This is a genomic window from Azospirillum sp. P4_B5 (assembly GCF_056402275.1).
In genome coordinates this window covers 1-224,118 of the sequence record NZ_JBFUHT010000001.1, presented here as the reverse complement: position 1 = coordinate 224,118, position 224,118 = coordinate 1, and the positions used below count along the sequence as shown (strand labels likewise).

At 69.3% G+C, this 224,118-nt stretch carries 213 protein-coding genes and 1 pseudogene (1 of these 214 only partly in view); 92 read left to right on the top strand and 122 right to left on the bottom strand.

Annotated features, from left to right (window positions below; translation table 11 throughout):
• The 6 genes from pheT to AC1DVI_RS01045 form a co-directional block, all read right to left on the bottom strand.
• On the bottom strand, nt 1-715 hold the beginning of the coding sequence (pheT, locus tag AC1DVI_RS01070; protein WP_476956435.1) for a phenylalanine--tRNA ligase subunit beta. 1,682 nt of this gene lie to the left of the window's left edge; the window shows 715 of its 2,397 coding nt (coding positions 1-715); its start codon is at nt 713-715; the stop codon falls past the left edge of the window.
• A gap of 13 nt (nt 716-728) precedes the next feature.
• Nucleotides 729-1,796 (bottom strand): phenylalanine--tRNA ligase subunit alpha, encoded by a 1,068-nt coding sequence (gene pheS / locus AC1DVI_RS01065; RefSeq protein WP_014238728.1) that lies wholly within the window; start codon nt 1,794-1,796, stop codon nt 729-731.
• A gap of 122 nt (nt 1,797-1,918) precedes the next feature.
• Nucleotides 1,919-2,290: a 50S ribosomal protein L20 gene (gene rplT / locus AC1DVI_RS01060; RefSeq protein WP_014238729.1), complete on the bottom strand. Its 372-nt coding sequence runs from the start codon at nt 2,288-2,290 to the stop codon at nt 1,919-1,921.
• Between the two features lie 21 nt (nt 2,291-2,311).
• Entirely contained in the window at nt 2,312-2,512 is a 201-nt protein-coding gene (rpmI, locus tag AC1DVI_RS01055; RefSeq protein ID WP_149164550.1) for a 50S ribosomal protein L35, read from the bottom strand.
• A gap of 166 nt (nt 2,513-2,678) precedes the next feature.
• Entirely contained in the window at nt 2,679-3,629 is a 951-nt protein-coding gene (pip, locus tag AC1DVI_RS01050; RefSeq protein ID WP_476956434.1) for a prolyl aminopeptidase, read from the bottom strand.
• Nucleotides 3,630-3,759: 130 nt separating this feature from the next.
• The gene (locus AC1DVI_RS01045) at nt 3,760-4,569 is read right to left on the bottom strand and encodes a thermonuclease family protein (protein WP_476956433.1); all 810 of its coding nucleotides are present in this window, start codon (nt 4,567-4,569) and stop codon (nt 3,760-3,762) included.
• A 351-nt stretch (nt 4,570-4,920) separates the two neighbouring features.
• Between AC1DVI_RS01045 and AC1DVI_RS01040 the strand changes: the two genes are divergently transcribed.
• Together AC1DVI_RS01040 and AC1DVI_RS01035 are read left to right on the top strand one after the other, a co-directional pair.
• Entirely contained in the window at nt 4,921-6,390 is a 1,470-nt protein-coding gene (locus AC1DVI_RS01040) for a M48 family metalloprotease (RefSeq protein WP_476956508.1), read from the top strand.
• A 173-nt stretch (nt 6,391-6,563) separates the two neighbouring features.
• On the top strand, nt 6,564-8,468 hold the full coding sequence (locus tag AC1DVI_RS01035) for an adenylate/guanylate cyclase domain-containing protein (RefSeq protein WP_476956432.1): 1,905 nt from the start codon (nt 6,564-6,566) through the stop codon (nt 8,466-8,468).
• Nucleotides 8,469-8,606: 138 nt separating this feature from the next.
• Here the strand turns inward: AC1DVI_RS01035 and AC1DVI_RS01030 are convergent, their stop codons facing one another.
• From AC1DVI_RS01030 to AC1DVI_RS01010, 5 genes are all read right to left on the bottom strand, one after another.
• Complete coding sequence (locus AC1DVI_RS01030) at nt 8,607-9,509, bottom strand: RNA polymerase factor sigma-32 (RefSeq protein ID WP_149164554.1); 903 nt, start codon at nt 9,507-9,509, stop codon at nt 8,607-8,609.
• A 273-nt stretch (nt 9,510-9,782) separates the two neighbouring features.
• Entirely contained in the window at nt 9,783-10,598 is an 816-nt protein-coding gene (locus AC1DVI_RS01025; RefSeq protein ID WP_476956431.1) for a hypothetical protein, read from the bottom strand.
• A gap of 198 nt (nt 10,599-10,796) precedes the next feature.
• A complete protein-coding gene (locus AC1DVI_RS01020; protein ID WP_014238739.1) occupies nt 10,797-11,297 on the bottom strand; it encodes a CarD family transcriptional regulator in 501 nt (166 codons plus the stop codon).
• A gap of 319 nt (nt 11,298-11,616) precedes the next feature.
• Nucleotides 11,617-11,949, bottom strand: coding sequence for a ferredoxin FdxA (fdxA, locus tag AC1DVI_RS01015; protein ID WP_014238741.1), 333 nt, complete (start codon nt 11,947-11,949; stop codon nt 11,617-11,619).
• Nucleotides 11,950-12,094: 145 nt separating this feature from the next.
• Nucleotides 12,095-13,018, bottom strand: a complete 924-nt coding sequence (locus tag AC1DVI_RS01010; RefSeq protein ID WP_476956430.1) for a LysR substrate-binding domain-containing protein — start codon at nt 13,016-13,018, stop codon at nt 12,095-12,097.
• Nucleotides 13,019-13,150: 132 nt separating this feature from the next.
• Between AC1DVI_RS01010 and AC1DVI_RS01005 the strand changes: the two genes are divergently transcribed.
• From AC1DVI_RS01005 to AC1DVI_RS00995, 3 genes are all read left to right on the top strand, one after another.
• Nucleotides 13,151-14,341 (top strand): YbfB/YjiJ family MFS transporter, encoded by a 1,191-nt coding sequence (locus AC1DVI_RS01005; RefSeq protein ID WP_476956429.1) that lies wholly within the window; start codon nt 13,151-13,153, stop codon nt 14,339-14,341.
• Nucleotides 14,342-14,350: 9 nt separating this feature from the next.
• Nucleotides 14,351-14,965, top strand: coding sequence for a DUF938 domain-containing protein (locus AC1DVI_RS01000; protein WP_476956428.1), 615 nt, complete (start codon nt 14,351-14,353; stop codon nt 14,963-14,965).
• Nucleotides 14,966-15,100: 135 nt separating this feature from the next.
• On the top strand, nt 15,101-15,529 hold the full coding sequence (locus AC1DVI_RS00995) for a CBS domain-containing protein (RefSeq protein WP_476956427.1): 429 nt from the start codon (nt 15,101-15,103) through the stop codon (nt 15,527-15,529).
• Between the two features lie 74 nt (nt 15,530-15,603).
• Here AC1DVI_RS00995 and AC1DVI_RS00990 read toward each other — a convergent pair whose 3' ends face one another.
• From AC1DVI_RS00990 to AC1DVI_RS00980, 3 genes are all read right to left on the bottom strand, one after another.
• Nucleotides 15,604-16,335, bottom strand: coding sequence for a TerC family protein (locus tag AC1DVI_RS00990; protein WP_149164559.1), 732 nt, complete (start codon nt 16,333-16,335; stop codon nt 15,604-15,606).
• A gap of 123 nt (nt 16,336-16,458) precedes the next feature.
• Complete coding sequence (locus AC1DVI_RS00985) at nt 16,459-16,893, bottom strand: RNA-binding S4 domain-containing protein (RefSeq protein ID WP_476956426.1); 435 nt, start codon at nt 16,891-16,893, stop codon at nt 16,459-16,461.
• A 142-nt stretch (nt 16,894-17,035) separates the two neighbouring features.
• Entirely contained in the window at nt 17,036-19,564 is a 2,529-nt protein-coding gene (locus AC1DVI_RS00980) for a helicase-related protein (RefSeq protein ID WP_476956425.1), read from the bottom strand.
• Nucleotides 19,565-19,736: 172 nt separating this feature from the next.
• Here AC1DVI_RS00980 and AC1DVI_RS00975 point away from each other — a divergent pair, with 172 nt between their 5' ends.
• Nucleotides 19,737-21,383 carry a hypothetical protein gene (locus AC1DVI_RS00975; protein WP_476956424.1) on the top strand — a complete coding sequence of 549 codons (1,647 nt, stop codon included), beginning with the start codon at nt 19,737-19,739 and terminating at the stop codon, nt 21,381-21,383.
• Between the two features lie 342 nt (nt 21,384-21,725).
• Nucleotides 21,726-23,615: a molecular chaperone HtpG gene (htpG, locus tag AC1DVI_RS00970; RefSeq protein WP_476956423.1), complete on the top strand. Its 1,890-nt coding sequence runs from the start codon at nt 21,726-21,728 to the stop codon at nt 23,613-23,615.
• Between the two features lie 112 nt (nt 23,616-23,727).
• On the opposite strand, the gene AC1DVI_RS00965 is transcribed toward htpG, so the two are convergent.
• Complete coding sequence (locus AC1DVI_RS00965; RefSeq protein ID WP_476956422.1) at nt 23,728-24,921, bottom strand: sensor histidine kinase; 1,194 nt, start codon at nt 24,919-24,921, stop codon at nt 23,728-23,730.
• 103 nt (nt 24,922-25,024) lie between these two features.
• Nucleotides 25,025-25,966: a transglutaminase family protein gene (locus AC1DVI_RS00960; protein ID WP_476956421.1), complete on the bottom strand. Its 942-nt coding sequence runs from the start codon at nt 25,964-25,966 to the stop codon at nt 25,025-25,027.
• A gap of 192 nt (nt 25,967-26,158) precedes the next feature.
• Here AC1DVI_RS00960 and AC1DVI_RS00955 point away from each other — a divergent pair, with 192 nt between their 5' ends.
• The 4 genes from AC1DVI_RS00955 (at nt 26,159) to AC1DVI_RS00940 (ending at nt 28,230) form a co-directional block, all read left to right on the top strand.
• Nucleotides 26,159-26,593 carry a Fur family transcriptional regulator gene (locus AC1DVI_RS00955; protein WP_035679968.1) on the top strand — a complete coding sequence of 145 codons (435 nt, stop codon included), beginning with the start codon at nt 26,159-26,161 and terminating at the stop codon, nt 26,591-26,593.
• A gap of 161 nt (nt 26,594-26,754) precedes the next feature.
• On the top strand, nt 26,755-26,997 hold the full coding sequence (locus AC1DVI_RS00950; protein ID WP_476956420.1) for a hypothetical protein: 243 nt from the start codon (nt 26,755-26,757) through the stop codon (nt 26,995-26,997).
• Nucleotides 26,998-27,065: 68 nt separating this feature from the next.
• Nucleotides 27,066-27,749, top strand: a complete 684-nt coding sequence (locus AC1DVI_RS00945; RefSeq protein WP_476956419.1) for an HAD family hydrolase — start codon at nt 27,066-27,068, stop codon at nt 27,747-27,749.
• A 94-nt stretch (nt 27,750-27,843) separates the two neighbouring features.
• On the top strand, nt 27,844-28,230 hold the full coding sequence (locus AC1DVI_RS00940; RefSeq protein ID WP_476956418.1) for a response regulator: 387 nt from the start codon (nt 27,844-27,846) through the stop codon (nt 28,228-28,230).
• Here the strand turns inward: AC1DVI_RS00940 and AC1DVI_RS00935 are convergent.
• Nucleotides 28,225-28,968: an SAM hydrolase/SAM-dependent halogenase family protein gene (locus AC1DVI_RS00935; RefSeq protein ID WP_476956417.1), complete on the bottom strand. Its 744-nt coding sequence runs from the start codon at nt 28,966-28,968 to the stop codon at nt 28,225-28,227. The two genes, AC1DVI_RS00940 and AC1DVI_RS00935, sit on opposite strands and share 6 nt — an antisense overlap.
• A 162-nt stretch (nt 28,969-29,130) precedes the next feature.
• On the opposite strand from AC1DVI_RS00935, the gene AC1DVI_RS00930 reads away from it, so the two are divergent.
• Genes AC1DVI_RS00930 through AC1DVI_RS00910 form a run of 5 tightly spaced genes read left to right on the top strand, consistent with a single transcriptional unit; the run spans nt 29,131 to nt 36,549 of the window.
• Nucleotides 29,131-30,135: a metal ABC transporter solute-binding protein, Zn/Mn family gene (locus tag AC1DVI_RS00930; RefSeq protein WP_476956416.1), complete on the top strand. Its 1,005-nt coding sequence runs from the start codon at nt 29,131-29,133 to the stop codon at nt 30,133-30,135.
• A 22-nt stretch (nt 30,136-30,157) separates the two neighbouring features.
• The gene (locus AC1DVI_RS00925; protein ID WP_476956415.1) at nt 30,158-30,961 is read left to right on the top strand and encodes a metal ABC transporter ATP-binding protein; all 804 of its coding nucleotides are present in this window, start codon (nt 30,158-30,160) and stop codon (nt 30,959-30,961) included.
• Nucleotides 30,958-32,151, top strand: coding sequence for a metal ABC transporter permease (locus AC1DVI_RS00920; RefSeq protein WP_476956414.1), 1,194 nt, complete (start codon nt 30,958-30,960; stop codon nt 32,149-32,151). The genes AC1DVI_RS00925 and AC1DVI_RS00920 overlap by 4 nt, the downstream gene beginning before the upstream one ends.
• The gene (locus AC1DVI_RS00915; RefSeq protein WP_476956413.1) at nt 32,148-33,134 is read left to right on the top strand and encodes a metal ABC transporter permease; all 987 of its coding nucleotides are present in this window, start codon (nt 32,148-32,150) and stop codon (nt 33,132-33,134) included. The genes AC1DVI_RS00920 and AC1DVI_RS00915 overlap by 4 nt, the downstream gene beginning before the upstream one ends.
• Before the next feature lie 31 nt (nt 33,135-33,165).
• Nucleotides 33,166-36,549 (top strand): PAS-domain containing protein, encoded by a 3,384-nt coding sequence (locus AC1DVI_RS00910; RefSeq protein WP_476956412.1) that lies wholly within the window; start codon nt 33,166-33,168, stop codon nt 36,547-36,549.
• Between the two features lie 7 nt (nt 36,550-36,556).
• On the opposite strand, the gene AC1DVI_RS00905 is transcribed toward AC1DVI_RS00910, so the two are convergent.
• Complete coding sequence (locus tag AC1DVI_RS00905) at nt 36,557-36,766, bottom strand: cold-shock protein (protein WP_014238764.1); 210 nt, start codon at nt 36,764-36,766, stop codon at nt 36,557-36,559.
• Nucleotides 36,767-37,135: 369 nt separating this feature from the next.
• Entirely contained in the window at nt 37,136-38,560 is a 1,425-nt protein-coding gene (locus AC1DVI_RS00900; protein WP_476956411.1) for a sigma-54-dependent transcriptional regulator, read from the bottom strand.
• Between the two features lie 279 nt (nt 38,561-38,839).
• On the opposite strand from AC1DVI_RS00900, the gene coaBC reads away from it, so the two are divergent.
• The 8 genes from coaBC (at nt 38,840) to AC1DVI_RS00860 (ending at nt 44,789) form a co-directional block, all read left to right on the top strand.
• Entirely contained in the window at nt 38,840-40,096 is a 1,257-nt protein-coding gene (gene coaBC, locus AC1DVI_RS00895) for a bifunctional phosphopantothenoylcysteine decarboxylase/phosphopantothenate--cysteine ligase CoaBC (RefSeq protein WP_476956410.1), read from the top strand.
• Nucleotides 40,093-40,587 carry a dUTP diphosphatase gene (dut, locus tag AC1DVI_RS00890; RefSeq protein WP_476956409.1) on the top strand — a complete coding sequence of 165 codons (495 nt, stop codon included), beginning with the start codon at nt 40,093-40,095 and terminating at the stop codon, nt 40,585-40,587. The genes coaBC and dut overlap by 4 nt, the downstream gene beginning before the upstream one ends.
• On the top strand, nt 40,587-41,042 hold the full coding sequence (locus AC1DVI_RS00885) for an RrF2 family transcriptional regulator (RefSeq protein WP_149164576.1): 456 nt from the start codon (nt 40,587-40,589) through the stop codon (nt 41,040-41,042). Before dut ends, AC1DVI_RS00885 begins: the two co-directional genes overlap by 1 nt.
• A 75-nt stretch (nt 41,043-41,117) precedes the next feature.
• Nucleotides 41,118-42,077: a cysteine synthase A gene (gene cysK, locus AC1DVI_RS00880; protein ID WP_476956408.1), complete on the top strand. Its 960-nt coding sequence runs from the start codon at nt 41,118-41,120 to the stop codon at nt 42,075-42,077.
• 313 nt (nt 42,078-42,390) lie between these two features.
• Entirely contained in the window at nt 42,391-43,200 is an 810-nt protein-coding gene (locus AC1DVI_RS00875; RefSeq protein ID WP_476956407.1) for a hypothetical protein, read from the top strand.
• Nucleotides 43,201-43,274: 74 nt separating this feature from the next.
• Nucleotides 43,275-44,063: a HesA/MoeB/ThiF family protein gene (locus tag AC1DVI_RS00870; RefSeq protein WP_476956406.1), complete on the top strand. Its 789-nt coding sequence runs from the start codon at nt 43,275-43,277 to the stop codon at nt 44,061-44,063.
• Nucleotides 44,064-44,088: 25 nt separating this feature from the next.
• On the top strand, nt 44,089-44,526 hold the full coding sequence (locus tag AC1DVI_RS00865; protein ID WP_476956405.1) for a hypothetical protein: 438 nt from the start codon (nt 44,089-44,091) through the stop codon (nt 44,524-44,526).
• 5 nt (nt 44,527-44,531) lie between these two features.
• Entirely contained in the window at nt 44,532-44,789 is a 258-nt protein-coding gene (locus AC1DVI_RS00860) for a hypothetical protein (protein WP_476956404.1), read from the top strand.
• 159 nt (nt 44,790-44,948) lie between these two features.
• Here the strand turns inward: AC1DVI_RS00860 and phoB are convergent, their stop codons facing one another.
• From phoB to ccoN, 17 genes are all read right to left on the bottom strand, one after another.
• Entirely contained in the window at nt 44,949-45,653 is a 705-nt protein-coding gene (gene phoB, locus AC1DVI_RS00855) for a phosphate regulon transcriptional regulator PhoB (protein ID WP_145623059.1), read from the bottom strand.
• Between the two features lie 31 nt (nt 45,654-45,684).
• Complete coding sequence (gene phoU / locus AC1DVI_RS00850; protein WP_476956403.1) at nt 45,685-46,473, bottom strand: phosphate signaling complex protein PhoU; 789 nt, start codon at nt 46,471-46,473, stop codon at nt 45,685-45,687.
• A 45-nt stretch (nt 46,474-46,518) separates the two neighbouring features.
• A complete protein-coding gene (gene pstB / locus AC1DVI_RS00845; RefSeq protein WP_173400345.1) occupies nt 46,519-47,304 on the bottom strand; it encodes a phosphate ABC transporter ATP-binding protein PstB in 786 nt (261 codons plus the stop codon).
• A 37-nt stretch (nt 47,305-47,341) separates the two neighbouring features.
• A complete protein-coding gene (gene pstA, locus AC1DVI_RS00840) occupies nt 47,342-48,640 on the bottom strand; it encodes a phosphate ABC transporter permease PstA (protein ID WP_476956402.1) in 1,299 nt (432 codons plus the stop codon).
• Nucleotides 48,633-50,015: a phosphate ABC transporter permease subunit PstC gene (gene pstC, locus AC1DVI_RS00835; protein WP_476956401.1), complete on the bottom strand. Its 1,383-nt coding sequence runs from the start codon at nt 50,013-50,015 to the stop codon at nt 48,633-48,635. The genes pstA and pstC overlap by 8 nt, the downstream gene beginning before the upstream one ends.
• 92 nt (nt 50,016-50,107) lie before the next feature.
• Entirely contained in the window at nt 50,108-51,151 is a 1,044-nt protein-coding gene (locus AC1DVI_RS00830; protein WP_476956400.1) for a PstS family phosphate ABC transporter substrate-binding protein, read from the bottom strand.
• A 192-nt stretch (nt 51,152-51,343) separates the two neighbouring features.
• Nucleotides 51,344-52,849 carry an ATP-binding protein gene (locus AC1DVI_RS00825; RefSeq protein ID WP_476956399.1) on the bottom strand — a complete coding sequence of 502 codons (1,506 nt, stop codon included), beginning with the start codon at nt 52,847-52,849 and terminating at the stop codon, nt 51,344-51,346.
• Nucleotides 52,850-52,999: 150 nt separating this feature from the next.
• Nucleotides 53,000-55,270, bottom strand: a complete 2,271-nt coding sequence (locus tag AC1DVI_RS00820) for an NADP-dependent malic enzyme (protein WP_476956398.1) — start codon at nt 55,268-55,270, stop codon at nt 53,000-53,002.
• 218 nt (nt 55,271-55,488) lie between these two features.
• On the bottom strand, nt 55,489-56,151 hold the full coding sequence (locus tag AC1DVI_RS00815) for a Crp/Fnr family transcriptional regulator (protein WP_236778152.1): 663 nt from the start codon (nt 56,149-56,151) through the stop codon (nt 55,489-55,491).
• Between the two features lie 207 nt (nt 56,152-56,358).
• Nucleotides 56,359-56,496 carry a cbb3-type cytochrome oxidase assembly protein CcoS gene (ccoS, locus tag AC1DVI_RS00810; protein WP_247889849.1) on the bottom strand — a complete coding sequence of 46 codons (138 nt, stop codon included), beginning with the start codon at nt 56,494-56,496 and terminating at the stop codon, nt 56,359-56,361.
• A complete protein-coding gene (locus AC1DVI_RS00805; protein ID WP_476956397.1) occupies nt 56,450-58,918 on the bottom strand; it encodes a heavy metal translocating P-type ATPase in 2,469 nt (822 codons plus the stop codon). The genes ccoS and AC1DVI_RS00805 overlap by 47 nt, the downstream gene beginning before the upstream one ends.
• A gap of 48 nt (nt 58,919-58,966) precedes the next feature.
• Nucleotides 58,967-59,491, bottom strand: a complete 525-nt coding sequence (locus AC1DVI_RS00800) for a FixH family protein (protein WP_476956396.1) — start codon at nt 59,489-59,491, stop codon at nt 58,967-58,969.
• A 46-nt stretch (nt 59,492-59,537) separates the two neighbouring features.
• Nucleotides 59,538-61,076 (bottom strand): cytochrome c oxidase accessory protein CcoG, encoded by a 1,539-nt coding sequence (ccoG, locus tag AC1DVI_RS00795; RefSeq protein ID WP_476956395.1) that lies wholly within the window; start codon nt 61,074-61,076, stop codon nt 59,538-59,540.
• Nucleotides 61,077-61,356: 280 nt separating this feature from the next.
• A complete protein-coding gene (gene ccoP / locus AC1DVI_RS00790; RefSeq protein WP_149164591.1) occupies nt 61,357-62,244 on the bottom strand; it encodes a cytochrome-c oxidase, cbb3-type subunit III in 888 nt (295 codons plus the stop codon).
• A gap of 3 nt (nt 62,245-62,247) precedes the next feature.
• A complete protein-coding gene (locus AC1DVI_RS00785; protein WP_014238792.1) occupies nt 62,248-62,409 on the bottom strand; it encodes a cbb3-type cytochrome c oxidase subunit 3 in 162 nt (53 codons plus the stop codon).
• A gap of 13 nt (nt 62,410-62,422) precedes the next feature.
• Nucleotides 62,423-63,163 carry a cytochrome-c oxidase, cbb3-type subunit II gene (gene ccoO, locus AC1DVI_RS00780; protein ID WP_114861498.1) on the bottom strand — a complete coding sequence of 247 codons (741 nt, stop codon included), beginning with the start codon at nt 63,161-63,163 and terminating at the stop codon, nt 62,423-62,425.
• Between the two features lie 19 nt (nt 63,164-63,182).
• Entirely contained in the window at nt 63,183-64,679 is a 1,497-nt protein-coding gene (gene ccoN / locus AC1DVI_RS00775) for a cytochrome-c oxidase, cbb3-type subunit I (RefSeq protein WP_059398493.1), read from the bottom strand.
• A gap of 246 nt (nt 64,680-64,925) precedes the next feature.
• On the opposite strand from ccoN, the gene AC1DVI_RS00770 reads away from it, so the two are divergent.
• Nucleotides 64,926-65,456 carry a hypothetical protein gene (locus AC1DVI_RS00770; RefSeq protein WP_476956394.1) on the top strand — a complete coding sequence of 177 codons (531 nt, stop codon included), beginning with the start codon at nt 64,926-64,928 and terminating at the stop codon, nt 65,454-65,456.
• A gap of 117 nt (nt 65,457-65,573) precedes the next feature.
• On the top strand, nt 65,574-66,782 hold the full coding sequence (locus tag AC1DVI_RS00765) for a class I SAM-dependent rRNA methyltransferase (protein ID WP_476956393.1): 1,209 nt from the start codon (nt 65,574-65,576) through the stop codon (nt 66,780-66,782).
• 147 nt (nt 66,783-66,929) lie between these two features.
• Here AC1DVI_RS00765 and AC1DVI_RS00760 read toward each other — a convergent pair whose 3' ends face one another.
• The 3 genes from AC1DVI_RS00760 to AC1DVI_RS00750 are packed head-to-tail and all read right to left on the bottom strand — an operon-like array spanning nt 66,930 to nt 70,127.
• Nucleotides 66,930-68,303, bottom strand: coding sequence for a class I SAM-dependent RNA methyltransferase (locus tag AC1DVI_RS00760; RefSeq protein ID WP_476956392.1), 1,374 nt, complete (start codon nt 68,301-68,303; stop codon nt 66,930-66,932).
• Complete coding sequence (locus AC1DVI_RS00755) at nt 68,300-69,703, bottom strand: multicopper oxidase family protein (protein ID WP_476956391.1); 1,404 nt, start codon at nt 69,701-69,703, stop codon at nt 68,300-68,302. The genes AC1DVI_RS00760 and AC1DVI_RS00755 overlap by 4 nt, the downstream gene beginning before the upstream one ends.
• 7 nt (nt 69,704-69,710) lie before the next feature.
• Complete coding sequence (locus tag AC1DVI_RS00750; protein WP_476956390.1) at nt 69,711-70,127, bottom strand: acyl-CoA thioesterase; 417 nt, start codon at nt 70,125-70,127, stop codon at nt 69,711-69,713.
• Between the two features lie 163 nt (nt 70,128-70,290).
• Between AC1DVI_RS00750 and AC1DVI_RS00745 the strand changes: the two genes are divergently transcribed.
• Entirely contained in the window at nt 70,291-70,533 is a 243-nt protein-coding gene (locus tag AC1DVI_RS00745; RefSeq protein ID WP_149164597.1) for a hypothetical protein, read from the top strand.
• A 9-nt stretch (nt 70,534-70,542) separates the two neighbouring features.
• Here the strand turns inward: AC1DVI_RS00745 and AC1DVI_RS00740 are convergent, their stop codons facing one another.
• Together AC1DVI_RS00740 and AC1DVI_RS00735 are read right to left on the bottom strand one after the other, a co-directional pair.
• Nucleotides 70,543-71,352, bottom strand: coding sequence for an ABC transporter permease (locus AC1DVI_RS00740; RefSeq protein ID WP_035670025.1), 810 nt, complete (start codon nt 71,350-71,352; stop codon nt 70,543-70,545).
• A gap of 13 nt (nt 71,353-71,365) precedes the next feature.
• Nucleotides 71,366-72,250: an ABC transporter permease gene (locus tag AC1DVI_RS00735; protein WP_476956389.1), complete on the bottom strand. Its 885-nt coding sequence runs from the start codon at nt 72,248-72,250 to the stop codon at nt 71,366-71,368.
• Nucleotides 72,251-72,433: 183 nt separating this feature from the next.
• Here AC1DVI_RS00735 and AC1DVI_RS00730 point away from each other — a divergent pair, with 183 nt between their 5' ends.
• From AC1DVI_RS00730 to AC1DVI_RS00720, 3 genes are read left to right on the top strand one after another with little or no spacing between them, the layout of a single operon-like run.
• Nucleotides 72,434-72,832, top strand: a complete 399-nt coding sequence (locus AC1DVI_RS00730) for a DUF2946 family protein (RefSeq protein ID WP_476956388.1) — start codon at nt 72,434-72,436, stop codon at nt 72,830-72,832.
• 38 nt (nt 72,833-72,870) lie between these two features.
• The gene (locus AC1DVI_RS00725) at nt 72,871-73,410 is read left to right on the top strand and encodes a YcnI family copper-binding membrane protein (protein WP_476956387.1); all 540 of its coding nucleotides are present in this window, start codon (nt 72,871-72,873) and stop codon (nt 73,408-73,410) included.
• 16 nt (nt 73,411-73,426) lie between these two features.
• Nucleotides 73,427-75,055, top strand: a complete 1,629-nt coding sequence (locus AC1DVI_RS00720; protein WP_476956386.1) for a copper resistance CopC/CopD family protein — start codon at nt 73,427-73,429, stop codon at nt 75,053-75,055.
• A gap of 6 nt (nt 75,056-75,061) precedes the next feature.
• Here AC1DVI_RS00720 and AC1DVI_RS00715 read toward each other — a convergent pair whose 3' ends face one another.
• From AC1DVI_RS00715 to AC1DVI_RS00675, 9 genes are all read right to left on the bottom strand, one after another.
• Nucleotides 75,062-76,123: an ABC transporter ATP-binding protein gene (locus AC1DVI_RS00715; RefSeq protein ID WP_476956385.1), complete on the bottom strand. Its 1,062-nt coding sequence runs from the start codon at nt 76,121-76,123 to the stop codon at nt 75,062-75,064.
• A gap of 165 nt (nt 76,124-76,288) precedes the next feature.
• Nucleotides 76,289-77,473 carry an extracellular solute-binding protein gene (locus tag AC1DVI_RS00710; RefSeq protein ID WP_476956384.1) on the bottom strand — a complete coding sequence of 395 codons (1,185 nt, stop codon included), beginning with the start codon at nt 77,471-77,473 and terminating at the stop codon, nt 76,289-76,291.
• Between the two features lie 191 nt (nt 77,474-77,664).
• Nucleotides 77,665-79,209 (bottom strand): chromosomal replication initiator protein DnaA, encoded by a 1,545-nt coding sequence (dnaA, locus tag AC1DVI_RS00705; protein ID WP_476956383.1) that lies wholly within the window; start codon nt 79,207-79,209, stop codon nt 77,665-77,667.
• A gap of 633 nt (nt 79,210-79,842) precedes the next feature.
• On the bottom strand, nt 79,843-80,103 hold the full coding sequence (rpsT, locus tag AC1DVI_RS00700; RefSeq protein WP_149164604.1) for a 30S ribosomal protein S20: 261 nt from the start codon (nt 80,101-80,103) through the stop codon (nt 79,843-79,845).
• Nucleotides 80,104-80,276: 173 nt separating this feature from the next.
• Nucleotides 80,277-81,053, bottom strand: coding sequence for an enoyl-CoA hydratase (locus tag AC1DVI_RS00695; RefSeq protein ID WP_476956382.1), 777 nt, complete (start codon nt 81,051-81,053; stop codon nt 80,277-80,279).
• A gap of 82 nt (nt 81,054-81,135) precedes the next feature.
• Complete coding sequence (locus AC1DVI_RS00690; protein ID WP_149164606.1) at nt 81,136-81,582, bottom strand: hypothetical protein; 447 nt, start codon at nt 81,580-81,582, stop codon at nt 81,136-81,138.
• A gap of 14 nt (nt 81,583-81,596) precedes the next feature.
• On the bottom strand, nt 81,597-82,439 hold the full coding sequence (gene mutM, locus AC1DVI_RS00685; RefSeq protein ID WP_476956381.1) for a bifunctional DNA-formamidopyrimidine glycosylase/DNA-(apurinic or apyrimidinic site) lyase: 843 nt from the start codon (nt 82,437-82,439) through the stop codon (nt 81,597-81,599).
• A 100-nt stretch (nt 82,440-82,539) separates the two neighbouring features.
• Nucleotides 82,540-84,564, bottom strand: coding sequence for a tetratricopeptide repeat protein (locus tag AC1DVI_RS00680; protein WP_476956380.1), 2,025 nt, complete (start codon nt 84,562-84,564; stop codon nt 82,540-82,542).
• A 41-nt stretch (nt 84,565-84,605) separates the two neighbouring features.
• Entirely contained in the window at nt 84,606-86,498 is a 1,893-nt protein-coding gene (locus tag AC1DVI_RS00675; RefSeq protein WP_476956379.1) for a glycosyltransferase family 9 protein, read from the bottom strand.
• A 148-nt stretch (nt 86,499-86,646) separates the two neighbouring features.
• On the opposite strand from AC1DVI_RS00675, the gene AC1DVI_RS00670 reads away from it, so the two are divergent.
• From AC1DVI_RS00670 to AC1DVI_RS00660, 3 genes are all read left to right on the top strand, one after another.
• Nucleotides 86,647-87,456 (top strand): class I SAM-dependent methyltransferase, encoded by an 810-nt coding sequence (locus tag AC1DVI_RS00670; protein WP_247889847.1) that lies wholly within the window; start codon nt 86,647-86,649, stop codon nt 87,454-87,456.
• Between the two features lie 4 nt (nt 87,457-87,460).
• Nucleotides 87,461-89,002 carry a 2-polyprenylphenol 6-hydroxylase gene (gene ubiB / locus AC1DVI_RS00665; RefSeq protein ID WP_247889246.1) on the top strand — a complete coding sequence of 514 codons (1,542 nt, stop codon included), beginning with the start codon at nt 87,461-87,463 and terminating at the stop codon, nt 89,000-89,002.
• 120 nt (nt 89,003-89,122) lie between these two features.
• Nucleotides 89,123-89,854, top strand: a complete 732-nt coding sequence (locus tag AC1DVI_RS00660) for a cytidylate kinase-like family protein (RefSeq protein ID WP_476956378.1) — start codon at nt 89,123-89,125, stop codon at nt 89,852-89,854.
• Here the strand turns inward: AC1DVI_RS00660 and AC1DVI_RS00655 are convergent.
• Entirely contained in the window at nt 89,809-91,617 is a 1,809-nt protein-coding gene (locus tag AC1DVI_RS00655) for an extracellular solute-binding protein (RefSeq protein WP_476956377.1), read from the bottom strand. The two genes, AC1DVI_RS00660 and AC1DVI_RS00655, sit on opposite strands and share 46 nt — an antisense overlap.
• Before the next feature lie 148 nt (nt 91,618-91,765).
• Here AC1DVI_RS00655 and ppa point away from each other — a divergent pair, with 148 nt between their 5' ends.
• Nucleotides 91,766-92,323 (top strand): inorganic diphosphatase, encoded by a 558-nt coding sequence (ppa, locus tag AC1DVI_RS00650; protein WP_200484854.1) that lies wholly within the window; start codon nt 91,766-91,768, stop codon nt 92,321-92,323.
• 104 nt (nt 92,324-92,427) lie between these two features.
• Here ppa and AC1DVI_RS00645 read toward each other — a convergent pair whose 3' ends face one another.
• Nucleotides 92,428-93,369 carry an L-lactate dehydrogenase gene (locus tag AC1DVI_RS00645; RefSeq protein ID WP_476956376.1) on the bottom strand — a complete coding sequence of 314 codons (942 nt, stop codon included), beginning with the start codon at nt 93,367-93,369 and terminating at the stop codon, nt 92,428-92,430.
• Between the two features lie 297 nt (nt 93,370-93,666).
• Here AC1DVI_RS00645 and AC1DVI_RS00640 point away from each other — a divergent pair, with 297 nt between their 5' ends.
• Both AC1DVI_RS00640 and AC1DVI_RS00635 read left to right on the top strand, forming a co-directional pair.
• On the top strand, nt 93,667-96,351 hold the full coding sequence (locus tag AC1DVI_RS00640) for a bifunctional acetate--CoA ligase family protein/GNAT family N-acetyltransferase (RefSeq protein ID WP_476956375.1): 2,685 nt from the start codon (nt 93,667-93,669) through the stop codon (nt 96,349-96,351).
• Between the two features lie 61 nt (nt 96,352-96,412).
• The gene (locus AC1DVI_RS00635) at nt 96,413-96,967 is read left to right on the top strand and encodes a Uma2 family endonuclease (protein WP_476956374.1); all 555 of its coding nucleotides are present in this window, start codon (nt 96,413-96,415) and stop codon (nt 96,965-96,967) included.
• Nucleotides 96,968-96,984: 17 nt separating this feature from the next.
• On the opposite strand, the gene AC1DVI_RS00630 is transcribed toward AC1DVI_RS00635, so the two are convergent.
• On the bottom strand, nt 96,985-97,974 hold the full coding sequence (locus tag AC1DVI_RS00630; RefSeq protein ID WP_476956373.1) for a 2-hydroxyacid dehydrogenase: 990 nt from the start codon (nt 97,972-97,974) through the stop codon (nt 96,985-96,987).
• A gap of 219 nt (nt 97,975-98,193) precedes the next feature.
• Between AC1DVI_RS00630 and AC1DVI_RS00625 the strand changes: the two genes are divergently transcribed.
• On the top strand, nt 98,194-98,748 hold the full coding sequence (locus AC1DVI_RS00625; protein ID WP_476956372.1) for an SH3 domain-containing protein: 555 nt from the start codon (nt 98,194-98,196) through the stop codon (nt 98,746-98,748).
• A gap of 145 nt (nt 98,749-98,893) precedes the next feature.
• On the opposite strand, the gene AC1DVI_RS00620 is transcribed toward AC1DVI_RS00625, so the two are convergent.
• The 5 genes from AC1DVI_RS00620 to AC1DVI_RS00600 form a co-directional block, all read right to left on the bottom strand.
• Nucleotides 98,894-99,487: a DUF3501 family protein gene (locus AC1DVI_RS00620; RefSeq protein ID WP_476956371.1), complete on the bottom strand. Its 594-nt coding sequence runs from the start codon at nt 99,485-99,487 to the stop codon at nt 98,894-98,896.
• Nucleotides 99,484-99,903: a rubrerythrin family protein gene (locus AC1DVI_RS00615; RefSeq protein ID WP_014238831.1), complete on the bottom strand. Its 420-nt coding sequence runs from the start codon at nt 99,901-99,903 to the stop codon at nt 99,484-99,486. The genes AC1DVI_RS00620 and AC1DVI_RS00615 overlap by 4 nt, the downstream gene beginning before the upstream one ends.
• Nucleotides 99,904-100,102: 199 nt before the next feature.
• Nucleotides 100,103-100,534 carry an iron response transcriptional regulator IrrA gene (gene irrA, locus AC1DVI_RS00610; protein ID WP_014238832.1) on the bottom strand — a complete coding sequence of 144 codons (432 nt, stop codon included), beginning with the start codon at nt 100,532-100,534 and terminating at the stop codon, nt 100,103-100,105.
• Between the two features lie 137 nt (nt 100,535-100,671).
• Nucleotides 100,672-102,069: an NAD(P)H-dependent flavin oxidoreductase gene (locus tag AC1DVI_RS00605; RefSeq protein WP_038531606.1), complete on the bottom strand. Its 1,398-nt coding sequence runs from the start codon at nt 102,067-102,069 to the stop codon at nt 100,672-100,674.
• A 228-nt stretch (nt 102,070-102,297) separates the two neighbouring features.
• Nucleotides 102,298-103,047 (bottom strand): glycerophosphoryl diester phosphodiesterase, encoded by a 750-nt coding sequence (locus AC1DVI_RS00600; protein ID WP_476956370.1) that lies wholly within the window; start codon nt 103,045-103,047, stop codon nt 102,298-102,300.
• 65 nt (nt 103,048-103,112) lie between these two features.
• On the opposite strand from AC1DVI_RS00600, the gene AC1DVI_RS00595 reads away from it, so the two are divergent.
• Nucleotides 103,113-104,147, top strand: coding sequence for a lysine-2,3-aminomutase-like protein (locus tag AC1DVI_RS00595; RefSeq protein ID WP_476956369.1), 1,035 nt, complete (start codon nt 103,113-103,115; stop codon nt 104,145-104,147).
• On the opposite strand, the gene AC1DVI_RS00590 is transcribed toward AC1DVI_RS00595, so the two are convergent.
• Nucleotides 104,148-104,702, bottom strand: a complete 555-nt coding sequence (locus AC1DVI_RS00590) for a TspO/MBR family protein (protein WP_476956368.1) — start codon at nt 104,700-104,702, stop codon at nt 104,148-104,150. It lies immediately after the preceding gene.
• Between the two features lie 125 nt (nt 104,703-104,827).
• Between AC1DVI_RS00590 and ypfJ the strand changes: the two genes are divergently transcribed.
• Both ypfJ and AC1DVI_RS00580 read left to right on the top strand, forming a co-directional pair.
• On the top strand, nt 104,828-105,721 hold the full coding sequence (gene ypfJ / locus AC1DVI_RS00585; RefSeq protein WP_476956367.1) for a KPN_02809 family neutral zinc metallopeptidase: 894 nt from the start codon (nt 104,828-104,830) through the stop codon (nt 105,719-105,721).
• A 74-nt stretch (nt 105,722-105,795) separates the two neighbouring features.
• Nucleotides 105,796-108,546, top strand: coding sequence for a pentapeptide repeat-containing protein (locus tag AC1DVI_RS00580; protein WP_476956366.1), 2,751 nt, complete (start codon nt 105,796-105,798; stop codon nt 108,544-108,546).
• Nucleotides 108,547-108,799: 253 nt separating this feature from the next.
• Here the strand turns inward: AC1DVI_RS00580 and pnp are convergent, their stop codons facing one another.
• The 8 genes from pnp to rimP form a co-directional block, all read right to left on the bottom strand.
• Nucleotides 108,800-110,920, bottom strand: a complete 2,121-nt coding sequence (gene pnp, locus AC1DVI_RS00575) for a polyribonucleotide nucleotidyltransferase (protein WP_476956365.1) — start codon at nt 110,918-110,920, stop codon at nt 108,800-108,802.
• Nucleotides 110,921-111,215: 295 nt separating this feature from the next.
• Nucleotides 111,216-111,485, bottom strand: coding sequence for a 30S ribosomal protein S15 (gene rpsO, locus AC1DVI_RS00570; RefSeq protein WP_035670129.1), 270 nt, complete (start codon nt 111,483-111,485; stop codon nt 111,216-111,218).
• Between the two features lie 15 nt (nt 111,486-111,500).
• Nucleotides 111,501-112,439 (bottom strand): tRNA pseudouridine(55) synthase TruB, encoded by a 939-nt coding sequence (gene truB / locus AC1DVI_RS00565; protein WP_149165341.1) that lies wholly within the window; start codon nt 112,437-112,439, stop codon nt 111,501-111,503.
• Nucleotides 112,429-113,007: a 30S ribosome-binding factor RbfA gene (gene rbfA, locus AC1DVI_RS00560; RefSeq protein WP_476956364.1), complete on the bottom strand. Its 579-nt coding sequence runs from the start codon at nt 113,005-113,007 to the stop codon at nt 112,429-112,431. Before rbfA ends, truB begins: the two co-directional genes overlap by 11 nt.
• Nucleotides 113,008-113,136: 129 nt before the next feature.
• Nucleotides 113,137-115,866, bottom strand: coding sequence for a translation initiation factor IF-2 (gene infB, locus AC1DVI_RS00555; protein WP_476956363.1), 2,730 nt, complete (start codon nt 115,864-115,866; stop codon nt 113,137-113,139).
• 14 nt (nt 115,867-115,880) lie between these two features.
• Nucleotides 115,881-116,600 (bottom strand): RNA-binding protein, encoded by a 720-nt coding sequence (locus tag AC1DVI_RS00550; protein WP_476956362.1) that lies wholly within the window; start codon nt 116,598-116,600, stop codon nt 115,881-115,883.
• Between the two features lie 30 nt (nt 116,601-116,630).
• Nucleotides 116,631-118,166: a transcription termination factor NusA gene (gene nusA, locus AC1DVI_RS00545; protein WP_149165345.1), complete on the bottom strand. Its 1,536-nt coding sequence runs from the start codon at nt 118,164-118,166 to the stop codon at nt 116,631-116,633.
• Nucleotides 118,167-118,220: 54 nt separating this feature from the next.
• Complete coding sequence (gene rimP, locus AC1DVI_RS00540; RefSeq protein ID WP_119509870.1) at nt 118,221-118,706, bottom strand: ribosome maturation factor RimP; 486 nt, start codon at nt 118,704-118,706, stop codon at nt 118,221-118,223.
• A 305-nt stretch (nt 118,707-119,011) separates the two neighbouring features.
• On the opposite strand from rimP, the gene AC1DVI_RS00535 reads away from it, so the two are divergent.
• Nucleotides 119,012-119,326 (top strand): antibiotic biosynthesis monooxygenase family protein, encoded by a 315-nt coding sequence (locus AC1DVI_RS00535; RefSeq protein WP_476956361.1) that lies wholly within the window; start codon nt 119,012-119,014, stop codon nt 119,324-119,326.
• Here the strand turns inward: AC1DVI_RS00535 and trmB are convergent.
• From trmB to AC1DVI_RS00480, 11 genes are all read right to left on the bottom strand, one after another.
• Nucleotides 119,304-120,014, bottom strand: a complete 711-nt coding sequence (gene trmB / locus AC1DVI_RS00530; protein WP_174439217.1) for a tRNA (guanine(46)-N(7))-methyltransferase TrmB — start codon at nt 120,012-120,014, stop codon at nt 119,304-119,306. The two genes, AC1DVI_RS00535 and trmB, sit on opposite strands and share 23 nt — an antisense overlap.
• Before the next feature lie 88 nt (nt 120,015-120,102).
• Nucleotides 120,103-121,272, bottom strand: coding sequence for a methionine adenosyltransferase (gene metK, locus AC1DVI_RS00525; RefSeq protein WP_476956360.1), 1,170 nt, complete (start codon nt 121,270-121,272; stop codon nt 120,103-120,105).
• Between the two features lie 253 nt (nt 121,273-121,525).
• Nucleotides 121,526-122,014: a helix-turn-helix domain-containing protein gene (locus tag AC1DVI_RS00520; protein ID WP_145623114.1), complete on the bottom strand. Its 489-nt coding sequence runs from the start codon at nt 122,012-122,014 to the stop codon at nt 121,526-121,528.
• A gap of 113 nt (nt 122,015-122,127) precedes the next feature.
• Complete coding sequence (lnt, locus tag AC1DVI_RS00515) at nt 122,128-123,729, bottom strand: apolipoprotein N-acyltransferase (protein ID WP_476956359.1); 1,602 nt, start codon at nt 123,727-123,729, stop codon at nt 122,128-122,130.
• Nucleotides 123,730-123,936: 207 nt separating this feature from the next.
• Complete coding sequence (locus AC1DVI_RS00510) at nt 123,937-124,854, bottom strand: hemolysin family protein (protein ID WP_476956358.1); 918 nt, start codon at nt 124,852-124,854, stop codon at nt 123,937-123,939.
• Nucleotides 124,851-125,381 carry an rRNA maturation RNase YbeY gene (gene ybeY / locus AC1DVI_RS00505; protein ID WP_149165351.1) on the bottom strand — a complete coding sequence of 177 codons (531 nt, stop codon included), beginning with the start codon at nt 125,379-125,381 and terminating at the stop codon, nt 124,851-124,853. Before ybeY ends, AC1DVI_RS00510 begins: the two co-directional genes overlap by 4 nt.
• Entirely contained in the window at nt 125,381-126,382 is a 1,002-nt protein-coding gene (locus AC1DVI_RS00500; protein WP_476956507.1) for a PhoH family protein, read from the bottom strand. The genes ybeY and AC1DVI_RS00500 overlap by 1 nt, the downstream gene beginning before the upstream one ends.
• Nucleotides 126,383-126,450: 68 nt before the next feature.
• Nucleotides 126,451-127,839: a tRNA (N6-isopentenyl adenosine(37)-C2)-methylthiotransferase MiaB gene (miaB, locus tag AC1DVI_RS00495; protein WP_476956357.1), complete on the bottom strand. Its 1,389-nt coding sequence runs from the start codon at nt 127,837-127,839 to the stop codon at nt 126,451-126,453.
• 243 nt (nt 127,840-128,082) lie between these two features.
• Nucleotides 128,083-128,916: a lysophospholipid acyltransferase family protein gene (locus tag AC1DVI_RS00490; RefSeq protein ID WP_476956356.1), complete on the bottom strand. Its 834-nt coding sequence runs from the start codon at nt 128,914-128,916 to the stop codon at nt 128,083-128,085.
• 44 nt (nt 128,917-128,960) lie between these two features.
• The gene (locus AC1DVI_RS00485; RefSeq protein ID WP_149165354.1) at nt 128,961-129,785 is read right to left on the bottom strand and encodes a GNAT family N-acetyltransferase; all 825 of its coding nucleotides are present in this window, start codon (nt 129,783-129,785) and stop codon (nt 128,961-128,963) included.
• A 315-nt stretch (nt 129,786-130,100) separates the two neighbouring features.
• Entirely contained in the window at nt 130,101-130,517 is a 417-nt protein-coding gene (locus tag AC1DVI_RS00480; protein ID WP_014238866.1) for a Ros/MucR family transcriptional regulator, read from the bottom strand.
• A 91-nt stretch (nt 130,518-130,608) separates the two neighbouring features.
• On the opposite strand from AC1DVI_RS00480, the gene AC1DVI_RS00475 reads away from it, so the two are divergent.
• Entirely contained in the window at nt 130,609-130,863 is a 255-nt protein-coding gene (locus AC1DVI_RS00475; protein ID WP_145623122.1) for a sulfurtransferase TusA family protein, read from the top strand.
• A 3-nt stretch (nt 130,864-130,866) separates the two neighbouring features.
• On the opposite strand, the gene AC1DVI_RS00470 is transcribed toward AC1DVI_RS00475, so the two are convergent.
• Nucleotides 130,867-131,379, bottom strand: a complete 513-nt coding sequence (locus AC1DVI_RS00470; RefSeq protein ID WP_476956355.1) for a GNAT family N-acetyltransferase — start codon at nt 131,377-131,379, stop codon at nt 130,867-130,869.
• The gene (gene tsaB, locus AC1DVI_RS00465; protein ID WP_476956354.1) at nt 131,376-132,068 is read right to left on the bottom strand and encodes a tRNA (adenosine(37)-N6)-threonylcarbamoyltransferase complex dimerization subunit type 1 TsaB; all 693 of its coding nucleotides are present in this window, start codon (nt 132,066-132,068) and stop codon (nt 131,376-131,378) included. Before tsaB ends, AC1DVI_RS00470 begins: the two co-directional genes overlap by 4 nt.
• A 101-nt stretch (nt 132,069-132,169) precedes the next feature.
• On the opposite strand from tsaB, the gene ddpX reads away from it, so the two are divergent.
• Together ddpX and AC1DVI_RS00455 are read left to right on the top strand one after the other, a co-directional pair.
• Nucleotides 132,170-132,721 (top strand): D-alanyl-D-alanine dipeptidase, encoded by a 552-nt coding sequence (ddpX, locus tag AC1DVI_RS00460; RefSeq protein WP_476956353.1) that lies wholly within the window; start codon nt 132,170-132,172, stop codon nt 132,719-132,721.
• A 197-nt stretch (nt 132,722-132,918) separates the two neighbouring features.
• On the top strand, nt 132,919-133,974 hold the full coding sequence (locus tag AC1DVI_RS00455) for a polysaccharide deacetylase family protein (RefSeq protein ID WP_476956352.1): 1,056 nt from the start codon (nt 132,919-132,921) through the stop codon (nt 133,972-133,974).
• A gap of 58 nt (nt 133,975-134,032) precedes the next feature.
• Here AC1DVI_RS00455 and AC1DVI_RS00450 read toward each other — a convergent pair whose 3' ends face one another.
• Nucleotides 134,033-134,587: a NifU family protein gene (locus AC1DVI_RS00450; RefSeq protein ID WP_149165359.1), complete on the bottom strand. Its 555-nt coding sequence runs from the start codon at nt 134,585-134,587 to the stop codon at nt 134,033-134,035.
• A gap of 108 nt (nt 134,588-134,695) precedes the next feature.
• Here AC1DVI_RS00450 and AC1DVI_RS00445 point away from each other — a divergent pair, with 108 nt between their 5' ends.
• Nucleotides 134,696-135,964 carry an adenylate/guanylate cyclase domain-containing protein gene (locus tag AC1DVI_RS00445; protein WP_476956351.1) on the top strand — a complete coding sequence of 423 codons (1,269 nt, stop codon included), beginning with the start codon at nt 134,696-134,698 and terminating at the stop codon, nt 135,962-135,964.
• Between the two features lie 30 nt (nt 135,965-135,994).
• Nucleotides 135,995-137,461: a fused MFS/spermidine synthase gene (locus tag AC1DVI_RS00440; protein WP_476956350.1), complete on the top strand. Its 1,467-nt coding sequence runs from the start codon at nt 135,995-135,997 to the stop codon at nt 137,459-137,461.
• A 6-nt stretch (nt 137,462-137,467) separates the two neighbouring features.
• Here AC1DVI_RS00440 and AC1DVI_RS00435 read toward each other — a convergent pair whose 3' ends face one another.
• The 4 genes from AC1DVI_RS00435 to AC1DVI_RS00420 form a co-directional block, all read right to left on the bottom strand.
• On the bottom strand, nt 137,468-138,004 hold the full coding sequence (locus AC1DVI_RS00435; protein ID WP_476956349.1) for a universal stress protein: 537 nt from the start codon (nt 138,002-138,004) through the stop codon (nt 137,468-137,470).
• 3 nt (nt 138,005-138,007) lie between these two features.
• Nucleotides 138,008-138,787, bottom strand: coding sequence for a TIGR02186 family protein (locus AC1DVI_RS00430; protein ID WP_094301422.1), 780 nt, complete (start codon nt 138,785-138,787; stop codon nt 138,008-138,010).
• Nucleotides 138,784-139,701, bottom strand: a complete 918-nt coding sequence (locus AC1DVI_RS00425) for a sulfite exporter TauE/SafE family protein (protein WP_476956348.1) — start codon at nt 139,699-139,701, stop codon at nt 138,784-138,786. The genes AC1DVI_RS00430 and AC1DVI_RS00425 overlap by 4 nt, the downstream gene beginning before the upstream one ends.
• Before the next feature lie 63 nt (nt 139,702-139,764).
• Entirely contained in the window at nt 139,765-140,775 is a 1,011-nt protein-coding gene (locus AC1DVI_RS00420) for an adenosine kinase (protein WP_476956347.1), read from the bottom strand.
• A gap of 167 nt (nt 140,776-140,942) precedes the next feature.
• On the opposite strand from AC1DVI_RS00420, the gene AC1DVI_RS00415 reads away from it, so the two are divergent.
• Nucleotides 140,943-141,635, top strand: a complete 693-nt coding sequence (locus tag AC1DVI_RS00415) for an EI24 domain-containing protein (protein ID WP_149165367.1) — start codon at nt 140,943-140,945, stop codon at nt 141,633-141,635.
• Nucleotides 141,636-141,827: 192 nt separating this feature from the next.
• Nucleotides 141,828-142,661, top strand: coding sequence for a bactofilin family protein (locus AC1DVI_RS00410; protein ID WP_476956346.1), 834 nt, complete (start codon nt 141,828-141,830; stop codon nt 142,659-142,661).
• 97 nt (nt 142,662-142,758) lie between these two features.
• Here the strand turns inward: AC1DVI_RS00410 and nth are convergent, their stop codons facing one another.
• Nucleotides 142,759-143,418, bottom strand: coding sequence for an endonuclease III (gene nth / locus AC1DVI_RS00405; protein WP_476956345.1), 660 nt, complete (start codon nt 143,416-143,418; stop codon nt 142,759-142,761).
• Between the two features lie 76 nt (nt 143,419-143,494).
• Between nth and AC1DVI_RS00400 the strand changes: the two genes are divergently transcribed.
• Together AC1DVI_RS00400 and AC1DVI_RS00395 are read left to right on the top strand one after the other, a co-directional pair.
• Entirely contained in the window at nt 143,495-144,031 is a 537-nt protein-coding gene (locus tag AC1DVI_RS00400; protein WP_476956344.1) for a DUF2244 domain-containing protein, read from the top strand.
• Between the two features lie 88 nt (nt 144,032-144,119).
• Nucleotides 144,120-145,007, top strand: a complete 888-nt coding sequence (locus AC1DVI_RS00395) for a methylated-DNA--[protein]-cysteine S-methyltransferase (protein ID WP_476956343.1) — start codon at nt 144,120-144,122, stop codon at nt 145,005-145,007.
• Between the two features lie 4 nt (nt 145,008-145,011).
• On the opposite strand, the gene dapB is transcribed toward AC1DVI_RS00395, so the two are convergent.
• Together dapB and znuA are read right to left on the bottom strand one after the other, a co-directional pair.
• Nucleotides 145,012-145,809, bottom strand: coding sequence for a 4-hydroxy-tetrahydrodipicolinate reductase (gene dapB / locus AC1DVI_RS00390; RefSeq protein WP_353858324.1), 798 nt, complete (start codon nt 145,807-145,809; stop codon nt 145,012-145,014).
• 71 nt (nt 145,810-145,880) lie between these two features.
• A complete protein-coding gene (gene znuA / locus AC1DVI_RS00385; protein WP_476956342.1) occupies nt 145,881-146,867 on the bottom strand; it encodes a zinc ABC transporter substrate-binding protein ZnuA in 987 nt (328 codons plus the stop codon).
• Between the two features lie 89 nt (nt 146,868-146,956).
• On the opposite strand from znuA, the gene znuC reads away from it, so the two are divergent.
• Both znuC and znuB read left to right on the top strand, forming a co-directional pair.
• A complete protein-coding gene (znuC, locus tag AC1DVI_RS00380; protein WP_476956341.1) occupies nt 146,957-147,763 on the top strand; it encodes a zinc ABC transporter ATP-binding protein ZnuC in 807 nt (268 codons plus the stop codon).
• Nucleotides 147,756-148,544: a zinc ABC transporter permease subunit ZnuB gene (znuB, locus tag AC1DVI_RS00375; RefSeq protein ID WP_149165374.1), complete on the top strand. Its 789-nt coding sequence runs from the start codon at nt 147,756-147,758 to the stop codon at nt 148,542-148,544. The genes znuC and znuB overlap by 8 nt, the downstream gene beginning before the upstream one ends.
• 3 nt (nt 148,545-148,547) lie before the next feature.
• On the opposite strand, the gene AC1DVI_RS00370 is transcribed toward znuB, so the two are convergent.
• A complete protein-coding gene (locus AC1DVI_RS00370; RefSeq protein WP_476956340.1) occupies nt 148,548-149,432 on the bottom strand; it encodes a LysR family transcriptional regulator ArgP in 885 nt (294 codons plus the stop codon).
• Nucleotides 149,433-149,539: 107 nt separating this feature from the next.
• Between AC1DVI_RS00370 and AC1DVI_RS00365 the strand changes: the two genes are divergently transcribed.
• A complete protein-coding gene (locus AC1DVI_RS00365) occupies nt 149,540-150,139 on the top strand; it encodes a LysE/ArgO family amino acid transporter (protein WP_200484884.1) in 600 nt (199 codons plus the stop codon).
• A gap of 61 nt (nt 150,140-150,200) precedes the next feature.
• Here the strand turns inward: AC1DVI_RS00365 and AC1DVI_RS00360 are convergent, their stop codons facing one another.
• Nucleotides 150,201-151,505, bottom strand: coding sequence for a methyl-accepting chemotaxis protein (locus AC1DVI_RS00360; protein WP_476956339.1), 1,305 nt, complete (start codon nt 151,503-151,505; stop codon nt 150,201-150,203).
• Nucleotides 151,506-151,852: 347 nt separating this feature from the next.
• Between AC1DVI_RS00360 and AC1DVI_RS00355 the strand changes: the two genes are divergently transcribed.
• The 6 genes from AC1DVI_RS00355 to AC1DVI_RS00330 all read left to right on the top strand — a co-directional run bounded on the left by AC1DVI_RS00355 (nt 151,853) and on the right by AC1DVI_RS00330 (nt 157,600).
• Entirely contained in the window at nt 151,853-152,638 is a 786-nt protein-coding gene (locus AC1DVI_RS00355) for a (Fe-S)-binding protein (protein ID WP_476956338.1), read from the top strand.
• A 4-nt stretch (nt 152,639-152,642) separates the two neighbouring features.
• Entirely contained in the window at nt 152,643-154,079 is a 1,437-nt protein-coding gene (locus tag AC1DVI_RS00350; RefSeq protein ID WP_476956337.1) for a LutB/LldF family L-lactate oxidation iron-sulfur protein, read from the top strand.
• A gap of 2 nt (nt 154,080-154,081) precedes the next feature.
• On the top strand, nt 154,082-154,768 hold the full coding sequence (locus tag AC1DVI_RS00345; protein WP_476956336.1) for a LutC/YkgG family protein: 687 nt from the start codon (nt 154,082-154,084) through the stop codon (nt 154,766-154,768).
• A 122-nt stretch (nt 154,769-154,890) separates the two neighbouring features.
• Nucleotides 154,891-155,475: a Smr/MutS family protein gene (locus tag AC1DVI_RS00340; RefSeq protein ID WP_476956335.1), complete on the top strand. Its 585-nt coding sequence runs from the start codon at nt 154,891-154,893 to the stop codon at nt 155,473-155,475.
• 12 nt (nt 155,476-155,487) lie between these two features.
• Nucleotides 155,488-155,892, top strand: a complete 405-nt coding sequence (locus tag AC1DVI_RS00335) for a helix-turn-helix domain-containing protein (RefSeq protein ID WP_137103761.1) — start codon at nt 155,488-155,490, stop codon at nt 155,890-155,892.
• Between the two features lie 166 nt (nt 155,893-156,058).
• Entirely contained in the window at nt 156,059-157,600 is a 1,542-nt protein-coding gene (locus AC1DVI_RS00330; RefSeq protein ID WP_476956334.1) for a PAS domain S-box protein, read from the top strand.
• A 22-nt stretch (nt 157,601-157,622) separates the two neighbouring features.
• On the opposite strand, the gene AC1DVI_RS00325 is transcribed toward AC1DVI_RS00330, so the two are convergent.
• The 4 genes from AC1DVI_RS00325 to AC1DVI_RS00310 all read right to left on the bottom strand — a co-directional run bounded on the left by AC1DVI_RS00325 (nt 157,623) and on the right by AC1DVI_RS00310 (nt 162,039).
• Nucleotides 157,623-158,444 carry a shikimate 5-dehydrogenase gene (locus AC1DVI_RS00325; RefSeq protein WP_476956333.1) on the bottom strand — a complete coding sequence of 274 codons (822 nt, stop codon included), beginning with the start codon at nt 158,442-158,444 and terminating at the stop codon, nt 157,623-157,625.
• A gap of 12 nt (nt 158,445-158,456) precedes the next feature.
• Nucleotides 158,457-159,794, bottom strand: a complete 1,338-nt coding sequence (hslU, locus tag AC1DVI_RS00320; RefSeq protein ID WP_145701542.1) for an ATP-dependent protease ATPase subunit HslU — start codon at nt 159,792-159,794, stop codon at nt 158,457-158,459.
• Nucleotides 159,795-159,816: 22 nt separating this feature from the next.
• Complete coding sequence (gene hslV, locus AC1DVI_RS00315) at nt 159,817-160,365, bottom strand: ATP-dependent protease subunit HslV (RefSeq protein ID WP_094301402.1); 549 nt, start codon at nt 160,363-160,365, stop codon at nt 159,817-159,819.
• Between the two features lie 84 nt (nt 160,366-160,449).
• Nucleotides 160,450-162,039: a serine protease gene (locus tag AC1DVI_RS00310; protein WP_476956332.1), complete on the bottom strand. Its 1,590-nt coding sequence runs from the start codon at nt 162,037-162,039 to the stop codon at nt 160,450-160,452.
• Between the two features lie 148 nt (nt 162,040-162,187).
• Between AC1DVI_RS00310 and hisB the strand changes: the two genes are divergently transcribed.
• Genes hisB through AC1DVI_RS00275 form a run of 7 tightly spaced genes read left to right on the top strand, consistent with a single transcriptional unit; the run spans nt 162,188 to nt 166,363 of the window.
• On the top strand, nt 162,188-162,811 hold the full coding sequence (gene hisB / locus AC1DVI_RS00305) for an imidazoleglycerol-phosphate dehydratase HisB (protein WP_038530232.1): 624 nt from the start codon (nt 162,188-162,190) through the stop codon (nt 162,809-162,811).
• Nucleotides 162,812-162,863: 52 nt separating this feature from the next.
• Nucleotides 162,864-163,508: an imidazole glycerol phosphate synthase subunit HisH gene (hisH, locus tag AC1DVI_RS00300; RefSeq protein ID WP_476956331.1), complete on the top strand. Its 645-nt coding sequence runs from the start codon at nt 162,864-162,866 to the stop codon at nt 163,506-163,508.
• Between the two features lie 2 nt (nt 163,509-163,510).
• Nucleotides 163,511-164,053 carry an N-acetyltransferase family protein gene (locus tag AC1DVI_RS00295; RefSeq protein WP_476956330.1) on the top strand — a complete coding sequence of 181 codons (543 nt, stop codon included), beginning with the start codon at nt 163,511-163,513 and terminating at the stop codon, nt 164,051-164,053.
• Between the two features lie 14 nt (nt 164,054-164,067).
• The gene (hisA, locus tag AC1DVI_RS00290) at nt 164,068-164,817 is read left to right on the top strand and encodes a 1-(5-phosphoribosyl)-5-[(5-phosphoribosylamino)methylideneamino]imidazole-4-carboxamide isomerase (RefSeq protein WP_476956329.1); all 750 of its coding nucleotides are present in this window, start codon (nt 164,068-164,070) and stop codon (nt 164,815-164,817) included.
• The gene (gene hisF / locus AC1DVI_RS00285) at nt 164,817-165,614 is read left to right on the top strand and encodes an imidazole glycerol phosphate synthase subunit HisF (RefSeq protein WP_149165389.1); all 798 of its coding nucleotides are present in this window, start codon (nt 164,817-164,819) and stop codon (nt 165,612-165,614) included. Before hisA ends, hisF begins: the two co-directional genes overlap by 1 nt.
• Nucleotides 165,607-165,948: a phosphoribosyl-ATP diphosphatase gene (locus tag AC1DVI_RS00280; protein WP_476956328.1), complete on the top strand. Its 342-nt coding sequence runs from the start codon at nt 165,607-165,609 to the stop codon at nt 165,946-165,948. Before hisF ends, AC1DVI_RS00280 begins: the two co-directional genes overlap by 8 nt.
• A 46-nt stretch (nt 165,949-165,994) precedes the next feature.
• Entirely contained in the window at nt 165,995-166,363 is a 369-nt protein-coding gene (locus AC1DVI_RS00275; protein ID WP_476956327.1) for a histidine triad nucleotide-binding protein, read from the top strand.
• Nucleotides 166,364-166,517: 154 nt separating this feature from the next.
• Here the strand turns inward: AC1DVI_RS00275 and AC1DVI_RS00270 are convergent, their stop codons facing one another.
• The 3 genes from AC1DVI_RS00270 to AC1DVI_RS00260 all read right to left on the bottom strand — a co-directional run bounded on the left by AC1DVI_RS00270 (nt 166,518) and on the right by AC1DVI_RS00260 (nt 169,380).
• On the bottom strand, nt 166,518-167,393 hold the full coding sequence (locus tag AC1DVI_RS00270; RefSeq protein ID WP_476956326.1) for a DUF2279 domain-containing protein: 876 nt from the start codon (nt 167,391-167,393) through the stop codon (nt 166,518-166,520).
• Nucleotides 167,394-167,486: 93 nt separating this feature from the next.
• Nucleotides 167,487-168,692 carry a murein transglycosylase A gene (gene mltA, locus AC1DVI_RS00265; RefSeq protein ID WP_476956325.1) on the bottom strand — a complete coding sequence of 402 codons (1,206 nt, stop codon included), beginning with the start codon at nt 168,690-168,692 and terminating at the stop codon, nt 167,487-167,489.
• A 13-nt stretch (nt 168,693-168,705) separates the two neighbouring features.
• A complete protein-coding gene (locus AC1DVI_RS00260; protein ID WP_476956324.1) occupies nt 168,706-169,380 on the bottom strand; it encodes a Tim44/TimA family putative adaptor protein in 675 nt (224 codons plus the stop codon).
• Between the two features lie 242 nt (nt 169,381-169,622).
• Here AC1DVI_RS00260 and AC1DVI_RS00255 point away from each other — a divergent pair, with 242 nt between their 5' ends.
• Both AC1DVI_RS00255 and secB read left to right on the top strand, forming a co-directional pair.
• A complete protein-coding gene (locus tag AC1DVI_RS00255) occupies nt 169,623-170,240 on the top strand; it encodes an FxsA family protein (RefSeq protein ID WP_476956323.1) in 618 nt (205 codons plus the stop codon).
• Between the two features lie 100 nt (nt 170,241-170,340).
• Complete coding sequence (gene secB, locus AC1DVI_RS00250; protein ID WP_149165396.1) at nt 170,341-170,838, top strand: protein-export chaperone SecB; 498 nt, start codon at nt 170,341-170,343, stop codon at nt 170,836-170,838.
• A gap of 140 nt (nt 170,839-170,978) precedes the next feature.
• Here the strand turns inward: secB and rho are convergent, their stop codons facing one another.
• A complete protein-coding gene (rho, locus tag AC1DVI_RS00245) occupies nt 170,979-172,235 on the bottom strand; it encodes a transcription termination factor Rho (RefSeq protein WP_145623162.1) in 1,257 nt (418 codons plus the stop codon).
• 360 nt (nt 172,236-172,595) lie between these two features.
• On the opposite strand from rho, the gene AC1DVI_RS00240 reads away from it, so the two are divergent.
• The gene (locus AC1DVI_RS00240; protein ID WP_476956322.1) at nt 172,596-175,346 is read left to right on the top strand and encodes a cation-transporting P-type ATPase; all 2,751 of its coding nucleotides are present in this window, start codon (nt 172,596-172,598) and stop codon (nt 175,344-175,346) included.
• A 23-nt stretch (nt 175,347-175,369) separates the two neighbouring features.
• On the opposite strand, the gene AC1DVI_RS00235 is transcribed toward AC1DVI_RS00240, so the two are convergent.
• Genes AC1DVI_RS00235 through hemE form a run of 3 tightly spaced genes read right to left on the bottom strand, consistent with a single transcriptional unit; the run spans nt 175,370 to nt 177,281 of the window.
• A complete protein-coding gene (locus AC1DVI_RS00235; RefSeq protein ID WP_476956321.1) occupies nt 175,370-175,750 on the bottom strand; it encodes a DUF2513 domain-containing protein in 381 nt (126 codons plus the stop codon).
• 28 nt (nt 175,751-175,778) lie between these two features.
• Complete coding sequence (gene hemJ / locus AC1DVI_RS00230; RefSeq protein ID WP_038530217.1) at nt 175,779-176,207, bottom strand: protoporphyrinogen oxidase HemJ; 429 nt, start codon at nt 176,205-176,207, stop codon at nt 175,779-175,781.
• Nucleotides 176,208-176,255: 48 nt separating this feature from the next.
• Nucleotides 176,256-177,281 carry a uroporphyrinogen decarboxylase gene (gene hemE / locus AC1DVI_RS00225; protein ID WP_476956506.1) on the bottom strand — a complete coding sequence of 342 codons (1,026 nt, stop codon included), beginning with the start codon at nt 177,279-177,281 and terminating at the stop codon, nt 176,256-176,258.
• A 448-nt stretch (nt 177,282-177,729) separates the two neighbouring features.
• Between hemE and AC1DVI_RS00220 the strand changes: the two genes are divergently transcribed.
• Genes AC1DVI_RS00220 through dnaQ form a run of 5 tightly spaced genes read left to right on the top strand, consistent with a single transcriptional unit; the run spans nt 177,730 to nt 181,359 of the window.
• A complete protein-coding gene (locus AC1DVI_RS00220) occupies nt 177,730-178,578 on the top strand; it encodes a pyruvate, water dikinase regulatory protein (RefSeq protein ID WP_038530215.1) in 849 nt (282 codons plus the stop codon).
• Nucleotides 178,575-179,183 (top strand): Maf family protein, encoded by a 609-nt coding sequence (locus AC1DVI_RS00215; RefSeq protein WP_476956320.1) that lies wholly within the window; start codon nt 178,575-178,577, stop codon nt 179,181-179,183. Before AC1DVI_RS00220 ends, AC1DVI_RS00215 begins: the two co-directional genes overlap by 4 nt.
• Nucleotides 179,180-180,034: a shikimate dehydrogenase gene (locus AC1DVI_RS00210; protein ID WP_476956319.1), complete on the top strand. Its 855-nt coding sequence runs from the start codon at nt 179,180-179,182 to the stop codon at nt 180,032-180,034. The genes AC1DVI_RS00215 and AC1DVI_RS00210 overlap by 4 nt, the downstream gene beginning before the upstream one ends.
• A 10-nt stretch (nt 180,035-180,044) precedes the next feature.
• Nucleotides 180,045-180,689 (top strand): dephospho-CoA kinase, encoded by a 645-nt coding sequence (coaE, locus tag AC1DVI_RS00205; RefSeq protein WP_476956318.1) that lies wholly within the window; start codon nt 180,045-180,047, stop codon nt 180,687-180,689.
• Complete coding sequence (gene dnaQ / locus AC1DVI_RS00200; protein ID WP_476956317.1) at nt 180,682-181,359, top strand: DNA polymerase III subunit epsilon; 678 nt, start codon at nt 180,682-180,684, stop codon at nt 181,357-181,359. Before coaE ends, dnaQ begins: the two co-directional genes overlap by 8 nt.
• A 39-nt stretch (nt 181,360-181,398) precedes the next feature.
• Here dnaQ and AC1DVI_RS00195 read toward each other — a convergent pair whose 3' ends face one another.
• The 3 genes from AC1DVI_RS00195 to AC1DVI_RS00185 are packed head-to-tail and all read right to left on the bottom strand — an operon-like array spanning nt 181,399 to nt 184,939.
• A complete protein-coding gene (locus AC1DVI_RS00195; protein WP_476956316.1) occupies nt 181,399-182,373 on the bottom strand; it encodes a quinone oxidoreductase family protein in 975 nt (324 codons plus the stop codon).
• 21 nt (nt 182,374-182,394) lie between these two features.
• Nucleotides 182,395-182,916 (bottom strand): methylated-DNA--[protein]-cysteine S-methyltransferase, encoded by a 522-nt coding sequence (locus AC1DVI_RS00190; protein ID WP_476956315.1) that lies wholly within the window; start codon nt 182,914-182,916, stop codon nt 182,395-182,397.
• Nucleotides 182,917-182,920: 4 nt separating this feature from the next.
• Nucleotides 182,921-184,939: a thioredoxin domain-containing protein gene (locus AC1DVI_RS00185; RefSeq protein ID WP_476956314.1), complete on the bottom strand. Its 2,019-nt coding sequence runs from the start codon at nt 184,937-184,939 to the stop codon at nt 182,921-182,923.
• 154 nt (nt 184,940-185,093) lie between these two features.
• Here AC1DVI_RS00185 and AC1DVI_RS00180 point away from each other — a divergent pair, with 154 nt between their 5' ends.
• The 8 genes from AC1DVI_RS00180 (at nt 185,094) to AC1DVI_RS00145 (ending at nt 192,906) form a co-directional block, all read left to right on the top strand.
• Nucleotides 185,094-185,345, top strand: a complete 252-nt coding sequence (locus AC1DVI_RS00180) for a DUF6489 family protein (protein ID WP_014238933.1) — start codon at nt 185,094-185,096, stop codon at nt 185,343-185,345.
• Complete coding sequence (locus AC1DVI_RS00175; RefSeq protein ID WP_476956313.1) at nt 185,342-185,701, top strand: (2Fe-2S) ferredoxin domain-containing protein; 360 nt, start codon at nt 185,342-185,344, stop codon at nt 185,699-185,701. Before AC1DVI_RS00180 ends, AC1DVI_RS00175 begins: the two co-directional genes overlap by 4 nt.
• A 34-nt stretch (nt 185,702-185,735) precedes the next feature.
• Nucleotides 185,736-187,067, top strand: a complete 1,332-nt coding sequence (mnmE, locus tag AC1DVI_RS00170; protein WP_476956312.1) for a tRNA uridine-5-carboxymethylaminomethyl(34) synthesis GTPase MnmE — start codon at nt 185,736-185,738, stop codon at nt 187,065-187,067.
• A 109-nt stretch (nt 187,068-187,176) separates the two neighbouring features.
• Nucleotides 187,177-189,045 carry a tRNA uridine-5-carboxymethylaminomethyl(34) synthesis enzyme MnmG gene (mnmG, locus tag AC1DVI_RS00165; RefSeq protein WP_476956311.1) on the top strand — a complete coding sequence of 623 codons (1,869 nt, stop codon included), beginning with the start codon at nt 187,177-187,179 and terminating at the stop codon, nt 189,043-189,045.
• Nucleotides 189,045-189,659, top strand: coding sequence for a 16S rRNA (guanine(527)-N(7))-methyltransferase RsmG (gene rsmG / locus AC1DVI_RS00160; protein WP_476956310.1), 615 nt, complete (start codon nt 189,045-189,047; stop codon nt 189,657-189,659). Before mnmG ends, rsmG begins: the two co-directional genes overlap by 1 nt.
• Nucleotides 189,660-189,708: 49 nt before the next feature.
• Complete coding sequence (locus AC1DVI_RS00155) at nt 189,709-190,503, top strand: ParA family protein (protein ID WP_094301379.1); 795 nt, start codon at nt 189,709-189,711, stop codon at nt 190,501-190,503.
• Nucleotides 190,503-191,414, top strand: coding sequence for a ParB/RepB/Spo0J family partition protein (locus AC1DVI_RS00150; RefSeq protein ID WP_476956309.1), 912 nt, complete (start codon nt 190,503-190,505; stop codon nt 191,412-191,414). The genes AC1DVI_RS00155 and AC1DVI_RS00150 overlap by 1 nt, the downstream gene beginning before the upstream one ends.
• Nucleotides 191,415-191,541: 127 nt before the next feature.
• Nucleotides 191,542-192,906 (top strand): esterase-like activity of phytase family protein, encoded by a 1,365-nt coding sequence (locus AC1DVI_RS00145; RefSeq protein WP_476956308.1) that lies wholly within the window; start codon nt 191,542-191,544, stop codon nt 192,904-192,906.
• A 24-nt stretch (nt 192,907-192,930) separates the two neighbouring features.
• On the opposite strand, the gene holA is transcribed toward AC1DVI_RS00145, so the two are convergent.
• The 4 genes from holA to AC1DVI_RS00125 all read right to left on the bottom strand — a co-directional run bounded on the left by holA (nt 192,931) and on the right by AC1DVI_RS00125 (nt 197,780).
• Nucleotides 192,931-193,953 carry a DNA polymerase III subunit delta gene (gene holA, locus AC1DVI_RS00140; RefSeq protein ID WP_476956307.1) on the bottom strand — a complete coding sequence of 341 codons (1,023 nt, stop codon included), beginning with the start codon at nt 193,951-193,953 and terminating at the stop codon, nt 192,931-192,933.
• Between the two features lie 48 nt (nt 193,954-194,001).
• Nucleotides 194,002-194,553 (bottom strand): LPS assembly lipoprotein LptE, encoded by a 552-nt coding sequence (gene lptE / locus AC1DVI_RS00135; protein WP_476956306.1) that lies wholly within the window; start codon nt 194,551-194,553, stop codon nt 194,002-194,004.
• Entirely contained in the window at nt 194,540-197,110 is a 2,571-nt protein-coding gene (gene leuS / locus AC1DVI_RS00130) for a leucine--tRNA ligase (RefSeq protein ID WP_476956305.1), read from the bottom strand. Before leuS ends, lptE begins: the two co-directional genes overlap by 14 nt.
• Nucleotides 197,111-197,240: 130 nt before the next feature.
• Nucleotides 197,241-197,780, bottom strand: a complete 540-nt coding sequence (locus tag AC1DVI_RS00125) for a DUF3576 domain-containing protein (RefSeq protein WP_038531557.1) — start codon at nt 197,778-197,780, stop codon at nt 197,241-197,243.
• 343 nt (nt 197,781-198,123) lie between these two features.
• Here AC1DVI_RS00125 and AC1DVI_RS00120 point away from each other — a divergent pair, with 343 nt between their 5' ends.
• Nucleotides 198,124-199,296 (top strand): porin, encoded by a 1,173-nt coding sequence (locus AC1DVI_RS00120; protein WP_476956304.1) that lies wholly within the window; start codon nt 198,124-198,126, stop codon nt 199,294-199,296.
• A 386-nt stretch (nt 199,297-199,682) separates the two neighbouring features.
• Nucleotides 199,683-200,840: a porin gene (locus AC1DVI_RS00115; RefSeq protein ID WP_476956303.1), complete on the top strand. Its 1,158-nt coding sequence runs from the start codon at nt 199,683-199,685 to the stop codon at nt 200,838-200,840.
• A 73-nt stretch (nt 200,841-200,913) separates the two neighbouring features.
• On the opposite strand, the gene AC1DVI_RS00110 is transcribed toward AC1DVI_RS00115, so the two are convergent.
• Complete coding sequence (locus tag AC1DVI_RS00110) at nt 200,914-201,465, bottom strand: hypothetical protein (RefSeq protein WP_476956302.1); 552 nt, start codon at nt 201,463-201,465, stop codon at nt 200,914-200,916.
• Between the two features lie 99 nt (nt 201,466-201,564).
• Between AC1DVI_RS00110 and AC1DVI_RS00105 the strand changes: the two genes are divergently transcribed.
• The gene (locus AC1DVI_RS00105; protein ID WP_476956301.1) at nt 201,565-202,272 is read left to right on the top strand and encodes a YggS family pyridoxal phosphate-dependent enzyme; all 708 of its coding nucleotides are present in this window, start codon (nt 201,565-201,567) and stop codon (nt 202,270-202,272) included.
• Nucleotides 202,273-202,278: 6 nt separating this feature from the next.
• Here the strand turns inward: AC1DVI_RS00105 and AC1DVI_RS00100 are convergent, their stop codons facing one another.
• The 3 genes from AC1DVI_RS00100 to ribA form a co-directional block, all read right to left on the bottom strand.
• Nucleotides 202,279-202,596 carry a L,D-transpeptidase family protein gene (locus tag AC1DVI_RS00100; protein ID WP_476956300.1) on the bottom strand — a complete coding sequence of 106 codons (318 nt, stop codon included), beginning with the start codon at nt 202,594-202,596 and terminating at the stop codon, nt 202,279-202,281.
• 79 nt (nt 202,597-202,675) lie between these two features.
• Complete coding sequence (locus tag AC1DVI_RS00095; RefSeq protein WP_476956299.1) at nt 202,676-203,653, bottom strand: hypothetical protein; 978 nt, start codon at nt 203,651-203,653, stop codon at nt 202,676-202,678.
• Between the two features lie 165 nt (nt 203,654-203,818).
• Nucleotides 203,819-204,991: a GTP cyclohydrolase II gene (ribA, locus tag AC1DVI_RS00090; protein ID WP_476956298.1), complete on the bottom strand. Its 1,173-nt coding sequence runs from the start codon at nt 204,989-204,991 to the stop codon at nt 203,819-203,821.
• A gap of 265 nt (nt 204,992-205,256) precedes the next feature.
• On the opposite strand from ribA, the gene AC1DVI_RS00085 reads away from it, so the two are divergent.
• The 3 genes from AC1DVI_RS00085 to AC1DVI_RS00075 all read left to right on the top strand — a co-directional run bounded on the left by AC1DVI_RS00085 (nt 205,257) and on the right by AC1DVI_RS00075 (nt 207,868).
• Complete coding sequence (locus AC1DVI_RS00085; RefSeq protein ID WP_109069931.1) at nt 205,257-205,946, top strand: response regulator transcription factor; 690 nt, start codon at nt 205,257-205,259, stop codon at nt 205,944-205,946.
• Between the two features lie 120 nt (nt 205,947-206,066).
• Complete coding sequence (locus AC1DVI_RS00080) at nt 206,067-206,510, top strand: DUF2231 domain-containing protein (RefSeq protein WP_149165420.1); 444 nt, start codon at nt 206,067-206,069, stop codon at nt 206,508-206,510.
• Complete coding sequence (locus tag AC1DVI_RS00075) at nt 206,507-207,868, top strand: PQQ-dependent sugar dehydrogenase (RefSeq protein ID WP_476956297.1); 1,362 nt, start codon at nt 206,507-206,509, stop codon at nt 207,866-207,868. Before AC1DVI_RS00080 ends, AC1DVI_RS00075 begins: the two co-directional genes overlap by 4 nt.
• A 43-nt stretch (nt 207,869-207,911) precedes the next feature.
• Here AC1DVI_RS00075 and AC1DVI_RS00070 read toward each other — a convergent pair whose 3' ends face one another.
• The gene (locus AC1DVI_RS00070) at nt 207,912-208,643 is read right to left on the bottom strand and encodes a hypothetical protein (protein WP_476956296.1); all 732 of its coding nucleotides are present in this window, start codon (nt 208,641-208,643) and stop codon (nt 207,912-207,914) included.
• A gap of 268 nt (nt 208,644-208,911) precedes the next feature.
• On the opposite strand from AC1DVI_RS00070, the gene AC1DVI_RS00065 reads away from it, so the two are divergent.
• Together AC1DVI_RS00065 and AC1DVI_RS00060 are read left to right on the top strand one after the other, a co-directional pair.
• Nucleotides 208,912-209,787 (top strand): MBL fold metallo-hydrolase, encoded by an 876-nt coding sequence (locus tag AC1DVI_RS00065; protein WP_476956295.1) that lies wholly within the window; start codon nt 208,912-208,914, stop codon nt 209,785-209,787.
• A gap of 147 nt (nt 209,788-209,934) precedes the next feature.
• Entirely contained in the window at nt 209,935-210,750 is an 816-nt protein-coding gene (locus AC1DVI_RS00060; RefSeq protein WP_476956294.1) for a YcbK family protein, read from the top strand.
• Between the two features lie 3 nt (nt 210,751-210,753).
• Here AC1DVI_RS00060 and AC1DVI_RS00055 read toward each other — a convergent pair whose 3' ends face one another.
• The 9 genes from AC1DVI_RS00055 to AC1DVI_RS00015 all read right to left on the bottom strand — a co-directional run bounded on the left by AC1DVI_RS00055 (nt 210,754) and on the right by AC1DVI_RS00015 (nt 222,435).
• Entirely contained in the window at nt 210,754-211,908 is a 1,155-nt protein-coding gene (locus AC1DVI_RS00055; protein WP_476956293.1) for an ABC transporter permease, read from the bottom strand.
• Nucleotides 211,905-212,903 (bottom strand): ABC transporter permease, encoded by a 999-nt coding sequence (locus tag AC1DVI_RS00050; RefSeq protein WP_119507538.1) that lies wholly within the window; start codon nt 212,901-212,903, stop codon nt 211,905-211,907. Before AC1DVI_RS00050 ends, AC1DVI_RS00055 begins: the two co-directional genes overlap by 4 nt.
• Nucleotides 212,904-212,907: 4 nt before the next feature.
• Nucleotides 212,908-214,800, bottom strand: a complete 1,893-nt coding sequence (locus AC1DVI_RS00045; RefSeq protein ID WP_476956292.1) for an ABC transporter substrate-binding protein — start codon at nt 214,798-214,800, stop codon at nt 212,908-212,910.
• Nucleotides 214,800-216,698, bottom strand: a complete 1,899-nt coding sequence (locus AC1DVI_RS00040; RefSeq protein WP_476956291.1) for an ABC transporter ATP-binding protein — start codon at nt 216,696-216,698, stop codon at nt 214,800-214,802. The genes AC1DVI_RS00045 and AC1DVI_RS00040 overlap by 1 nt, the downstream gene beginning before the upstream one ends.
• Nucleotides 216,695-217,267 carry a hypothetical protein gene (locus AC1DVI_RS00035; RefSeq protein ID WP_476956290.1) on the bottom strand — a complete coding sequence of 191 codons (573 nt, stop codon included), beginning with the start codon at nt 217,265-217,267 and terminating at the stop codon, nt 216,695-216,697. Before AC1DVI_RS00035 ends, AC1DVI_RS00040 begins: the two co-directional genes overlap by 4 nt.
• 3 nt (nt 217,268-217,270) lie before the next feature.
• Nucleotides 217,271-218,065 (bottom strand): polysaccharide deacetylase family protein, encoded by a 795-nt coding sequence (locus AC1DVI_RS00030; protein ID WP_476956289.1) that lies wholly within the window; start codon nt 218,063-218,065, stop codon nt 217,271-217,273.
• 82 nt (nt 218,066-218,147) lie between these two features.
• On the bottom strand, nt 218,148-219,305 hold the full coding sequence (locus tag AC1DVI_RS00025) for a glycosyltransferase family protein (protein ID WP_476956288.1): 1,158 nt from the start codon (nt 219,303-219,305) through the stop codon (nt 218,148-218,150).
• 6 nt (nt 219,306-219,311) lie between these two features.
• Nucleotides 219,312-219,767 (bottom strand): cyclic nucleotide-binding domain-containing protein, encoded by a 456-nt coding sequence (locus AC1DVI_RS00020; protein ID WP_149165429.1) that lies wholly within the window; start codon nt 219,765-219,767, stop codon nt 219,312-219,314.
• Nucleotides 219,768-219,795: 28 nt separating this feature from the next.
• Complete coding sequence (locus tag AC1DVI_RS00015) at nt 219,796-222,435, bottom strand: ABC transporter transmembrane domain-containing protein (RefSeq protein WP_476956287.1); 2,640 nt, start codon at nt 222,433-222,435, stop codon at nt 219,796-219,798.
• 193 nt (nt 222,436-222,628) lie between these two features.
• Between AC1DVI_RS00015 and AC1DVI_RS00010 the strand changes: the two genes are divergently transcribed.
• Together AC1DVI_RS00010 and AC1DVI_RS00005 are read left to right on the top strand one after the other, a co-directional pair.
• On the top strand, nt 222,629-223,873 hold the full coding sequence (locus tag AC1DVI_RS00010) for a glycosyltransferase family protein (protein ID WP_476956286.1): 1,245 nt from the start codon (nt 222,629-222,631) through the stop codon (nt 223,871-223,873).
• A pseudogene (locus tag AC1DVI_RS00005) lies at nt 223,870-224,118 on the top strand (colanic acid biosynthesis glycosyltransferase WcaL); the annotation flags it as partial. The gene AC1DVI_RS00010 and the pseudogene AC1DVI_RS00005, both read left to right, overlap by 4 nt.

Genomic DNA, 224,118 nt, shown 5'->3' with positions numbered 1-224,118 from the left:
CGACCAGCTTGTCGTGCAGCCACTTCGGCGACGGGCCATTCCTCACGCCGCGGAAATAGCGGCCGACATACATCGGGCAGGCGTCCAGCGCCTCGATGGTCACGCCGAACGGGCTGGCGAAGGCGCCCTTGACCGGCTCCGCCGCCAGCGGCTTCAGCGTGCCCAGACCGGCGGCGGCGAGGTCGCGGGCGATGCCGCGCACCCCGGCGCAGTCGGCGCGATCCGGCGTCAGGCTGATGTCGATGACCGGGTCGCCCAGGCCGGCGTAGTCGGCGTAGGCGACGCCGACCGGCGCGTCCTCGGGCAGCTCGATGATGCCGTTGTGCTCCTCCGACAGCTTCAGCTCGCGCTCGGAGCACATCATGCCGTTCGACTCGACGCCGCGGATGACGCCCTTCTTCAGCGTGATGTCGGAGCCGGGGATGTAGGCCCCCTCCGGCGCGAAGACGCCCTTCAGGCCGGCGCGCGCGTTGGGCGCGCCGCAGACGACCTGGAGCTTTTCGGTGCCGGTGTCGACAACCAGGACGCGCAGCTTGTCGGCGTCCGGGTGCTTCTCGGCGGAGACGACGTGGGCGACGCGGAAGGGCTTCAACTCCTTCGAACGGTCCTCCACCCCTTCGACCTCCAGGCCGAGGGCGGTCAGCGTCTCCACGATCTGGTCGAGCGTGGCGTCGGTTTCCAGATGGTCCTTCAGCCAGGACAGCGTGAACTTCATGGGTCCGGCTCCTTTAGCGCGTCAGGCCCTGGGCCATGCTGGGAACGTCGAGCGGCACGAAGCCGTAATGCTTCAGCCAGCGGAGGTCGGCTTCGAAGAAGGTGCGCAGGTCGGGGATGCCGTATTTCAGCATCGCCACGCGCTCGATCCCCATGCCGAAGGCGAAACCCTGGTATTTGGTGCTGTCGATGCCGCAGGCCTCCAGCACGTTGGGGTGCACCATGCCGCAGCCCAGGATCTCCAGCCAGTCGCCGTAGTTGCCGAGCTTCAACTCGCCGCCCTTGCGGGAGCAGCCGATGTCCACCTCCGCCGACGGTTCGGTGAAGGGGAAGAAGCTGGGGCGGAAGCGCAGCGGCAGGTCGTCCACGTCGAAGAAGGCGCGGCAGAACTCGATCAGGCAGCCCTTCAGGTGGCCCATGTGGGTCGCCTCGTCGATGACCAGCCCCTCGATCTGGTGGAACATCGGGGTGTGGGTCATGTCGTAGTCGGACCGGTAGGTGCGGCCCGGCGCGATGATGCGGATCGGCGGCTTCTTGTTCAGCATGGTGCGGACCTGCACCGGGCTGGTGTGGGTGCGCAGCAGCATCTTCTTATCGCCCGCATCGGGGAGATAGAAGGTGTCGTGCATGTCGCGGGCGGGGTGGCCCGGCGGGAAGTTCAGGGCGGTGAAGTTGTGGAAGTCGTCCTCGACGTCCGGCCCCTCGGCGACGCTGAAGCCCATCTCGGCGAAGATCGCCACCATCTCGTCGATGGTCTGGCTGATCGGGTGGATGCGCCCCTCGGTCTCCGGACGGACCGGCAGGGTGACGTCGATCCGCTCGGCCTGGAGGCGGGCCTCCAGATGGGCGCGGGCGAGGTCGGCCTTGCGGCCGTCGATGGCCGCGGCGATCTCGTCCTTCAGCGCGTTGAGCTGCTGGCCGCGCTCGCGCCGTTCGTCGGGCGACAGCCCGCCCAGCTCCTTCATGAAGCCGGTGATGCGCCCCTTCTTGCCGAGCGCGGTGACCCGCACCTCTTCGAGGGCCGCGAGGTCGCCAGCGGCGTTGACCTGCGACAGGAGTTCGTCTTTCAGCGCATCGAGCATGTCATTTCCCGCGAGCCATAAGGAAGTGCGAGCGTAAAGAAAAAGGGAGCCGGCCCAGAGGCACGGCTCCCTTCTTTCGTGTCCGGCGCCGGACCGGGGTTTCCGCTTTCGCGGCGAACCCTTTAGGCGGCGGCCTTGGAGGCGAGAGCGGCCTGGGCCTGATCGACGATGGCCTTGAAGGCCTCCGGCTCACGGGCGGCCAGATCCGACAGGACCTTGCGGTCGATCTCGATGCCGGCCAGCTTGATGCCGTTGATGAAGCGCGAGTAGGTCAGGCCGTACTGGCGGACACCGGCGTTGATGCGCTGGATCCACAGGCCGCGGAAATCGCGCTTCTTGTTGCGGCGGTCGCGATACGCGTATTGAAGGGCCTTTTCGACCTTCTCGATCGCGATGCGGAAGTTCTTGGAGTTGCGACCCCGGTAGCCCTTGGCGAGCTTGAGGATCTTGCGGTGACGGGCGTGCGTGGTGACGCCGCGCTTAACACGAGCCATGGTTCAGATTCCCTTACGATATCAAGCGTTGCGCAGCCAGTTCTTCAGCACGATCCTCTGGTCCGGCTCGGCCAGGGTCATCATGCCGCGCGCATTGCGCTTCATATTCGGGCTCTTCTGCTCCAGGCAGTGGCGCTTGAAGGCCGCCTGGGCGCGCACCTTACCGGTGGCGGTCACCTTGAAACGCTTCTTGGCGCCGCTCTTCGTCTTCAGCTTGGGCATTTTCGATCCTTGCGTTGGATGTTCCCGACTGGCGGTTGGGCATGCCCTGGGTCTCGGACCCGGCCTCGCCGCCCGTTGGAGCGCAGGGTTATACGCGCGGCCACGCCGCAACGCAAGGGGAAGCGAATGCGGGAGAGGTATGACGGGTCCGGCGCGCGCCCCTTCGCTACCGGTACTCTTTGAACCGCTCCGTCGCCTGGACCAGGGCGGCGCGGATGCCCGGTTCCATGGCGGAATGGCCGGCGTCGGGCACCACGCGGTAATCGGCCTCAGGCCAGGCGCGGCGCAGCTCGTCGGCGCTGGCGATCGGGCACACGATGTCGTAGCGGCCCTGGACGATCGCCCCCGGCAGATGCCGGATGCGGTGCACGTCGCGCAGCAGCCTGTCTTCCGGGGTGAAGCGGTTGGAGCGGAAGTAGTGCGCCTCGATGCGGGCGAGGCCCAGCGCGTGGGTGTCCTCCGCGCTCGTCGCGATCAGCTCCGGCGAGGGCAGCAGCGAGGAGCAGGAGCCCTCGTACAGGCTCCACACCCGCGCCGCCGCCATGCGGGTCGCCGCATCCGGCGCGTTGAGCCGCCGCCAATAGGCTTCCAGCAGGTCGCCCCGCTCCTCCGGCGGAATGTGGCCGGCGAAGGCCGCCCAGGCCTCCGGGAAGATCGTGCGCATGGAGTGGAGGAACCAGTCGATCTCCGTCTTCCGCATCAGGAAGATGCCGCGCAGGATCAGCCCCAGGCAGCGTTCCGGATGGGTCTGCCCGTAGGCCAACGCCAGCGTCGATCCCCAGCTTCCGCCGAACAGCAGCCAGCGCTCGATCCCCAGATGGCGGCGCAGCCGTTCGGCGTCCTCGACCAGCAGCTCGGTCGTGTTGCGGCGCACCTCGCCCAGCGGGGTGGAGCGGCCCGCCCCGCGCTGGTCCATCACGACGATGCGGTAATGGCCGGGATCGAAGAAACGCCGGTGCGTCGGCGAGGCGCCCGCCCCCGGCCCCCCGTGCAGGAACAGCACCGGCACGCCGCGCGGGTTGCCCGACTGCTCCCAATAGAGCGTATGGATCTCGTCCACGGGCAGGAAGCCGGTCTGGTAGGGGTCGATGGGCGGGAAAAGCTCGCTGCGGGGCATGAAGAGGTCCTGTCAGTCCGGGCCGGATCGTCCGGCCCACAGAGTAGCCGATCCAAGGAATCCGGCCCAATCATTCCCGATGCCGGTCCACAAGCGAGTGTAGGGCTCTGGTCCGGTCTCCGCCACCGGCTCACTCCTCGTCCTCGGCGCCATCCGGCGGCGTGGCAGGAACGCGCGGCGCCATGCGGACGGGCGCGCCGGAGCCGTCCAGCCGCTCGATCTGCTCGGGATGGGTCGCCTCGATCAGCGGGCCGGCGCGCAGGCCCACCCAGCCACGCACCCGGACGGCCCGCCCCTCGTAGGACAGCGGGTCGATGCCGGCGGCAACGAATTCGGCCAGGGCGGCCCGCCCGATGTGCACCGTGACGTCGGTCCGCCAGTCCTCGCCGAAATCCAGATAGGCGTCGCCGCCCGCCTTGCTCACCCGCAGCACCCGCCCCTCGACGATCTGGAAGCTGTCGCGATCCCGGCGCAGCGCGTCCGGGTCGGCGGGTCGCACGGCGTAGGCGCGGGTCCGCCAGATGCCGCGCTCGGCCGCCCGCGCGCCGGCCTCCGCCGCCAGCATCTCGCGGGCCAGGGCGCGGGCGTCGGGCCGGGTGTATACACGGGCGAGGCCGCGCGCCAGCAGCTCGCCCTGGAGCCACAGACCGTCGCCCCGCACCACTTGAGCCAGCAGGCGCCCGTGCCGGTCGGCCCGCGCCTCCCCCCGCACCGTCAGGCGCTGCCCGACGGCCAGTTCCGCCAGCGCCAGCCGCGCCGCCTCGGCCAGCGGCCAGCGGTCGCCCGGCTCGGCTCCCATGGGCGGTGCTGCGGGCTCGATGCCGGCCAGACGCAGGCTGCGCCCGTCCTCCAGCAGCAGCGTGGCGCCGTCGGTCACCGCGGCGACGCGCAGCTCCGGCGGCCCGGCAGTGTTCGCCATCAGCAGCAGGGCGGACAGCATCAGCGAAGGAATGCGGCGCGGCATGGCGGGCGAAGGGATAGAGCCGTGGAACAGGCGAGCCGGACGGGGAGTTTGATCACGGGGAGTTTGATCTCTGCGAGCCCCCTTCCGATATGACGACTCATGACGCCCGAACCGACGACCGAACGCAAGCCGTCTTCCCTGTTTCCGCCAAGACAATCGGCCGATCCAGCCCTCTCCCCCCTGGGGAGAGGGTGGCCCGGAGGGCCGGTGAGGGGGTTGCGCGTGGCGCCACGTCCGGCACAAGCGCAACCCCCTCACCCTAACCCTCTCCCCGCTTTCGGCGGACCAAAGGTCCGCCTGTCGCGTCAGCGCAAACTATGTTTGCGCGTGAGCAGGGGGGAGAGGGGACGTCAGAAGCAACCATCTTCCCCGTCCCCGCTGCGCCGGATCGCCGCCGCGGGGCTGGCCGTCCTGCTGCTCACCTCGGCCTGCGCCCCGGCCAGCGCCCAGCTCCTCGGCGGCAGCGAGGAGTCGATCGGCGCGCAGGAGCATCCCAAGATCCTCGCCCAGTATGGCGGGGCCTACCCCGACCAGCGGCTGCAGGCCTACATCACCAACATTGGCAATCGGCTGGCCGCCCAGACCGACCGCTCCGGCCCCTGGACCTTCACCGTTCTGGACAGCGACGTGGTCAACGCCTTCGCCCTGCCCGGCGGCTATGTCTACATCACCCGCGGCCTGCTGGCGCTCGCCAAGGACGAGGCGGAGGTGGCGAGCGTGCTGGGGCACGAGATCGGCCACGTCATCGCCCACCATGGCCGGGAGCGGCAGACCAACCAGACCATCGCCGGGCTGCTCGCCGCCGGCATCGGCCTCGTGCTGGGCAGCCCGGAGCTGGCGCAGATCGCCAACATCGGCGGCACCGCCCTGCTCGCCCGCTACTCGCGCGGCCAGGAGACGGAGGCCGACCGGCTGGGCATCGAGTATCTCCACCGCGCCGGCTACGACCCCTTCGCCATGGCGACCTTCCTGGAGACCATGCGCCGGGACACCCAATATTCCGGCCTGCGCTCCGGCAAGGGTGCCGGGGAGGGCGGCTTCGACTTCTTCGCCACCCACCCGCAGACCGCGTCCCGCGTGGACGAGGCGGCGGCCCTCGCCCGCGAGCTGCCCCGCGGGGCGCGGCCCGTCGATCCCTACATGGCGGCGATGGACGGGGTGATCTACGGCGACAGCCCGGAGAACGGCTTCGTCCGCGGCCGCAGCTTCGCCCACCCGCAGCTGGGAATCGCCTTCGACGTGCCGCAGGGCTACAGCCTGCTCAACGGGGCGCAGCAGGTGATCGCCAAGGGGCCGAACGGCGGCGCCATCGTCTTCGACGGGGGCAAGGCGCCGGGCGCCGGCGACCCCGCCGCCTATCTGACCGGCAGCTGGGCGCAGGGGGCGCCGTTGCGGGACCTGCAATCCTTCACCGTCAACGGCATGCCGGCGGCCACCGCGCTGACCCAGGGCAAGACCGACGCCGGGGCGGTGGATGTGCGGCTGGTCGCCATCCGCGCCGACTCCGGCACCCTCTACCGATTCACTTTCCTGGCCCCCGGCGGCGCGCTGTCGCGCTTTGACGCCGATTTCCGCCAGACCGCCACCAGCTTCCGTCGGTTGACCCGGCAGGAGGCCGCGTCCTACCAGCCCCGGCGCATCCGCGTGCAGACCGCCCGCCCCGGCGACAGCGTGGAGGGCTTCGTCCGCCAGATGCCGCGGGAGCCCTACGCGGAAGAGTTGTTCCGGATCATCAACGATCTGCCGCCGGGCACGCCGATCCAGCCCGGACGTCCGATGAAGATCATCACCGGCTGACGGCGCTCGATTGATCGCGCCCGGTTGAAGGCGGGGTGACCGTTACAGGACGCGGCGCGATGGCCGATTGCCGATGGCCGCGTGCGTCCTGTAGGCTCCGCGCCATGGCTGACCACCCCTCCAAACGGCGATTTCCGCGAACCGGCTTGCGCGTCTCCGGGCTGAAGGAGGCCGTGCGCAAAAAGGGTGGGCCGCGCCGGGCGCGCCCGCCCGCGCTGGGCCGCCCGCGCCTGCGCCTGCCCATCGCGGCGGTGCTGGTGGCGGGCTTCGGGTCGCTGATGCTGCTGGCGGTGGCGAGCGTGCTGGTGCTCGGCCTCGTCAGCGCCAGCCGCAACACCTTCGCCCTGCTGAACGACCGCGCCGACCTCGCCCTGTCGGGCGTGGAGGTGCGCATCCGCAACCAGCTCAACCCCGCGCGGGACATGGGCCGTTTCGTCGCCGGACTGATGGAGCGGGGGGAGCTGGACCCCGCCGATTCCCGCTCGCTCCAGGACACGCTGCGCGGCGCGCTGGCCGGGGCGCCGGACGTCACGGGCATCGCCTTCTTCCACCCCGACCGCACCGGCCTGCGCGCCGACCGGCTGGGCAACCAGCTCCACATCGGGCGGGAGGATCTGCGCCACGAGCCGGAGCTGGGACCGGAGCTGCGCAACGGCGCCGACCGCACCACCGCCGTCTGGGCCGACCCGCTGTGGTCGAAGGAGGCGGGGACCAGCTTCGTCACCCTGTTCCAGCCGGTGCGGCGCAACGGCACCTATCTGGGGCAGGTGGTCGTCGGCGTGTCGCTGGGCGACCTGTCGCGCTTCCTGTCCACGCTCTATGTGGAGCAGGGGCTGAACGCCTTCGTCCTGTTCGACCGGCAGCATGTGCTGGCCCACCCGTCGCTGGCCGGCATGAAGTTCGACTTCTCCGCCAAGACCGACGGCCCGCCCCTGCCGCGCATCGATCAGGTGGCCGACCCGGCGCTGGCGGCGCTCTGGCAGACCGGCCAGCCGGTGGACGCCTTGAAGAAGCGGGTGGAGGGCCGGATCGTCAGCGTGCTGGACGAGGATTACCTGTTCCTGATGCGCAGCATGGCCGGCTATGGCCAGCAGGACTGGATCATCGGCATCGGCTTCCGCGCCAACGAGGCCAGCGCGGAGGTCCGCCGCCTCTACACCACCGGCCTCGCCGGGCTGGGCATCCTGCTGATCTCGGTGGCGGTGGCGCTGATCGTCGGGCGGCGCATCAGCACCCAGGTGGCCCGTCTGGCCGAGGCCGCCGACCGCGTCCGGACCTTCGAGTTCCGCGAGATCGCCGAGCTGCCCGATTCGCGCCTGCGCGAGCTGGCCCGCGCCAACAGCGCCTTCAACGCCATGATCGCCGGACTGCGCTGGTTCGAAACCTATGTACCGAAGGCGCTGGTGCTGCGGCTGATGCACCGCCGCGGCGGCCTGACCAGCTTCCAGTCGGAGGAGCGGGAGGTGACGGTGATGTTCACCGACATCCGCGGCTTCTCCCGCATGGCCGAGCATATGGGGGCCGCCGACACCGCCGCCTTGCTGAACGAGCATTTCACCCTGCTCGCCAACTGCATCGAGGCGGAGGGCGGCACCGTGGACAAGTTCATCGGCGACGCCATCATGGCCTTCTGGGGCGCGCCGGAGGAACAGCCGGACCACGCCGCCCGCGCGCTGCGCGCCGCCCATGCGATCACCCGCGCCGTGCGCGAGGGCAACCGCCGCCGCGCGGCGGAGGGGCTGCCGCCGATCCGCGTGCGCATCGGCCTGCATTCCGGACCGGTGGTGGTGGGCAACATCGGGTCGGAAAGCCGCATCAACTACACGATCGTCGGCGACACCGTGAACGTCGCCGCCCGCATCGAAGAGCTTGCCTCCGCCCTGCAGGGGGACGAGGAGGTCATCGTCCTGTCCAGCGCCGCCACCGCCTTCCAGGGCGACGGCGCGGCGCCGCTGGATTGCGTCGGCGACCGCACGCTCCGCGGCCGCACCGGCACCACCGAGGTGTGGCGGGTCACTCTGGATGGCGATGGGGATGGGGATGGTGCGGGGGCGGTTCGGGAGGAGGAGAAGGCGTAGCGTGGGCTTTGCCCCCACAGCAACCTTGCCCCCACCCTAACCCTCCCCCGCTGTCGCAGGGGAGGGAACTGCCGCTACCTCGCGGATAACTCCCTCCCCTGCGACAGCGGGGAGGGCCAGGGTGGGGGCAAGCCGTTTCTACGCGTCCGCCAACAGGTCCCCGAACCCCTCCACCCGCTTCAGCATCGACTGGCGCAGCTTCAGCAGCGCGCGGTGTTCGAGCTGGCGCACGCGCTCCTTGCTCACCCCCAGCTCGCGGCCCAGCTGCTCCAGGGTGGCGCCCTCCTCGCGCAGGCGGCGCTCCTGGATGATGGTGCGTTCGCGCGGGCTGAGTTCTCCCAACGCCTCGGCCAGCCATTGCGACCGGGTGTTGCTGTCGCGCATTCCGATCACCACGTCCTCCGGCGAGGGGCGCTGGTCGGCCAGGAAGTCCTGCCAGTCGTCGTCGGAGCCGTCGGCGACCGGGGAGTTCAGCGACTGGTCGGAGGCGGACAGGCGCATCTCCATCGCCTCCACCTCGGTCACGTCGACCTGGAGCTCACCGGCGATCCACTCCCGCCCTTCCTTGGTCAGGCCGTTGCCGGGGCCGGTGCCGCCCTGGCTGAGGCTCTCGATGCGGGCGCGCAGGCGGCGCAGGTTGAAGAACAGCGACTTCTGGGCGGCGGTGGTGCCGGTGCGGACGATGGACCAATTGCGCAGGATGTAGTCCTGCATGGCCGAGCGGATCCACCAGGCCGCGTATGTGGAAAAGCGCACCTCGCGGTCCGGTTCGAACCGGCTGGCCGCCTGCATCAGCCCGACATTGCCCTCCTGCACGAGGTCGCCCATCGGCAGGCCGTAGTTGCGGAACCGCGCGGCGGTCGCCACCACCAGCCGGGTGTAGGCGCGGACCAGTTCGTGGAGGGCCCGCTCGTCACCGCCCTCGCGCCATTTGCGGGCCAGATCGAATTCGTGATCGCGCGTCAGCAGAGGCTCGCGCATGGAAGCCTTGATGAAACTCAGGTTCGCGCGCTGAGTCTCGGGATCGTCGATGTAGGCCATACGTCCCTTCCTTCCCGTCTGGGCGGCCGCGTTTCAGGCTGCTCGTGCCCTGTGCTGCGGAGTCCGAAGGGACAGGCCCCCTCAGGTCCAATGATCCGTCGGTTCGTCACGGCCGGTTCGCCGTGGGGTGCCGACGGTTGGGACAACAGCCGTTCCCCTCGCCCTGTTGCACGTCATACGCAGCACAAGACGTTTCGGATCATCCGCACCGGAAGGGATTCGGTGGCGGAGGCCGAGGGGATGGGTAAGACGGTTAGGAAAAAGGGAGATGGGTCAGACCTGGAACAGGTCCAGGATCTCACCCGAAGGCGACAGGCATCCACAAACGAGATGCCCACCCAACCCGCAATTGCCGTCCAGGGTGGCCACGCGGTCGGTCACGGCCACGCCCTTGCGGGCCGGGTCGCAGCCCCGCACGACGCGGACGAAACCGCCGTAAGGCTCTGACATCTGGGCGAAACCGGGCGCCCCCCACCAGAAGGCGTCGCCCTGGTGGTTCAGCGGGCGGCGGATGTCCACGCCGGCGCTGACCAGCAGCACGCCGCCCTCCCCCTGCTCGGGTCCGGTGCAGTAGGCGGCGCGGCGCAGGGTGTTGAACACATTTTCGTGACCGGGCTGCGCGTGCATCGCCTGACGCAGCCCCTGGGTCCAGCGACCGAGCGTCATGGTGCCGCCGCGGGCTGCCGCCATGCCCTGCTCCACCGTGCCGCCATAGGCGGCCAGCGTGGCCCCCGCCCCGTGGCGGGTCATCCAGTCGAGCACCTGCTGCGGGTCGGGCGCGAACTGGAGCTGGAGCAGCTTGTGCCACATCTCCTCTTGCGCACCGCGCAGATAGACGATGTCGCCGGCCTCCATGCCCCGCCAGCTCAGCAGCCAGGTGCGGAAGGCCAGCAGCGCGTCCACCGTCTCCAGCACCCGTTCGCCCCAGCCGACCATGTTGCCGAGATAGACGAGACGGTCGCCGGGAAGGAAGCGTGCCGCGATCACCTCGTGCACGGCGTGGAGATGGTCCGTCTGCGCGTGGATCGAGCCGACGGCCCAAATGCGCCGCGGGTTCCGGAGATCGATGAATTTCTGCGCTTCAGACATGCCGGAGACGCTCACCCCATCCAGCGGTCACGGACCGGCCCAGAACAGGCCGGGGGCGGGAGTGTAGGCGCCGCGCAGGCCCGGCGAAAGACGAAAACTTAAGACAAAGGCGCGGCCAAAGCGCCGCGCCTTCATCGTCAACATCACACTCTCGAACCGGTTCCCTCTCCCCGAGACGGGAAGCGGGTCCGCACCGGATCAGGCGGCCTTCTTGAGGACCAGCTCCAGCCGCTCGGTGGCCTTGGTCTCGTCGATCTTCTCGACGGCGGCCAGCTCGCGGGCCAGACGCTCCAGGGCGGCCTGGTAGATCTGGCGCTCGCTGTAGGACTGGTCGGACTGGTCGGCGCCGCGGTACAGGTCGCGCACGACCTCCGCGATGGCCACCGGGTCACCCGAGTTGATCTTGGCCTCATACTCCTGGGCGCGGCGGCTCCACATCGTGCGGCGGACGCGCGAACGGCCCTGCAGCGTCTCCAGGGCGACCTTGATGCGGTCCTTCGTGCTGAGGCGGCGCAGGCCGGCGGCCTTGGCCTTGCCGACCGGAACCTTGAGCGTCATGCGCTCTTTTTCGAACGTGATCGCGTAGAGCTGAACATCCATGCCAGCGATGCTGTGGGTCTCGATTCCCTCGACCCGACCGACGCCATGGGCCGGGTAGACGACGAAGTCACCGGCCTCGAAGTCAAGCTTGTTCGACATTTGGGTTGGCTCTCACTTCTCGCGATCGCGCCATTTTGCCGCCCCGGTGGAGGGGGCGAAAAAGGCCCGGTGACAACGACACACCGTGGGGATGGGGTCCTCCACGCCGCGCACTGTTGCACTGAGCCCTTGGTCGATGGGAAATCCGGCAATGACGCTGAGGCCGGCTCCGGGCGCGTATTATAGCGATGTTACGGCCGGGTTACAAAGGCTACGCGCGGGCAGCCGTCCGGATTTTGACGTTGCCCGCCGATGGCCGACCTGTCGTTTTTGCATGGCGGCAAAAGCACGCCATGCGCAGCAATAGTCCCGACTCCGCTTAGCCGCCGGCCTTCGGAGAGAAGAACTTGTCGAACTTGCCGTCCACGCCCTTCATGGCGTCGGCGTCGGGCAGCGCGTCCTTCTTGCGGGTCAGGTTGGGCCACTGCGCCGCGTAGTCGCGGTTCAGCTCCATCCACTTCTCCGCGCGGCCGTCGGTGTCCGGCACGATGGCCTCGGCCGGGCACTCCGGCTCGCACACGCCGCAGTCGATGCACTCATCCGGGTGGATGACCAGCATGTTCTCGCCCTCGTAGAAACAGTCCACGGGGCAGACCTCGACGCAATCGGTGTACTTGCACTTGATGCAGTCTTCCGTCACGACGTAGGGCATGATTCGTTCTCCGCTGTTCTCGCCAGTTCCGGCGGTGTTCACGCGCCGGGGTTCGAGTCGCTTCGATGGACGCTTCGACTGACGTGCTCGCGCGTGGTCGCGGAAGGACAAAGGTTGAGGACCATGGCCCGACCGCGGCGCTTGCCTAGCACGCCGCCCGAGACGGGATCAACCCCGCCGGTTGTGTGGGCGCAAGCGACGCAGCCCCACCCTCCCCATTCCCCTCCGCGACCGCCTCCAGGAAGGTGCGCAGCGCCACCGTCTCCATGGAATCCACCCGCCGGACGAAACGGGTGGGCATGCGGGCCAGTTCCGGCGGCAGCGGGCGGGCGACGAACAGACCACGCCAGGGCTCCCGTTCCACCACGACGCGGGGCAGGACGGTGACGCCCATGCCGGCGCCGACGCAGCCCAGGATGGCCTCCAGCGCCCCGAACTCCATCACCCGGTAGGGAACCCGCCCGGCTTCGCGCATCGCCGTTTCCGCCCGCGCGCGGTAGGCGCAGCCGCGCCGGAAGGCCAGCAGGGTGTTCCGCCCGGACTCGCTGGTGATGCCGCTGGCCGGTTCGACCAGCACCAGCTCCTCCTCGAAGACGGGCTGGCTGACCAGTTCGGGATGCTCCACCGCCCCGGAGACGAAGGCGCCGTCGATGCGCCCGGCCAGCACCTCCCCCAGCATGGTTTCGGTGGGGCCGGGGACGATGGTCAGATCGACGTCCGGATTCTCCGCGTGGAAGCGGGCGAGGATCGGCGGCAGCCGGACGGCGGCGGTCGTCTCCATGGTGCCCACGGACAGCCGCCCGCCCCGCCCCGCCGCGTCGGCCACCGCGTCGCGCGCCTGGGCGACGAGGCGCAGCACCCGGTCGGCGTAGTCGGCCAGCACCCGCCCGGCCGGCGTCGGGGCCATGCCGCGGCTAAGCCGCAGGAACAGCGGCACGCCGAGATCCTCCTCCAGCCGCTTCAGCCGCGCCGTCACGTTGGACTGGACGCAGTTCAGCGTCTCCGCCGCCCGGCTGACGCTGCCGGTGTCCGCCACCGCCTTCACCACCCGCAGGCCTGCGAGGTCCATCGCCACACTCCCCGATCCGGACGTTTCCCATCACTCACAGTGAAGCATAGCATCGAAACAAATCATTAGAAATGAGGGTTCCGTCGCGCGAGGATGGGACACACGAAAAACACGAACCTGCGGGAGGGAGTCATGGTCCGGGTGCTGATCGGCGGCGTGCTGGTGCTGGTCGTCTCGATGGGGGTGGGGCGCTTCGCCTTCACGCCGATCCTGCCGGCGATGCAGGCGGCCACCGGGCTGGGCACCGACGCCGCCGGCCTGCTCGCCTCGCTGAACTATCTCGGCTATTTCCTGGGGGCGCTGGGCGTCGGGCTGGTGCCGCACGGCGCGGTGCGCACCGCCGTCTTCCGCACCGCGCTGATCGCCAGCGTCACCTCCACCGCCGGCATGGGCTTCACCGAGGGCATGGCGGCCTGGGCCGTGCTGCGCTTCGTCTCCGGGCTGGCCAGCGCCGGCATGTTCATCCTGGGCATTGCCATGACGCTGGACGCGCTGGCCCGCGCCGGACGGGAATCCTGGACCGGCTGGCTCTACACCGGCGTCGGCCTCGGCATCGCGTCGAGCGGCCTGTTCGTCGCCGTGATGGGCGACCGGCTCGGCTGGCGCGGCGACTGGCTGTGGCTGGGGCTGGCCTGCCTGGGCTTCGGTACGCTGTCCTGGCTGTGGGTGACCGACCCGCCGCGCGAGGACGGCCACCCCGCCGCCGCCCGATCCTCCGTCCGCCCCTCCGCGCCGCCCTCCGGCCCGATGATCCTGCTGACGCTAGCCTATTTCCTGGAGGGGGCCGGCTACATCGTCACCGGCACCTTCCTGGTCGCCATCCTGAAGACGATGCCGGAGACGGCGCCGCTCGGCGCCGCGGCCTGGATGGTCACCGGTCTGGCCGCCATGCCGTCCGGCATCCTCTGGGCGGCGGCGGGGCGGCGGCTCGGCCTCTGGCGGGCGCTGATCCTCGCCCACGCCGTGCAGGCCGTGGGCATCCTGCTGCCCATCACCGGGTCCCCGGTGGCGGCCGTGCTGTCGGCGGTGCTGTTCGGCGGGACCTTCGTCGGCATCGTCACCCTGTCCTTCACGCTGGGGCGACAGTTGTCGGGCGGAGCGTCGGCCCGCGTCATCGGCGCGCTGACCGCCGTCTACGGGCTGGGGCAGATCATCGGGCCGGTGCCGGCGGGGATGGTGGTGGCGCGCACCGGCAGCTTCGATTCCGCCCTGCTGGGGGCCGCCGCCGCGGTGCTGGCCGGCGCGCTTCTCCTCGCCGCCGGGGCCTGGATGGCTGGGCGTCCCGGCCGCGCGACGGTTGCCCTGGACACCGGGCGCGGGTAGCCTTCCACCATGTTCGATCCGCTGCACCCCGAGGAGTTCCGCCGCCACGCCCCCGCGACGGAACGCAACCGCGCCCCCATTCTGGAGGTGCTGCGCCGCGTTCTGCCGCCGCGAGGTCTGGTGCTGGAGATCGCGAGCGGCACCGGCCAGCACGCCGTCGCCTTCGCCGCGGCGCTGCCCGGCGTGACGTGGCAGCCGAGCGACCCCGACCCGGACCTGCGGGACAGCGTCCGCGCCTGGGCCGCCGCGGCGGCGCTGCCCAACCTGCGCGACCCGCTGGCCCTCGACGCCGCCGCCCTCGACTGGCCGGTCGAGGCGGCTGACGCGGTGGTCTGCATCAACATGATCCACATCGCCCCGTGGGAGGCGGCGCTCGGCCTGTTCGCCGGGGCCGCCCACCTTCTGCCCACGGGTGGGCCGCTGCTGCTCTACGGCCCCTTCCAGCGCGGCGGACGGCACAGCGCGCCGAGCAACGCCGCCTTCGACGCCGACCTGAAGGCCCGCAACCCGGCCTGGGGCGTGCGCGACCTCGACGTGGTGGAGCGTGCCGCTGCCGGCTTCGCCCTGGCGGAGGTCGTCGAGATGCCGGCCAACAACCTGACCGTCGTCCTGCGCCGCCGCTGACGTTCGCGCCCGATCCTCCCTCCGGACCACCCCGTCCGAGGTGCGGTCTTCTGCCGCAGTTTTGCACCCGCGAGATTTGCTATTGTTTCCCTGCAGCGCTTGAGTTTGTAAACAAATTACAAATTGGGGGAAATGATGAAGCGGAAGCTGGTTCCGGACGTGGTGAAGTCGCAGGAACTCATCCTGGTGCCGGAGGACACCTCCGTCCTGACCGTGTCGAAGCTGATGGCGGAAAAGAACATCGGCGCCGTGCTGGTGGTGAACCACGGCGACCTCGTCGGGATCGTCACCGAGCGCGACCTGAACAACAAGGTGCTGTCCACCCAGATCGACGCCCTGGAGACCGAGGTGTCGGCGATCATGACCCGCAATCCGGACACCCTGCCTCCGGATGCGGACGCCATCGAGGCGCTGACCCTGATGCAGTCGAAGCACTACCGCCACCTGCCGATCACCCAGGGCAAGCGCGCGGTCGGCATCGTCTCGATCCGCGACCTGTTCAAGCTCGCCTACGAGCATCTGGTGGAAGAGGTGGAGTTCCGCGACAGTCTGATGCGGACCTGACCCCCGGAAAGCGAACGGGCCGCCCCCGGCAAAGGGGCGGCCCGTCGGAAGACCCGTTCAGGAGGGCCGGAGCGTCAGTGCGCTTCGGCCTTCTTCCGTTTGCGGCGGGCGGCGGCCATCAGATTCAGCGCCTCGACCAGCGTCGAGAAGGCGATGGCGAAGTACAGATAGCCCTTCGGGATGTGGAAGCCGAAGCCGTCGGCGATCAGCGCCACGCCGACCAGCAGCAGGAAGGATAGGGCCAGCATCTTCACGGTGACGTGGCGGTTCACGAAGTCGCCCACCGGGCGGGCGGCGAACAGCATCACCGCCATGGCGATGATGACGGCGGTGACCATCACCGGCAGGTCGTTGGACATGCCGACCGCGGTGATCACGCTGTCCAGCGAGAAGACGATGTCCAGCACGATGATCTGCCCGACCACCGCGCCGAAGCTGGCGACCTTGGGAGCGGAACCGCCCTCCTCGTGGCCTTCCACGGTGTGGTGGATCTCGATGGTGCCCTTGGCCAGCAGGAACAGGCCGCCGCCGAGCAGGATCAGGTCGCGGCCCGAGAAGCCCATGCCGAGCACGGTGATCAGCGGTTCCGTCAGGGTCGCCACCCAGGAGATGGAGGCGAGCAACAGAAGCCGCATGACCAGCGCCAGCGCCAGACCGAGCTGCCGGGCCTTCTGCTGCTGGTGGACCGGCAGCTTGGCCGCCATGATCGAAATGAAGATGATGTTGTCGATGCCGAGCACGATCTCCAACGCGGTGAGCGTCAGGAGGCTGGCCCAGACCTGCGGGTCGGAGAACAGTTCGAGCATGAGGGCGGCGGGCTCCGAAAAAAGTCGGCCGTTGCGGGACTATTTTGCGCAGATGAGGTTGCGGCCCCTGAATGGCAATGGCCCGGCCCGCGCTTCACCGCCGCTTTCCCCGGCTGTTCCGGCTTACTCCTCTCCGTACAGCTGGTCGAGCGCCCGGCGGTCGCGCTTGGTCGGGCGCCCGGCGCCGGGCTCCCGCGGGGCCGGCGGCGCGCGGTAGGGGTCCTGGATCGCTTCCTCGCGCACCGGCGGGGCAAGGTCCTCGTAAAGGGCCTGCGCCTCCGGCGCCGGGCCGCGCCGGCTGCCGAGCGCGACCACCTTGATGACGCGGATGTGCCGCCCCTGCGCGAAGGTCAGCACGTCGCCGGGCTTCACCGCGTAATGCGCCTTGTTCACAACGGTGCCGGACACCCGCAAGCCGCCGCCGTTGCACAGCTTCGCCGCGAGGCTGCGCGTCTTGAAGAAGCGCGCGAACCACAGCCACTTGTCGATCCGCAAGCGGCCCGCCGGGGTGGGATCGGAGCCGGGGATGTCGTCGTCGTTGTCGTCGAGGTCGGTCATGCGGGGCCCCCACCCTTCCCACGGCGGACGCCGTGGGCCCCTTCCCTCCCCCGCCTTCGGCAAGGGAGGGAGTAAATCCCCTCCCCTGCGGAGCGGGGGAGGGTCAGGGTGGGGGCAATCGTGACCAGCAAAATCGCGTTTCTCATCCAATTCCCGAAAGCTGGCGCAGCTTGGCGAAGGGGTGGTCGGCGTTGACGGGGGCCTCGCGGCGGGGCTTGTGGCGCGGGTTGCGGCGGCGGCGCCAGGAGACCGCCCCATCCTCCGCCACCGAGCGGGTGTAGCCAAGCCCCTTCATCACCGCCCCAAGCTCGTCCGGCTTGGCGCCGATCATCTGGGCCAGGGCCGGCTCGGTCACCGCCCTTCCCTCCTTGGCGGCGGTCAGCAGCTCGGTCTCCAGCCGGTCGAGCATGTCCACCCGCAGCGCCCGCGGCCCGGCCGCCGGATAGCCGATGGCCTCCCAGAAGGCGGGCGGCGCGCCGGTGGCCTCCACCGAGACGCGGCCCGGCGGCGGGATCGGCACCGGCAAAGGCAACCGATGCTTCACCGCCCACAGCAGCCCGCGCAGTTCCACCGCCCCCGGCTTGGCCAGCGCGGTCAGGTAGAGGTGCGACACGCCGAGCCGCACGCCGTGGCGGGACAGCGCCTTGCGGTCGGCCCTCTCCAGCCCCTCCACCATCGGGGCGACCGGCGCGCGGGGCATCGCCCCCATGTTCTCGACGAGCTGGAAGGCCAGCCCCCGCGCGGCGCCGGTGAGATCCCCATCGTTTTTGTCGGCCGCGTCGCGCAGCGCCAGCAGGGGGCGCAGCCGGGCGGCGACGCGGTCCTTCAGCCAGCGCTCCAAGCGGACGCGCACGCGGTCGAGCTGCCCCTGGTCGAGCAGCCCCTCGTCGAAGGGCAGAACCGCCGGGGTCAGCACCGACGGGCCGGGGCCGAGCCGGGCCACCGGCAAACCGTCCGCCGTCAGCACCCCGTCTGGCCCCAGGGCGAACACGTCGTCCGGCTCCTGCTCGAAGGCGCGCAGGCGGGACGCCACCTCCTCGCGCAGGGCGCGGCGGGCGGCGGTCAGCAGGGACCTGGCCTCCTCCGACCGTTCGGGGGCGTCGGGGACGAAGCGGAAGCCCTCCAGCCGGCCCACCGGATGGCCTTCCACCACCACCTCGCCGTCGGCGCGCACGCCGCCGATCAGCTCCCGCCCGTCCTTCAGCGTGCGGGCCAGCGTGGCCGAGCGGCGGTCGATGAAGCGCTGCGTCAGCCGCTCGTGCAGCGCGTCGGACAGCTTGTCCTCGATGGCGCGGGTGCGCGCCTGCCAATGCACGGGGTCGGTCAGCCAGGACGGCCGGTTGGAGATGTAGGTCCAGGTGCGGATGTGGGCGATGCGCGCGACCAGCGCGTCGATGTCGCCCTCGGTGCGGTCGAGCCGGGCGATCTGCTTGGCCGCCCAGTCCTCGTCCAGCCGCCCGATGCCGGTGCGCAGCTGCCGGAAGATCTGCCCGAGCAGCCGGGTGTGGGCGTCCGACAGCACCTTGCGGAAGTCGGGGACCTGGCAGACCTCCCAGAGCAGGCGCACGTTGTCGCGGCCCTTGGCGAGGTCCATCACCTCATGGTCGCGGACCAGCGCCTGGAGCGCCAGATGGTCGTCGGCGTCGCGGGCGCGCAGCAGCTCCGGGATCGGCGGGCGCTCCTCCAGCGACTTCAGCAGGAAGCCCGGCGTGTCGAAGCGCAGCTTGCTGTTGCGCCACATCAGCGTCTTGATCGTCTCGAACTGGTGGTTCTCGACGCGGTCGACCACGTCGGCCTCCAGCTCCCCCACCTCGTCGGTGGTGCCGAAGGTGCCGTCGCGCATGTGCCGCCCGGCCCGCCCGGCGATCTGCGCCACCTCCGGCGCGCGCAGGCGGCGCGGGGCGAAGCCGTCGAACTTCACGATGCGGGCGAAGGCGACATGGTCGACGTCCATGTTCAGACCCATGCCGATGGCGTCGGTCGCCACCAGATAATCCACCTCCCCCGCCTGATAGAGCCCGACCTGGGCGTTGCGGGTGCGCGGGGACAGCGCCCCCAGCACCACCGCGGTGCCGCCGCGCTGGCGCCGGATCATCTCGGCCAGCGCGTAGACGTCGGTCGCCGAGAAGGCGACGACGCAGGAGCGCGGCGGCAGGCGCGTCAGCTTGCGGTAGCCGGCGTAGGTGAGCTGCGAGAAGCGCGGCCGGCTGATGAACTCGGCCCGCGGCACCAGCCGGCGGATCAGCGGCTGCACCGTGTCGGAGCCGAGGAACATCGTCTCGACCAGCCCGCGCGCGTTGAGCAGCCGGTCGGTGAAGATGTGCCCGCGCTCCGGATCGGCGCAGAGCTGGACCTCGTCCACCGCCAGGAAGTCCACCGCCCGGTCGAGCGGCATCGATTCCACCGTGCACACCCAGTAGGACGGGTTGGATGGCAGGATCTTCTCCTCCCCCGTCACCAGGGCCACGGCGTTCCTGCCCTTGATCGACACGATGCGGTCGTAGTTCTCGCGGGCCAGCAGGCGCAGCGGAAAGCCGATCATCCCCGTCCGGTGGCCGAGCATGCGCTCGATGGCGAGATGGGTTTTCCCGGTGTTGGTCGGCCCCAGCACGGCGACCACCCGGCCACCCGCACCCAGACCGCCCCCGGACGAAGAAAGGACAGAGGTCATAAGCGTAAGTTTTGGGCCTGGGGACCGGCAATGCAAGCGTCAGGGCGGCCGTGCCATGCTGCAAGGACCATCCGGGGCCGAACTCTTCCGGGAATGGTATAAAACCTCGGGCCGATGGACGGGCGCTGGTTATCCCGTCTACCCTGGCGCGCTCCACCCTAAGGGATTCCTCATGCGCCACACCATGCGCCGTCTTCCCGCCCGTCCGCTCGCCGCCGCGCTGATGCTCGCAACCCTGGCGCTGCCGCCCGCCGCCGCCCGCGCGGAGGCGCCCCCGGTGACCGAGGACGGGGCCAGGGCGCTCGCCGCCGCGCTGAAGGACGGGCTGGCCCGCTGGTTCCCCAAGAACGAGGGCGACGAAACCGAGCTGCGCTGGACCGGCGAGCCGGTGGCGACGCCGGCGGGCGACCATTACAAGGTGGCGCTGCCCGCCCTGACCGCGGTGTCGGACGACGGCACCACCGCCGACATCGGCACCATCCGCCTGACGGTGACGCCGCAGGACGGCAACACCCACGCCGTCACCGCCACCCTGCCCGACCGCGTCGCCATCCTCGACAACGGCAAGCCGTCGGCCACCGTCAAGCTGGGCCGCCAGCGCATCAGCGCCCTGTGGTCCGGCGCCTACGAGACGGCGCTGTCCATGGACGCGGAGCTTGGCGACCTGTCGGTGACCAGCGACCGCAAGGGCAAGAAGGGCAAGAAGGACGAGAGCGCCCTGACCGTCGGGGCCATCACCGTCGCCGGGGAGCTGAAGCCGGACGGCACCGCCGCCGCCGGCACCCCGCTGTGGAGCGGCCCCGGCGCCCTGTCGATCAGCAACCTGCGCTTCCTCGACGAGACGAAGAAGGAGGTGCTGAACCTCGGCGGCCTGACGATGGAGGGCACCTACACCCGCGTCGATCTCGCCCGCGCCGACGCCATGCAGCGGCTGACCCAGACCCACGCCCTGGCCGGCACCCAGCCCCCGGCGGCGGAGCTGATCCCGCTGATGCAGAACCTGATGGGCGGGGCCAGCGGGCGCGTCCGCCTGTCCGGCCTGACCGCCCTGAACCCGGAGGACGGCACCCGCCTCGCCCTCGGCCAGCTCGTCCTGCGCGGCAGCGCCGAGGATCTGGACAAGCCGATGGCCTCCACCACCTTCGGGATCGAGTCCAGCGGCCTGACGCTGGAGCCGGAGGTGGCACCGAAGGCCTTCATGCCGGACAAGCTGGACATCCAGATCAGCACCGCGAAGCTGCCGACCGCCTCGCTGTGGCGGGCCTTCGCCGACCTCGCCGCGCTCGCCGAATCCCAGGCCGCCGCGGGCGAGGAGGATGAGGAAGAAGGCGAGGGCGAGGAGGAAGCCGACTTGCCGGACGACGGAACCGACGAGGCGGCGGTGGCCGCCATCGGCAACCGGCTGATGGGCGCCATGGCGGAGGTCGGGACGGAGCTGCGCATCGACCGCTTCGTCGTCAACACCCCAGCGACCTCCGGCACCGTGACCGGCGCCATGCGCATGGCCGCCAACTCCGCCTTCGGCGCGGTGGGCAGCAGCACCGTGCTGCTGCGCGGTCTGGACGCCGCCACCAAGGCGATGCAGCCCAAGCCGGGCAAGAAGGCCGACGAAAGCACCCAGAACGCGCTGGGGGTGATCGCCATGCTCCAGGCCTTCGGGCAGGCGTCCAAGGACGACGCCGGCAACGACGTGCGCAGCTACAAGATCGACGTGACCGAGGCCGGCCAGTTCCTGCTGAACGGGGCGGACATGAGCGCGATGATGGGCATGGGCCAGCCGGAGCCGGAGCCGGAACCGATCCAGGGCAAGAAGCGCTGAGGGGCTTGGGGGCGGGTCGCCCCCACCCTTCCCACGGCTGCGCCGCGGGCCCCTTCCCTCCCCCGCTCTCGGCGGACCAAAGGTCCGCCTGTCGCGTCAGCGCAAACCTTTGGTTTGCGCGAGAGCTGCGCAGGGGAGGGAATCTTAGTCCCCTCCCCTGCTTTAGCGGGGGAGGGTCAGGGTGGGGGCAATACTTCCCCAAACCCACCACTCCGGTTGCGGAACTCCAGCGCAACGCCAGCCGATCGCTCTTGCATGGGGCGGCGCGCTCGCACATATCTGCGCCGTCCTTCGGACCCATCGGCAAGCCCACTATCAACAAGAACGATCAAGGATGACACCATGACCGAGGAACGGCTCAGCTTCCAGGCCGAGGTCAGCCGCCTGCTCGACATCGTCGCGCACTCGCTCTACAGCGAGAAGGAAGTCTTCCTGCGCGAGCTGGTCTCCAACGCCTCCGACGCCTGCGACCGGCTGCGCTACGCCGCGCTGACGCAGCCCGAACTGTCCGCCGACGACCCGAACCTGAAGGTCCGGCTGATCGTGGACAAGGAGGCGCGGACCCTCACCGTGGCCGACAACGGCATCGGCATGAACCGCGAGGATCTGGTCGAGAACCTCGGCACCATCGCGCGCTCCGGCACCGCCGCCTTCATGCGCAACCTGAAGGACAGCGCGAAAGACGGGGATGCCAAGAAGGACGTCAACCTGATCGGCCAGTTCGGCGTCGGCTTCTACTCCGCCTTCATGGTCGCCGACCGGGTGGAGGTGCTGACCCGCAAGGCCGGGGAGACGCAGGGCTGGCGCTGGCTGTCGGACGGCAAAGGCGAGTTCACCATCTCCGACGTCGCCGACCTGCCGCGCGGCACGCAGATCAAGCTGCACCTGCGCGAGGGCGACGACGAGTATCTGGAGGAGCACCGCCTCTCCGCCATCGTCCGCAAATACTCCGACCACATCGCCATCCCGATTCTCTTCGGCGAGGGGGATGACGCCAAGTCGCTGAACAGCGCGTCGGCCCTGTGGATGCGCTCCAAGAGCGAGATCACGGCGGAGCAGTACACGGAGTTCTACCACCATGTCGGACACGCCTTCGACGATCCGTGGCTGACCCTGCACTGGCGGGCCGAGGGCGCCATCGAATACACGAACCTGCTGTTCGTGCCGTCCTCCAAGCCGTTCGACCTGTTCGACCCCAAGCGCGCCCACCGGGTGAAGCTGTACGTCAAGCGGGTCTTCATCACCGATTCGGCGGAAGGGCTGCTGCCGCCCTACCTGCGCTTCCTGCGCGGCGTGGTGGACAGCGAGGATCTGCCGCTGAACATCAGCCGCGAGATGCTCCAGCACAACCCGATGCTGGCCAAGATCCGCGCCGGCATCACCCGCCGCGTCCTGTCGGAGCTGGGCAAGAAGGCCCGCGACACCGAGAAGGCGGAGGAATACGCGGCCTTCTGGGAGAATTTCGGCGCCGTCCTCAAGGAGGGCCTCTACGACGACTACGAGCACCGGGACGACCTGCTGAAGCTGATGCGCTTCCGCAGCACCGCCGGTGACGGTCTGGTCTCGCTGGAGGAGTATCTGGGCCGCATGAAGGAGGGCCAGGAGGCCATCTTCACGATCAGCGGCGACGACATCGAGACGCTGAAGCGCAGCCCGCAGCTCGAAGGCTTCAAGGCCAAGGGCGTCGAGGTGCTGCTGCTGACCGACCCGGTGGACGAGTTCTGGGTGCCGTCGGTCGGCAGCTTCCAGGACAAGCCCTTCAAGTCGGTGACCCGCGGCGGCGCCGACCTCGGCAAGATCCAGGGCGGCGAGGAGAAGCCCGCCGAGGAGAAGGCCTCCGAAGGCGAGCTGACCGACCTGCTGGCGCTTCTGAAGCTGACGCTCCAGGACGCGGTGAAGGACGTCCGCCCGTCGGAGCGTCTGACCGACAGCGCCGTCTGCCTCGTCGCCGACGAGAACGACATGGACATGCACCTGGAACGCCTGCTCAAGCAGCACAAGCAGCTCGGCATGGACGCTCCGGCGGCCAAGCGCATCCTGGAGGTCAACCCCGCCCACCCGCTGATCAAGCGCCTCGCCGAGCGCGCGAAGGCGAGCGGGGCGGCGACCTCGCTGGACGACGCGGCGTGGCTGCTGCTCGACCAGGCGCGCATCGTGGAAGGCGAAGCCCTCCCCGACCCCGCCGCCTTCGCCCGCCGTCTGGCGAGCGCGATGGAGAAGGGGCTGGCGTAAGGCCAGGACCGCTCCACGTTGCCCCCACCCTAACCCTCCCCCGCTCTCGCAGGGGAGGGGACCAAATCTCCCTCCCCTGCGACAGCGGGGGAGGGCCGGGGTGGGGGCAAGGCTATCCGCCCACCCGCTCCGCCGGGAAAACCAGCGTCATGGTCGTGCCGCGGTCGGGGGCGGTGTCGATGTCGAGCCTCCCCCCGTGCAGCTCCACCAGCCGCTTGGTCAGCGGCAGGCCGAGGCCGGTGCCGATGTGGTTGCGGCCCAGCGCGCTGTCGATCTGGCCCCAGGGCTCCAGCGCTTTCTCCAGCTCGTCGGCGGTCATGCCGATGCCGGTGTCGTGCACCGAAAGGCACAGCGTCCCGTCCGCCGCCACGCGGCCGTTCAGAGTGACCACCCCGTCGGGCGGCGTGAACTTCACCGCGTTGGACAGCAGGTTGAGCAGCATCTGCCGCAGCTTGCGCTCGTCGGCGCGCAGCGCAGGTAATTTCGGCGGCAGGTCGGTGTCGATGCCGACCCCGGCCCGCCCGGCGCGGTCGGAGAGCAGGCGGGCGCTGCCCACGGCGACGCGCAGCACGTCCACCGCGGATTCGGCCAGCTCCAGCCGTCCGGCCTCGGCCTTCGACAGGTCGAGCAGGTCGTTGATCAGGTCCATCAGGTGCCGCCCGCTTTCCGCGATGTCGCGGGCGTAGTCGCGGTAGAGCGGGTTGGAGATCGGCCCCAGGACCTCCTGCTCCAGCAGTTCGGCGAAGCCCATCATGGCGTTCAGCGGGGTGCGGATCTCGTGGCTCATGCAGGCGAAGAAGGCGGTCTTGGCGCGGTTGGCGCGCTCCGCGGCGCGGCGGGCCTCGTCGAGCTGGCGGGTCCGCTGGATGATCTGTTCGTCCGTCCGCGCCAGCAGGGCCACCCCCGACCCGATGCCGAGGTACCGCCCGTTCTCCAGCACGACGAAGCCGGAGGCCAGCGCGCTGGGCTTGTCCTGCATGATCCGCCGGGCGACCTCGCAGAGCGGCAGGTCCGCGTCCACCAGCAGCGGCGCCGGGTCCATTGCCGTCCGCGTCGGCGCCTGCGGATCGGCAATCCCCGCCAGCGCCAGACGGTCCGCCAGCCCCAGGACGCGCCCGTCCTCCGCCGTCACGGCGAGCGCCGGCAGACCGGGTTGGGCGGCCAGCCGGTCCCGCAGGGTGCGGCAGGGCGTGTCCGGCCCGACGGGCGGCTCACGGACGGCCAGCAGGGCCGCCACCAGGACAGGGGCGGTCTCCATTTCCGGCGTGCCGCTTGGGACGGGACTGGTCGGATCGGGATCGAGCACGGGGTGACGCAGCCTCGTCTGTCGGATGGGACGGTCGGTCCGGAACCGAAGCAGCCCCGGACCCTCCATCCTGCCAGACGTTCGTTTGCAATTGGTTGCCGTATCAGACGGCTCCGGCCGCCGGCACCGCGTTCTGCGGAGCGCCGCCGGCGCCCGTCCCGCCGGTCGCGGTGACCTGCACATCCACCGTCATGCCGAGGAAATCCGCCGGCGCCCCGGTCCAGGAACCGCCGAGCGGCACCGCCTGCGACGGGTCCCGGGCAACGGCGACGCGGATCAGGTTCTTGCCGCCGACGATGCCGTTGGTCGGGTCGAACTCCACCCAGCCGCAGCCGGGCAGGTAGATTTCCACCCAGGCGTGGGTCGCCCCGCCGCCGGTCATCGCGCCCTCCTGCCCGTCCCGCGCCGGATCGTAGAGGTAACCGGACACGAAGCGCGCCGCGAAGCCCAGCGAGCGCACCGCCTCCATCATCAGAAGCGCGAAATCGCGGCAGGAACCGCTCTTCCAGGTCAGGGTGTCCACCGGGCTCTGGGTGCCCTCCAGGTCGCGGGCCTGATAGGTGAAGGTTTCCTTGATGGCGCGGGTCATCGACACCAGCATGTCCTGCGTGTCGGGCGGCCCGCCCTCGCCCAGCGTCACGAACTGCCGGGCCCATTCGTCCACCAGATGGTCGGGGTCCGGGTAGTGCCGCTGGGTGGTCAGCGCCAGATCCGGCACCTCCTCCGCGGAATAGCTGAAGGGGTAGGAGCGCGCGTAGTCCTCGATGGGGAATTCCAGCTCGCCCATCGGGTAGTGATCGACCCGGATGTGGCTTTCGAAGCGCAGCTCCGTCGCCGGCTGGTCGAAGCTCACCACCGCGATGGAATTGCCGAAGACGTCGTGGAGCCAGCGGACGGAGGCCGGCGGCGGGCTGATCACCAGACCCGTTTCGATCAACCGCAGATCGTGGCTGTCGCGGGGCCGGAACATCAGGCGATGGTCGCCGAAGGTCACCGGGTTGGCGTAGCGGTAGGTGGTGGTGTGGTGGATGTCCAGGGTCATCATGGCGCGCGCCCTTTCCGTAAGCCGACACCAAACGTCGGCGTTTGTGAATGGTTCCGAATCACAGTATGGTGCTCGGGCATTCGGGTGGCCGTGCCGGGGAGGGACGGCGGCCAAAGCGCGGCCGGGGCCACACGTGCCAAGCCACACGGGCCGGTCCACGCGCGCCAGTGAGACGACAACAAGGGGATTTCCATGCCTTCGCGCCTCGAACAGCTCTGCATCGAGAAAGGGCTGAAGATGACCGACCAGCGCCGGGTGATCTCGCGCGTGCTGTCGGAGGCCGCCGACCACCCCGACGTGGAGGAGGTTCACCGCCGGGCATCCACCATCGACCCGCGCATCTCCATCGCCACCGTCTACCGCACGATGCGCCTGTTCGAGGACGCGAACGTCATCGACCGGCTGGACTTCGGCGACGGCCGCGCCCGCTATGAGGAAGCCGGGTCGGAGCACCATCATCACCTGATCGATCTCGAATCCGGAAAGGTGGTGGAGTTCCAAAATGAAGATCTCGAACGGCTGAAGGAAGTCATAGCCCGCGAATTGGGCTATGAGCTGCTCGGCCATAGGCTCGAATTGTATGGTGTTCCGTTGCGCCGCCGCACCACCACGTCGGAGGGGGAGTAACGCCCGGCCGTGCCCGTTCCTGAGTCCTTTGGACTCGTCGGGCACCATCCGGACGATAATCCCATCAATTGCGGGTTGCGCCGGGCGCGGGTCTGTCCAGAGGCGGTGCGTGGTCCTAGCTTCAGGAACGCACACGAATCATCGACGGACCAACCGCCGCCATGGACGACACGAACAACGACCCGGTTCTCGCCCGCCTCGATCGGCTGACCGACAGCGTCACCCGCCGTCTGGACAAGCTGGAGGAGCGCCTGCGCATCCTGGAGCAGGACAACGGCGAGATCATCAACCTCCTGATCGCCGTCAAGGCCGGGCTGGAGGAATGCGCCGGAGAAATCGCCGTGGGCGAGCTGCTGATGGAGGCGGAGGACGCGGACGATTCCCCCAGCCCGTCGCTGCACTAAGTTGCCACGGACGGCCTCGCTCAACGCATTTGGCTTGTGACGCGGCGCGTTCCGCCGGATAAAGGCGCATGCAGACCAGCGCCATTCCCGTTCCCGACGTCATCGTCTCCGTTCCCTCCACCGGAGGCACCGGTCCTCTGGCGTCCATCGCGCCGGGGGTGGCCTTCTTCGACTTCGACGGGACGCTGATCCACGGCGACAGCCTGCTGATGTTCATCGGCGAGGTCATTGGGCGCAACCGCGCCCGGCTGGCCTTTCTGGACGCCCTGCGCTCCGGTCTGCATCGCCACGCGCGCGGGCGCGGGCCGGGGGTGGATTTTCCGGGGTCGGTCAAGACCATCCTGCTGCGCCGGACGCTGCGCGGCGTTCCGGTAGCCGACGCGCTGGCCGCGGCGGAACGGCTGGTCCACCGCATCCGCTGGCACGCCCCGCTGGTCGAAACCCTGAAGATGCACCGGCGCGAGGGGCGCCGGGTGGTCGTCGCCACCGGAGCGCTCGACGTCTACATGCCGGCCCTACTGCGCGGGTTGAACGTCGACGACCTGCTCGCCACGGGGATGGAGGTGGAGGACGGCACCCTGACCGGGCGGCTGTGCACCGGCAATTGCGTCCGGCTGGACAAGCAGGAGCGGGTGCGCGGCTGGATCGCCGCCAACGGTCCCTTCGGCGAGACCTGGGGCTACGGCAACCGCCCCAGCGACTTGCCCATGCTGTCCATCGTCGACCGCCCCACCGTCGTCAAGATCCGCTGATCAGACGGCGCGTGCCGGCCATGGGGATTTGCAACCGGAACCCGCGTGGCGTAGAAAGCCCCTGAAGTTCAGGGAAGCCCGTGGTGACACCCCCATGACGACCGGCTTTTCCATCGACGCCGACATCCGCCTGCCCGGCCAGGGGGACCGCCACGCCGTCGTCGCCGACGACGATCACGCCCAGCGGGACGCGCTGGCCCGCCATCTGGCCGAACGCGGCTTCACCGTGTCCACGGTGTCCGGCGGCTTCGAGGCGCTGAGCCTCATCGGGGCGGAGGGTCCGGCCGTCGCCCTGCTGCGCCGCCGCATGCCGGAGGACGAGGGGGACCGGGCCGCGGCGCTGGCCTGCATGCTCTACCCGCACACCAGGATCATCCTGACCGCCGGCGCGCCGGACACCCCGCCGGGCAACAGCCCGGTCACCGTGCTGACCCGCCCGGTGGATCTGGCGCTGCTCGACCGCTGCCTGGACGGGCTATAGGACCAGCTCGACCGGCATCCCCACCGCAAGCCCGCCCAAGCCGCGCCCAACATCGCGGTCGGCGCGGCCCCGGTTGACGGCGATCTCCGCCAGACCGCTGGAGTTCGCGTACCACAGCGCCTCCCCCACCGGGACGTCGGCGAAGGTCCGACCCCGGCGCACCGTGCGCCCGCCGGCCCGCAGCACCGCGTTTTCCGGCAGCCGGTCGGCGCGCAGGCCGGTCATGGCGTTGCCGTAGACGTCCACATAGACGATCCGCGCCAGATCGTCGGGCCAGTCGGGCCGCGCGAGGCTGGCCGGAGCGACGGGCTCCAGCGCGACCGGGTTCCCCATGGCAAGGCTGGCCGCCACCGGGGCGAACAGGTCCCGCCCGTGGAAGCTGGCCGACAGCCGCTCGGGCCGCCAGCCGATGCTCCAGGCGCGCACCGTCCCGGCCCGCCGCCGCACCAGCTCGAACAGGCCGTTGTCCGGCCCGACGAAGCGGCGCCCGTCGGCCTCCATCACCAGCGGGCGGCGGTCGGTCCCGACGCCGGGGTCCACCACGCAGAGGAAGACGCTGTCCGCCGGGAATTCCGGAGCGTAGGCGGCCAGCAGATAGGCCGACAGCTGCGGGTCGAAGGCGGGCGCGTCGGCGAACAGGTCGATGACCGGCAGGCCCGGCGCCATCCGCGCCAGCACCGCCTTCATCTGCCCGGTGTAGGGGCCGGTCAGCCCGAAATCCGTAAAGAGCACGATCATCCCGCCACTGTAGCGCACTCCACCCCGTTCGGTAAGACACGGATCGTCACGAGCCGCCTTGCAAGGCCGGAGAGGCGGTTCATATATTCGTGGAACGCAAATGCACTCCGCCCCGTTTACTTGGTCCGCCTGCCCTAACCTTGCCGATCTTTGTCGGGACCAATGAATATGAACATATGTTCAAAAACCTTCGCGACGAAGAGCCTGACGAAGTTTATCGCGGCCGTCGGCTTGGCCGTTTGCCTCCTCTTGCCGGGAGTGGCGCAGGCCGAAAGTGAACGGCCCCATATCGTCGCTACCACCGGCATGGTCGCCGACCTCGTGCGGGCGGTGGCCGGCGACCGGGCGGAGGTGGAGGCGCTGATGGGCGAAGGCGTCGATCCGCACCTGTTCAAGCCCACCCGCTCCGACACGGTGAAGCTGCTGCGGGCCGACGCGGTGTTCATCAGCGGCCTGCATCTGGAAGGCAAGATGACCGCCGCCTTCGACCGGCTGCGCGAGTCCGGCAAGCCGGTGGTGGCGCTGGGCGATGCCGTGCCCAAGGAGCGACTGCTCAACCCGCCGGAGTTCGAGGGCGCCCACGACCCGCACATCTGGATGGATGTGGGGATCTGGGCCGGCACCCTGCCGGCCATCCGCGACGGGCTGGCGCGGCTCGACCCCGCGGGTACGGAGACGTACGCCCGCAACGCCGACGCGTACGGGGCGGAACTGGCCCGGCTCGACACGTACGCCCGGCGCATCCTGTCCTCAATCCCCGACGCGGCCCGCGTGCTGGTCACCGCCCACGACGCCTTCAACTATCTGGGCCGCGCCTACAGGATCGAGGTGCGCGGCATCCAGGGGATCAGCACGGAATCCGAAGCCGGTCTTCGAATCATCGAAGAATTGGCCGCGCTGCTGGCGGACCGCGGCGTGCCGGCGGTCTTCCCGGAAACCAGCGTGTCCGACCGCAACGTCCGCGCCCTGGTCGAAGGGGCGGGAGCGCGCGGCCATCGGGTGACGCTGGGCGGCGCCCTGTTCTCCGACGCCATGGGCGCGCCGGGCAGCTATGAAGGCACCTACATCGGCATGATCGACCACAATGTGACGACCATCGCCCGCGCGCTGGGCGGCGAGGCGCCGGCCGGCGGCTTCCAGGGCAAGCTCGCCCTGGCGCAGCGCTGACGCGGCGGATAAGGAACGGACCATGCAGTATCTCTGGCGCACCCCCGGCAGCCGCACCGCCCCCGAAGAGGCCTCGCCCATCGGGCCGCCGCCCCTGGAGATCCGCGGCCTGACCGTCGCCTACCACCGCCGGCCGGTTCTGTGGAACGTCGACTACGCCGCCCCGCCGGGCGGGCTGATCGCCGTGGTCGGGCCGAACGGCGCGGGCAAGTCGACCCTCATCAAGGCGTGCCTCGGGCTGGTCCCGCGGGTGTCGGGCACGGTCGAGGTGTTCGGGCGCCCGATCGCCAGGCAGCGCCGCCTGATCGGCTATGTGCCGCAGCGGGAAAGCGTGGACTGGGACTTCCCCGTCTCGGCGCTCGACGTGGTGGCGATGGGCCGCTACGGGAAGATCGGCTGGTTCCGCCCGGTCACCCGCGCCCACAAGGAGGCGGCGCTGCACGCGCTGGAGCGGGTGGGCATGGCCGACTTCGCCCGGCGCCAGATCGGCCAGCTGTCCGGCGGACAGCAGCAGCGCGTCTTCCTGGCCCGCGCGCTGGCGCAGGAGGCGCAGCTCTATTTCATGGACGAGCCCTTCGCCGGGGTGGACGCGGCGACGGAGCGCGCGGTGCTCCAGGTGCTGCGCGACCTCGACGCCGCCGGGCGGACGGTGATCTGCGTCCACCACGACCTCCAGACGGTCAGCGACTATTTCGACCACGCCTTGCTGCTCAACACACGGGTGGTCGCCCAGGGGCCGGTCGCACGGGTGATGACCCCCGATCTGCTGTCCCGCACCTACGGCGGGCGGCCGATGCCGGCCCCGGCAGCCGCGGAGGCATCATGATCGATGAAGCCTTGCGCATCCTGACCTTCCAATCCGGCTTCAACAGCGCCGTGGTGGTCGCCGGGACCGCCGCGCTGGGGCTGGCCGGCGGGACGGTCGGCACCTTCCTGCTGCTGCGCCGCCGCGCGCTGGTCAGCGACGCGCTGAGCCACGCCACCCTGCCCGGCATCGCCGTCGCCTTCCTGGTCGGGGCGGCGCTCGGCCTGCCGGAACGGTCGCTGCCGCTGCTGCTGACCGGGGCGGTGGCCAGCGGGGTGGTCGGGCTGCTGACCGTGCAGGCGCTGTCCCGCTTCACCCGGCTGACCGAGGATTCGGCGATCGGCGCGGTTCTGTCGGTCTTCTTCGGGCTGGGCGTCGTGCTGCTCAGCGTCATCCAGAATCTGGAGCTGGGCGGGCAGGCCGGGCTGAAGACCTTCATCCTGGGCCAGACCGCCGCCATGGCGCAGGGCGAAGCCATCGCCATCGGCCTGCTGGCCGCCGGAGCGGCGCTGGCCGTCGCCCTGCTGTTCAAGGAATTGCGGGTGCTGGCCTTCGACCCCGGCTTCGCCGCCGTGCAGGGCTGGCCGGTGGGGGCGCTCGACCTCGTGCTGATGGGACTGGCGACGCTGGTGACGGTGATCGGGCTTCAGACGGTGGGGCTGATCCTGGTGGTGGCGCTCCTCATCATCCCGCCCGCCGCGGCGCGCTTCTGGACCGACCGGCTGCCCGCCCTGACCGTCGCCGCGGCGGTGATCGGCGCGCTGTCCGGCTGGCTCGGCGCCACCCTGTCGGCCCTGCTGCCCAAGCTGCCGGCGGGGGCGGTGATCGTCCTGGTCGCCGGGGGCTTCTTCCTGCTCAGCTTCCTGTTCGCCCCGGCGCGCGGGCTGGTCGCCGCCGCGCTGCGCCAGGGGCGGCTGCGCCTGACCTTCGCGGAGCGGCGCGCCCTGACCGACCTTTTGGACGGCCGGCCGGTGGAAAGCTCCGTGGCGCTCTGGCTGCGTCTGCGCGGTTTCACCCGGGACGGTGCCCTCACCCCTGCCGGGCAGACCGCCGCCCGCGCGGCGGCGCGCGACCGCCGGCTGTGGGAGCGGTTCCTGGCCGACTACCCGGCCCTGCTGCCCACCCACGCCAACTGGGGCGTCGACCCCATCGACTCGGTCCTGCCCGGCGACATGGTCCGGCTGCTGGAGGAGCGGAGCGCCCCGTCATGATGCCCGACGTCCAGGAATTCCTTCAGATCGACGCCCCCGCCCTGCTCGCCGCGGTGCTGGCCTGCGCCGCCTGCGCGCTGGTCGGCAACTTCCTGGTGCTGCGGCGCCAGGGGATGATGGGCGACGCGGTCAGCCACGCCATCCTGCCCGGCATCGTCGGCGGCTTCCTGGTCGCCGGCACGCGGGAGACGCTGCCGATGATGCTCGGCGCGCTGGCCGCCGCGGCGCTGGCCGGCCTGCTGATCGAGGCGGTGCGGCGGCTGGGCCGGCTGGAGTCCGGCGCCGCCATGGGCGTCGTCTTCACCGTGATGTTCGCCGCCGGGGTGGTGATGATCGAGCAGGCGTCGGCCGGCGGGGTCGACCTCGACGCCGACTGCGTGCTCTACGGCCAGTTGGAGACGATCCTGTGGCTGGCCCCCAAGGGCTGGGAGTCGCTGACCGACCCGGCGGTGTGGGCGGCCCTGCCGCGGGAGGTGCTGACGCTGGCCGCGGTCTTCACGCTCTGCGTCGCCCTGGTCGGGCTGTTCTACAAGGAGCTGAAGATCACCACCTTCGACCCGGCGCTGGCCTCCACGCTGGGCATCCCGGCGGGGCTGTTCCATTACGGGGTGGTGCTTCTGGTCGCCGCCACGGCCATCGCCGCCTTCGAGGCGGTGGGCTCCATCCTGGTCATCGCCATGCTGATCGCCCCGCCCGCCGCCGCCCGCCTGCTGACCGACCGGCTGGCCGCGCAGATCCTGCTCAGCGTCGCGCTGGGGGTGCTGGCGGCGCTGGCCGGCTATGGCGCCGCCGCCTTCGGGCCGATGCTGCTGGGGGCGTCGCACTCGCTGAACGCGGCGGGGATGATCGCGGTGGCGTCCGGGCTGATCCTGGCGCTGGCCGTCCTGTTCGGGCCGCGCCACGGCCTGCTGGGGCGGCGCCGCGCCGTCGGCCGGCTGCGCGCCGCCCCCGGATTCATTGCTCCGGAGGCGCAAAAGCCGTAACGTTTTCGCTTCGTCCGATGCGGAGCGCCGAATGCCGTTCCCCCACCGCCGGCTGCGCCGTTGGAGCTGGCTCACCCTGATCGCGTTCCTCCTCCTGATGGCGAGCGCGCTGCACACGCTGCAGCATCTTCTGGAGCATGGAACGGGCGAGCTGATCTGGCCCTTCTTCGGGATCGGGCTGGCCGGCGTGGTGATGGGTCTGGCGGTGCTGCACGAACGGGAGGCCACCCGGCGCGCCCAGGCGGAGGCCCGCGCCGCCGACAGCCGGGCGGCCGACGCCCACCGCCGCCTGTCCGAAGCCATCGAGGTCGTCAACGAAGGCTTCGCCCTGTTCGACGCCGACGACCGGCTGGTCCAGTGCAACGCCCGTTTCCGCGAGATCTACGCCCTGCTGGGGCCTCTGGAGCCCGGCATCACCTTCGAATCGCTGATCCGCCGCGCCGCCGCCGCCGGCCAGTACCCCGACTGCGGCCCCGGCGACATCGACCGCTGGGTCGGGCGGGAGATGGAGCGGCACCGCAACCCGCAGGGGCCGCAAGTGCTGCGGATCGGCGACGGGCGCTGGTTCAAGATCGAGGAGCGGCGGACCAGCGACGGCGGCTATGTCGGCCTGCGCACCGACATCAGCGAGCTGAAACGGCGGGAGCAGGAGCTGGCCCACAAGTCCGACCTGCTGGAGGCCACCTTCAGCGCCATGTCGCAGGGCCTCGTGGTGTGGAGCGCGGACTATCATTTCCTGACCTGCAACCGGCGCCTGCGCGAGATGCTCGACCTGCCGGACGACGCGCTCCATCCCGGCCTCAGCATGCCCGGCTTCCTGCGCTTCATGGCCGAGCGCGGCGAGTTCGGCCCCGGCGACACGGCGGAGATCGTCGCCCGCCACCTGACCAACCTGCGTCCCGAGGGCGTCAGCCGCATCGAGCGCACGCGCCCCGACGGCCGGGTTCTGGAGATCACCGCCAGCTTCCTGCCCGACCGCTCGGTCCTGATGACCTACACGGACATCACCGACCACCGCCGGGTGGAGCGGGCTCTGCGCGAGAGCGAGGACCGCTTCCGCAAGCTGTCGGACGCCGCCATCGACGGCATCCTGGTGCACGAGCAGGGGGTGATCGCCGACGCCAACCGCGCCGCCGCCGCCATCCTGGGCTATGCGCCGGACGAGCTGACGGGGCAGTCCATCACCGCGCTGATGGCGCCGGAGGACCGCGAACTCTCCTGGCAGCGCATCCGCGCCCGCGACGAGTCTCCCTTCGAGTCCGTCTGCCTGCGCCGCAACGGCGAGCGCCTGACGGTGCAGGGGGAGACCCGCTACGTTCCCTACCGCGGGCGGACGATGGCGATGGTGTCCTTCCGCGACATCACCGCCCACCGCCGCACCGAGGCGCAACTCCGCCTCGCCAAGGAGCAGGCGGAACTGGCGAGCCGGGCCAAGTCGGAGTTCCTGCGCACCATCAGCCACGAGATCCGCACCCCGATGAACGGCGTCCTGGGCATGCTGGGTCTCCTGCTGGACGGCCCGCTGGGGGAGGAGCAGCGCGCCTACGCCCGCACCGCCCGCGAGTCGGCGGAGGCGCTGCTGTCCATGCTGAACGACATCCTGGACATCTCCAAGATGGAGGCCGGAAAGCTGACCCTGGAGTCGGGCCGCTTCTCCCCCGCCGAGGTGGTGGAGAGCGTGGTCGAGCTGCAGGCCGCCCGCGCCTTCGCCAAGGGGATCGAGCTGGCCGTCTGCGTTCCCGGCGGCCTGCCGGCGGCGTTGCGCGGCGACTCGGGGCGGGTGCGGCAGGTCCTGCTGAACCTCGTCGGCAACGCCGTGAAATTCACCGACCACGGCGGCGTCGCCGTCACCCTGTCGGCGGTGGCGTCGGACCAGGACGGCGAAGGCCGCGCGCCGCCACGCTTGCGCTTCGAGGTGGCCGACACCGGCATCGGCATTCCACAGGACGCGCAGGCCGACCTCTTCACCGAATTCTCACAGGTGCATCCCCGCCTGTCACGCCGCCACGACGGCGCCGGGCTGGGGCTGGCGATCTCCAAGCGCCTGGTGGAGATGATGGGGGGAAGCATCGGCTTCGACAGCGCCGCCGGTCAAGGCAGCCGCTTCTGGTTCACCCTGCCGCTGGAGCCCGAGCCGCTGGAGCCCGGTACGCCGCGGATCCCCGACGCGGAGCCGCCGTTGGCCGGCCAGACGGTGCTGCTTTTGGAGTCCAATCCCGTCGCCCGGCGGACTCTGGCCGAACAGCTCCGCTCCTGGGGCGCCACGGTCAGCGCGCCGGACGTGATGGCGATGGTGGCGGGGCTGGACGCCGGCACCCTGCCCGTTGCCGATGCCGCGGTGATCGGCAGCGTGGAAACCCCGGTCGCCGGTTCCCTGCCTGACCGGCTGCGCGCGCAGGGCGTCGGGCGGATCGTCCGGCTCGCGCTGCCGCACCGGAGCATGGGAGGGGATGGCAACGGCGCCGACGCTACGGTGACGAAGCCGGCCCGGCCCTCCCGCCTGCTCGCCGCCGTGACCGGGCGGAGCGAGGCGGAGGCGCCGCCCGCCGCCCCGCCGCCTGCGCAAAGCCCGGCCGCCCCGTCCACCGCTGGAACGGGCCGGCGGATTCTCCTGGTCGAGGACAGCCCAACGAACCAGATGGTCGCCGCCCTGCTGCTGCGCGGCGCCGGCTATCGGGTCGACATCGCAAACAACGGGCGGGAAGCGCTGGAGGCGGTGGAGGCCGCGGCGCCCGGCCCGTCGCCCTACGGGCTGGTCCTGATGGACCTCGCCATGCCGGAGATGGACGGGCTGACCGCCACCCGCCGGCTGCGCGCCCTGCCGCCGCCGGCCGGCAGCGTCCCGATCATCGCCATGACCGCCGACGCCATGGACAGCGACCGCGAACGCTGCCTGGCCGCCGGGATGAACGGGCACGTCGCCAAGCCCATCGACCGTCCGCATCTGCTGGAGACGGTCGCCCATTGGCTGGACGCCGCCCCGTTGGAGTCCGCCGCGCCCGCCGTTCCAGCGGACGCTCCCGCTCCGGTCACGGCCGACGTGCCGGAGTTGGGCGTTCTGGACATGGAGGTCCTGCAACAGCTCGCCCGGGATCTCGACGCGGAGCTTCTGGCCGACGTCCTTCGCCAGTTCGTTGAGGAGACGCTGGAGCGGGCGGAGAGGATCGCCGGCGGCGGGGCCAAAGCGGCGGGGGGAGGCCCGGCCGATCTCACCGGGCTGGCGAAGGAGGCCCACACGCTGAAGAGCACCGCGGGGACCTTCGGCGCCCGCGACCTGTCGGCGGCCGCCCGGGCGCTGGAGCTGGCCTGCCGGAGCAACGCGGTGGGCGAGGTGACGTCGCTGTGCCGCGACATTCCCCGCCTCACCCGGGAAGCCGTGGAGGCGTACCGGGTCCGCGGCTACGTCACGTCATGACGTCGCTTCACTCCATGACGCTGATGTTGACCGCGGCGTCCTTGCCGTTGTTGCCGCGCGCGACCTCGAACTCGACGCGCTGGCCCTCGGACAGGGCGTGAAGACCCGACTTCTGCACGGCCGTGATGTGCACGAACACGTCCTTGGCGCCGGCCTCCGGCGCGATGAAGCCATATCCCTTGGTGGTGTTGAACCATTTGACGGTGCCGGTGGTCATAAGGCGAACTCCTGCTCCTCGGTCGGGGGCCTGCCGCCGGTCCGCGCCGCGGGGCGCAACGGGTCGGCGAAGGACGATGGACGGTGCGGCGGTCATGTGCGGCGATCCGGTGTGGCGCCACGCGGAAGCGCAAGCAAAGCAACGCGAGGGGAGGCTAGCTGGATGGCACCGCAACCGGCAAGGCGGCTTCACGGCATATGCCCAATGTAGCCAGACCGGTCATTTTGAAATAAGCCGATGGCGGCAGGTCCCGGCACGGCAAGACTTTCGATGGTCTTGCGTGAATTGAACGCACACGAAGTCTATGCTTCGGCAGAACCAATGGTGCGGGGCAAGAACGGGGGATGGGACTCCCGGCGCGACCGGGTGTCAGAGTTTTCCTTCGGCCTGCCAGGCGAGGCGCTTGCGGTAGATGGTCGAGGCGCTGATCTCCAGCAGGGCCGCGGCGCGGGGGATATTGCCGTCGCAGGCGGCGATGGCCTCCTCGATGGCGTCGCGCTCCACCTCCCACAGCGGCTTCACCGTCTTGGGGGATGGCGCGTGGGCCACGGAGCCATGGCCGCCACCATGACCGTTTCCGCCGCCGTTCGCGGGCAGCGGCGCGGCGGTCCCCGCCGGGGTGGCGAGCGGGGCCGGCAGCATGGCCGGCGTCACCGTGTCGCCGTCGTGCAGCACCACGATGTTGCGCACCACGTTCTGCACCTGCCGCACGTTGCCCGGCCAGTGGTAGGTGCGCAGCGCCTGTTCCGCCGCCGGAGAGAAGCGGACGAAGCCCTTGCCCTCCTCCCGCGCGTAATCGGTCAGGAACTGGCCGCAGATCTCCAGCACGTCGTCCTCGCGCTCGCGCAGCGGCGGCAGGTGGATGGGGATGACGTGCAGGCGGTAATAGAGATCCTCGCGGAACCGCCCCTCCTCGACCTCGCGCAGCGGGTCGCGGTTGGTCGCGCAGATGATGCGCAGATCGACCTTCTCCAGCTTGCTGCCGCCGACCGGCGTGAAGGTGCCGGTCTGGATGAAGCGCAGCAGCTTCGTCTGGAGGTCGGGCGCCAGCTCGCAGATCTCGTCGAGGAACAGGGTGCCGCCGTTGGCCCGCGCCGCCGCCCCCTCGCGGTCGGCCACCGCCCCGGTGAAGGAGCCCTTCATGTGGCCGAAGATCTCGCTCTCCATCAGGTCCTTGGGGATGGCCCCGCAGTTGATGGCGATGAAGGGCCGGTCGGCCCGCGGGCTCTGCCGGTGGATGGCCTCGGCGCAGACCTCCTTGCCGGTCCCCGATTCGCCGGTGATGAAGACCGTCGCGCGGGAGGAGGCGGCGCTGTCGATGATCCGGTAGACCGCCTGCATCGCCAGCGAGGAGCCGAGGAAGCCGTGGTAGCGGCTGCGCCCCAGGTCCTTCTCGAAGCTGTCGACGAGCTGGGCGAGGCGCAGCCGCTCCATGGCGTTGCGCACGGTGACGGTCAACCGTTCCGCCGAGAAGGGCTTCACCAGGAAATCATAGGCGCCGTAGCGCATCGCCTCCACCGCCACCCCGACCGACCCGTGGGCGGTGATGATGATGACCGCGCAGGGCAGCGCCTGGGCGCTGATCCGCTTCAGCACCTCCATCCCGTGCATGTCGGGAAGCTGGAGGTCCAGCAGCACGATCCGCGGCACGCCGTCGGCCAGCTGCTCCAGCGCTGCGGCCCCCGTCTCCACCGTGGTGACGGCGGTGCAGTCCTTCTTCAGGAACTCCGCATAGACGCGGGCCAGCGACGGCGTGTCTTCGACGAGAAGGATTGGCGTGGAGCGCGGGGGCATGGACCGTTTGAATTCAAAGGAAAAATGCAGAAAAGACCATCGGATCGCCCTGGTTATCAGCAAATCCTTAAAAATGCACTCTACGCGATGTTGGGCCGTGGACGAAAGACCTGGCATGCGGCCGCGCAACGAAATATCACGCCACAGTTTCACACCCCCGTCATGGATGTGCATTTCACACCGGGTTCGCTGTGAGGATCAGCGATGGACGCTTGTACCGGGCGTCGTGATGGAATATCTGAATTCTACAAAATCCATAGCAAGGAGCGGCGGACCCCCGTGGCCGAAACATCCGTGCTGTCCGGCAAGCGCATCCTGCTCGTCATCGCGGGCGGCATCGCGGCCTACAAGAGCCTGGAGCTGATCCGCCGCCTGAAGGAGCGTGGCGTGCGCGTGCGCGCGGTCCTGACCCGGGCCGGGGCGCAGTTCGTCACGCCGCTGTCCGTGCAGGCGCTGACCGAGGACACCGTCTACCAGGATCTGTGGTCCCTGACCGACGAGTCGGAAATGGGGCACATCCAGCTGTCGCGCGCCGCCGACCTGCTGGTCGTCGCCCCGGCCACCGCCAACCTGCTGGCCCGCATGGCCGCCGGCATGGCTGACGATCTGGCCGCCACTGTGTTGCTGGCCACCGACAAGCCGGTGCTCGTCGCCCCGGCGATGAACGTCCGCATGTGGGAGCATCCGGCGACCCGCGACAACCTCGCGCTTCTGGAAAAGCGCGGCGTGCGCCGGGTCGGCCCGAACAAGGGCGAGATGGCCTGCGGCGAGTACGGGTTCGGGCGCATGGCCGAGCCGATGGAAATCGTCCAGGCCATCGCCGCCCATTTCGAGGAGCTGGACGCGCCCAGACCGCTGGCCGGCAGGCGCGCCCTGGTCACCAGCGGCCCGACGGTCGAGCCCATCGACCCGGTGCGCTACATCGCCAACCGCTCCTCCGGCAAGCAGGGCCACGCCATCGCCGAGGCGCTGCGGCGGCTGGGCGCCGACGTGACGCTGGTCACCGGCCCGACCCGCCTGCCCGACCCGCCCGGCTGCACCGTGCGCACCATCGAGACGGCGCGGGAGATGCTGGCGGCCTGCGAGTCGGCCCTGCCCGCGGACATCGCGGTCTGCGCCGCCGCCGTCGCCGACTGGCGCGTGGCCGGCGAATCGGACCGCAAGCTGAAGAAGGACGGCGGCGGCCCGCCGAGCCTGACCCTGACCGAGAATCCCGACATCCTGGCGACCCTGTCCCAGGCCGGGCCGCGCCGCCCGGCGCTGGTCGTCGGCTTCGCCGCGGAGACCGGCAACGTGGTCGACTACGCGACCGCCAAGCGCGCCCGCAAGGGCTGCGACTGGATCGTCGCCAACGACGTGTCGCCGGGCACCACCACCTTCGGCGGGGCCGACAACACCGTCCATCTGATCCGCGCCGACGGCGCCGAGGACTGGCCCACCATGGGCAAGGACGCCGTGGCCGCCCGCCTGGCCGAGGCCATCGCCCGGCATTTCAATCCGCCTTCCACCCCCGCCCCCCAGGAGACCATTCCGTGAGCGCAACGGCACCCGCCATTCCCGTTCCCATCGTCCGGCTCGCCCACGCCGCGGGGCTGGACCTGCCGGCCTACGCGACGGAGCATGCGGCGGGCATGGACCTGCTGGCCGCGCTGGCGGAACCGGTCGTCCTGGAGCCGGGCCGCCGCGCGCTGATCCCCACGGGCGTCGCCTTCGCCCTGCCCGACGGCTACGAGGCGCAGGTGCGGCCGCGCTCCGGGCTGGCGCTGAAGCATGGGGTCACGGTGTTGAACAGCCCGGGGACCATCGACGCCGATTACCGCGGCGAGGTCGGGGTGATCCTGATCAACCACGGCGACCAGCCCTTCACGGTGGAGCGCGGGCAGCGCATCGCCCAGCTGGTGATCGCCCGCTACGAGCGCGCCGCCTGGGCCGAGTCGGCCGCGCTTCCCGACAGCGCCCGCGGGACCGGCGGCTTCGGCTCCACCGGCCGGTTCGCCTCGTCTTCCCCCGCGCAGGAGTCGCACTGATGCTCCGCATCTCCAAGAAGCTGATGTTCGCGATCGAGGCGGTGCTGGACATCGCCTACAACGCCGGCACCGAGCCCGTGCAGTCCGGCGAGATCACCCGCCGCCAGGGCATCCCCAAGCGCTATCTGGAGCAGGTTCTCCAGCAGCTCGTCCGCGACGGCGTCCTGGCCGGCGTGCGCGGCCCGCGCGGCGGCTACCGGCTGGCCCGCGAGCGCCGGCGCATCACGCTGGGCGAGATCGTGAAGGTCGTCCGCTCCATGGAAACCGCGACCGACCCCATCGAGGAACCGGCCGGCTCCATCCTGGGGCACAAGGTGGTGCGCCCGCTGTGGAACGATCTTCAGGAGGAATGCATGAAGAAGCTCGACGACATCACCATCGAGGATCTCTGCCTGCGCGCCCGCACCGCCGGCGTCGAGAGCGAGACCGAAGAGCGCATCGATTTTACGATTTGATCCCACCCGGAGAACGGTTAAATTCTACAAATTCTGTAGAAAGTGGGAAAATACCACACACCGGAGGAGTGAAAAATGCCGGGTTCCGAGTTTCGCGGTAAGATCTACGACAGCATTCTCGACACCGTCGGCGCCACGCCGCTGGTGCGCATCAAGCGGCTGGCCGAGGAGGCCGGCGCCAAGGCCCAGATCGTCGGCAAGCTGGAGTTCTTCAACCCGCTGGCCAGCGTGAAGGACCGCATCGGCTTCGCCATGATCGACGCCGCGGAGCGCGCCGGCGCCATCGAGCCGGGCCGCACCACCCTGGTCGAGCCGACGTCGGGCAACACCGGCATCGCGCTGGCCTTCGTCGCCGCCGCCAAGGGCTACCGCCTGATCCTGACCATGCCCGAAAGCATGTCGGTGGAGCGGCGCAAGATGCTGAAGCTGCTCGGCGCCGAGCTGGTGCTGACCCCGGCGGCGGAGGGCATGAAGGGCGCCATCCGCCGGGCCGACGAGATCGTCGCCACCGATCCGAACGCCTACATGCTCCAGCAGTTCAAGAACGCTGCCAACCCGGAGATCCACCGCAACACGACGGCGGAGGAAATCTGGAAGGACACCGACGGCAAGGCCGACTTCCTGATTTCCGGCGTCGGCACCGGCGGCACGCTGACCGGCGTGTCGGAGGTCCTGAAGGCCCGCAAACCCGGTTTCCGCACCATCGCGGTGGAGCCGGAGGACAGCCCCGTCCTGTCCGGCGGCATGCCCGGCCCGCACAAGATCCAGGGCATCGGCGCCGGTTTCGTGCCGGACGTCCTGAAGAAGGACCTGATCGACGAGGTCGTCCGCATCTCCAACCAGCGCGCCTTCGAGACGGCCCGCAAGGTGGCGAAGCTGGAAGGCATCCCGGTCGGCATCTCCTCGGGCGCGGCTCTGGCCGCGGCGCTGGAGATCGGCGCCCGTCCCGAGAACGAGGGCAAGCTGATCGTCGTGATCCTGCCGTCCTTTGCCGAGCGCTATCTCTCCACCGCCCTGTTCGAAGGGTTGGAGTAACACCGGCATCCCCCTCCCACACGCGTCGTTCACGCGCGGGGGAGGGGGAACTCCAGCATGTTTTCTTGCGCAACCGGGCGGCGAATATTGCGCCGCCGCGCATCCTGCTGTAGAGTGGGGTACGTCCGGTCTTTTCGCCCGTCCTTGGCATTGGGCGGCGTTTTGACAAAAAGATTGGATTTTAGTAATCTAACCTGTCAGTGCCGGGAGTTTCAGCCGGCGCGGCTCCGCCCTTTCGGGCGACGGTCCGTCTTGCGGCACGGCCGCCCGACGATACGGGGCTGACGGCACAGGACCAGCGGGGGAGGCCATCATGGGCATCACGATTCCAAATGCCTCGACGATGAACTGGTTCCAGTTCCGCGGCATCACCGACGAATTGGACTCCAACCTCGCGTCCACCGACTATCGCAAGTTCACGGTGTCGAAAAACGGCGAATTCAATTTCAGAATCGCCGACATCAACACCAACATCAAGATCGTCGACCAGAACAACAAGGTCGTCGCCGAGGCGAAGGCGAAGAACGAGGCGGCGGAGGTCAGCGCCAAGCTCGGTCCCGGCACCTACACGGCGGTCATCTCCCAGGCCGCGCGCGGCGTGAACAACCGCGAATACACGCTGGACGTCTCCGAACGACAGAACATCATGATGGTGGGGTCGGGCGCCCAGATGAAGGGCACCGCCCGCGCCATCCTCGGCAAGGATCCCGGCGTCCAGAAGCACACGCTGACCGTCGCCCAGGGCGGCGAGTTCGTCGGCAACATGTCCCTTCCCTTGACGCGCTGGGCGATCATGAGCAAGGAGGGCAAGGTCGTGGCCTCCGGCGACACGATGGATCCGGCGAAGTCGGGCGAGGACATGCTGAAGAAATCCAGCTTCAAGATCGAACCCGGCCAGTACGAGCTGGTGATCGTTCCGCCGAAGAACGTGCTCGGTGAAATCCCCTATCAGCTCAATTTCCTTCAGAAGGTCGCCAAGTCGCCCGACGAAGCGGAGGAGCGGCCGTTCGACAAGATCATGCGGGAGCGCGAGGCCCGGCTGAAGCAGTGGGCAGCGGAGGACGCGACCAAGCCGTCCAGCCAATCGAAGACCACCCCCTACAAGATGAACCTGCTCGCCTGACGCCGCCGCCCTTGGCAAGGTCCCGAGCGAGGGGGCTTGCGTGGCATGGGGCGTTCCGCGCTATTCTGCGGATCATGGATTTCACCGACACCCAGCTTCACCGCTATTCCCGCCACATCATCCTGCCGGAGGTCGGCGGCGTCGGGCAGGAGGCGCTGCTGCGCGCCCGTGTCCTGGTCGTCGGGGCCGGCGGGCTGGGCGCCCCGCTTCTGCTCTACCTCGCCGCGGCGGGGGTGGGCACCATCGGCGTCATCGACGACGACACGGTGGACCTGTCCAACCTGCAACGGCAGGTCATCCACGACGAGTCGTCGCTCGGCGTTCCGAAGGTGGAGAGCGCCGCCGCCCGCATCCGCGCGCTGAACCCCGACGTGGCGGTGGAGGTGCACAAGGCGCGGCTGACCAGGGACAACGCGCTGGACCTGATCGGGCGCTACGACATCGTGGCGGACGGGTCCGACAATTTCGCCACGCGCTTCCTGCTCAACGACGCCTGCTATTTCGCCAGGAAGACGCTGGTGTCGGCGGCGATCCTGCGCTTCGACGGGCAGGTGTCCACCTTCAAGGCGCATCTCGGCGCCCCGCACCCCTGCTACCGCTGCCTGTTCCCGGAACCGCCGCCGCGCGGGCTGGTGCCGTCCTGCTCCGAGGGCGGCGTGCTGGGGGCGCTGGGCGGCTTCGTCGGCTCGCTCCAGACGACCGAGGTGCTGAAGGAGATCATGGGCATCGGCGAGGGCCTGTCGGGCAGCCTGATGATGCTCGACACGCTGCACGCCTCCTTCCAGCGCATCACGGTGCGCCGCGACCCGGACTGCCCGCTGTGCGGCACCCACCCGACCATCCACGATTTGTCCGCCCACTGAGCGGCGCTTGGGAGAGCCCTGACCCATGGAAGGTCCCGAGTCCCTGTCCATCGTCCTGTTCGCGGGCGGCTTCGACCGGGTTCACTACGCGCTGGTGATGGCCAGCGCGGCGGCGGCGACCAACCGCAAGGTCACGCTGTTCTTCACCGGCCGCGCCCTGAACACGCTGCTGGCCGGGGACGCGGACGGCACGCCGGGCTGGCACCGGCTGGACCCCGCCGACGACGGCAGCCGCCCGGCGGAGCGCGACGGTTTTTTCACCGCCAACGGGCTGGCCGGCTTCGAGGAGTTGCTGGAAGCCTGCGTGATGCTCAAGGTCACGGTCATGGCCTGCGAGATGGGCTTGCGCGCGCTCGGCCTGCCCGCAGGAGCCCCGCTGCGCCCGGACGTGCCGGTGAAGACCGGCGGAGTCGTCACCTTTCTGAACGACGCGCCGAAGACCGGCGCGATCCTGTTCGTGTGAGCGCCATGACCGACGACCACAGCCTGGTGATCGAACACGCGAACCGCTTCGAGGCGATCGCCGCGGAGGGTTTCGAGGGCTGGCCCTACCGGGACGCGCTGGCCCATCTGGCGCAGCATGTGACGGCGCATCCCGATCTCGCCCCGCGGGTAGCGCACGCCCTGCGCATGATGATCGGCTTCATCGAGGACAGCGACCCGGCGAAGCGCTTCGGCCCGAAGGTGGCGATCCTGCGCGAGGCGGTGGGGTTGCTGGAGGGGTAGGCAGCCCCGGGACGGGGTGCCCCCACCCTTCCCACGGCTTCGCCGCGGGCCCCTTCCCTCCCCCGCTTCGCAGGAGAGGGAAAATTGGTCCCCTCCCCCGCCCAGCGGGGGAGGGTTAGGGAGGGGGCAAGGACTGAGCCCGTTTGCGCAGGAAAACGCTCAGATGGACTTGCTGTCCAGCGCGTAACCCGCCGAGCGGACGGTGCGGATCAGGTCCATCTCGGTCTCCTCGTTCATCGCCTTGCGCAGGCGGCGGATGTGCACGTCGACGGTGCGCGGCTCGACATAGACGTCGTGGCCCCACACCACGTCGAGAAGCTGCTCGCGCGAGAAGACGCGGCCGGGATGCTGCATGAAATGGCGCAGCAGGCGGAACTCGGTCGGCCCCAGATGCACGTCGCGCCCGTTCCGGCGCACCCGGTGGGCGGCCAGATCCATGGTCACGTCGGCGAACTGCAGCGTCTCGTCGGTCATGCCGGGGGCCGAGCGGCGCAGCACGGCGCGCATGCGGGCGACGAGCTCGGTCGGGGAGAAGGGCTTGGTGATGTAGTCGTCGGCGCCGGAGTTCAGGCCGCGCACGCGGTCCGCCTCCTCGCCGCGGGCGGTCAGCATGATGATCGGAATGTCGCGCATCTTGCTGTTGCGGCGCATCTGGCGGCAGACCTCCAGGCCCGACATCAGCGGCAGCATCCAGTCGAGCAGGACGATGTTCGGCGTCTGCTCCCCGGCCAGCAGAAGGGCTTCCTCGCCGTCGGTGGCGGCGTTCACGCGGAAGCCTTCCTTTTCCAGATTGTACTTCAGCAGCGTCACGATGTCGGCTTCGTCCTCGACGACGAGGACGAGCGGCTTCAGCGCCGAATTCATGCTTGTCCCGCTCCCACTGCGCGTCTCGCCGTCACGCGGCATGTCCCGCTCCATCGTTATCCGGGCCGCCGTCCCGCGGCAATCCCCGTTCCACCGCCTCCGTCACCGATCCGCCCGGCTCGACCACGGCGAAGCTGCTGCCGTCGTTCTTCGGACGCGCCGCGCGCAACGTCGTCCCGACCACCAGATAGTGGATGGTCTCGGCGATGTTGGTGGCGTGGTCGCCGATCCGCTCCAGGTTCTTCGCCATGAACAGCAGGTGCGTGCAGGGCGTGATGTTGCGCGGGTCCTCCATCATGTAGGTCAGGACCTCGCGGAACAGGCTGGTGTAGAGGTCGTCCAGCTCCTCGTCGCGCTCCCAGGCGGCGATGGCGCGCTGGACGTCGCGCTCGATGTAGGCGTCCAGCACGTCCTTCATGATCGACTCGACCAGCCGCCCCATGCGCGGAATGGCCACCGCCGGGCGGACCACCGGCACCTGGGCCAGGGCCAGCGAGCGCTTGGCGATGTTGGAGGCGTAGTCGCCGATCCGCTCCAGGTCCGCCGCGATCTTCAGCGCCGACACGATCTCGCGCAGGTCCTGGGCCAGCGGCTGGCGCAGGGCGAGCAGGCGCACGGCCTCGGCGTCGATGTCGCGCTCGTAGGCGTCGATGCGCTGGTCGGCCTGCATGACCTGGGCGGCCAGCGCGACGTCGCGGCGGGCCACCGCCTTCACGGCGGCGTCCACCTGCGCTTCGGCGACGCCGCCCATCTGGGTGATCAGGTTGGACAGGCGCTCAAGTTCGTGCGCGAAGGAACGCACGATGTGTTCGTTGCTCATGCTTCACGTCCTTCGCTGATGGAGGAGTGGCGGCGATGCCGGGGATCAGCCGTAGCGGCCGGTGATGTAGCCCTGGGTGCGCTCGTCCCGCGGGTTGGTGAAGATTTCCTCGGTGTCGTCGCATTCCACCATGTCGCCCAGATGGAAGAAGGCGGTCTTCTGGGAGACGCGGGCCGCCTGCTGCATGTTGTGGGTGACGATGACGATCGTGTAGTTCTCGCGCAGCTCGTCGATCAGCTCCTCGATGTGGGCCGTCGCGATGGGGTCGAGCGCCGAGCAGGGCTCGTCCATCAGGATCACCTCGGGGCTGACGGCGATGGCGCGAGCGATGCACAGGCGCTGCTGCTGGCCGCCGGACAGGCCGGTGCCCGGCTCGCGCAGGCGGTCCTTCACCTCGTTCCACAGGCCGGCGCGCTTCAGCGAGGTCTGGACGATCTCGTCCATCTCGTCGCGGTGGCTGGCGATGCCGTGGATGCGCGGGCCGTAGGCGATGTTGTCGTAGATCGACTTCGGGAACGGGTTCGGCTTTTGGAAGACCATGCCGACCCGGGCGCGGAGCTGTACGGCGTCGATCGACTTGCCGTAGACGTCCTCGCCGTCGAGCGCGATCAGCCCCTCGACACGGCAGTTCTCGATGGTGTCGTTCATGCGGTTCAGGCAGCGCAGGAACGTCGACTTGCCGCAGCCGGACGGGCCGATCAGCGCCATCACGCGGTTTTCCTGGATCTCCAGGTTGATGCCCTTGAGCGCCTGTTTGGCCCCGTAGAACACCTTGACGTCGCGGGCGACCATCTTGGTGCCGTGGATGCCGGCGGCGGGACGCGAAGGCATGGCCGTGGCCGGGATGTGGGTCTGGACGCTCATGGGGTTACCAACGCCTCTCGAATTTCTTGCGCAGGAAGACGGCCAGGCCGTTCATCAGGATGAGGAAGGCGAGCAGGATCAGGATCGCCGCGGAGGTGCGCTCCGTGAAGGCCCGCTCGGGGCTGTCCGCCCACATGTAGATCTGCACCGGGATGGCCGTGGCGCTGTCGGTCAGGCCGCCCGGGATGTCCACGATGAAGGCCACCATGCCGATCATCAGCAGCGGCGCCGTCTCGCCCAGCGCGCGGGCCATGCCGATGATGGTGCCGGTCAGGATGCCCGGCAGGGCCAGCGGCAGGACGTGGTGCGTCACCGTCTGCAGCGGCGAGGCGCCGACGCCCAGCGCCGCCTCGCGGATCGACGGCGGCACCGCCTTCAGCGCGACGCGCGAGGCGATGATGATGACCGGCAGGGTCATCAGCGCCATCACCAGACCGCCGACCAGCGGGGCGGAGCGCGGCAGCCCGAAGAAGCCGAGGAACACCGCGAGGCCGAGCAAGCCGAAGATGATCGACGGCACCGCGGCGAGGTTGTTGATGTTCACCTCGATCAGGTCGGTCCAGCGGTTCTTCGGCGCGAACTCCTCCAGATAGACCGCGGCGGCGATGCCGATGGGCACCGACAGCAGCATGGTCACCACCAGCGTCAGGGCGGAGCCGACGACGGCGCCCAGGATGCCCGCCTGTTCCGGCTCGCGGCTGTCGCCGGCGGTGAACAGGGTGGTGTTGAAGGTGTTGCGGATGGAGCCGTTGGCGACCAGCGCGTCAATGGCGGCGATCTTGACGTCGTTCAGCCGGCGCTCGCTCTCCGGCACGTCGCGCCGGATGAAGCCCTTCATGAACTGGTCGATCTCGTCGTCGGCGCGGACCCAGACCGTCTGCGTGGTGCCGACGAGGGAGGGGTTGGCGTTGACCATCGCCTCCAGCTCGTACGGCGCGCCGGAGGACAGCAGGTCGTTCAGCGAGCGGCGGGTGGCGCGGTCGGTGGCCGCCGGGACCTGGGCGTAGAGCGCCTGCCGGACGAGGGCGGTGTAGTTCCGCTCCTCGACCTGCTGCTTGTCCAGGGTCACCTCAAGCCGGATCTGCGCCTGCCAGAAGGCGGTGTAGCCCTTGCTGACGATGGAGCCGAGCAGAACCACCAGCATCAGAGACGCGATCCCGACGGCGAGCATCCCGGCGATCCGGAACCGGCGCTCCGCGGCGTAGCGGCGGCGCAGGCGGGCGGAGAACTCCTCGCTCTGGTAGCGCGACTTGGTGACGGCGACCGACATGGCCCGCGTATCCTGTTCCACGAGGTCAGTCATATTTCTCTCGATACTTCTGGACCACCCGGAGGGCGACCATGTTGAGGGTGAGGGTCACGATGAACAGGACGAGGCCCAGCCCGAAGGCCGACAGCGTCTTGGGGCTGTCGAACTCCTGGTCGCCGACCAGCAGCGTGGCGATCTGCGTCGTCACCGTGGTCACGGCGTCCAGCGGGTTGGCGGTCAGGTTGGCGGTGAGGCCGGCGGCCATGGTGACGATCATCGTCTCGCCGATGGCGCGGCTGACCGCCAGCATGATGGCGGCGACGATGCCCGGCAGGGCGGCGGGCAGCACGACCAGCCGGATCGTCTCCGACTTGGTGGCGCCCAGCCCGTAGGAGCCGTCGCGCAAGCTCTGCGGCACCGCGTTGATGACGTCGTCCGACAGCGAGCTGACGAAGGGGATGATCATCACGCCCATCACGAAGCCGGCGGCCAGCGCCGATTCCGAGCTGACGCTCAGCCCCAGGCTGTTGCCCACGTCGCGGACGAAGGGCGCCATGGTCAGGGCGGCGAAGAAGCCGTAGACCACGGTCGGGATGCCGGCCAGCACCTCCAGGATCGGCTTCAGCCAGGTGCGCAGGCCTGGGCTGGCGTATTCCGACATGAAGATGGCCGCCATCAGCCCGACCGGAACCGCCACCGCCATGGCGATGCCGGTGATCAGCAGCGTGCCGGCGAACAGCGGGATCGCGCCGAAGGAGCCGCTGGAGCCCACCTGGTCGGCGCGCATGGCCATCTGCGGGCTCCAGTGCGTGCCGAACAGGAACTCCAGGGGATTGACCACCGCGAAGAAGCGGATCGCCTCGAACAGAAGCGACAGCACGATGCCGATGGTGGTCAGGATGGCGACCAGCGAGCAGATGACCAGCGCGATGTTGACCGTGCGCTCCACCCGGTTGCGGGCGCGCAGGTCGGGGTCGATCCGGCCGCGGGCGTAGAGCAGGCCGCCGATGGCGATGCAGCAGCCGATGACCAGCAGGCTCCAGTCGCCGAGCGCGTGCAGCCGCAGATAGCGCTCCGCCGCGGCGACCACCTCGGGATCGGGCTCGCGGCCGGTGGCGACGCCGTGGGCGAGGTTCAGGATGTCGGCGCGCAGCAGGCCGAGCGACTGGGCGTCGCCGTTGGCCAACCGGTCCGGCAGGCCGGCCAGGACCATCTGCATGACCAGCCAGCCTTCCGACGCCCCCCAGAAGGCGAAGAGCAGCAGGGCCGGAAGCCCCGCCCAGAGGGCGACGTAGAAGCCGTGGTAGGACGGCACCGAATGAAGCTCGACGATGCGGCCGCCGACGGAGGCGACGGCACGCGACCGGCCCATCTGGTAACCGATCACTGTGAGCAGGGCCAGAATGATGAGCAGTACCGTGAGCTGCATGCGAAACCGCCGGAAATGGGCTGAAAACGGGCTCCTGGCACAAACGGGAAACCGGCGGCCCTCCGAGGAGAGCCGCCGGTGCCGTCAGCCGGTCAGAGCTGGAGCGGGGTCAGGTTGGTCGCCGAGGTGCGGGCGGCGTCGCGCTCCGCCTTCGGCAGGGAAATCAGACCCTTGTCGGCCAGATAGCCGTCCTCGCCCATCGCGCGCTCCGAGGTGTACTCGGCGATGAACTCGCGGATGCCCGGGATGACGCCGACATGGGCGTTCTTCACGTAGACGTACATCGAGCGGGCAACCTCGTACTTGCCCGACGCGACGGTCTCCGGGGTCAGCTCGACACCGTCCATCTTGGCGGTCTGCAGCTTGTCGCGATTTTGGTCGAAGAAGCTGTAGCCGAACACGCCGAAGGCGTCGGGGTTGGCGGTCAGCTTCTGGACGATCAGGTTGTCGTTCTCGCCGGCCTCGACGTAGCCGCCGTCCTCGCGGATCGACAGGCAGGCCTTCTCGCGGGCCTTCTCGTCGGCGATGGCGGTCTTCACCTCGGCCACCTTCTTGCAGCCTTCGAGCATCACCAGCTCGTTAAAGCTGTCACGGGTGCCGGACGTCGGGGGCGGGCCGAGAACCTCGATCTCCTTGTTCGGGAGCTTCGGGTCGATGTCCGACCACTTCTTGTAGGGGTTGGCGACCATCTTGCCGTCCACCGGCACGTCCTTGGCCAGGGCCTTCCACAGGACCTGGGTGGTCAGGTCGGTGTGCGGGGCCTGCTTGGAATAGGCCAGCGCGATGCCGTCGTAGCCGATCTTCAACTCGGTGATCTGGGCGACGCCGTTGGCGGCGCACTGCTCGACCTCGGACTTCTTGATGCGGCGCGAGGCGTTGGCGACGTCCGGGTGCTGCGGGCCGACGCCCGCGCAGAACAGCTTCAGGCCGCCGCCGGTGCCGGTCGACTCGACGACCGGGGTCTTGAACTTGCCGCCCTTGCCGAAGGCCTCGGCAACCGCCGTGGTGAACGGGAACACGGTCGAGGAGCCGGCGGCGCGGATCTGGTCGCGCGACTGGGCGTTCGCAGCACCCGCGAAGGCGGCGGTCATGGCGACGACCGCAGCGGCGGTGACGGCGAGCTTCTTGGAATTCACGGTGATCCCTCCGATGGTCCGGATGTCTCTTTACCGGGGAACGCGATGGTCCAACCCCGTGCCGCCTCCCCCAGGGATGGGCGGCTTGCGGGGCGGACACTAGTCGGGGTCCGCGACGCGCTGATTACGGATTTATGACAGTTTCGTGACGACGCCCACTTTCGGTCACGCCGGACGGGGTAGACGCAACCTCTACGCTTGGCGCCGCGCGGGCTCCGCGGCGCGGCCCTCTCCCGACTCCTCCGACGCCGCCGGCAGATAGACCGTGAAGGTGCTGCCCACCCCGACCGCGCTTTCGATGGTCAGGCGGCCGCGGTGGCGGTTCACGATGTGCTTGACGATGGCCAGCCCCAGCCCGGTGCCGCCCATCGCCCGCGACCGCGCGGCGTCGACCCGGTAGAAGCGTTCGGTCAGGCGCGGCAGATGGGTGCGGGCGATGCCCTCCCCCTGGTCGCGCACGGCGACGGCGACCATCGGCATCCCCCGCCCGCCGCGGCCCGCCGGGCCGGACACCCCGACCGCCACGCCGTCGGCGAGCGACACGGCGACGGTCACGTCGGTGTTCTCGCGCGTGTATTTGATCGCGTTGCTGACGAGGTTCTGGAAGACCTGGGTGAGCTGGTCCTCGTCGCCGACCACCGCGGGCAGGCCGTCCGGCGCCTCCAGCGTCAGGCGGATGCGGCGGCTGGCCGCCTTCAGCTCCAGCGCCGCCATCACCCCGTCCAGCCGGTCCAGCACATCGACCTTTCCGGCAGGCGGCATGTGCTCGTCCAGCTCGATCCGCGACAGCGACAGCAGGTCGTTGACGAGGCGGGCCATGCGGCTGGCCTGGTCCTGCATGATCGACAGGAAGCGCTCGTGCGCCTCCAGATCCTCGCGGGCGGGGCCGCGCAGCGTCTCGATGAAGCCGAGCAGGGAGGACAGCGGCGTGCGCAGCTCGTGGCTGGCGTTGGCGATGAAGTCGGCGCGCATCTGCTCCGACCGGCGCAGCGCGGTGATGTCGTGCAGCGTCAGGATGACCATCCGCCCCGGAACGGTTCCGGCGGGCGCCCCGTCCTCGCCGGGCACCGGTCGGGGAACCCGCCGCTGGAAGGGCTTCACCCGCACCTCGAACATGCGCTCCACCGGCACCGGCAGGCTGAATTCGAGGATGCGCGAGGCGCCGCCCTTCAGCACCGCGTCCACCGCCTCCAGCACCGCCGGGTTGCGCAGCGAGGCGGCGAGGTCACGGTCGAGGATGCGGTCGCCGAACAGGGCGCGCGCCGCCTGGTTGGCCCGCGCCACCTGCCGCTCCGCCCCGACCAGGACCAGCGGGTCGTGCAGCGCCTCGATGATCGATTCGTTGGCTTCGAGCTGGGCCAGCGCCAGTTCGGTGCGGGCGTTCATGACCCGGTGCAGCCGCACCGCCGCCGCCGCCGCCGCCCGCACCGGACCGGACGCGGTGACGGGCAACGCGGGGACCGGCTCCGTCGGGCCGGCGGCGAGCTGCGCGGCGTGAGCGGCCACCGTCCGCAGGTCGCGGACATAGAGCTGGAGCATCAGCGCCACCCCGCCGATCCCGGCCAGCCCGCCCAGAACCGCCACCAGCGGTCCGATCGCCCCCTGCCGCCACAGCCACCACAGAGCCGGCAGCAGCGGCGCCAGCACCAGCGCGGCGGCGAGGATCAACCGGAGGGGCGGCATCGGCTTGGGAATCATGATCGGCGCTTTCCGTGCGTCGGACGGTTGTCGGAACGGAACTCCGCTTGTACACCATCCCGCTAGCCGGTGAGCGGGCGTCACAAAAGATTAACGCGCCGGCCGGGGAAATGCCCGGCCCGCGCGTCGTTCGAAGACAGCGCCCTTCGCTCACCAGGGCAGCGAGTCGTGGGCCGCCAGTGCCGCCGCGGTGACCAGATCGTTGACCGAGGCGCCCATGGTGACGATCTGCGCCGGCTTGTCCAAGCCGATCAGCAGCGGGCCGATCATCTGGCCGCCGGCCATCTTGTTGAGCAGCTTCGCCGTGATGTTGGCCGAATGCAGGCCGGGCATGATCAGCACGTTGGCCGGGCCGGACAGCCGGCAGAAGGGGTAGACCCGCTTCATCAGCTGGTAGTCCAGCGCCACGTCCGCCGACATCTCCCCGTCATACTCGAAATCGACGCGGCGGCTGTCGAGGATGGCGATGGCCTCGCGCAGCGGGTCGGTGTGGGGGTGCGGGTGCTGGCCGAAGTTGGAGAAGGACAGCAGCGCCACCCGCGGCTCGTGCCCCATCTGGCGCGCCTTGGCCGCGGCGCCGATGGCGATGTCGGCCAGCGTCCGGCCGTCCGGGCGGACATGCACCGTGGTGTCGGCGATCAGCACCGTGCGGTTGCGCGTCAGGAAGACGTGCAGGCCGAAGACCGGCTCGTTCGCCTTGGCGTCGATGACCCGGCGGATCTCCTCGAAGGCGACACCGAAGGTGCGGGTCAGGCCGGTGACCATGGCGTGGGCGTCGCCCTGCGCCACCATCAGCGCGGCGAAGACGTTGCGGTCCTGGTTCACCATGCGCTGGCAGTCACGCAGCAGGGCCCCCCGGCGCTGCATCCGGCGGTACAGATAGTCGCTGTAGCGGCGGTTGGCGTCGGAGACGCGGGCGTTGTGGATCTCCAGCGAGACGCCGGACTGGCCCATCGCCGCCAGCTGCTCCTTGATGACCGCCTCGCGCCCGATCAGCACCGGCGTGCCGAAGCCGGCGGCGCGGTAGGCGAGCGCCGCGCGGATCGTCCGCTCCTCCTCGCCTTCGGCGAAGACGACGCGGCGCGGGTTGGCCTTCACCTTCTCCAGGATGAGCTGGAGACTGTCCGCCGTGGGGTCGAGACGGGTGCGCAACGAATTCCGGTAGCCCGTCAGGTCGACGATGGGCTTGCGCGCCACGCCGGTTTCCATGGCGGCCTGGGCCACCGCGGCGGGGACCGTCACGATCAACCGCGGGTCGAAGGGCACCGGGATGATGTATTCCGGCCCGTAGCGCAGGCGGCGGCCCGAGTAGGCGGCGTCCACCTCGTCCGGCACGTCCTCGCGCGCCAGGGCGGCCAGCGCCTTGGCGGCGGCGACCTTCATCGCCTCGTTGATGGTGGTGGCCCGCACGTCGAGCGCGCCGCGGAACAGGTAGGGGAAGCCCAGAACGTTGTTGACCTGGTTCGGGTAGTCGGAGCGGCCCGTCGCCACGATGGCGTCGGAGCGGACGGCCTTCACCTCCTCCGGGGTGATCTCCGGGTCGGGGTTGGCCAGCGCGAAGATGATCGGCTTGGCCGCCATCGACTTGACCATCTCCGGCGTCATCGCGCCCTTGGCCGACAGGCCGACGAAGACGTCGGAGCCGGCGACCGCTTCCTGGAGCGTGCGCTTGTCCGTATCCACCGCGAAGGACGACTTCCACTGGTTCATGCCGTCGGTGCGGCCGCGGTAGACCACGCCCTTGGTGTCGCACAGGATGATGTTCTCGCGCGGCACGCCCATGGTCGTGAACAGCTCGGCGCAGGCGATGCCCGCCGCCCCGGCGCCGTTGACCACCATCGTGACGTCCTTGAGGTTCCGCCCGGTGATGTCGCAGGCGTTGATCAGGCCGGCGGCGGCGATGATGGCGGTGCCGTGCTGGTCGTCGTGGAAGACGGGGATGTCCAGAAGCTCGCGCAGGCGCTCCTCGATGATGAAGCAGTCCGGCGCCTTGATGTCCTCCAGATTGATGCCGCCGAAGCTCGGCCCCAGGAAGCGGACGCAGTTGACGAACTCGTCCACGTTCTTCGTATCGACCTCCAGGTCGATGCCGTCCACGTCGGCGAAGCGCTTGAAGAGGACCGCCTTGCCCTCCATCACCGGCTTGGAGGCGAGCGCGCCGAGGTCGCCCAGACCCAGCACCGCCGTGCCGTTGGAGATGACGGCGACGATGTTGCCCTTGGCCGTGTAGTCGTAGGCCGTGCTGGGGTCTTCCGCGATGCGCAGGCAGGGAACGGCCACGCCCGGCGAATAGGCCAGCGACAGGTCGCGCTGGGTCGTCAGCGGCTTGGTCGGCGCGATCTCCAGCTTGCCCGGACGCCCGGAGGAGTGCAGCAGAAGGGCTTCTTCGTCGGTGACGCGCTTTGTATCGGGTTCGGTCATCGGGGTTCGGTTCCTGAGCGTAGGCTGTCGCAGCCGTTCTTCTTTGGGCCGGCCATCGTTGTTGTGACTGGTTCCGGCCGGTCGGGCGGCGGATGTTAGCCCGCGCGGATGCGTCCCGCCAGAGCAGGATCGCACGAAAGATGCGAATTTTTGCTGGAATACGACATATCAGATCACGAACAATGCTCGAAGCAATCGTTTCGTGTTCGGAAAGAGGCTCAGCAGCCCTCGGCCATGTCGTAGATGGCGTCCATGTCGCTGATCAGGACCTTGTTGCCTTCCTGCAGCGAGATCGCCCCGGCGGTCTTCAGCTGGGTGAAGGTGCGGCTGACCGTCTCGGTGGTCAGGCCCAGGTAATCGGCGATGTCGGCCCGGCTCATCGGCACGTAGACGGGGTTTTCCTTGTGCCCGCGCCGGGCGGCGCGCTGGGACAGCATCAGCAGGAAGGAGCAGATCTTCTCCTTCGCCGTCTTGCGGCCGAGCAGCAGCATCTGATCCTGCGCCGCCGCCAGCTCGTTCGAGGCCATGGAGAAGAGCCGGCGCTGCATCTTCGGGAACTCGTCCATCAGCGCGTCGATCTTCTTGCGCGGGAAGCGGCAGAGCGTCGCCGCCGTGACCGTTTCCGCGGTGTAGGCGTAGCTGTCGTTGACGGCCAGCCCCAGGAAGTCGCCGGTGACGAGGAAGCCGGTGATCTGGCGGCGCCCGTCCGGCAGCAGCTTGTAGAGCTTCACGGTGCCGGCGGTGACGTTGTAGAGCGCGTCCGCGGCGTCGCCCTCGCTGAACAGGGTCTGTCCGGCTTCGACGCGGGACGTCTGGAGGATGTCGGCGAGACGGCGCAGTTCCTCGGGGTCCAGGGCGGCGCAGACGGTCAGACTGCGCACGGGACAGGCCCCACAGGGATTCATCTCACTCGCCGCGCCCTTTTCGCGGGCGCGCCCCATGTCAAAGGGTGGCATGGCATGACCCAACCCTTAGCCGTACAACGCTCCCATAATCGTCATATTCGGTCTGTTTCGCAACGGTGCTCGCAAGGGCCGTGGCCGAATTGCCATACGAATGCCTTATGAGCGGCCCGCCGGAGCGACCGATCAGCGCCCTTTCGGCGGGGTCGACGGCTCGGCGTTCGGGCGCGGCGGCTCGTCGTCGAACAGGATGCGGTGGGCCGCCCCGTCGAGATCGTCAAACTGCCCGGACTTGAGAGCCCACAGGAACGCCCCCAGGCCCATCAGCCCCAGGCTCAGCGCGATCGCGATCAGATAGAGAAGCTCGGTCATCGGTCAGGTCCTTGGTCACCGCGCCGCGGCTGAGCCGCAGGGCGTTGGCGATAACGATCAGGGAGGAGGAGGACATCGCCAGCGCCGCCAGCAGCGGCGTCAGCATGCCCGCCATGGCAATGGGCACCGCGAACAGGTTGTAGACCAGCGCAATGCCGAAATTCTGGCGCACCAGCCGCCCGGAGCGGCGGGACACCTCGAACGCCTCCAGGATGGGGCGCAGGCGGCGGCCCTGGAACACCACGTCGGCGGCGGTCTGACTGACGTCCACCGCGGTGGACGGCGACATCGACACGCTGGCCGCGGCCAGCGCCGGGGCGTCGTTCAGCCCGTCGCCGACCATCAGCACCTTGCGGCCCTCGGCGGCGAGCGCGTCCAGAACGGCGGTCTTGTCGGCGGGCGTCTGGCCGGCCCGCCAGTCCTCGATGCCCAGTTGCGCGGCCACGGCGGCCACGGCGCCGCGGCGGTCGCCGGAGAGCAGACGGACGTCCAGGCCCCGCGCCTTCAGCCCGCGCACCACCGCCGCGGCGTCGGCGCGCGGCGCGTCGAGGAAGGTGATGCGGACCGGTGCCGCGCCAGGGCGGGCCAGCCACAGCTCCGGTCCGGCGGCGTCCTCCGCCGCGTCCGGCGCGCCGGTGAAGGCGCGGCTGCCCAGCCGGATCTCGCCTTCCGGCCCTTCCAGGGCGAGGCCGGCGCCGGGGACCTCGCGCACGCCGGTGGCGACGGCAACGTTGGGCAGCGCGCGGGTCAGGGCGCGGGCCAGCGGATGGCGGCTGGCCCCGGCGAGCGCGGCGGCGAGGCGCAGGTTGTCCTCGGCCACGCCGTCGAGCTGCGGGACGGGGCGCCCCTCGGTCAGCGTGCCGGTCTTGTCGAAGACCACCGTGTCGATGACGGCCAGCCGCTCCAGCGCCGTGGCGGTCTTCAGCAGGATGCCCTGCCGCATCAGCCGCCCGCTGGCGATCACCTGCACCACCGGCACGGCCAGGGCCAGCGCGCAGGGGCAGGTGATGATCAGCACGGCGACCGCGTTCATCAGCGAATCCTGCCAGGGCAGCCCGCCGAGCAGCAGCCAGCCGAGGAAGGTGCCCAGCGCCGCCACATGGACGACCGGGGCGTAATGGCGCGACACGCGGTCGGCGATGGCGACGTATTTGGCGCGGCCCTGCTCCGCCACCTCCATCAGCCGGACGATCTCGGCCAGCAGCGTGCCCTCCCCCACCGCGGTGACGGTCACGCGCAAGGGGGCGGTGAGGTTGAGCATGCCGGCGAACACGCGGTCGCCGGGGCGCACGCTGCCCGGCACCGTCTCGCCGGTGATCAGGGCGGTGTCGAGGTCGGACACGCCGTCGGCCACCGTGCCGTCGACCGCGACCCGCTCGCCCACCGCCACCAGGACGGTGGAGCCGGGCCTGACCTGATCCGGCGGGACGATGGCGCTGCGCCCGTCCTCGTTCAGCACGGTCACCGAGGTGGCGTGCAGGCCGAGAAGCTGCTCCGCCGCCGACCGCGCCCGGCCGCGCGCCCGCTGGTCGAGGTAGCGCCCGATCAGCAGGAAGAACAGCAGCATCATCGCGCCGTCGAAATAGGCGTGCTGGCCGCTGTTGATCGTCTCGAACAGGCTCATGCTGGTGGCCAGCAGGACGCCGATGGTGATCGGCACGTCCATGTTCGTCCGCCCGCGCCGCAGCGCCTGGAAGGCCGAACGCGCGAAGGGTCGCAGGGCGTAGGCGATGGCCGGCATGCAGACCAGCGCCGACAGCCAGTGCATCAGGTCGCGCGTGGCGCTGCCCATACCCGTCGCGTGCCCGGCCCAGACCGACACCGACAGCAGCATGACGTTGCTGGCCCCGAAGCCGGCGACAGCCAGCGAGCGCAGAAGCTCCTTCTCCGTCTTCGCTTGAGCGTCGCCCAGACGTTCCGGGTCGAAGGGCACGGCGCGGTAGCCGATGCGGGCGATGGTGTCCACGACCGTGTTGGCGTCGGTCTCGGCCTCGCGCCACGTCACCGACAGGCGGCGCGTGGTCATGTTCAGCCGCGCGTGGGTCACCCCCGGCTGGCGGGCCAGCGCCGTCTCGATCAGCCAGACGCAGGCCGCGCATTGCAGCCCGTCGACCATCAGGTGCAGCGAGGCGGTGCCGTCCTCGGCGTGCTTGGCGTGGGGGGCGTAGTCGAGCGGCGGTGCCTCGCCGTCCGGGCGCAGCGGCCGGGCGGCGGGATCGACGCAGCGCCGCTCGTAATAGCGTTCCAGCCCGAGCCCGCGGACGAGATCGTAGGCCGCCGCGCAGCCGGTGCAGCAGAAGGGGCCGGCGCCGTCGGAGGCGGTGGTGCCGGTGCCCTCGGGATGCTCCTGCCCGCAGTGGAGGCAGACGGTCATGTCACGGAACCCGTATGCTTGTTTGCCGTAGGTTTGGGCGCTGGGCGCTTACTTGATGAAGAGGCGCTGCTCGTCCTGGTAGTCGCCGGTGGCGTGGTGGATCTCCACGCGCAGGTCCCACTGGCCGGGCAGCGGCAGCGCCACCGGGGCGGCGAAGCGGCCCTCGCCCAAATAGGGCAGGTCGAGGCGCACGTCGTGGCCCTCGCTGGTCGGGCGGATGAAGGCGACCTTCACCTCGGCGTCCTTCAGCAGGTTGCCGTACTTGTCGTGCAGCGTCAGCGCCAGGATGCCCTTCTGCGCCTCGGTGCTGGTGAAGTCGGTGGCGACCTTCCAGCCACGTTCGGCCTGGGCGCGGGCGCCGGCCAGATCCTCGTTGTACTTCAGGCCCTTCATGAAATGCTGTTCGGTCTGGACGCCGGTCCAGCTCGACAGGGCGAAATGCAGCATCACGCCGTTGACCGCGATCACGACGGCGAAACCGGCCACGAAGATCCAGGGGATGTACCAGCCGGGCTGGCGGCCGGTCCGGCGGGGCGGGGTGCGGCGGGTTCCGGCGTCGGTGGACAGCGTCATCGTCGTCTTGACCTTTGGTGAATGCAGCGCGAAGAGCCGGTCGGGATCAGTTGGCCGGCCCCATGAAGACGGAGTCATAGGTCGCCACCTCACCATCGGCCGAGGCAAGCCTGAAGGTAAGGGGCTGGGAGGCGCCTTGCAAACCGGTGCGCGGCGCGGTCACGAAAATTCTGTAGGTCGCCACCATGTCCGGATCGGCGGTCAGGCGCTGGGTGCCGGCCTGCTCGTCCTGGCCGTCGCCGGCCACCGACAGGCTGGCCCCCGCCACCCCGGAAACCGCGAGCGTGTAGGCGCGCGGGTCGCGGGTCATGTTGGAGATCTTGAAGGTGTAGGCGTTGCGCACCGACCCGTCGGACAGGGTCACGAACAGCGGGGCGCGGTCGCGCAGGACGCTGATGTCCAGCCCCGGCTTCAGCAGAAGCCCGACGCCGATGCCGCCGGCGATGACCAGCATCATCAGCGTGTAGAGGATCGTGCGCGGGCGCAGCAGGCGGAAGGGCACCGGCTGCCCGCCGGTGGCGACGGCCACCTGGCTGGTCTGGGTGTCGAATTTGATGAGGCCGATCGGGCGCCCGACCTTGGTCATGATCTCGTCGCAGGCGTCGATGCACAGGCCGCAGCCGATGCACTGCATCTGCAGCCCGTCGCGGATGTCGATGCCGGCGGGGCAGACTTGGACGCAGTTGAAGCAGTCGATGCAGTCGCCCAGCCCCTCGGCCCCGCGCTCCTCCCAACTCTGCGACTTGCGCAGCAGGCTGCGGCCTTCGCCGCGCCAGTCCTGGTAGGTGACGATCAGGCTGTCCTCGTCGATCATCGCCGACTGGAAGCGCGGCCACGGGCACATGTAGGTGCAGACCTGCTCCCGCGCGAAGCCGGCGAGAAGATAAGTCGTGGCGGTGAACAGCCCGATGAAGCCGAGCGCGGTGGAGGACACCTCGAACCGCAGCATCTCGCCGAGCAGCGTTGGAGCGTCGGTGAAGTAGAAGATCCAGGCGCCGCCGGTCGCCAGAGCGATCAGCAGCCAGATCAGGTTCTTCAAAAGCTTGCGCCCGGCCTTCCGGGCGGTCCAGGCGCCCTGGTCGAGGCGGATGCGCTCGCCGCGGTCGCCCTCGACCAGCCGCTCGATCCAGACGAACAGGTCGGTCCACACCGTCTGCGGGCAGGCGTAGCCGCACCAGACGCGGCCCGCCAGCGAGGTCGCCAGGAAGAGGCCCAGCGCCGCCAGGATCAGCGCGCCGGTCAGGTAGTAGATCTGCTGCGGCCACAGTTCCACGAAGAACAGGTAGAAGCGGCGGTTGGCGAGGTCGAGCAAAACCGCCTGATCGGGCGCGTTCGGCCCGCGGTCCCAGCGCACCCAGGGCAGCACGTAGTAGATCGCCAGGAGAACCGCCAGCGCCGCCCATTTGATGCGGCGGAAGGTGCCGTGCACCGCCTTGGGATAGACCTTCGAATGCTTCTGGTACATCGAGCGCGCGGCACGCCGCGGCGCCTTCGGCGGGGCGGCGGGTGCGTCCGCAGCCGGCCGCGCCATCGTGCCGGTTTGGAGTTCCGTCTGGGCCGGCGGCTGTTCGGTGGTCGTGCTCATGACCTCGCCCTCTTCTTCTGGCGTCCGCCGTGCGGGCGGTTTGGCCATGCCGACGTGGTTCGGCGGTGGCGAGGGGACTATGGCGGCACAACGTCACAGGGGCATTGCGCTGGATCAAAGGATTCCAGGGGCCTCCCCAGGGTCCGGCGCCCGCTGTCCCCTTCCCCTGAGCGCAAGCCGGAAAAAGAAAATGCCGGGGAGTCGCCTCCCCGGCACCGAAGTCCGGCGGACCCGCCAGGGGGGCGTCCCCCACCCCGGCGGTTCCCCCTGGCTGGGCGGCTTACTTGCCGCCGCCCAGGTTGTGGACGTAGACGGCCAGCGACTTGACCGTCGCGTCGTCCAGACGCTTCGACCAGGCGGGCATCACGCCGGCGCGGCCGTTCGTGATGGTCTCCACCAGCGTGGCCTTGTCGCCGCCATACAGCCAGTTGGCCGTGACGAGCGGCGGAGCGCCGACGTCCATGCCGACCGCGACCGAGCCCTGGGCGCTGTCGCCGTGGCAGGCGGCACAGTTCTCGTCATAGACGGTCTTGCCCTTTTCCGCGGCGGCGGCGTCGGTCGACCGCTTGTTCAGTGACAAGACGTACTCGGCGACCTGACCGATCTGCTCGCGGTTCAGGATGCCGTCCCGGCCGAAGGCGGTCATGCCGATGCCGACCGTTCCGCGGGTGTCGCCGTCATCCGCACGGATGCCGTGCTGGATGGTCTTGTAGATGTCGGCGGAGGTGCCGCCCCACAGCCACACGTCGTCGGCGAGCGTCGGGAAGCCCTTGGCGCCCTGGCCGCCGGCGCCGTGGCAGGCCGCGCAGTTCTCGTTGAAGTAGGAGCGGCCGCCGGCCATCGCGAAGGCAAGGAGGTCCTTGTTCTTCTGGATGTCCTCGACGGAGGTCGCCGCGATGGCCGTCAGGTACTTTTCCTGAGCCTTCTTGCCGTCGGCGACCTTCTGCACCAGCTCCTCGCGCTGCGAGTAGCCGAGCAGGCCCTTCGTGTAGCTCTTGCCCAGCGGCCAGGCCGGGTAGAGCACGTAGTAGACGAGGGACCACGCGATGCAGACGTAGAAGATGTACAGCCACCATTTGGGCAGGGGGTTGTTCAGCTCCCGCAGGCCGTCCCACTCGTGGCCGGTGGTCTCGACGCCGGAAAGGGCGTCCTTTTCTTTCTGTGCCATGGCCTAAAACTCCTGACCATCTTCCTTGAGCGGGATCCGGGAGGCGTCTTCGAACTTGCCCCGGTTGCCTGGCCACATGGCGTAGACCACGATGCCGGTGAAGAGCAGGGCCAGCCAGACGGTCCAGAAGGACCGCAGGGCGACAGTGATCGAATCCAAGTCCATGGATCCCTCCCGGTTACTGCTGGAGCTGCTTGGGCGACTGGTACTTGGTGAAGTCCACCATGGTGCCCAGGACCTGCAGGTAGGCCACCAGCGCGTCCATTTCGGTGACGCCCTTGTTGCCCGTGAAGTTCGCCACGACGGCCTTCGGGTAGCGCTTCATCAGACCGGCCGTGTCGGCGTCCGGGTTCTTCTGCGCTTCGAGGTCGGCCTTGGCGCTGGCGATCTGCTCGTCCGTGTAGGGGACGCCGACGATGCGCAGGGTCTTCATGTGATCCTGGATGTCGGTGTACTTCAGCGGACGGTCCTTCATCCAGGCGTAGCCCGGCATGATCGATTCCGGCACCACGGCGCGCGGATCGACCAGATGGGCCACCTGCCAGTCGTTGGAGTACTTGCCACCCACGCGGGCCAGGTCCGGACCGGTGCGCTTGGAGCCCCACTGGAAGGGATGGTCGTACATGCTTTCCGCGGCCAGCGAGTAGTGACCGTAACGTTCCACCTCGTCGCGGAACGGACGGATCTGCTGGCTGTGGCAGTTGTAGCAGCCTTCGCGGAAGTAGATGTTCTGGCCAGCCAGTTCGAGCGGCGAGTAGGGACGGACCCCATCCACCTTCTCGATCGTCGACTCGATCGTGAACAGCGGGACGATCTGGACGAGGCCGCCGATCGACACGGTGATCAGGATCAGAACGATGAGCAGAAGCGTGTTCCGCTCGATCGTGTCGTGACTAAAGCCCTTTTTTTGCTCAGCCATTTTCTCAGTTCCTCCGGCGTCAGGCCGCACCGACCGCCGCCTTGTGCGGGGCGGAGGCATAGGGCTTCTCGATGCGGACGTCACCCTTGGCCGTGCGCCACAGGTTGTAGACCATGATCAGGGCACCAGCCAGGAACAGGACGCCGCCCAGAGCACGGATCACGTAGAAGGGATGCATGGCCGCGACCGTCTCGACGAACGAGTACTGGAGGAAGCCGAGGTTGTCGTAGGCGCGCCACATCAGGCCCTGCATGATGCCCGACACCCACATGGCGGTGATGTAGAGCACGATGCCGATGGTGGCGGTCCAGAAGTGATAGCTGACCAAACGCAGGCTGTAGAGCTGCGAGCGCTTCCACAGGACCGGGACCAGATAGTAGATCGCGCCGAAGGAGATGAAGGCCACCCAGCCGAGCGCACCGGAGTGCACGTGGCCGATCGTCCAGTCGGTGTAGTGCGACAGGGCGTTGACCGGCTTCACCGACATCAGCGGGCCCTCGAAGGTCGACATGCCGTAGAAGGCCACCGACGTCACGAGGAAGCGCAGGACCGGATCGGTGCGCAGCTTGTCCCAGGCACCCGACAGGGTCATGATGCCGTTGATCATGCCACCCCAGGACGGCATCCACAGCATGACCGAGAAGGTCATGCCCAGCGTCTGCGCCCAGTCCGGCAGAGCCGTGTAGTGCAGGTGGTGCGGGCCGGCCCAGATGTAGAGGAAGATCAGCGTCCAGAAGTGCACGATCGACAGGCGGTACGAATAGACCGGCCGCTCCGCGCGTTTCGGAACGAAGTAGTACATGATGCCGAGGAAGCCGGCGGTCAGGAAGAAGCCGACCGCGTTGTGGCCGTACCACCACTGCACCATGGCGCTCTGCACGCCCGAGACGAACGGGTAGGACTTCATCCCGGTCAGCGACACCGGGACGTTGACGTTGTTGCCGATGTGGAGGATCGCGACGGTCAGGATGAACGCCATGAAGAACCAGTTGGCGACGTAGATGTGCGACTCCTTGCGGGTCATCACCGTGCCGACGAACTGGATGGCGTAAAGGACCCAGATGACCGTCAGGTAGAGGTCGAGGATCCACTCCGGCTCCGCATACTCCTTGCCCTGGGTGTAGCCGAGCACGTAGCTGAGCGCCGCCAGGACGATGAAGATGTTGTAGTTCCAGAAGACGAACTTCGCGAGGCCCTCGCCGCCGAACAGGAACTGGCGGCTGGTGCGCTGCACGGAGTAGAGCGAGGTGGCGAACAGGACGTTGCCGCCAAACGCGAAGATCACGGCCGAGGTGTGGACCGGCCGCAGGCGCCCGAAGCTCGTCCACTCAAGGCCGAGATTCAGCGCCGGAAAAGCGAGCTGCAGCGCGATGAAGACGCCGGCCAGGAAGCCGACGACACCCCAGAACACTGCAGCGATGACGAAGAGTCGGACGGCGTCTTCGTAGTAACGCACATTTTCCGACACCCGCTGGCTGCCCAGGGCGGCCCCTGGCGTCAGAGTCGCTGATGTCATTCAATCTCTCCCGTTTGCCCCGGGCGGCTCGGGCCGCTTCCCCTGAGGTTGCACCACCGCTGGGTACGTACTGTTAAGGAGGGGGGCAGGTTCACATACGATGCACTTCTTATGCGGACGCCGGTTGCGCCTGCCTCCAATAATCCCAATATGTGTAGGGGTGGACCTTGCAACATTGATCTACGTCAACGACCGGTCTTACCGGTGCCTGCCATCGTTCACCGTCCTTCACGCGGTCGGACGGGCATGGACGAAAGCTTCATCGCGAAACCTCTCGGTCAGCGTCAGATCGACCAGGCCTATCCGCTGGTGCGGGCCATCTTCCCGGACTTGCCGGTGGAGCAATGGCGCGCATTTGCCGCAGCACTTATCGGGCCGGTTGATACCCCCGCGGCGCCGACCGGCATCATGACCGTGCAGAACGCACGGGGGTACCTCCATGGACTTTTCTCATACGCTATTGCGGAGCATCTTCGCCATGGCCGAGTTCTGGCCGTGGAGAATTTCGTCGTGCTCGACCTGTTCGACATGACCGGCCCGGCGGAGACTTTGCTGCGTTCCATGGATCGTCTGGCGCGCAGCCACGGATGCACGGCGATCCACACCTCCCTGCCGGAATTGCTGGCCGGAGAGGCCGGGTCGCGCGGGTCCCTGCTGACCTGCTTTCACCAGGACGGGCACCGCACGGAAACCTTGCGGCTGTGCAAGGCGATGGACGGCGCCAACGACAACCGCGCGCATCGGTCGCAGGCGGAAAGCCCGCTCGGCACCCCGTAAACCGCGCCGGAAGCGTCAGGACCCCCGTCCCATCCCGCGACTCCATCCCCCGTTTCCCACGACTCCGGCGATGTGACCGTTTGCTCGGCGGGCGCGAGCGGCTAGGATGCGGCCATCATGACCGACACCCCCACCACCCCCGTCAAATACCGGGCGATCCATCTGCAGGCCGGCCGCCAGCGGCGCGTCCTGCACGGCCACCCCTGGGTCTATTCCAACGAAGTCCAGATGGACACGGCGGCCAAGGCCATCCCGCCCGGCAGCCCCGTGCGCCTGCTGGACCCCGGCGGGAAACCGCTGGGCATCGCCACCTTCAACCCGCACACCCTGATCGCCGCGCGGATGCTCTCCGGCGACCCGGCGACGGTGGTCGACCACGCCTTCCTCGCCGGGCGGCTGAGGCGCGCGGTGGCGATGCGCGAGGCGCTGTTCGACCGGCCCTACTACCGCGTCGTGCATGCGGAGGCCGACGGGCTGCCGGGGCTGATCGTGGACCGCTACGGCGACGTGGTGACGGTGCAGGCCAACAGCGTCTTCATGGACCAGCGGATCGACGCCATCCTCGCCGCCATCGACGAGGTGCTGGCCCCGCGCGCGGTCATCCTGCGCAACGACAGCACCCAGCGCGCGCTGGAAGGGCTGCCCGAGGAAAGCCGGCTGGTGAAGGGCGAGATCGACGGCCCGATCCGGCTGGAGGAGAACGGCGCCACCTTCTTCGCCGACCCGCTGGGCGGGCAGAAGACCGGCTGGTTCTACGACCAGCGCGACAACCGCGCCTTCATCGCCAAGCTGGCGAAGGGCAAGCGGGCCATCGACTTCTTCAGCTACAACGGCGGCTTCGGCGTGCTCTGCGCCGTCGAGGGCGCGTCGTCGGTGGTGTCGGTCGACCGCTCGCAGGGGGCGCTGGACAACGCCACCCGCGCCGCCGAGGCCAACGGCGTGGCCGACCGCTTCGAGGCGCGCCGCGCCGACGCCTTCGAAGAGATGGAGCGGCTGAACGCCGAGGGCGAGACGTTCGGGGTGGTCATCGCCGACCCGCCGGCCTTCGTGAAGGCCAAGAAGGACCTCGCCGTCGGTTGCCGCGCCTACCGCAAGATGACGCGGCTGGCGGCGAAGATCACGGCGCCGGGCGGCTTCCTGCTCTGCGCGTCGTGCAGCCACAACGTCGACCCGCCGACCTTCGCCGAGCAGGTCGCCCGCGGCCTGCACGACGCCGGGCGGACCGGGCGCATCCTGCGCAGCGCCGGGGCCGGGCCGGACCATCCGGTGCACCCGCACCTGCCGGAGTCGGCCTATCTCAAGGCCATCGTGATGCAGTTGGACTGAGTGGATTTCACCACAAAGACACGAAGGCACGAAGATTTTCACGAAGGAGCGTCGGCTGACGGAAGACCGCTCCGCTTTGCCGGAACTTCTTTGTGATGTTCTTCGTGTCCTTCGTGTCGTCGTGGTGACCCGCTCCCACCGCAGCATCTACCGGGTGAACACCCCGACGACCTCGACGTGGGCCGACCACAGGAACTGGTCCACGGGATAAACGCGGCTCAACGCGTACCCGCCGTCCACCAGCGTGCGGGCATCGCGGGCGAAGGTCGCGGGGTTGCAGGACACCGCCACCACGCGGGGCACCTTGGAGCCGGCCAGGGCCTGCGCCTGGGCCGCCGCACCGGCGCGCGGCGGGTCGAAGACCACCGCGTCGAACCGCGCCAGTTCCTTCGCCGTCAACGGGTTCTCGAACAGGTCGCGCCGCTCCGTGGTCAGGCGCAGCGCCCCCGCCGCCTTGGTCAGAGCGGCCAGCGCCGGGGCGTCCCCCTCCACCGCATGGACCGCCGCCTTCCGGGCCAGCGGGACCGCGAAGGTGCCCAGCCCGGCGAACAGGTCGGCCACCCGCTTGGGCTGCCCGATGTTGGCGAGGACGGCGGCGACCAGAGCGGCCTCCCCCTCGGCGCTCGCCTGAAGGAAGGCGCCGGGCGGCGGAGTCACCGGCAGGCCGGCGAAGGACACCGCCAGCGGGCGGCGGTGGGCGATGGGCTCCGGCGTGCCGCGGCCATCCGGCTGTCGCTCGTCGGCCTGCCAGGAAATGCGGGCCACCCCGACCGCCTCGCCGAAGGCCACCAGCCGTTCCCGCGCGGCGCGGTCCAGGCTGCGCGGCCCGACCAGCACGAGGTCGATCCCGCCCTCCAGATCGGTGGCGATCACGTCGCAGCCGCCACCGTCCGGCAGAACCGACAGCAGCAGCCCGCGCAACGGCTCCACCAGGGCGAACAGGGCGGGCCGCAGCACCGGACACTCCGTCAGGTCGGTCAGCCGGTGGCTCATCCGCTCGTTGAAGCCGAGCCAGACCCGCCGCCCCCGCTTCAGCGCGGCGAAGCGGGCGCGGCGGCGCGCGGCCGGCGGCGTCCGCGACAGTGGCTCCAAGGGCGGCTCCAAGGGCGGCTCCAGGACCGCGTCGCCCAGCCCGACGCGGGCCAGCGCGCCCTGCACCAGCCCGACCTTCCAGGCGGCGTAGGTGGCGTCCTCCATATGCTGGAGCGTGCAGCCGCCGCAGGTTCCGAAATGGGAACAGGGCGGTGCCGTGCGGCCGGGGCCGGGCTCCAGGATCTCCAGCAGGTCGGCGCGCAGACCGTCTCCCTTGGCGTTGGCGGCCTCCTTCACGGCCACCCGCACGCGGTCGCCGGGGACGGTCAGCGGCACGAAGAGCTTGGCATCGTCGAAGCTGGCGATGCCGTCGCCGCGGGCGCCGACCTCGGTGACGGTCACCTCGGCGACACGGGGGGCAACACGGGGAGCGGTGCGCGGTTCGCCGCTGCGGAGGGACGGGCGGTGTTTGGGGGCGGGTCGTTTCACGCGGTCACTCTCAGGACGGCCATCATGCCGGTCTCCTGATGCTCCAGAACGTGGCAGTGGAGCATCCAGTCGCCGGCCTCTTCGGCCACGAAGGCGATCTCGGCCGTCTCACGGGGGCCGAGCAGGACGGTGTCGCGCCACTCGCGGTGTTCGGCCGGCCGGCCGTTGCGCGAGAGGACGCGGAAGGGAAAGCCGTGCAGGTGCATGGGGTGCCACCAGCCGGTCTCGTTGACGAAGGCCGTCACCTGCGTTTGACCGCGTTTGACGGTGATGAGCGGCTCAAGATGATGATGCCCCATGGCGGCGACGCCGTTCAGCGCCCAGAAGGGGCCGCGCGGTCCGGCGCTCTTCGGCATGGCGCCGTGCATCCCGCCGTCCAGCACCACGTCTTGGCGGACGGCGCCGGCAAGGTCAGGCTCGGGCAGTGGGTTGGCGGCCAGCGGGATCGGGGAGTCCAGCGGCGAGTCGCGCAAGGGGGCCTCGCCGCTGTAGGTCAGCCGGGTCAGCCGGTAGGCCATGCGCGGGTAGAAGCCGTCCACCACGTCGAACCCCTCGCCCGGCCTGCCGGCCATATCGATCACGAGGTCGGCGCGCTGGCCGGGTCCCAGCACCACCTTGCCGTCCGGCGGGGCGTGCGGCGTCACCGGCTGACCGTCAAACGCGATCACCTGCGGCGCGTGCCCCTGGAAGTCGAGCGCGAAGACGCGGGCGTTCGCCGCGTTGATCAGGCGCAGCCGGACGCGCTCCCCGGCGCGGACCGGCACGCTGTCCCGGACGGCGCCGTTGATGGTGACGGTGTTGCCGATGCGCCCGGCGTGGGTGGCGTCCATGGGGTGACCGAAACCGCCGGCCAGCTCCGCCTCCCTGGTCAGCCGCCAGTCGCCGAGCAGCCAGAGCAGGTCGCGGTCGACGCGGATCGGCTCCCGCTCCTCCACGATGAAGGCGCCGGTCAGGCCGTGGGCCACCTGGACCCCGCTGTTGACGTGGGGGTGGTACCAGAAGGTGCCGGCATCCTTCAGCGGGAATTCATAGTCGAACCGCCCGCCCGCCGGCACCGGCGGCTGCGACAGGCCGGGCACCCCGTCCATGGCGTTGGGAACGCGCAGGCCGTGCCAGTGGATGGTCGTCGGCTCCGGCAGGCCGTTGGCGAAGGCGATGCGCGCGGTGTCGCCCTGGCGGAAGCGCAGCTCCGGCCCCGGAATCCGCCCGTCATAGGCCCAGACCGCCGTGTCGGGAAAGCCCGCCCCCGCCAGATTGGCGCGGGCCGGGCCGGCGGACAGGCTGACCGCCTCCCCCTCCCCCMCCGCCGCMCGGGCCGCGCGCGGCAGCAGAGCGGACCCGGCCAACAGGGCGGAGCCGGTCAGCAGATCGCGGCGGGTCAGCGGGAAACGCGGCGGCACGGCGTCCTCACGCGTAGCGGGCCAGGGCGTCGCGCAGGTCGGCCGACACCGGGGTCGGGCGGTGGCTGTCCTTGTCGACGATGACGCAGACGGCCTCCTGCACGGCGACGCAGCGGTCGCCCTCGAAGATCGCCGCCCCCAGAACGACGGAGCTGTTGCCAACCTTCGCCACCCGCGCGCCGACGCGGATGTCCGCCGGGAACCGCAGCTCCGCCTTGTAGTCGATGACGCTGCGCGCCAGCACCACGGTCCAGGGGGACTCGTCGCGGAAACCACCGCAATCATGGACCAGCAACACGCGAATCTGTTCGAAATACACGCCGATGGCGTTGTTGTTGACGTGGCCGAGCGCGTCGAGGTCGGCGAAGCGCACATGCTCCCCGGTCCAGAAACGGTAGAGGTCGGGGCGGGTCGGATCGGTCATGGTCGCCTGTCGGATGATGGTTCCGGCCGAATGTGGCCGGTGCGGCGGGCCGGGGCAAGCCCGGGCATGACGGTCATTCCCCGCACCGTCCCGATTTGCCGCGCCAAGCCGGGCGGGCCGGTGTTATAGGAGTCGCACCATAACACCCGCAACGGACCGCAAGATGAGCAAGGACAGCACCAACCAGACGGCCGAGGCCCTCTTCGAGAAGGCCCTGTCGGTCGCCGAGAAGCATCTCGAGGCGGCGATCAAGGAAGGCGGGGTCCTCGGCCCCTACATCGCCGTCGCCATGATCGAGGCCGCCGTGAACACCGCCGTGGACGAGACCAGCCACGAGGACGTCATCGACATGCTGCGCGATCTGGCCGCCCAGATCGAAGCCGACGCCGACGAAAGCGAAGATTGATTCCTGCCGTCACGCGGGGTCCGGCTGCCGGCGCGCTTCGCGCCGGCGCAGGATTTCGTAGACGACGGCGCCCAGGATGGTCAGCGCGATCAGGATCAGCGACAGCGCGTTGACCGCGGGCGTCAGGCCCGTGCGCACCTTCGAGGCGATGTAGACCGTCAGCGTGGTGTCCAGCCCGCGCACGAACAGCGTCGTGTTGTAGTTCTCGAAGCTCTGCAGGAAGGCCAGGAAGGACGCCGACAGGATGGCCGGCGTCAGATACGGCAGCGTGATCCGCCGGAACACCTGCCCGTGGGTGGCGCCCAGATCCAGCGCCGCCTCCTCCAGCGTCTGGTCGAACCGTTGCAGCCGCGCCAGGAACAGCAGCATCGCGTAGGCCGCGATGAAGCTGGACTGCGCCAAGATGGTCAGGAACAGGCCTCCGGTCACCCCGAACCACTCCCGCCAGAAGACCAGCGTGGAGATGCCGACGATCACCCCCGGCGTCAGCAGCGGCGACACCATCACGGCGTAGAGGAAGGTCCGCGCCCGGCTGTGCAGCCGGTCGAGCAGCAGCGCCGCCGCCAGCCCCAGCGGCACCGCCACGGCAATCACCCCCGCCCCGACCAGCAGGCTGGTGCCCAGCGCCTGCCACATGCGCTGGTCGGCCCACAGGGCGCCGAACCATTGCAGCGTGAAGCCCATCCAGGGGGTGACGGTCGGGAAGCGGCTGCTGTTGAAGGTCGCCGCCGCCATGATCCCCAGCGGCAGGAACAGATAGCCGAAGAACAGGACCAGATAGGCCCCGGTGACCCAGCGGCGGAAACTTGCGGCGGTCATTTGGCGATGTCCGTCACTTGGCGATATCCGTGAGGCCGACGCGGAACAGCCGCATCATCAGCAGAATGAAGGCGACGCACAGGATCAGCAGGATGAAGGCGTAGGCCGCCCCCTGGTTCCAGTTCCCGCCCTCGAAGAACCAGTTGTAGATGACCTCGGTGAACCAACGGCTCTGCGGTCCGCCCAGAAGGGCCGGCACGGCGTAGCTGCCCGCCGCCAGCATGAAGGTCATGATGCAGCCGACCGCGATGCCCGGCTTGGCGTGGGGAATGACGATGCGGCGGTGGATGCGCAGCCACCCCGCTCCCAGGTCGCGCGCCGCCTCGATCTGGTTGCGGTCCAGCGACTCCATGGCGTTCATGATCGGGAACACCATGAACAGGATGTAGACGTAGACCATCCCGATGATCACCCCGGCATCCCCGCCGAGCAGCCGCTGCGGCTCCGAATAGAGACCGAGCCCGACCAGCAGCGCGTTCAGCGGCCCGTTGAAGGCCAGGATGATGTACCAGGCGAAGGTGCGCAGCAGCTCGTTGATCCAGAAGGGAACGACGAGCATCAACACGAGCAGCGGCAGGCGCCGCCGCGGCACCACCTGCGCCATGTAGAAGGCCACCGGGTAGCAGACGGCCAGCGTGACGGCGGTGACCAGGCTGCTTGCCCAGATCGTCTTGAGGAAGATCGCCAGATGGATCTGGTTGGTCCACAGCGTCGCGTAGTTGCGCAGCGTGTAGACGTCCTCCGGCCCACCGGCCTTGCTGGGTGGCAGCGACGGGCGGAAGGAGAAATCCACCATCAGCAATTGCGGCAGCACGACCAGCAGCAGCAGCCACGCGGCCACCGCCAGCAGGATCGCCGCGGTCAGAACCGGACCGTACCGGCGCAGCACGCCGCCCATGACCACTCCCCCACCCGCTGAGATTCAGAGCCGAGATTCTTAGGATCGAAAGCCTCTCACGACCCCGGGCCGGAGCGCAAGCGAGGCTATGCCCCAGCAAATAACCACATTTTTATTGCCTTTTTTCGGTCCCCGGACTGTGGCCATAGTGGCGTCATGCGTGCATGGCGGACATCCGGGGTGATGAGGGAAGCAACAGCGTGGGTCGCCGCGCTGGTGCTGGTCTTCCACGCCCTGGTCATGGCCACCCACGTCCCGGCGCCGCTGGCCAGGGTGCTGGCGGAGTCGGCGCAGCTCGCCATGGCCGGCTCGATCTGCCATTCCGGCGCCGCGCCCGACGCCTCCGCAGCGTCGCACTCCGACCATGGCCCCGTCCCGGACGGCACGCCGGGCCATGTCACCTATTGCCCGATCTGCCTGTCGCTGGGCGGCGGGTCCCTGCTGGGTCCGGTCCTGGCGCCGGCCCCGCTGCCGCCGGCCGGGATCGTGCTGGCCGCCCTTCCGCTGCCCGCGGACGACGAGGCCGGGGTCGGGCGATCCCTGCGCGCCTTCTCCGCCAGGGCGCCTCCGGTGGGTGTCTGAACCGACCCCCTCAGACAGACCCACACCGGAGAGTTCCCATGATCCGCAACACCCGCGGCGCCCTGCTGGCCGCCGCCGTCCTCGCTTGCCTGCCCGGTCTTCTTCCTGGTTCCGCCGCCCTCGCCCACACCACGCTGGAGACCAAGCAGGCGCCCGCCGCCAGCACCTACAAGGGCGTGCTGCGCGTCGGCCATGGCTGCGGCGCCTCCCCCACCATCGCCCTGCGCGTGCAGATCCCTGAGGGAGTCATCGCGGTGAAGCCGATGCCCAAGCCCGGCTGGACCCTGACGACCAAGGAAGGCCAATACGCCAAGGCCTACGACTACTACGGCGAGTCGCTGAGCAAAGGCGTCACCGAGATCGCCTGGACCGGCGGCTCGCTGCCCGACGCCCATTACGACGAGTTCGTCTTCCGCGCACGCCTGCCCGATGCCGCCCCCGGCACCGTGGTCTATTTCCCCGTGGTGCAGGAGTGCGAGACGGGCGTGCACCGCTGGATCGAGATCCCGGAGCCGGGCAAGACCGACCACGACGTCAAGGAGCCGGCCCCCGGCGTCACCCTGACCGCCAAGCCGTAAGGGAAGGGACGATCGCATGCGCCGGCTGGTCGTGGGGTGGGTCGCCGCCCTGATGCTGCTGTCCCTGTCCGCGCCGGCCCTGGCGCATGCCGTGCTGGTGGAGAGCGTTCCGGAGGATGGGGCGCGGCTCGACAGCCCGCCCGCCGAGGCCATGCTGCGCTTCAACGAGCCGGTGCGGCCGGTGTCGGTGACGCTGATCGGCCCCGGCGGGGTGACGCTTCCCCTGCCCGCCCCGGCCGCCAGGGACGGGGCGCTGCGCGTCGCGCTGCCCGGCGGGCTGGCGGTGGGGACGCACGTCCTCAGCTACCGCGTCAGCTCGGCGGACGGCCATCCGGTCGCCGGATCGCTCCTGTTCGGGATCGGTGCGGAACCGGAACGGCCTGTGGAGCTTGGCGGCGCGACGCCGCCGGCCACGCTGCTGGCCGCCGCCGCGGTCCGGGCGCTCCATTACGGAAGCCTGCTCGCCGCGGTGGGGGGCGGGCTGTTCCTGGTGCTGGTGGCGGGGCGGTGGAGTCCGCTGAACCGCCGCCTGCGCCCCGGCCTGTGCCTGGGCGTCGGCGTCGCCGCCCTGGTGGCCGTGCTGAACGCCGGTCTCGCCGGGGCGGTGCTGGAAGGCGCGCCACTGTCCACCTTGGCCGGAGCCTCGCCCTGGATCGCCGGCCTGACCAGTACGGCGGGGCCAAGCGCCCTCCTGGCCCTGCTCGGCCTGATCGCCGTCGCCCTGGGACTGGCGCTGGAGGAGCGGGGGACGGCGGGCCGCGTGCTGCTGGTCACCGGGGCGGTCGGGGCGGCGCTGGCGCTCGCCACCACCGGCCACGCCGCAACGGCGGAGCCGCGCTGGCTCAGCGTGCCGCTGGTGGCATTGCACAGTCTGGCGGTGGCCTTCTGGATCGGCAGCTTCTGGCCACTGGCGGTGCTGCTGCGGACGGAGCCGCCGGCCGAGTCGCTGCGGCTGGTCCGGCGCTTTTCCGGCTGGGCGGTTCCGGCGGTGGCGGTTTTGCTGCTGGCCGGGGCGGGGCTGAGCGCGTTGCAACTCGCCGACCCGCGCACCATCCTGACCACCGCCTACGGCCAGATCTGGACCGGCAAAATCATCTGCGCGCTGGCCCTGCTGGCGCTGGCCGCCGTCAACCGGTGGCGGCTGACGCCGCGGCTGGAGGTCATGGGCGGACAGGCGGCGGCCCGGCTGCGCGCCAGCGTCCATACGGAGATGGTGGTGGCGGCGCTGGTCGTGCTGTTCACCGCCGGGCTGGGCACCACGCCGCCGCCACGCACCGAGTCCCTGCCGGTCTTCGCCGAGAAGCCGGCGGGCTTCAGCACCGCGGTCGTGGCGCGCGGGCGCACGGCCATCGTGACGGTGACCCCGGCGACGCCGGGAGCGAACCGCGTCGAGATGCGCCTGACGGGACCGGACGGCGCGCCGCTCGACGCGCTGGAGGTGTCGGCGGAGCTGGCCCTGCCCGCCGCCGGGATCGAGGGCATCACCCGCCCCCTGCCCAAGGTGGCGCCCGGCGTCTACGCGGCGGATGGCATGATCCTGCCGGTGGCCGGGGCCTGGGCGGTGCGGCTCGACGCGCTGGTCAGCGATTTCGAAAAGGTGCCCTTCCGCGCGGCGGTGCCCGTGGCGGTTCCGGTCGGCCGCTGACCGGCCTTACGCCGGTGCGTCCGGCAAAACCACCGCGTCCTCCGCCCGGAAGGCGATCCGCGCGGGCTCGCCGGGGGTCAGCGGCGGCTCGTCGCCCCGATGCGGGACCTGGATGGTGATGCCACCTTCCAGGAAGGCGTTGATGAAGGCGCCCTCGAAATCCCGGTGGGTGACCCGCGCCTCCAGCGCGTTTTCCGCCCCCGCCTCCGCCGCCATGCGCTCCGGCCGGACGAACAGGGTGGCGCGGTCGCCGGGGCCGAGCCGCCGCGGGTTGCGCCCGACCAGACGGCCATGGGGCGTGTCCAGAGCGGCCAGCCCGTCCGCCGACTCGGCGACGGTGCCGGAAAAGCGGTTGTTCTCCCCCACGAAGGACGCGACGAAGGCGGTTTCCGGATGGTCGTAGATGGCCCGCCCGTCGCCCACCTGCTCCAGCACGCCCCTGGACATCACGCCGATGCGGTCGGACATGGTCAGCGCCTCGCCCTGGTCGTGGGTGATGTAGATGAAGGTCACGCCGGTCCGCTTCTGCAGGTCGCGCAGCTCGGCGCGCATGTGCTGGCGCAGCTTCAGGTCGAGCGCCGACAGCGGCTCGTCCAGCAGCAGGACGGCGGGCTCCACGGCCAGAGCGCGGGCGATGGCGATGCGCTGGCGCTGGCCGCCGGACAGCTCCGTCACCTTCTTCTGCGCGGCGTCCGGCAGGGCCACGAGGTCGAGCAGCTTGCGCACCCGCCCCTGGCGCTCCGCCAAGGGCACGCCGCGCACCTCCAGCCCGAAGCCGATGTTCTCCGCCACCGTCATCAGCGGGAAGAGGGCGAGGTTCTGGAAGATCAGCGCGGTCGGCCGCTTGTTCGGGCCGATGCCGCGCATGTCGCGGCCGCCGATGCGGATGGCGCCCTCCGTCGGCTCCATGAAGCCGGAGACCATGCGCAGGATGGTGGTCTTCCCGCAGCCCGACGGGCCGAGGAAGCTGAAGAATTCCCCCGCCCCGACCGTCAGCGACACGTCGCGGACGGCGGTGACGGAACCGAACCGCATGGTGACGGACTCGAGCTGGACGTCCTGACTCATAGGCACCTGATTGGAAAACGGGAATGCGCCAGCAGGCGCACCCCCCTCACCCTAACCCTCTCCCCGCTTTCGGCGGACCGAAGGTCCGCCTGTCGCGTCAGCGCAAACTTCGTTTGCGCGTGAGCGGAGGGGAGAGGGGACATTGGAAGCGGGAGAGGGTTGCGCTCACGCCGCCAGGAAGCGGTCCTGGTACTCGTTGCGGATGGAGACGTACCAGGCCTCCTGGATCGGCCACCACCACAGCTTCTGCAGCGCGTCGCCCGGATAGGCGTCGGCGAAGAACTGCTTGTTCAGGTCGGACAGATGAGCCTCCGCCCCGACCGCCGTGCTGGAGATGCCGGAATGGTTGGTGTAGAGGGCGCCCGCCTCCGGCGTGTAGAACCAGTTGATCCAGGCGTAGGCCTGCTCCAGGTTCGCCGCCTTGGCGGGGATCGCGAAGCCCTCCATCCAGGCCAGCGCCCCTTCCTTCGGCGCCAGGAAGCGGATCGGCAGCCCCTCCTTGCGCAGGGCGACCGCGGACGAATCCCAGGTCTGGCCGATGACGCAGCCGTTGGTGCGGAAGGCGCCCTGGGCCTCGTTCTCGTTCGACCAGAACTGGCCGATGGCCTTCTTGTTGGCGGCTGCGACCTGAAGGATCGCGTCGAAATTGGCCCGCGCCTTCGCCTCGTCCTTGAACTGCTCGCGGATCGGGTGGGGCAGCTTGCCCTGGCCTTCCAGCCACAGGCCGATGCCGATCAGGCCGGAATGGCCGCGCACCGTCACCTTGCCCGCATGCTCCGGCTTCCACAGGTCGCCGTAGCTGGCGGTGCCGTAGGTCAGCGGCGCCTTGGCCTGGTCATAGGCGATGGCCTCCGTCCCCCAGTCGGCGGGGGCGAAGAAGCGCTTGCCGCCGACCACGGCGCCCATGGCGGCGGAGCCCTCGACCGCCGACTTCAGGCAGCCGTCCCATTTGACCTTCGACTCGTCCAGCGGCTGGACCAGCTCGAACTCCACATAGTTCGGCACGCGGTCCACCGTGGGGTGGATGATGTCGAAGCCGGCGCCGCCGGTGGCCTTGAGCTGGTTCAGCAGCTCGTCATTCGTGCCGTATTCGGTCAGGGTGGCCTTGATGCCGGTCTTCTTCTCGAAGTCGGCCAGCATGTCCGGGCTGATGTAGCCGGCCCAGGAGAAGATCTTGACGCTGCCCGACGCGGCGCGGCCCTCGCGCAGGATGAAGGGGCCGACCGCGGCGACGCCCGCGGCGGCGGCGGTCCCCTGGAGAAGCAGGCGGCGGGTGAAGCCCTTGGCGGCGCGCTGCGTCTCGGCGCTGGAGCGCTGTTCCAGGCTGGTGGTTTCCGGAACCTTGGTCATGGCACCTGCTCTCCCCTTTTCTTATTGGCCCGAATTCATGCTGGCTGTGCCAGCGCGGGGCCGGACCTGCCGGACTCCGCCGCAGCGGCAACTGTGCCGCGATATCCGGGCGCCGTCCATGGCTCAAGCGGGAGTGGGTGCAAACTTCATCGGCCTGTAACGGATCGCCCTGTAACGGGCCGGAGGCCCGGTCAGCTCTCCAGCATGCGGCGGAGAAGCTCGACGTCCTCGGCGAAGGCGGGGTCGGTGGTGCGCAGTTCCTCCACCTTCTTCACCGCGTGCATCACGGTGGTGTGGTCGCGCCCGCCGAACTTGCGCCCGATCTCCGGCAGGGAGCGGGCGGTGAGCTGCTTGGCGAGATACATGGCGACCTGCCGCGGGCGGGCCACGGCGCGGGCGCGGCGGGCCGAATGCATGTCGGCGACGCGGATGTTGAAATGCTCTGCCACCCGCTTCTGGATCTCGTCGATGGTGACGCGGCGGTCGTTGGCGCGCAGCAGGTCGTGCAGCACCTCCTGCGTCGATTCCAGCGAGATGGCCCGGCCGACCAGCTCGGCGTGCGCGACGATGCGGTTCAGCGCCCCTTCCAGCTCGCGCACGTTGGAGGTGATCTTGTGGGCGAGGAACTCCAGCACCTTCAGCGGGATGGCCGCGTTCAGCGCGTCGGCCTTGGCCTGGAGGATGCCCAGCCGCAGCTCGTAGGTGGTCGGGTGGATGTCCGCGACGAGGCCCCAGCCGAGGCGGGAGCGCAGCCGCTCCTCCATGCCTTCCAGGTCGGACGGGCTCTTGTCGGCGGAGATGATGACCTGACGGTTCTGGTCCACCAGCGCGTTGAAGGTGTGGAAGAACTCCTCCTGGGTGCTGTCCTTGCCGCTGATGAACTGCACGTCGTCGATCATCAGCACGTCCACCGAGCGGAACTGCTGCTTGAAGGCCATGGTGTCCTTGAAGCGCAACGCCCGGATGAACTGGTACATGAACTTTTCCGCCGACAGGTAGATCACCTTGCGGTTCGGATCGTTCCGCCGGATCTGCCAGGCGATGGCGTGCATCAGGTGCGTCTTGCCCAGCCCGACCCCGCCGTAGAGGAACAACGGGTTGAAGGTGACCGAGGTGGCGTCGGCGACGCGCCGGGCGGCGGCGTGGGCCAGCTCGTTCGGCTTGCCCACCACGAAATTCTCGAAGGTGAAGCGGGGGTCCAGCGGCGCGGAGATGTCGGTCCGGTCCTCCAGCACCGAGGCGACCGCCGTGGGCGACTCGTCCGACGCGAAGGAGGGCGGTCCCGCCGAATAGGACGAGCCGATGTAGGAGTTGGCGCCGTAGGAGGCGGCCCCATAGGACGCGGACTGGTTGAGCGCCGCGGCCCGCGGGGCGGGCGTCGGAGGAACCGGGCCGCCGCCGACGGTGCCGTCGGCCGGAGCGGAGTCGCGCGATGCCTCGCCCGCGTCCTCGTCCGGCATCAGCATGGACGGGGCGTTGGCGGAGGCGACCACGACGTCGATGGACAGGACGTCCGGATTCTCGCCAGCCCACAGGTTGCGGATGCGGTCGGCGTAGTGGGTCAGCACCCAGTCGCGCATGAAGCGGGTGGGTACGACGATGCGCACCTCCCCGCCGCGGATTCCGGCGAAGGAAAGCGGCTGCAGCCAGCTGCGGTAGGCGATCTCGCCCACCTCGTCCTTGAGGCGGCCCCGGATGCGGGCCCACTGCTGATCCAACGACGCGCCGACCGACATGCTTCCCCTACCCCGCTCCTTTCCCCCCGGGCGGCCCAGCGCCGCAGGGGGCACCGTCCCGCTCGACTTAACTCAGACCCTTTAACTTAGGCCCCTTAACTTAGGCTTCCTGCCTTCAAAACGTTCCTCTCCTGAAGACTCCAACGGTGGATGCCTCCCAACTGGGCGACAATACTATCCCTTTGGCGAAGTTGGACTCCGCCTTTGCCACGTCGAGTTTTAAGAAAAGCATCGCTCCAGGAGCAACGGGTTGAGTCGAGCTTCTTGAGCGTCCCGCAGCGTTGTCCGCCGCTTTGAACGTCTCCGTCCTTTAGCAAATGACGCGTGACATCAAAGACAACATCGGTGCGCCATTCCCAACGGATCGAAAGTCTAATCAGCCGCCCTCGCCGTGGCAATAGGACAGAAAGCGAACGGTCCGGACTGCGGCAAAAATCACGCAACCCCTCCGGAACCCGCCCCTGCCCTCACGAAAGACCAGGACCACCGGAAGCGACTCGCCGCCCAGCAGCCGCGATCCCCTGCCCCACCGGAGTTCTGCCGGAGGACTCGGAAAGACCGGAGATTGTACTTATCAAAAACGCAAAAAGCCGCGCCCAGAACTGGTGCGCGGCTTTATAACGCCGAGTAAACTCAGAGAGCCTTGATGCGGGCCGACAGGCGCGACAGCTTGCGCGACACGGTGTTCCTGTGCAGGACGCCCTTGGAGGCCCCACGCATCATTTCCGGCTGCGCGGCCTTGAAAGCCTCAGCGGCTTCAGCCTTGTTGCCGGACGAGATCGCCGTCTCGACCTTCTTCACGAAGGTGCGGATACGGCTGACGCGGTTACGGTTGATCTCCGTACGACGCGCGGTTTGACGAATGCGCTTTTCAGCAGACTTATGATTGGCCATGAAAACCCTACTCCGGACGACACGCCTGTCCCAGTGCGAGGGGGCCTTATACGCTCCAGCCGAATGAGAGTCAAGGCACCGTCCAACACTGTTTTTCGGCAAAGGATAGATTACGAGATCTTGACGGATTTCTGGTCCTCCCCCGCTAGATACGGGGGAGGAGTCGGGGGATGTCAGCGATGCTTCCAATCCGGCTGACGCTTCTCGGCGAAGGCGGCCATGCCTTCCTTCTGGTCTTCGGTGGCGAAAGTGGAGTGGAAGATTCGGCGCTCCACCCGGATGCCCTCGGACATGGTCGTCTCGTAGGCGGCGTTGACGGCGTCCTTGGCCATCATGACGACCGGGCGCGAGAGCTTGGCGATCTTCTCGGCGACCCGCACCGCCTCGTCCACCAGATCCACCGCCGGCACGACGCGGCTGACGAGGCCGGCGCGCTCGGCCTCGGCGGCGTCCATCAGGCGGCCGGTCAGGCACATCTCCATGGCCTTGGACTTGCCGACGAAGCGGGTCAGACGCTGCGTGCCGCCGGCGCCGGGGATGGTGCCGATGGTGATCTCCGGCTGGCCGAACTTGGCGGTTTCGGCGGCCAGGATGAAGTCGGCCATCATCGCCAGCTCGCAGCCGCCGCCCAGCGCGTAGCCGGCGACCGCGGCGATGGTCGGCTTGCGGCACTTGGCCAGCCGCTCCCACTTGGCGGTGATGAAGTTGGCCTTGTAGACGTCCATGTAGGAGAAATTCTGCATCTCCTTGATGTCGGCGCCGGCGGCGAAGGCCTTCTCCGAACCCGTGACCACGATGGCGCCGACGGAATCGTCGGCCTCCAGCGCGTCCAGCGCTTGGCCCAGCTCGGTCACCAGCAGGTCGGACAGCGCGTTCAGCGCCTTGGGCCGGTTCAGCGTGACGAGCCCGACCGGTCCGCGGGTTTCGACGAGAATGGTTTCGTACGGCATGATGCAGCAGGCTCCCGTGGTTTGGCCCCCTCGCTCATGTCCGGGGGGCGTTCTGGTTTGCTCTTGGTCTCTTTTGGAGGAATCAGCGCGGAATCAGCGAGAAGCGGACGACCGTGGCTACCGCCTTCTGGACAGCGGCGCGGGCCGGCTCGACGAATTCCAGGCGCAGTTCCTCGCCCTCCCGCAGGAAACTGGCGCCGCCGCCCGTCCGTTGCGGGGCGCGGGTCCAACCGAGCTGCGGCATGGTCTGGTTGTAGAAGGAGAGGACCGCATTGCGGTCCATGGCACCCGCCATGACCGACTGGGCGATGCGTCCGGCGGGCTTGTCGAAGACCAGCGGCGCCTCCTCGGCGGGGGCGAGGCCCGGCATGACCGGCACGTCCCCCATCCCTTCGACGTAGCGGGTGGGGTCGGCGGCCCAGGCGGACGAGGTCGCGGGCAATGGAACCCCGGCCAGACCCGCAAGGGCGGGGCCGGCGAGGAGAAGGGCGGCGAGCGCCGCCCTGGCGGTGGCCGATGGAGCCGTCATACCTTCCACCTATATCAACGCTGGCGTTGCGGACAATAGAAAGTCGAACGGCCCGCCTGGACGATCCGGCGGACGCCCCCGGTCTTCGCCACGTCGCAGCTGCAGCCCGGACAGGGCGCGCCCTCGCGGTCATAGACCGAGAACTGGTGCTGGAAGTAGCCGAGTTCCCCCGACGCCTGCCGGTAGTCGCGCAAGGACGATCCCCCCGCGGCGATGGCCCGCTCCAGCACCGCGCGGATCGCCGTGGCCAGCCGCTCCGCCTTGGCGCCGGTCACCGTGGCGGCGATGCGCGTGGGGCTGAGGCGGGCGAGGAACAGCGCTTCCGACACGTAGATGTTGCCGAGCCCGGCGACCACGTTCTGGTCCAGCAAGGCAGCCTTGATGCTGGTCATCCGCCCGGCCAGCCGCGCGGCCAGCACCGGTCCGGAGAAGGCGTTGCCCAGCGGCTCCGGCCCCAGCGCGCGCAGCAGCGGGTGCTCGGCGAGCGTCTCCGCCATGGCGAGGTCCATCAGGCCGAAGCGGCGGGCGTCGTTGAAGGTCACCACCGTCCCGGCGTCGGTCTCCAGCACGACATGGTCGTGGGCGCCCCAGGCGGCGGGCCGTTCCGGCGTGATGATCATGCGGCCCGACATGCCGAGATGGGCGATCAGCACCGTCCCGTCGTCGAGATGGATCAGGATGTATTTGGCGCGGCGGCGCACCGACTCGACGCGGCGCCCGGTCAGCCGCTCGCAGAAGCCGGCCGGAAAGGGAACCCGCAGGTTGGCGCGGCGCTGGAGCACCTGGACCAGCGTCCGCCCCTCCAGATGCGGGGCGAGGCCGCGGCAGACGGTTTCGACTTCGGGAAGTTCGGGCATGATGGCAAGGAGGATGGTGGGAAGCGCCGGTTGACGCAAGGGGGCACGTGTTGACGCTCATCGGGGAGCGAGCACCCGTGGCGGCGAACGGATGGCGCCCTCAGTCCTCCGAACCGTCCACCAGCCTCCGCAAGGCGCGCGCCACCGCCTCCGCCGGGCCGGACCAGCCGCCGTTCCGGGTCTGGCGGAACAGGCGGGCGGTGGGATACCAGGGGCTGTCGTCGCGCCCGCTGAGCCAGCGCCAGTCGTTGTTCCAGGGCAGCAGCACCCAGACCGGGCGGCCCAGCGCGCCGGCCAGATGGGCGACCGCCGTATCGACCGCGACGATCAGGTCCAGCGCCTCCACCGCCGCCGCCGTTTCGGCGAAGCTGGTCAGACCGTCCGACAGGTCGATGACCGGGAAGGATACCTCCATCCTCTGCCGCTCGGCGTCTCCCACCTGGAGGGAAAACAGCGCCACACCCGGCACCGCCGCCAGCGGGGCCAGGGCGGACAAGGGCATGGAGCGGATGGCGTCGGCGTGATACTGGGGCCGCCCCGCCCAGACCAGCCCGACCCGCAGCCGGGCGTCGGGCGCCGCATCCCGCAGGCGCCACGCCCAGGGGCCGCGCCGCTCTTCCGGTGCACCGAGATAGGGTGTGCGTGCGGGGATCGCCTCCAGGCTCGGGCAGAACAGGCCGGCGAGGCTCATCAGCGGGATCTGGACGTCGGTGTCGGGCAAGCCGCCCACCCCTGGAAAGTCGGGCGCCCGCGGGATCGCCGTCACCCGCGCCGGGTCGGTGTTGCGCTCCAGCAGGGGGAGGAGAGGGCCGTGCGCCTCCAGATGGACGCGCGCCGGGGCGGCTCGCAGCACATGATCCAGAAAGCGGATGAACTGGATGGTGTCGCCCATCCCTTGCTCCGCATGGACCAGGATGGTCCGCCCCGTCAAATCGGTGCCGTCCCAGAGCGGCTGGCGGAAGGGGCGGCGCTGCCCGGCCAGGGCTTCGCTGCGCCAGCGCCACTCGTATTCCGCCCAGCCGGCGGCGTAATCGCCCTGGCGCAGCAGCAGATGGGCGAGGTTCCAGTGGGCGACGACCAAGCGCGGCGCCACGCGCAGGGCGCCGCGGAAGGCCTCCTCCGCGTCCCGCGAACGGTCGAGATGCACCAGGGCGTCGCCGCGGACGACCTGGGCCTCGCCCAGATCCGGGGCCAGCCGCAACGCCCGGTCGGCCAGCCGCAGGGCCTGCGCGTCATCCCCGCTCTGGATCGTCAGCGCGCCGAGGTTGGACAGGGACGGCGCGTGCGCCGGATCGCAGGCCAGCGCCGCGCGGGCGGCGGTCATCGCCGCCGCCCGCCGCCCAAGGGCGGCCAGCGCCAGCCCCAGCTTGGCGTGGGCCTCCGCCTCCTGCGGGGCCAGGGCGCGCGCCCGGCGGGCCAGCCGCTCCGCCGCCGCCGCGTCGCGCCCGTCGAGCCGGCACAGCGACAGGTTCCACAGCGCCAGGGCCTCCGCCGGCCGGCCGGCCAGAAGCCCGCGGAACAGCCGGGCGGACTCCTCCACCCGGCCGTCTCGGTAAAGGGCGGCGGCGTGGGCGGAGAGGAGCGGCACGCCCACCGCCTCCGCCACCGGGCGGGTGAGCCGCGCCACCGCCCGGCCGACCTCCCCCCGCTCCAGAAGCGCCCGCCCCTCCCGCTCCACCGCCCGGTCGGCGAGGTAGCGCGCCTCCAGGCTGTCGGGCTGGAGCGCCAGGAGCCGTTCCAGCACCAGCAGCGACTCGTCGTGCCGCCCGACGCCGCGGCAGGCCAGGGCGAGCTGGAACAGCGCCGCCGCATGGTCGGGCTGGAGCGCCAGCGTCCGCCGCAGGGCACCCACCGCCCCCTCGCCGTCCTCCAGGATCAGCCGGACGCGGGCGAGGTCGTAGCGCAGGCCCGGATTGTCGGGAACCAGCCCGATCGCCCCGACGAACAGCGCCGCGGCCAGCTTCGGCCGGTCCGTCTGGCCGTAGAGCACGCCCAGCAGATGCAGCGCGGTCGCCTGATGGGGATCGGCGTCGAGGATGCGGCCATAGAGGATCTCGGCCTCGGCCAGACGGCCGGACTCGTGGTGGTCGAAGGCGATGGCCAGGGCTTCCGCGATTGTCGCCATGAGTCCGCGCTGGATGGTGAGAGGGATGAAGGGTAGCAGAGCTATAGGAAAAGCGCGCGCAGCCGGTCGGTCACGGCGTCCAGCGGCGTCCGCCAGTCCCCTGCCGCCGCTTGGCGGAACAGGCGGGCCGAGGGGTACCAGGGCGAGCCGTCCCGGCCGACCAGCCAGCGCCAGTCCGGCGCATGGGAGAGCAGAACCCAGACCGGATGCCCCAGCGCACCGGCGAGATGGGCGGTGGCGTTGTCGATGGTGACGACGAGGTCGGTGGCGGCGATCTGCGCGGCCAGCCCCTCCAGGTCGTCCTTGCGGTCCAGCCCGGGCGGCAGCGCGACGGCGACGCCGTCGGCCGCCAGGGCGGCGACCTCATCCGACCAGTCGCCGTATTGCAGGACGACCATGTCGGCGCCCGCCCCGTCGAGCCGGCGCGCCAGTTCGGCCAGCGGCACGTTGCGCAGGCGTCCCCATTTCGGGTTGGTGGTGTGCCAGGCGATGCCGACCAGGGGCCGCCGGCCGGTCCGCCGAAGCGCCGGTGTCCGCGCCGGATCGGGCACCAGGATCGGACGGAGCCGGCGGAAATCCTCCTCGGCGCGCAGCAGCAGACGCGGCAGGCTGCCCGAGGGGATCTGCGCGGCGATGTCCGGGGCGGACAGGCGCGGGTCCGGCAGCGGGCCGCGCGGCACAACCTCCACTCCCGGCAGAGCGCGGGCGAACAGCGGCGCCAGCCGGGCGTCGCATTCCAACAGGCAGCCCGCCAAAGCGCCTGTTGATGATTGCGTCTTATCTGTTGACGATTGCGTCAACAACGGGAGCATCGTGGCGAACATCAGCTCGTCGCCGACCCCCTGCTCCCCCCAGACGAGCAGCCGTCCGCCGCCGAGCGGCTGGCCGGTCCACAGCGGCTGCGGGAAGCGCCCGGCGGTGCGGCACCAGGGTTCGGCGGACCAGCGGTCCTCCCAGGCGTCCCAGCCCTCGGCGAAGCGCCCGAGCGCCAGCAGCGCCGAGGCCCGCGCCAGCCGCGCGTCGGCCAGGGCGGGGTCGCGGGCGAGCGCCGCTTCCGCCTCGGCCAGCGCTGCCTGCGGATCGCCGCAGAGCGTGTGGGCGTCAGAGAGATTGTTGCGGATCGGCGCCGAGTCCGGCCGGAGCGCCGCCGCCCGCCGCAGGGCGTCCCGCGCGCCGTCCGGATCGCCCTGCCCCTTCAGCGCATTGGCCCGGTTGTTCCACAGCGCGGCGTCGGCGGGGTCCAGCGTCAGACCGCATTCATAGGCGCTGCGGGCGGTGGGCAGCGCGCCGCGGTCCTTCCGCCACGCCCCCAGCCGGTTCCACAGCACCGCGCGCTCCGGGTCGAGCCGCAGGGCGCGGCGCAGCTCCCCTTCCCCCGCATCGGGCCGCAAGGCCAGCATCTCCAGCAGGGCGGCGTCGTCCGGCGCCAGCAGCGCGGCGATCCGCCGCTGCGCCAGCGCCTCGTCCATACGACCCAGTGCGTCCAGCGCCTGGGCACGGTTGACGCGCGGATCGGCCAGCCCCGGCCGAAGGTCCACCGCGACTCGCAGGGCCTGCTCCGCCGGGGCCGGATCGTCGGCGGCCAGCCGGCGCACCGCGAAATTGTTGAGAAGCGCCACGCGCTCCGGATCGAGGGCGGCGGCGCGGGCCAGCGCCTCCGCCGCCGCGCCGAACCGGCCCAGCGCCTCCAACAGGTTGGCGTGGTTGGCGTGCAGGTCGGGCTGGCTTCCATCCCCGGCGACGGCCTGCTCGACCAGCGCGCAGCCCTCCTCCAGCCGCCCGCACTGGGCGAGGAGAAGGCCGCGCAGATGCAGGGCCGGCGGGTGGCCGGGAACGGCGTCGAGGATCTGCCCGTAGACCGAGTCGGCCTCGGCGAAGCGCCCCTCCCGCTGGAGGTCGAAGGCGATCAGCAGGGCTTCCTGCAGCGTGGCCATGGTCCCCCGTCCGTCCGCCATCGTCCACCGGCGGGCACGGTGGCGAAGCCGGGGCGCGGGGTCAAGTCCGCAAAAACCGCGCGCCGGGGGTGCGTCACGGCAACGCCCCGGCTGGCGCAAGCCCAGGTCGCGCGCTATGTTGCGCGCCATGACCGATCCGCGCACCCCCTCCGCCCCGTCCCAGCCCGCAGCTCCGGCCCAGGCCACCGGCGTGTCCGCCGGGGCCGAAGGGAACTGGTTCGGCTACCGCCCCGTCGATCCCGACGCCAAGTCCGGCCTCGTCCGCGCCGTCTTCGACAGCGTGGCCGGGCGCTACGACCTGATGAACGACCTGATGTCGGGCGGCATCCACCGGCTGTGGAAGGACACGCTGATGGAGATGGTGGCGCCCAAGGCCGACATGACGCTGCTCGACGTGGCGGGCGGCACCGGCGACATCGCCTTCCGCTTCCTGGAACGCGGCGGCGGCCGGGCGGTGGTCTGCGACATCACCGAGTCGATGGTCCGCGTCGGGCGCGACCGTTCCTACGACCGCAACCTGCTGACCGGCGTGAACTGGACGGTCGGCGACGCCGAAAGGCTGCCCATCGCCTCCCGTTCGGTGGACGCCTACACCATTGCGTTCGGCCTGCGCAACGTCACGCGCATCGACGCCGCGCTTTCCGAGGCGCGCCGCGTGTTGAAGCCCGGCGGAAAGTTCTTCTGCCTGGAGTTCAGCCACGTGGTCCTTCCGGTCCTGCGCGAGATCTACGACGTCTATTCCTTCCAGGTCCTGCCGCGGCTCGGCCGCATGGTGGCCGGGGACGAGGACAGCTACCGCTATCTGGCGGAGAGCATCCGCCGCTTCCCCGAGCAGCAGGCCATGGTCAAGCGCATCGAGGCCGCCGGATTCGGCGCGGTGCGCGTGCGCAACCTGACCGGCGGCATCGCCGCCATCCATTCCGGCTGGCGGATCTGACCGGATGCTGTTCCGGACCGCCCGAAACATCGGCCGCCTCTTCGTGATCGGCCGCACGCTGGCGCGTTACAACGCGCTGCCGGAAACGCTGCCGCAGACCGCCCCCGGCTTCGCCCTGTTCTGGCGCTGGGTCGGCAACGCGAAGGAGCCGGGCCGCGTCGGCCAGCGGCTGGCCCGCGCGCTGGCCGATCTGGGGCCGACCTACATCAAGCTGGGGCAGTTGCTCTCCACCCGCTCCGACCTCGTCGGCGAGCGGATGGCGCTGGACTTGGCCGAGCTTCAGGACAAGCTGCCGCCTTTCCCCGGCGCCCAGGCCCGCGCCATCGTGGAAGAGGAGCTGGGCGCCCCCATCGGGACGCTGTTCCGCAGTTTCGACGAGGTGCCGGTCGCCGCCGCCTCCATCGCGCAGGTGCATTTCGCCGTCACCGCCGAGGGGCGGGAGGTCGCGGTGAAGGTGCTGCGGCCGGGCATCGAGAACGCCTTCGAGCGGGACATCGACCTGTTCTATTGGCTGGCCGAGCTGGCCGTCGTGGTCATGCCCAAGCTGAAGCGGCTGCGCCCGCGCGAGGTGGTGGACACCTTCGCCCGCACCTCCCGCCTGGAGATGGAGCTGCGGATGGAAGCCGCGGCGGCGTCGGAACTGGGGGACAACTTCAAGGACGACCCAACCTTCAACGTGCCGGCCATCGACTGGGACCGCACGGCGCGCCGCGTCCTGACGCTGGAGCGCATCCGCGGCTTCAAGGTCGACGAGTCGGAAAGGCTCGACGCCGCCGGCTTCGACCGCGACGAGATCCTGGCGAAGGCCTCGGCCAGCTTCTTCAACCAGGTTTTCCGTGACGGCTTCTTCCACGCCGACCTGCATCCGGGCAACCTGTTCGTCACCCATGACGGCAACATCACCGCCGTCGACTTCGGCATCATGGGCCGGCTGGACCGGGCGACCCGGACCTACCTCGCCGACATGCTGATCGGCTTCCTGACCGGCGACTACCGCCGCGTCGCGGTGGTGCATTTCGAGGCGGGCTACGTCCCCCGCCACCAGTCGATCGAAGTCTTCACCCAGGCCTGCCGCGCCATCGGCGAGCCGTTGCAGAACAAGCCGCTGAGCGAGATCTCCGTCGGCCGGCTGCTCGCCCAGCTCTTCGCGGTGACCGAGCAGTTCGAGATGGAGACCCAGCCGCAGCTCCTCCTGCTCCAGAAGAGCATGCTGACGGCGGAGGGGGTGGGCCGCTTCCTGAACCCCGACATCAACATGTGGGAGCTGGCGCGTCCGCTGATCGAGGACTGGATGCGCGAGAACCGTGGGCCGGAAGCCCAGATTCTCGACGATCTGGAGGCCGTGGTGTCGACGGTGCGCCGCCTGCCCCGGCTGGTGAACCAGGCCGAACGCGCCGCCGCCGAGTTGGCCGACGGCGGCCTGCGCCTGCATCCCCATTCGATCAAGCATATGCTCGACCGCTGGGTGGAGCGCCGGATCAGCGAGCGCATCGCCCTGTGGATCATCGTCGTCCTGCTGACGGTGATCGCGGTGAAGGTGCTGTAAATCCATTTTGACTGAGCGCGAAAGGGGTGCGGCGGCGTGCCCCTCCCCCTTGGGCGTGGTTGACCCCGCCACCGCCCAGCCGGACACTGGAGTCGTCGCAACCGTTCGCGGAGGGAAGCCATGGCCCGCGACGAATTCCAGGCGCTTCTGACCTACATCCGAACCGACCAATTCCAGCCGCACCGGCCCCGCTCCGGCCCGTTGGAGTCCCCGCCGCCCGTCGTCACCATCGCCCGCGAGCACGGGACCGGCGGCGAGGTGATCGCGGCGAAGCTCGCCGAGTCGCTGGGGGTGCCCTGCTTCGACAAGGAAATCCTCGACGCCGTGGTGGCGACGGCCACCTCCGACCCGACGCTGATGCGCCAGCTCGACGAGAAGCTGCCGGGCCGGGCGGGGATGTTCCTCTACGCCAGCCTGATGGGGCTGCACGACCCGCTGACCGAGTACCAGCGGCTGCTGACCCGCGTGGTCAACGGCATCGCCTTCCGCGGCGGGGTGATCGTCGGGCGCGGGGCGCATCTGCTGCTGCGCGGGGCGCCGCGCTTCCGCGTCCGCATCGTCGGCTCGGACGAGGTCTGCGCCGCGCGGCTGGCCGGCGGCGATCCCGCCAAGGTCGCCGACGCGCTGCACGAGGTCCAGCGGGTCAACGCCGCCCGCGCCAAGTATTTCAAGGAGTTCTTCAAGGTCTCCAACAGCGATCCGCTGCAGTACGACCTGATCGTCAACACCGACCGCTTCACCGACCTGGACGCCGTCACGGAGATGATCCTGCACGCCTACCGCATCCATGGCGGGCATGCGGAGGCTCACCCGCCCTCCTCGATCCACCAGGACTCGACCAGCGGGCCGTAGAGGGGCGTCGCCTCCGGATGTTTCAGCCGCGACCAGCGGGCCATGCGGTCGGCCGGGCTGTGAAACAGCGGCACCATGTAATGGCCCCACAGCAGCACCCGGTCGAGCGCGCGGACGCGGGCCACGAGGTCGGCACGCGTCCGCGCCTCGGCGATGGAGGCGGCGATGGCGTCCACCACTGGGTCGCGGATGCCGGGATAGTTGCGGCTGCCCGGCTGGTCCGCCGCCTCGGACCCGTAATAGTAAAGCTGCTCGTTGCCCGGCGATAGGCTGGAAACCCACCAGCGCAAGGTCATGTCGAAATCGAAATGATCGAGGCGCGCCTGATACTGCGCGTTGTCCACCGTGCGTACTGTGGCGGCGATCCCCAGCCGCCCCAGCGAGCGGGCGTATTCCAGCGCCACCCGTTCGTCCGCCGGGTTGCCCAGCAGGATTTCGAAGGCGAAGGGACGCCCCGCCCCGTCGGTCAGCCGCCCGCCGCTTACCCGCCAGCCGGCCTCGGCCAGCAGGCGCAGCGCCTCGCGCAGGTTGCCCCGCGCCCCCGCCGGGCCGCTGCCGTCGGTGTGTGGCAGGGCGAAGGGCTGGGTGAACAGCGCCGGCGGCAGGCGGTCGCGGAAGGGCTCCAGCACCGCCACCTCCTCCGGCCCTGGCAACCCCTCCGCCGCCAGTTCGGAGTTCGGGTAATAGCTGGCGGTGCGGACCAGCGCGCCGTGGAACAGCGTCTTGCCGATCCAGGCGAAATCGGTGGCGAGACCGAGCGCCCGCCGCACCCGGATGTCCTGGAACGGGGGGCGGCGGGTGTTGAAGATCAGGCCGCGGGCGAACTCCGGACGGCGGTGCGGCAGCTCCTCCAGCACGATCCGCCCCGCGCGCAGCGCCGGGCCGTCGTAGCCGGTGACCCATTTGGCGGGATCGGATTCGCGCCGCACGTCGCCCTGCCCGGCCAGGAACGCCTCCAGAGCCACCGAGTCGTCGCGGTAATAGGTGAAATCCAGCGTGTCGGCGTTGAACAGCCCGCGCCGCGACGGCAGGTCCCGCCCCCAGTAATCGGCCACCCGCTCGTAGACGATGCGCCGCCCGGCCTCCGCCTGTTTGACCCGGTAGGGGCCGCTGCCCAGCGGCGGGTCGAGCGTCGTGGCGGCGAAGTCCCGCCCCGCCCACCACGCCTTGGCGTGGATCGGCATCAGCCCCATCAGCAGCGGCATCTCGCGGTCGAAACGCCCGTCCGGGCCGGGGGCGAAGGCGAAGCGGACGGTACGGTCGTCCGGCGCCTCGGCGCTCGCCACCTTGGCGTAGAACTGGCGGCGGTTCGGCGTGCCGTGGGCGCGCTGCACCTCAAGCGAGAACAGCACGTCGGCGGCGGTCACCGGCGTCCCGTCGTGCCAGCGTGCGGCGGGGTTGAGATGGAAGACGGCGCCACCGCGGTCCTCCGGCACCTCCAGCCTCTCGGCCAGCAGGCCGTAGAGCGAAAACGGCTCGTCCCACGAGCGGGCCATCATCGTTTCGAAGACGAAACTAAGCCCCAGGGCGGGCATGCCCTTGACCACATGGGGGTTCAGCGTGTCGAAGCCGCCGGTCACCGCTTGGCGCAGCGTGCCGCCCTTCGGCGCGTCGGGATTGACGTAGGCGAAGTGCGCAAAATCCGGCGGATAGGCGGGGTCGCCATGCATGGCGAGGGCGTGGACAGCCTTCGCGGGGGGGTCGGCCCGTGCCGCAAGGGGAAAAAAGGCGAGACAGAGCAGCGCAAAGAGGATGCAGGGCATGGCGAAGGCTCGTCCCTTTGCCGCACCTGCGCAAGTGGCTTTGACTTATGCCCGCATCTGCCTAAACTCCGCGCGCGCGGCGCCGGGAGCTTTGGCCCGCGTCCACAACCAAGCGCAACCCGCTTTTGCAGTCGAAGGATGGTTTTCCATGGATCTCAGCAAGGTTCCGGTCGGCAAGAACGCCCCGTGGGACGTGAACGTGGTCATCGAGATCCCGTTGCGCGGCGAGCCGGTGAAGTACGAGATCGACAAGGAGTCGGGCGCGATGTTCGTCGACCGCTTCCTGCACACCGCCATGTACTACCCCTGCAACTACGGCTTCATCCCGCACACCCTGTCGGGTGACGGCGACCCGGTGGACGTCTGCGTGGTCGGCCGCCATTCGGTCATCCCGGGCGCCGTCCTGCGCTCGCGCCCGATCGGCGTGCTGTTCATGGAGGACGAGGGCGGCGAGGACGAGAAGCTGCTGGCCGTTCCGGTCGACAAGCTGCACCCGTTCTACAGCAACGTGAAGTCCTACAAGGACCTGCCGGAGATCACCACCGAGCAGATCGCCCACTTCTTCCAGCACTACAAGGATCTGGAAAAGAACAAGTGGGTGAAGATCCTGCGCTGGGGCGACGAGCAGGAAGCCGCCAAGAAGATCCAGGAAGGCATGGAGCGCGCTGCCGCCGCCACCAAGGGCCAGCCCGGCCCGGTGGTCTGACGCGCCTCTCGACTTAGGCGTCTCGACTGGACGGGTTGCAAGGGCCGGCTCCGCACCGCGGGGCCGGTCCTGCAACGCGGGCCGGCCCCGCTCTTTTCTCCCCGTCAGGGCAGCGACTTCTCCACCGAGGTCACCGCCTCCTTCAGGATGTCCGCGCTGCGCTTCAGCGCCGCCGCCTCTGCCTCCGACAGGTCCGGCATCACCGTTTCCAGGACGCCGCCCGCTCCGATCACCCGCGGCAGCGACAGCGCGACGTCCGGCACGCCCAGCACCTCGTCGTTGAGGATGGAGCAGGTCAGCACCGCCCGCTCGTCCCCGGCGATGGCCGCCACGATGCGCGACAGGCCGCCGGCGATGCCGAAGGCGGTGTGGCCCTTGCCGTCGATGATGTGGTAGGCGGCCCGGCGCACGCCCTCGTCGATGGCGGCGCGATCCTCCGCCGTCAGGGGGCGCTTCAGCCGCTCGGCGGCGCGATCCACCGACAGGCAGGCCATGGTGGCGCCGGACCACAGCAGGACTTCCGAATCGCCATGCTCGCCCACCACATGGGCGTGCACCGACTTTGGCGTCACCCCCAGCCGGTCGGCCAGCAGAGCGCGGAACCGCGCGGTGTCGAGGATCGTGCCGGAGCCGATCACCCGCGACGGCGGCAGGCCGGAGATGCGGGTGGCGATCTGCGTCATCACGTCCAGCGGGTTGGTCGCCACCAGCAGGATGGCGTCGGGCGCCGCCGCCAGGACCGCCGGGATGATGGCGCCGAAGACCGCCGCGTTGCGCTCCAGCAGTTGCAGGCGCGTCTCGCCGGGGCGCTGCGCCACGCCGGCGGCCAGCACCACCACGCCGGCCCCGGCCAGCGCCGCGTAGCCGCCGTGGCGCACCTGGGCGGCGCGGGCGAAGGGCACTGCGTGGGCGATGTCCTGAGCCTGGGCCGCGGCCAGCTTCTCGTTCATGTCGACCAGCACGACCTCGCTGGCCGAACCGCTCATCACCATGGCGAATCCCGCCGTAGCGCCCACCGCGCCGGCCCCGACGATCCCGACCTTCATGGCTCCCGCTCCCTGTTTTTTCCGTTGAGGGTCAACAGGGTGGAGCATCGCGCCCGCCCGCTCAAGCCCCGATGCACGGCGGGGATATCCGCTTCGGAGGGGGCGCGACAAAGGGCGCCTGTACAAAGGTATGACCAATGTGTATGTTGCACTGCAACATGAGCGGCGATCGGTCGCGTTCCCGTCCCGCGATTGCCTCCTTACTCCAGATTGCAAGTCGACGGCCCCAGTCCGATCTTTAGCGGAATGGCGGCTGTTCGAGCCTTGCTGTGTGAGACGAACCTCCGGAACCCGGCCATGACCGTTCGCAACCTCGACCGCCTGTTCAAGCCCGCCTCCATCGCCCTGATCGGGGCGACCCGAAAGCCGAACACCATCGGCGCCGTGGTGGCCCGCAACCTGTTCAACGCCGGGTTCGATGGCCCGATCATGCCGGTGACCGGCGAGCGAGCGGTCGAGGGGGTGCTGACCTACAAGTCGGTGGACGATCTGCCGGTCACGCCGGATCTGGCGGTGATCTGCACCCCGGCCGCCATGGTGACGGCCACCGTCGACGCGCTGGGCAAGCGCGGAACCAAGGCGGCCATCGTCATCTCCAGCGGCTTTTCCAAGGAGCAGATCCAGACCCTGCGCGAGGCGGCGAAGCCCCACCTGATGCGCGTGCTGGGTCCCAACAGCCTGGGCATCATGGTGCCGGGCCGCGGTTTGAACGCCAGCTTCGGCCATGTCACCCCGAAGAAGGGCGACGTGGCGCTGGTGGCACAGTCCTCCATGGTGGTGACCTCGATCGCCGACTGGGCGACGGCGCGGGGGATCGGCTTTTCGCACCTGATCTCGATGGGCGACAAGGCGGACGTCGATTTCGGCGACCTGCTGGACTATCTGGCCGGCGACGCCAACGTGCGCGCCATCCTGCTCTACATCGAGAGCATCAGCGACGCGCGGAAGTTCATGTCGGCGGCGCGCTCCGCCGCCCGTCAGAAGCCGGTGATCGTCATCAAGTCCGGCCGCACCGACGAGGCGCTGGAGGCCTCCACCTCCCACACCGGGGCGCTGGCGGTGTCCGACGCCGTCTATGACGCCGCCTTCCGCCGCGCCGGCATCCTGCGCGTCAGCGGCCTGGACGAGCTGTTCGACGCGGTGGGCACGCTGGGCACCGGGTCGCCGATCACCGGCGACCGGCTGGCCATCCTGACCAACGGCGGCGGCATGGGCGTGATGGCGACCGACAGCCTGATCCTGTCCGGCGGGCGGCTGGCCCAATTCGCGCCGGAGACGATGGACGCGCTGGAGAAGGCGCTGGGCGCCGGAAGCGCCCGCAACCCGCTGCGCATCGGCGGCGATGCACCGCCCAAGCGCTACGCCGACGCGCTGAACGCGCTGATGGCCGACCCCAACAACGACGCCGTTCTCGTGCTGAACTGCCCGACCGCGGTGACCGACGGGCTGGCCGCCGCGCAGGCCGTGGTCGACACCATGATCGCCAACAAGACGCGCAAGCATCCGGTGCTGACCAGCTGGCTGGGCGACAACACGGCGGCGGAGGCGCGCAAGCTGTTCGCCGCCAACCGCGTCCCCACCTACGACACGCCCAGCCACGCGGTGCGCGCCTTCCTGCATCTGGTGGAATACCGCCGGAACCAGGAGCTGCTGATGGAGACGCCGCCGTCGGTGCCGGAGGATTTCCAGCCCGACGGCATCACTGTGCGCAAGATCATCTCCCGCGCCATCGCGGAGAAGCGCGACTGGCTGAGCGAGTATGAGGCCAAGCGTGTGCTCGCCGCCTACGGCGTCCCGGTGGTCGACACCCGCCGCGCCGACACGCCGGAGGAGGCCGCCCATTGCGCCGAGATGATCGGCGGGCCGCTGGCGCTGAAGATCCTGTCGCCGGACATCACCCACAAGTCGGACGTCGGCGGCGTTGCCCTGCACCTGACCGAGCCGGCGGAGGTCAAGGCCGAGGCCGAGGCGATGCTGGCCCGCGTGCGCGAGGCGGTGCCCGACGCCCGCATCGAGGGCTTCACAGTCCAGGAGATGGCGGTGCGCGCCGACGCCTACGAGCTGATCGTCGGCATGACCGAGAACGAGCTGTTCGGCCCCGTCCTGCTGTTCGGCGAGGGCGGCATCGGGGTGGAGGTGGTGGAGGACTACGCGCTCGCCCTGCCGCCGCTGAACATGAAGCTGGCGACCGAGCTGATGGGCCGCACCCGCATCTGGCGGCAGCTGCAAGGCTACCGCTCGCGCGCCGCGGTCGATCTGGAGGCGGTGGCGCTGACGCTGAACAAGATCTCGCAGCTCATCGTCGATTTCCCGGAGGTCGTCGAGCTGGACGTCAACCCGCTGCTCGCCGACTCGGAAGGCGTGCTGGCGCTGGACGCCCGCATCAAGGTCGGCGTGCCGGCCCTGCCCGGCGCGAAGCGTCTGGCCATCCGCCCCTACCCCAAGGGGCTGGAGGACCGGATCACCATCAAGGATGGCCGCCAGTTCGTCGTCCGCCCGATCCTGCCGGAGGACGAGCCGCTGGTGCACCACATGGTGGCCAACCAGACGCAGGAGGACTTGCGGCTGCGCTTCTTCGCGCCGCTGAAGCGTCTGTCGCACCAGGCCGCCGCCCGCCTGACCCAGATGGACTACGACCGCGAGATGGGCCTGGTCGCCGTCGGGCCGGACCCGGAGACGGGCGAGACCATCATGTACGGCGTCGTGCGCATCACCGCCGACCCCGACAACCTGCGCGCCGAATACGCCGTGATGGTGCGGTCGGACATGAAGGGCCAGGGGCTGGGCTACCAGCTGATGAACAAGATCCTGGACTACGCCCGCTCCCGCGGGATCAAGGAAGTCTACGGCGAGGTTCTGCGCGAGAACACCAACATGCTGGGCATGTGCCGCGCGCTGGGCTTCATCCGTAAGGAGAACCTGGACGAGCCCGGCGTGGTCGAGGTCAGGATCGAGCTGGGCGGCGGGCTGGCCGCGAAATAGCCGCGGTGGCGCCCCCCCTGGGTGGCGCCACTTGGAAGCGACGAGGGAGAGGGCCATACTCATGGGCATGAGCGATCCGGCACCCCGCCCGATGACCGTGGATGAGTTCCTCGTCTGGAACGACGGGACGGACACCCGCTATGAGCTGGACGGCGGCCAACCGGTCGCCATGGCGCCGCCGTCCGACGCGCACGCTCTTCTCGCGGCCAACATCGTCGTCGAGTTCGGGAAGCGTCTTCACCCACCCTGCCGGGCGCGGGTCGAAGCCGGCATCCGTCTGCCCGATCGCGACGATGCCTGGTTCCAGGCCGACGCCGCCATCGGTTGCGGACCGACGTCAAACAAGCCTGGAACGGTGGACCCGACGGTCATCGTGGAGATCCTGTCGCCCTCCACCGCCCAGTTCGACCGTGGCCGGAAGCTGGCGATCTATCGGGAAATCCCGTCGGTCCAGGAAATCCTTCTGCTCGACTCGACGAAGCGCTGCGCCGAGCTGTGGCACCGCGAGGATGAACAGAGTTGGGTGGTCCGCGACGTCATCGGGGGCGGGACGCTGCGCTTCCCCTCGGTCGGGATCGAGATTCCCATGGCCGCCCTGTATGAGGGCGTCCTCTAGACGCCCTCTCCCACCGTCTACAGCAGCGTTTCCAGGACGCGGTCGGGCGGGGCGTGGCCGTCCGCGAAGGTCTTGATGTTGATGATGACCTTCTCGCCCATGTCGATCCGGCCCTCGATGGTGGCGGAGCCCATGTGCGGCAGCAGGACCACGTTGTCGAGCCGCAGCAGCTTCGGGTTCACCGCCGGCTCGTGCTCGAACACGTCCAGGCCGGCACCGGCGATCTCGCCCTTCGACAGCATCCGGGTCAGCGCCGTCTCGTCGATGACCTCGCCGCGCGAGGTGTTGACGATGAAGCAATGCGGGCGCAGCAACTTCAGCCGGCGCTCCGACAGCAGGTGGTAGGTGGCCGGGGTGTGCGGGCAGTTGATGGACACCACGTCCATGCGCGCCAGCATCTGGTCCAGGCTCTCCCAATAGGTCGCCTCAAGCTCCTGCTCGACGTCCGGATAGACGCGGCGGCGGTTGTGGTAGTGGATCGACATGCCGAAGGCGCGCGCCCGGCGCGCCAGCGCCTGCCCGATGCGGCCCATGCCGAGGATGCCCAGACGCTTGCCCTGGATGCGGTGGCCGAGCATCGTCGTCGGCCCCCAGCCCTTCCACTGGCCGGAGCGGACCAGCCGCTCGCCTTCCGCCAGCCGGCGGCCAACCGCCAGCAGCAGGGCCATGGTCATGTCCGCCGTGTCCTCGGTCAGGACGCCCGGCGTGTTGGTGACGCTGATGCCGCGCTCCCGCGCCGCCTTCAGGTCGATGTGGTCCACGCCCGTCCCGAAGGAGGCGATGAGGCGGAGCTGCGGCCCGGCCTTCTCGATCACCTCGCGGTCGATCCGGTCGGTGACGGTGGGAACCAGCACGTCGGCCACCTGCGCCACGTCGATGAGCTGCGCGTGGGTCAAGGGCTCGTCGTCGGAATTCAGCCGTGCGTCGAACAGCTCCATCATCCGCGTCTCGATGACGTCGGGCAATTTCCGGGTGACGACGACGAGCGGCTTCTTCTTTTCGGTCATTGGACGGTGCCTCCCCCATTCCGGGCCGACGCTTGTCCTATCAAGCGGTTGGGAAGCTGTCCAGATGGCAGTGACGATTCGGCGCGCCGCACGGCTCCATGATGTGACAAGAGCCGCCGCGATGCCGCCGCCCGCGCCTTGCGCTTGCCCCTGGCGGCTACCCCTAATTATAGTGCCTCCGACTTAAATCCATCCGATCTCCACAGCACGGGGCTGCCGGTGTTGCCGTTGCCGACGACGTCTGCCATCCGCCGCGCTCTCGCCGTTCTGGCGCTGGCCGTCGCAGCCTTGGCGCCGGTCACTCTGTCCTCCGCCGGCGCGTCCGAGGGCGGGCGGCGCGAGAAGGACCCGACCCACGCCTCGGGCCTGCCGATCCCCCGTTTCGTGTCGCTGCGCTCGGGCGAGGTGAACGCGCGCACCGGCCCCAACGTGCGCTACCCCATCGAATGGGTGTTCACCCGCAAGGAAATGCCGGTGGAGATCACCCAGGAATTCGACACCTGGCGCCGCATCCGCGACTGGGAAGGCAGCGAGGGCTGGGTCCACCAGAGCATGCTGTCGGGCAAGCGCAGCATCGTCATCACCGGCGACATCCGCACCGTCCGCAAAGAGCCGCACGGCGACGCCGCCGTGGTGGCCCGCGCCCAGCCGGGGGTGATCGGCTGGCTGCGCAAATGCAAGGGCGAGTGGTGCGAGGTGGACCTGAAAGGCTATCGCGGCTGGATGAGCCGCGGGGAGTTCTGGGGCGCCTACAAGGACGAGACGATCGAATAACCGGTGGGCGGCGGGCCGTTTGCCCCCACCCTTCCCACGGCTAACGCCGCGGGCCCCTTCCCTCCCCCGCTTCGCAGGAGAGGGAGAAAAGTCCCCTCCCTTGCCGAAGGCGGGGGAGGGTCAGGGAGGGGGCAACAGGTCCCCCCTACCCGAAATCCCCGGCAAGCTCCGCCCGCACCGTCTCCGGCATCACCGCCATGTGGCCGTAGTGGGGATGGCCGATGCCGAGGATCACCTCCGTACCCGGCGCGCGGAAGGCGGCGATCTGCTCCGGCGTGAAGTCGAAATGCAGGAAATGGACGGCGGACGCCTTGCCGACCTCGTTCGTCCGCTCCACGTCCTCCTCCGGGCGGGCGACGACCGTGTGGCCGGCGAAGCGCAGCGTCACCGTCCGCTCCACCCCGCCCAGCCGGCCAAGCTCGGCGGCGCGGCGCGACGGGTCGGCGATCTCGAACATCACCGTGGCGACCAGATCCGCCCCCTTGGGGATCAGGCCGTTGTAGGCGCGAAGCTCACCGTCGATCTGCGCCTCGCCGCCCCGCTCGATGAACAGCATCTCGTGGACCTGCTGCCACATCGTTTCGTAACTCTCGAAATGGACGACGGCGTAGGGGCCGACCGCGACCCGGCGCCTCTTCTTCACGGCGACCAAGGCGCTGCGGCGGGCGGCGCGTTCGCGGGCGTAGCGGTCCAGGGGAAGGATGTCGGCGCGGGTGATCGCGGTCCGGCGCGCCGTCATGACGACAGCTGGTCCAGCATCCTCTGGAAGCGTCCGGCGTGGCTCCGCTCGGCCTTCGCCAGCGTTTCGAACCAGTCCGCGACCTCCTCGAAGCCTTCCTCGCGGGCGGTGCGGGCCATGCCCGGGTACATGTCGGTGTATTCGTGGGTCTCGCCGGCGATCGCGGCCTTCAGATTGCTCACCGTGTCGCCGATGGGCAGGCCGGTGATCGGGTCGCCGGCTTCCTCCAGGAATTCCAGATGGCCGTGGGCGTGACCGGTTTCGCCCTCTGCGGTGGAACGGAAGACGGCGGCGACCTCGTTGTGGCCTTCCACGTCGGCCTTCTGGGCGAAATAGAGATAGCGACGGTTGGCCTGGCTCTCACCCGCGAAGGCCGCCTTGAGGTTCTGCTCGGTCTTCGTGCCCTTCAGCGACATGGCGGCGTTCTCCCCACGGGGTTCTGTCCGGCCCGGCCGCGCACGGGCGTGGGGCCTCCGGGGGCCGAGCCTCGGCTACGGCTTATGCCATTGCTCCCAAAACGCGTCAATGTTCCGGAAATTCTCCGAAGGTCCGGTTGGGAGATGGATTTTTTCGTGACGCGACCGTCGGCCGCCTGCCCTTCAGAGATCCTCGCCCTCAGCGGTCCTCGCCCTGCTCCGCGCTCAGCCGGACGATCACGTCCACCCGCGCGATGCGCGTGCCCGGCGGGGCCGGCGGCAGATGCTGCACCACCACATCGTCGCCGGGGATGTCCTCCAGCCGGCCCGTCCCTTCCAGGAAGAAATGGTGATGGTCGCTGGTGTTGGTGTCGAAGTAGGACTTGCCCGCCTCCACCACCACCTCGCGCAGCAGGCCGGCGGCGGTGAACTGGTTCAGCGTGTTGTAGACCGTGGCCAGCGATACCCGCAGGTCCGCCCCCATGGCCTCGGTGTGGAGCTGCTCGGCGGTGACGTGGCGGTGTTCCCCTTCGAACAGCAGGCGGGCCAGACCCAGACGCTGGCGCGTCGGGCGGAAGCCTGCCGTCTGCAGGCGGTCGAGGGCGCGCTTGAAGGGTCGGGTGCCGGTCATCGTCGTCTGTTCGCCGTGGTTCAGGTCACAAAGTCGGAACGCGAAACGGACCGCGGCGATCTGCCGCAGCCCGCTCACTTTAGAACGATTTCAGGTCAGGGGGCAAGCGCCCCCCGCAAACCCGCGGGCCGCCGGCGTCAGTAGCCGGTGGCGATCCGCTCGACCAGCTGCTTCACGGTCGGGATGAAGCCGTCCTTGTAATAGGGGTCCGACGCGAAGCGGAAGGCGTTGTGACCGGCGAACATGAGCTGGTTTTCGCAGTCGTCGGTGTGGCTGACCGCCTGCAGGGTCTTCTGGATGCAGTAGGAGCGCGGATCGGCGCGCTTGCCGTTCGTGCCTTCCTCGTTCTGCGCCCAGTTGGAGAAGTTGCAGGCCGACAGGCAGCCCATGCAGTCCACCTGATCGCGGTGGATGCGCTCCGCCTGCTCCGGCGTGACGAAGATGACCGTGCTGTCCGGGGTCTTCAGGCCGCTGGTGAAGCCCTGGGACAGCCAGCCCTCGGCGCGGGCCTTGTCCGTCTCGGTCACATAGACCGGGCGGCCGCGCGGCCCCAGCGGCAGCTCGGCGGAATGCTCGCCCACCGGCTTGGGCAGATAGGCCACCTGACGCTCCGAGCGGGCCATCAGGTCCATCAGGAACGGGTTCTTGACGGCGGAGGAGTAGAAGCCCGTCGGCGAGAAGCGGTTCAGGAAGACGTCGCCCTCCTTCAGCGTCAGCAGGCGATGCTTCCAGGCGTTGGAGATCGGGCTTTCCTGGGTCAGCAGCGGGCGCGTGCCGAACTGGAAGGCCACCGGGCCGAGATCGGGGTTGTCGATCCAGTCCTCCCAGTCCGACAGCCACCAGACGCCGCCCGCCATGACGATGGGGGTGTCGTTCAGGCCGAAGCTGTTCATCATCTGGCGCAGCGCCAGGACGCGGGGGAACGGATCCTCCGGCTTCAGCGGGTCTTCGGAGTTGGACAGGCCGTTGTGGCCGCCGGCCAGCCACGGGTCCTCGTAGACCACGCCGCCCAGGTTCTCGCGGAACTTGTGGTAGGCGCGCAGCCACAGGGCGCGGAAGGCGCGGGCCGAGGAGACGATGGGGTAGTAATGCACGCCGTAGTGCACGGCGATCTCCGCCACGCGGTAGGGCATACCGGCGCCGCAGGTGACGCCGTGGATCAGGCCTTGGGAGCCTTCCAGCACGCCGTGCAGGATGTGCTCGGCGCCGCCCATCTCCCACAGGACGTTCATGTGGATGCGGCCCTGGCCGTTCGAGGCCTCGTGCGCGATGCGCGCCTGCGCGATGCCGCCCTGGATGCCGAACTTGATCAGCTCGTCGTGACGCTCGCGGCGGGTTTTGCCGTGATAGACCTGCGGCAGGAGATTCCCGTTCTCGTCGTAGCTGTCGGCGTTCACGCCCGAGAATGTTCCGATACCCCCGGCCGCCGCCCAGGCGCCCGAGCTTTCCCCGTTGGAGACGGCAATTCCCTTGCCACCCTCGACGAGCGGCAGAACCTCCCGGCCAGACATCAGCAACGGCTTAAGCGCCTTCAACGAAACCTCCAAGACCATGAGAGCGCCCGCGTGCGGGCACCCGGACAGCGCGACTCGAAAGACGACGAAAAACGCCGCCGGGAGTCGTGCCCCCGACGGCCCAGCCGCCATGAGCGATCTATATATGAGGAAATTTCCGTGCGGACGAGCGGATTCGCGGTGTTAGAAAAAAATCTGTCACAGCGACAGTTCCCCAAACGTCAACCGGTGGTCCCAACGGCAGCTGCTTTACAGGGCTGCCTGTTCGGCCAGTTCCGCCGCCAGCCGGCCGGGCGCGTCGGTGAAAACACCGGCCACACCCCAGTTGAACAGCGTCCGCGCCCGCGCCGCGTCGTTGACCGTGTAGGCCAGAACCGGGCGCCCGGTGGCGCGGTAGGCGGCGACGCTCTCCGCCGTCTGGCGATCTTGATGGATGTTCAGCGTGGCCGCGCCGACGCGGTCGGCGATGGCCGCCCAGTCGGCGGGCGGGTCCCACAGCAGATAGCCGCGCGGAATCTCCGGCGCCCGGTCGCGCGCCACCTCCAGGCAGGGCACCTCGAAGCTGGAGACCAGCAGGGGCAAGCCGCCGGGCCACAGCCGCGTCAGAAGCTCCAGCGCCGCTTCCGCCGTCGGCACCTCTTGGCCGGGATAGGGTTTGATCTCCAGATTGAGACCCAGGCCGAGCTTGCGGATCACGCCCAGCGCCTCCTCCAGGGTCGGCACCGTTTCGCCGGCGAAACGGGCGTCGAACCAGGACCCGGCGTCCAGCGCCTTCAGCTCCGCCAGGGGCAGGTCGGGCACCGGCCCGGCGCCGTTGGTGGTGCGCTCCAGCGTGTCGTCGTGGATCAGCACCGGCACGCGGTCGCGGGTGAGCATCACGTCCACCTCGACCCAGGCGGCGCCCTGGCGGGCGGCTTCGCGCAGGCTGGCGAGGGTATTTTCCGGCGCGCTTTCCTTGGCGCCGCGGTGGCCGATCAGGCGGGGAAGAGTCGACAGCATGGGTCCTGCGGGAGTAAGAGCGGGCCTCTCATGATAGGCGCAAAGCGGCGGATCGGGAACGAGCGATGAAGGCAGCCCACAGCGTGACCGAACTGGTGGCCGCCGGGCTGATGACGCCCGCGGCGGGCGAGGCCGTGGCCGCCGTGGCCGACCGCTACGCCATCGCCCTGACGCCGTACCTGCTGGAAACGCTGGCGGACGCCGCGCCCGGCGATCCCCTGTACGCGCAGTACGTTCCCTCTCCGGAGGAGGCGTACACCGCGCCGGAGGAGCGCAAGGATCCCATCGGCGACGTGGCGCGCAGCCCGGTGAAGGGCATCGTCCACCGCTATCCCGACCGTGTCCTGCTGAAACCGCTGCACGCCTGCGCGGTCTACTGCCGTTTCTGCTTCCGGCGCGAGATGGTCGGCCCGGGCGGCGAGGCCCTGTCGCCCGACGAGTTGGACGCCGCGCTCGCGTACGTGCGTACGCATCCCGAGGTGTGGGAGGTGGTGGTGACCGGCGGTGATCCCCTGCTGCTGTCGCCGCGACGCCTGTCCCACATCGTCCACAGCCTGTCGGACATCCCCCACGTCGGGGTGGTCCGGCTGCACACCCGCGTCCCCGTCGCCGACCCGGCGCGCGTCACGGCGGAGCTTGTCGAGGCGCTGAAGGCTCCGGACGTGGCGACCTGGATGGCGGTCCACGTCAACCACGCCAGCGAGTTGACGGAACCGGCGCGCGGCGCCATCTCCCGGCTGGCCGAGGCCGGCATCCCCCTGCTGGGCCAGACGGTGCTGCTGAAAGGGATCAACGACGAGGCGGCGGCGCTGGAGGCTCTGTTCCGGGGATTGGTGCGCAACCGGATCAAACCCTATTACCTGCACCACCCCGACCTCGCCGCCGGCACCAGCCATTTCCGCCCGACCCTGGCCGAGGGGCAGGCGCTGGTGAAGGGACTGCGCGGGCGCGTTTCCGGCCTCTGCCAGCCGACCTACGTTCTGGACATCCCCGGCGGGCACGGCAAGGCCCCCGCCGCGCCGGGTTGGGTGCGGCCGGACGGCGAAGGTGGCTATCTGGCGGAAGACTTCACCGGGGCGACGCACCGCTACCGCGGCTGATCAACGCGTTCCCAGCCCCGGCCCCAGCCCGAACAGCGGGTCCGGGTTCAGCACCACGCCATGAATGGCGACGATGGAGGCGAAGCCGGTCCACAGCACCAGCGGCAGCCAACTCGCCGCGATGGCGCGGTCGTCCGGCCAGACCAGCAGCACGCAGGTCGAGGCGATGATGAAATACGCGATGGTCCAGGCCGCCGCCAGGATCGGGCTGCCCATCGTGAAGTAAGCGAATCCGAAACTGGCGTAGAGCAGCCACAGCGCCCCCTGCATCCCGATCAGCGCCGGGCGCCAGCGGATCGTCCAGGGCGCGTTCAGCAGCCGCAGGCAGCCCCAGAGCTGGATCAGGCTGATGCTGAACCAGACGACGGGAAAGGCCCAGCCCGGCGGCTGCAGCGGCGAGGGCTGATAGCCGGGAAACGGCTCCCCGCCCCGCTCGAACACGCCATAGGTGTTGGTGAGCAGCCAGAAGACCAGAGCCTGCCACCAATGCACGCGAAAGGGCAGCGGGCCGGTGTCGGTTGCGGGTTCCGTCGGGACGAAGGAGCGGTGGTTCATGCCTTAGGAAATGGCACGGCCCCGCTTGCGGTCAAGCGCGGGGTTGACGCATCCGGCGGAGCGCCGGAACAGCCGCGCCCCCTCGCCGGTTTTCCTCTGGCAATGCGTCGGGGGAGGATCGGGCGATGCGGTGGCAGGACGGTCGCGAGAGCGAGAATGTCGAGGACCGGCGCGGCACGCCCGGAAGCGGCGGCTTCCGCAGGGGTGGGATCGGAATCCCCATCGGGCGCGGCGGCATCGGCATCGGCGGGCTGGCGGTGATCGTGGTGGTGTCGCTCCTGCTGGGCATCAACCCGCTGGACCTGCTGCAAGGCACCGTCCCGCAGGAGCAGGCCCGTTACGAGCAATCCGACGTTCCAAGCAACGGAACCGACGACGAATTGAAGCGCTTTGTCTCCGTCGTCCTGGCCGACACGGAGGACACGTGGTCCGCGCAGTTCCAGCAGATCGGCCGGACCTACCAGGATCCCGCGCTGGTGCTGTTCTCCGGCACGGTGGATTCGGGCTGCGGCTTCGCCCAGGCGGCGATGGGTCCCTTCTACTGCCCGCGGGACCGCAAGGTGTACATCGACCTCAGCTTCTACCGCGACCTGCGCGACCGTTTCCGCGCGCCGGGCGACTTCGCCCAGGCCTACGTGATCGCCCACGAGGTCGGCCACCATGTGCAGAACCTGCTGGGCATCTCCGACCGGGTGCAGCAGGCCCAACGGCAGGCCGGGTCGCAAGCCGACGCCAACGGGCTGTCGGTGCGGCTGGAGCTTCAGGCCGACTGCTTCGCCGGGCTGTGGGCCAACCACGCCAACCGCGAGCGTCAGATCATCGAGCCCGGCGACGTCGAGGAGGCGCTGACGGCGGCCAGCGCCATCGGCGACGACCGTATGCAGCGCCAATCCCGCGGCACCGTGACGCCGGACAGCTTCACCCACGGCAGCTCCGCCCAACGGGTGAGCTGGTTCCGCAAAGGGCTGGAGCGGGGGGAATTGAACGCCTGCGATACGTTCGGGGCGGAGCGGCTGTAGCCAACTCTGCGATTTGGTTGAGTTAGTCTATAGTTTTTACTAATTTTGAGCGGCTTTCTGGTTAGGGGCTGTTCATGCCGATCATCGTCGATAAGAAGAAACTCGCCATCGCCCTCGGCAAGGTCGGGCTGAACGCCGCCGCCGGCAACATCGTCGAGGCGGTCAAGGAGTTCATCGACGCGGCGGACGCCTTCACCCGCGACGGGCCGGGCGACGCCACGGCGGAGGACGGCGCCCGCCTGTTGCTTCAGCGCGGCGCCTACACGGCGGCAATCCGCAGCATCCAGCGCTTCGCCCGGCAGGCACCCCTCCTCGCCGCGGAGGCCGATCCGCGCGAGATCGAGGCCGAACTGGCCCGCCACACCGCCGACACGCCGTTGGAACTGACCGGAGCCGCCTTTTCCGACCCGGACCGCTGGCCCGCCCTGTCCGTGGTGCTGGACGCCTTCACCGGCTGGCAACGCGTCTGCGGCGTGCCGGAGGAGCATCGCGAAACGATGCGTCTGGCCTTCCGCGAGGATTTCGTCCTGGCCCTGGCCGCCGAACTGCGTGACCCCAGCCGAGAGGCCGATTATCGAGCCATGCTCGCCGAAGTGACGCGCACGACCCCGCTGGACGGCGCGGCGCAACGGGCACTGGATTGGCAAGCCTACCGAGCCCGTTTGGTGGAAGCGGTGCATCGGCCCCTCCGCTCGCTCGATCCAGAGAGGGTTCCGCGCTTTTCCCTGCACGATCTCTACGTGCCCTTGCGAGCGTCGGTGGGGGAACCGCCGGCACCGGAGCATCGGCGCAAGGGCGATCCGCTGATCCCCATTCGATGGCTGGACGACGAACTTGATGAATGGATCGAGCGGGCCAACCCGCGCGATGCGGTCCGGGTCCTGTCGGGAGAGCCCGGAGCCGGCAAGTCGAGCGCCTGCACTATGCTGGCCGCGCGGCTGGCGCGGAAGGGCCGGCGGGTGCTGCTGGTACCACTAAGCCGACTGAATTACACGGGCGACGCGCGAGCTGAACTGTCCCGCTTCCTGTCTGACGAGGTGGGCCATGACGCTCTGGAACGTGCGCGAAGCGACAGCGGACCTCCCCTGCTGTTGATCTTGGACGGGCTGGACGAGTTGGCTAAGGTTGGCCAGGGTGCGGTGACTCTGCTGAACGGATTCATCGGCAGCCTGAGCCACGCGCGGTCGGAGTGGAATAGGAACGGGCTGCGGGTCCTGTTGCTTCTAGCGGGCCGCCCGGGTGCAGCTGAAACCACGGACACAATGTCCCGCACCGAGGGCGCACGGTTGCACGTCCTGCGTTTCCGGATTGAGGGTACGCGGTGCGACTGGTTTGACGATGGCGCGCTTGCCCGACTGGATCAACGTCCGGCTTGGTGGCGGCGCTTCGACCATACAGGTGGTCGGCCAGAAATGCTTCGGAAGCGCAACGCGCACTTAGACGCACTCACCGAGCAACCATTGCTCAACTGGTTGATCGCTCAGATCCTGACTTTGGAAGGCACCAAGCGCGCGGCGTCCATCGACGGCATACACGACCTCTACAGCCGCTTGTTCGGTAATGTGCTGGACCGGGTGAACCGGCGAAGCGAGAGTGACGCGCTTGAGGCCATCGACGGCCTGAAACGCAACGACCTCGAATGGATGTTGGAAGAAGTTGCAGTCGCGGCTTGGCACAACGGAGGAGACCGGACTGTCCCCTTTCCGGAGGTCCAGAAACGGTTGGAAGACGCCAGCCTTGACCGGCATCTGGCTTGTCTGACAACGAATCGCGACGATGCGCTGACCTGCCTACTCGACAGCTTCTTCTGTCGTTCTCACACCGGCCAGACCCATCGGGCGGTGGAGTTCACGCACAAGAGCTTCGGCCAGTTCCTGATCGCAAAGCGGATGCTGCGGGAAGTGGAGTCCAGCCACGATTTGCTGTCTCGACGCAGCGGGCGGACCAGCCTGTCAGCATGCTTGGGGGATTGGCTGGCGCTGTGCGGTCCCGCGGCAATGGATCGCGCCCTTTTGGACTTTCTACGATCTGAGATGGCCTCTGCCGCTTCCGGCGGCGGGGTGACGCGCGACATCGCGAAATGGCGGGAGTCCCTGGCGCGCCTGTTTGACGAGTGTGTTCGGCAAGGCATGCCGCTGCCCAACGGTGATTTTCGGTCGCGGGAGATCGAGCGAAGGGTTCGCAATGCTGAAGTTGCCCTTCTCGCCACCTTGGACGCCGCCGTGTCAGTAACTCTGGCGCCGTCCGAACGGTCGATCATCCGATTGGAGCCGGAGGGTGTAAAAAACTCAACACTGTCGGCATCGACCCTGCATCGCCTGCTTGGGCCTTTTACCGACCGGAGCATCGCACGCTTTTGTCTTTCCTGTCTAAACTTGGGGGGCGCCAACCTGCGAGGGGCCGACCTGACGAACGTTGACCTAACGGGCGTTGACTTGTCAGGCGCCGACCTTGTGTACGCCAAATTGTTAGGTGCTACTTTGAAAAACGCCGACCTTACCAGCGCCGATCTGACAGGTGCTGACCTAACGCGGACCAATCTGACGGACGCCGATTTAACATACGCCGACTTAACATCCGCCAACCCGACGTACGCCACCCTGACGCGCGCGGACCTGATGGGTGCGAACCTGACAGACGCCAATCTGATAGACACTGACTTAACGGATGCCAACCTGATGAGCTCCGACTTAACGGATGCCAACCTGACGCGCGCCGTTTTGACAGGCGCCAACCTGATTGACGCGGATATGACAGGTGCGGACATAACGGGTGCCAATCTGACAGGTACCGATCTGACGCGCGCCAAAAACCTACCTTCCTAATGAGGGGATGTTGCCCCGCATAAGAAACGCGCTACAGAAGTAGCGCCGTCGCTCAGCGAAAAAATGGCAGGCTAACTTTCAGGTACGGACAGTATACAAAAACCGAAGACGGCTAGCTGGCTGATAGGCCGTCGCGCATGAAAAAGGCGCCTTACGGCGCCTTTGCCCCCTCCCCGACCCTCCCCCGCTGCGCAGGGGAGGGGGAAGAGAGGCGCCCTCCCCCGCTGGTGCGAGGGAGGGTGAAACCTTACCGTCAGGCGGCGGGGCCGTCCTTCTTGGTCAGGTCTTCGCCGGTGGCCTGGTCGACCTGCTTCATCGACAGCTTGACCTTGCCGCGGTCGTCGAAGCCGATGACCTTCACCTTCACCGAGTCACCCTGCGACACCACGTCCGACACCTTGCCGACGCGCTGCGGCGACAGCTCGGAGATGTGGACGAGGCCGTCGCGGGAGCCCAGGAAGTTCACGAAGGCGCCGAAATCGACGACCTTCACGACCTTGCCCGTGTAGACCACGTTCATTTCCGGCTCGGCGACGATGCCCTTGATCCAGTCGATGGCGGCCTGGGCGGCCTTGGTGTCCACCGCGGCCACCTTCACCGTGCCGTCGTCCTCGATGTCGATCTTGGCGCCGGTCTGCTCCACGATCTCGCGGATCACCTTGCCGCCGGAGCCGATCACGTCGCGGATCTTCTCCTTCGGGATGTTGATCACGGTGATGCGCGGGGCGTTCTCGTTCACCCCCTCGCGGGCGCCGGTCAGGGCCTTGGACATCTCGCCCAGGATGTGCAGGCGGCCGTCCTTGGCCTGGCCCAGAGCGATCTTCATGATCTCCTCGGTGATCGAGGTGATCTTGATGTCCATCTGGAGCGCGGTGATGCCCGCGTCGGTGCCGGCCACCTTGAAGTCCATGTCGCCCAGGTGATCCTCGTCACCCAGGATGTCCGACAGGACCGCGAAGCCGTCGTCTTCCTTGATCAGGCCCATGGCGATGCCGGCCACCGGACGCGCCAGCGGGGCGCCGGCGTCCATCAGCGACAGCGAGGTGCCGCAGACCGTCGCCATCGACGACGAGCCGTTGGACTCGGTCACTTCCGACACCACGCGCAGCGTGTAGGGGAAGTCTTCCTTCTTCGGCAGCAGCGGGTGGATGGCGCGCCATGCCAGCTTGCCATGGCCGATCTCGCGGCGTCCCGGCGAGCCCATGCGGCCGGCCTCGCCCACCGAGTACGGAGGGAAGTTGTAGTGGAGCATGAAATGCTCCCGGTACTCGCCCTGCAGCGCGTCGATGATCTGCTCGTCCTGGCTGGTACCCAGCGTGGTGACGACCAGAGCCTGCGTCTCGCCGCGGGTGAACAGCGCCGAGCCGTGGGCGCGCGGCAGCACGCCGACCTCCGACACGATCGGGCGGACCGTCTTGGTGTCGCGCCCGTCGATGCGGCGACCGGTCTTCAGAACGGCGCCGCGCAGGATGTCGGCCTCCAGTTCCTTGAACTCGGCCACGATGGCCTGCGTCTCGTGGGCCTCGGCCAGAGCCTCCAGCGCCTTCGCCTTGGCGGCGCCGATCTTCTCGTAGCGGACCTGCTTCACCGTCTCGGTGTAGGCGGCCTCGACATCGGCGCCGACGGTCTCGCGCAGCTTCGCCTTCAGGGCGGCGCGGTCGTAGGCCGGGGCCGGCAGGTCCCACGGCTCCTTGGCGCACTGCTCGGCCAGATCGATGATGGCGTCGATGACCGGCTGGAAGCCGCTGTGGCCGAACATCACGGCGCCCAGCATGATCTCCTCGGACAGCTCCTTGGCTTCCGATTCGACCATCAGCACGCCGTCCTGGGTGCCGGCGACCACGAGGTCGAGCGCGGAACCGCCAACGGCGTCCATGGTCGGGTTCAGCACATACTGGCCGTCGACGTAGCCGACGCGGGCGGCGCCGATCGGACCCAGGAACGGGATGCCGGAGATCGTCAGCGCGGCGGAGGTGCCGACCATCGCGACAATGTCCGGATCGTTCTCCAGATCGTGGCTCAGCACGGTGCAGATGACCTGCGTCTCGTTGCGGAAGCCATCGGCGAACAGCGGACGGATGGGACGGTCGATCAGGCGGCTGACCAGCGTCTCCTTCTCCGTCGGGCGGCCTTCACGCTTGAAGAAGCCGCCGGGAATCTTGCCGGCTGCGAAGGACTTTTCCTGGTAATTGACCGTCAGCGGAAAGAAATCGACGCCCGGCTTCGGCGACTTGGCGCCGACGACCGTGCAGAGGACCGTGGTCTCACCATAGGTGACCAGCACCGCGCCGTCGGCCTGACGGGCGATCTTGCCCGTCTCGAACGTCAGCTTGCGTCCACCCCATTCGATTTCTTTGCGGAAAACCTTGAACATGGATTCTTCCTTCCATCCGACACCTAGGCCCGCCGGATTGCTGGCCTAAGCCGGGGTCATCGGTCGTCGGACCCCGCATGTGAAAACCCATAAAGGGTAAAACCCGAAAAGGGCCAAAAACATCAAACGGCCGGTCCCGGAAGGTCCGGGCCGGCCGTTTGATTAATACATACCTTCGCGAACAGCCGCACGCCCCGACCAGCGCGACACTCCCCTGTGCACCGGAACGCGGCGCGGCGGATCGAGCGCTGATCGGGACGGATGTTCGGTCACCAGGACGGACGCCTTTTGGAAATCAGCGACGCAGGCCCAGACGCTCGATGAGCGTGGCGTAGCGGCTGTTGTCCTTCTTCTTGAGATAATCGAGAAGACGGCGACGCTGGCCGACCATCACCAGCAGACCACGGCGGGAGTGGAAGTCCTTCTTGTGGCCCTGCAGGTGCTCGGTCAGGTTCCGGATGCGCTCGGACAGGATCGCGACCTGGACCTCGGGCGAACCGGTGTCGTTGGTGCCGCGCGAATAGTCCTTAATGAGTTCCTGCTTGCGATCGGGCGTGATCGACATCGGGGTCTCCATCGTTCATAGGTTGAGAACGCGCACCGGACGGACCTCCGCCCCCTCCACGCGCGCCAGCGCCACCGGCTTGCCGCCGAAAAGCGCAATAACGGTGCCATCCCCACCAACATCGCCGCGCAGCGCCGTGAGGCGTTCGCGGTCCTGCCGGGTGAGGAGTGCCACCGTCTGGCCGTGCTTCAGTCGGTGCGCTTCCGCGTCCGTCAGGGCCAGCGCCGGGATGTCGTCCAGCGCGGTCTCGATCGGCAACAGAAGTCTTTCGACCGCGGCACCTTGCTCCATCGCGGTCAGGTCGTCCAGGGAAATCGCCCCGTCCAGCGTGAAAGACCCGACGCGCAGGCGTCGCAGATCGCGGATGTGCCCCACCGTCCCCAACCGTTCGGCGAGGTCGCGGGCGATGGAGCGGACATAGGTGCCCTTGCCGCAATCCACCTCCAGCACCGCGTGGTCGGCGTCCGGAGTTTCGACCAGCTCCAGCCGGTCGATGCGGACGGTGCGGGGGGCGATGTCCACCACCTCCCCCTCGCGGGCGATGTCGTAGGCGCGCTCGCCGTTGATCTTCAGAGCGCAGTATTGCGGCGGAATCTGCTCGACGAAGCCCAGGAAGGCGGGCAGTGCGGCGCGGATCGCCTCGGCGTCGGGCCGCACCGCGGAGGTCTCCGTCGCCGAGCCCTCGCGGTCGTCGGTGGTGGTGCGGGTCCCCCAGGCCACGGTGAAGCGGTAGGTCTTCTCGCCGTCCATGGCGTAGGAGACGGTCTTGGTCGCCTCGCCCAGCGCGATCGGCAGGATGCCCGTGGCGATGGGGTCCAGCGTGCCGCCGTGCCCGGCCTTCTCGGCGTTGAGATGGCGCCGCACCTTGGACAGCGCCTGCGTCGAGGTCATCCCCGCCGGCTTGTCCAGCACGATCCAGCCGTGGATCGGCTCGCCCTTGCGCTTACGAGCCACGGCGCCCCTCGTCCCCGCCGCCGTTGCCCTCATCGCCGTCGTCTTCGTCCTCGTCCTCGTCGTCGATGTCTTCACCGTCGTCGAGGTCGTCCGTCTCGGTCTCGTCCTCCTCGTCCCAGCCGTCGTCCTCCTCGTCATGGTCGTCGTCGCCGTTCACGCGGTCGGCGAGCGAGCGGTAGCCGACGTCGCGGGCGACCGCCGGGCTGTGCAGGATGTCGTCGATGCGACCGGCATAGTCGAAGGAGGTGTCGGCCTCGAAGCTCAGCGTCGGGGCGTGGCGCAGGTTGATGGCGCGGGCGACCTGGCCGCGCAGGAAGGGGGCGGCGCGGCGCAGGGCCGACAGCGTTTCGTCCATCGGGCCGCCACCCAACGGCGTGACGAAGGCGGTGGCGTTGCGCAGGTCCGGGCTGATCCGCACCTCGGTCACCGTGACGTTCAGTTCCGCCAGTTCGGGGTCGTGGAAGTCGCCGCGCCGGAACAGGTCCGCCAGGGCATGGCGGATTTCCTCGCCGATGCGGAGCTGGCGCTGGGACGGCGGCTTTCCGGCCAGGTCGTGTTTCTTTCTCATGCTGTCGATCCCGAATGCGGTGCGAGAGGGATTTGTCCCTCCGCGAAAACGCGACAAGGGCGCACGGGCGCCCTTGTCATCTGTAACGTCATCTGTAGCCGGTCCGTGAGCCGGGATGCGGCGGCGGGCTTACAGCTCGCGCGCCACCTCCTCGATCTCGAAGGCTTCGATGATGTCGCCGGCCAGGATGTTGTCGTAATTCTCGAAGGCCATGCCGCACTCGTAACCCTCGCGCACTTCCTTGACCTCGTCCTTGAAGCGCTTGAGCGTCTTGAGCGTACCCTCGTGGATGACGACGTTGTCGCGCAGCAGGCGGCAACCGGCGCCGCGCTTGACGGTGCCCTGCGTGACCATGCAACCGGCGACCTTGCCGACCTTGGTGATGTTGAAGACCTCGCGGATCTCGGCGTAGCCGATGAAACGCTCGCGCAGGGTCGGCGACAGCATGCCGGTGAGGGCCGCCTTCACGTCGTCGATCACGTTGTAGATGATCGAGTAGTAGCGGATCTCGACGCCGTCGCGCTTGGCCATGTCGCGGGCCTGCGGGTTGGCGCGGACGTTGAAGCCGAAGACCATCGCGTTGGACGCGTTCGCCAGCGTGATGTCGGACTCGTTGATCGCACCCACCGACGCGTGCAGCACGCGGACCTTGACCTCGGTGTTCTCCGCCGTGAGCTTCTCCAGGGCGTTGGAGATCGCCTCGATGGAGCCCTGCACGTCGCCCTTGATGACGACCGGCAGTTCCTTGGCCTCGCCGGCCTGGATGCGGCTGAACATGTCCTGCAGCGAGCCGCGGGCCGACGCCGCGTTGGCGGCTTCGCGCTTCTTGCGCTGGCGGAACTCGGCGATCTCACGGGCGCGGGCTTCCGACTCGACGACGGTGAAGTCGTCGCCGGCGAGCGGCGTGCCGTTGAGACCGAGCACCTCGACCGGGCTGGCCGGGGCGGCCTGCTCGACGCTCTGGCCGCGGTCGTTGACCAGGGCGCGGACGCGGCCCCACTCCGACCCGGTGACGAAGACGTCGCCGACCTTCAGCGTGCCGCGCTGGACCAGCACGGTGGCGACCGAACCGCGGCCGCGCTCCAGCTTGGCCTCGACCACGACGCCTTCGGCGGTGCGGCCCGGGTTGGCCTTCAGCTCCAGGATTTCGGCCTGCAGGAGGATGGCCTCCTCCAGCTTGTCCAGGTTGCGCTTGGCCTTGGCCGACACTTCCACGGTCTGGATGTCACCGCCCAGTTCCTCCACGACCAGCTCGTGCTGGAGCAGTTCCTGGCGGACACGGTCCGGCTTGGCGTCGGGCAGGTCGATCTTGTTGATGGCGACGATGATCGGAACCTTCGCGGCCTTGGCGTGATGGATCGCCTCGATCGTCTGCGGCATGACGCCGTCGTTCGCGGCGACGACCAGCACCACCACGTCCGTGACGTTGGCGCCGCGGGCGCGCATCTCGGTGAAGGCGGCGTGGCCCGGCGTGTCGATGAAGGTGATCTTCGCACCCGACTCCAGCTGCACCTGATAGGCGCCGATGTGCTGGGTGATGCCGCCGGCCTCGCGGCTGACCACGTCGGTCTGACGCAGGGCGTCGAGCAGCGAGGTCTTGCCGTGGTCGACGTGGCCCATGATCGTGACGACCGGGGGACGCGGCACCAGCGCCGTTTCCGCATCGTCGTTGAGGCGCAGGCCGACCTCGACGTCCGCCTCCGACACGCGGCGCACGCGGTGGCCGAACTCGGCGATGACCAGCTCCGCCGTGTCGGCGTCGATGGTCTGGTTGATGGTGGCCATCACGCCCATGCGCATGAGCTGCTTGATCACGTCGGCGCCGCGTTCCGCCATGCGGTTCGCCAGCTCCTGGACGGTGATGACCTCGGGCAGCACGACGTCGCGGGTCACTTTCTGCGTCTCCTGACGGCTCATCTGGCGGAGCCGCTCGCGCTCGCGGGCACGGCGGACGGCGGCCAGCGAACGGGTGCGCTCACCATCGTCGCTCAGCGCCTGCGAGACGGTCATCTTGGAGCCCTTGCGCCGATCGGCGCCCGGAGCGGCCTTGCGAACCGGAGCCGGCGCCGGGGCCTTCTTGTTGCCCGGCTTGCCGCGGCGGTCGTCCTCTTCCTCGCCGAAGCGGGGAGCGGCCGGAGCGCCCGGACCACGGGCGGCCGGAGCCTCCGTGGTGGCCGCGGTGCGCGCACCGGCGCCACCGGCGGCGGGACGGGCACCAGCACCCTGCGGACGGGTCTGTTCGGTGTCCTTGCGCTTGGCCTCCTCGGCCTCCTTGCGCTTGGCTTCCTCTTCCTGGCGGCGGCGTTCGGCCTCCTGGGCCTTGGCGCGCTCCGCCTCCTCGATGCCGCGCATCTCGGCCAGCTCGCGCTGGCGCAGAGTCTCGGCGTCGAGAATCTCCGGCTCCGCCTCGACCACCTGGGCCGGCTGGGACGCCGCCTCCTCGGCGGCGCGGGCGGCGGCCTCCGCGGCCAGGACGGCGGCCTCGGCCTCCTCCTCGGCGCGGCGGCGGTTGTCCTCGGCCGCCCCCTGCAGGGCGCGGATGCGCGCCTCGCGTTCCTGGTTGGTCAGTTGACGGACGGCGCCGCCGCCACCGCCGCGCTGGCGCTGGCCCGGCCCACCCCGGACGGGGATGCCCTGGGCGGCCTGACGCGCGGCGGCGCCGCCGTCGGCCACGCCCGGCAGAGCGCCCTTCTCCACGGCCCGCTTACGCTTGACCTCCACGGTCACGGGCTTCGACCGGCCATGGGAGAAGCTCTGCCGGACCTGGGTCTCGACCGGCTTCTTCAGCTCCAGCTTCCCTTTGCCGGAGCCGGAGAGGTGCAAGACTTTCTTTTGGTCCTGGTCGTTGCTGTCGGTCATCGGTTCCCGAATGGTCAGACGTTGCTTACGTGGCCGGCCGGCGGAGAGCCGGCGACAAAGCCTTTGATACCCTTGAGACGCGCGGAGTCGCGTGCCAATCCCTTGGCCAGCTTCCCGCGCGCCACCACCGCGTGCACGGCGTTTTCCCGTCCCAGGGCCGCGGCCATCGCCGCGGCGTCGAACAGGTCCACGACCGGCATATCCGGCGCCAGCGCTGTGATCTTGCCCCGCTGGTCGGGCGAACCGTCGCTGGCCTCGACCAGCAGATAGGGCGGTCCGGCGCGTCCGACCTGATTGGTCTTCAGCGCCTCGCGCACCTTTTCGTATCCGGCCAGAGCCTGCCCGGCCCGGCGCGCCAGCCCGAAGGCATCCAGGCACCGCCGCTCCAGCAGCTTCTCCAGCCGCTCCGCCAGATCGGGCGGGACGCGCACCGCGCGCCGCGCCGCCTTGGCGAACATGTTCTTGGCCAAAGCCTTCGTAAAGGCCGCCTTGTCCCCCGACAGCCAGAGGCCGCGGCCCGGAAGCCGTTCCTCCAGATCCGGCACGATCTCGCCGTCGGGTGATACCACGAAACGGATCATGCCGTCTTTCGGCTGCACGGTGCCGGTGGCGATGCAGCGGCGCAGCGGACCCTTTTCCAGGTCCGCCGGCAGCAGCGCCTCCCCTTCGACCGCGAGGCCGTCCGGTTCACCATCCGCCGGAGTCTGTTCGTTCCTGTCGCTCAGTCCAACCATCCGTACCGTTTGTGCGTCCTAAGTCCCGGCTCAGCTCTGCGCCGCCTGATCGTCGGTGGAGGGTTGCGCCGCGGTGGGCGCGCCTTCCTCGCCGTCGAACCAGTGGGCACGGGCGGCCATGATGATCTCGTTGGCCTCGTCTTCCGTCGGGGCCTCCTTGCCGAGAATGTCGCGCAGCTCGTCCGCGGCGAGGTCGGCGAGGTCGTCCATCGTCTTCACGCCGTTCTCCCCCAGCTTCACCAGCAGGGTCGGGCTGAAGCCGGTGACGTCCGCCACCGCATCTTCGACGCCGAGCGTCTGGCGCCTCTCGGTCATGCGGACGTCCTGCTCCTCAAGGAAGTTGAGGGCGCGCTGCTTCAGCTCTTCCGCCACATCCTCGTCGAAGCCTTCGATTTCGGCCAGCTCCTCGGTCTCGACGTAGGCGATCTCCTCCACGGAGGTGAAGCCTTCGGCGACCAGCAGATGGGCGATCACGTCGTCCACGTCCAGCGCGTCCATGAAGAGCTGCGAGCGGGTGCGGAATTCGTCCGACCGGCGCTCCGACTCCTCCTGCTCGGTCAGGATGTCGATGTCCCAGCCGGTGAGCTGGGTGGCGAGGCGCACGTTCTGGCCGCGGCGGCCGATGGCCAGCGACAGCTGGTCGTCGGGCACCACCACCTCGATGCGGCTGTTGTCCTCGTCCATCACGACCTTGGCGACCTCGGCCGGGGCCAGGGCGTTGACGATAAAGGTCGCCGGCTCCTGGTTCCACTGGATGATGTCGATCTTCTCGCCCTGCAGCTCGCCGACGACCGCCTGGACGCGGCTGCCGCGCATGCCGACGCAGGCGCCGACCGGATCGATGGAGCTGTCGTGGCTGATCACCGCGATCTTGGCGCGCGAGCCCGGGTCGCGGGCGACCGCCTTGATCTCGATGATGCCGTCGTAGATTTCCGGCACTTCCTGGGCGAACAGCTTCGCCATGAAGATCGGATGGGTGCGCGACAGGAAGATCTGCGGACCGCGCGCTTCCTCGCGCACATCGTAGATGTAGGCGCGCACGCGGTCGCCGTTCTTGAAATGCTCGCGCGGCAGCAGCTCGTCGCGGCGCAGGATCGCCTCGGCGCGGCCCAGGTCGACGGTGACGTTGCCGTATTCGACGCGCTTGACCAGACCATTGACGATCTCGCCGATGCGGTCCTTGTATTCGTTGAACTGGCGCTTGCGCTCCGCGTCGCGAACCTTCTGGACGATGACCTGCTTGGCCGTCTGGGCGGCGATGCGGCCGAAGTCGATGGGCGGCAGCGGATCGACCAGGAAGTCGCCGACCTGGGCGCCGGGCTTGCGGCGCTGGGCGTAGGCGAGGGTCACCTGGGTCGCCTCGTTCTCCACCGCCTCGACCACCTCCAGGTGGCGGGTCAGGTGGATGTCGCCCGTCTTGCGGTCGATGCGGGCGCGGATGTCGTGCTCGTGGCCGTACTTGGAGCGCCCGGCCTTCTGAATCGCCTGCTCCATCGCCTCCAGGACTTCGTCCCGGTCGATGTTCTTTTCGCGGGCAACCGCGTCAGCGACTTGCAGCAGTTCCATCCGTCACACTTCCTGGACTGGCGTTTGTTCTTCGAGTGAAGCCCGGAGCAGCCGTCAACCCTGGCCCTGGCTGGCGCGGATCAGTTCATCCGTCAAGACCAGCTTGGCGCGCAGGATGTTGTCGAACTCCAGCCGGGCGGCTCCCTGTTCCGATTCGACGCACACGAGGCCGTCTTCGACGCCCTTCAGCATGCCCTTGAAGCGTTTGCGGCCATCGACGGCAAGCCGGGTCTCCAGCTTGGCCTCGAAACCGGCGAAACGCTCGAAATCCTTCAGACGGGTCAGCGGCCGGTCGATGCCCGGCGAACTGACCTCCAGCGTGTAGGCGCTCTTGATCGGATCTTCAACGTCGAGCACCGCGGAGATCGCGCGGCTGATGTCGGCGCAGTCTTCGACCGTCATGGGCGCGCCGTCGGCGCGTTCCGCCATGACCTGCAGAACCATGCGCTGCCCACCGGTCAACTGCACACGCACGAGTTCGTAGCCCATGGCCTCGACCGACGGCGTGATGATCTGCTCGATACGACCGGTTGCTTCCATTCCACCTGACCCGCCCCCGCGGTCTCCCCTGGCACAGCGCCCTGGGACCAACACGGGGATTCCATACGCTGATAAAAAAATAAGTGGGCCAAGGCCCACCCGCAAAGCGTCCCGCCGGCCCGGTTTCCCGAGCCGCCGATCCGTATGGGTTCATGCGGTGAATATAGACATTCCGGAGCAGGCCGCAAGCGCTTTTCCGCAAGGTCCTATGCCAAGCGCTTGGTGGGCCGGTTCGGCCGGGGTAAAGTGAAGCCTTCGGCGGCCTTCGCACCGCTCGGAAAAGCATCCTGCAGAGGCCGCTCACCGTGATCCTCGAAACGGCTCTCCTGACCGTCAGACCCGGCCAGGGCTCGACCTTCGAACGGGCGATGGCCGAGGCTCAGCCCCTCATCGCCGCGACTCCGGGCTTCCTCGGGCTGGAACTCCGGCCCTGCCTGGAGGCGCCGGACCGCTACCTTCTGCTCGTCCGCTGGGAGCGGCTGGAGGACCACACCGAAGGCTTCCGGGGGTCCGACCGCTACGCCCGCTGGAAGGCCCTGCTCCACCACTTCTACGATCCGTTCCCCGTGGTGGAGCATTACGGCGAGCCGCTGGTGTCTACCCCCGCGCCTTGCGGATGAAGCGCATGAAGACCGGCTTGCGCCCGGCCTCGATGGCCTTCTCCTCGTAGCGGGTGGGCGGCCAGTCCGCGATGCGGTGGCGCCAGTCGGACGGGCCGCGGGCGGTCCATTCAAAGTCGGGATGGCGGACCGTGTGCTCCAGCATCCAACGCACCAGCCCCATGTCGTCGCTGGCCAGCCGCAGCTCCGCCCCGTCCTTCAGCACGCGCGCGAGGCGCGGCAGGTTGTCCGGACCGATGAAGCGGCGCTCCCAATGGCGTTTCTTCGGCCAGGGATCGGCGAACAGGACGAAGGCGCGCCCGATGGACGCGTCCGGCAGGGCGTCGAGCAGCGGGCGGGCATCGTCCGGCAGGACGCGGACGTTGTCCTGGACACCCTCGTCATCGACCAGCTTGAGCAGACCGGCCACGCCGTTGATGAAGGGCTCCGCCCCGATCACCCCGACGTCGCGGTTGTTCGCCGCCTGCCACGCCATGTGGTGGCCGCTGCCGAAGCCGACCTCCAGCCAGACGTCGCGCATGGGCTTGGAAAACAGGGCGTGGGGGTCAATGCGGTCGCCCGGCTGCGGCACCGGGATTTCCAGCGACGGCAGGAGCCCGTCGAGCAATTCGGTCTTGCGCTTGCGGAGCGGACGCCCCTTGCGCCGTCCGTAGAGCCTCTTGGACGAGTCCAGGAAGGAGTCGGTCATCGTGACAGCAAGATCCCAAAACGAATGCAGGGGCCCCTGGGGCCCCCGCATCCCGGACGAACGGGTCCGGACTTGGAAGAAGCCGCTCTTAGAAGAAAGCGGTGCGCAGGTCGTTGACGAGGTCGGTCTTCTCCCAGGAGAAGCCGCCGTCGGCCTCCGCCTCGCGGCCGAAATGGCCATAGGCGGCGGTGCGCGCGTAAACCGGCCGGTTCAGGCCCAGGTGGGTGCGGATGCCACGCGGGGACAGGTCGACCAGCTTCTGCAGGACCTCCGACAGCCGATCCTCGTCGACCGTGCCGGTGCCGTGGGTGTCGACATAGACCGACAGCGGCTTCGACACGCCGATGGCGTAGGACAGCTGGATCGTGCAGCGCTCGGCCAGACCGGCGGCGACCACGTTCTTGGCGAGGTAGCGCGCGGCGTAGGCGGCGGAGCGGTCGACCTTGGTCGGGTCCTTGCCGGAGAAGGCGCCGCCGCCGTGCGGGGCCGCACCGCCGTAGGTGTCGACGATGATCTTGCGGCCGGTCAGGCCGGCGTCGCCATCCGGACCACCAATGACGAAGCGGCCGGTCGGGTTGACGTAGAAGTTCGCCTCGTCGCACATCCAGCCCGCCGGCAGGCAGTTGATGACGTGCGGACGGACGATCTCGCGCACCTCCTCCTGGGTCAGGCCGTCGGCGTGCTGGGTGGAGACGACCACCGCGGTGGCGCGCACCGGCTTGCCGTTCTCGTACTGCAGAGTCACCTGGCTCTTGGCGTCGGGGCCGAGCTGCGGGGCGGCGCCGGAGTGGCGCGCCTCGGCCAGCGACTTCAGGATGGCGTGGCTGTAGTAGATCGGCGCCGGCATCAACGCCGGGGTCTCGTTGCAGGCGTAGCCGAACATGATGCCCTGGTCGCCCGCGCCCTCGTCCTTTTCACCGGCAGCGTCGACACCGACGGCGATGTCGGCGGACTGCGAGTGGACAAGGCACTTGACGTCCATCTTCTCCCAATGGAAGCCGTCCTGCTCGTAGCCGATGTCCTTCACCGCGGCGCGGGCGACCTGCACCAGCATGTCGGGGGTGATGCTTTCCGGCCCGCGCACCTCACCGGCCAGAACGATCTGGTTGGTGGTCGCCAGCGTTTCCACCGCCACGCGGGCGTAGGGGTCGTGCGACAGGTACAGATCGACAATGGCGTCGGAGATGCGGTCGCACACCTTGTCCGGATGGCCTTCGGACACGGACTCGCTGGTGAACACGTAGTTGAGCTTGGCCACGACGAACCTCGGCAATGGGAGGGGGCTATTCAACAGAAGTAAATTGGGAGACCGGCGCAGCACCCACGGAAAGCCAGTCATTTGCCGTATGTGACAAGGTTTGCGTTCCAGGTCAAGCGATCTCCCCGGGGTTGGAGGAGACGGATGGAAATTCGCCTAAAAAAACTTTGGGGAACGGGCCGGAGGGCCGCGTTCCCCAATCGTCCTGCCGTCCGGATTGCTTCCGGTTGCTCGGCTCGGGTCTCTGAACCGGTTATTCGGCCGCTTCGACCATGCCGGAGTTGGCAACGGCCTTGGTCAGCTCGAACAGGCGCTTGCGCACCGACGGGTCATTGATGCGGTAGTAGGCGCGCACCAGTTCCAGCGTCTCGCGCTTGGCCATCGGGTCCGGCTCGTAGCCGCCCGAACGCTCCTCGAAACCGGCGGCGTTGCCCTCCTCGTCGTCAACCGGAGCCGCGGCGGCTTCCGCCGGCATGTCGTCGAAGAAGAAGGACACCGGAACGTCCAGGACGCGGCTGAGGTCGAACAGGCGCGACGCACCGATGCGGTTGGCGCCGCGCTCGTACTTCTGCACCTGCTGGAAGGTCAGGCCGATGGCCTCGCCCAGCTTTTCCTGGCTCATTCCGAGAAGGGTCCGGCGCAACCGGACGCGGGAACCGACGTGCACGTCGATCGGGTTCGGCTTTCCCGTCTTGGGACGGCCGGCAGTGGCCCGGCGGCCCCGCGCTGGCGTTGCTTGCATTGCTCTAATTCCCTGAAACAGTTGTGCAACCTTGATACGACATATCCATGTATGCAGTCAAGGCCACCCGAGCGCTCCCGATGCGCGTGATTGAAAAAAGAGTCTCGGTTGCGCTAAGTGCGATGTCGTGCGCGCAGGCCCACCGCGAAACAGGTTAAAAGAAGCAACCCAAACGCGCCGTCGCCCACCCGTCCGTAGAGAGTGGGGGTGGGCAGCGCCTCCGGCAAGGCCGCATCGACCACACCCCTGTGACCAAGCGGCAGCATGGCTGTGATGCGGCCGTGGGGATCCACCACGCCGGAGATACCGGTGTTGGCGACGCGGACCAACGGCATCCCCTCCTCCACCGCGCGGGTCCGGGCGATGGCGAAATGCTGGTACGGGCCGGCGGTGTTGCCGTACCAAGCGTCGTTGGTCAGGTTCAGCATCCAGCGCGGCCGTCCGGCGCCGTCGTCCGCGGCGGGCAGCACGGCGCCCGGAAAGATCACCTCGTAGCAGATCAGCGGGCTGACCGGCGGCAGGCCCTTGAGATCGAGCGACACCGGTCCCGGACCCGCGGAAAACTCCGCCCCGTTGCCGGCGATGGCCCCGACCGGCAGCCAGCGGCGCAGCGGCATGTATTCGCCGAAGGGCACGAGGTGGAACTTGTCGAAGCGGCCCGTCACCGCCCCGCTGCCGTCCACCGCCGCCATGCTGTTGTAATAGAGCGGCTCGCCCTCCGGCCCGGCCTCCATCCGCGGCACCCCGGTGATGAGCAGCCCGCCGGGCGGCGTGACCGACCCCAGCGCCTGGCGCAGGCGGGCGTCCTGGTCGAGGAACAGCGGCACCGCGGTTTCCGCCCAGATCACATGGGTGACCGGCTCAGTGGATGGGGCGACGGAGAGTTCCATCTGCTGCTGGACGTTGCGCACCCGCTCGCCCGCCGCCCATTTCAACCGCTGGTCGATGGCCGGCTGGACCAGCCGCAGCCGCACGCCGGGCACCGCCGCATCGGACGCCCCGGCCAGCCGCAGCCCGCCCCAGGCGCCCAGCGCCGTGAACAGCGCCAGCCCGGCGGCCAACGCGCCCAAGGCGCGTCGGCGCGGCACCGCCATGTCGGCCAGACCCGCCGGCAGCGACGCCACCAGCACGGTCAACAGGCTGAGGCCGTAGATGCCGATCAGCGAGACGCCTTGCAGAACCGGCAGGAAACCGGTCCAGCCATAGCCGACGAGGTTCCACGGGAAGCCGGTGAGGACGTGGCCGCGCAGCCATTCGAACAGCACCCAGCAGGCGGCGAACAGAACCGCCTTCCCCAGCCCCTGCCCCATCCCCCGGGCCCGCAGCGTCCAGACCAGCAGCGTGGCGAAGCCGGTGAACAGCGCCAGCAGGATCGGCAGCCCCGCCGCCGACAGCGGCAGCGCCCACCAGAAGCGCTCGATGTCGGTGAACAGCGCCGCGCTGATCCAATAGAGGCCGAGCAGATGATGGGCGAAGCCGAAGAACCAGCCCACCGCGAAGGCCTGCCGCTTGGTCCGCGCCCCGTCGAGCAGCCAGAGCAGCCCCGGAAAGGCGATCAGCAGCAGCGGCACCGCGCCGGCCGGCGGCAACGCCAGCGTCGCCAGCCCGCCGAATCCCGCCGCCGCCAGCAGCCGGCGCCAGCCGGTCAGCCCGGCCAGACCCGCGGACAGTCGGCCCAGCCGGGCAGGGGTGGTCGTCATGTCGGTGGCGGTCAAGGAATGGAACTCCGGAAGCGGGTGGGCCGGTTCGGCTGACGAGACAATCGTGCCAGTCTGGAAACCAAATCACCACGAAGACACGAAGGCACGAAGAGGGTCACAGAGAAGCCCTCCGCCCCGCCCATGATCCGGGGATGCGGTAGAGCCTCTTTGCGCCGTCTTTGTGTCCTTCGTGTCTTCGTGGTGAAAATACCCTGCGGGGCTTTACCCGACCTCGGCCAGGGCGGAATTCTCGGCGGGGGCGGTGCGGACGCGCAGCCGCCTGATGCGGCGGGGGTCGGCCTCGACGATCTCGAACTCCAGGCCGGAGGGGTGGGTCAGCATTTCCCCGCGGCCGGGCACCCGTCCAGCCAGCGACACGACGAGACCGCCGAGCGTGTCGACCTCCTCGCGCTCCTCCTCGGTCAGGAAGGCGCCGACGCGGTCCTCGAAATCCTCGATGGAGACGCGGGCGTCGGCGAGGATCGTGCCGTCGGGGCGTTCGACGAAGTGGGGGGTCGCCTCCTCGTCGTGCTCGTCCTCGATCTCGCCGACGATCTCCTCGACCAAGTCCTCGATGGTGACGAGGCCGTCGATGCCGCCGAACTCGTCCACCACCAGCGCCATGTGCTGACGCTTCTGACGCATCTGCACCAGCAGGTCGACCACCGGCATGCTGGGCGCGACGATGCTGAGATCGCGCACGATGTCCTTCAGCTCGACCGGCGTCCGGCTGGCCATCGCCACCAGCACGTCCTTGATGTGGACCATGCCGACGACGTCGTCGAGCGTTTCACGGAAGACCGGCAGGCGGGAATGGGCTTCCTCCGCCATGCGCTGGACCAGGGCGGGGAACGGCGTGTCCACGTCCACCGCCACGATGTCCGCGCGGGGCACCATCACGTCGTCGACGGCGCGGTCGCGCAGCTTCAGGATGTTGGCGAGCAGGGCGCGCTCGCCCGCCCCAAGCGATCCCTCGCCGCTGTCCTGATCCTCGATCAGGTCTTCGATCGTGGCGCGCAGGGTGGCGTCGTCGCGCCCCCCCAGGACGGTCCTCATCCACCCGCGAAACAGGTGGCCCAAGGATTGTTGATCTTCGGCCCCGTCTTCACGGGGCGTTCGACTGTCGGAAATCTCGCTCATCGGTCCGGTGGTTGTTCGTCCAGGTTCGGCTCTCCGGGCGGAGAGCGCGTGGCGGCGTACGGGTCGGCGATGCCGAGGGTCGCGAGCACGTCGGTTTCGAGCTGCTCCATCTCCTCGGCCTCGTCGTCCGTCTCATGATCATACCCGAGCAAATGAAGAACGCCATGCACCACAAGGTGGGTCATATGGTCCGAAGGTGTTTTACCCTGCTCGGCGGCTTCGCGGGCGACGGTCTCCCAGGCCAGGATGACGTCGCCCAGCATGACCGGCGCGTCCTCGCCCAGTTCGGGCTCCTCCGCTTCGGTCAGGGCGAAGGACAGCACGTTGGTCGGCTTGTCCTTGCCCCGGTATTCGCGGTTCAGCCGGTGCACCAGCGCGTCGTCGGCCAGCACGACGGACAGTTCCGCCGGCCCCTCCTCCTCGTCGTAGGTGACGGAGAGCGCGGAGAGCGCGGCGCGTTCGCACAGCCATTCGGCGTTGTCCGCCCAATCGCCCGCTTCACGTGAAACGACGACATCGACGGCCATCACGGTGTTCCCTCCGCATCCGGCTCGTCGTCCGCGGCGGCGGGGAGCCGGGGGGCGGGCCTGCGCCGGCCATCGCTGCGGTCGCCTTCGGCACGGTCATAGGCGCGGATGATGCGCGCGACCAGCGGATGGCGCACCACGTCGGCGGCGGTGAAATGGACGAAGCGGATGCCCTCCACCCCTTCCAGGATGTCCAGCGCCTCGCGCAGGCCGGACTTGGCGCCGGCCGGCAGGTCGGTCTGGGAGATGTCGCCGGTGACCGCCATGCGGCCCCCCTCGCCCAGGCGGGTGAGGAACATCTTCATCTGCATGGGCGTGGTGTTCTGCGCCTCGTCCAGGATGACGAAGGCGTTGGCGAGCGTGCGGCCGCGCATGAAGGCGAGCGGCGCGATCTCGATCTCGCCGGACTCCAGCCGCTTCTTCACCTGCTCCGCCGGCAGCATGTCGTGCAGCGCGTCGTAGAGCGGGCGCAGATAGGGGTCCACCTTCTCCTTGAGGTCGCCGGGCAGGAAGCCCAGCCGCTCCCCCGCCTCCACGGCGGGGCGCGACAGGATGATGCGGTCGACCTGTCCGGTGGTCAGCAGCGCCACCGCCTGCGCGACCGCGAGGTAGGTCTTGCCGGTGCCGGCGGGGCCGAGCCCGAAGACCATCTCGCTTTCCGCCAGAGCCTGGAGATAGGCCGCCTGCATGGGGGACCGCGGGGTGATGGCGCCCTTGCGGCGGGTGCGCACCGCGACCTCGCCCCGGCTGAGCGTCGCCAGATTCTGGTCGCGCACCGCACCGCCGACGCCGGTCGCCATGCGGACGGCGGCGTCCACCTCGCCGGTGCCGACGGTCATGCCGCGCTTGAGGCGCTCGTAGAGGGCGTCGATGGCCGAACGGGCGGCTTCCGACGATTCCGCCGGACCGGCGATGGTCAGCGTGTTGCCGCGGGAGATCAGGGAAACGCCGAGCTGGTTCTCGATGCGGGCGAGGTGGCGGTCGTGCTCCCCGTACAGCATCGGCAGCAGCCGGTTATCGTCGAAGTTCAGATCAATCCGTTGATCTGGGTGTTGATCGGGCAAGCCGTTCAAACGGTCGCCTCCACGGGTTGCGTGCCGGTGGCGGAGCTGCGGTATTCACCGGTCGCCACGCTGCCGGCAAGGCTGTTCGGATGGGCGGCGTCGATGCGCACCGCGACGATGCGGCCGAGCAGCCGCTCGTTGGCGTCGGCGTGCACCGACTGCAGATAGGGGCTCTTGCCCAGAAGCTGGCCGGCGCGCTTGCCGACGCGGTCGAACAGGACCGGCACGGTGCGCCCGACGAAGCTCTGGTTGAAGGCCTGCTGCTGCGCGTTCAGCAACTGCTGAAGCGCGGCCAGACGGGCGTCCTTGACGTCCTCCGGCAGCTGTCCGTGCTCCAGCGCCGCCGGGGTGCCGGGACGCGCGCTGTACTTGAAGGAATAGGCCTGGGCGTAGCCGACATCGGTGACGAGGCGCAGGGTCGCGGCGAAGTCGGCGTCGCTCTCGCCGGGGAAGCCGACGATGAAGTCGCCCGACAGCGCCAAATCCGGCTTGGCGGCGCGCAGCCGGTCGACGATGCGGCGATAGTCGTCCGCCGTGTGCTTGCGGTTCATCGCCGCCAGCACGCGGTCGGACCCGGCCTGCACCGGAAGATGCAGGTAGGGCATGAGCTGCGGCACCTCGGCGTGGGCGCGGATGAGGTCGTCCTCCATGTCGCGCGGGTGCGAGGTGGTGTAGCGGATGCGCTCCAGCCCGTCGATCTCCGCCAGTTCCCGGATCAGCCGCCCGAGGCCCCAGGTGGTGCCGTCCGGCCCCTCGCCGTGCCAGGCGTTGACGTTCTGGCCGAGCAGGTTGATCTCCCGCGTGCCGCCGGCGACGAGGCGCCGGGCCTCCGCCAGGATCTGGGCGCCGGGCCGCGAGAACTCGGCGCCGCGGGTGTAGGGCACGACGCAGAAGGTGCAGAACTTGTCGCAACCCTCCTGCACCGCCAGGAAGGCGGAGACGCCCTGCGCGGCGCTCTCGTCCGGCAGGAAGTCGAACTTGGACTCCACGGGGAAGTCGGTGTTCAGCACGCTGCCCGTCTTGCGGCTGGCCTTGGCCACCATCTCCGGCAGGGTGTGATAGGTCTGCGGCCCGAACACCATGTCCACGAAGGGGGCGCGGGCGACGATCTCCTCGCCTTCGGCCTGGGCGACGCAGCCGGCCACGGCGACGATCATCCGGCCGTCGCCGGCCTCGGCCTTGACGTCCTTGAGCTGGCGCAGCCGGCCCAGCTCCGAGAACACCTTCTCGGAGGCCTTTTCGCGGATGTGGCAGGTGTTGAGGATCACCATGTCGGCGCCGTCCGGCTCGTTCACCGGCCGGTAGCCCAGGGGTGCCAGGACATCCGCCATGCGGGCGGAGTCGTAGACGTTCATCTGGCAACCCCAGGTCTTGATGAAGAGCTTCTTACTCAACGATCCCTTCCACAGCGCTGAACGATCCGACCAACCGCGATCCCGGCCGACCGCGATCTTGACCAATACAAAAACGCGCGCCTGGACGGCACCGGTCCAAGCGGCGCAATCCGGCGCGCGACCCGCCGCGTCGCGGCATCGCACCCTGTCGATATGGTAGCACGAGTGCGGGAAAACGAGTCAATCGTGCCCGCAGGCCGACCATTCATTTCGCGGCCCATTTCGGGGTGTGGAAAGTTTCCGTCACGGAACAGCAGAGGGCGTCGGCTTTCCAGACACCGCGCGCTCCACGCCCCGGGCGACGGCACGTTGGCAATGGTCGGCCAGGGCCTTGCGGCTGGAGAAGCCGTCGATGGTCACGGGGGGATGAAACTCCACCTCCACCGTCATGCGGCCCAGCGTGAAAACCGTCCACAGATGCGGGGCGAGATCCATGTCGCCGTACCACGCGTAACAGGGACGGAAGGCGATCCCCATCGGGATGCCGTCCAGCCGCGTCGGCGCGATGCTGACCGGCTGCACGGTGAGCGGCCGGTCCCCGATGCGCCGGGCAGCCACCGCGAACAGCGCCGTCTTGAAGGGGAGCGTGCGGTTGCCGTCGCTGGAGGTGCCTTCGGGGAACAGGATCAGGCTGTCGCCGGCGTCCAGCCGGGCGCCCAGATCGTCCCGCTGCCGTTCCACCCCGGCGCGGGCCTTGCGCTCCACGAAGACGGTCTGCTGGAGCTTCGCCAGCGCCCCGAAGAAGGGCCAGCCGGCCACCTCGCTCTTCGCCACGAAGGAGCCCGGAATGACCGATCCCAGCACCGTGATGTCGAGGTAGGAGGAATGGTTGGAGACGAACAGCACCGGCCCGTCCGCCACGCGCTGGCCGCGCACCACGACGCCGATGCCCAGGATAGCGGCGCAGACCCGATGATAGAGTTGCGGTATCCGGAAGCGCAGCGGCGAGCGCAGAGCGACGGCCAGCGCCTGCAGCGGAATCAGCAGGAGCGTCCACAACAGATAAACCGCCAGGCGCAGCCCGCCCCGCACCGGCGATCCCAGGGCGCGCGCGCCGGTTGCGTCCAACGCCGTCATGCCACTCGCCTCCCGATGCGCCCGTTCTCTGACGCGATTGCCGATCACGCGATCTGGGCGTCGCGGCTGCGCCGCTCGTAATGCTTGGAATATTTGTTGGTGATCAGGTCGGTCTTCACCACGATCGACACGTCGGTGGTGTTGAACTGGTGATCGATCACCGCGCCGTCGCCGATGAAGCCGCCCAGCCGCAAATAACCCTTGATCAGCGGCGGCAGGAACGTCAGCGCGCGCTTCGGATCGATTTGATCGCGGGGCATCAGATCCATGCCGACATAGCGTTCCGGCAGAGCCACGGGGCGCAGTTCCTCCGGGGCCAGATGGAAGTGATGGAGGTAGGCGAGCGGCTCGGCCATCGCCACCGGGTCGGTGCCCGGCAGGCTGGCGCAGCCGAACATCACCGCGATGTCGTGGTGGAAGACGTAGGCCGCGATGCCGCGCCACAGAAGCTGCATGCTGCTGCCGCGCGTGCGGTAGGCGGCGTCGACGCAGGACCGCCCCAGCTCCAGGATCTCTCCCGGATAGCTGACCAGCCGCCCGATGTCGTATTCGTCGCTGGAATAGAAACGCCCGGCCTTGGCCGCCGCCGGGCGGCGGATCAGCCGGTACGTACCGACCACGGACTCCGGGCCGTCGCCGCGGGCGTGGTCGATGACCAGCAGATGGTCGCAGATCGTGTCGAAATCGTCGAAGTCGCGATGGCGCGCGGCCATGTCCGGCGACGGCACCGCCGACATCTCCTCGTAGAAGACGCGGTAGCGCAGCGCCTGCGCCCAATCGATCTCGGCGGCGCTTTCGGCCAACCGCACTTCGAGGGAGCCCATGCGCAGATCCGAAGAGCTGCCCTGGTCCGTGCCTGTATCAGCCATACTCGACGCTTCACTGGCGTTGTTCGGGTCGCGGCAACCGCCGGTTCTCCTTCCGGAGCCCGGTCGGGCACGGAACAGGGATAACACGAATGGGCGGTTGCCGGTCAACCGCGACGTGACGAACCCGCCCCCCGGCAAGCCCGGACTCCGGGCAAGCCACAAGGTCCGGCCCCGGCGAACGGGGACGGCGGCAAGGCGGGACAGTAATGATCACGCGGGAAGGAAGAAAAGATCACATCCGGGCGGCGGGTTCCGGGGCGGACCGGACCGAACGGCGGCGGTCCGCCGGACACCAACGCACAAGCCCGATGGACCTTAGGCCGCGCCGCGGCGGGCGCGGGTGCCGAGACCGATCTGCTTGGCCAGCGAGCTGCGCTGGCGGGCGTAGTTCGGGGCGACCATCGGATAGTCGGCCGGCAGGCCCCAGCGGTCGCGGTATTCCTCCGGCGACATGTCGTAGGCCGTCTTCAGATGGCGCTTCAGCATTTTCAGCTTCTTGCCATCCTCCAGGCACACAATGTAGTCGGGAGTGACGGACTTCTTGATGGGCACCGCGGGCTGCGGACGCTCCTCCGTCGCAACCGGCTCGGTCCCGACATTCGCGAGTGACTTGTACACCTGCTCAATCAGCGTCGGAAGATCGCCGAGAGCGACTGTATTGTTCGAGACATGCGCCGCAACGATCTCCGTGGTCAGAGACAACAGCGCGTTGGAAGGGTTACCATTGCTCATGTAAGCTTGCTCCGCAGCTTGGCGTTCCTCTCCATATAAAGAGGTTTGTGGCCGCGCGCAATATCCATCCTTTGCTCTTAAAGAGGAAGCAGTGTACGAAAAAAAATCTCCGGATTTGTTTTTGGACATCACCAGCGAGGTGTGTCCGTTAACCTTCGTCAAGACCAAGTTGTCGGTGGAGCGCATGGCGGCCGGGCAGACGCTTGAAGTCCGGCTGAACGCTGGCGAACCCTTGGAGAATGTACCCCGATCCTTAGCCGAACTGGGTCACTCCATTCTCGCCGTGACGCCCGAAAATCCGGATGAGCCGGAGGGGGTTCACCGTCTGTGGATTCAGAAAGGTTAATATTTATTCGTCGGTGTACGAATACCGTAGCACAAGGGCGGCAACCCTTCCTTCCGCCCTGCGGTAATAGCCGGGACGACGGCCCACGGAAAAGAAACCACAGGATTTATACAGGGATTGTGCCATACCATTGTCTTCGGCGACTTCCAGGAACAGCGCCGTGGCGCCCAGCGCCCGCGCGCCGTCCAGCGCCGCCGCAACCAGCCGCCGCCCGAGGCCCTGTCCCCGCGCGTCGGCACGGACGCCGACGGCGATGATCTCGCCATCCTCGGCGGCAACCCGCGCCAGCAGGAAGCCGACCGGATCGTCGCCCTCCCCGCCGTCCCGCAAAGCGAGCACGGAAAAGAAGCCGGGCTGGCCGATCAGGCTGGCGACGGCCTCGCTGCCCCAGGGATCGTCGGGAAAGCAGCCCTGCTGCAGGGCCGCGATCACCGCGGCGTCGGCGAGGCCGGCGGTCTGAAGACGCGTCGGAAGGGACATCCGGGAGCGGGGCGTCTCGGGCAGGGCCGCCGTCATGCCGTCTTCCGCGGAAGGGACACGTCGGGCGGGCGCAGGTAGAAGGGCTGGGCCGGCAGCCCGACCTCCCGCCGGGCGCCCAGGGCGGCGACCACGGCGGCGTCAGGCATGCCCGGCCCGGCGGCGAAACGGATGTCGGCCCGCCCCTCCAGAAGCGGGCGCAGCGCGGCCGCACCGTCCCCGGCAACCAGCAATGGTGCGGCCCCGGTCCCAGCACCGCCGGCGAGCAGCCCGTCCAGCCAGCCCGGCACCGCGGCGGGGTCCAGCATCGCCGGTTCGCCGAAAGGCGTCAGGTCCGGGTGGAAGAGTTGCAAAAACGGCTCGGTGCGGCGGGAGTCCACGGCAACCAGCAGGGCGCGGCCGTCCCGCTCCCCCTCCGGCAGGCCGTGAGCGACCGCGTCGAAACTGGTGACGCCGACCACCGGCAACCCGGCGGCCAGGGCGAAGCCGCGCGCCGCGGCCAGCGCGATGCGCAGCCCCGTGAAGGCGCCCGGCCCGACGGTCACGGCGATGCGGTCCAACGCGTCGAAGGCGCAGCCGGCCTCCGCCAGCGCGGCCTGCGCCAGGGGCACCAGCGCCTCCGCCTGCCCGCGGGCCATCGGCTCGCGCCGCCGCACGGTGACGGCGCCGTCGTCCCACAGCGCGGCGGAGCAGCCGGAGGTCGCCGTGTCCAGTCCCAGAACTCTCATCGCCTCACACGCGTCGTCAGATCCGCCATCTTCAAAGCCCCACTTCAAGCCTGGGTCAAGAGCGTGATAGACAGCCCCGACCTTCCCTGACGGCATGGATCATGCTCACACCCATCGCACCACCGGACTTCGACGTTGACATCGAGCTGCTGTACGCCACGCCGGACAACCTGACCGGGGTGCCCATCTACCGGCACCCGCATTGCCTGCTGCACCCCGACGCGGCGGCGGCGCTGCGCGCGGCGATCCGGCTGGCGCGCGGCATCGGCTGCCGGTTGCGGCTGTACGATGCCTTCCGCCCGGTCGAGGCGCAATGGGCCTTGTGGCGGGCGCTGCCCGACCCGTCCTACATCGCCGATCCGGCGGGCGGCTCCACCCATTCCCGCGGCGTCGCGGTGGATCTGACGCTGGCCGACGGAACGGGGCGCCCGCTGGACATGGGCACCGGCTTCGACGACATGACCGAGCAGTCCCACCATGGCCGCACCGACCTGACCACGGAGCAGCAGCGCAACCGCGCCGCCCTTCTCGGCGTCATGACGGCGGCGGGCTGGCGGCATTACAGCTGCGAGTGGTGGCACTATCAACTGCCGCACGAGCAGCGCTACCCCCTGCTGACCGACGCGGCCCTGGGTGGCCTGATGATGGGCTGACCCCTGCGGCCCGGCCGACGGCCGATCCACGGCCGGATGTCACAAGGGTTGTTGCAAGGCTGCATCACGAAAGAGCCCGAAGCACGCCGTATGTGTTGCGGACTTGTTCCCGGCGGCGTGCCTGTGCCACACCAGCCGAGGCGCAGCCCGGACCACCGTCCGGCCGCGCGACCGTTCCGGACCCACGACAGGCCGCCATGCCGTTCCGCCGCGCCGCCACCGTCTTCGCCGTGGCCGCCGCCTGGGCTTTCCAGGCCCTGGCGGGAAGCCCCGGCGTTGCGGCGCCCGGCGTTGCGGCGGACGGGACGGCGAACACCGCCGTCGTCTTCGCCTACGACCGTTTCGGCGAGGACCAGACGCCGTCCATCAGCATCCGGATCGACCAGTTCGAAGCCCATCTGGACGAGCTTCAGGACGGCGACTACCAAGTCCTGCCCCTGCCCCGCATCCTGGAGGCGCTGCGCAGCGGCGCGCCGCTGCCCGACCGCACGGTGGCGATCACCATCGACGAGGCCAGCCGCTCCGCCTTCCGCGAGGCGTGGCCGCGGCTGAAGGCGGCGGGGCTTCCCTTCACCCTGTTCGTGGCGACCGACGCCATCGACCGCGGGTCGCCCGCCCACATGAGTTGGGCGGAGGTGCGGCAGCTCGCCGCCGCCGGGGTCACGTTCGGCGGGCTCGGCGCCTCCACCCAGTCGCTGGTGTCCCGCCCCGCCGAGGAGGTGAAGGCGGAGCTGCGCCGCATGGCCGACCGGCTGCAGGCGGAGACCGGGCAGCGCCCGACCCTGTTCGCCTACCCGCAGGGCGAGGTGTCGTCGGCGCTGCGGGCCATCGTGACGGAGCAGGGCTTCGCCGCCGCCTTCGGCCAACAGTCCGGCGTCCTGCACCCGCAGGCCGACCGGGCGACCCTGCCGCGTTTCGTGATGAACGAGAGTTTCGGCAGCGTCGACCGCTTCCGGCTGGCCGCCAACGCGCTGCCCCTGCCGGTCACCGACCTGACGCCCGACGATCCGCTGCTGACCGTCAACCCGCCGTCGATCGGCTTCACCGTGTCGGACGAGATCGGCGACATCGCGCGGCTGGCCTGCTTCGCCGCCGGCCAAGGCCGGACGGCGCTGGAGCGCGTGACGGAGGATCGGGTGGAGGTGCGCATCCGCGACCCCTTCCCGCCGGGCCGCACGCGCGTGAACTGCACCCTGCCCGCCCCCGAGGGACGGTGGCGCTGGCTGGGCATGCAGTTCGTCGTTCCGGAATAGGCCGAGAGACGCCGGACGGGCGCGGCCTGTGCCGACCGCGCCCGTCCGGTGAATGCCGTCAGCGGACGGCGCGGACCTCGACCACCTCGGGGATGTAGTGGCGCAGCATGTTCTCGATGCCTGCCTTCAGCGTGGCGGTGGAGCTGGGGCAGCCCGAGCAGGCCCCCTTCATCTCCAGATACACCACGCCTTCCTCGAAGCCGTAGAAGGTGATGTCGCCGCCGTCCTGGGCCACCGCCGGGCGCACGCGGGTGTCCAGCAGCTCCTTGATCTGGGTGACAAGCTCGTCGTCGTCCGCGCTGGCGGCGTGGCCGTCGCCGGCCGCCTCTTCGAGCAGCACCGGGCGGTTGGCGGTGAAATGCTCCATGATGACGCCGAGGATCGACGGCTTCAGCAGGAACCACTCCTTGTCGCCGGCCTTGGTGATGGTCACGAAGTCGGCACCCAGGAAGACGCCCTGGACCCCGTCGATCTCGAACAGCCGCTGGGCCAGCGGCGAAGCGGCGGCACCATCGCGGGACGGAAAGTCCGCAGTGCCGCGTCCGAGCACGTCACGCCCCGGCAGGAACTTGAGAGTCGCCGGGTTGGGCGTCTGCTCGGTCTGAATGAACATGGTGATATCCTCCATCGGCGCCGAACAACACTGGCGGCGTAGGCGAAACTTGGGCAGAATCCGCCGACAGATCAAGCATCGCATCTTTATGGTTATCGATCCGTGAGCATGGCACCGCCCGCGGCCACCGCACCGTCCAACCCTGCGGCCACCGCACCGGCCACTTCCGCGGCCCCCTCCATCGACGCCGCCGCGCGGGAGGTCGTCGAATGGCTGCTGCTGGAAGGCCGGCACGCCCCCGGCTTCGAGCCGATGATGGACCGCTTCTGCCGGCGCCTGATGGCGTCCGGCGTCCCGCTGCTGCGCGCCGTCTGCGCCCTACCCCTGCTGCACCCGCAGATCCGCACCATCGCCTTCTTCTGGCGCCGCAACGCCGAGCAGGTGGAGACCACCACCCGCGCCCACGGCACGGAAACCAGCACCGAGTATCTGACCAGCCCCTTCGCCACCCTGATCGAGGACGGCGCCGACGGCCTGCGCTACCGGCTGGAGCAGATGGAGCCGCCCTACCCATACCCGGTCTTCGCCGAGCTGAAGGCGCAGGGGGCGACGGACTATGTCGCCATGACCGTGCTGTTCGCCGGGGGGCGGCGCAACGTCCTGAGCTTCACCACCGACCGGCCCGGCGGCTTCTCCACCGCCGATCTGGCGCTGGTCGACGCGGTGCTGCCGGCTTTGGGCGCGGTGCTGGAGACGCTGGCGCTGCGGCGGCTGGCGACGACGGTTTTGGACACCTATGTCGGCCACCGCACCGGCGCGCGCATCCTGTCCGGCGACATCCGGCGCGGCACCGGCGCCAACGTCCGCGCCGTGCTGTGGTACTGCGACCTGCGCGGCTTCACCTCGCTGGCCGACCGGCTGCCGCGCGAGGAGCTGATCGCCCTGCTGAACGGCTATTTCGAGATCATGGGCGGTGCCGTGGAAAGCCGCGGCGGCGAGATCATGAAGTTCATCGGCGACGCCATGCTGGCCATCTTCCCGCTGGAGGAGGGCGACCCGACCGGGGCGGCCGCCTGCACCAAGGCGCTGGACGCCGCGCAGGAGGCCCTGACCGACATGGCCGCCCGCAACGCCGAACGCTCCGCCTGGGGCCAGCCGACCCTGCGTTGCGGCATCGCCCTGCACATGGGCGAGGTCATGTATGGCAACATCGGCTCCGCCAACCGGCTGGACTTCACCGTCATCGGCCCGGCGGTCAATCTGGTCAGCCGGATCGAGGGGCTGTGCAGCCGGCTGGAGCGTAATGTCCTGACCTCCGCCGAGGTGGCCGAGGCCTGCGCCAGCCGCCTCGTCTCGGTCGGCTGGCACCCGGTGAAGGGGCTGAACGACCCGATCGAGGTCTATGGGCTGAAGGAGAAGACAGGGACCGATGAATAGGGCGCTGCAACGAACCCCCGGTCGCCGGCCTTGAGCGGTCGCGATCCCTCCCCCGCCCGCCTATCCCTCCGCTCCTTCGCGCTGGCCGCCGCCGCCTTCTCGGCGGGCTGGTCGCTGATGATGATGGAAATCCTCGGCGGGCGGCTGATGGCGCCGCATTTCGGCTATTCGGTCTATCAGTGGGGCGCCGTCATCGGCGTGGTGATGACCTTCATGGCCGCCGGCTACTGGACCGGCGGGCAGCTCGGTGACGGGCCGAAGGCGGTGCCGGCGCTGCGCGCCGCCCTGCTGGCCGGGGTCGCCGCGGCGGCGCTGACGCCCTGGCTGGGCAAGCCGATGCTGGCCGACGCCGCGGGCCGCTTCAACGCGGTGGAGGGGTCGGTCGTCGGGGCGGCGCTGATCCTCGGGCTGCCGTCCTTCGCGCTGGCCATGGTGTCGCCGATCTGCGCGGGCTTGAGCAGCCTGACGGGTGCTGCGGCGGCGGGGCGGATCTACGCGGTCGGCACGCTGGGCAGCATCGGCGGCACCTTCTTCGCCTCCTTCTACGCGATCCCTGAGGTCGGGGTGTCGGCGGGGTACGCCCTGGCGGCGGTCCTGCCGGCGCTCGCCTGCCTGTTCATACCGGGTGGGAAACGGGTGGCCGCCGCCGCGGCCCTGGCGGTTCCCCTGGCCTGGGCCGCCGGCCATGGCGAGGGGCAGGGCTTCGCCCTCTACCGCGAGACGCCGCACAACACGATCATGGTGCAGGAGGACGCCGAACAGATCCGCCTGCACCTGAACGTCGCCTGGGCCACCCAGTCGCGGCTGCGCAAGGATGGTGGTCCGACCGGCCTCTATTACGACCTGTTCGCCGCCGTCCCGGCCCTGGGGAACGGCACACGCGTCCTGGTGCTGGGTCTGGCCGGCGGGGCCGCCGCCAAGGAGATCCTCGATTCCTGGCCCGGCGCCGACATCCTGGGGGTGGAGCTGGACCCCGCGGTGGTCGAGGTGGCGCGCGAGAGGTTCGGCCTGCAGCCCGAGGTGCGCGTCGCCGTCGAGGATGCCCGCCGCCACGTCGAGCGGTCGCCGGAGCAGCACGACGTGGTGATCGTCGATCTCTACTCGACCGCCCTGATCCCTTTCTTCACGGCGACCAGGGAGTTCTTCGCGGCGGTGGAACGGCGGGTGGCACCGGGCGGCGTGCTGGTCATGAACGTCGCCTCCCCCATGGACCGCGACGCTCTGGTCGGGCCGCTGGCGGCGACGCAGGGCGCCGTCTTCCCGTCGGTGTACGTCGCCGACGCCGGGCGCGGGAATTATCTTATGATCGCCACGAAGGAGACGCGTACGCTTGAGGATCTGAGCGTACGCCTGCGCTCCGCTCCGGCGGGTGCGACGTACGCGGCCTCGCGCATCCTGGAGACGCTGGCCCCTGCCGAACTGGCCGGGCATCCGGTGCTGACCGACGACCGGTCCGACATCGACCAGCGCAGCCTTACCGCCCTTTATGGACGTTGAAACGCCTTAGGTGATGGCGTCCAGCGCGTCGATGCCGATGCCGCCCGGCACGATGGTCAGCGGAATGCGCATCTTCGCGAGGCCGCGGTTGGTGAAGTAGGAGATCAACGGCCCCGGCCCTTCCGGATCGACGCCGGCGGCCAGCACGAGGATGGAGATGCTCGGCTCCTCGTCGATCAGGGCCAGCACCTCGTCGCGGCGGTTGCCCTCGCGCACATACAGGGCCGGCAGGGTGCCGGTCAGGCGGTTCACGTCGCGGGCGAGCTTCTGCAACTTCTGCTCCGCCTCCGCGCGCTGCTCCTCGCGCATCAGGTTCTCCAGGGCCAGCCACTGCTGCACCTCGCCGGGCTCGATGACATAGAGCAGCGCCACCTTGCCCCCCGACTTGCGGGCGCGCAGGCAGGCGTAGCGCAAGGCGAGCTGAAGCTCCGGGCTCTCGTCCACCACGACCAGGAAGATGCGGACCGGCAGCTTGGCCGTAACCTCCGGTTCGGAAACGGCCGGATCGGACGCAATCGGATCGGTGGCAATCGGATTGGACATGGGTCACACCCTCCGGAAGATGGCGCCGGCCAGCCAGCCGGCGGCGATGGCGCCAATCACCGCGGCAACACCGTAAATCATCGGCTGGTTGCGCGCAAAGTCGTAGATTTCCGCGCTGAAGCCGACCTTGGACACCACCAGCGGCGTGGTCTGGGCGCTGACCACCTCGCCGTCGCGGATCAGCAGCGCTTCCACATTGTACAGCCCCGTCGGCACGTTGGCCGGGAAATAGATGTTGGTCCGGAACAGCCGCTCGCCGAGAAAGGCCACTTGCCCCAGCGTGATGCCGTAGAGCCCGGCCCGCTGCTTGTTGCGGATCAGGGCGGAGCGGAACAGGGCGAGCTGGTCCGGGGCCAGCTGCTCGCGCGGGCCGAGTTGGAGGTTCGGCAGGCCGATCTGGTGGCGTTCCAGAACCGGGCGGCCGACGAACTGGTCCAGCGGGCGGTTCGTCGCGACCATGTAGTAACCGGGCACCTGCTCGAACCGAACGCTGCGCGCGTTGATCCAGATGCCGGCGATGCGCTCCTTGCGGCGCACCGTGACCGGGGTGCGCGGGCCGGTCACCACGATGGCGACGTCGCCCGCCCCGTCGGTGGTGCCGAACAGCACGACCTCCGTCCCGGTGAAGCCGGTGGTGATGGCGATCAGGTGGCTGGACAGGTCGGCGACGAGCTGCTGCGCCCAGACCGTGGCGGCCAGGAACACCCCCGCCAGAAGCCCGACCAGCCCGCCGGCGACCCGGACGGACCACAACCGCCCGGCGCCCTTGCGGACAGCGCTCACGACATCCTCGTCGAGATGGTGAAGACGTCGTTCGGCTCGACCACCAGATCGAAGGCGAGCTTCAGCGCCACCGCGACAACCAGTGAGGCCAGCAGCAGCCGCGCCTGTTCGCCGCGCAGCCGGCCGCCGGCCTTGGTGCCGAACTGCGCGCCGACCACCCCGCCGATCAGCAGCAGCAGCGCCAGCATCACGTCCACCGTCTGGTTGGTCGCCGCCTGGAGCAGCGTCGCCATCGCCGTGGTGAAGATGATCTGGAACAGCGAGGTGCCGGCCACGAGACCGGTCGGCATGTTCAGCAGGTAGATCATCGCCGGAACCAGCATGAAGCCGCCGCCGATGCCCATGATCGCCACCAGCATCCCGCCGATCGCCCCGATCGCGGCCGGCAGCAGGGCGGAGATGTAGAGCTTGGAGCGTTGGAACCGCATCTTCAGCGGCAGGCCGTGCAGCCACATGTGGCGATGCAGCTTGCCCCGCTTGGCGGTGGGGGCGCGGCGGCGGATCAGCGCGCGGCTGGCCTCCACCATCATCATCGTGCCGATGGTGCCGAGGAAGAAAACGTAGGACAGCGTGATCGCCGCGTCGATCTGGCCGATCCGCTGCAAGATGGAGAAGATCCAGACGCCGACCACCGTGCCGACCATGCCGCCCAGCAGCATGACGACGCCCAGCTTGACGTCCACGTTGCCGCGCCGCCAGTGGGCGAGCACGCCCGACACGCTGGCGGCGACGAGCTGGTTGGCCTGGGTGCCCACCGCGATGGCGGGCGGAACGCCGATGAAGATCAGCAGCGGCGTCATCAGGAAGCCGCCGCCCACCCCGAACATGCCGGACAGGAAGCCGACGAGCCCCCCCATGCCGAGCACGAGCAGGGCGTTGACCGACATCTCGGCGATCGGCAGGTAAACTTGCATGGAGGCGGAGCCGGCGGACGGGAAGGTCCGCCAGCTTATACCTTACAGGCGCTGTTGCGGCAATCAGGCCGGAACGCCTGCATCCTTCAGCAGATCGGGCAGCAGATCGGCCAGCACGACGTCCGGACGGGCGCCGACATGGCTGATGATCTCCGCCGCGGCCAGCGCGCCGATGCGGCCGCAGACCGCCGGGGCCATGCCGCGGGTGTAGCCGTAGAGGAAGCCGGCGGCGTAGAGGTCGCCGGCCCCGGTGGTGTCGACCACGCGGGCGACCGGGGCGGCCGGCACCTCGACCACCTCGCCACCGGAGATGATGACGGCGCCCTTCTCGCTGCGCGTCAGGGCGGCGGTCTTGCCGAGACGCTTCACCGCCTCCAGCGCGTCGTCGAAGCGGTCGGTCTTGTAGAGGGCGGTGATCTCATGCTCGTTGGCGAACAGGATGTCGACATGGCCCTCGACGAGGTCCAGGAACTCCGCGTGGTGGCGGTGGACGCAGAAGCTGTCGGACAGCGAGAGCGAGACCTTGCGCCCGGCGCCGTGGGCGGCGGAGGCCGCCTTGCGGAAGGCTTCCTTGGCGCGGGGCGGGTCCCACAGATAGCCTTCCAGATAGGTGACCTGCGAGTTGGCGATCAGCGCCTCGTCGATGTCCTCCGGCCCCAGCTCCACGCAGGCGCCGAGGAAGGTGTTCATCGAGCGCTGGGCGTCCGGCGTCACCAGGATCAGGCAGCGCGCCGTCGGGGCGCCGCCATGGCCGGCCGCCGTTTCGAAATGCACGCCGGCGGCGCGGATGTCGTGGCGGAAGACCTGGCCGAGCTGGTCGCCGTGGACCTTGCCGATGTAGGCCCCCCGGCCGCCCAGCGAAGCGATGCCGGCCATGGTGTTGCCGGCGGAACCGCCCGACACCTCGATGCCCGGCCCCATGCGGCCGTACAGCTCCTCGGCGCGGGCGGCGTCGATCAGCGTCATCGCGCCCTTCTCGATGCCGTTGGCCGTGAGAAAGGCGTCGTCGGCATGGGCGATCACGTCGACGATGGCGTTGCCGATGCCGGTGACGTCGAATTCGGCCGTGGCCATGGGCGCTCCTTGAAATGCGGTGTTTGTGCTGAGCTGGAAAACCGGGCGCGAGTATAGCGGCCCGCCTTCACATCTCAAGCGCGGCGCAAGGCCCCCTGGAACGAAGCGGCCCGCCGTCGTAGATAAGCGACGCCCGACCGCAACGGCCCCATCGAAAGAGAGTCCGTATGATCCGCGCCCTGCTTCTCGCCATCGGACAGCTTTCCGACCCGGCGTCCCGCCGCGTCGTGTGGATCGGCGTGCTGTCCGCCATCCTGGCCTTCGCCCTGCTCGCCGGGGCCGCATGGTGGGCGCTGTTCCACACGGCGCTGACCGGCTACGCCTGGGTGGACGGGGTGCTGGACGTGCTGGGCGGGCTGGCCGTCCTGCTGCTGGCCTGGGTGCTGTTTCCCGCCACGGTCGGCATGGTGTCCAGCTTCTTCCTGGACGAGGTGGTGCAGGCGGTGGAGCGGCGCCACTATCCCCAGTTGCCGCCGCCCCGCCAGACCGGCCTTGGGGAAGAGCTGCTGACCGCGCTGCGCTTTTTCGCCATCGTCCTGCTGGTCAATCTGTTCGCCCTGCCCCTGTATCTGATGGTGCCGGGGTTGAACCTGCTGATCTTCTACACCGCCAACGGCTATCTTCTCGGCCGCGAATATTTCGAGATGGTGGCGATCCGGCGGATGGGACGGAAGGAGGCGGGGTTTCTGCGGCGTTCCAGCCCGTTGAAACCATTTTTGGCTGGCGCGGTAATTGCCTTTCTTTCGACAATTCCTTTCGTCAACCTGCTGGTGCCGGTGATCGCGAGCGCCTTCATGGTCCATGTCTACCATTCCATGACGGGGTCCATGACCGGTCTTTCCCGCCGGGAAGGGCCGTGACGGACCGCAGGGCGGCGCGGCCCCGACCGTGCACCAAAGCCCACTTGCGGCCGGCCGGATGACCGTGTTACCCCGGCGGGGTGGTCTTTTGGCTGCTGTCGAGCGGGCCCGGTCATGCGACGCCGCCTCCGATGACCCGACTTCAATGACCTGCCAACCTTCACGACCTGACTGACCTGGGGATCAACGTTCATGCTGTTCGGACGAAAGAATCCGCCCGTCGGTGCGCCGAAGACCCAAAGCGCCGACCCGGCCACCCCGGCCGCACCGCAGGCGGGCGCCGCCGAACCCACGGCGGCGGTGTCGCCGCTCGCCTCCCTGAGCACCCCGTCCGCGGCGAATCCGCCGGCCGCCCCCGCCCCGGCCGGTCGTCTGCCGCAACCCGAGCCGATTTCCTCCAAGGGACCCGAGATGAACACGAGCACCCCGAAGCCGCCGGCCGGCGCCCCGATCCCCGGTTCGAGCTACAAGCCGACGGACATTCCGCGCCGCACCGTCGATCTGCCGGGTGCCGCGCCGCGCCGTCCCGAGGGGTATGGCGCCCCGGCTTCGGCCCCCGCCGCCGCGCCCGCGCCGGTCGCCCCGGCCCCGGCGCCCACCGCTCCGCTCGCCAGCGACCAGCGCCGCCTGATCGTCGGCCGCGACATCTCGCTGAACGGCGAGATCGGGTCCTGCGACATCCTAGTCGTGGAAGGAACGGTCGAGGCCAAGCTGCGCGACGGCCGGTCCATCGAGATCGCCGAGACCGGGCTGTTCAAGGGTGCCGTCGAGATCGACGAGGCCGACATCGGCGGCCGCTTCGAGGGCGACATCATCGTGCGCGGCCGCCTGACCGTGCGCTCCACCGGCAAGATCAACGGCTCGATCAAGTACGGCGAGCTGGCGGTCGAAGCCGGCGCCCTGCTGAACGGCGAGATCGGCAAATACACCCCGGCGGCCAAGCCTGCCGCTGCCCCCGCCGCCCCGGCGGAAGCGGCCTCGGCCCCGGCAGCGTCGGCGCTGGACCCCATCGTGGTGGACGGCTAAACGCCGTTAAACGCGGCTTCACGATCAAGCCCGGCGGGGATCGAGCCCCGCCGGGCTTTTTCTTTTTCCAGTTATCGCAGGCGTTTCACGGGAAACATCACACCACGGCGGCCGGCAGCACCTTGTCCTTGAAGCCGCACAGGTCGCTGACCGGGCAGACGAGGCAGTCGGGCTTGCGGGCCTTGCAGACGTAGCGGCCATGCAGGATCAGCCAGTGGTGGGCGTGCCGGCGGTAGGTCTTGGGAACCACCTTCAGCAGCTTCGCCTCCACCGCGTCGGGCGTCTTGCCGGGGGCGAGGCCGGTGCGGTTGCCGACGCGGAAGATGTGGGTGTCCACCGCGATGGTCTCCTCGCCGAAGGCGACGTTCAGCACCACGTTGGCGGTCTTGCGCCCGACCCCGGGCAGGGTTTCCAGAGCCTCGCGGTCGCGCGGCACCGCGCCGCCATACTGGGCGACCAGGATTTCCGACAGCCGGATGACGTTCTTGGCCTTGGTGTTGAACAGGCCGATGGTCTTGATGTAGCCGCGCAGCCGCTCCTCCCCCAGCTCCACCATCTGCTGCGGCGTGGTGACGATTTGGAACAGCGGGCCGGTGGCCTTGTTGACGCCGACATCCGTGGCCTGCGCCGACAGCACGACGGCGACCAGCAGGGTGTAGGGATTGACGTATTCCAGCTCGCTCTTCGGCTCCGGGTTGGCGGCGCTGAGGCGGCGGAAGAATTCCTGGACGGCGGCGGGCTTCATGGCGCGCAGCATAGCGGGACCCCGGTTGTTCTTGCAAACACGCCGGGTGGACGGCGCGGCCGACGCGCACCAGTTTGTGTGCATGACCATGGCCCGTCATACCCCATCCCCGGCCTCATTCCCGGCCCTGCCCCCGGCTCCCCGCGTCTTCTTCGACGCGATCCTGCACCCGCACCGCAGCCTGGGGCGGCACGGGTACCGCGTTCTGATGGGGGTGGTGATCCTCGTCAACCTGCTGATCGCCGGGATTTTCGCCGCCAACGGGGCTTGGCCGGTGGTGCCCTTCTGCGGGCTGGACGTGGTGATCCTCTGGCTGGCCTTTCGCGTCAACAACCGCGCCGCCCGGCTGTACGAGCGGGTGCGCCTGACCGACACCGACCTGACCGTCCAGCGCGTCGTCTGGAACAAGCCGGAGCGGCGCTGGAGCCTTCAGCCCAACTGGCTGCGGGTCACCCTGGACGGTCCGCCCCGGCACGGCGGCCGGGTGACCCTCTCCTCGCACGGGCAATCGGTGGCCGTCGGCGCCTTCCTGACGCCGGACGAGCGGGCGGACTTCGCCAAGGCGCTGCGCGGCGCGCTGGCGCGGTGGCGCAGCACCCCCTGCCATCCCGAACCGGTGCCCTGACCGCAGAGAATGTTGCGCAAGAAACGGGTTGGTCGGCCCGCTCCGACGGCGCATCCTGCGCCGGTCATGGAGCCTGGGAGAGAACGCCATGCCGTGCCTGAATCCCGCCGAAGACCCGGTCGACGCGCGGCGCCACCGTGCCATCGCCGCCGCCATCCGTCATCTCGTGGACCATTGGCAGGACCAGCCGGGGCTGGACGAGCTGGCCGCGGTCGCCGGCATGAGCCCCTTCCATTTCCAGCGGCTGTTCACCCAATGGGCAGGCATCAGCCCGAAGCGCTTCCTGCAATTCCTGACGCTGGACAACGCCAAGCGGCTGCTCGCCGCGAACCAGAGCGTGCTGGACGTGGCGCTGGACGTCGGGCTGTCCGGCCCGTCGCGGCTGCACGACCTGTTCGTCGCCTGCGAGGCGATGACGCCGGGCGAGTACAAGACGCTCGGCGGCGGGCTGACCATCCGCTGGGGCCTGCACCCGACGCCCTTCGGCCCGTCGCTGGTCGCCGCCACCGAGCGCGGCGTCTGCTGGCTGAGCTTTGCCGAGGAGGAGGACGGGCGCGACGCGCTGGCCGAGATGGCCGCCGCCTGGCCCGCCGCCCGTCTGGTGGAGGATGCCGACGCCACCCGCCCGGTCGCCGCCCGCGCCTTCCGCTGGGACGGCTCCGCAGAAGGCGAGCCGCTGCGTCTGCTGATGAAAGGCACCAATTTCCAGATCAAGGTGTGGGAGGCGCTGCTGCGCATTCCCTCCGGCGCCGTCGTGTCCTACGAGGACGTGGCCCGCGCCATCGGCCAGCCGACCGCCATGCGGGCGGTGGGGGCGGCGGTGGGGCGCAACCCGGTCTGCGTGCTGATCCCCTGCCACCGGGTGATCCAGAAGTCGGGGATCATCCACAACTACCGCTACGGTGTCCCCCGCAAGCGCGCCCTGCTCGCCTGGGAACAGGGGCACGCCTTGCCGGAGGACGAGGCTGCAGCCTGACCGGTCAGAGGCCCAGCACGTCCTTCATGCTGTAGAGGCCCGGCTGCTTGTCGTTGGCCCACAGCGCCGCGCGAACCGCGCCCTTGGCGTAGATCTGGCGGCCCGACGCCTTGTGGGTCAGCTCGACCCGCTCGCCCTCGGCGGCGAAGACCACCGTGTGGTCGCCGATGACGTCGCCGCCGCGCAGCGTGGCGAAGCCGATCTCGCCGCGCGGGCGGACGCCGGTGTGGCCGTCGCGGACCTTCTGCCAGACATCCTCCAGCGCCACCCCGCGCCCCGCCGCCGCCGCCCGGCCGAGGCCGAGCGCGGTGCCCGAGGGGGCGTCCACCTTGTTGCGGTGGTGCATCTCCAGGATGTCGATGTCGTAGTCGTCGCCCAGCGCTCGGCCGACCTGCTCGACCAGCGCCAGCAGCAGGTTGACGCCCAGCGACATGTTCGGCGACTGGACGATCGGGGTGTGGGTGGCGGCCTGGGCGATGGCCTCCTGCTGGGCCGGGCCGATGCCGGTCGTGCCGATGACCAGAACCGTTTCCGACTGGGCGGCCAGCGCCGCGTGGCGGACGCTGGCGTCGGGGCTGGTGAAGTCGATCACCGCGTCGGCCTCGGCGAACAGCGCCGCCGCGTCGTCGATGGCGACGACCCCCAGCGGCTCGAGGCCGGCGAGAACGCCGATGTCCTTGCCGAGCGCGGGGCCGCCCACCCGCTCCGTGCCGCCGGCCAACGTGCAGCCCGGCGTGGCGGCGATCTCGCGCACCAGCATCTGCCCCATGCGCCCCGCGCACCCGACGACCCCGATCTTCATGCCTGCCTCCCTGGGAGAATTCCGACACGGGTCTAGCACAGCCGGGGGCGGGGCTTAAGCGCCGAGACGCGTCAGGACCCCAGGCAGTCCTTCAGCGAGGCGGCGATGTTGCGCATCAGCGCGGGGTAGAGGCCGGGGCCGTCCGTCAGGTCCGCCCCTTCGGGGTCGAGCACGCCCTTCTTCGCCGGGGTGCCCTCGACGATGGTGTTGACCAGGGCCGGCTCGAACTGCGGTTCGGCGAAGACGCAGGCGGCGCCGAGGCCGCCGATCTTGGCGCGGATCTCCGACAGCCGCTTGGCCGAGGGGCGGCGTTCCGGGTTGACGGTGATGGCGCCGACGCCGTTCAGGCCGTACTGCGCCTCGAAATACTGGTAGGCGTCGTGGAAAACGACGAAGGGCTTGCCGGCCACCGGGGCCAGCGTCGCCTTCAGCTCCGCGTCGAGCGCGTCGATGGAGCGGGCGGTGCGCTCGGCGTTGGCGGTGTAGGCGGCGGCGTTGGCCGGGTCCTTGGCCGACAGCGCCTCGGCGATCGCCGCGACCATGGCGCGGGCGTTGGCCGGGGAGAGCCAGATGTGGGTGTTCACCTCGTCGTGCCCGTGCTCGTCGTCATGGTCATGCTTGTGATCATGCCCATGATCATGCTTGTGCTCGTGCCCGTGGTCGTGGGCCTCCCAGGCGCCGCCCTCGCGGGCGTCGAGCAGGGTGACGCCCGGCGCCTCCAGCAGCGTGACGGAGGTGGCCTTCTTCGCGTTCGCCGTCACCGGCTTGTCGAGGAAGGCCTCCAGCTCCGGCCCGATCCAGAAGACGAGGTCGGCGGCGGCCAGCGCCTTCGCGTCCGACGGCTTCATGGCGTAGGTGTGGGGGGACGCGGCGCCGCGCACGATCAGCGCCGGCTCCGCCACCCCCTCCATCACCGCGGCGACCAGGGAATGGACCGGCTTGATCGAGGCGACGACCTTCGGCGCCTCGGCCAGCGCCGGGGAGGCGGCGCCGAGGGCGGCGGCCCCCAGAGTCGCGGCAAGGGCAAGGAGCGGCAGGGGACGCATCGCGGCACGCATGGGTGGGTTCCTCATCGTCTGGCTGGACAGCCGGGTCTTTCCGGCGCATAGCTGTCTTCGTTTCCAGCAATGTCACGTTATAACATAACATGTCAATCCATCACGCGGCCCCCCACGCGGCGCGATCGCCGGTTCTGGCCACTCCCCTGATCGATACAAAGGGTTTGACGGTGCGATTGGGCGGGCGGACGATCCTCGACCGCGTGGACCTGGAGGTGCGGCCCGGCGAGATCGTCACGCTGATCGGTCCCAACGGCGCCGGCAAGACGACTCTGGTGCGCGCCGTGCTGGGCCTCGTCCGCGCCTCGTCCGGGGTGGTGGAACGCCGCCGGGGCCTGCGCATCGGCTACATGCCGCAGCGCCTGACCGTCGACGCGACCCTTCCGCTGACGGTCCGCCGCTTCCTGGCGCTGTGGCGCCCGGTGACCGAGGCGCGCATCTCCACGGCGCTGGAGGAGGCCGGCGTCTCTCACCTCGCCGCCAGCCCGGTTCAGACGGTCTCCGGCGGGGAGATGCAGCGGGTGCTGCTGGCCCGCGCCCTGCTCGGCGATCCCGAGCTTCTGGTGCTGGACGAGCCCGACCAGGCGGTGGACATCCATGGGCAGGCCGAACTGTTCGGGCGCATCGAGACGCTGCGCCGCACCCGCGGCTGCGGCGTGCTGCTGGTCAGCCACGACCTGCACACGGTGATGGCCCGCACCGACCGCGTGCTCTGCCTGAACGGCCATGTCTGCTGCCAGGGCGCGCCGGAGGACGTGCGGCGCCACCCGGAATACCGCGCCCTGTTCGGCGGCCACGCCGACGCGCTGGCCGTCTATGTCCATCACCACGACCATGCGCACGCCAGCGACGGCGCCGTGGTGCCCGGCCATGACGGGGACTGCTGCCATGGATGATTTCGTTCTGCGCGCGCTGGCCGCCGGCTGCGGCATCGCGCTGGTCGCCGGCCCGCTGGGGTCCTTCGTGGTGTGGCGGCGCATGGCCTATTTCGGCGACACGCTGGCCCATTCCGCCCTGCTGGGGGTGGCGCTGGGCTTCCTGCTGGGCGTCAACCCGCTGATCGGCGTGGTCGGGGTCTGCGTCGCGCTGGCGCTGGCGCTGGTCGGGCTGCAGCGGCGCCGCGCGCTGGCCACGGATACCGTGCTGGGCATCCTGTCGCATTCGTCGCTGTCGCTGGGCCTCGTCGCCATCGCCTTCCTGGAGACGCTGCGCGTCGATCTGGTCGCCTATCTGTTCGGCGACATTCTCAGCGTCACCACCGGCGATCTGGCCTGGATCTACACCGGCGGGGCGGCGGCGCTGGGCGGGCTGCTGCTGCTGTGGCGGCGGCTGCTGGCGGTGACGGTGGACGAGGATCTGGCGCGGGTCGAGGGCATGCCGGTGGAGGCGCTGCGACTGGCCTTCATGCTGCTGATCGCTCTGGTGATCGCGGCGGCGATGAAGATCGTCGGCATCCTGCTGATCACCTCGCTCCTCATCATCCCGGCGGCGGCGGCGCGCCGCTTCTCCCGCACGCCGGAGGCGATGGCCGCCCTGGCCTCGGTCTTCGGGATCGCCGCGGTGCTGGGCGGCCTGCTCTCCTCGCTGAACTGGGACCTGCCGGGCGGGCCGAGCATCGTGGTCGCCGCCGCCGCCCTCTTCCTGGCGAGCATGATGGTGCCGACGGCGAACCGGTAAGCGTCAGACTTGCGTCAAGCGGGCACGCGCCGTCGTCAACACCGAGCGCGTGATGTCGGCCAGGGTGCGGCTGGCGATGCGGCTGCGCTGCCAGAACAGCGGCACGTCGAGCGGCTGGTCCGGCACCAGAGCCACCAGCCGCCCGTCGCGCAGGGCCTCGGCGACCAGCGGCTCCGGATTCATCCCCCAGCCGAGCCCGGCCAGCGCCGCGTCGACGAAGGCGTGGGTGGAGGGCATCCAGTGAGTCCGCGAGGCGATCTCCACCCCGAAGGCCTGACGAGTCCACTGCGTCTGCAGCCGGTCCTTGCTGTTGTAGGTCAGGCGCGGTGCGCGGGCCAAAGCCGCCGCCTCCACCCCATCGGGGAAATGCCGGCGCAGGAAATCCGGGCTGGCCGTCGCCACGTAGCGCAAGGCACCCAGCGGGGTGCTGTCGCAGCCCTGCACCGGTTGGGCGCCGGATGTCACCGCCGCCAGCACTTCTCCCCGGCGCAGCCAGTCGGCGCTGTGCTCCTGGTCGTCAAGGACGAGGTCGAACAGCACGTCCGGCGTCCCGGCCATCGCGGCGACGAACCATGTGGCGAGGCTGTCGGCGTTGACCGCCATGCGCACCGTCACCGCCGGCCCGTCCTGCGGCAGGCCGGGAAGCCCGTCCCGCAACTCGCTCTCCAACAGGGCCACCCGCTCCGCGTGCTGGCTCAGCCGCAGGCCGGCGGGGGTGCCGGTGCAGGGCGATCCGCGCACCACCAGGATCGTCCCCATCCGCTCCTCCAGCAGCTTCACCCGCTGCGACACAGCGGAGGGGGTCACGTGGAGCTGCGCCGCCGCCCGCTCGAAACTGCCGGTGCGGACGACTGCGGCCAGTGCGGCGAGCAGGGCGTAGTCCAGCATGGCTTAGCGTTCCTTAATCGGGATAAGGGACTTTAGTTATTCTAATCCGGACGACGATGGTAGGGGAACGGCCTCCACCAACGATGTCGCCACCCTGTGAGGCCGCCATGCTCTCCGCCTTCCTTCCCGGCCTTCTGCTGGGTCTCAGCCTGATCGTCGCCATCGGCGCGCAGAACGCCTTCGTGCTGCGCCAGGGCCTGCGCGGGGAGCATGTGCTGGCCGTCTGCGCGACCTGCGCGGTGTCGGACGCCCTGCTGATCCTGGCCGGGGTCGGCGGCTTCGCCCAGGCCGCCCAGTGGTTGCCGTGGTTGGAAACGGCGACCCGCTACGCCGGGGCGGCTTTCCTGCTGGTCTACGGGCTGCGCAGCTTCCGCTCGGCCTGGCGGGCGGGCGGCGCGCTGGACCCGGCGGCGGCGGTCCCGGCGGGGCTCGGCGCGACGCTGGCGACCTGCCTGGCGCTGACCTGGCTGAACCCGCACGTCTATCTGGACACGGTGGTGCTGGTCGGGTCGGTGTCCACCCAGTTCGCCGAGGGCAAGCACGCCTTCGCGCTGGGGGCGATGACCGCGTCCGTCCTGTTCTTCTTCGCGCTGGGCTACGGCGCCCGCCTGCTGCGGCCCGTCTTCGCCCGGCCCGGCGCGTGGCGGGCGCTCGACACCGGCATCGGCGTCGTCATGTGCACGATCGCGGCGACCCTGGTGGCCTGAGCCAAAGCATCCTTCCCAATGGGCCGGCGCAGGGAATCCCCTTCCCCGCGCCGGTTACCCATCAGGACGCCTTCAGCGCCTGCAGGAAGGTCTCGACCTGATGCTTCAGGCTGTCGGACTGGCCGGACAGGTCGGAGGAGGAGCGGATGACGAGGCTGGAGGCCTGCGCCGTCTCGTTCGCCGCCATGCTGACCGCCTCGATGCTGCGGGCGATCTCGTCGGTGCCGCGGGCGGCCTGGGCGACGTTGTTGGAGATCTCCTGCGTCGCCGCCGCCTGCTCCTGCACGGCCGAGGCGATGGTGGTGGAGATCTCGTTGATCGACCGGATCGTCTCGCCGATGCCCTGGATGGCGCCGATCGTCTGGTTGGTCGCCGCCTGGATGCCGGCGATCTGGGCGGAGATGTCCTCGGTCGCCTTGGCCGTCTGGTTGGCGAGGCTCTTCACCTCGCTCGCCACCACGGCGAAGCCCTTGCCCGCCTCGCCGGCCCGCGCCGCCTCGATGGTGGCGTTGAGCGCCAGCAGGTTGGTCTGGCCGGCGATGCCCTGGATCAGCTTCACCACGTCGCCGATGAGCTGCGCCGACTGGGCGAGGCTGTCGGCGGTGCCGCCGATCTGCTCGGTGCGCGACACCGCCTCGCGGGCGATGGCGACCGACCGCTCGACCTGCTGGCCGATTTCCCCGATGGAGGCGGAGAGCTGCTCGGCGGCGGCGGCCACCGCCTGGACGTTGGACGCCGCCTGGGCGGTGGCGGCAGCGGCCTCCGCGCTCTGGCGGGTCGACCGTTCCGACAGGGCGCCGAGCTGGCGCGACACGCCCTGCATGTCGGCCGAGCTGCCGGACACCGCCTGCACCACGCTCTTGACCTTCGCGTCGAAGTCGGCGGCGAGGGAGCCGGCGCGCTGGCGCATCTCCTCCTCCTCCTGGACGTCGATCAGCGAGCCGCAGGCGCGCAGCGCCAAGCCGGCCGCGTTGCGCCGGCAGCCGCCGATGGCGCGGAACCAGCGGTAGGAGCCGTCGCGCATCTTCACGCGGTAACGCACGTTGAAGGGCGTGCGGCCGCTGGCGTCGGCCAGGAAGGCGCCGAAGGCGGCGAAGGTCGGGGCGCTGTCGTCCGGGTGCAGGCGGTCCGACCAGGAGGTCATCAGGTTCGGGAAATCCTGCTCGCCCTCGAAGCCGAGCAGCCGGCGGAACTGCCCGGACCAGGTCCAGCGGCTCTGCGGATGCGCCGGGTCGCCGTTGTGGAACACCGCGTCCCACAGGCCGACGCCGGCGTGGTTGCCATAGAGGTCGAGCGCTTCGGTCAGCTCGGCCAGCTCAGCGCCGCGCCCATTGCCACCGTTGGACCCACCCCGGAAAAAATTCATCAGACTCATCGCCTTGTCCCCTACCCCTCACACGAAAACCGGTGCAACCTTCAGCAGAGACCCATGACTGAAACGACCGGTCAGCCTGTTCTCATGTACGGAAAATATGAGAATTTAGATTTCAATTCGGTAAAAACTCTCTGCATGTTTCCGGAAATTGAAGGGTGTTTGCCGTATTGTTTGTTTCATTTTCTGTTTTATTTGCTTTTCTTCTTATCTGCACAACCTTTGGGTGATACCCGGTGCGCCGCGACCGGACGCCGCCGGCCCGGCCCGTTGCCATCCCCGGCGGGACGACCTAAAGTCGCCGCCTTCAGGGGATCAGCACCGGGAAGACACTGCACATCATGGCCGACACCCGCCCCGCCCCCCGAGTGGGGCTGTTCGTCACCTGCCTCGTCGATGTCTACCGCCCGACGGTCGGCTTCGCCGCGGTGAAGCTGCTGGAGGACGCCGGCTGCACGGTCGAGGTGCCGGCGTCCCAGACCTGCTGCGGCCAGCCCGCCTTCAACGCGGGCGACCGCGCCACCGCCCGCGACCTCGCCCGCAGCACCATCGCCGCCTTCGAGGGGTTCGACCATGTGGTCGTCCCCTCCGGCTCCTGCGCCGGGCAGATCCGCAAGCATTACCCGGAGCTGCTGGCCGACGATCCGGCCTGGGCGGCGCGCGCCCGCCACCTGTCGGCGCGCACGCACGAGCTGGTGTCCTTCCTGACCGACGTGCTGGGGGTGACGGACACCGGCGCGCGCTACGACGGCACGATCACCTACCACGACAGCTGCTCCGGCCTGCGCGAGCTGGGCATCAAGGAGCAGCCGCGCCGCCTGCTGGCCAAGGTCGAGGGGCTGACGCTGAACGAGCTTCCGGGGGCGGAGGTCTGCTGCGGCTTCGGCGGCACCTTCTGCGTCAAGTACCCGGACATCTCCAACCGCATGGTCGAGGCCAAGACCGCGGACATCGCGGGCACCAAGGCCGACACGCTGCTGGCCGGCGACATGGGCTGCCTGCTGAACATGGCCGGCAAGCTGAAGCGCGAGGGCTCCGCCGTCCGCGTCCGCCATGTCGCGGAGGTGCTGGCCGGCGTCACCGACACACCCCCGATTGGCGAGCCCATAAAAAGTGGGAGGGCATAACGCCATGCAGCCGACCACCCACGCCTTCCCCGAGAACGCCCGCAAGGCGCTGAGCGACGAGCGGCTTCAGAAGGTCCTGGCCATCGCGCCCGCCGGTTTCGTCAACCGCCGCAAACAGGCCGCCGACCGCCTGCCGGAGTTCGAGGATCTCCGCGACCAGGGCCGCGACCTGAAGAACCACGTCCTGGCCAACCTCGACACCTATCTGGAGGCCTTCGAGGCCAAGGTCACCGAGCAAGGCGGCCATGTGCACTGGTGCCGCACCGATCAGGAGGCGCGCGACGCCATCCTGGGCATTTGCCGCAAGGTCGGGGCGAAGACCGTCACCAAGGGCAAGTCGATGATCTCCGAGGAGATCGGGATCAACGACTATCTGGAATCCAACGGCCTGACCCCCATCGAGACGGATCTGGGCGAATACATCATCCAGCTCCGCCGCGAGCCGCCCAGCCACATCATCGCCCCGGCCTTCCACCTGTCCAAGGCGGACGTGGAGGGCACCTTCCGGCAGGCCCACACCGATTTGCCGGCGGACCGCGTGCTGGACGAGCCCAAGGTGCTGATCGCCGAGGCGCGGCAGGTGCTGCGCCGCAAGTTCCAGCAGGCCGACGTCGGCATCACCGGCGCCAACATCATGGTGGCGGAGACCGGCTCGACCGTCATCGTCACCAACGAGGGCAACGGCGACCTGACCCAGATCCTGCCGCGCGTCCATGTGGTGATCGCCACCATCGACAAGGTGGTGCCGACGCTGGAGGACGCCGCCCTGGTGCTGCGCCTGCTGGCGCGCTCCGCGACGGGCCAAGAGGCGTCGGCCTACACCACCTTCTCCACCGGGCCGCGCCGCCCCGGCGACCTCGACGGGCCGGAGGAGTTCCACGTCGTTCTGCTCGACAACGGGCGGTCGGCGCTGCTGGGAACCGAGTTCCAGGACGTGCTGCGCTGCATCCGCTGCGGCGCCTGCATGAACCATTGCCCGGTCTACGGCTCGGTCGGCGGCCACGCCTACGGCTGGGTCTATCCGGGACCGATCGGGTCGGTGATGCAGCCGGCCCTGCTGGGAGTGAAGGAGGCCGGGCACCTGCCCAACGCCTCGACCTTCTGCGGGCGGTGCGAGGCGGTCTGCCCGATGCGCATTCCCCTGCCCAAGATGATGCGCCACTGGCGGGAGAAGGAGTTCGAACAGAATCTCCAGCCCGCCGCCATGCGCCGGGGGCTGGCGCTCTGGGGCTGGTTCGCCCGGCGACCGGCGCTGTACCACGCTGCCACCAAGATGGCGGCGCGGGCGCTGGGGGCGCTGGGGCGCGGCAAGGGGCGCTTCGCCAGCCTGCCGCTGGCCCAGGGCTGGACGCGGCACCGCGACATGCCGGCGCCGGAGGGCAAGACCTTCCAGCAGATGTGGGCCGAGAAGAAGCTGGCCGAAAAGAAGGGAAAGCGCTGACCATGGCCGACACCGGCTCCGCCCGCGCCCAGATCCTGGGCGGCATCCGCAAGGCGCTGAACTCCGCCGAGGGGTCCGAGGAGGCGCGCCAGAGGCTCGCCACCCACCCGCGCAACCTGATCCCGGCCCGCGCCCAGATTCCCCACGACCGGCAGGTCGAGCTGTTCGCCGCCATGGCGACGGAGGTCTCGGCAACCGTCGAACTTCTGGGCGGGATGGCCGAGGTGCCGGGGGCCGTGGCCGACTATCTGGCCGGGCTGAACCTGCCCGCCGAGGTCCGCGTCGCCCCGGACGCCGCCCTGGACCCGATCCCCTGGGACCAGCGCCCGACCCTGACGGTGACCAAGGGGCGGGCCCGCGACAGCGACGGCGCGTCGCTGACCGGCGCCTTCGCCGGGGTCGCGGAAACCGGCACGCTGATGCTGCTGTCCGGAGCCGAGCGGCCGACCACGCTGAACTTCCTGCCCGACACCCACATCGTCGTGCTGCGGCGCGGCCAGATCGTCGGCACCATGGAGGACGCCTGGGACCGCCTGCGCGCCGCCGGGGCGACGGATGGCGGAAAGGGCGCCCTGCCGCGCACCGTCAACTTCATCACCGGGCCATCGCGGACCGGCGACATCGAGATGCGGATCGAGCTGGGCGCCCACGGGCCGCGGCGCCTTCACATTCTTCTGGTGGAGGATTGACACGGCTGAGCGTTCAAGGGTTTATCGGAGCGTTGTCCGTGCCGGAACCCGTGTTTAACCGTGTTTGACCCGCCCCGCCCTTCGACCCGCGCGCCCGGACGGGCCGCGCCGAGGTCCCCGTCATGAGCCGCCGCCGCTCGGTCTCCACCGAGGAACGGCGCCTGTGGCGGATCGCCATGCGCGACGCGGAGCCGATGCCGGGCCGAGCCATCGAGGACCCCGATCCCCCCGCCGTCCCCGCGGTCGAGCCGGAACCGGTCGCCACCACCGCCTCCCCSCCCCCCGCCCTGCCGCCGCGSGGSGGCGTGCCGAAGGGCGGGCGCCCGTCGCAGCCGCCGCTGAAGGTCGGCAACGTCGACAACATCGACCGCCGCACCGCCGACCGCTTCTCGCGCGGCGAGATGGAGATCGACGGGCGCATCGACCTGCACGGAATGAGCCAGGCCCAGGCGCACGGCGCCCTGTCCGGCTTCGTCCACCGCGCCTGGCACGAGGGGCGGCGCTGCGTTCTGGTCATCACCGGCAAGGGCACCTACACCGGCGGGGTCGGCGTGCTGCGCCAGTCGGTGCCGCGCTGGCTGGCCGACGCCGCCCTGCGCCCGATGGTGCTGGCGGTGCGCCCGGCGCAGCCCCGGCACGGCGGCGATGGGGCGCTGTACGTCCTCATCAAGCGGCGGCGCGACCAGCATCAGGGCTGGCACCGCTAGGACGAGGCCGCGATGACACCCTTCGGCGAACGGGTCCGCGCCCTGCGCGAGGGCAAGAGCGTGACGCTCAAGCAGATGGCGGCCGACCTGCACATCTCCTCGGCCTATCTGTCGGCGCTGGAGCATGGCAAGCGCGGCCAGCCCTCCGCCCAGCTCGTCCGGCAGATCTGCGCCTATTTCGGCATCATCTGGGACGAGGCGGAGGAGTTGGAACGGCTGGCCGACCTGTCGCACCCGCGCGTGACGGTGGACACCGCCGGGCTCAACCCGAAGGCGACCGAGCTGGCGAACCGGCTGGCCGAACGCATCCACGATCTGGACGACGGAACGCTGGACCGGCTGCTGCTGCTGCTGGACGAGGCGCCGGCCCGCGGCGGCGCGGCGGTGCGGCGTCGGGCGGCTCCGCGGCGGCGGTAGAACGGTCGGGGCGAGCGTCGCAACGGCCCGATTTGTCTTATGGGTTAATCAGTCGCACCTTCGGCATAGGCAGCCGGACGTTTCGCGTTCGCTTTCGCCGCGCCAAATCCCTTACCATCCGATCCGGGATACCCCGAATCCAGGCTTGACCAGACGGAATTATCGTATGACCGCCGAGGTCGGGTCCATGATGCCGGGGGGCGGTGTCACGGACGCCCTGTTCCGCTCCATCTTCGACAGCGCGTCGGTCGGCATGGTCGTGGCCGCGCCGGACGGACGCATTCTGGCCGCCAATCCCACCTTCGCCCACGGTCTGGGTTACCGGCCGGCGGACATGGCCGGGCGGCATCTGGCCGACGTCACCCACCCGGAGGACTGGGCGTGGGAAAGCCTGCGCTTCGGCCGGGTGATGCGGGGCGAAGCGGCGCCGGACCCCTTCGAGAAGCGATTCCTGCGCGCCGACGGCGGGGTGATGCGCGCCGCCATGCGGCCGTCCTGCCTGCTCGGCCCCGACGGACGGGTGCAGGCGCTGGCCATGGTGATCGAGGACGTGACGACCGCCCGCGCCGCCGACGAGGAGCTTCAGCGTAGCGAGGCGCGCAACCGCGCCATCGTGGAACAGGCGGTCGAAACCATCCTGACCGTGGACGCCCGCGGCGTCATCCTGGCCGCCAACCAGGCGGCGGAACAGCTTCTCGGCTACGATCCGGATGAGCTGACCGGCCGGCACATCACCATCCTGATGCCGCCGGAGGAGGCCGCGCAGCACGGTGCCTACATGCGCCGCTACAAAGAGACGGGGGTGCGGCAGGTCATCGGCGTCGGGCGGGAGGTGACCGCCCTCCGGCGGGACGGCACCGCCATGGTCGTCTGGCTGTCCCTGTCGGAGATCGACCTGCCGGGATTCCACGTCTTCGTCGCGATGCTGCGCGACCTCAGCGCCTTCAAGGCCGCCGAGCAGGCGCTGATCGAGGCCAAGGAGGCGGCGGAGCTGGCCAACCGCGCCAAGACCGCCTTCCTCGCCAACATGAGCCACGAGCTGCGCACCCCGCTGAACGGCATCCTGGGCTTCGCCGACGTGATCCACCAGCAGATGCTGGGGTCGCTGGAAAACCCCATGTACGTCAACTTCGCGGCGGAGATCAAACGGTCGGGCGAGCTGCTTCTCGCCAACATCAACGACCTGTTGGAGATGGCCACCATCGAGGCCGGTCAGGTCGGTCTGGAGGAGGCGCTCTGCGACTTCCGCGACGTGGTGGTGTCCTGCGTCCGTCTGGTCGCCAAGCGGGCGGAGCGCGGCAAGCTGCACGTCGAGGCCGACATCGCCAGCGAGCTGCCGCCCCTGCTCGCCGACCCGCGGGCGCTGAAGCAGGTGCTGCTGCATCTCCTGTCCAACGCCATCAAGTTCACGCCGGAAGGCGGGCGCATCGGCGTGTCGGCCCGCGTGGATTCCGCGGGCGCCCTGGTGGCCGAGGTGTTCGACAGCGGCGTGGGCATTCCGGAGGACCGTCTGGAAACCGTCTTCCAGCCCTTCTTCCAGGGCGATTCCTCGCTGGCCCGCCGGTTCGAGGGGATCGGGCTCGGCCTGTCCATCGCCAAGTCCCTGGTGGAGCGGCATGGCGGCCGGCTGGAAATCCGCTCGCTGGAGGGGACCGGCACGTCGGTGGTCATCCACCTGCCGAAGGAACGCTTCCTGGCCGACTGGTGAGCGGGCTGGTGAGCGGGCGCGCCTACCCCGCCCGCGAATAGGCGGCGGCGGCCGCGACCTGCGCACCGGTCGGGCGCACCCCGGTGTAGAGCACGAACTGCTCCAGCGCCTGCAACGCGATGACCTCCGCCCCGGTGATGACGGGCTTGCCGGCGGCGCGCGCGGCGCGGATCAGCGGCGTTTCCGCGGGCATCGCCACCACGTCGAACACCCAGGCGGCGGACCCGATCAGCGCCGGGTCGAAGGCCAGCGCCTCCGCGTCGGGGCCGTTGGCCATGCCGAGCGGCGTCACGTTGACCAGCAGGCCCGGGGTGAGGCCGGTGGTGTCGGCTTGCCAGCGCAGGCCGTACTCGTCGGCCAGCCGGCGCCCGGTCTCTTCGTTGCGGGCGACCACCGTGCCGTCGGCGAAGCCGGCGTCGCGCAGCGCGCACAGCACCGCCCGCGCCATTCCGCCGCTGCCCCGCAGCGCGAAGGACAGGTCCCGCGGGACGGCGTGGCTGTCGACCAGGGAACGCACCGCCCGGTAGTCGGTGTTGTGGCCGGTCAGCCGCCCGCCGTCGTTGACGATGGTGTTGACCGATTGCAGCCCCGCCGCCGACGGGTCCAGCGCGTCGAGGAAGGGGATGCAGGCCTCCTTGAAGGGCATGGACACGCCGCAGCCGCGGATGCCCAGCGCCCGGATGCCGGCGACGGCTGCCGGCAGGTCGTCGGTCGTGAAGGCCTTGTAGAGGAAGTTCAGGCCGAGCGCTTCGTACAGGTGGTTGTGGAAGCGTGTCCCGATGTTGCCGGGCCGCCCCGACAAGGAGATGCAGAGCTGCGTGTCCTTGTCGACGGCGTGCGGCATGAGGGTTCGGCCTTACAGAATGAACTTCGACAAATCGGCGTTCTTGGCGAGGCCGCCGACCTGGGCGCGGACGGTCTCCGCGTCGATGGTCACGGTCTGGCCGGCCTTGTCGCTGGCGGTGAAGCTGATGTCCTCCAGCAGCCGTTCCAGGACGGTGTGCAGGCGCCGCGCCCCAATGTTCTCCACCGTCGCGTTGATTTCGGTGGCGAGGCGGGCCAGCTCGTCGATGGCGTCGTCGGTGAAGACGAGATCGACCTCCTCGGTCTTCAGCAGCGCCTTGTACTGCTTGATCAGGCTGGCTTCCGGCTCGGTCAGGATGCGGCGGAAATCCTCCTGCTCCAGCGCCTTCAGCTCGACGCGGATCGGCAGGCGGCCCTGCAGCTCCGGCAGCAGGTCCGACGGCTTGGACAGGTGGAAGGCGCCCGAGGCGATGAACAGGATGTGGTCGGTCTTCACCGCGCCATGCTTGGTGCTGACGGTCGTGCCTTCGATCAGCGGCAGCAGGTCGCGCTGCACGCCCTCGCGGCTGACGTCGGCCCCACCCTTGTAGTCGGAGCGGGCGGAGATCTTGTCGATCTCGTCCAGGAAGACGATGCCGTTCTGCTCCACCGCCTGGATCGCTTCCGAAACGACCTTTTCCTGGTCGAGCAGCTTGTCCGACTCTTCCGCCATCAGGACGGTGTAGCTCTCGGCGACGGACATGCGCCGGGACTTGGTGCGTCCGCCCAGCGCCTTGCCGAAAATGTCGTTCAGGTTGAGCATGCCCATCTGGGCGCCTGGCATGCCGGGGATGTCGAAGGTCGGCAGGCCGCCGGCGGTGTCGGCCACCTGGATTTCGATCTCGCGGTCGTTCAGCGTGCCCTCGCGCAGCATCTTGCGGAACTTCTGCCGCGTCTCCGGGCTGGCGTTCTCGCCGCACAGCGCGTCGACCACACGCTCCTCGGCGCGCAGCTCAGCCTTGGCGGCGACCTCCTTGCGCAGCCGCTCCTTGGTCAGGCCGATGGCGGCCTCCACCAGATCGCGGACGATCTGCTCGACGTCGCGGCCGACATAGCCGACCTCGGTGAACTTGGTCGCCTCGACCTTCAGAAAGGGCGCCTGCGCCAGCTTCGCCAAGCGGCGGGCGATCTCCGTCTTGCCGACGCCGGTCGGGCCGATCATCAGGATGTTCTTGGGCAGAACCTCCTCGCGCAGCCCCTCGGGGAGCTGCTGGCGGCGCCAGCGGTTGCGCAGCGCGATGGCGACCGCGCGCTTGGCCTCGTGCTGGCCGACGATGTAGCGGTCGAGTTCGGAGACGATCTCGCGCGGGCTGAAGGCGGCGGTGGCGGCGGCGATGCTGGGGGCAGTCATGGTGGCGGACCCGGTCTGAGGGTTAGAGCTTTTCGAGCGTGACGTTCTCGTTGGTGTAGACGCAGATGCCGGCGGCGATCTTCATCGCCTTGCGGGCCACGGCCTCCGCATCCAGACCATCGATGTCGACCAGCGCGCGCGCCGCCGACAGGGCGTAGGCGCCGCCGGAGCCGATGCCGATGAGGCCGTCCTCCGGCTCCAGCACGTCGCCGTTGCCGGTCAGGATCAGGCTGACGTTGCGGTCGGCCACGGCCATCATGGCCTCCAGCCGGCGCAGGTAGCGGTCGGTGCGCCAGTCCTTGGCCATCTCCACACAGGCGCGCAGCAGCTGGCCGGGGTGCTTCTCCAGCTTGGTCTCCAGCCGCTCGAACAGGGTCAGCGCGTCGGCGGTGGCGCCGGCGAAGCCGCCCATCACCGTGCCGCCGGCGAGCCAGCGCACCTTGCGGGCGTTCGATTTCATGACCGTCTGGCCGACGGACACCTGGCCGTCGCCGGCAATGACCACCTGCCCGTTCTTGCGGACCGAGAGGATGGTGGTGCCGTGCCACTGGATGGGATCGTGGGAAGTCATCGGGACCGTATTCGAAGAAAGAAACGCCCGTGCCCGAACGGCCCGGCGCGACACCGGCCGACATAGGCACATCGGAACACGGGTCTATGTGGGGGGACGGCGGTTCCCGTCAAGTCTGGCGTCATGGGCCGGTATCCCACGGGACGGAATTGGGCCATGGGACGGAATCGACCGGGGAGCGAGCTGCGTCACCTCCACCCCCAGGCGGGCCAGCGCCTCCATCACCGGGACGAAGACGGACAGGCCGTGCGCGCCACTTGGCAGCGGGCTCGGACGGGCGACGCCCAGCAGGTTGCCCGCCTCGTCCACCAGTGGGTCGCCCGGCGCCGCGTCCGGCCCGGTCAGGTCGGCCTGGAGCAGCGTCGCCTCCACCCCCGGCGCCGCTTGCGGATCGGCGCGCCGGGCCGCCAGAATGCCGGATGCCGTGTCGTCGCCCCGCTCCAGGACCGCCGTCACCGGCTCGCTGACCGCCGGGTCATCAAGCCGCAGCGGCGCCGCGCGCAGCCGGGCCGGCACGCGGACCAGGGCGATCCCGCCGGACCGGTCCCTCGCCATCACCGTGCCGTCCAGCGACACCCCACGGGACGGCGCGACGGTGACGGTCGCGTCCAGCCCGGCGTCGAGCGTCAGCACGAGGGACTGGCCGTCCAGCTCCCCCAACACGATCCCCCGGCCCTTGCGCTCCTCCGGCCCGACGCGCACGGTGGCGGCGGACACGCGGGCGGTGGGATCGTCGGCGTAGCCCTGGAGCGGGTCGGCGATGCGCAGAAGCAGGGTCGGGGGTCGGGTTTCCTCCAGGAAAGGAGCCGGTCCGGCGGAGGCGCCGCCGGGATCGACCGTTACAGTTCCGACCGCCGCGGTTGACACCACAGACGGCCCAGTTGACACATCCGGGGCGGCACTTGACACTCCCGCCACCCCACTTGACACTACCGGGCCCGCACTTGACGCTCCCGGAGGGGCGGTTGACACTCCTCCCCGGCCACTTGACACTATGGCGGGGCCACTTGACGCTATCGCCCCGCCCCGCGACACCGCGGCGCGGAAGCCGGGGTCGGCGCCCAGCGCCTCCACCGCCGTGCCGAAGGCCTCCTCGATCAGCAGAACGTCGCCCTGCGGCACGCCGCTGTCCTTGCGGGCCACCCCGGTGGTGGTGACACGGTGGACGAGCCGCCCCGTCACGGCATCGTAGACCGCCCAGTCGACCCGCAGGCTGCCGACACCGGACACCCCCTCGCCCCCACCCGTCAGCCAGCTCCGGCGGCGGCACAGGTCGCTGTTCACCGCGCGCAGGTCGCCGCGCAGGACGAAGCGGGCGCGCTTGCGGTCGAATTCCACTTCGTAGTCGCTTCCCTGAACGCCCGCCACGTCGTAGCCGGCGTCGGCCAGAACCTCGGCGAAGCGCTCCTGAAAGGTGGAGTTCTCGTGCAGGCTGCGCCCGCTGGTCCAATAGACGTCCTCATAGGGCGGCCAGCACTCCAGCGCCCAGACATAGCGCCCCGTCACCATGCCCCGCCGCATCGAGCCCAGCGACAGGCCGTCGAAGCGGACCGGCTCCGTCGAGCCGCGGGCGACGGGTGGTGCCTTGCGGGTCTGCGGCAGCTCCCCACCCATGCAGGCGGCCAGCGCCAGCAGGGCGGCGAGGGACAGGAAAAGGCGTCCGGGCGTCGGCATGTCGGGTGGCATATTCCATTATGCGCGTTGAGCGTGCATATGAATATGCACACACACGCATTATGCGGCATCGCGACCGACGGTCATAGGCGTTTTCGGAGGCTGCGCCTCTGGCGCGCCCGCGCGCTTCCTGATAAAACCCGAACTCATGGACCAGAGCCTTGCCAATGGCGTCCGCCGCGCCTCGATCGAGCGGAACACCACCGAAACCCGGATCCGGGTCGCCGTGAATCTGGACGGCACCGGCGTCTATGACGTGAAGACCGGCGTCGGCTTCCTCGACCACATGCTGGAGCAGCTGTCGCGCCACAGCCTGATGGACCTGTCGGTGGCGGCGGAGGGCGACCTGCACATCGACGCCCACCACACGACCGAGGACAGCGGCATCGCCATCGGCCAGGCGGTGGCGAAGGCGCTGGGCGACCGCAAGGGCATCCAGCGCTACGGCCACGCCTACATCCCGATGGACGAGACGCTGACCCGCGTCGCGCTGGACTTCTCCAACCGGCCCTACCTGATCTGGAAGGTGTCCTTCAGCCGCGACAAGATCGGCGACATGGACACCGAGCTGTTCCGCGAGTGGTTCCAGGCCTTCGCCATGGCCGCGGGCGTGACGCTGCACGTCGAATGCCTCTATGGCGAGAACAACCACCACATCGTGGAAAGCTGCTACAAAGCGCTTGCCCGCGCGCTGCGGGCCGGGATCGAGATCGACCCGCGCAAGCGCGACGCCGTGCCCTCCACCAAGGGGACGCTGGGCGGTTCCCTCTGAAAAAACCGGCGGCTTCGACAAGGCCGGCGCTCTGTCACAAGGTCCTCGTTTCATGGAAACCGTTGCGCTGATCGATTACGGCTCCGGCAACCTGCGTTCCGCCGCCAAGGCTCTGGAACGCGCGGCGGCGGAGTGCCACGCCTCCTTCCAGGTCCTGGTGACCTCCGACGCCGACGCCGTGCGCAAGGCCGACCGCGTCGTCCTGCCGGGCGTCGGCGCCTTCGCCGACTGCAAGCGCGGCCTGTCGGAGGTCCCCGGCATGCTCGACGCGCTGGACGAGGTGGTGCACGGCAAGGGCCGTCCCTTCCTGGGCATCTGCGTCGGCATGCAGCTGATGGCGGAGCGCGGGCGCGAGTACGGCGTGACCGAGGGGCTGGGCTGGATCAAGGGCGAGGTGGTGAAGCTGGAGCCCGCCGACCCGACGCTGAAGATTCCGCACATGGGCTGGAACGAGCTGGACATCCGCCGGGAGCATCCGCTGCTGGCCGGCCTGCCGGAGCGGGCGCACGCCTATTTCGTCCACTCCTACCGCTTCGCCGTGGAGCGGCCGGAGGATGTGATCGCCAGCGCCGATTACGGCGGACCCTTCGCCGCGGTGGTCGGGCGCGACAATCTGGTCGGCACCCAGTTCCACCCGGAAAAGAGCCAGGAGACCGGTCTCGCCCTGGTCGCCAACTTCCTGACCTGGCGGGTCTGACCATGACCGACGTCACGGTCGAACGCATCGACGCGCTGAAGACGGGCGACCTGCACGACCTGTGCGACGCCGCCGACGACGCCGTCAAGGCCGGCGGCGGCTTCGGCTGGGTGGCGCCGCCCCCCCGCGAGATCATGGAACGCTACTGGAAGGGCGTTCTGGTGGTGCCGGAACGCATCCTGTTCGTCGGCCGGCTGGACGGCGTCATCGCCGGCTCCGCCCAGCTGGTGAAACCGGCCCGCAACAACGAGGCGCAGGCCCACGCCGCCACCCTGACCACCAGCTTCGTCGCCCCCTGGGCGCGCGGCCACGGGCTGGCCCGCCGCCTGACCGTGGCGGTCGAGGAGGAGGCGCGGGCGTCCGGCTTCCGCGTGCTGAACCTCGACGTGCGCGAGACGCAGACGGCGGCCATCGCGCTGTACGAGGATCTGGGCTTCCGCCGCTGGGGCACGCATCCCTTCTATGCGCTGGTGGACGGCAACAGACTGGCCGGACATTTCTATGTGAAAGACCTCACCCCCGACACGCTTCACGACACGCCATAGGACGAGACACCGCGATGATCATCTATCCCGCCATCGACCTCAAAGACGGTGCCTGCGTTCGGCTGCTGCGCGGCGAGATGAGCCAGGCGACCGTCTTCAACACCGAACCCGCCGACCAGGCCCGCCTGTTCGAAAGCCAGGGTTTCGAATGGCTGCATCTGGTCGATCTGAACGGCGCCTTCGAGGGCAAGCCGGTCAACGGCAAGGCGGTCGAGAGCATCCTGGGCGCCGTGACCATCCCGGTGCAGCTGGGCGGCGGCATCCGCGACCTGAAGACCATCGCCCACTGGCTTGAGAAGGGCGTCAGCCGGGTCATCCTCGGCACCGTCGCCCTGCGCGAGCCGGAACTGGTCCGCGAGGCCTGCCGGGAGTTCCCCGGTAAGGTCGCCGTCGGCATCGACGCGCGCGAGGGGTACGTGGCGGTCGCCGGCTGGGCCGAGACCTCGACCATCAAGGCGCTGGATCTGGCGCTGAAGTTCGAGGACAGCGGCGTCGCCGCGATCATCTACACCGACATCAACCGCGACGGCGCCATGGGCGGCGTGAACGTCGAGGCGACCTCCGACCTCGCCTTCCACCTGACCACCCCGGTGATCGCGTCGGGCGGCGTCTCTTCCATCGACGATCTGATCGCGCTGAAGAAGGAGGAGGACACCGGCATCCAGGGCGTCATCTGCGGCCGCGCGCTCTACGACGGGCGCATCGATCCGAAGACGGCGCTGGACCTGCTCTCCCCCGCTCCCGTCACCGGAAAGGCCGGCTGATGCTCAAGATGCGCGTCATCCCCTGCCTGGACGTCAAGGACGGGCGGGTCGTCAAGGGGGTCAACTTCGTCGATCTGATCGACGCCGGCGACCCCGTGGAGCAGGCCCGCGTCTATGACCGGGAGGGGGCGGACGAGCTGACCTTCCTCGACATCACGGCTAGCCACGAGAACCGCGACACCATCTACGACGTGGTGCGCCGCACCGCGGAGCAGGTGTTCATGCCGCTGACCGTCGGCGGCGGCGTGCGCACGGTCGAGGACATCCGCAAGCTTCTGCTGGCCGGCGCCGACAAGGTGTCGATCAACACCGCGGCCATCCACCGTCCGGAGTTCGTGCAGGAGGCGGCGGAGAAGTTCGGCGCCCAGTGCATCGTCGTCGCCATCGACGCCAAGCAGGTCGAGCCGGGCCGCTGGGAAATCTTCACCCACGGCGGGCGCAAGGCCACGGGCATCGACGCCATCGAGTGGGCCAAGCGCATGGAGTCCTACGGGGCCGGCGAGATCCTGCTGACCTCGATGGACCGCGACGGCACCAAGAGCGGCTTCGACCTCGCCTTGACCCGCAAGGTGGCCGATGGGCTGCGCATCCCGGTGATCGCCTCGGGCGGCGTCGGCACGCTGGACCATCTGGTGGAGGGCATCCGCGAGGGCCACGCCACGGCGGTTCTGGCGGCCTCCATCTTCCATTTCGGCACCTACACCATCGGGCAGGCCAAGGCGGCGCTGGCCGAGGCCGGCATTCCGGTGCGCCCGGCCCGGCCCGTGTCCTCCGCGGCGGAGGCGGCCCATGTCTGACGACAAGAAGGCCGTCAACGCCAAGGTTCTGGACCGGCTCTACGCCACCGTCCAGGCGCGCAAGGGCGCCGATCCGGAGACCTCCTACACCGCCAAGCTGTTCCACCGCGGCACCGCCAAGATCGCCCAGAAGGTCGGCGAGGAAGCGGTGGAGACGGTCATCGAGGCGGTGCGCGGCGACAAGGCGGCGATGGCCTCGGAATCGGCGGACCTGCTCTACCACCTGATGGTGCTGTGGGCCGACGCCGGGCTGGAGCCCGCCGAGGTGTGGGAGAAGCTGGCCCAGCGCGAGGGCACCAGCGGCATCGCCGAGAAGAAGGCGCGCAAGGTCTAAACCGATCAAGGCTCGACAAGATCAAGGCGGAAGGGGAAACGACGCGATGGCCAAGACCTACGATCCGAACAACGTCTTCGCCCGCATCCTGCGCGGCGAAATCCCGTGCAAGAAGGTCCTGGAGACCGAGCACGCGCTGGCCTTCCACGACATCAACCCGCAGGCCCCGACGCACATCCTGGTGATCCCGAAGGGCGCCTACGTCGACATGGACGATTTCAGCGCCCGCGCGACGGAGGCGGAGATCGCCGGCCTGTTCCGCGCGGTCGGCGAGGTTGCCCGCGGCGCCGGCGCCGCCGAGCCCGGTTACCGCATCCTGTCCAACTGCGGCGAGGACGCGAACCAGGAGGTTCTGCACCTGCACATCCACGTCTTCGCCGGCCGCCGTCTGGGCCCGATGATCACCAGGGGATGATGGCCAAAAGGGGGTAATGGAAGAGGGTTCGCTCTCCGATCCCGCCCGCTGATCCACGTGAAACATCGGGGCGCCAAGGGAAACCTTCGGCGCCCCATTGGTTTTCTTCATCCCTGGGCGCCGATCCGATGCTCTGCAAGGGTATCGGTTCCGCTCAGGGAGCGATGCGCCAATCCTTGGATATGTAGGTGTAGGGCGGCTGGATGTAGTGGAACACGCCGCCGGTCTTCACATGCGGGCTGAGCAGGCGGGTCAGGTTCAAGCCAATGCCGAGATAGAAATATTGGCTTCGATCGTCGCGGCTGGGGTTGGTGCTGTAATCCTCGTAGCCCCGCGCGTAGAAGCCGACATGGAACTCCAGATGCCGCAGCAGGGGGTCCTGGATGGCGTCGAATCCATCCGCCTTCACCGCGATCAGATATTTCAGCCGTCTGTAGTCGGTGAAGACGTCCGCCTGATATTTGTCGCCGCCGGAGAACGGGTTGTACTCGACCCTGAAATCAACCTTGCGGGCCAATTCCGGGTTGTCCCACAGGATGTAGCCGGCCACGGCTCCGACGGTGTTGAACAGCATGTCCTGATAGGAGAATCCGTAATCGTCGCTGAAGGCGTCACCGACCTCCACCAAGCCCATGATGCCCAGCGACGACAGCGCGCCGTACCGGGCGGAGTCCGTCTGGGTGAAGCCCCAACTCTGATATTGGCGGGCCAGCAGATGGCTGATCGCGTAACCGGTCCAGGCATGGCCGATCTTGTCGGCACCGCCTTCGGTCGTGCTGCGGCCGAACCAACCCTCATCCTGAAAGCGAGGGCCGCCGGTGCCCCAATCCCAGGACCATACACCCCACCCCAGGGCCAATATGCCGGTGCCGACGTTGAGGGCGAGCGCCTTGTCCTCCTTGCTCCATCCCTGGTCTTCCATCATGGAGGCGGAGGCGGGTCTGCCGGGCAGGAGCAACGCGGCGGCCAGGACCCCCGCGATCACCTGTCCGGTTACTCGGGCCGCCATCGCTCGGGCCGGGAGCATCATGCGGGATGAGCCCTCCTTCCGGTGGACACTTCCCGGCATGATGACGCTCAGACCCCCGCTCCGCCCGGGTTCTTCCGGATGTTGGACGTCCGGTTAGGACGCCGGCGCGACGGTCTTCGGCAGAAGGACGTAGTATTCGCCGGCGCTCTTCATCACGCCGGCCTTCGCCTCCGCCTCCGGCCCATGACCCCAGAAGACGTCGCCGCGGACCGGGCCGCGGATGGCTCCTCCGGTGTCCTGGGCGATCAGCAGGCGGCGCAGCCGCGTTCGGGCGTCCAGCGGGTCCTCGGCGTCCAGCCAGACCGGCACGCCGTAGGGCAGGAACTTGGAATCGACGGCGAGGCTGCGCCCAGGCGTCAGGGCGACGTTCTGGGCACCGTTCGGCCCCTCCCCCTTCAGCTCCTGGAAGAAGACGTAGGAAGGATTCTTGTTCATCAGCGCCGCCGCCTCGCCGGGGTTGGCCTGGAGCCAGGCGCGGATGGTCTGGAGCGACACCTCCTCGCGCTTCAGGGCGCCGCGGTCGATCAGCTCCCGCCCGATGGCGACGTATTTGTGGCCGTTCTGGGCGGCGTAGCCGACGCGCGTCTCGCTCCCGTCGGGGAAGCTGACGCGGCCCGATCCCTGGATGTGCAGGAAGAAGGTGGCGATGGGGTCCTGAAGCCAGACCAGTTCCAGCCCCTTGCCGCCCAGCGCCCCGGCTTCGATGGCCGCGCGGTCCTCGAAGGGCTTGAGCCGTCCCCCCGTCACCCGCCCGGCGATGCGCTCGCCTCGCCAGCGGTCGGCGAACTCGCCGAGATCAACCATCACCAGATCGGCGGGGCGCTTGTAGAGCGGCACCGGAAAGGCCGGGTCCGGCGACCGGCTGCCCTTCAGCTCGACCTCGTAATAGCCGGTGAAGAGGCCGCGCCGCTCGGCGTTGTTGGCCGCGGCGTAGGGGGTGAACCACGTCTCGAAATAGGCGCGCGCCGCCGCGTCGTCGCCGGGCGGCAGCTTGGCCAGCTCGGCGCAAGGACCCTGCCAGTCCGCCGCCCTGCCACCGACCCCGTCCGGGCCGATGGAGCGGTCGGCGGCCAGCGCCTTGACCTTCGCGCAGGAGCGCTGGAAGGCCGGGACGGCCTCCGCCACGCGGTCGGCGCTCCAGCCGGGCAGCGCCGCGAAGGCGACCGGGGTGAGGACCAGCTTTTCGGGCGGCGGGGGCGGCGGCGCCTTGGCCTCCTCCTCCTTCCGCTCGCAGCCAACGAGAAACGCCGCGGCAAGGACTGCCGCGGCGCTGAGACGAACAACCGAATGAGAGAGCATCAGAACCGATCGGTCATTGGGGGGTGCGGGTTTCGACGAGCGTCCAGTTCGGGTCGCCGGCGCGGGTGTTGCGGGCGAAGGTCCAGACATCCACGGCCTCGACCACGGCGTTGGGATCGCCGTCCACCACGGCACCGGCGCTGTTGCGCACGACGTTCATCTGCTCCGACACGAACTTCACGGTGACCAGCGCGGTGCGGCCGTCCATGCGGGCCTCCACCACGTCGGCGTCGGTGATCGTCTCGATGCGGGTCTCCAGCGTCTCGCCGGCCGACTGGCGCTCGCGCACCGCGCGGGCGAAGTTGTCGTAGACCTCGTCGGACAGCAGCGGGCGCAGCGTCGCCGTGTCGCCCTTGGCGAAGGCCTCCACGATCATCTGGAAGGCGCCGCGGGCGCCCTGCAGGAAATACTTCTCGTCGAAGCTGGGGTCGGCGGCCTTGATCTGCTCCAGCGCGGTGGCCAGCGACACCGGCTCGTCGGGCGACGGGGCGACGTTCGGCAGGGGCCGCTCGCGATTCGGCATCGCCACCACGTTGTCGGGCTGGTTGTTGGGGCGGGCCGTGAAGGGGTTCGGCCGCTGACGCTCCTCACCGGTGCGGCGGCCGAGCACGCTGCGCAGCCGGTACACGAGAAACGCCGCGATCATCGCGAAGATCAGGATCTCGACGAACACAAACCCATCTCCCATCATCCATCCTTCCGGGTGACTGAAGGCCGGCCCCGAAATCACCGGCCCCGCTTGATCCACTACTGGACCCTCCGGCGGGTGAGCATTAAGTGTACCGGAACGGTGCCGGGACCAAGTCCCAGCTCGCTCTCTCCGCCGAGGATTCCACCCGATGACCCGTGCCGGAGCTGTTCTTCCAACCAAAGATCGGGTGCGTACCCTGGTGTAGATAGGCCCTTGGGGTTGAAAGAGCAAGGACGGCCATGAATCCACTGTTGCTGTTGTTCCTTTTGCTGCCGATCGCGGAGATCGCCACCTTCATCGAGGTCGGCGACTGGATTGGCGGCGGTCCGACGGTCGGGCTGGTCATCCTGTCCGCCATTCTCGGGTCCGTGCTGATCCGTTGGCAGGGCCTGTCCGTGCTGAAGCGCGCGCAGCAGGCGGCGGAGCGCGGCGAAAGCCCGGTCGGCGCCGTGTTCGAGGGCTTCTGCGTCGTCGTCGCCGGCCTGCTGCTGATCATCCCCGGCTTCCTGACGGACATCGTCGGAATCCTGCTGTTCGTGCGCCCGATCCGCAACGCTCTGGGCCGCTGGCTGTTCGACCGTATGAAAGGCGCCGCCTCCTTCCAGATGCACGGCCGCATGGGCGGCCAAACAGGCAATCGGAGCTGGAGCGCCGGCGATCCGAACGGCCCTCACGGCGGACCGCCCAACCGCCCGCCGCCGGGCGTGATCGACGTCGAATACCAGGAGGTCGACCCCGACGGCGGCCGTCCGGGAAACGCCGGTCCGGCGGACCGCGACGGGCCGGACGACACACCCAAGCTCGGTGACTCCCGCTGGGCGCCGCCCGGCTCGCCCTACCGCAACGACCGCGGGTGAAACACGCCGGTTTCACTTTGTGGAGCCAGCAATTCCGTGCTAGCCAGCGGGTCTTGAAGACCTTTCCATCGTGAAGCCGCCCCGCGGCCAGGAGTTGTCCATGTCCGATCAGCAGATCAACGGTCAAGATCAGGAAGCCGCCTCGTCGCTGCCGATGCATGTGCTGGCGCAGTATGTGAAGGACCTGTCCTTCGAGAACCCCAACGCCCCGCAGAGCCTGCTGCCCGGCCAGCCGCAGCCGCAGGTCAACATCGGCGTGGACGTGCAGGTTCAGCCGATGGGCGAGGACGTCTACGAGGTCGTGCTCAAGCTGCATTGCGAGGCCAAGCAGGCCGAGGCGACCGCCTTCCTGGTCGAGGTCGCCTATGGCGGCCTGTTCCAGCTTCCGGGCCTGCCGCAGGAGCATCACCGCCCGGTGCTGCTGATCGAGGCGCCGCGGATGCTGTTCCCCTTCGCCCGCGCCATCGTGGCCGGCTGCACCCAGGACGGCGGCTTCCCGCCGCTGATGATCAACCCGATCGACTTCGTCGACCTGTACCGCCGCCAGACCGCCGGCCAGCAGGGCCAGGCCGAAGAGGCGCCGCAATCGCCGTTCTGATGCCGCCGTTCTGATATCCCGGTTCTGATCCGGGCCATCGGCTTCGGACAAACAAAAAGGCGGGAGGCTCCACCGGGGCCTCCCGCCTTTTTTCGTGCTTCCCCCGCCCTTGAACCGGACGGGGGAGAGACAATCGCCGACTACTGATTCATGGACTCGAAGAATTCCGAGTTCGACTTGGTGTGCTTCAGCTTGTCGACCAGGAAGTCCACCGCGTCGGTCACGCCCATCGGCATCAGGATGCGGCGCAGGATCCACATCTTCGAGATGGTGCCCTTGTCGACCAGCAGCTCCTCCTTGCGGGTGCCCGACTTGGAGATGTCGATGGCCGGGAAGGTGCGCTTGTCGGAGAGCTTGCGGTCCAGCACGATCTCGGAGTTGCCGGTGCCCTTGAACTCTTCGAAGATCACCTCGTCCATGCGGCTGCCGGTGTCGATCAGCGCGGTCGCAATGATGGTCAGCGAACCGCCCTCCTCGATGTTGCGGGCCGCACCGAAGAAGCGCTTCGGGCGCTGCAGCGCGTTGGCGTCGACACCGCCGGTCAGCACCTTGCCCGAAGAGGGAACGACGGTGTTGTAGGCGCGGGCCAGACGGGTGATGGAGTCCAGCAGGATGACCACGTCGCGCTTGTGCTCGACCAGCCGCTTGGCCTTCTCGATGACCATTTCGGCGACCTGGACGTGGCGGGTCGCCGGCTCGTCGAAGGTGGAGCTGATGACCTCGCCCTGCACGGAGCGGGCCATGTCGGTCACCTCTTCCGGGCGCTCGTCGATCAGCAGGACGATCAGATAGGCTTCTGGGTGGTTGGTCGCGATGGAATGGGCGATGTTCTGCAGCATCACCGTCTTGCCGGTGCGCGGTGGGGCGACGATCAGCCCGCGCTGGCCCTTGCCCAGCGGCGCCACGAGGTCGATGATGCGGCCCGTGTAGTTCTTCTTGGTCGGGTCGTCGACTTCCATGCGCAGCCGCTCTTCCGGATAGAGCGGGGTCAGGTTGTCGAAGTTGATGCGGTGGCGGACCTTGTCCGGCGCATCGAAGTTGATCGTGTTGACCTTGAGAAGGGCGAAGTAGCGCTCGCCGTCCTTGGGCGCGCGGATCTGGCCTTCGACCGTGTCGCCGGTGCGCAGGCTGAAGCGGCGCACCTGGCTGGGGCTGACATAGATGTCGTCAGGGCCGGGAAGATAGTTGGCCTCCGGCGAGCGCAGGAACCCGAAACCGTCCTGAAGAACCTCGAGCACGCCGTCGCCATAGATCGGGACATCGTTTTCCGCCAGCTGCTTGAGGATGGCGAACATCATGTCCTGCTTGCGCAGCGTGCTGGCGTTCTCGATCTGCAGTTCCTCGGCGAACGCCAGCAGTTCGGCGGGGCTCTTGCACTTCAGCTCTTGGAGATGCATGGGGGTGCCTTAAGGGAATCGGTCATGCGAGGGGGAGTGCCAGAGGTCCCGGGCCGGCGCAGGGTGCGTCGGTTGAGCGTCGGACGGCGCTGAAGGCGGGGAATGCCTGTCGGACGTCGCGCCCAGATCGTTGGGGAGGGACGAAACGGCGGATGTGGGATGGGTGCCCGCGAGGCTTGCCGCCCCGTGGTGGGAAAGATGGTTAGCGGAACGCCGTCTGCAAGTCAAATGAAAGCGAATTCTTGGAAACGGGGTGGATTCTTGCGCATCTTCGTCCGGGTCATGATGCCGCATCCCCTGTTATCCAGGCCACCGGGGCACGACCTGGACGTTTAGGACAGAAACGGTTTGGTTGACATCATGAGCCCGCATGACCGTTCCGGACCCGGAACCATCGTTGCTCCCGAAGCCTCCGCCAACCCCCTGCCCTGGCACGCCCAGCCCCCGGACCAGGCCGTGGCCGCGCTGGACAGCCCCGACGACGGGCTGACGCCCGAGGAAGCGGCGGAGCGCCTGGACCGACACGGCCCAAACCGGCTGACCCCACCGCCCCGCCGATCGGCGCTGATGCGCTTCCTGGCGCAATTCGACAATCTGCTGATCTACGTGCTGATCGGCGCGGGAGTCGTCACGGTCCTGCTGGGCGAGTTCGTGGACGCGGCGGTGATCGCCGGCGTCGTTCTGATCAACGCGGCCATCGGCTATGTCCAGGAAGGCAAGGCGGAGCAGGCGCTGGACGCCATCCGCAGCATGCTGTCGCCGCAGGCGGTGGTTCTGCGCGGGGGTCATCAGGTCACCGTGCCGGCGGAGGATCTGGTGCCCGGCGACCGTGTCCTTCTGGCCTCGGGCGACAAGGTGCCGGCGGATCTGCGGCTGGTCCGCGTCAAGGGCCTGCGCGTGCAGGAGGCGGCGCTGACCGGGGAATCCGTGCCGATCGCCAAGAGCGCCGACGCGGTGGCCGTGGACGCTCCCCTGGCGGAGCGCGGGGGCATGGCCTATTCCGGCACGCTGGTGGTCCAGGGACAGGCCATGGGCGTCGTGGTGGCCACGGGGGACAAGACGGAGCTGGGCCGCATCGGCACGCTCCTGGCGGGCGTGGAGGAGCTGACCACGCCGCTGCTTGCCCAGATGGCCGTCTTCGGGCGCTGGCTGACCATCGGCATCCTGGCGCTGACCGCGCTGACCTTCCTCTACGGTTCCCTGGTCCAGGGGGAGCCCTGGCCGGACATGGTCATGGCCGCGGTCGGTCTGGCGGTGGCGGCGATTCCGGAGGGGATGCCGGCGGTGATGACGATCACGCTGGCCATCGGCGTCACCCGCATGGCCCGGCGCAACGCCATCATCCGCCGCCTGCCGGCGGTGGAGACGCTGGGCTCGGTCGGGATCATCTGCTCCGACAAGACCGGCACGCTGACCCGCAACGAGCTGGTCGTGCAGACCGTGGTGACCGTGGCGGGCGACTGCGCGGTGACCGGCACCGGCTACCGCCCCGAAGGCGAGTTCCGCCGCGACGGCGCGGCCCTGGACCCCGCCGCCGATCCCGTGCTGACCGAGCTGGCCCGCGCCGCCCTGCTGTGCAACGACGCGGAGCTTCAGCGCGGCGAGGATGACGGGGATGGCAGCGGCGGCTGGACGGTGGCCGGCGACCCGACCGACGGCGCCCTGCTGGCGCTGGGCATGAAGGCCGGGCTGGACGTACGGGAAGAGGCCGCCCGCCGCCCGCGCACCGACGTCATCCCCTTCGAATCCGAACACAAGTACATGGCCACCCTGCACCACGACCATGAGGGGCACGGGCTGCTGTACGTCAAGGGCGCGCCGGAGCGCGTGCTGTCCATGTGCGCGCACGTACGGGCCGCGGACGGCGGCAACGCACCACTCGACGCCGGCCATTGGCTGGCGCGGGTGGAGGATCTGGCGGCGCGCGGCCAGCGCGTCCTGGCGCTCGCCTGGCGGCCCGCCCGGACCGGCCAGACCGTGCTGGACATGGACGACGTGCGGGAGGGGCTGACCCTGCTCGGCCTGTGCGGCTTCATCGACCCGGCGCGCGAGGAGGCGGTGGTGGCGGTGGCCGAGTGCCAGGCGGCCGGAATCCGGGTGAAGATGATCACGGGCGACCACGCCGGCACCGCCCAGGCCATCGGACGGCAGTTCAACCTGTCGGGCGACGCGGTGTCCGGGACCGAATTGGACCGGCTGGACGACGCGGCGCTGGTCGCCGTGGCGCGCGACGCCGACGTCTTCGCCCGCACCACGCCGGAGCACAAGCTGCGCCTCGTCCGCGCCCTTCAGACGGCCGGCCACACGGTCGCCATGACCGGCGACGGGGTGAACGACGCCCCCGCCCTGAAGCGCGCCGACGTCGGCGTCGCCATGGGCTGCAAGGGCACGGAGGCCGCGAAGGAGGCCGCCAGCATGGTGCTGGCCGACGACAACTTCGCCTCCATCGCCCACGCCGTGGAGGAAGGGCGGACCGTCTACGACAATCTGCGCAAGACGATCCTGTTCATGCTGCCGACCAACGGCGCCCAGGCTCTGGTGATCCTTGTCGCCGTGCTGGCCGGCTACACGCTGCCGATCACCCCGGTTCAGATTCTGTGGGTCAACATGGTGACGGCGGTGACGCTGGGCCTGGCGCTCGCCTTCGAGCCGCCGGAGGCCGCGGTGATGAAGCGCCCGCCCCGCCCCCAGGACGAACCGATCCTGCCCGGTTTCCTGATCGGGCGCATGGTGCTGGTGATGGTGCTCCTGGTCGCCACCAGCTTCGGATTCTTCCTGTTGCACGAGGGGCACGGCGACCCGACGCCGGTCGCCCGCACCATGGCCGTCAACGCGCTGGTGATGGGGGAAATCTTCTTCCTGCTGAACGCCCGGGCGGTCACCGCCTCGGTGCTGAACCGGCGGGGGCTGTTCGGCAGCCGCCCGGTGTGGATCTCCATCGGGCTGATGCTGGTCTTCCAGCTCGCCTTCACCTACGCCCCGCCCCTGCAGAGCCTGTTCGGCACGGCGGCGGTGGACTGGACCCAGTGGGTGGCCATGACGGCGGCCGGTCTGGCGATCTTCCTGGCGGTGGAGGCGGAGAAGGCGCTCACCCGTTCATTGTATAAATAGAATATGAAACCATATCAGATAATTTATATATCTATATTAATACCTGTAGTAGTCTCAATCTTCTTTTTGATATATCCTTTTGCCAAAGATTTTATTATTTCTATTGTAAAACCACCAGCTAGCTTTACGCCATTTTTTGTTTTACCCCATATCTCTGGGTCTCTAATAGTATCTAATAGGTCATGACCTTCATACGTTATCCTTTTAGGAAGCCATAAATATCCGCTACTCGATGATAAGTTTATAGCCTCAATCAAACCTTTTTCATGCATCAGTTGTATGTTATATGAAACCTGATCTTGATCCACATCAGGTAAAATTTTTGTCATCCAAGTTCTAACGTCATGATCGCTTTGCTCAATAGATAGAAGTATATTACGAATAATATCCATATCGCGCTTCATTTTTACCTCCATTATTTATAGTTTGTCGTCAGAACGGCTTCACGATCACGAAGATGACGATGCCGATCATCAGCAGGGTCGGCGCCTCGTTCCACATGCGGAAGAAGCGCTGCGGGCGGGTGTTGCGGTCCGCCTCGAAGTCCTTCCGCCAGCGCGCCATCATCATGTGCGTGCCGGTCAGGGCCAGGACGAACAGCAGCTTGGCGTGCAGCCAGCCCTGCTTCATCCAGGCCGGCTCCATCACGATCATCGCGATTCCGAACAGGTAGGCCGCACCCATCGCCGGATTCATGATGGCGCGCAGCAGACGGCGTTCCATCACCTTGAACCGCTCCGAGGATTCGGAGCCCGGCGCCGTCTCGCAATGATAGACGAACAGCCGCGGCAGATAGAGAAGCCCGGCCATCCAGGCGATGATGCTGATGACGTGCAGAGCCTTGACCCAGAGATAAAGCACTGGATTCCCCTTCCCTTCCCGTTGCGCGCTTTTTAACCCACCGGTGCCTCAGCCGCGGTTCGGCCAGTCCTTGATCAGACGGGCCAGCTCGGCGACGTGGTCCGGCGGCGTGGTCTGGATCACGCCGTGGCCCAGGTTGAAGACGAAGGGCCTGCCGGCGAGCGTCTCCAGAATCTCCGACGCGGCGGTGCGCAGGGCCTCGCCACCGGCGGCGAGCATGATCGGGTCGAGGTTGCCCTGCACCGGCAATCTGGATTGCAGATTCCCGGCCGCCCAAGCCACCGGGACGGTGGTGTCGAGCCCGACGGCATCCACCCCACTGTCCGTGACGTAAGCCTCATAGGAGAGGCCCGCACCGCGCGGGAAACCGATGACCGGAATCGCGGGGTGACGCGCCTTGATGAGATCCACGATCCGCCGCGTCGGCTCGATCACCCAGCGGCGGAATTCGCTGGCCGGCAGGACGCCCGCCCAGCTGTCGAAGAGCTGCACGACCTCGGCCCCGGCCTCGATCTGGGTGCACAGGTAATCGGCGGTCACCTCGACCAGCAGATCCATCAGCGCGCCGAACCCGGCGGGATCGCCGTAGGCCCAGCGCTTGACATGCGCGTACTCCTTGGACCCCGCCCCTTCGACCATGTAGCAGGCGATGGTCCAGGGCGCGCCGGCAAAGCCGATCAGCGTCGTGTGCGCCGGAATCGCGCTGGAGAGGCGGCGGACGGTCTCGTAGACCGGCTCCAGCCGCTCGTGGAAGCGGTCGCGGGACAGGCGCTTGAGGTCTTCCACGCTTCTCACAGGGTCCAGCTTCGGCCCCTCGCCCTCCAGGAAGGCCAGCGGCTGGCCCAGGGCATGCGGCACCACCAGGATGTCGGAGAACAGAATCGCGGCGTCCATGTCGTAGCGGCGCAGCGGCTGCAGGGTCACCTCCACCGCGTGATCCGGGTTGTAGCACATGTCGAGGAAGCTGCCGGCCTTGGCGCGCAATTCCCGATATTCCGGCAGGTAACGGCCGGCCTGGCGCATGAGCCAGAAAGGCGGGCGCGGGCGCACCTCGCCGGCGAGGGCGGCGAGCATCGGCTTGGCAATCTTGGTCACGGCCTCGGACACGGCGGATCGTTCCCCTATGAGTGAATCGGGTCTGCGGGTTGTCTCCCCTCTACTCAGTATTCTTTTTAAGGAGAGAAAGGAAGAAGGGGTGGTGGGTGCCTGTGGAAAACGGGAATCCCCGCTTTGCGCGGAATCGTCCACAGGCCGGACGGTGCGCTGTGGACGAAAATCGGATTCTGTGGACGACTCCGGACGCTTTCGCCGGAAACGGCGGAAATGCTATACCGCGAAGCCTGGGAATCCCGTGGATAACATGGTCCGCGGGAGTCATTGTACCCATGTTCCGGAGAGGGCGCGCGGATTGTCCCGAAGGGGGCGCCAGCGGGGGCGACGAGTCCCGCCCGGAGGGACAGAATCCAGGAGATCCCCGTTGTCCACAGATTCGGACGGGTTCTCCACAACACGTTGGGGACGGATGAGACAGTTCCACCTGCATCTTGTGTCGGACGCGACCGGCGAGACGATCAACAGCGTCGCCCGCGCCTGCGTCATCCAGTTCGACGATGTTCGCCCGGTCGAGCATTTCTGGAATCTCGTGCGGACCGAGCGTCAGCTCGACATGGTTCTGGAGGGCGTCCAGGAGAATCGCGGCCTCGTCATGTTCACGCTGGTGGACGAGAAGCTGCGCCGCCGCCTCCAGGACTTCTGTCGTGAGGTGCAGGTCCCCTGCATCCCGGTGCTCGACCCGCTGATCAACGCGCTGGCCGCCTTCCTCGGCGTGGAATCGCAGCGCCAGCCCGGCCGCCAGCACGCCTTGGACGCCGAGTATTTCGGGCGCATGGACGCGATGGACTTCGCGCTGGCGCACGACGACGGCCAGTCGAGCTGGGACCTGCACGAGGCCGACGTGATCCTGATGGGCGTGTCGCGCACGTCGAAGACGCCGACCTGCATCTATCTGGCGAACCGCGGCATCAAGGCGGCGAACATCCCGATCGTCCCCGGTTGCCCGATGCCGCCGGAGATCGAGAAGCTGACCCGGCCGCTGGTCGTCGGCCTGACCAAGGATCCGGACCGTCTGGTGCAGATCCGCCGCAACCGGCTGAAGCTGTTGAACCAGAACGAGTCCTCCACCTACGTCGATCCCGAGGTGGTGCGCGCCGAGGTCACCGACGCCCGGCGCATGTTCACCCGGCGCGGCTGGCCGGTGATCGACGTGTCGCGCCGCTCCATCGAGGAGACGGCGGCGGAGATCATGATGCTGCTCGCCCGCCGCCAGACCGGCGGCCTGCCCGGCCTTCCGCCCGAAGGATCGATCACGTGAGCAGAGCGGTTCCGGCGGTCGTCCTCGCTTCCGGCTCCCGCACCCGGGCGGAGATGCTGGAGCGCGCCGGGGTGCGCGTCACGCTTGCGCCCGCCGCGGTGGACGAGGAGGAGATCAAGCTGGCCGCCCGCGCCGAGGGAGCCCCGGTCGAGGATGTGGCCGAGGCGCTGGCCGAGCTGAAGGCGCAGCGCGTCACCCGCAAGCACCCCGGCGCTCTGGTGATCGGCGCCGACCAGATGCTGGAGTGCGAGGGCCGCTGGTTCGACAAGCCGGCCGACCGCGCGGCCGCGCGGACCCAGCTTCAGGACTTGCGCGGCAGGACGCACCGGCTGGTGAGCTGCGCCGTGGTGATCCGCGACGGCGAGCGGCTGTGGCACCATGTGGACCGCGCCCGCCTGACCATGCGCCCGTTCAGCGACGCCTTTCTGGAGTCCTACCTGAACGCGGCGGGGGACGACGTGCTGGGGTCGGTCGGCGCCTATCACCTCGAAGGGTTGGGCGCGCAGCTGTTCCACCGGGTGGACGGCGACTTCTTCACGATCCTCGGGCTGCCGCTGCTGCCGCTGCTCGGGTTCCTGCGGGTGCATGGGGTGATTGCGGAATGACGATCAGCGGCAAGGCGAAGCTGGCCGGGGTGATGGGCTGGCCGATCGGCCATTCGCGTTCGCCCCGGCTTCACGGCTACTGGCTGGAGCAGTACGGCATCGATGGCGCCTATGTGCCGCTGGCGGTGCCTCCCGACCGGATTGAGCAGGCCATCCGCGCCCTGCCCGCGCTCGGCTTCCGCGGCTGCAACGTCACGGTTCCGCACAAGGAGGCCGCCTATCGCACGGTCGACCGGCTGGACGCCACCGCCAAGCGGATGGGCGCCGTCAACACCATCGTGGTCGGCGAGGACGGGTCGCTCGAAGGCCGCAACACCGACGGCTTCGGTTTCATCGAGAACCTGAAGAGCGGCGCACCGGGCTGGAAGGCATCGGACGGGCCGGCGCTGGTCATCGGGGCCGGCGGCGCGGCGCGGGCCGTCGTCGCCTCCCTGCTCGATGAAGGGGCGCCGCGGGTCTGGCTGGTCAACCGCACACGGGCGCGGGCGGACGAGCTGGCCGCCGACATCGGCAACAGCGATGGGGTCGGCGCCATCAAGACCGCCGATTGGGTTTCACGTGAAACGCTTCTCGAAGGGGCGGCGCTGGTGGTGAACACGACGACCCAGGGCATGGCGGGCCAGCCGCCGCTGGAGCTGGACCTGCGCGCCCTGCCCGGTTCGGCCGTCGTCACCGACATCGTCTACACGCCCCTGATGACCCCGCTGCTGACCGCGGCGCAGGCCCGCGGCAACCGCGTGGTGGACGGCGTCGGCATGCTGCTCCATCAGGCCCGCCCCGGCTTCGCCGCTTGGTTCGGCCGCGAGCCGGAGGTGACCGAGGGGCTGAAGGCGGCCGTTCTCCAGGGCTGAGGGTCGCGCGATGATCGTCTTGGGACTGACCGGCTCCATCGGCATGGGCAAGAGCACGGCGGCGCGCATGCTGAAGCGCATGGGCGCGCCGGTCTGCGACAGCGACGCCGTGGTGCACGGCCTGCTGGGGCGCCACGGCGCGGCGGTGCCGGCCATTGAAGCCGCTTTCCCCGGCGTGGTCGTGGATGGTGCCGTGGACCGGCGGGCGCTGGGCGCCGCGGTCTTCGGCAATCCGGCGGCGCTGAAGCGGCTGGAGGCGATCCTCCATCCGGCGGTGCAGGCGGCACAGCGGCGCTTCCTTCGCCAAGCGGCGCGCCGCCGCGTCCGCGTGGCGGTGCTGGACATCCCCCTGCTGTTCGAAACGGGCGGGGAGCGCAAGGTGGACCGCACGGTGGTGGTCACCGCCCCCTTCCTGGTGCAGAAGTCACGGGTTCTGGCGCGGCCGGGCATGACGCCGGACAAGTTCGCCGCTATTCTGGCCCGGCAGATGCCCGACGCGGAGAAACGTCGGCGCGCCGACCATGTCGTCAACACCGGCGACGGACGGCGGGCCACCCGGCGGGCGCTGCGCAACATCCTCGCCGACGTGAAGCGGCGCCGCGGCCGGCAATGGCCGCCGCGGGGATACCAGCCCGGACAGGTGGTTCATGCGTGAGATCGTCCTCGATACGGAAACGACCGGCTTCAAGCCCGAGGAAGGGCACCGGCTGATCGAAATCGGCTGCGTCGAGCTGCACAACCACGTCGCCACCGGCAAGACCTTCCACTGCTACGTCAACCCGGAGCGCGACGTGCCGCCGGACGCGGTGGCAGTGCACGGGCTGACGACGGAGTTCCTGTCGGACAAGCCGCTGTTCAACGACGTGGTGGCGGAGTTCGTGGCTTTCATCGGCGACGCGCCGCTGGTGATCCACAACGCGGCCTTCGACATGCACTTCCTGAACTGGGAGATGCGGATCGCCGGCTATCCGGTGATGCCGAAGGACCGGGCCATCGACACGCTGCTGATGGCGCGGCAGAAATTCCCCGGCGCGCCGGCCACCCTGGACGCGCTCTGCAAACGCTTCGGCGTCGACAATTCCAGCCGCACCTACCACGGCGCGCTTCTCGACGCCCAGCTTCTGGCCGAGGTGTATCTGGAGCTGCGCGGCGGGCGGCAGGCCGGTCTGGCGCTGGCCTCCGGCCCGGCGGCAGGCGGTCCCGCGGCGATCCGCATCGACCGCCCCTACCGCGCCCCCCGCGCCCACGCGCCGAGCGAGGAGGAGTTGGCGGCCCATGCGGAGCTTCTCAAGAAGCTGAAGAACCCGCTCTGGGCCACGGAGTGAGCTGTTCCCTCTCCCGACCCGGAAGAGGGAGTTTGAAGCTTACGGCAGCAGCACCGTGGAGCCGGTCGTCGCGCGGGACTCAAGCGCTCGGTGAGCCTCCGCCGCGTCGCGCAGCGCGAAGGTCTGGCCGACGTTGATGGTCACCCCGCCGGAATGCACCACCTCGAACAGGTCGGCGGCGCTGGCCATCAGGTCGTCGCGCTTGGCGACGTAGCTGAACAGGGTCGGGCGCGTGACGTAGAGCGAGCCCTTAGCCGCCAGGACCTGAAGGTCAAGCGGCGGTACCGGCCCGGACGCCGCGCCGAACAGCACCATGAAGCCGCGGGGACGCAGGCAGTCCAGGCTGTCCATAAAGGTTGTCTTGCCGACGCCGTCATAGACCACCGGCACGCCCTGCCCGTCCGTTAGGTCCTTCACCCGGTTCACGAAGTTGTCGCGCGTGTAGACGATGGGATGGTCGCAGCCGGCGGCGCGGGCCAGCTCCGCCTTCTCGTCGCTGCTGACCGTGCCGATCACGGTGGCGCCCAGATGCTTCGCCCACTGGCAGAGGATCTGGCCGACACCGCCCGCGGCGGCCTGGACCAGGATGGTGTCGCCCGGCTGCACCGCGTAGGTGGAGCGCAGGAGGAACTGCGCGGTCATGCCCTGGAGCAGCATGGCGGCGGCCTGCCGGTCCTCGATCCAGCTCGGCAGCGGGATCAGCCGGTCGGCGGGGGCGAGGCGGGATTCGGCGTAGGCGCCGATCAGCGGCGCGTAGCCGACCCGGTCGCCGGGCTTCAGCGTCGTCACGTCCGGCCCCACGGCCTCGACCACGCCGGCGCCCTCGGTCCCGATGATGGCGGGAAGCTGCGGCAGCTTGTAGGCGCCGGAGCGGTGATAGGTGTCGATGTAGTTCAGCCCGACCGCGGTCTGGCGCAGCCGCACCTGACCGGGGCCCGGGTCGCCCACCTCGATCTCGTCCCAGCGCAACGCCTCGGGTCCGCCGTAGTCGTGGATGCGGATCGCGTGAACCATGGTGGTCGGTCCCTTCCCTTTTTATAGAAGCTGAAGCTCCAGCGTATCGCCGGCCTGTTCCGCTGTCACCCGGTACCGCCGCTCGTGGCGGAGCAGCCAATCCTTGGTCCGCAAGCCGCCCAGGCCGGAATAGCCGCCGGGCGCCCCGCCGCCCCCGACGATGCGGTGACAGGGGATGATCACCGGGATCGGGTTGGCCCCGCAGGCTCCACCCACGGCCCGCGGCGCCGTATCCAGCATCCGCGCGACGTCGCCGTAGGTCAGGACGCCGCCGTAGGGGATGGCCTGCATGGCCGCCCAGACCTTTTGCCGGAAGGCCGTCCCGCGGGGGGACAGCGGCAGGTCGAAATCCAACCGCGTCCCGGCGAAATAGTCGCGGAGCTGGTGTGCCGCCTCCTCCAGCACAGGGTCCGGCCGGTCGTCGCCCAGCCGTCCCCAGTCGAGCGCCACGATGGCGCCGGCGGCGCTGGTCAGGGTCAGCAGGCCCAGCGGGCTGTCGATGGTCAGGCTGCCGATGGCCGCGTTGTTGAGGGTCTGCGCCACGAGGTCATCTCCGGGTCAGGGCGGCGGCCAGCGCGTCGGGCGTGGTCACCGGGGGGGAGCAGGTCATGCCGGTGCAGACATAGGCGGTCGCCACCCCGCCCTGCATGCCCTTGCCGTGGGCCGGGTGCCCGGCGGGCAGATCCGTTCCCGGCGGCAGGACGCTGAGGATGCGGTCGGGAAGCGGACGGTCGAGCACCGCCCGGCGCAGCGCCTTGGTGTCCGGCGCCTGCGGGTCGCCGACGATGACGATCTGCTGGGCCTTCTGGAGAAGCTCCGCCGCGTTCAGATAGGTCGGCAGCGGGAAGAAATTGCGGCTCAGCTCGCCGGAGAAAGCGGCGGCCAAAGCGTCCGCCCGCTCCCGGTAGGCGGCCTCGCCGGTGCGGTGGTGCAGGGTTGCCAGAACGGCCAGCATGGTGCCGTTGCCGCTGGGCGTCGCCGCGTCGCCGGCCGATTTGGTGCGCACGATCAGGTCGTCGGCGTCGTCCGCCGTGTAGAAATAGCCGCCGGCCACGTCGTCCCAGAAATGTGCGTCGAGCACCCGCACCCAGGCCCGCGCCTGCTCCAGCGCGCCGGCGTCGCTGGTCGCCTCGTGCAGAGCGAGTGCCGCGCGCGCCATGTGGGCGTAGTCGTCCAGCGTCGCCCGGTGCTTGAGCTGCCCGGCCCGCCAGCTGTGCAGCAGGCGCCCCTCCTCGGTCATGCGGTCGCGGACGAAGGCATAGGCGCGCTGCGCGGCCGCGATCCACTCCGGCTCGTCGAAGACCATGCCGGCCTGGGCGAGGGCCGCGATCATCAGGCCGTTCCAATCGGCCAGCACCTTGTCGTCCCAGCCCGGCTTGATCCGTTTTTCGCGCTCCCGCCAGAGGATCGCCCGCTGTTCGGCCAGCTTAGCCTCTGTCTCGGCGTCCAGCGCCTCGATGCGGTGCAGCCGGTTGAGGATGGTCGCCCCCTCCCAGTTGCCCTGCGGCGTAACGCCGTAGGCGCGCTTGAAGACCTCCGCACCGGGGCCGAGGAGCCGGTCGATCTCCTCCTCGTTCCAGATGTAGAAGAGGCCCTCCTCACCCTCGCTATCGGCGTCCTGGGTCGCCGCGAAGCCGCCGCCCTCGGCGATCATCTCGCGCAGCGCCCAGCCCACCGTTTCACGGATGCGTGTCTCGAACAGCGGCTCCCGTTCCGCCTGCCAGACCAGCGTCATCAGGTCGAGGAGCTGGGCGTTGTCGTAGAGCATCTTCTCGAAATGCGGCACGAGCCACATCTCGTCCACCGAATAGCGGGCGAAGCCGCCGCCCAGATGGTCGTAGATGCCGCCCTGGCTCATATGGGCCAGCGTGTTGGTGACCGCCTCGCGGTAGGGCTCCTTGCCGGTGCGCAACCAGGCCCGCCACAGCAAGGTGAAGATCGGCACTTGGGGAAATTTCGGGGCGTGGCCGATGCCCCCATGGAAGGGATCGACCTCGCGGACCAGCCGGTCGGCGATCTGGTCGAGCATGGCGAGGTCGACCTCCCCCGCCGCCCGGTTTTCGGCCAGCTTGCCCAGCGCGTCCTTCAGCGCGGCGACGTTGCGGGTGACGTTCTCCGGCTTGTTGCGGTAGGTCTCCGCCACGCCGCGCAGCACGTCGGGGAAGCCGGGCCGCCCGTAGCGCGAGGCCGGCGGGAAGTAGGTGCCGCCCCAGAAGGGCTCGGCCTCCGGCGTCAGGAACATGGTCAGCGGCCAGCCGCCCTGCTGCCCCAGCATCGCCAGGGCCGACTGGTAGATCTGGTCGACGTCGGGCCGCTCCTCCCGGTCCACCTTGATGTTGACGAACAACTCGTTCATCAGCCCGGCGATCTCCGGGTTCTCGAAGCTCTCGTGCGCCATCACGTGGCACCAGTGGCAGGCGGCATAGCCGACCGACAGCAGCACCGGCTTGTTCTCGCGCTTGGCCCGTTCGAAGGCGTCGCGACCCCAGGCCATCCAATGGACGGGGTTGTCCTTGTGCTGGAGCAGGTAGGGGCTGGTCTCCCGGCCAAGCAGGTTCGCGGGCATCGCAGGCGTTTCCGGTTTGTGGCGTGGTTGGGAATAAACTGGCGCGGCGGTGCCGTTGCGCCAGGGCTTCCTATCTGTATAGTGGGGCATGAGCCGAAGCGGCGCTCAACCCTTAATTTCCCGCGCACCGCGCGCCTTCCAAGGAAATGGGGCCATGAAAATCACCATCGACATCGACTGCACACCCGAGGAGGCGCGCCACTTCCTGGGCCTTCCCGACGTGAAGCCCATGCAGGACGCCATGATGCAGGAGATCCAGGATCGTATGCAGGCCTCCCTGCTCGCCATGGACCCCGAGACGATGATGAAGACGTGGCTGCCGGCGGGAATTCAGGGCATGGAGCAGCTTCAGAAAATGTTTTGGTCCCAGATGGCCGCCGCCATGGGACAGGATGGACGCAAGTGACCGATCCGAAGCCCTACTTCGAAGCCCATGTTTTCTCCTGCACCAACCGCCGCCCCGACGGACACAAGCGCGGCTCCTGCGCCGCCCGTGGCTCCGAGAAGCTCCGCGACTACATGAAGGTCCGCGCCCGCGAACTGGGTCTGGACGGCCGTGTGCGGATCAACGCCGCCGGTTGCCTGGACCGTTGCGAGCTGGGTCCGGTGCTGGTCGTCTATCCGGAGGGCGTCTGGTACACCTACCGCTCTTTCGCCGACGTGGACGCGATCCTGGAAACGCATCTGATCGGTGGTGGCCGGGTGGAGCGGCTCATGCTGAAGCCGGAACAAAACGAATTGCTGCCGGAACAAGTCGGCTGATCGTTCCGGAACCGGCACAATGATATTCGGCACGATGATCCCGACGATCTTCGCCCTCGCCACCGCCCCCGGCCGCGCCGGTGTGGCGGTGGTTCGCGTTTCAGGCCCGGCCTCCGGCGACGCGCTCGCCGCCCTGACCGGCAAGCCCCTGCCCGCACCCCGCATGGCCACGCTCGTCCGGCTGCGCGATCCCAAGACCGACGAGGCGCTGGACGACGCCCTGGTCCTGCGCTTCACCGCCCCCCGCAGCTTCACCGGTGAGGACGTGGTTGAGCTGCACCTGCATGGCGGGCGCGCCGTGGTGGCCGGCGTGGTGGAGGCGCTCTCCGCCCTGCCCGGCTTGCGCGTCGCCGAGCCCGGCGAGTTTACCCGCCGCGCCTTCGAGAACGACAAGCTCGACCTGACCGAGGCCGAGGCGGTCGCCGACCTCGTGGACGCCGAGACCTCCGCCCAGCGCCGTCAGGCACTGCGCCAGATGGACGGTGCGCTCGGCAGGCTCTACGACGGCTGGCGCGAGCGGCTGACCCGGTCGCTCGCCCACATCGAGGCCGACATCGATTTCCCCGATGAGGATTTGCCGTCCGGTGTGTCGGACGCCGCCCGCCCTGTGTTGGACGCTTTGGCCGCCGCGATCGACGCCCATCTCGACGACCGCGGCCGGGGTGAGCGGCTGCGCGAGGGGCTGCACATCGCCATCGTCGGCGCGCCTAACGCCGGCAAGTCGAGCCTGCTGAACGCCCTCGCCCGCCGCGAGGCCGCCATCGTCTCAGCCCGCGCCGGCACCACCCGCGACGTGATCGAGGTCCACCTCGACCTTGGCGGCTATCCGGTGGTGCTGGCCGACACGGCGGGCTTGCGCGAGGCGGCTGCCGACGAGGTGGAAGAGGAAGGCATCCGCCGAGCCCTCGACCGCGCCGCGCGCGCCGACGTGAAGGTCGCCGTGTTCGACGCCACCGCCCTTCCTGCACTCGACCCGGCAACGGTTGCTCTGGTGGACAAGGACACGGTCGTCGTTCTGAACAAGACCGACCTTGCCGAGACGGCCACACCAACGGTCGGTGATCAGGCCACGGTCCCGGTCTCGGCGCGGACCGGCACCGGCCTGCCGGAGTTGGAGCGGCGTTTGACGGCGTTTACCGCCGACCGGTTGTCCGGCAGCGGCGCCCCGGCCTTGACCCGCGCCCGCCACCGCTCCGCCTTGGAAGAGTGTCGGGATGCCCTGCGCCGAGCCTTGACTGCCCCCTTGCCGGAGCTGATGGCCGAGGATGTGCGTCTGGCAAGCCGCGCCCTCGGGCGGATTACCGGGCGGGTCGATGTCGAAGATTTGCTGGACGTGATCTTCCGGGATTTCTGCATCGGCAAGTGAACCGGCGGGGGCGTGACAAACACGCCGCACAGCGCTGTTTCACGTGAAACACGGGCTGCGCGGCGTCGCGGCGCTTGGCGTCTGGCGCTGACTCGGCTATGGTCCGGCCATGCGAACGTTCGACGTCATTGTTGTCGGCGGAGGCCACGCCGGTTGCGAGGCTGCCGCCGCTGCGGCGCGCATAGGTGCGCGCACCCTGCTGCTCACCCACAAGTTGGACACCGTCGGCGAGATGTCCTGCAATCCAGCCATCGGCGGGTTGGCGAAAGGCCATCTGGTGCGCGAGATCGACGCGCTCGACGGTGTCATGGCCCGCGCCATCGACCGTGGCGGCATCCAGTTCCGCATCCTGAACCGCAGCAAGGGTCCAGCCGTCCGCGGCCCGCGCGCCCAGGCCGACCGCAAGCTCTACCGGCAGGCGGTGCAGGCGATCCTCGCGGAACAGCCGAACCTGTCCATCGAGGCCGGCGGCGCCGAAGACCTGTCCATCGGCGAGGATGGGCACGTCACGGGTGTGGTGACCGGCTCCGGCGAGACCATCCTGGCGGGAAGTGTGGTGTTGACCACCGGCACCTTCCTGCGCGGCCTGATCCACATCGGCGAGGAAACCACCCCGGCGGGCCGTGTCGGCGAGGCGCCGTCCATCGGCCTGTCCGACACGCTTGCGCGTCTTGGCTTCCCGCTGGGCCGACTGAAGACCGGCACGCCGCCGCGGCTCGACGGCAAGACCATCGACTGGGCCGGGCTGGAAAGGCAGCCGGGCGACACGCCGCCCCCGCCCTTCTCCTACCTGACCGACCGCATCGACACGCCGCAGATCGACTGCGCGATCACCTGGACGACGCCGGAGATGCACGCGCTGATCCGCGGCAACCTCCACCGCGCGCCGATGTACTCCGGCCAGATCCAGAGCACCGGCCCGCGCTACTGCCCGTCCATCGAGGACAAGGTGGTTCGCTTCGCCGACAAGGAGCGTCACCAGATCTTCCTGGAGCCGGAGGGGCTGGACGACGACACGGTCTACCCGAACGGTATTTCGACCTCCCTGCCCCGCGACGTTCAGCTCGGCTTCCTAAAGACGATGCCGGGGCTGGAGCGGGCGGTGATGATCCGGCCCGGCTACGCCATCGAATACGACTTCGTGGACCCGCGGGAGCTGAAGCCGACGCTGGAGACCCGCCGGACTCCCGGCCTGTTCTTCGCCGGCCAGATCAACGGCACCACCGGTTACGAGGAAGCGGCGGCGCAGGGCCTGATGGCCGGCATCAACGCCGCTCTGCTGGCCGGCGGTTCGGCGGAGGGCTTCGTCCTCGACCGCGCCGACGCCTACATCGGGGTGCTGGTCGATGATCTGATCACCCGAGGCACCAACGAGCCCTACCGGATGTTCACCTCGCGCGCCGAGTATCGGTTGATCCTGCGCGCCGACAACGCCGACCAGCGGCTGACCCCAAAAGGTCTCGCCATCGGCTGCGTCGGGTCGGCGCGACGCGACGCCTTCACGGCGAAGGCCGAGGCGCTGTCCGCCGGTCGCACGCTGGTGCGCGCCCTTCAGGCCACCCCGGCGGAGCTGCAGCGGCAAGGCATCGCGGTCAATCAGGACGGTGTGCGCCGGACCGCCGCCGATCTGCTGCGCTATCCCGACCTCGACCTCGCCACCCTCGCCCGGCTGTGGCCGGAGCTGTCGGCGATCCCCACCGACGTTGTCGAGCAGCTGGAGATTGACGGGAAGTACGCCGGCTATCTCGACCGGCAGGAGGCCGACATCCGCGCCTTCCGCAAGGACGAGGCGCTGGATCTTCCCGACGATCTCGATCCGGACACCATCGGCAGCCTGTCGGCGGAAATCCGGCAGAAGCTGCGGCAGGCTCGCCCGGCGACCTTGGGCGCCGCCGCCCGCATTCCCGGCATGACCCCGGCGGCGCTGGTCGCCCTGCTCCGCCACGTGAAACGGCGCGACGTTAAGGTGGCCATCTGATGAGCGTGTTCGACGCCGCGGCCTTCCAGGCGGAAACCGGTGTTTCACGTGAAACGCTGGACCGCCTCGCCGCCTACGAGGCGACGCTGCGCAAGTGGCAGCCGAAGATCAACCTCGTCGGCCCCTCCACCCTTCCCGACGCCTGGCGCCGGCATTTCCTCGACTCCGCGCAGCTCCACCCGCTGCTGCCTGAGGGTGCCCGGGTGCTGGTCGATCTGGGCAGCGGCGCCGGCTTCCCCGGCTTGGTCCTCGCCATCATGGGTGTGCCGGAGGTGCATCTGGTGGAGAGCGACTCCCGCAAATGCGCATTCCTGCGCGAGGCCGCCCGTGTCGCCGGAGCGCCGGTCACCGTGCACAACAAGCGGATCGAGGCGGTGCCGCCGATTGCCGCTGACGTGGTAACCGCCCGTGCCCTGGCGCCGCTGAACGATCTGTTGAATTGGGCCCATCCCTTCCTGCAGGACCGGGGTGCGGCACTGTTTCCCAAGGGGCAAAATGTGGCGGACGAATTGACCGATACCACCAAATATTGGAAGATGCGGACCGAGCGCTTTGACAGCCGCACCGACCCCACCGGAACCATCCTGCGTGTGAGTGGTATCGCCCGTGTCTAAGACCGCGACCCTGATGCATTCCCGCTCCGACGCTTCTCGCGAGGCTGACATGCCCTCCGCCCTTCCCTCTGCTCGCGTCATATCGATTGCCAACCAGAAAGGCGGCGTGGGCAAGACCACGACCACCATCAATCTGGCAACCGCCCTGGCCGCCATCGGCAAGCGCGTTCTGGTGATCGATCTCGATCCCCAGGGCAACGCCTCCACCGGCCTCGGCATCCCGCGCGCCGACCGGCGTGTCGGCATCTACGACGTGCTGTTCGACGGCATGCCGCTGGAGGACGCCGCGACGGTGTCGACGGTGCCGAACCTGTCGATCATCACCTCCTCGGTCGATCTGTCCGGCGCCGAAGTCGAACTGGTCACCTCCGAGCGGCGCGAGTTCCGGCTGCGCGAGGCGGTGGACAAGAGCGCGCTGGAATACGACTACGTGCTGATCGACTGCCCGCCGGCGCTTGGCCTGCTGACGCTGAACGCGCTGGTTGCCTCCCACGCCGTGATGGTGCCGCTGCAGTGCGAGTTCTACGCGCTGGAGGGCCTCAGCCACCTCGTCCGCACCATCGAGCGGGTGAAGCGGGCCTTCAACCCCGACCTCGACATCCACGGCGTCGTGCTGACCATGTTCGACAAGCGCAACAACCTGTCCGACATGGTGGCCGCCGACGTGCGCGGTTTCTTCGGGGAGAAGGTCTACGACACTGTCATCCCGCGAAACGTGAAGGTGTCGGAAGCGCCTTCCCATGGCAAGCCGGTGCTGATCTACGACATGCGCTGCCCCGGGTCGCAGGCATACATCCATCTGGCGGGCGAGGTGCTTCGCCGTGAGAAGAGGCTGAGCGCGTGATGGAGGATACCAAACGTTCGGACGGCGGTGCCCGCCGCGCCAGCCTGGGTCGTGGCCTGTCCGCCCTGTTCGGCGAGGCGGCGGAGGATTATTCCGCGCTCGACAAGGTGCGCCAGTCCAAGCAGGTGCCCATCGAGTTCATCCACCCCGGCAAGTACCAGCCGCGCCGCACCTTCGACGACGAGGCGCTGCAGGGTCTGGTCGAATCGATCCGCGACAAGGGCATCCTCCAGCCCCTGCTCGTCCGCCGCGATCCGGAGACGACCAACTCCTACGAGCTGATCGCCGGCGAACGCCGCTGGCGCGCCGCGCAGATCGCCGGCCTGCACGAGGTGCCGGTCGTCATCCGTGAGCTGTCGGACCGAGAGGCGCTGGAAATCGCGCTGATCGAGAACATCCAGCGCCAGGATCTGACGCCGCTCGAAGAGGCCGAAGGCTACAAGCGGCTGATGGAGGAGTTCGAGCACACGCAGGAGGATCTGGCGCGCTCGGTCGGCAAGAGCCGCAGCCACGTCGCCAACATGATGCGCCTGCTCGCCCTGCCCGATCCGGTCAAGGGCATGGTGCAGGACGGGGCGCTCAGCGCCGGTCACGCCCGCGCGCTGCTCACCTCCTCCGACCCGGTGTCGGTGGCGCGCGAGGTGGTCAAGCGTGGCCTGAACGTCCGCCAGACCGAAGACCTGATGCGCGGCAGCGCGCCGGTCAAGGCCAAGAAGGCCGGCGGGCGCGGCGCCGTCGCCACCGATCCGACGCTCAAGGACGTCGATCTGGTGAACCTGGAGGAGGAGATCTCGGCCCGCATCGGGTTGAAGGTCGCCATCACCCCGCAGGGCAAGGGCGGCTCCATCACCATCCATTACCAGACGCTCGACCAACTCGACGACGTGCTGCGGCGTCTTGGTGGAGAGTGAACGCGGCGAGTAGGAAGTCGCGGAACCAAACTGTCACTTTAGTGAAACGGCACTAACATGAACTCCCCCTAAACAGGGTCGTCCGGCCGCAGCGACGCGGCCGGAGCCGACACAGAGGGGGAGATTCATGAAGCCCATCCACGGCCTGTGCCTTGCCGGCCTCACCGCGGCCCTGCTCGCCGGTCCGGCTCTCGCGGACCAGAAATTCCCGGCGGAACTGGCCGGCCACGGCGTCATCGACGCCGCAACCTTCGTGGCCCCGCCCGCCGACGCGCCGGACCTGTTCCGCACCTCCGGCAAGTTCACCGCCGCCGACCGCAAGCGCGTCGACCAGCCCCGCAGCATCGACGGCACCTCCTTCCTGTCGGCGCCGAATGCACCGCGCGGCACGGGCATGGCGCTGCCCTTCGAGGGCCAGCCGGTCCAGGGCTTCTCCGGCATCAAGGCGCTGGGCGACGGGAGCTTCCTGGTGCTGACCGACAACGGCTTCGGCAGCAAGGGCAACTCCGCCGACGCCATGCTGACGGTGCACAGGCTGACCATCGACTGGAAGACCGGCGCGGCGGCGGTGGCCGAGACGCTGTTCCTGCGCGATCCCGACCGCAAGGTGCCCTTCCCCATCGTCACCGAGGCGACCAAGGAACGCTACCTGACCGGCGCCGACTTCGACGTCGAGAGCATGCAGATCATCGGCGACCGGCTGTATTTCGGCGACGAGTTCGGCCCCTACATCCTGGTGACCGACCGGACCGGCACGCTGCTGTCCCTGCATGAGAGCACGGTGGACGGCAAGCCGGTGCGCTCCCCCGACCATTACGCGGTGTCCACCCCGGCGGTGCCCGGCGCCGTCGGCTTCGAGGTGCGCCGCTCGCGTGGCTTCGAGGGGATGGCGTCGTCGAAGGACGGCCGGTTCCTCTACCCGCTGTTCGAAGGTCCGCTGTGGACAGGCGGTGCCTGGGAGACCAAGGACGGGCGGGAGTATCTGCGCATCGCCGAATTCGACGTCGCGAAGGGCGAGTTCACGGGCCGCAGCGTCAAGTATCTGCTGGAGGCCAACGGCAACAACATCGGCGATTTCAACATGATCGACGCCACCACCGGCCTGATCATCGAGCGCGACAACGGCGAGGGCAACCCGGCCAAGGGTTGCACCGGCCAGCCCAAGCCGGACTGCTTCAACGTTCCGGCGCAATTCAAGCGCGTCTACAAGATCGACTTCGCCCAGGCCGACGCCGAGGGCTTCGTGAAGAAGGTCGGTTACGTCGATCTGATGGACATCGACGATCCGAAGGGCGTCGCCCGGCTCGGCGGCGAGAAGGGCAAGTTCACCTTCCCCTTCGTGACCATCGAGAATGTCGATGTGGTGGACGCCGAGCACATCGTCGTCGGCAACGACAACAACCTCCCCTACTCGTCGGGCCGTGAACTGGGCAAGCAGGACCACAACGAGCTGATCCTGCTGCGCGTGCCGCAGTTCCTGGCTGCGAGATAAGGGGCCGCAAAATAAGGAAAAGCGTCAGCGCCGCGCCAGCGAGGCCAGCTGGAAGAGGACGCGGGCGCAGAGCGTCTGGTCGGGCATGTTGGTGCGCTTGCAGTCCGCCTCGGCCTCGACCAGCCGCTCCAGCGCCTGCCGGACCAGCGGCGCCGGCCAGCGGCGGGCCTGACCGGTCAACCGCGGCTTCATCTTGAAGAACACCGGCGGGCGCAACGCTTCCACCGCGGCGTCCGCCGACTTGCCCGCCGCCACCTGCCCGGCGACCAGTTGGAGGCGCTGGAAATGGCGCTGGGCGGCGCGCAGGATCGGCACCGGGGACATGCCCTCGGCGAACAGGCGAGCCAGCGAGCGGTCGAGCGTCGCGAAGTCGCCCTCGGCCGCCGCCCAGATCGGCTCGTCGAGCGACAGGGCCGCGCTGTCGCCCACGCAGGCTTGGGCGTCCTCCAGCCGCACGCGCGTCTCCACCCCCATGTAGAGCGCCAGCTTCTCCATCTCGCCGCGCGCCACCATGCGGTCGCCGACGAGATTGCCGGCGAGGAAGGACAAGGCGTCGGGGTCGGCGGTCAGGCCGTGGCCGTGCAGGATGTCGGCGATGACCCGGCCGAGCGCGGCCTCCTCCTCCACATAACAGGGAATGGCGACGGCGCCGTCCGCCCCCTCGAACAGGGTGCGCAGCTTCGACCGGTTGCCGAGATCGCCGGCTTCGACGATCACGAGGCTGTCGCCGGGCGGAAGTGCAGCCAGGAAGGCGGTGAAGGCAGCGGCGGCGTTGTCCTCCGCCTCGCGCACGCGGATCAGGCGGCGGCCGCCGGTAAAGGACAGGGCGGCGGCCTCGTCGGCCAGACGCGCCGGGTCGTCGGCGACGGCGCGGCCCAGCATCTCCGTCACCCGGAAGGGATCGGACAGGTCGGCGACCACGGTGCGGCCCAGCCCCATGGCGCGGTCGCGCACCAGACCGGTGTCCGGGCCGTAGAGCAGGACCGCGCGGATCTTGGGATCGGGGCTGCGCAGGAAGCCGTCGATCGCCCGGGCTTGCAGCTTCACGAAGTCACCGTCGGTGGCGGAGGAACGGCCTCCGTTACTCAGTGCGGATCAGGTCTTGCGGCCGAGTTCGGCGGCCACGCGGGTGGTGATCTCGTTGGAGATTTCCAGAATCGCGCGGTCGTAGGCGTTCTCGACGGTGGCCAGGGCGCCGTACTGCTGCTCCAGCACGTTGTAGCTGATGAAGGACCGCGCGTTGGCCTTGAACAGGATCTTTCCCGTTGCCGCGTCGATGAGCTGGTAGGGAGCGTTCACGACGAGCTGGGCGCGGGTGGCGGTCGCGTCCTTCTGAAGGGACAGCTTTTGCTCCGACGCGGTCAGCGTGGTCTGCAGCCGGTAGAGCGGGGCAGCGGGGCGACCGTCGACGTAGAAGCGGTCGATCAGGAGATTGCGCAGCTTCTGGCCATAGCGGTCCGGGATGAGCCCGATATCCACCTGCTGAAGCTCGGCGGTGCCGATGCTGTTCGCCCCGAGATTTCCATACATGGGCTGGAAACCGCAGGCCGCCGTGGCGAGCACCGCCGGCGCGAGCACGGCGAGGGCCAGAAGCCCCCGCCGCCGGACGCCGGCTTTGCTGCTGGTATGAAGGTCAGACGACGACATTGATCACCCGGTTCGGGACGACGATGACCTTGCGCACCGGCTTGCCCTCCAGGGCGCGCTGGACGTTCGGATCGGCCAGGGCGGCCTGCTCCGCGGCGTCCTTCGCCATGTCGCGCGGCAGTTCCAGCGTCGCGCGCAGCTTGCCGTTGACCTGCACCGCCATGGTGACCGAATCCTCGACCACCAGGGCGGCGTCGGCCTGCGGCCAGGGCTGGTTGACCAGCAGCGTGGCGTGGCCGAGCTGCGCCCACAGCTCCTCGGCCAGATGGGGCATCATCGGGGCGATCAGGCGCACGGTGGCCTCGAAGCCTTCACGCAGCACCCAGGCTTCGCCCTCGCCCGTGCCGTCCAGCTCGGCCAGGGCGTTGGACAGCTCGCGCACACGGGCGACCGCCTTGTTGAAGCGGAACTTCTCCAGGTCTTCCGAGATGCCGGCGATGGCCTTGTGGACCATCCGGCGGGTGGCTTCGGCCTTGGCGCCGAGGGCGTCCGGCTTCGGCGCGCCGGCGGGCGGCAGCGCCACCGGCGATTCCGTCACCATCCGCCACAGGCGGTTGATGTAGCGCCAGGCGCCGTCGATGCCGGCTTCGGTCCATTCCAGGTCGCGTTCCGGCGGGCTGTCGGACAGCATGAACAGGCGGGCGGCGTCGGCGCCGTAAGTGCCGATGATGTGCGCCGGGTCCACCACGTTCTTCTTGGACTTCGACATCTTCTCGACACGGCCGACCGTCACAGGGCCACCGTCGTCGTTGCGGATGTAGTCGCCCAGATCGTTCTTGCGGATGTCGGTCGGGGCCAGCCAGGCGCCGGTGCCGGCGTCCTTGTAGGTCTCGTGGTTGACCATGCCCTGGGTGAAGAGGCCGGCGAAGGGCTCCTCCACGTTCAGGTAGCCGCACTGCTTCATCGCCCGCGTCCAGAAACGGGAGTAGAGCAGGTGCAGCACGGCATGCTCGATGCCGCCGATGTACTGGTCGACGGCCAGCCAGTAGTCCACCGCCTCGCGCGTGAAGGCGACGTCCTCGGCCTTGGGCGAGCAGAAGCGGGCGAAATACCAGCTCGACTCGATGAAGGTGTCGAAGGTGTCGGTCTCGCGCACCGCCGGCTTGCCGCAGCTCGGGCAGCTCGTGTGCTTCCAGGTCGGATGGTGGTCCAGCGGGTTGCCGGGCTTGTCGAAGGTCACGTCCTCCGGCAGGACCACCGGCAGATCCTGCTCCGGCACCGGGACGATGCCGCAGCTCTCGCAATGGATCACCGGGATCGGGCACCCCCAGTAACGCTGGCGGGAGACGCCCCAGTCGCGCAGGCGGTACTGGGTGGTGCGTTCGCCCTGCCCCTGCTCCTCCAGCCTCTTGCCGACCTCCTGCTTGGCCGGCTCGACCTCCAGCCCGTCGAGGAAGCGGGAATTGCGCAGCAGGCCGGGGCCGGTGTAGGCCTCGTCGCCGACCGCGAAGGCGGCGGGATCGGCGTCCGCCGGGACGACCACCGGCGTGACCGGCAGGCCGTACTTGCGGGCGAAGTCCAGGTCGCGCTGATCATGGGCCGGGCAGCCGAAGATGGCGCCCGTGCCGTAGTCCATCAGCACGAAGTTGGCGACGTAGACCGGCAGTTCCCAGGACGGGTCGAAGGGATGCGCCACCTTCAGCCCGGTGTCGAAGCCGCGCTTCTCGGCGGTCTCGATCGCCTCCTCGCTGGTGCCCAGACGGTTGCACTCGGCGATGAACTCGGCCAGCGCGGGGTTGCCGGCGGCCAGTTCGGCGGCCAGCGGGTGGTTGGCGGAGATCGCCGCGAAGGAGGCGCCGAACAGCGTGTCGGGCCGGGTCGTGAAGACCTCCAGCTTGTCCGCCCGCCCGACGAGGTCGAAGCGGAAGCGCACGCCGGTGGACTTGCCGATCCAGTTCTCCTGCATCAGGCGCACGCGCTCCGGCCAGCGGTCCAGCGTGTCCAGCCCCTTCAGCAGCTCGTCGGCGTAGGCGGTGATCTTGAGGAACCACTGCGACAGCTTGCGCTTCTCCACCAGCGCCCCGGTGCGCCAGCCGCGGCCGTCGATCACCTGCTCGTTGGCGAGGACCGTGTTGTCGACCGGGTCCCAGTTGACCCAGGACTCCTTGCGGTAGGCCAAGCCTTCCTTGAGGAAATCCAGGAACATCTTCTGCTCGTGGCGGTAATACTCCACGTCGCAGGTGGCGATCTCGCGGTCCCAGTCGATGGACAGGCCCATCGTCTTCAGCTGGGCGCGCATGGCCGCGATGTTCTCGCGCGTCCATTTGGCCGGGTGGGTCTTCTTCTCGAGCGCGGCATTCTCCGCCGGCAGGCCGAAGGCGTCCCAGCCCATCGGGTGCAGCACGTTGAAGCCGCGGGCGCGCTTGTACCGCGCGATCACATCACCGATGGTGTAGTTGCGGACATGCCCCATGTGGATGCGCCCCGACGGATAGGGGAACATCTCCAGCACGTAATACTTCTCACGGGAAGCGTCCTCGCGCGCGGTGAAGCAGCCCTGCCGCTCCCACTCGCCCTGCCACTTCGCTTCGGTTTCCTTGACATTGTAACGCGACATGACCGCAGACGCCGTTCCGTGAATTTCGTGGGTCTTGATAGATAAGGCGCCGCTGGCGGAGTAACAGGCGGCGGACCGATGTCCGCGCCCTGCCCCGCCCGGCCCCTGCTTGGCTGATCGGTGCCGGTGTTCAGCGCGCCGCGGCTTGTTGGGCGACGCGGATCTGGCGGGCGCGGGTCAGCACCGCGTCCTCCAGCGTCGACGCCGTCTCCGGCCCGACCGCGCTGTCGCGCCAGTCCGACCCGGCCCGCTGCTGCTTGAACACCGACACCCGCACGCCGTCGGCGCGGAGCTGGCGGTCCATGATGTACAGGTTGACCTTGAAGCGCTCGTTCGGAGTGTCCGGCGGCGTGTACCAGTCGGTCAGGATGACACCGCCGAACGGATCGGCGGAGACGATCGGCATGAAGGACAGCGTGTCCAGCGAGGCGCGCCACAGGAAGCTGTTGACGCCGATCCCGTTCGGGTCGCCCTGCTCGGCGCCGTTGCGCTTGTTCTTGCCGAACAGGCTGAAGCCGCCATCGGTGCCGAGAAGGCTGCCGAACTTGTATTCCTTCTTGATCTGCTCATCGACGGTTTCCGTCTGGCCGCCCCAGCTGGAGCAACCGGCCACGGCGAGCGACGCCGCGAGCACGACGGGGGCAAGGCGAAGGACACGGGAACGGCGCATGGTCGGAACCTGGATCAATAAATTCGGGGTACCGCGCACGATACCGCGGCGGATGCCGGTGAAAAGACCATAAAAGCCCGCCCGCGGCAACAGCCGATGCGGGGCGCAGCCTGTGCCTTTGCTGTGTCCGGGGCGACGCCGGAGCCCTGCGGACGGGATGGCGCGGGCGGCGGAATTCCAACGGCGGCGCACAATCAAGGTGTGTTCCGTCGGACACACTGTTCCTTCATTGCTGCAACTTTTCGATTTCCGGCTTGCTGGCGTCCCCGCATCTGCGTACCACAGAGCCAGCCAGGACGTTAACCGGGCTGAAAATTCTGCTGCCAGGATGGAGGCAACAATCATGAACCGTTATCTGCTCGCGGGCTGCGCCGCTGCCGCTCTGGCTCTGGGTGCCGGCGCTGCCAACGCTCAGGCCAAGTTTGAAGTCAAGGTCGGCGGCGACGCCTACTTCGAAGGCGGCTACGTCAACGAGGACCGCGACCAGGGCGCCCGTTCGGTTGACTTCCGCAACCGCTTCCGCGTCATCGTGACCCCGACCGCCAAGGCCGACAACGGCCTGGAGTACGGCGGCCGCATCCGTATGCGCGCCAACTCGGGCGCCAGCAACAACCGCACGATGGACGCCGACCGCGGCTACATCTTCGCGCAGGGCGCCTTCGGTCAGGTCCAGATGGGCGTGACCAACTCCTTCAACGACGCCACCTACGTCACGGCCCCGCAGGACTACCTGCCGCTGGCCATCTATGACGGCGTCACCGCCTGGATCGGCCAGACCTCCGACATCGGCGGCGGCCTCGCCGGCCTGAACGGCTCGATCCTGAACCAGTCGCTGGTCGTCGAGAACAACGCGACCAAGATCGTGTACTTCTCGCCGCGCTTCGCCGGCCTGCAGGTGGGCGCCAGCTACACCCCGCGCAACGACGACTCGGCCGCCTCGGTCAACCGCGCCGACCTGACCCCGGTCGCCGCTTCTGGCCGCGGCTTCGCGACCACGTTCGAGGACATGGTGGAAGTCGGCGCGAACTACAGCAACACCTTCGGTGGTGTCGCTGTGAAGGCGAGCGCCGGCTACTACTGGGGCAGCGCCGCTGACTCGAGCACGGTCGGCGCCAGCGTCGAGGACCTGAACGCCTGGCAGGTTGGCGCCCAGGTTGGCTACGCCGGCTTCTCGCTCGGCGGTTCGTACACCGACTTCGGTGAGTCGGGCCAGATCCAGACCGCGACCTCGGACAACGAGAAGAGCCGCATCTGGGTTGTCGGCGCTCAGTACACCGCCGGCCCGATCGTCGTCGGCGCCAACTACAAGAACGGCAAGGACGCCGGCAGCCTCTACACCGCTGGCGATCGCTCGCTCGAGGTCTACGAGATCGGCGCCGGTTACACCGTCGCTCCGGGCCTGACCCTGCAGGCTCAGTACGACTACTTCAAGGCCGACAGCGACCTGAGCACGGCCGCTGTGGACCTGGACAACGACGGTCACGTCGTCCTGCTCCGCACGGTCCTGGCGTTCTAATCTGCGGTCAGCCGTGGATGGAAAAGGGCGGTGGCTTCGGCCACCGCCCTTTTTCTTTGTGCATCCTCCTTGCCGTCACTCTGCGTCTTTTCCTTGCGTCTTTTGCCTTCGGTCCACCGTCCGCCATGGCGCGTTTTGGTGCGCAAAGTTTGTTCATGGCGCCCAAAATCTCGCCATGAAATGTGCTATATTTACGGCATACGGGAAAATCCGTTAGTCTTCAAACACTTATACCTGTGTCGGAATGGCAACTGTGTTACAGTTGAACCGCTTACCCCGTCGAATCACCCTTGCCGGGTAAACGAACGGGTGGCTTAGTAGTTGGTGGGAAGCACAACCGCACGGCTCCAGTCTCCTTGGGGGCCTGCCAGAAGGATGGACCATCAATGAAGCGTTCTCTTGTTACGGGCTGCGCAGCCATCGCGATCATCACCTGCAGCGGCATGGCTTCCGCCCAGACCAAGTTCGAGGTCAAGATCGGCGGCGACGCTTTCTTCCAGGGCGCCTATGTCGAGCAGGACCGTGACGAAGGCACCCGCTCCACGGAGTTCGCCAACCGCTTCCGCGTGACCGTCACCCCGGTCGCCACGGCCGACAACGGCCTGGAATACGGCGGCCGCGTCCGCATGCGCGCCGCCAACGGCGCCGGCAACGTCCGCACCATGGACGCCGACCGCGCGTTCATCTTCGTCAACAGCGGCTTCGGCACCCTGCAGGCCGGCACGATCAACGGCCTGTCGGACGAGTTCGGCATCATCGGCCCGAACGTCGAAGGCATCGCCGGCGGTCCGGACAACAACACGGTGGAGTTCCTGGGCGGTTCGCAGACCTACTCGCTGCTGCCGACCACCACCAACAACTTCCGCGCCTTCGCGTCGGGCGACGTCGGCACCAAGGTCATCTACCTGACCCCGACCATCGCCGGCTTCCAGGGCGGCGTCTCCTACACGCCGCGCACGGGCGACTCGCACACCTCGATCAACCGTCGCCAGGACAACGGCGGCTTCCAGGACGTTGTCGAAGCCGGCGGCACCTACACCAACGAGTTCGGCGGCTTCACCATCGGGGCCAGCGCCTTCTACCAGTTCGGCGATGCGGTCGATGACGGCGCCGGCGCCGGCGCCMCCCGCTTCGAGGAGCTCAACTCCTACCATGTCGGCCTGAACGTCGGCTTCGGCGACTTCAAGATCGGCGGCAGCTACGCCTACAGCGGGGAAAGCGGCTACGACAAGTCGCTGACCGTCAAGGAGAAGCAGGACATCTGGATCGTCGGCGCCCAGTACGCCACCGGTCCGTTCATCCTGGCCGCCAACTACTCGCAGTCGAAGTCCAACGGCACCAGCCCGAACACCGGCTTCGTGGCACCGGTCAAGGCCGAGCTGTACCAGGCCGGCGTGACCTACACCATCGCGCCCGGCCTGACCACCGGCCTGGAGTACAGCTACCTCGACCTCGACTCGGAGATGACGACGCTGGACAACGGCGGGATCAGCCCCGACGACCGCGCGCACATCATCATGATCGACACCCGTCTGGCCTTCTGATCGACCTTGCGGCAGCTCTGACGGAAACGGCGGCGGATGCCCATCCGCCGCCGTTTTGCTTTGGCGCCGTCCCTTACTTCTTAGTGGCTTGCGCCGCTTCGGTTTCGCAGAGCAGCAGGATCGCCGCGTCCTCCATCGGGGTCCAGATGGCCAGCAGGCGCTGCTTGGCCTTCTCCGCCGTATAGGCGGTGGTCCCCGGATCGCGGATCGTCCGGACCTTCACCTCCCCCATCTTCCAGCCGGCCTTGCGGAAGCCGCCCAGCGTGGATTCCAGGATCTGGTCGCGGCGGGCGTCGTCGTCCTTCTTGAACTCCCAGCCATAGCTTTCCAGCTTGGTGCATCGCCGGTTGATGTCGGCGGCCGCCGCTCCCATGAACTCCTTGTAGGTGCCGTCGTCCTGCAAGGGGAAGGGATGTTCGGCGAAGGGCACTTGAGCGATGGCCGACCCCGCCACCGTTTTCGGAGCCTCCTTGCCGGCGGCGGGCTTGCCGCCATTCTGGCTCCCGGCGTTCGGGCTCCCGGTGTTCTGGCTCCCGGTGTTCTGGGCAAGGGCGCTGCCGGCCGTGAACGGCGCGGCCCCCAGAATCAGCGCCGACAGGATCAGGGGACGCATCCAACCACGCATGCCGTGTTCTCCTCGGGGTGCTTGCGTTTCGTCGGCCCGTCCGTTACCACGCCCTCCGGTCTCTGTACAGGCAGGCGCCATAAAAGGGGGAGGGCCGGCATGTCCGCTTCGCACACCGATACACCAGACGGCACCGTCACGGCCCGGCTGGAAGCCGTCCGCCGCTCCATCCTGGAAGGCTGCGCCGCCGGCGGGCGCGCTCCCGGCGCGGTGACCCTGGTCGCCGTCTCCAAGACCCACCCGGTCGAGGCGGTGGAGGAGGCCCTGGCCGCCGGCCAGCGCGTCTTCGGCGAGAACCGCGTGCAGGAGGCCAAGGCAAAGTTCCCCGCGTTGCGCGAGCGCTTCCCGGACCTGGAACTGCACCTGATCGGCCCGCTCCAGACCAACAAGGTCAAGGACGCGGTGGCCCTGTTCGACGTGATCCAGACGGTGGATCGGCCCAAGCTGGCCGAGGCCCTGGCCGAGGAGATGACGCGCAGCGGACGCCGCCCGCGCTGCCTGATCGAGGTCAACACCGGCGAGGAGCCGCAGAAGGCCGGCATTCCCCCGGCGGAGCTGGACGCGTTCCTGGCCGCCTGCCGTGACAGCTGGAATCTGCCGGTGACCGGCCTGATGTGCATCCCGCCGGTGGACGAGGAGCCGGCGATGCATTTCGCCCTGCTCGCCGACATGGCGCGCCGCGCCGGCCTGCCCGAGGTCAGCATGGGGATGAGCGGCGATTACGAGACGGCGATCCGCTTCGGCGCCACTCATGTGCGGGTCGGCACGGCGATCTTCGGCGCCCGCCCGACCCCCGCCGCCGATTAGCGCCGCCTAGCCCGCCGGGTCCGTCACGGTCAGCGCGGTGCCCGGCGCGCAGTCCTTGAGAAGACGCAGCAGGTCCGGCAGGGACAGTGCGACGCAGCCCGCCGTGGGCGCCCGGTCGGGCCGCGCCACATGCATGAACACGGCGCTGCCCAGGCCCGGCACCACCGGGTCGTCGTTGTGCCCCATCACCACGATAACGTCGTAGACATGGTCCTCGCGCCACAGCTCCTCGTGGCTGGCGGCGTAGGGACGCTTGACCGGGCGGTTGTAGGCGGGATCCGCCGGGTCGTCGCACCAGCCGTCGTCGGACGCGATGGGCGACACCGGCAGGCGCCGGCCGGGTCCGCAAGACGAACCGTGATCTCCATCGCCCTTCCCTCACCCGCTTCCGGGGTCATCGCGCTCAGCCCGACACCCGCAGGCTGGGCGCGGGGGCCTGTGCGGCCCGCCGGCCCTGCTCGTATTTGGCCAGATTGCGCATCATCGTCTCAGACAGCATGTCCGGTGTCACGGGCGCGAAGGCGTTGCTGTTGGCGGCGGTTGGGGCGGCGTTCGCCTGTGCCGGCGCATTTGTCGGTGCGTTCGCCGCCCCGGTTCCGGCTGTGGCATCCGGTTGGGCCGCGGGCGCCTGGGCTTCCGCGGCCTTCCGGGCGGCGGAGGGGGCCGCCGTTGCGGCGAAGCCGATGGTGGAGGGATGCGGCTTGGCGGCGGCGTATTTGGCCATCAGGCTGTTCGCCAGCGGGGTGTCGCGCGCCGGCATGCGCGAGGGATGCGGCGTGTCCGTCAGGCCATCGCGCCCGGTCCCGCCCACCGCCGCCCCCACCCCGTGCGACGGGGCCGTGGACCGCTTGGCGTCCGGCAGCTCCGCCATCGCGGCACGGGCCGGCTGGGTGGCCGGCGCCGTGGCGGCCACAGTCGGCGCTGAGGTGCCGGCTGTGGAGTCCGGCAGAGCGGCGACCGCGGTGGCTCCGGAGGTGCCGGCGGGCGGATGGCCGGCGGCGGCGTCCCCGTCGAAGCCGAGCGAGGCCATGATCTGCCCGCCGATGTCTTTGCCCTGGGCCTGTTCCACCACCGCGTTGGCGATGGACGCCATGCCGCCCAGCGGGCCGCCGAACAGGATGCCGCCGATGACCTTCGACGACGGCTTGATCGTGTCGCCGGTGATCTCGCGATAGATGGTGTTGACGAGGGGGATGTGCTGAAGCGGGTTGATGATATCGAGGAAGTCGCCGAAGGACATCTCGGCCTCGGCCTCGTACCGGTCGGGGCTGTCCCGGCTTTCCATGACCGTCAAGGCGGGCACCGCTTGGGCCGGCGACCGCTCGCGCTGCACCGGCCGCGAAGCGGCGGCTGCGTCGATGGTGGTGGCGTCGATGGCCATGGGCGGTCTCCCGTCGCGGTGTCCAGCCCTACCCTAAGCAACCGGCGTGCCAGTCCCTTGGGCTGAAATCCCGCGCCCTCGCGCTCTTTCGGGCCCGGATGCGACCCGCGACCCGGCAAGAGCTGCCGGGCAAGGGGCGTTTCCTGCCCTCCGAAGACTCGACTCTCAGAACATGTGGCCGCTGCGCTCCGCCTTGGTGCGCAGATAGCCTTCGTTGTGGCCGTTGGCCGGGAAGATGTGGGGAACGCGCTCGACCACCTCGATCCCGCAGCGGGCGAGTTGGCGCAGCTTCTCCGGGTTGTTGGTCATCAGCCGCACGGCGGTGAAGCCCAACTGCCGCAGCATCTCCGCCGCCGGCAGATAGACCCGCTCGTCCGCCTCGAAGCCAAGGATCTCGTTGGCATCCACCGTGTCGAAGCCGCGGTCCTGGATGCGGTAGGCGCGCAGCTTGTTGACGAGGCCGATCCCCCGCCCCTCCTGCGCCAGATAGAGCAGGACGCCGCTGCCCTGCCGGGCGATCTCGGCGATGGCGCCACGCAGCTGCTGGCCGCAGTCGCAGCGCAAGCTGCCCAGCAGGTCGCCGGTGAAGCATTCCGAATGCAGGCGGGCCAGCACCGGCTCGCCAGCCACCGGGTTGCCGACGATGATCGCCAGATGCTCCGGCCCGCCGTCGATGGGGCGGAAGGCGGCGATGCTGGTGTTCTCGGCGCCGGACAGCGGGACGCGGGCCTCGGCCACCCGGCGCAGGGTGCGCACCACATGGACGCGGTAATCGGCGATGTCGCGGGCGCGGACCAGCAGCAGGTCGTGCTTCGCCGCCCATTCCGCGGCGCTGCCGCTGTGGCCGGTGGTCGTGTGTCCGGTCCCCGGGGCGACGATGGCCGCCGGCAGCAGCCGCGCCAGCCGGGCAAGGTCCACCGCCGCGGTCTCGCGCGAGCCGGGGTCCATCGCCGTGGCGGTCAGGCCGTCCGGCATCATGCCATCCGGGCGGTGTTCGGGGTCGGCCAGCGCGTGGGCCTCGTCCGCGGTCAGGCAGCGGGGAAGCGACAGGGCGACGACGCCGGTGCCCTCGCCCATCAGCTTCAGCACCGTGGCGCGGCGGCGGGTGACGGCCAGGACCGGCGCGGCGCCGGTCAGCTGCACCAGCCGCTGCACGGCGTCGATCGCCACGGATTCCACCGACACCGCGGCGCCGACATTGCCGTCGGCGGTCTCGATGGCGACGGCCTCGCCCCGGCGCAGGGCGGCCGTCGCCCGGTCCACCGCGCGCATGGCGGCTTCGTCCATGGGCAGGACGGCTTCGGGCGGGGCGGAGTCGGAAGGGGCGTCGGCGTACATAACGGAGGCTTCGCGTGCTGCGCCCCGAAGGGCGAAAGATCCCGACATGGGTCGGAGAGCGCGGGAAGCAAAGCGCAGGTGGCGCACCCCTGTCCAGCAAATCCCGCGCGCCACACCGTTGCCGGCGGTGCAACGATGGCGCAAACCGCCGCCGGTGCGGGCGAATCCGGGTTGCGCTATGCTCAGGTCCTTCCGATTAGGCTAGGGCAATCCCGCGCGGGCCATGATAAGTTCCGCGCCCGGAGCCACCGGTGAACGCCCCCGAATGACGCTTGCGAAACGCATCCTTCTGATCGACGACGACACCGCCCTCCGGCAGTCCCTCGCCGAGCAGCTCCAGCTTCTGGAGGAATTCGAGACGGTGGAGGCCGGGGACGGCGCCTCGGCGCTGGCCGTCGCGCGCGAGGGTGGCTTCGCCGCCATCCTGCTCGACGTCGGGCTGCCGGACATGGACGGGCGCGACCTCTGCCGCCTGCTGCGGCGCGAGGGGGTGCGCTGCCCGGTCATCATGCTGACCGCGGCGGCCTCCGACGCCGACACCATCCTGGGGCTCGATTCCGGGGCCAGCGACTATGTCACCAAGCCCTTCCGCATGGGGGTCCTGCTGGCCCGGCTGCGCGCCCAGCTCCGCGTCCACGAGCAGAGCGAGGACGCCGTCTTCGCCATCGGCCCCTACAGCTTCCGCCCGGCGGGCAAGCTGCTGCTGGCCGACGGCGGCGCCCGCAAGATCCGCCTGACCGAGAAGGAAACGGCGATCCTGAAATACCTGTACCGGGCCGGCGGTGCGGTGATCGGGCGGGAGACGCTGCTCGGCGAGGTGTGGGGCTACAACGCCGGAGTCACCACCCACACGCTGGAAACCCACGTCTACCGCCTGCGCCAGAAGATCGAGCGCGATCCGTCCAACGCGGAAATCCTGGTGACGGAGCCCGGCGGCTACCGGCTGGTGCCCTGATCCCCTGTCAGGCGATCCCCGGCTGGCGGCCGCGCGGAACCATCTCCCTGCCTACCCATTGAAAGGATTGATTTCCGCGCCGTTTCGGCACGGACTCCCGTTGGGCAAGGAGATGACGTATTGGTTGCCATCGTCGATCACGGCAGACCGGCAAGGGCCATCCATCCCTTGCACGCGGTGCTGCTCGCCGCCTCCCTTCCGCTGTTCCTGGGCGGCCTGCTCTGCGACTTCGCCTATTTCAGGAGCTTCGAGATCCAGTGGAGCCATTTCGCCTCCTGGCTGATCGCCGGCGGCATGGTCTTCGCCAGCGTCTCGCTCCTCTGGGCCTTCATCGACCTGTTCCGCGCCGGCCGGCGCCGCGGTCGCGGGCTCGTCTACTTCGTCCTGCTGCTCATCACCGTCGCGCTCGGCCTCGTCAACGCCTTCGTGCACGCGCGGGACGCCTGGGGAACCATGCCGGAGGGCCTGATCCTGTCGGCGGCCGTCGCCGTGACCGCCATCCTGGCGACTTGGTTCGGCTTCTCCAGTCTCCGCATTGGCGCCCGTATGGGAGAAACGCGATGAAACGCTCCAGCCTGCTGGCCGCGGCGGGGATCGTCGCCCTGCTGACCGCCTGCGACGACAACAACCCGTCGCAGCCCGTGTACGGCGCCAACCCGCCTCTGCCCGAGCAGCAGCACGGTCTGCTGCCCAGCATGAAGATCGCCAACCCCGCCTCCTGGGGGGACCGGAAACCGACCGTGCCGGAGGGCTTCACCATCACGGCGATCGCCACCGACCTCGGCATCCCGCGCCAGACCCTCGTCCTTCCCAATGGCGACATCCTGGTCGCCGAAGGCCGGGGCGGCTCGGCCCCGCCGCTGCGGCCCAAGGACTTCATCGCCGGCATCATCAAGGCCAAGGGCACGACCTCGGTCCCCAGCGGCAACCGCATCACCCTGCTGCGCGACGCCGATGGCGACGGGCGCTACGAGGAGCGCACGGTCTTCGCCGACCAGCTGAACGCGCCCTACGGGCTGGCCTTCGTGAATGGCCAGATCTACGTCGCGAACCAGGACGCGCTGGTGCGCTTCCCCTACCGCGAGGGCCAGACCCGCGCCGAGGGGCCGCCGGAGAAGGTCGCCGACCTGCCCGCCTACATCAACCATCACTGGACCAAGTCGCTGGCCGCCAGCCCGGACGGGCGGTTCCTCTATGTCGGCATCGGCTCCAACAGCAACATCACCGAACGCGGGATGCCCGCCGAGGCCGACCGCGCGATGGTCTGGGAGATCGACGCGCAGACGGGCGCGCACCGGCCCTACGCCACGGGCTTGCGCAACCCCACCGCGCTGGCCATCCAGCCGGGAACCGGCACGCTGTGGGCGGTGGTCAACGAGCGCGACGAGCTTGGCCCCAACCTCGTCCCCGATTACCTGACCTCGGTCCGCGAGGGCGGCTTCTACGGCTGGCCCTACAGCTATTGGGGCCAGAACGTCGACCCGCGCGCCCAGCCGCAGAAGCCCGAGCTGGTCGCCGCGGCGATCAAGCCGGACTACAGCCTGGGCTCGCACGTCGCCGCCCTCGGCGTGGCCTTCTCCTCGCCGGTGATGGGCGAGCGCTTCGCCGACGGCGTGTTCGTCGGCGAGCATGGCAGTTGGAACCGCAGCGTGCCCAGCGGCTACAAGGTGATCTTCGTCCCCTTCCGCGACGGCGCCCCCTCCGGCGATCCGGTCGAGGTCGTGACCGGCTTCATGGGCGAGGACGGCAAGACCTACGGCCGGCCGGTCGGCGTCACGGTGGACCCGAAGGGCGCCCTGATCGTCGCCGACGACCTGTCGAACACGGTCTGGCGCGTCGCGGTGACGGATCGCTCGTCCAGTGCGCAAGCACCGGCGGATATGGGCAGTGCCACGACCGACGGGAACGGATCGTCCAACTGAAACGGGCCAACTGAAACGGGCCAACTGAAACGGAAACACCGTGTCAGGGCCGCTTGCCGGGCGGTCCTGACCGGTCGGAGATGGTGACGGCGACCGGATAGCCCATCCAGCGCTGGCGCTTGTTCTCCAGGGCCGCACCGCCGCGGGCCGGGCCACCCGGCCGCCCGCCGCCCCACAGGCCGCGACCGCGCGGCACCACGGGAAGCAGGCGGATCTTCCGCCCGACGATGGCCAGCCGGCGGCGCCAATGGGCGACCAGCTTGGTCGAGGTGCCGACCCGCCGTGCGATCTCGTGATCGGCCAGCAGGGCGCTGCCGGGGTCCTGCAGCAGATCGAGGATGGCGCGGCGCTTGTCCAGGCTGGTGTGGCGGCTGTGCTTGCGCTCCAGCGCCTTGCCGAGATCCCAGAGCTTTTCCGCGGTTTCGCGGGCGAGGCCGCGCCAGCGGTCGGCCTCCTCCCGCTGGCGCTCCATGTCGCCGTTGCTCTTCTCAAGCTGCCGCTTCAGCCCGGCGACCTCCAGCTCCAGATCGCGCACCTGACGGCGCAAAACCTGGACGAGCTGGTCGGGCGGCGGAGGACGGTCGGGCGGCGGGGCGTTGGCGGCGGGCGGCGGTTCCGGGGCGGTCGAGACCGGACGGGCACCGCGGGCGAGATCGCGGAACGACAGGCCGGCCCTCGACAGCATGATTCGCGCGGCGCGCAGAGCGGACTGGGCCTCGCCCTGATGCTCCGACTCGGCCATGGCGAGGACTTTGGCGAGTTTGTCTGGGTCCATCCGAGGGGGCGGGGTCCGGAGGCGATTTTTCGCGTCGAGGGGCGAACGGGCGCAAACTACCACATCTTATTGGATTGGGCATCTCCACATCTCGGCGGTGCGGCACGCCTTTTCCTCCTACCCCCGTCTCGCGCCGTCCCCCCTTCCATCGAGGCGGAACGGCTGCCCGCTTGCCGCCGGACCGGCTTGCGGACGAGCCGGAGGGTCGTTTCGTGAAACAACCTTTTCACTCGACTCGCGAGGGTCCTACCGCCAAATTGTCGGTACCATGACGGCACGAACCGTTTCCGACGCCTGTTCCGGTGCGCCTGACACCCCGCCGGACTTCACCGTCCGCTTCTGGGGCGTGCGTGGCAGCATCGCCTCCCCGGGGCCAGACACGGTCCGCTACGGCGGCAACACCCCCTGCGTCGAGCTGCGCTGCGGGGACGCCCTCCTGGTCCTCGACGCCGGCACCGGCCTGCGCCCGCTGGGCGAGGCGCTGATGCGCCAGGGGAAGCCGGTGGACGTCGATCTGCTGCTGACCCACAGCCATCTCGACCACATCTGCGGCCTGCCCTTCTTCGCACCGGCCTTCGACGCGGCCAGCCGCGTGCGGATCAGGGCCGGCCATCTGGAGCGGGAGCGGACGATGCGCTCCGTCCTGGAGTGCATGATGTCGGCGCCGCTGTTCCCGGTCCCGGTGGAGATCTTTCGGGCCGACTGCACCTTCCACGATTTCGTCAGCGGCGAGACGCTGGCGGTGAAGCCAGGCGTTACCGTGCGCACCGCTCGGCTCAACCACCCGGACGGGGCCACCGGCTACCGCGTGGAGTTCGCCGGGCGCAGCCTGTGCTACGTCACCGACACCGAGCACCCGGCGGAAGGGCGCGATCCCGCCGTGATGGAACTGGTGCGCGGCAGCGACCTGCTGATCTACGACTGCACCTACACCGACGCCGAATACGCCGCCCGCGTCGGCTGGGGCCATTCGACCTGGGAGGAGTGCCTGCGCATCGCCGACGAGGCCGATGTGAAGCGCGCGGTCATCTTCCACCACGAGCCCCGGCGCACCGACGCCGATCTGGACGTCATCGCCACCGCCGCCGAAGCCCGGCGCCCCGGCACGCTGGTCGCCCGCGAGGGCATGGCGCTTCCTCTCTGACCTGACACCTATCCCGTTGGACAGTGATGCGCCCAGGACACGGCCAAGCCTCCGTTCGCGTCCCGTGGCCCGTTGTCACTGCCGGATCGTGTGACAATTATGGTATGAAAACCGCCTGCAACCGCAGAGAGAACTCTGGGGAGACGCATGCGGCATCTTCTGCGCTTATCGTTGCTGGGCCTGCTCGCCGGCGGAACGCTCGCCGGCTGCGCCTCCACTCCGAATCCCCAGGCCTCGCTGGACGGCGGCCCCCGCTCGATTGTCCTGCATCATCCCGCCAGCGGCGAGACGGTCAGTGTCACCTACCGCCGCGCCGATGGCTATGATCCTCAGGCTCTGGACCGCATCGCCAGCCTGTTCCGCGACCGCCGCACCGGCGAGACGGTGCCCGTCGATCCCACCCTGGTGGAGCTTCTGGCCGACCTGCGGGACCGCTGCGGCGCCGCCCCCGACACGCCGGTCCACATCACCTCGGGCTACCGCTCGCCGCTGACCAACGTCACGCTGGCCCGCAGCAACCCGAACGTGGCGGAAAACAGCTATCACCTGCGCGGGCAGGCCGCCGACATCTCCATCCCCGGCGTCCCGCCCCGCCGTCTCGCCGACGAGGTCGCGGCCCTGCAGCGCGGCGGCTACGCGCTCTACCCCCACACCGGCCACGTCCATGTCGACACCGGCCCGGTGCGCACCTGGAGCCCGAAGGGCGGCGACCCCCGCATCCTGGAGGCCAGGGCGACCCCCGCGAAGGCCGCGTTGGGCAAGGCGGTCGCCGCCAAACCCGCTCCCGCCACCCCGCGAACGCAGGTCGCGGCGGCGGAGCCCGCCCCGCCGAAGCGCGCCCCGGCCAAGGCCGCGCCCGCCGCCGCCCCGGCGAAGGGCAACGACGCCGACCTCGCCCGCGTCCGCATGGTGCTGGCCTCCCTCAAGGAGCAGCCGGAGCCTGCGGCGAAGAAGAAGCCCTGAGGGTTACCGATACGGGTCCGCGGCGTCCCGCAGGCCGTCGCCGAGAAAGTTGAAGCTCAGCACGGTCACGATCACCGGCAACACCGGCAGCATCAGCCAGGGGTACAGCGCCACCACGTTGATGTTCTGCGCCTCGGTCAGCAGCACCCCCCAGCTGGTGATCGGCGGGCGCAGGCCGAGGCCGAGGAAGCTCAGCGCCGTCTCGCCCAGGATCATGCCGGGAATGGCCAGCGTCGCCGAGGCGATCAGGTGGCTCATGAAGCTGGGCAGCAGGTGCCGCCCGATGATGCGGGCCGGGCTGGCCCCCATCAGCTGGGCGGCGGTGGTGAAGTCCTCCTCGCGCAGGGCCAGCAGCTTGGACCGCACGGCGCGGGCGAGGCCCGTCCATTCCAGAAGGCCCAGAATCACCGTGATCCCGAAATAGATGAAGATCGGGTTCCAGGTGACGGGCAATGCCGCGGACAGGGCCATCCACAGCGGCAGCTCGGGGAAGGAACGGATGATCTCGATCAGCCGCTGGATCAGGTTGTCCACCCAGCCGCCGTAATAGCCGGCGATGCCGCCGATCACGATCCCCAGCACGAAGCTGACCGCGACGCCGATCAGCCCGATGGTCAGCGAGATGCGCGTCCCGTAGATCATCCGCGACAGCAGGTCCCGCCCCAGCCGGTCGGTGCCCATGAGGAACAGCGTCCCGCCGTCGGCCGGGCAGGCGAGATGCCAGTCGCTCTCCACCAGCCCCCAGAACGCGTAGCGGTCGCCGCGGCAGAAGAAGCGGATCGGCTGCACCTTCGTGGGGTCGGGCGTGTAGTCCCGCTTCAGGATCTCCATGTCCAGGCGGTAGGTGTAGCCGTAGACGAAGGGGCCGACGAATTGCCCCTCGTGGAACAGATGCACGGTCTGCGGCGGGGCGTGGATGAAGTGGGAATTGCGGCTGTCCACCGCGTAGGGGGCGAGGACCTCGCTGACCAGGGTCGAGGCGTAGAGCAGAAGCAGCACGATCCCCGACGCCACCGCCAGCTTGTGCCGCCGCAGCTTCCACCAGACCATCCACCATTGCGAGGCGGTGGTGAAGCGCTCCTGTTCGGGCGACAGGTGCTCGACCTCGTCCGGGTTCCAGGGCGCGGTATCGACCGTGTGGGGCAGGGTGGTGCTCATCGGCTGGCTCCCCCGCTCAGGCGGATGCGCGGGTCGAGCGCGGCCAGCGCCAGGTCGGACAGGAAGACGCCGATCACCGTCAGCACGGCCAGGAACATCAGGAAGGACCCGGCCAGATACATGTCCTGGCTGCGCAGCGCCTGGAGCAGCATCGGCCCGGTGGTCGGCAGCGACATCACCACCGACACGATGGCGGCGCCGGAGACGACCTGCGGCAGCAGGTTGCCGATGTCGGACACGAAGGGGTTCAGCGCCACGCGCAGCGGGTACTTCACCAACGCCCGCCCCGGCGGCAGGCCCTTGGCCCGGGCGGTGACGACGTAGGGCTTGTGCAGCTCGTCCAGCAGGTTGGCGCGCAGGCGGCGGATCATCGCGGCGGTGCCGGCGGTGCCGATGACGATCACCGGAATCCACATGTGCTCGAACACGCTCATCGCCTTGCCCCAGCTCCAGGGCTGGCCGATGTAGCGCGGGTCCATCAGCCCGCCGATCGAGGTGCCGAACCACACGTTGGCGAAATACAGCATCACCAGCGCCAGCAGGAAGCTCGGCGTCGCCAGCCCCAGGAAGCCGAGGAAGGTCAGGACGTAGTCGCCCAGGCTGTACTGCCGCGTCGCCGAATAGATGCCGATGGGGAAGGACACCACCCAGATGAAGAGGATGGTCGCGAAGGACACGATGGCGGTCAGCGACAGCCGGTCCCCCACGACATCCGATACCGGCAGGTTGTATTCGAAGGAATAGCCGAAGTCGCCGCGCAGCATGCCGGCCAGCCACAGCGCGTACTGCTCGTACATGGGCCGGTCGAGCCCGTAGGTCTCGCGCAGCATGGCCAGCCGGCCCTGGTCCATGCTCTCGCCCCGGCTCTGCATCTCGTTGACCAGCGTCGTCAGATAGTCGCCGGGGGGAAGCTGGATGATGACGAAGGTGATGACGCTGATCGCCAGCAGCGTCGGGATCATGATGAGGATGCGGCGGATCACGTAGCCCAGCATGGCCTCACCCCTTTCCGTCGAACCAGAAGCCGTCGGGCCGGTACAGCCCGAAATGCGCGCCGGGGTCGTAGTTGAACAGACCCTCCTCCGGCACGTTGCGCAGGGTGCGGCGCGCCACCACCGGCTGCGGCACCCCGGCCACCGTGCCGATGGTGAAGACCTGTTCGGCGTTGAGCGTCAGGATGCGCGTCCAGGCCGCCGCCCGACCCGCCTCGTCCGGGGCGTCGCGCCAGGCGCGGAAAGCCTCCAACAGGTCGCGCGCCTCGGGCATGTCGGGGCGCTCGCCGTCCTTGCCCATGGTCTGGAAGAACTGGCCCCATTTCGGCCACTGGTATTTGGCCTGATCGACCGGCACCAGCTCGGCAGGGCTCATCTCCGCGGTGGCGATGGCGTTGTCCAGCCCGCGCGAGATCGACATGCAGGTGTCGCCGGCGAAGATGCGGTTGCGGAACACGTCGAGCTGCGAGGAACGGATGTAGAGCCGCGCCCCGAGGCGCCGCCAGCCGTCGGCGATCAGCTCCAGCGCGTCGGTCTCCTCCGTGCTCTCCCCGGCGGTCTCCACCACGATCTCCAACGGGCGGCCGTCGGGCAGCAGGCGGACGCCGTTGACGTCGCGCTTGGTCAGGCCGATCTCGTCGAGCAGCCGGTTGGCCTGCCGGACGTCGAACTGCGCCCAGCGGTCGCGGTAGGCCGGCACCCACAGGGGCGAGACCTCCAGCAGCGTGTTGTTGGACGGGGTGGCGAGGCCGTAATAGATGACCTGGTTCATCTCCTCGCGGTCGATGGCCAGCGACAGGGCGCGGCGGTAGCGCACGTCGCGGTTCAGCGCGCGCCACACCGGGTCGTTGCAGTTCAGGTTGGGAAACAGCGCCACCTGCGCCCCGATGCCGGTGCGCCACAGCGTGACCCGTTGGTCGTTGCGCTTCGCCCCCTGCTTCAGGAAGGTGTAGTTGTCGAACCGCAGGTAGCGCGCCTGGAGGTCGCTCTCGCCCGCCCCCGTCTTGGCCGGGATGATCTTGGCGTCGGCCACCGTCATGATGACCCGGTCGATGTAGGGCAACTGCCGCCCCGCCGGGTCCACCCGATGGAAATACGGGTTCCTTACGAAGATGAATCGGTCCGCGGGCGGAGCGGTCGTCGGCACCCAGGGCTGCAGGGTCGGCAGGTCCGGGTTGTCGAACTCGGTCAGATTGTCCTTGCGGTTGTGAAGCTGCTGCCAGCTTTTCTGCCGCTCCGCCTCCACCCGCTGCTTCAGCTCCAGCGGCTCGGTGAAGCGGGGGTGGAAGCGCCGCAGGTAATGGGCGGGGGCGTAGATCTCCACCGGCTTGGCCCCGGCCAGCATCGGCAGGAAGAAGGGGTTGGGGCGGGTCCACGTGTAGCGCACCGCGGCGGCGTCCAGCACCTCGAACTTCGGCGCTTCCCCGGCCACCAGCATCTCCGGCGGTGGCCCGCCGGGGAAGCGCTTGGCGTTGTTCGCCATGTCCTCCCACCAGTAGCGGAAATCCTCCGCCGTGAAGGGGTGACCGTCCGACCAGCGGTGGCCGCGGCGCAGCGTGAAGGTGAAGATCCGCCCCTCCGCCACATCCACCCGCTCCAGGATGTCGGGCACGATGCGCAGGCTCGGGGTCAGCGCGACCAGCCGGGCGTAGCTGTAGACGTAGATCAGCCGTGTGTCCTTGGTCCGCGCCATCAGCAGGCGCAGGTCGCCGCCATGGCGCCCCGGCGACTGCCAGGGCCGGTCCATCGGCTCGACCAGCGGGGTGAGCGGCAGCCGCTTCTCCACTGGCGGCAGCGACCCGGCGCCGACCGCGTTCTCCAGCATCGGCGTCTCGACCGTGTCGAAGGCGCTGAGCCCGAGGAAGGCGAGCAGCAGCAGAGCGGGGCGGGCCAGCCTCATCACGCCACCTCCCGCACGCGGACGGCGGCGTCGGCGCGCACGCAATGGCCGCCGCCGAGATCGACCAGATGGGGCTGGTGGTCGTCGTCGATGGTGAAGGGGGCGGGCCAGCGCGCAGGGTCGGAGGCGCGGCCCTCCTCCAGGTCGGTCAGCGACAGCGGGCGGCTGGGGTCCGGCTCCGGCACGGCGGCCAGCAGGGCGCGGGTGTAGGGGTGGACCGGGTTGCGGAACAGCGCCTCGCGCGGCGCCGACTCGACGATCCGGCCGCGGCACATCACCAAGATGCGGTCGGCCATGTAATCCACCACCGCCAGATTGTGGCTGACGAACAGGTAGGTCAGGCCGAGCCGTTCCTTCAGGTCCTTCAGCAGGTTCAGCACCTGCGCCTGGATCGACACGTCGAGCGCCGACACCGGCTCGTCGAGCAGCAGAAGCTCGGGCCGCAGGGCCAGCGCGCGGGCGATGCCGATGCGCTGGCGCTGGCCGCCGGAGAAGCTGTGCGGGTAGCGGCGCAGATGCCGCGCGTCCAGCCCGACCAGCCCCATCAGCTCCTTCACCCGCGCGGCGCGCTCCGCCTCGTCGCCGATGCCGTGGATGACCAGCGGTTCGGCGATGATGTCGAAGACGGTCATGCGCGGGTTCAGGGAACCGAAGGGGTCCTGGAAGACGAACTGCACCTTGCGGCGGAAGGCGGTCAGGGCCGCACCCTCCAGCCCCAGCACGTCCACCACCCGGCCATGGTCGTTGAAGCGCACGCCGCCGGCGTCCGGAGTCAGGGCGCGCATCAGGATCTTCGACAGGGTGGTCTTGCCGCAGCCCGACTCGCCGACCAGCCCGACGCATTCGCCGCGCGCGATGGCGAAGCTGACATCGTCCACCGCCAGCGTGCCCGCCCCGGCCTTGGCGCCGAACCATCCGGCCTTGCGCGCGCCGTAGCGCTTGCGCACCCCCTCCACCGCCAGCAGCGGCCCCGCCGCGTCGGCGCCGGGCGGCCAGGGCTGGTGGTCCTTCTCCAGCAGGCTGCCGCCCTGCGAGGTAATCGAGCGGATCGGCACCAGCCGTTCGCCCGGCGCCATGTGGAAGCGCGGAACGGCGCGCAGCAGCGCCTTCAGATAGGGGTGGCGGGGATCGGCGAAGATGTCCTCGCGCGTGCCGGATTCCATGATCCGCCCGCGGTGCATCACCACCACCTCGTCGGCGAGGTTGGCGACCACCCCCAGGTCGTGGGTGATGAGCAGGACGGCCATCCCGAGATCGGCCTGGAGGTCCTTGATCAGCTTCAGGATCTGCGCCTGGATGGTGACGTCCAGCGCGGTCGTCGGCTCGTCGGCGATCAGCAGGGCAGGGCGGCAGACCAGCGCCATAGCGATCATGGCGCGCTGGCGCAGGCCGCCCGACAGCTCGAACGGGTAGGTGTCCAGCGCCCGCTTCGGGTCGGGGAAGCGCACCCGGCGCAGCATGTCCTCGGCCTGGGCGCGGGCCTGCCGGGCGGTCACCCGCTGGTGCAGCCGCACCGCCTCGCCCACCTGGTCGCCCACGGTGTGCAGGGGCGACAGCGAGGTCATCGGCTCCTGGAAGATGATCGAGATGCGGCCGCCGCGCAGCGCCCGCATCGCCGTGCCGTCGGCCTTCAGCGAAGCGATGTCGACGGGGCCGGCGCCGTCGTTGACGATGCCGTCGTCGAACAGGATGCGCCCGTCGGCGATGGCGGCGTTGCGGGGCAGGATGCGCAGGATCGACTGCGCCGCCACCGACTTGCCCGACCCGGATTCGCCGACCAGGGCGACGGTGGAACCGGCCCGCACCCGGAAGGACACGCCGCGCACCGCCTGGACCACGCCGCCCGGCACCTGGAAATCGACCTTCAGGTCCTCCACCCGGAGCAGCGTGCGGCTCATGGCGCCGGCCTCGTTTCGTTGGGGTCCTTCTCTGTGGGGTCTTCTGGCGGCTCGATGCCGAGAGCGATCAGGTTGTCCACTGTCACCGGGGTCAGCGCCACGCCGTTGCGCCCGGCGGCGAGGGCGGCCTGTTCGATCACCGCGTCGAAGCCCTCCAGATTGCTGTCGAAGCGCAGGGTCGTGCCGCCGCCGCTCAGCGCCGCCTGCATCCAGCCGTCGTCGCGCCCCCGCCTGGTCGCGTAATAGCGCAGCTTCAGGCCGGACAGCGCGTCCCAGCGGATGGCGCCGCCCAGCGGCCCGTCGACCCGCAAGCCCTCGCCGTCCATGGTCAGGCGGGTCAACTGGCGTTGCAGGGTGCGCGCCGCGAAGACGGCGAACAGCAGCGCGCAGGCCGCCAGCGGCACGGCGATCCAGGGGGTGACGGGCAGAAAGGCCAGCGGCAGAACCGTCAGCGCCAGCCCGGCCCCGGCCCGCGCGTAGTCGCCGGCGAGCGCCCCGGCGGGGTAGCGCATCTCCGCGACGGTCGGCGTCTCTCCGGTCGAGGGTCGGGCCATGGGCAACTCGGCCATGTCTCAGCGATGTCCTTCTGCGGCAAACAGGGTGTCGGCGGATAGCCAGCGGACCGCCGGGTGGCGTCGCGTCACGGTCAGGAAACGCGCGGTGAAGGCCCAGGTTTCGTCGTCCATCACCAAATGATGCGTCAGCAGGCCGGTCGGCTCCTCCGCGTCCACCGCGCCCAGCCGCCGGGCGCGCAGATGGGCGACCGCCATGCCCAGCGACTCCGCGTCGCCCAGGAAGCGCTTGCCGTCCTTCCAGGCCACCGGGTCGATGTGTGTATTGACACACATCATGTTGACGGTTGACACACGTCGCGGCCCGAAAACGGACAGGCCGGCGAAGCCCGCGCCGGGCAGACCCGCCGCGACGCCGGGCGCGATGCGGTTCCAGGGCGGCACCAGGATGGGCAGGGCGCGCGGCCCGAACCGGCGGTCCAGCACGGCGCGTCCCTCGGCCAGTTCCGCCAGCACGGCGGCGGCGGGCCGGTCCGCGCCAAGCTCCGCCTTCTTCGCGGGGGGAACGGCGTGGTCGGTGTGCGACCAGCCATGCTGAAGCACCGTGACGGTGGGGGCCGCGTCCACAACGGGGACGAGGGCGTCCTTGACGCCCGCCGGAATGACCGCCAGGGCCAACGGCGCGCCGGTTTCGACGGACAGGGCGATCATCCGGTCGAGCGCTGGCGTCGGCTCGATGGCGTCGTCGTCGCGCCACCAGAGGGTGGCGGTGCGCCCGGCGGCGGCCCAGGCGTCCAACTCGGCGGTCAACGCGTCCCAACCGGCGCGCGGCGGGCTGTCGGAAGGGGCGGTCATGGTCATCGCAAGGCAGGGCCGAGGCAGGGGATCAGCCCCAGCATGGCCCCCGCACCGGAAAAATCCAAGCGTCTTGATTGGCTTAGCGACTGTTGCCTTGGCGGTAGGCCACCGCGTCCAGCAGCAGACGGGCGGTGGCGGCGGCACCGTCGAGGCGTAGCGGGATGGCCGGCGGCGGGGGCAGGGCGAGCGCCTTCGCCACGCCCGCGGCCAGGGTCTCCGGGGTCAGGGTGGCCTCGTCGACCACGGCCAGACGGCCCCGCTGCTCCAGCAGGCGGGCACGGGTGGCCTGCTCGGTCTCGCTGCCCGCGGCGAAGGGGACGACCACCGCCCGGCAGCCGGCCTGAAGCACGTCGAGCACGGTGTTGTAGCCGGCCTGGCTGATCGACAGACGGCAGCGGCGGAGCAGGGCGGGAAAGTCGGGCCGCGCCCGCTCCACGACGGCGCCCGGCGGGGCCGCGGCGGCGAGCGCGCGGAAGTCCTCCTCCGGCACGTCCGGCCCGGCCAGCAGGCGCCATGGTGCGTCAAGTCCGGCGGGAGTTGACGCACGCACCGCCAGCGCCGCCCGCAGCAGCGGCAGGCCGACCGCCCCGCCGCCCACCGACACGATCACCTCATCCGTGCCGTCCGTCGCTTCGGTGTCCGCGCCTTGCGGGGCCGCGACATAGCCGGTGTAGCGGATGCGGTCGGCGAGCCGCGCGGCGGCGGGGAAGGTCGCCGCGAAGGGGATCAGCGCCGGGTCGCCATGGACCAGCACATGGTCGACCAGCCGTTCCACGGTCGAAACGGTTTCCTCCAGCCGTTCCGGCTTGGCCTTGGCCACCAGGATGTCGCGCACCGAGCAGGCGGTGACCGCCCCGCCGGCCTTGGCGGCCTCCAGCAGCGGCAAAAGCTCGAACCGGAAGGCGCGGCGCCCGAAGGGGAAGGATTCGACCAGAAGCGCGTCGGGCCGCACCCGCTCATGGACCTCCAGAACCGCCGCGCGGCGCCGGGCGCGCCAGCCGTCGTCGATGGGCCGGTCGTGCTCGTCCAGCAGGGTCTTGAAGCTGCCGTCGGCGGCGCGGGCGGGGGGGAGCTGGACGATCTCCGCCGCCGGGCCGTAATCGATCCCCGGCACCGGATGCCCGCCGCGCAGCACCGTGACGGCGACGCCGGCCTCGGCCAGCCCGCGGGTGATCAGCGCGGCGCGCCGGTCGTGGCCGATGCCCAGCAGATGCTGGACATGGAAAAGAACACGCATGAGCTGTCAGACCGCCTGGGCGGCCAAGACCTCGCGCAGGCGCATGGTCGTCAATTCGAGCCGGTGGGCCAGGGAGCGCATGATCTCCAGCCCCATTTGCGGGAAGTCGGCGATCATCTGAAGGAAGTGGTCCTTCGGCACGCACAGCGCTTCCAGATCGGTCCTGGCGCGGACGGTGGCGGTGCGCGGCACATCGCACAGGATGGCGATCTCGCCGACGATCTCGTTGGACCCCAGCGTCGCGACGGCCAGCGGCCCGCCGGGGCCGGTCACGATCACCTCGGCCTCCCCGCGCAGCAGGATGTAGGCGCAGGTGCCCATCTCGTCCTGCTCGAACAGGATGTCGCCCGAGCGGAAGCTCAACCGCTCGCTGGTGAAGGCCAGAAGCTTGAGCTTGGCAGTGTCGATGTTGGCGAACAGGGGAATCCTGCGCAGGCAATTGACTTCTTCGGCGATGCTCATGCCGTCTGCCTCCTCAACGCCGCCGGCTTTATTCGGCGGACACCAATTCATGCAACAACGTACCGGGCCTGTTCAACTCGTCGAAGCGCCCATGTTCGGCGATTCGCCCGTCCTTCATTACAATGACTCGCTCGAACGCCCGTGCCAAGCCGGCGCGGTGCAGAACCCACACAAGACCACATCCTTTGCGTTCCCCCATGATCGCGGAATGCACCTTGGTCTGGCTGCTGGTGTCCAGGCCGCTGGTCGCCTCGCTCAGCACCAGCAGGTCCGGCCGCTTCAGCAGGGCGCGGGCCAGCGCCGCCTTCTGGCGCTGTGCGGCGGACAGGCGCGACCCGGCGACCCCCACGGGATGGTCCAGCCCGACCTCCACGATGGTGTCGCGCAGGTGAAGCTGGTCCACCAGATCCGCCACGATGCGGCCCACCTTGGATTGCACCTGCGCCTGCCCGTAGACCATCTTGCCGAACAGGATGTTGTCCTGGATGCTGGCCGCGGCGTTGTAGGCCTCCGGGTCGAAGAAGGCGACGGCGTGCTTCAGGTCGGCCGGCAGGTCGCTGGCGAAGAGGTGCCGCGCCTGCAAGAGCTTCTTCTCCAGGTCCGGGGTCATCAGGCCCAGACGGTGGCGGGCGCCGATCAGCTTGAAGGGCAGGGTCATCAGCCGCGTCCGCTCCTCGGGCCGCAGCGCGCCCAGCCCCTCCTTCGCGGTGCGCGCCAGGATGCCCTGATACTCCGGCAGCTCGGCGAAGCCGATGAAGGAGAAGCGCTCGAAGAACTCGTGGCCGGGCGGCAGGCCGGCGAACAGCTCGACCATGGTCTCTGCCACCTTGTGGCCGGTTTCCAGGATGGTGTCGGTCAGCCCCACCTTGTCGAGCACATGCAGCATGTAGGGGTTGGAGGCCAGCGCGTCGGTCTGGAAGATCGGGCCGACCGGCGTGCCGAACAGCAGATTCTCCGCCAGCGTGGCGTTTACGGTGTAGCGGTCGGGGTCGAAGCGCTCGACCAGCCGCCCCAGGTCCGGGTTGTTCAGCATCGTGGCGCGCATGGCGTCGCGCGCCTCCAGCACGCGGGCGGCCACGTCGGGGCGCCGCTCCGGGTCGACGGTGCGGTTGAGGCCCATGCCGTACACGTCGTCCTGAAGCGAGACCATCGTCACCACGCGCAGGATGCGGGCCTTCAGGTCCTCCGGCCCGTCGCAGCCGGCGGCGGCGTAGTCGATCCAGTCGGCGTCCACGTCGTCGGTGGCGTTGCCGGACAGCACCGACTCGGTCATCCGGCTCTTGCGCCGCTCCGCCGCTTCCTCACTGTCGCCGTTCTCGCGCAGCGGCCGGTGGCGCAGCCCGTAGACGAGGTTGTCGTAGAGCGAGGCCGAGAACAGGTAGGGGGTGGCCCCCACATAGGCGGCGCGCCGCCCGGTCACGCTCTCCGGCAGCTCCGCATAGTCGCGCTCGCCCAGCCGGATCTGGCCCGACGAGGGCAGCAGCACGCGGGCGGCAAGCTGCGCCAGCTCGTCCCGCCCGGAGCCGACGCCGATCAGCGCGGTGTGGCCGTCCAGCGGGATGTCGCAGGTCACCCCCTCCAGGATGGGCGATCCGCCGTCCTCCCCGAACGCGACGTTGCGGAAGGACAGGCTGCCCTTGAACGGGACGTCCTCCTCCTCGCGCAGCAGGCGTTCGGCCAGCAGGTCGGGAACGTGGAACTGCTCCACCACCTGCTCGTACTTGATCCGGTTGTCCTCCTTCTGCTGGTACCAGTCGAGAAGCTCCTTCCAAGGGGCGGCCAAGTCCTTGTAGGCCGCCAGAACCGCGACCAGCGCGCCGAAGGACAGCTGGCCGTGGATCACCAGATAACCGCCGATCGAGTAGAAAAAGAACGGGGTCAGCTGGTTTATGAAATTGTTCAGAAATTTGACAAAAAACTTTCTTTGGTAAATCTCGAAACGGATGCGGTACACGTCGCCCAGGCGGTGACTGAGATCGGCGAGATGCCAGGACGCGGTGTTGTGGGTGTGCACCTCCTGGATGCCGGACACCGTCTCGCCGATGCGGTCGGCGATCTGGCGCATGGCACGTACGCGCTGTTTGCCAAGCTGATTGACCTTGCGCTGAAGCCGTGGGATGAGCCAGCCTTGGAACGGGTACAGCGACACCGCCGCTGCCCCCAGCACCGGGTCCTGGACGAAGATGAAGGCGATGTAGACCAGCAGGGTGCCGCCCTGGAACACCGGGATGGCGATGGCGTCCCCGATGAAGCCGCCCAGCGGCTCCACCTCCGCCGTGATCATGGGGATGATCTCCCCGGGCGACATCTTGCGGAAGCGGGGCAGGGGGAAGCGCAGGACGCGCACGTACAGCTCGTACCGCAGCCGGCGCAGCATCCGCTCGCCCAGGCGGCCCTTGTAGGTGTTGATGACGTACTTGAACGCGCCGTTGACCAGCACCAAAGTCAGGAACAGTCCGCATAGGACGAACAGGTAAGTCACCTGATCGAGATGGAAGCCGAGGAAGGATTCAGGCAGCTTCTTCCCGGCGATCGCCTCGTTGACGATCCGCTTCGGTAGGTCGAGCGAGGCGTAGAGGAACGGAAAGGACGCCAGGGTCATCAGGGTCAGCACGATCTGCTGACGGACGCTGTGCCGAAGGATGAATCGGAAAATGCTGGATTCCATAGCGCCATTCTACGCAAGGGGACGCCGGTGCCGGGAGCAGGCAGAAACCTTACCCCCTCTGCCGTCTGGCCGCTGGGACTATGGTTCGCCTGCACGCGGTCTGCCGCCAGCGTGACGGCGGCATGACGCACACCCGTTCATCGGCCAAGCCGCGGCCGGACACAAGAGGCCAATCGGGAGAGGTAGGAACTCCATGAGCGAACGTCCGACCTCGGGCCGCGTGCTCATCTACAGCCATGACACGTTCGGCCTCGGCCATCTGCGCCGCTGCCGGGCCATCGCCCATGCGCTGGTGGAACGCTACAGCAACCTGTCCGTGCTGATCCTGTCCGGCTCGCCCATCGTCGGCAGCTTCGACTTCCGCACGCGGGTGGACTTCGTGCGCATCCCCGGCGTCATCAAGCTGCGCAACGGGGAATACACGGCGCTGAACCTGCATCTGGACATCGACGAGATCCTGTCCATGCGGGCCTCGCTGATCCGCCACACGGCGGAGATCTACCAGCCCGACCTGTTCATCGTGGACAAGGAACCGCTCGGCCTGCGCGGCGAGGTTCGGGAGACGCTGGAGGTTCTGAAGGGCCGCGGCGTGCCGCTGGTGCTGGGGCTGCGCGATGTGATGGACGAGCCGGCCCTGCTCGCCCCGGAGTGGGAGCGCAAGAAGGTCCTGCCGGCGCTGGAAAACCTGTACGACGAGATCTGGGCCTACGGCCTGCCGCAGATCTGCGACCCGCTGGAGGGGATCGAGGTCCCGCAGTCGGTGCGCGACAAGATGGTCTACACCGGCTATCTGCACCGCACCGTGCCCCCGGCGGTCCCGCACGGTCCCGGCCTGCCGGACGAACCCTACATCCTGGTCACTCCCGGCGGCGGCGGCGACGGCGAAGCGCTGGTCGACTGGGTGCTGCGCGCCTACGAGAGCGATCCCGGCATCCCCTACCGCGCCGTTCTGGTGTTCGGCCCCTTCATGCAGCCGGACCTCCAGGCCGAGTTCCTGGCCCGGGCGGAAGCCCTGCCCAACGTCGAGGCCACCGCCTTCGAGGCGCGGATCGAGCGGCTGATGCAGGGGGCGGTGGGGGTGGTCGCCATGGGCGGCTACAACACCTTCTGCGAGATCCTGTCCTTCGACAAGAAGGCGCTGATCGTCCCGCGCGAGGTGCCGCGGCGCGAGCAGACCATCCGCGCCGCCCGCGCGCAGGAGCTGGGTCTGGTCTCCGTCCTGATGGACGACGGGGTGCGCGACGCCGCGGCGATGGCGGCGGCGCTGCGCCGGCTGCCCTGGCAGGCGCCGCCCTCCTCGGTGGTGGTGCCGGGCCTGCTCGGCGGGTTGGAGAGCGTCAACCGCCTGTCGGCGCGCTACCTGCCGGATTCGGCCTCGGCCCCGTCGCCGTTCCCTTGCGCGCCCGAACGTCAGATGGCCGCCGGGGACGCCGCGTGACCGTTGCCGTCATCGTGAAGGGCTGGCCCCGCCTGTCGGAAACCTTCATCGCGCAGGAGATCCTGGGGCTGGAGCGGCGGGGGTTGCGTCAACGGATCGTCAGCTTGCGTCAACCGACCGACAAGGCGGTGCACGAGCTGAACCGCCGCGTCACCGCCCCGGTGACCTATCTGCCCGAATATCTGCACGACGCGCCCGCCCGCGTGCTGCGCGCGCTGGCCGCGGCGCGGCGGGCGGCGCGGCGG

Coding starts and splice junctions, on each gene's coding strand:
- pheS (WP_014238728.1), bottom strand. CDS start 1,796: ATGCTCGATGCGCTGAAAGACGAACTCCTGTCGCAGGTCAACGCCGCT.
- rplT (WP_014238729.1), bottom strand. CDS start 2,290: ATGGCTCGTGTTAAGCGCGGCGTCACCACGCACGCCCGTCACCGCAAG.
- rpmI (WP_149164550.1), bottom strand. CDS start 2,512: ATGCCCAAGCTGAAGACGAAGAGCGGCGCCAAGAAGCGTTTCAAGGTG.
- pip (WP_476956434.1), bottom strand. CDS start 3,629: ATGCCCCGCAGCGAGCTTTTCCCGCCCATCGACCCCTACCAGACCGGC.
- AC1DVI_RS01045 (WP_476956433.1), bottom strand. CDS start 4,569: ATGCTGTCCGCCCTGCTGCTGATGGCGAACACTGCCGGGCCGCCGGAG.
- AC1DVI_RS01030 (WP_149164554.1), bottom strand. CDS start 9,509: ATGGCCTACATCGACGATCCCGAGACTCAGCGCGCGAACCTGAGTTTC.
- AC1DVI_RS01025 (WP_476956431.1), bottom strand. CDS start 10,598: ATGTCTGAAGCGCAGAAATTCATCGATCTCCGGAACCCGCGGCGCATT.
- AC1DVI_RS01020 (WP_014238739.1), bottom strand. CDS start 11,297: ATGTCGAACAAGCTTGACTTCGAGGCCGGTGACTTCGTCGTCTACCCG.
- fdxA (WP_014238741.1), bottom strand. CDS start 11,949: ATGCCCTACGTCGTGACGGAAGACTGCATCAAGTGCAAGTACACCGAT.
- AC1DVI_RS01010 (WP_476956430.1), bottom strand. CDS start 13,018: ATGGACCTCGCAGGCCTGCGGGTGGTGAAGGCGGTGGCGGACACCGGC.
- AC1DVI_RS01005 (WP_476956429.1), top strand. CDS start 13,151: ATGGTCCGGGTGCTGATCGGCGGCGTGCTGGTGCTGGTCGTCTCGATG.
- AC1DVI_RS01000 (WP_476956428.1), top strand. CDS start 14,351: ATGTTCGATCCGCTGCACCCCGAGGAGTTCCGCCGCCACGCCCCCGCG.
- AC1DVI_RS00995 (WP_476956427.1), top strand. CDS start 15,101: ATGAAGCGGAAGCTGGTTCCGGACGTGGTGAAGTCGCAGGAACTCATC.
- AC1DVI_RS00990 (WP_149164559.1), bottom strand. CDS start 16,335: ATGCTCGAACTGTTCTCCGACCCGCAGGTCTGGGCCAGCCTCCTGACG.
- AC1DVI_RS00985 (WP_476956426.1), bottom strand. CDS start 16,893: ATGACCGACCTCGACGACAACGACGACGACATCCCCGGCTCCGATCCC.
- AC1DVI_RS00980 (WP_476956425.1), bottom strand. CDS start 19,564: ATGACCTCTGTCCTTTCTTCGTCCGGGGGCGGTCTGGGTGCGGGTGGC.
- AC1DVI_RS00975 (WP_476956424.1), top strand. CDS start 19,737: ATGCGCCACACCATGCGCCGTCTTCCCGCCCGTCCGCTCGCCGCCGCG.
- htpG (WP_476956423.1), top strand. CDS start 21,726: ATGACCGAGGAACGGCTCAGCTTCCAGGCCGAGGTCAGCCGCCTGCTC.
- AC1DVI_RS00960 (WP_476956421.1), bottom strand. CDS start 25,966: ATGATGACCCTGGACATCCACCACACCACCACCTACCGCTACGCCAAC.
- AC1DVI_RS00955 (WP_035679968.1), top strand. CDS start 26,159: ATGCCTTCGCGCCTCGAACAGCTCTGCATCGAGAAAGGGCTGAAGATG.
- AC1DVI_RS00950 (WP_476956420.1), top strand. CDS start 26,755: ATGGACGACACGAACAACGACCCGGTTCTCGCCCGCCTCGATCGGCTG.
- AC1DVI_RS00945 (WP_476956419.1), top strand. CDS start 27,066: ATGCAGACCAGCGCCATTCCCGTTCCCGACGTCATCGTCTCCGTTCCC.
- AC1DVI_RS00940 (WP_476956418.1), top strand. CDS start 27,844: ATGACGACCGGCTTTTCCATCGACGCCGACATCCGCCTGCCCGGCCAG.
- AC1DVI_RS00935 (WP_476956417.1), bottom strand. CDS start 28,968: ATGATCGTGCTCTTTACGGATTTCGGGCTGACCGGCCCCTACACCGGG.
- AC1DVI_RS00930 (WP_476956416.1), top strand. CDS start 29,131: ATGAATATGAACATATGTTCAAAAACCTTCGCGACGAAGAGCCTGACG.
- AC1DVI_RS00925 (WP_476956415.1), top strand. CDS start 30,158: ATGCAGTATCTCTGGCGCACCCCCGGCAGCCGCACCGCCCCCGAAGAG.
- AC1DVI_RS00920 (WP_476956414.1), top strand. CDS start 30,958: ATGATCGATGAAGCCTTGCGCATCCTGACCTTCCAATCCGGCTTCAAC.
- AC1DVI_RS00915 (WP_476956413.1), top strand. CDS start 32,148: ATGATGCCCGACGTCCAGGAATTCCTTCAGATCGACGCCCCCGCCCTG.
- AC1DVI_RS00910 (WP_476956412.1), top strand. CDS start 33,166: ATGCCGTTCCCCCACCGCCGGCTGCGCCGTTGGAGCTGGCTCACCCTG.
- AC1DVI_RS00905 (WP_014238764.1), bottom strand. CDS start 36,766: ATGACCACCGGCACCGTCAAATGGTTCAACACCACCAAGGGATATGGC.
- AC1DVI_RS00900 (WP_476956411.1), bottom strand. CDS start 38,560: ATGCCCCCGCGCTCCACGCCAATCCTTCTCGTCGAAGACACGCCGTCG.
- AC1DVI_RS00885 (WP_149164576.1), top strand. CDS start 40,587: ATGCTCCGCATCTCCAAGAAGCTGATGTTCGCGATCGAGGCGGTGCTG.
- cysK (WP_476956408.1), top strand. CDS start 41,118: ATGCCGGGTTCCGAGTTTCGCGGTAAGATCTACGACAGCATTCTCGAC.
- AC1DVI_RS00875 (WP_476956407.1), top strand. CDS start 42,391: ATGGGCATCACGATTCCAAATGCCTCGACGATGAACTGGTTCCAGTTC.
- AC1DVI_RS00870 (WP_476956406.1), top strand. CDS start 43,275: ATGGATTTCACCGACACCCAGCTTCACCGCTATTCCCGCCACATCATC.
- AC1DVI_RS00865 (WP_476956405.1), top strand. CDS start 44,089: ATGGAAGGTCCCGAGTCCCTGTCCATCGTCCTGTTCGCGGGCGGCTTC.
- AC1DVI_RS00860 (WP_476956404.1), top strand. CDS start 44,532: ATGACCGACGACCACAGCCTGGTGATCGAACACGCGAACCGCTTCGAG.
- phoB (WP_145623059.1), bottom strand. CDS start 45,653: ATGAATTCGGCGCTGAAGCCGCTCGTCCTCGTCGTCGAGGACGAAGCC.
- phoU (WP_476956403.1), bottom strand. CDS start 46,473: ATGAGCAACGAACACATCGTGCGTTCCTTCGCGCACGAACTTGAGCGC.
- pstB (WP_173400345.1), bottom strand. CDS start 47,304: ATGCCTTCGCGTCCCGCCGCCGGCATCCACGGCACCAAGATGGTCGCC.
- pstA (WP_476956402.1), bottom strand. CDS start 48,640: ATGACTGACCTCGTGGAACAGGATACGCGGGCCATGTCGGTCGCCGTC.
- pstC (WP_476956401.1), bottom strand. CDS start 50,015: ATGCAGCTCACGGTACTGCTCATCATTCTGGCCCTGCTCACAGTGATC.
- AC1DVI_RS00825 (WP_476956399.1), bottom strand. CDS start 52,849: ATGATTCCCAAGCCGATGCCGCCCCTCCGGTTGATCCTCGCCGCCGCG.
- AC1DVI_RS00820 (WP_476956398.1), bottom strand. CDS start 55,270: ATGACCGAACCCGATACAAAGCGCGTCACCGACGAAGAAGCCCTTCTG.
- ccoS (WP_247889849.1), bottom strand. CDS start 56,496: ATGGGCCTGGGGGCGTTCCTGTGGGCTCTCAAGTCCGGGCAGTTTGAC.
- AC1DVI_RS00805 (WP_476956397.1), bottom strand. CDS start 58,918: ATGACCGTCTGCCTCCACTGCGGGCAGGAGCATCCCGAGGGCACCGGC.
- AC1DVI_RS00800 (WP_476956396.1), bottom strand. CDS start 59,491: ATGACGCTGTCCACCGACGCCGGAACCCGCCGCACCCCGCCCCGCCGG.
- ccoG (WP_476956395.1), bottom strand. CDS start 61,076: ATGAGCACGACCACCGAACAGCCGCCGGCCCAGACGGAACTCCAAACC.
- ccoP (WP_149164591.1), bottom strand. CDS start 62,244: ATGGCACAGAAAGAAAAGGACGCCCTTTCCGGCGTCGAGACCACCGGC.
- AC1DVI_RS00785 (WP_014238792.1), bottom strand. CDS start 62,409: ATGGACTTGGATTCGATCACTGTCGCCCTGCGGTCCTTCTGGACCGTC.
- ccoO (WP_114861498.1), bottom strand. CDS start 63,163: ATGGCTGAGCAAAAAAAGGGCTTTAGTCACGACACGATCGAGCGGAAC.
- ccoN (WP_059398493.1), bottom strand. CDS start 64,679: ATGACATCAGCGACTCTGACGCCAGGGGCCGCCCTGGGCAGCCAGCGG.
- AC1DVI_RS00770 (WP_476956394.1), top strand. CDS start 64,926: ATGGACGAAAGCTTCATCGCGAAACCTCTCGGTCAGCGTCAGATCGAC.
- AC1DVI_RS00765 (WP_476956393.1), top strand. CDS start 65,574: ATGACCGACACCCCCACCACCCCCGTCAAATACCGGGCGATCCATCTG.
- AC1DVI_RS00750 (WP_476956390.1), bottom strand. CDS start 70,127: ATGACCGATCCGACCCGCCCCGACCTCTACCGTTTCTGGACCGGGGAG.
- AC1DVI_RS00745 (WP_149164597.1), top strand. CDS start 70,291: ATGAGCAAGGACAGCACCAACCAGACGGCCGAGGCCCTCTTCGAGAAG.
- AC1DVI_RS00740 (WP_035670025.1), bottom strand. CDS start 71,352: ATGACCGCCGCAAGTTTCCGCCGCTGGGTCACCGGGGCCTATCTGGTC.
- AC1DVI_RS00735 (WP_476956389.1), bottom strand. CDS start 72,250: ATGGGCGGCGTGCTGCGCCGGTACGGTCCGGTTCTGACCGCGGCGATC.
- AC1DVI_RS00730 (WP_476956388.1), top strand. CDS start 72,434: ATGAGGGAAGCAACAGCGTGGGTCGCCGCGCTGGTGCTGGTCTTCCAC.
- AC1DVI_RS00725 (WP_476956387.1), top strand. CDS start 72,871: ATGATCCGCAACACCCGCGGCGCCCTGCTGGCCGCCGCCGTCCTCGCT.
- AC1DVI_RS00720 (WP_476956386.1), top strand. CDS start 73,427: ATGCGCCGGCTGGTCGTGGGGTGGGTCGCCGCCCTGATGCTGCTGTCC.
- AC1DVI_RS00715 (WP_476956385.1), bottom strand. CDS start 76,123: ATGAGTCAGGACGTCCAGCTCGAGTCCGTCACCATGCGGTTCGGTTCC.
- AC1DVI_RS00710 (WP_476956384.1), bottom strand. CDS start 77,473: ATGACCAAGGTTCCGGAAACCACCAGCCTGGAACAGCGCTCCAGCGCC.
- dnaA (WP_476956383.1), bottom strand. CDS start 79,209: ATGTCGGTCGGCGCGTCGTTGGATCAGCAGTGGGCCCGCATCCGGGGC.
- rpsT (WP_149164604.1), bottom strand. CDS start 80,103: ATGGCCAATCATAAGTCTGCTGAAAAGCGCATTCGTCAAACCGCGCGT.
- AC1DVI_RS00695 (WP_476956382.1), bottom strand. CDS start 81,053: ATGCCGTACGAAACCATTCTCGTCGAAACCCGCGGACCGGTCGGGCTC.
- AC1DVI_RS00690 (WP_149164606.1), bottom strand. CDS start 81,582: ATGACGGCTCCATCGGCCACCGCCAGGGCGGCGCTCGCCGCCCTTCTC.
- mutM (WP_476956381.1), bottom strand. CDS start 82,439: ATGCCCGAACTTCCCGAAGTCGAAACCGTCTGCCGCGGCCTCGCCCCG.
- AC1DVI_RS00680 (WP_476956380.1), bottom strand. CDS start 84,564: ATGGCGACAATCGCGGAAGCCCTGGCCATCGCCTTCGACCACCACGAG.
- AC1DVI_RS00675 (WP_476956379.1), bottom strand. CDS start 86,498: ATGGCCACGCTGCAGGAAGCCCTGCTGATCGCCTTCGACCTCCAGCGG.
- AC1DVI_RS00670 (WP_247889847.1), top strand. CDS start 86,647: ATGACCGATCCGCGCACCCCCTCCGCCCCGTCCCAGCCCGCAGCTCCG.
- ubiB (WP_247889246.1), top strand. CDS start 87,461: ATGCTGTTCCGGACCGCCCGAAACATCGGCCGCCTCTTCGTGATCGGC.
- AC1DVI_RS00660 (WP_476956378.1), top strand. CDS start 89,123: ATGGCCCGCGACGAATTCCAGGCGCTTCTGACCTACATCCGAACCGAC.
- AC1DVI_RS00655 (WP_476956377.1), bottom strand. CDS start 91,617: ATGCCCTGCATCCTCTTTGCGCTGCTCTGTCTCGCCTTTTTTCCCCTT.
- ppa (WP_200484854.1), top strand. CDS start 91,766: ATGGATCTCAGCAAGGTTCCGGTCGGCAAGAACGCCCCGTGGGACGTG.
- AC1DVI_RS00645 (WP_476956376.1), bottom strand. CDS start 93,369: ATGAAGGTCGGGATCGTCGGGGCCGGCGCGGTGGGCGCTACGGCGGGA.
- AC1DVI_RS00640 (WP_476956375.1), top strand. CDS start 93,667: ATGACCGTTCGCAACCTCGACCGCCTGTTCAAGCCCGCCTCCATCGCC.
- AC1DVI_RS00635 (WP_476956374.1), top strand. CDS start 96,413: ATGGGCATGAGCGATCCGGCACCCCGCCCGATGACCGTGGATGAGTTC.
- AC1DVI_RS00630 (WP_476956373.1), bottom strand. CDS start 97,974: ATGACCGAAAAGAAGAAGCCGCTCGTCGTCGTCACCCGGAAATTGCCC.
- AC1DVI_RS00620 (WP_476956371.1), bottom strand. CDS start 99,487: ATGACGGCGCGCCGGACCGCGATCACCCGCGCCGACATCCTTCCCCTG.
- AC1DVI_RS00615 (WP_014238831.1), bottom strand. CDS start 99,903: ATGTCGCTGAAGGGCACGAAGACCGAGCAGAACCTCAAGGCGGCCTTC.
- irrA (WP_014238832.1), bottom strand. CDS start 100,534: ATGACCGGCACCCGACCCTTCAAGCGCGCCCTCGACCGCCTGCAGACG.
- AC1DVI_RS00600 (WP_476956370.1), bottom strand. CDS start 103,047: ATGCTGTCGACTCTTCCCCGCCTGATCGGCCACCGCGGCGCCAAGGAA.
- AC1DVI_RS00595 (WP_476956369.1), top strand. CDS start 103,113: ATGAAGGCAGCCCACAGCGTGACCGAACTGGTGGCCGCCGGGCTGATG.
- AC1DVI_RS00590 (WP_476956368.1), bottom strand. CDS start 104,702: ATGAACCACCGCTCCTTCGTCCCGACGGAACCCGCAACCGACACCGGC.
- ypfJ (WP_476956367.1), top strand. CDS start 104,828: ATGCGGTGGCAGGACGGTCGCGAGAGCGAGAATGTCGAGGACCGGCGC.
- AC1DVI_RS00580 (WP_476956366.1), top strand. CDS start 105,796: ATGCCGATCATCGTCGATAAGAAGAAACTCGCCATCGCCCTCGGCAAG.
- pnp (WP_476956365.1), bottom strand. CDS start 110,920: ATGTTCAAGGTTTTCCGCAAAGAAATCGAATGGGGTGGACGCAAGCTG.
- rpsO (WP_035670129.1), bottom strand. CDS start 111,485: ATGTCGATCACGCCCGATCGCAAGCAGGAACTCATTAAGGACTATTCG.
- rbfA (WP_476956364.1), bottom strand. CDS start 113,007: ATGAGAAAGAAACACGACCTGGCCGGAAAGCCGCCGTCCCAGCGCCAG.
- infB (WP_476956363.1), bottom strand. CDS start 115,866: ATGACCGACAGCAACGACCAGGACCAAAAGAAAGTCTTGCACCTCTCC.
- AC1DVI_RS00550 (WP_476956362.1), bottom strand. CDS start 116,600: ATGGTTGGACTGAGCGACAGGAACGAACAGACTCCGGCGGATGGTGAA.
- nusA (WP_149165345.1), bottom strand. CDS start 118,166: ATGGAACTGCTGCAAGTCGCTGACGCGGTTGCCCGCGAAAAGAACATC.
- rimP (WP_119509870.1), bottom strand. CDS start 118,706: ATGGAAGCAACCGGTCGTATCGAGCAGATCATCACGCCGTCGGTCGAG.
- trmB (WP_174439217.1), bottom strand. CDS start 120,014: ATGACCGACTCCTTCCTGGACTCGTCCAAGAGGCTCTACGGACGGCGC.
- AC1DVI_RS00520 (WP_145623114.1), bottom strand. CDS start 122,014: ATGCAAGCAACGCCAGCGCGGGGCCGCCGGGCCACTGCCGGCCGTCCC.
- AC1DVI_RS00510 (WP_476956358.1), bottom strand. CDS start 124,854: ATGAGCGAGATTTCCGACAGTCGAACGCCCCGTGAAGACGGGGCCGAA.
- ybeY (WP_149165351.1), bottom strand. CDS start 125,381: ATGGCCGTCGATGTCGTCGTTTCACGTGAAGCGGGCGATTGGGCGGAC.
- AC1DVI_RS00500 (WP_476956507.1), bottom strand. CDS start 126,382: ATGCTGTACGGGGAGCACGACCGCCACCTCGCCCGCATCGAGAACCAG.
- AC1DVI_RS00490 (WP_476956356.1), bottom strand. CDS start 128,916: ATGACGGCGTTGGACGCAACCGGCGCGCGCGCCCTGGGATCGCCGGTG.
- AC1DVI_RS00485 (WP_149165354.1), bottom strand. CDS start 129,785: ATGGCTGATACAGGCACGGACCAGGGCAGCTCTTCGGATCTGCGCATG.
- AC1DVI_RS00480 (WP_014238866.1), bottom strand. CDS start 130,517: ATGAGCAATGGTAACCCTTCCAACGCGCTGTTGTCTCTGACCACGGAG.
- AC1DVI_RS00470 (WP_476956355.1), bottom strand. CDS start 131,379: ATGACGGCGGCCCTGCCCGAGACGCCCCGCTCCCGGATGTCCCTTCCG.
- tsaB (WP_476956354.1), bottom strand. CDS start 132,068: ATGAGAGTTCTGGGACTGGACACGGCGACCTCCGGCTGCTCCGCCGCG.
- ddpX (WP_476956353.1), top strand. CDS start 132,170: ATGCTCACACCCATCGCACCACCGGACTTCGACGTTGACATCGAGCTG.
- AC1DVI_RS00455 (WP_476956352.1), top strand. CDS start 132,919: ATGCCGTTCCGCCGCGCCGCCACCGTCTTCGCCGTGGCCGCCGCCTGG.
- AC1DVI_RS00450 (WP_149165359.1), bottom strand. CDS start 134,587: ATGTTCATTCAGACCGAGCAGACGCCCAACCCGGCGACTCTCAAGTTC.
- AC1DVI_RS00445 (WP_476956351.1), top strand. CDS start 134,696: ATGGCACCGCCCGCGGCCACCGCACCGTCCAACCCTGCGGCCACCGCA.
- AC1DVI_RS00435 (WP_476956349.1), bottom strand. CDS start 138,004: ATGTCCAATCCGATTGCCACCGATCCGATTGCGTCCGATCCGGCCGTT.
- AC1DVI_RS00425 (WP_476956348.1), bottom strand. CDS start 139,701: ATGCAAGTTTACCTGCCGATCGCCGAGATGTCGGTCAACGCCCTGCTC.
- AC1DVI_RS00420 (WP_476956347.1), bottom strand. CDS start 140,775: ATGGCCACGGCCGAATTCGACGTCACCGGCATCGGCAACGCCATCGTC.
- AC1DVI_RS00415 (WP_149165367.1), top strand. CDS start 140,943: ATGATCCGCGCCCTGCTTCTCGCCATCGGACAGCTTTCCGACCCGGCG.
- AC1DVI_RS00410 (WP_476956346.1), top strand. CDS start 141,828: ATGCTGTTCGGACGAAAGAATCCGCCCGTCGGTGCGCCGAAGACCCAA.
- nth (WP_476956345.1), bottom strand. CDS start 143,418: ATGCTGCGCGCCATGAAGCCCGCCGCCGTCCAGGAATTCTTCCGCCGC.
- AC1DVI_RS00400 (WP_476956344.1), top strand. CDS start 143,495: ATGGCCCGTCATACCCCATCCCCGGCCTCATTCCCGGCCCTGCCCCCG.
- AC1DVI_RS00395 (WP_476956343.1), top strand. CDS start 144,120: ATGCCGTGCCTGAATCCCGCCGAAGACCCGGTCGACGCGCGGCGCCAC.
- dapB (WP_353858324.1), bottom strand. CDS start 145,809: ATGAAGATCGGGGTCGTCGGGTGCGCGGGGCGCATGGGGCAGATGCTG.
- znuA (WP_476956342.1), bottom strand. CDS start 146,867: ATGCGTGCCGCGATGCGTCCCCTGCCGCTCCTTGCCCTTGCCGCGACT.
- znuC (WP_476956341.1), top strand. CDS start 146,957: ATGTCAATCCATCACGCGGCCCCCCACGCGGCGCGATCGCCGGTTCTG.
- znuB (WP_149165374.1), top strand. CDS start 147,756: ATGGATGATTTCGTTCTGCGCGCGCTGGCCGCCGGCTGCGGCATCGCG.
- AC1DVI_RS00370 (WP_476956340.1), bottom strand. CDS start 149,432: ATGCTGGACTACGCCCTGCTCGCCGCACTGGCCGCAGTCGTCCGCACC.
- AC1DVI_RS00365 (WP_200484884.1), top strand. CDS start 149,540: ATGCTCTCCGCCTTCCTTCCCGGCCTTCTGCTGGGTCTCAGCCTGATC.
- AC1DVI_RS00360 (WP_476956339.1), bottom strand. CDS start 151,505: ATGAATTTTTTCCGGGGTGGGTCCAACGGTGGCAATGGGCGCGGCGCT.
- AC1DVI_RS00355 (WP_476956338.1), top strand. CDS start 151,853: ATGGCCGACACCCGCCCCGCCCCCCGAGTGGGGCTGTTCGTCACCTGC.
- AC1DVI_RS00350 (WP_476956337.1), top strand. CDS start 152,643: ATGCAGCCGACCACCCACGCCTTCCCCGAGAACGCCCGCAAGGCGCTG.
- AC1DVI_RS00345 (WP_476956336.1), top strand. CDS start 154,082: ATGGCCGACACCGGCTCCGCCCGCGCCCAGATCCTGGGCGGCATCCGC.
- AC1DVI_RS00335 (WP_137103761.1), top strand. CDS start 155,488: ATGACACCCTTCGGCGAACGGGTCCGCGCCCTGCGCGAGGGCAAGAGC.
- AC1DVI_RS00330 (WP_476956334.1), top strand. CDS start 156,059: ATGACCGCCGAGGTCGGGTCCATGATGCCGGGGGGCGGTGTCACGGAC.
- AC1DVI_RS00325 (WP_476956333.1), bottom strand. CDS start 158,444: ATGCCGCACGCCGTCGACAAGGACACGCAGCTCTGCATCTCCTTGTCG.
- hslU (WP_145701542.1), bottom strand. CDS start 159,794: ATGACTGCCCCCAGCATCGCCGCCGCCACCGCCGCCTTCAGCCCGCGC.
- hslV (WP_094301402.1), bottom strand. CDS start 160,365: ATGACTTCCCACGATCCCATCCAGTGGCACGGCACCACCATCCTCTCG.
- AC1DVI_RS00310 (WP_476956332.1), bottom strand. CDS start 162,039: ATGCCGACGCCCGGACGCCTTTTCCTGTCCCTCGCCGCCCTGCTGGCG.
- hisB (WP_038530232.1), top strand. CDS start 162,188: ATGGACCAGAGCCTTGCCAATGGCGTCCGCCGCGCCTCGATCGAGCGG.
- hisH (WP_476956331.1), top strand. CDS start 162,864: ATGGAAACCGTTGCGCTGATCGATTACGGCTCCGGCAACCTGCGTTCC.
- AC1DVI_RS00295 (WP_476956330.1), top strand. CDS start 163,511: ATGACCGACGTCACGGTCGAACGCATCGACGCGCTGAAGACGGGCGAC.
- hisA (WP_476956329.1), top strand. CDS start 164,068: ATGATCATCTATCCCGCCATCGACCTCAAAGACGGTGCCTGCGTTCGG.
- hisF (WP_149165389.1), top strand. CDS start 164,817: ATGCTCAAGATGCGCGTCATCCCCTGCCTGGACGTCAAGGACGGGCGG.
- AC1DVI_RS00280 (WP_476956328.1), top strand. CDS start 165,607: ATGTCTGACGACAAGAAGGCCGTCAACGCCAAGGTTCTGGACCGGCTC.
- AC1DVI_RS00275 (WP_476956327.1), top strand. CDS start 165,995: ATGGCCAAGACCTACGATCCGAACAACGTCTTCGCCCGCATCCTGCGC.
- AC1DVI_RS00270 (WP_476956326.1), bottom strand. CDS start 167,393: ATGATGCTCCCGGCCCGAGCGATGGCGGCCCGAGTAACCGGACAGGTG.
- mltA (WP_476956325.1), bottom strand. CDS start 168,692: ATGCTCTCTCATTCGGTTGTTCGTCTCAGCGCCGCGGCAGTCCTTGCC.
- AC1DVI_RS00260 (WP_476956324.1), bottom strand. CDS start 169,380: ATGGGAGATGGGTTTGTGTTCGTCGAGATCCTGATCTTCGCGATGATC.
- AC1DVI_RS00255 (WP_476956323.1), top strand. CDS start 169,623: ATGAATCCACTGTTGCTGTTGTTCCTTTTGCTGCCGATCGCGGAGATC.
- secB (WP_149165396.1), top strand. CDS start 170,341: ATGTCCGATCAGCAGATCAACGGTCAAGATCAGGAAGCCGCCTCGTCG.
- rho (WP_145623162.1), bottom strand. CDS start 172,235: ATGCATCTCCAAGAGCTGAAGTGCAAGAGCCCCGCCGAACTGCTGGCG.
- AC1DVI_RS00240 (WP_476956322.1), top strand. CDS start 172,596: ATGAGCCCGCATGACCGTTCCGGACCCGGAACCATCGTTGCTCCCGAA.
- AC1DVI_RS00235 (WP_476956321.1), bottom strand. CDS start 175,750: ATGAAGCGCGATATGGATATTATTCGTAATATACTTCTATCTATTGAG.
- hemE (WP_476956506.1), bottom strand. CDS start 177,281: ATGCTCGCCGCCCTCGCCGGCGAGGTGCGCCCGCGCCCGCCTTTCTGG.
- AC1DVI_RS00220 (WP_038530215.1), top strand. CDS start 177,730: ATGAGACAGTTCCACCTGCATCTTGTGTCGGACGCGACCGGCGAGACG.
- AC1DVI_RS00210 (WP_476956319.1), top strand. CDS start 179,180: ATGACGATCAGCGGCAAGGCGAAGCTGGCCGGGGTGATGGGCTGGCCG.
- coaE (WP_476956318.1), top strand. CDS start 180,045: ATGATCGTCTTGGGACTGACCGGCTCCATCGGCATGGGCAAGAGCACG.
- dnaQ (WP_476956317.1), top strand. CDS start 180,682: ATGCGTGAGATCGTCCTCGATACGGAAACGACCGGCTTCAAGCCCGAG.
- AC1DVI_RS00195 (WP_476956316.1), bottom strand. CDS start 182,373: ATGGTTCACGCGATCCGCATCCACGACTACGGCGGACCCGAGGCGTTG.
- AC1DVI_RS00185 (WP_476956314.1), bottom strand. CDS start 184,939: ATGCCCGCGAACCTGCTTGGCCGGGAGACCAGCCCCTACCTGCTCCAG.
- AC1DVI_RS00180 (WP_014238933.1), top strand. CDS start 185,094: ATGAAAATCACCATCGACATCGACTGCACACCCGAGGAGGCGCGCCAC.
- mnmE (WP_476956312.1), top strand. CDS start 185,736: ATGATCCCGACGATCTTCGCCCTCGCCACCGCCCCCGGCCGCGCCGGT.
- mnmG (WP_476956311.1), top strand. CDS start 187,177: ATGCGAACGTTCGACGTCATTGTTGTCGGCGGAGGCCACGCCGGTTGC.
- rsmG (WP_476956310.1), top strand. CDS start 189,045: ATGAGCGTGTTCGACGCCGCGGCCTTCCAGGCGGAAACCGGTGTTTCA.
- AC1DVI_RS00155 (WP_094301379.1), top strand. CDS start 189,709: ATGCCCTCCGCCCTTCCCTCTGCTCGCGTCATATCGATTGCCAACCAG.
- AC1DVI_RS00150 (WP_476956309.1), top strand. CDS start 190,503: ATGGAGGATACCAAACGTTCGGACGGCGGTGCCCGCCGCGCCAGCCTG.
- AC1DVI_RS00145 (WP_476956308.1), top strand. CDS start 191,542: ATGAAGCCCATCCACGGCCTGTGCCTTGCCGGCCTCACCGCGGCCCTG.
- lptE (WP_476956306.1), bottom strand. CDS start 194,553: ATGTCGTCGTCTGACCTTCATACCAGCAGCAAAGCCGGCGTCCGGCGG.
- leuS (WP_476956305.1), bottom strand. CDS start 197,110: ATGTCGCGTTACAATGTCAAGGAAACCGAAGCGAAGTGGCAGGGCGAG.
- AC1DVI_RS00125 (WP_038531557.1), bottom strand. CDS start 197,780: ATGCGCCGTTCCCGTGTCCTTCGCCTTGCCCCCGTCGTGCTCGCGGCG.
- AC1DVI_RS00120 (WP_476956304.1), top strand. CDS start 198,124: ATGAACCGTTATCTGCTCGCGGGCTGCGCCGCTGCCGCTCTGGCTCTG.
- AC1DVI_RS00110 (WP_476956302.1), bottom strand. CDS start 201,465: ATGCGTGGTTGGATGCGTCCCCTGATCCTGTCGGCGCTGATTCTGGGG.
- AC1DVI_RS00105 (WP_476956301.1), top strand. CDS start 201,565: ATGTCCGCTTCGCACACCGATACACCAGACGGCACCGTCACGGCCCGG.
- AC1DVI_RS00095 (WP_476956299.1), bottom strand. CDS start 203,653: ATGGCCATCGACGCCACCACCATCGACGCAGCCGCCGCTTCGCGGCCG.
- ribA (WP_476956298.1), bottom strand. CDS start 204,991: ATGTACGCCGACGCCCCTTCCGACTCCGCCCCGCCCGAAGCCGTCCTG.
- AC1DVI_RS00085 (WP_109069931.1), top strand. CDS start 205,257: ATGACGCTTGCGAAACGCATCCTTCTGATCGACGACGACACCGCCCTC.
- AC1DVI_RS00075 (WP_476956297.1), top strand. CDS start 206,507: ATGAAACGCTCCAGCCTGCTGGCCGCGGCGGGGATCGTCGCCCTGCTG.
- AC1DVI_RS00070 (WP_476956296.1), bottom strand. CDS start 208,643: ATGGACCCAGACAAACTCGCCAAAGTCCTCGCCATGGCCGAGTCGGAG.
- AC1DVI_RS00065 (WP_476956295.1), top strand. CDS start 208,912: ATGACGGCACGAACCGTTTCCGACGCCTGTTCCGGTGCGCCTGACACC.
- AC1DVI_RS00060 (WP_476956294.1), top strand. CDS start 209,935: ATGCGGCATCTTCTGCGCTTATCGTTGCTGGGCCTGCTCGCCGGCGGA.
- AC1DVI_RS00055 (WP_476956293.1), bottom strand. CDS start 211,908: ATGAGCACCACCCTGCCCCACACGGTCGATACCGCGCCCTGGAACCCG.
- AC1DVI_RS00050 (WP_119507538.1), bottom strand. CDS start 212,903: ATGCTGGGCTACGTGATCCGCCGCATCCTCATCATGATCCCGACGCTG.
- AC1DVI_RS00045 (WP_476956292.1), bottom strand. CDS start 214,800: ATGAGGCTGGCCCGCCCCGCTCTGCTGCTGCTCGCCTTCCTCGGGCTC.
- AC1DVI_RS00040 (WP_476956291.1), bottom strand. CDS start 216,698: ATGAGCCGCACGCTGCTCCGGGTGGAGGACCTGAAGGTCGATTTCCAG.
- AC1DVI_RS00035 (WP_476956290.1), bottom strand. CDS start 217,267: ATGGCCGAGTTGCCCATGGCCCGACCCTCGACCGGAGAGACGCCGACC.
- AC1DVI_RS00030 (WP_476956289.1), bottom strand. CDS start 218,065: ATGACCGCCCCTTCCGACAGCCCGCCGCGCGCCGGTTGGGACGCGTTG.
- AC1DVI_RS00025 (WP_476956288.1), bottom strand. CDS start 219,305: ATGCGTGTTCTTTTCCATGTCCAGCATCTGCTGGGCATCGGCCACGAC.
- AC1DVI_RS00020 (WP_149165429.1), bottom strand. CDS start 219,767: ATGAGCATCGCCGAAGAAGTCAATTGCCTGCGCAGGATTCCCCTGTTC.
- AC1DVI_RS00015 (WP_476956287.1), bottom strand. CDS start 222,435: ATGGAATCCAGCATTTTCCGATTCATCCTTCGGCACAGCGTCCGTCAG.
- AC1DVI_RS00010 (WP_476956286.1), top strand. CDS start 222,629: ATGAGCGAACGTCCGACCTCGGGCCGCGTGCTCATCTACAGCCATGAC.